The organism is Sphingomonas sp. SUN019 (genome assembly GCF_024758705.1).
Classification (GTDB): Bacteria; Pseudomonadota; Alphaproteobacteria; order Sphingomonadales; family Sphingomonadaceae; genus Sphingomonas.
Genome location: NZ_CP096971.1, coordinates 114,447 through 341,009, shown reverse-complemented (window position 1 = coordinate 341,009; position 226,563 = coordinate 114,447). Strand labels below are relative to the sequence as shown.

The window sequence follows — 226,563 nt, the reverse complement described above, 5'->3', positions numbered from 1 at the left end:
GAAATCCACGTGCGCTGAGGTCGTCGCGCAGCACGGGCATGCGGTCGGCGGTGATGATGACCACCGGCACGTCACGGCCCAGATGCTGGCGCAGGATCGCCGCTTCCGCATCGCCCAGCGCGCCGTCCGCCAGATGATAGTCGATCAGGATGATGTCGACGAACGCCAGGTCGGTTGCCGGAATTTCCCGTGCGGCGGGGCCGCCGAGCGCGGTCAGCACGCGGCATCCCCAGCCGCCAAGCAAAGCCTCCATCCCGTCGAGGATCGTCTGTTCGTTGTCGACGACCAGAATCGCGCGCGCGCCGATCCCGCGGCGTTCGGCGGCGCTGCGCGTCGCCGTCCCGCGGACCCCGAGCGCGGCGAGCGGGACCGTCACCGCAAATGTCGCCCCGTCGCCCAATGCGCTCGCCACGTCGACGCGGTGACCGAGCATCCGGGCCGCGCGCTGCACGATGGCCAAGCCAAGGCCGATACCGGGCGTCACCCCGGCGTCCAGGCGGTGGAACTCGTCGAAGATGACCGCGTGATGCGCCGCATCGATCCCCGGCCCGGTGTCGGTGACCGCGATACGCACCTGCCCGCCGACGCAGCGCGCGGTCATCGCGACCTGGCCCGCCTTCGTATAGCGCAGCGCGTTGGACAGGAAATTCTGGCAGATCCGCCGCAGCAGCCGCGGGTCGGATCGCACCCAGATGTCGGTTGCGTCGACCAGCAGGGTCAGCCCGCTCTGTTCGGCCAGCATCTGATATTCGGCCTGCAGCGCGTGGAAGACCTCGCCCAGCGGCACGTCCATGATCTCCGGCGTGATCGCGCCCGCGTCCAGCTTGGAGATTTCCAGCAGCGCCTCCAGCAGATTCTCGATCGAATCGAGCGCCGAGGCCGTCTGGCAGATCAGGTCGCGCGACGCCCCGGCGACGCGCCGTTCCTGCAGCGCCGAAACGAACAGTCGCGCAGCGTTCAGCGGCTGAAGCAGATCGTGGCTGGCGGCCGCGAGGAAGCGCGTCTTCGAAAGGTTCGCCTGCTCGGCCGCGGTCTTCGCCTCGCGCATCGCACCCTCGGCGGCGACGCGTTCCGATACCTGCTGCTGGAGTTCGGCCGTGCGTTCGTCGACGCGGCGTTCGAGCGTCTCGTTGGTCATGCGCAGCGCCTCGGCCGCGCGCAGCCGGTCCGATACGTCGTCGAACCCGATCACCATCCCGCCGCCGGGCACCGCCTGCCGCCGCACCTCCAGCGATCGGCCATCGGCCAGCTTGCGGATCGCGACGTCCTCGCCAGCCCCATCCGCCAGCCAGCCGATCGTGTCGACCGCATCGGTGCGCGGCATCACGCGCTTGCACCAGTCGATCAGCGCGGCGTGGGTGGCGATCTCTCGCCGGGCTTCCGCGGGCGTCAGTTTCAACAGCGCCAGCAGCGGATCGTTCCACGCCAGCAGCGCGCGGTTGCTGTCGAACAGGCACACCCCCTGCGGCATCGCGTCCAGCGTGCCCTGTAGCACCAGCGCGCGTTCGGCGAGTTCGCGCGCTCGGTTGCGCGCATCCTCCGCCTTGATGTCGGTGATGTCGGTATAGACCCCGACGACGCCGCCTTCGCTGGTGCGGCGTTCGTTGACCTGGATCCAGCGCCCATCGGCCAACGCGATGACGTGGCCGCCCTCCGCGATCTGATGCAGCGCGACACGTTCGGAGACCCAGCGATCGGGTGCGATCATCGCGCCCAGCGAGGCGCGGCTTTCCCCGATCTTGCCCGCGATATCGCTGAAGCGCGCGCCGGGAACGATCTGATCCGCGATGTTCGGCCACAGCGACAGATAGGTCTGGTTGCACAGCACCAGCCGGTCATCGGCGTCGAAGATCGCGAAGCCTTCGTTCAGCGTCTCGATCGCGTCGCTCAGCCGCTGGCGCGCGGCGTCGGCGCCGTCACGCGCGTGGCCGAGTGCTGCGTTGCTGGCGGCCAGTTCGTCGAGCGCGCGTTCCAGGTCGGCGGTGCGTTCCTGCACCTTGCCCTCCAGCGCAATCGCGGTTTCGAACACCGAAAACGCATTGCCCTGCAGGTCGGTCGAACGTTCGACCCGGCTCATCAACGACGCGTTGATCCGTGTGAGCTTCGCAACCTGCGCCTCGAGTTCGGCGGCGCGTTCGCGGTCGATCACTGCAGGCACGGGTGACCGATCGCCAGGCCGGTGAAGGTCTGGTTGACGTGCAGCGCGTGGAACTGCTCGCCATAGGTGTTGAACCCCACCACACCGCGCGCCGAGAACAGCGCCGAGACCGCCCCGCGCAATTGCCGCTGCTCGACCTCGACCGAATTCAGCACGCAATCGAAGCCGAGAATGCGCTCAACCCCGCCGATCGCTGCGTCGAGGCCGTCAAACAGTGTCTGCAGGCCGAGCATCACATCGTCCGCCTCCCCGAGTGTCAGCACGATCCCCTCGTCGATCGCGCAATAGAAGGTGAGGCTGCCGTCGGGGTTTGCGGACTGGATCGAGCGGACGAAATATTCGCCGCCGGCGCGTACCATCGGCGGATGCGAGGCGAATACCGCGGGGGCGAGATCTTCCGGCCGGGTTCCAACCAGCCGGGCGTATTCCTCGACCGCGGGTTCGGCGTTGATCTCATGGACGATGCGCGTTTCGGTGTCGGCGGCGGTGATGACCATCTTGGTCGCGCCGGGGCGGTAATGCTGCGCGCGGAACACCTTCATCGGGCGTGAGGTGGACAGGATCGCGACGATCGCGGCGTCGCGCCGGAAACGTCCGTCGTGCAAGACGAACGTTTCCTTGAAATCGAGCCCGTCACCCGACGATCCGCCGATCAGCGGCACCTCGCCCAGTGCGTCCTGCAAGGTCAGCGTCAGCATCTCTTCGCGGTGTGACAGGCCATCGACCAGGAAGATTGCGGCGTGATTGGCGGGACCGGCGAACCCCGTCGTCGCGGCGTTCGCCTCCGCCACCAGCGATCGGATCGCCTGCTGCGCATGACCCGCGTCGAAATGATCGAGATCCTCGAAACAATAGGCCGAGAGGCGAAAATCGTCGGCTGGGAAGCCGATCGCGGTGATCGTGCCCTCGTCCAGCCCGCCCGGCGTGATCTCGCCCGACGACGTGCAGCCGACGATCGTCAGCCCTTCGGACCGCAGCGCGATCGCGGCGGACAGCGCGTTGAGCGGATAGCGGCTGGAACAGAACAGCACGATGCCCGACAGCTCGGGCACGTCGAGCTGCCGGAACAGATCGCGCACCGCCAGTTCGGGATCGTCGATGCGGGTGGATGCGACGCGGATGGGCTGGGCGGACGAGAGCGCGGGCACGGACGCGATCATGGCGACGTCGGCACCGTGCGTCACGCGATCATTCGCCGCGCGCGGGCTCGCCGGCGGCGTCAAGCGCGTCGACCTCCGCATCGCTGAACACGCGGCTGCGCACGATGAAGCGCAGCCCCTCCGGCCCTTCGAGCGAGAACCCTGCGCCGCGGCCGGGCACGACGTCGATCGTCACCTGCGTATGCCGCCAATATTCGAACTGCGCCGCGCCGATCCATACGGGCACCTCGCCTGCAATATGACCGAGCAACACGTCCTGTCCGCCGACGCGAAACTCCCCGGCCGGATAGCACATCGGCGCGGAGCCATCGCAGCAGCCGCCGGACTGGTGGAACATCAACGGCCCGTGCGCCGCGGTCAGCTGCGCGATCAGCGTATCGGCGGCGGGGGTGGAGAGGATGCGGGGTGGGGGCGTCATGCGCGGCCAGCGTACACGAAAAATGGCGAGCCCGAAGGCTCGCCAGCATCGCGCGGTGGGGAAAGGGGGAGGGTCCGCGCGACGATCAGAAAAACCCCAACGCCTTGGGCGAATAGCTGACCAGCAGATTCTTGGTCTGCTGGTAATGATCGAGCATCATCTTGTGGTTTTCGCGCCCGATGCCCGACTGCTTGTAGCCGCCGAACGCCGCGTGGGCGGGGTAATGGTGGTAGCAGTTGGTCCACACGCGCCCGGCCTGGATGCCGCGGCCCATGCGGTAGGCGGTCGTGCCGTTGCGCGACCACACGCCCGCGCCCAGCCCGTAGAGCGTGTCGTTGGCGATCGCGAGCGCGTCGGCCTCGTCCTTGAAGGTCGTTACCGCGACCACGGGGCCGAAGATTTCCTCCTGGAACACGCGCATCTTGTTGTGGCCCTCTAGGATCGTCGGCTGGACGTAATAGCCCTCCGCGAATTCGCCGTCGTGGACCTTGCGCTCGCCGCCGGTCAGCACCTTCGCGCCCTCGGCCTTGCCGATGTCGATATACGACAGGATCTTTTCGAGCTGGTCGTTCGACGCCTGCGCGCCGATCATCGTGTTGGGATCCAGCGGCGAGCCCATCTTGATCGCCTCGACCCGCTTGATCGCGCGTTCGATGAATTTGTCGTAGATCGATTCCTGGATCAGCGCGCGGCTGGGACAGGTGCAGACCTCGCCCTGGTTCAGCGCGAACATCGCAAACCCTTCGAGCGCCTTGTCGAAGAAGTCGTCGTCGGCGTCCATGACGTCGGCGAAGAAGATGTTGGGCGATTTCCCGCCGAGTTCCAGCGTGACCGGGATCAGGTTTTCGGTCGCATATTGCATGATCAGGCGGCCGGTGGTCGTCTCTCCGGTGAACGCGATCTTCGCGATCCGCTTGTTCTGCGCCAGCGGCTTGCCCGCTTCCACGCCGAAGCCGTTGACGACGTTCAGCACGCCCGGCGGCAGCAGATCGCCAATCACGTCCATCAGGACCATGATCGACATCGGCGTTTGTTCGGCGGGTTTCAGCACGACGCAATTGCCCGCGCCGAGTGCGGGCGCGAGCTTCCACACCGCCATCAGGATCGGGAAGTTCCACGGGATGATCTGCCCGACGACGCCCAGCGGCTCATGGAAATGATACGCGATCGTGTCGTGGTCGATCTCGGAAATGCTGCCTTCCTGCGCGCGGACGCAGCCGGCGAAATAGCGGAAATGGTCGATCGCTAACGGCATGTCGGCGTGCGTCGTCTCGCGGATCGGCTTGCCGTTGTCGATCGTCTCGACCATCGCCAGCAGGTCTAGCTTTTCCTCCATCCGGTCGGCGATCTTGTTCAGGATGTTGGCGCGTTCAGCCGGGCTGGTCTTGCCCCAGGCGTCCTTCGCCTTGTGCGCAGCATCCAGCGCGAGTTCGATATCCTCGGCCGTGCCGCGCGCGATCTGGCACACGATCTTTCCCGTCACGGGCGACGGATTGTCGAAATACTGGCCCTTCACGGGCGCGACCCATTCGCCGCCGATATAATTGTCGTATTTCGACCGGATCGCGATCTGACCCTTCAGCTGGTCTAGCGCCTGTTGCAGCATGATAATCTCCTGTGTCGCGAGCGGGCGGTGGGTCGCCGGCGCATCATGATCTCGCCGGAAACTTTCCGCGCTTCCGCGGGCGCGCGCCATTGCACCAAAGGCTAATTGCGCGTCGGGCGCCGCCGCGGCCTTACGATGCGAGTATAATACAAGCGGAGAGTGGGATGAAGTGCATTGCGTATTCGCTGGTGGGCGTGGCGCTGTCGATCGCAGCGCCCGCGATGGCCAAGGACGTCGTGGTCCAGATGAAGAATCAGGGCGCGGGCGGGGCGATGGTGTTCGAGCCCGCATTCGTGAAGGCCGATGTCGGCGACACGATCCGCTTCGTCCCGACCGACAAGTCGCACAATGCGGAGACGATCCCGAATATGCTGCCAACTGGCGTCGCGCCCACCGTGGGTGGCATGAACAAGGAGTTCGTACTCTCCGTAACCAAGCCCGGCGTCTACGGCATCAAGTGCAAGCCGCATTATTCGATGGGCATGATCGCGCTGGTGCAGGTGGGAAAAGGTCCATCGGCCAATCTGGGCGCAGCACGCGCGGTCAAGCTGCCGCCGTTCGCGGCCAAGCGCATGACGCCGATGCTCGCCCAGGCGAAATAGGGGGCGAAATAGGGAGAGAGACGATGACCGCAGCCTTGATGGTGACCTATCCGGCGAGCGCCGGCGCGCGTTTTGACCATGATTACTACCGCGATACGCATCTGCCGCTGGTGCAGGATGCACTGTCGCCGCTCGGCCTGACCAGCGCGGTGGCGCTGCGGCCGGGGGCGGATGCACCGCATCTGGCGGTGGCGATCCTCAACTTCGCCGACGCCGCGACGCGCGACGCGGCGCTGGGTGCGCCCGAGGCGGGGCCGGTGTTCGCGGACATTGCGAACTTCACCGACGCCGCGCCGGTCGCGATTCCCTGCGACGTGATTTAACCCTCACCCGCCGTAGCGCACCCCGATCCACAGCGTGCGCGGGGTGGCGCGTTCGATGATGTTCGCGCCGCTGATCCCAGCCTCGACCCGCGCGTCGCCGATATTTTCGGCGCGCGCCTCGATCGCGAAGCCGCGCGCGATCGGCAGCGCAGCATAAGCGTCGAAGGTCGTCGCGGCGGCCAATATGCGGCTGTTCTGGTCGTCGTCGAACTGGCGCGCGACGTGGCGGACCGTCCCCGAGATCACCGCGGTTCCCTTCCGCCAACCCAGCGTGCCCGAAACCATATCGCGCGGGGTTTGCGCCGGGATCAGGCCATCGAGCGTCGCGGCCAAGCCTGACGCATCGACCCGCGCGGTGACGTGGCTCCACGATGCGCGGGCGAAGCCCTGACCGTGGCTGGCCTCGGCGTCGACCTCGATCCCCTTCGACCTGACCGCGTCGAGATTCTGGCGCACGCGATAGGCTCCGCCCGCCGCGACGAACCCCACGCCGGGAAACAACCCCGGTCCGCGCCCGATGGTGACGTTGCCGATAGCGTCGTCGAGGTGATTGTCGAACCAGGTCGCAGCCAGGCGGACGCCCGTCAGCGGGGTCAACGTGGCGCCGAATTCGTATCCGGTCAGCCGCTCGGGATCGAGCGCGGCATTGGCCGCGGTCGCGTCAGCACCAACCCGGAACGGGCGGTAAAGTTCGTTGAGCGTCGGAAGCCGCCAGCCGCGATAGGCCGCGGCGCGCAGCGTCAGCGGTTCGACCACACGCCACGCGACGCCCGCACGCCCGGTCGCCTCGTCGCCCGAACGATCGGCGAAGTGCAGGTCGTTGATCGTGGCGCCGGTGGCGATCTGATGTTCGTTCAGGAACCCGTTCGCAATCCGCCAGTGATCGAGCCGCCCGCCGAGCGCGAGCGTCACTGGTCCCAGTTCTATGCTGCCGTCCGCGAAAATCCCGTAGGTCTGGCTCTCGCCGCCCGCGGCACGCAGCCGGGTCGGCGCTGCCGCCACGAAGGTGAAGCGTTCCTGCGTCCGGCCGCTGACCGCGCGGACGTCAGCGCCCAGCCTGAGCGCGATACGATCGCCCAGCGGCGGCGCGATCTCGATCCGGGCGCCTATGCCGGTGGCAGGAGTATTATATTGGTCCAGCGTCTGCGTCGCGGTGGTGCGTGCGGCGTCAATGCTGGCGAAGCTGGAGGCGAAGGTGCGCGTCTGGAGATAGGCGAGCGCTGACCAGCCCCAGTCCCCGCGCCCGACGAGCCGCAGGCTGGCGTCCGCGCCTTGGCTCAGGTTCTCGGTAAATGGCGTCCCGCGCTCGCGCCGGTCGGTAAAGGCGGCGACATTGGCCTGGAGTTCGGTGTCGGGGGCGACGCGGACCGCGGCGCGGACAGCGCCCGACGCTTGTTCATAGGGTGCGGCGCGATCGATGCTTCCGCGGCTTTCCGAAACGGTCGGGATGAAGCCGTCACCGCGCGCATAAGCCGCGGATAGCGTAGCGAAGCCGCCGTCGCGAACCAGGGCGGCGGAACCCTGCGCCTCGACAGATTCGCGACTGCCATAGGAAATGCCCCCGCCGAACCCGTCGAGTTGGCTGGGCGTCGCGCTTTCCAGTTCGACCGTACCCGCCAGCGCGCCCGGACCATAATAACCGCTGCCGCCGCCACGCGTGACGCGGATCTGACCGAGCCGGTCGGTCGCATACGCGGGAAAGGCGAGCCAGCCGCCGAACGGATCGGCCTGCGGCACGCCGTCCAGGATCAGTAAGGCGCGACTGGATGCGTTGCCGCCGATGCCGCGCAACGTGATGCCCTGATTGGTCGGGTTGGCCGATCGCGAATCGGACCGGCGAAATTGCTGCAGTCCGGCGACCTCGGCCAGCACGCCCTCCAGCCGGTTACGCGCGTTGGTGGTGATGCGGTCGCGGTCGATCGTCACGACGTCGACCACGCGGTCGCTGGGGGACGCATCCAGCCCGCGGCCCGTCACCACGACCTCCTCCCCGACCTTCGGCGCGTCCTGCGCCTGCGCCATCGCCGGCACGCCCGCAATGGTGATGACGGTAAGGCCGGAGAGGATCTTCATGGATACACCTTTGATTTCGATCGAGCGGCATAGGGTATGACAGGGACCAGCGGACGGCCAATGTCGCGCCAGCCGTCCGCCCCGTCGGCGAACCACAGCACGCGCCGATAACCGGCGCGCGACAGCCGCCATGCGGCGTTCCAGCCCATCCAGCAATCGGACAGACAGAAGACGACGATCGCACCGCTCGGGTGATCGCGGCGAAGCCGCGCGACGCCATCGGCAAACCCGCGCGCGATCGCGGGATCGGGCTGACCGCGACCGGCCTCCGGAAACCATGTCGCCCCGGGAATGCTGACCGCGGACCGCGCCAATCGCCAATCACCGGTCGCTGGATCACGCACGCCGCCCTCTGCCGGCACGACGTCGATCAAGATCGCATCGCCGCGATCGACCAGATCGGCGACCGCGCGCGCATCGACACGAGGGACGCCCGGCGGCGCGGCGGGAACGACGCCGCGATACTGTGCGATGCGATAGCCGGTAGCGGGATCGAACACTTCGTCCACGCCCGGCGCTAACGTCGCCAGAGCCAACCCGATGATCGCGATACCGACAGCGCGCACAAAACCCCTCCGACCAAGGTGTCATGGTCGATCGCGACGATAAGGCGTAGCTGTACTTTGGAATGAAGCACCTCGCCCTCATCGCCGCCTTGCTGGCGTCATCGCCGGTCGCCGCCGCCCCGCTTCCGGCCGACCCGCTGCAATCGCCGATGTGGGCGTTCATCGCCGATCAGGTCTTCGGCGAGGGTGCGGTGGTCCGCTTCGATCCGCGAGTGAAGGTCAGCTTTCCCGAGATCGCGGAAAACCAGCGAGTGTTTCCGGTGCAGGTCGATGCGCGCGGGATCGCTGACGTCGTGCGCATTGTCATCATCGCCGACCTGAACCCGATCCAGTTGCCGATCGACTATCGCCCGATCGACGCGGAGGCGTTCGTCGCCACCCGAATCAAACTGGATCAGCGCACCCCGGTGCGCGGCGCGGTGCAGCTGAAGGACGGCAGCTGGCTCGTATCAGGCGGCTGGATCGACGCCGCGGGCGGGGGCTGTTCCGCGCCGCCAGTCAGCCGCGTGAAGGGCGACTGGGCGCAACATCTGGGCGAGGTGCGCGGGAGGCTGTGGACCGGCGCGGACGGCGCACGAATGCGCCTCTCGTTCCGGCATCCGATGGACACCGGGCTGGTCGACAAGATTTCGGCCTATTACATCGACGACCTGAAGCTGCGTACCGGCGACGGCCGCGCGCTGGGCGAGGTGAAGATGCAGGCGGCGGTGGCGGAGGATCCGGTGCTGACGCTGATGCCGCGCGTAAAGACCGGCGAGCGTGTGGTGTTCGAGGGCCGCGACACCAACGGCATCGAATATGCGGGCGCGGTGTCGCCGGCGACGGTGAGCGCCTCCAGGTGATTGCACGGCGCGGGGTATTGGGCGCGGCGCTGGGCGGGGGGCTGGCGGCCATGGCTGTCCCCGTTTTCGCCGCGCCGCTGACCTATCGTCTGACGCCGATCCCGATCGGCGAGGGGATATGGATGATCGCGGGGGCGGACGAACCGATCCTGCAATCGAACGGCGGCGCGATCGCCAACATCACGATCATCGCCACCTCCGCCGGGGCGGTGCTGGTCGATGCGGGGCCGTCGCTGCGCTATGGCGAGGCGCTGGCGGCGCTGGCGCGGCAATTGACCGGCAAAGCGGTGGCGCGCCTCTATCTGACGCATCTGCACCCCGACCACACCTATGGCGACGCCGCCTTCGATCCGGCGATCATCGCGGGGACTCCGGCGCTGATCGAGACATTGAAGCGCGAGGGGCCGGGGTTCGCGGACGGAATGTACCGGCTGCTCGGCGACTGGATGCGCGGGACCGAAATCCATATGCCTGGCCATCCGATCAACGCGCGGAGCGAGACGCTCGGCGACCGGACGTTCCGGATGCTGCCGCTCGCCGGGCACAGCGACGCCGATCTCGCGCTGCTCGACACGCGCACGGGCACGCTGATCGCGGGCGATCTGGTGTTCCATGATCGCGCACCCTCGACACCCCACGCCGATCTGCCGCGCTGGCGTACATCGCTGGATACGCTGAAAGAGCTGCGGCATCGCACGGTCGTTCCCGGACACGGGCCGTTCGACAAGACGCCGGGTGCCGCGATCGACCAGACGCGCGACTGGATCGACTGGCTGGACGCGGCGCTGACCAAGGCGGTTGACGACGGACTGGACATGGTCGAGGCGGGAACCATGCCGATCCCGCCGCGCTTCGCCGCGATGAAGGCGGCGCGATATGAAATCCAGCGATCGGTCTCGCACCTGTACGCGCGGCTGGAGGACGAACGCCTGCCGCGCGTCGATCGGCCTAGAAACTGAAGCGCGCCCCGAGGCGGATGCTGCGCGGCGCGCCGGGGGCGTAGAACGTCGACGATAATAGCGGCCGATCACCATCGATCACCGGGCCGTCGAACGGCCGCGCGACGAAATTGCCGGAGGCGTCAAAGCCGGTCGGCCCGAGTTGCGCTGCAGTCGCATAGTTCTTGTCGAGCAGGTTGTTGATCTGAACGTACAGCGCCAGGTCGCGCATCGGCCTAACCTCGACCCCGGCGTTCACCACCGCATAGCCGCGCGTCTTGCCGGGGCCGAGGTAATAGACGCCGTCTGCCCGATGCGCGTTGTTCTCGTTCCCGCGCGTGATCACGCCCGAGGTCGCGATCATGTCGAGGTTGATCGCCACCGCGCGCACCGGCGACCAGCCGAGGTTCGCCTTGAACACGTGCCGCGGGATCAGCGGGATGCGATCGCCCGGCGCGATGGCGATATTACCCTCGAACCCCGGCGTCTCCGCATCGTTGCTGTTGTTGCCTGCGCCGCCGACATTCTCGGTGCTGCGGTACGTCGCGTCCAGCAACGTGTAGTGCCCGCCGACCGTCACCGCGCCGACCGCACCGCTGACATCCACGTCGATCCCCTGTCGCCGGGTGCGGCCGAAGTTGCGGAAATAGCCGAAGCCGGTCGCGTCGGCGGCCACGAACAAGATGTCGTTTCGCGACACGGTGCGGAATGCACCGATTCGTGCGCGCAGGCCGCGATGGTTGAGCGACAGACCGCCCTCGATCGTGCGCGCGACGACTTGGTTCAGCGGTGGATCGCCCGCCAGCGCGTTGGGCAGGCGGCACGGGCTTTCGGGATCGGCGCAGCCCAGTTCGATCGCGGACGGCGCGCGGCTGGTCTGCGCGACCGCGGCGTCGAGCGACAGCGCACGATGTGGCGACCAGCGCACCGCGATACCGGGATTGATTCGCCCAAATTCGTGATCGCCGTCCAGCGACCCCGCCCCGCCGCCGGGAGTGATCGCATCGCGGTTCCTGACGACGGTGCGGTCGTAGCGCGCCGACACGTCGATGTGCAGCGTCCGCGTCAGATCGAGCGCGTCCAGCGCATAGCCGCTGAGCGTCGTCGTCCGCCCCGACAGGTCGACCCGCGCGTCGACGATGTCCTCCGAATCCTGCGTCCCGTCCGCGAACGCGACCACCCCGCGCTCGGGCGACAGATAGCCGAACTGCGCCGATTGCCTGAACCGCGCGCGCCCGTCGACATAGCCGCCGCCCAGCGTCAGCACATTGCCCGCGGCCAGGTCGCTGCGGATCGTCAGTTCGCCGCTGACCCCCCATTCACGCTGACGCGTCGACGACCGGTTGAGCAGCCCGTTACACTGTTCGTTCGTCTCGGCTTTCAGCAGCACGTTGGCGATGCAGCGAAAGCGCGGGAACGGGGTGTTGGCCTGCGTTTCGCCAGCGACCGGAAAGCCGGTCACGCCCGCCGCGATCAGCGCGGCCTGTTCCTCCGCGTTCGGCTGATAGATGTCCTCGCCCAGCACGTCGTCGTTGATATCGCCGTTCAGCGTGTGCGTGGTGATGCGGCGCCAGAAGGCGGTGCCCGAAAAGCTGACCGCGTCGGAAAAACGATGCCCGCCGCTCAGGTTCAGCAGCACCGCGCGGTTCCGGGTGTTGTCGGGCTGGGTATACACGCTCGCCCGATCGGCCTTCAGCAGACGTTGTTCCTGCAGCCCGTTGCCGTTCAGGTCGGTGTCGGCAACGCTGCCCGACAGCGCCAGGTCGCTCGCGCCATCGGCCCAGCGCACCTTGCCGAATCTCTGCACCGCCTCCGATGGCGAGAAATCGCGCCAGCCGTCCTCGGCAAAATAATCGCCCGACACGAACCACGACAGTCCGTCCGACAGCGCGCCGCCCGCCGACCCGCGCAGGATGCGGCGATCGAACGATCCGTAGCTGGCGTCGATCATATAACCGGGATCGGATGCCCCGTCCTTCGTGCGCACCGACAGCGCGCCGCCGAGCGAATTGCGCCCGAACAACGGATTCGATCCGGGTACGAGCGTAATCGACCGGATCGCCGAGGTCGGGATCAGATCCCAGCTGACGACATCGCCGAACGGCTGGTTCACGCGCACGCCGTCGAGATAGACCGACAGGCCCTGCGGCGTGCCGAGCAGCGGCGATGCGGTGAACCCGCGATAATTGATGTCGGGTTGCAGCGGGTTGCCCTGCACCTCATTCACGAAGACGCCGCCCGATATGCGTTTCAGATAATCAGTAAGATCGCTGGCGTGTCGTGTGATCAGCGCCTCGTCCGATACGGTCTGGGCAGGGAAGGCGAGGGTGTCCTCACCCACGTCGAACAGCGGCGTCGCGGTGACGACGACGTCGGTTCCGCCGTCGCGCGGATCATCGGTGACCTGCGCCGCGATGGGCGTCGTCAGCAGTCCGCACCATCCGACCGTCGCCAACCACCCCGCCTTCACCATTCACCGTCCCCTCGTCCGCAAACGCTAGCGGGGCCGGGGGCGGCAAACGTGAGAAAGCTCTCAGACTTGGCTTGTCCCTTGGTCCGGGTGGTGGAGGCGAAATCCTTCGCCGCGCGCGGTCGCAATGCGCGGTGCGGCAGGATGCTCGTACAGACGACGACGCAAATAGCCGACATAGACGTCGAGCGAATTGTCGCTGACCGGCGCGTCTCCCCAAACCGCATTCGACAGCGCAGCGCGCGTCACGGTCGCGCCGCCGCCCGCGACGAGGCGCGCGAGCAGATCATATTCGCGCCGGCTGAGCGGCAACGGCTGGCCGTCGACCGACGCTGTGCGCGCTTCCGGTCGCAAGGTCAGCGCGCCGAACGTCGGGGGTGTGACGACGGGTGCCTCCGCCCGACGGATGATCGCCGCCAGCCGCGCGACCAGTTCGTCGAATGCGAACGGCTTGGGCAGGTAATCGTCCGCCCCGGCATCGAACCCGTCGAGCCGGTCCTGCAACGCGCCGCGCGCAGTCAGCATCAGCACCGGCGTGCGCACCTGCGCGCCGCGCAGCGCCCGGCACAGCGCCAGCCCGTCGCCATCGGGCAGCCCGAGATCGAGCAACGCCGCAGCGAACCCGCCTCCCGCCAGCAACTCGACCGTCCGCGCCCCGCTGCGCTCCCACGCCACGCGATAGCCGCGCCCCGCCAGCCCGCGCGTGACGAACCGCCCGATGCCGGGATCGTCCTCGACCAGCAGCACGTTCATACCGTCACCGGCAGCGCCATCGTGACCACGCATCCTCCTCCTTCACGGTTCGCCGCGGCGATCGTGCCGTCGTGGCGTTCGATCACCCAGCGCGCCAGCGCGAGCCCCAGTCCGCTGCCGCCGCGCGCCGGATCGCCGCTCGCCTGATAGAAAGCGTCGAATATGCGCGGTACGGCGTGCGGCAGCAAACCGATCCCGGTGTCCGTTACCGCAATCCCGCTTCCCGACACGGCGATGCGCACCGCGCTTCCGGCCGTCGAGAATTTGATCGCATTGTCCAGCACTGCGATCAGCGCCTGCGTCAGCCACCGGCGATCGCCCCGGATCGTGGAGGCGGCGTCGCGATCGATGACGATCCCGACGTTGTTCGATCGTGCATAACCCGCGACCGCGTTACCGGCTGCGGTGGCGATCTCACCCAGATCGGCGCGTTCGAAGGTCAGCCGGATTTCTCCATCCTCCGCCTGCGCCAGCGCCAGCAACTCGGCGATGCGGTGATCCAGAAACTCGGCCTGCGCGATGACGTGGCGTAGCGCATCCGCCTCGCTGCCTGGCAGCGACAACGCCACCTCCGCCTCGCCGCGCATGACCGTAACGGGAGTGCGAAGCTCGTGACTCGCCTTGGCGAAGAACAGCCGCCGCGACGCGTCGATCGCTGCAATCTCCGCCGTGCGCCGCGCGACGTCGCGCGTCAGCCGCCGATTGGCGCGCAGCAACCCCGCTCCGCCCAGCAGTGCGGAGCCGATCGCAGCGAGCGTCAGCAATCCGGTCAGCCACCATGCGCGACGTCGCAGCATCGCCATCGCATCCGCCTCGACCAACGCTTCGCCGCGCTCACGGACGATGGTGGCCGCGACGATCCGATCGATCTCGGCCCGAGTCGCCGGATCCGTGGCGCGATCGGAGAGCGACATTAGGCGCGCGGCCATGCCGGTTTCCGTCGCATGATCGGCGCGGGGCACCAGTTCGGCTTCGTCCGCGATCTGTCTCCGGTACGTGGTCAGGAGGTTATCGACAGCCGCGCTATCGCCCGATCCGGCCAGGCTCCCGATCCGGAGCACCGACGCGAATTGCGCCTGCGCCAGCGCGGCGCGGCGAAAATGCAGCGCGGCCTGATCAATCGTGATGACCAGCGCGACCGCAAAGCCGAGGATCGATGCGATCAGCCCGGCGATGCCGATCGCGGCGGTATGGCGCGGCACCTTCACTTCACGTATCTGCTCCGTTTCCGGCGGTATAGCGCAACCTGATACCGGCGACCTTCATCCTTTGGTGCAATCGGACGTAGCGCTGCCAACGAATGATTCTGATCCTGACGGATGGGGTAATGGTGCCGGTTGCAGGAATCGAACCCGCGACCTTCGGTTTACAAAACCGCTGCTCTACCAGCTGAGCTAAACCGGCGTGGCGACGGGCATAGGCCCGATCGCGATCTGCCGCTAATGCTTCACTGAACACCGAAGGTCCAGCCTTCGGTTTGAGCGACATGATCGGTCATGCCGGCCGGCGACCACAGATCGGCGCGCGCGGCGTTGGCGCGTAGCCATGCCGCGGTCAGGATCGCGTCGGTCGCATGGTCGTCATAGCGGGGGAGAGGGGCGTGCGGGCGGCTACCGGTCGCCGCCAACGCATCGTCGAGCGCGGCGGAGGTGCGAACCTTGCTCGTCCCCTTGCGCAAACCTGCGGCGCGCGCGGCGATGGCGGTGTAGATTTCGACCACCAGCGCACCCGATGCCGGAACCGGATCGAACGGCCAGATCGCGATTCGCCCGTCCAGACGGTGGAGCAGCCGCATCCCGGCGAAACTCGCCTTCGCCACCTGTGCCGCGCCGATCGCGTCGTACACGGTGGAGGGCTTGGTCGTCCCGTCACCCGCCACCTCGCACGACCGCCAAAGAAGGAAATCGCGCTTCGTCCCATCCGCCGCGCCTAGATAGAAATGCCGCCCGCGCCGCGCCTCCAGAAACGACGCCGCGCCCAGATCGGCATCGTCGCTGTGCATATCGACATACGCCCACAAAGCACGCGCGTCGGCGGTCTCGGTCTCGCCCGGCAGGTGCGCGCCGCGCGCGACGAACGGCGCGGAGAAACTGAAATCGAAACCGGACAGCAGCGGCTCCTCGCGCTGCGTGAGCAGCCATTCGAGCACGCCGGTGCGCGACCAGACGCCGCCTTCGGGGATGACCAAGGTCGGCGCGGCGTCGCCCGCGCCGCATTCGGCGACCGCAATGCCGCGATGCCGATCGCCCTTCGCGCCCGACCAGTCGATCGCGACGAATCGCGTGAAACGATCAGCGGCGACCGGCCGCATCCCGCATCACGTCCGCCGCGAAACGCGCGATTTCGAACCGCGCTGCCCCGCCGTCCTCGCCGCGACGGACGATGACCAGGCGGTGCGACGGGATCACCATCACATATTGCCCACGATTGCCCTGCGCGGCGTAGCTGCCCGCGGGCAGGCCCTGCTGTGGTCCGAACAGCCACAACGTCCGGCCATATCCTTCGCGTCCCTCGGGCTGCGGTCCGACCGGGCGGATCGATTGCGCCATCCAGCCCGCGGGCAGGATGCGCTGGCCCTGCCATACGCCGTCCTGCGCCATGAACAGCCCGAATCGCGCCAGATCGCGCGCGGTCGACCAGACCTGAGACGACAGAATGTAGTTGCCGCGCCAGTCGGTCTCGGCAACGCTGTGCGTCATCCCCAGCCGCGCGAAGAAAGACGGCATCAGGGCGGCATAGGCGCGATCGTCGTTCATGCTGGCGCGCAGACCCCGCACCGCGAGGAGGATGTCGTTGTTGGCGTAGCGAAAGCGCGTGCCGGGCTGCGCCTCCAGCGGCCAGCCGGTTGTTTCTTCGGTGACGGCGGTGCCGCCGAAATAGACCGCATCGGTACGATTGCCCGCGGTCGCGCTATGCAGGCCCGACGACATCCGCAGCAATTGGTCGGTGGTGAGCGCAACGCGTGGATCGCGTGGCCACGCGCCCCATTCGGGAATTCGCACGCGCGCGGCGACGTCGATCCGGCGCTCGGCCTGCGCTGCGCCGATCGCCATCCCGGCGATACTCTTCGCCACCGACCAGGTGCGGTTCGATACGAAAGGCCCGAAACCCTCGCGATAGCGTTCGGCGACGATTCGCCCGTCGCGCAGGATCACGACGCCGACCGTCTCCGATCCACGGCCATAGGTGCTGCGGTCGAACGCTCTGGCGACCGCTTCGCCCAGCGCGGGGGCAGGGCGGGGCACGATCCCGCCGTCGCCCATCGGCCACGGCCGCGGATCAGCGGGCGCAGGGCTGGGCGGCGTCCTGAAGCTGTTGACGACTGGCGGCGGGAAAGCGCCGATCGGCATTGTCGTGCAGCCTTTGCCGCGCGACCATTCGGCGCGGCGCGGGGGCAAATTGCTGGACCACGCGACCGTCACGACCGCGCGCCGACGGTCGACCGTCGCCGCCAGCGTGGGGACGATCGCGGCATAATCGGGATAGATGCCGCGCAGTTCGTCGCGTTCGATCTGCGCCTCGTTGCGCCCGGCGTTGAACACGCTCGAACAAAGCATCGCCGCCTTGTATCCGGCAGCGATCGCGCGGGTGTAGGCGGTGTCGATCGTCGGACGCACCGCGATCGGCTGCTGTGCAGCGGCGGGGGTGGTGGCGGCCAGAAGGATAGCCGCCAGCGCAGTGTTACGTATCGCGTATCTCACGGCGGCGTTCCTCCCACCACGCCAGCCGCTCGGCAAGCCGCTTTTCGAAACCGCGTTCGGTCGGTTCGTAGAAGGTTTGCGGCGGCAGTTCGTCGGGCCAATAGTTCGCGCCCGAAAAACCGTCCTCGGCATCGTGATCGTAGGCGTAACCCTTGCCGTATCCGATATCGCGCATCAGCTTCGTCGGCGCGTTCAGGATATTGGCGGGCGGCATCAGCGATCCCGTCTCCTTCGCGGTCCGCCACGCCTTCTTCTGCGCGGCGTACGCTGCGTTCGATTTTGGCGCGGTGGCGAGGTACAGGCACGCCTGCGCGATCGCCAGTTCCCCTTCCGGCGAACCGAGGAAATCATACGTGTCCTTGGCGGCGATGCACTGCACCAGCGCCTGCGGATCGGCGAGCCCGACATCCTCCACCGCCGCGCGCGTCAGGCGGCGGAGCAGATAGAGTGGTTCCTCCCCCGCGGTCAGCATCCGCGCGAGATAGTAAAGCGCGGCCTGTGGATCGGACCCGCGGATCGATTTGTGCAGCGCGCTGATCAGGTTGTAATGCCCCTCGCGATCCTTGTCGTACACCGCGACGCGGCGTTGAAGAAACCCTGACAAACCAGCGGGATCAAGCGGTTCCGTCAGCCCGACCGACAGGATCGTCTCCGCCTGATTGAGCAGGAACCGTCCGTCGCCGTCGGCGCTGGCGACCAGCGCATCGCGCGCGGGCGGGGTGAGGGGCAGGAGGCCTGCGACTTCCTCCGCACGGTCGAGCAATTTCTCCAGCGCGGCGCGATCGAGCCGGTGGAGGATCAGCACCTGCGCCCGGCTGAGCAACGCGGCATTCAACTCGAACGAGGGATTCTCGGTCGTCGCCCCGACCAATGTCACCGTGCCGTCCTCGACATAGGGCAGGAACCCATCCTGCTGCGCGCGATTGAAGCGGTGGATTTCGTCCACGAACAACAACGTTCGCTTACCCACGCGCGCGTGGTCGCGCGCCTCCGCGAACGCCTTCTTCAGGTCCGCCACCCCCGAAAACACCGCCGAAATCGCGACGAATCGCAGGTCGACCGCAGCCGCCAGCAACCGCGCGATCGTCGTCTTTCCCGTCCCCGGTGGTCCCCACAGGATCATGGACGACAGCCGCCCCGCCGCCACCATGCGTCCGATCGCGCCTTCCAGTCCGGTCAGATGCTCCTGCCCGACCACCTCCTCCAGCGCGCGCGGCCGCAACCGGTCGGCGAGCGGCGCATCGGGCGCGGCAGGGGTGTCGGGAGCGGCGGGTTCGAACCCCGCAAACAGATCGGCCATGCATGCAACATAAGGGGCGCGAAAAAATTTCGCACCGCCTCTTGCCGAAAACAGTCTAAGATATATCTTTGCACTATCGGGAATAGACGGAGAGTATCGATGTTTCATATGTATGGACGGGGCTGCGGCCCCCGCAGCGGGGGGTGGTCGCGCGGTCCCTGGAGCTTCAAATGGGAAACCGACGGGTTCAGCGCCAGCACGAGCGGGCGTGGCCGCGGCGGCGGTCGCGGACGGCGGATGTTCGACGGCGGCGAACTGCGGCTGGTGCTGCTGAAGCTGATCGCGGACGAATCGCGGCACGGATACGAGCTTATCCGCGCGATCGAGGACATGACTGGCGGCAGCTATGCGCCGTCGCCCGGCGTCGTTTACCCCACGCTGACCCTGCTCGACGAAATGGGCCTGATCGCCAGTGAACCGTCGGACGACAATCGCAAGCGCTATGCGGTCACGCCGGAGGGTGCGATGCACCTCGAGGAAAATCGTGAACAGGTCGAAGCGCTGATGGCCCGGCTCGAAGGTGTAGGGGCGGAGGCGACTCGCGCGGACGGCGCGCCGATCCGCCGCGCGATGGGCAATCTGAAGGTCGCGCTCGGCAACCGCGTCACGCGCGGCGAATTTTCGGACGAAACGCTCCACGACATCGCGGCGCTGATCGACGAGGTGGCGCAAAAGATCGAGCGGTTGCGGTGAGTGAAGCGAACGTCAGCGCCATCGCCGCGGTCCCGACTGCCTCGGCCAGCCGTTACCTTCAGCAATTGTGCAAACACTGGACGCACAATCTGGCGGTCGAGTTCACCGCCGACCACGGCACCGTCGTCTTCCCGCGCAACGCCCGCGGGGCGGACTTTCCCGGCGACGGCCTCGTGACCTTCGACGCACGCGACGACGCACTCGATGTCCGCATCGACGCCAGCGTCCCCGCGCAACTCGAGGGGCTGAAGGGAGCGGTCGCGCGACACCTCGACCGTTTCGCCTTCCGCGAAGCGCCGCTGACGTTCGATTGGCGCGACGGTTAGCGCGCGATCTCCAGATACGCCTGCAGGACCGTTTCGTTGATCCGGTCCCAGCGATAGCCGGCCGCCTTCGCGTGGCCGGCGTCGCCCATCGTGCACCGTAACGCGGGATTGCCGACGATCCGCGCGATCGCGTCGGCGTAAGCGTCAACGTCGCGCGGCGGCGCAAGGAACCCGGTGTCGCCGTCGTCGACCAGGTCGACCGCACCGGTGGCGCGCGCCGCGACAACGGGAACGCCCGACGCCATCGCTTCCAGCGTCACGTTGCCGAACGTCTCGGTGACGCTGGGGTTGAAGAACACGTCCATGCCCGCAACCGCGCGGCCCAGATCGTCGCCCGACTGGAAGCCCGCGAACACCGCCTCCGGCACCTGCGCTGCGAACCAGTCGCGCGCCGGACCTTCGCCGATCACCAGCACCTTGTGCGGCACGCCGCGCCGGGTGAGTTCGGCCGCCACCTCGGCGAAGATGTCGAGGCCCTTTTCCTTCACCAGCCGCCCGAGAAACCCGATCGCCATGTCGCCGTCTGCGATTCCCAATGCGCGCCGCCACGCAAGGTCGCGCCGTGCGGGCGCGAAGCGATCATGGTCGATCCCGCGCGACCAGATGCCGATCGGCGTTGTCACGCCCCAACCGCGCAGCATGGCCGCCATGCTCTCCCCGGGCACCACGACGCGATCGGCGCGATTGTAGAACCGTGTCATGGCGCGTTCGATCAACGGCTCGAGAAAGCCAAGGTGATAGTAGCGCAGATACATCTCAAACCGCGTATGTAGCGAGGCGAGGGCAGGGGTGCCTCGCGCCCGCGCCCAGCTTAGCGCGCGATGCCCGAGGATGTCGGGGGCGGACACATGAACCAGGTTCGGCGCGAACGCCGCCAGATCGCGGCGCACTTTCGCCGTCAGCCCGCGCGCCACGCGATATTCCCCGCGACCGCCCGGCATCGGCACCGCGGGCACATCGACCAGATCGCCCGTCGCTGCAAAGGCGGGTTCGCGCACGGTCGGCGAATAAACCCGCACCTTGACGCCGCGCTGCAACAGATGACCGACAAGCAGGTTCAACGCCTGGTTGGCACCGTCGCGGACATAATTGTAATTGCCGCTGGAGAGCGCGACACGGAGGTCCGACGGCTGCATCGTGCCGCGGTTAGCTGGCGATCAGCGCAAAGGATAGAGCGCGCACCCGCGCCGTCGCGCCTTCGCGTGAACCGCGTTCAGCCGCCACAGCTCGATGTCGATCCGACCTAAAGGCTCCCGATCTCGCTTTTCCGCCGCACGCGCCGTATCCGCGGTTCGCGGTTCAGCTTCGCCTCGCGCCGGATCGCGTCGCGCAGTTCGTCGCGTTTTTCATGGATCGAGGCGATCACCGGCCCCATCGCCACGCCCAGATCGACCAACACCGCTTCCGATAATTGCAGCGAGCTTTCCAGCGTTTCGGGCACCGCATCGGTGACGCCCGCCTTATAGAGTTCGGCGGCGTGTTTCGGATCGCGCGCGCGGGCGATGATCACCAGGTCGGGCGCACTGCCGCGAACGCGCCGCGCCAGGCGCACCGACAGCACCGGATCGTCCATCGTCAGGATCAGTGCGCGCGCCTTGGCCAGATCGAGCCGGTCGATCAGCTCGCCGCGCGCTGCATCGCCGAACATCACCGGAAAGCCCGCCGCGCGCGCCGCGGCGACCGAATCGATGTCCGCTTCGATCGCGATATAGGGCTGGTCGTGGCGCGCCAGCATCTCCGCCACCATCCGCCCGACCCGCCCGAACCCGATGATGACGGTGCGCGAATCACCCTCGATCGCGGGATCGTCGGGCGTGTCGCCGCGAAGTTCGATCCGCCGCGCCACGACCCGGCCCAGCTTCGCCAGCAACGGCGTGATCGTCAGCCCGATCGCGGTGACCGTCTGCCAGAACGCCGCGGTGGATGGCATAATCAGCTGCGCGCTGGCGGCCGCGGTCAGCACGATCAGCGTCGTCTCCGACGGGCTGCCCATCAGCAAACCCGTCTCCGCCGCCACTGCGCGCCGCGCGTTGGCGATGCGCAGCAGCAGGAACGTAACGATCGTCTTCACCGCCACCACGCCGACCACCGCCGCCAGCAGCGACGGCCAGTTGGCGATGACCGAACGCAGGTCGACGCTCATGCCGACCGTGATCAGGAACACGCCCAGCGCCAGCCCCTTGAACGGCGCGGTGATGACTTCGACTTCGCTATGATATTCGGTTTCGGCGATCAGCAGCCCCGCCAGCAGCGCGCCGACGATCGGTGATAACCCTGCCGCGGTCGTCGCGACGCTGGCGACGATAACGACCAGCAGCGACGCGGCCAGGAACAGCTCCGGGCTCTTCGTCCGCGCCGCCTGCGCGAACAGTCGCGGCAGGACCAGACGCCCGGCGATATAGATCGCGACCACCGTTATGCCGCCGGTGATCGCGGTGTGGGCCAATCCCTCCCATCCTTTACCCGCAGCGGTGGGCGCGAGCGCACCCAGCGCGAAGATGATCGGCACCAGCGCCAGATCCTCGAACAGCAACATCGCGAACGCGGCCCGGCCCACGGGACTGGCGGTTCCGACTAACGGCAGCACCAGCGCCGTGGAGGACAGCGCCAACGCCAGCCCCAGCCCGATCGCGCCCGGCCAATCCTGCCCGATGTAGTGCAGCGCGATCCCGATGATGACGCCTGCGCCCAGCAATTCGGCCGCACCCGTCCCGAACACCAAACGCCGCATCGTCCAAAGCCGCCGAAACGACAGCTCCAGCCCGATCGAGAACAACAGCAGGATGATGCCGAACTCTGCGAAAGGCTCGATCGAATGCGGGTCTGAGATCGTGACGTAATACAGCCACGGCGCAGCATCGACGAGCTGCCCCAGGCCGAACGGCCCGACCAGCACCCCGACCAGGATGAACCCGATCACCGGACTGATCTTGAACCGCGCGAACGCCGGAATCACCAATCCGGCAGCGCCCAGCACCACCAGCGCGTCAGAAAAACCTGCATTGTCGAGACCGATCGCCATGCGGGCACCCTAACCACGCGGCGGCGGGTTTGTCAGGGTGTCAGCACCAGCGATGGCGGAATCGCGAAACCGCTCGACTTACCGGGTTGCTATCCCGCCACGATGTCGAGTTCCGTCAGAATGTCGTCCCAGCTGGCGGCGACGGTGCTGGGCCTCAGAAGAATACCGACATTTCGTGCGGCCGCGCCGAGACGCTCACGCAGCGGAAGATCGGACAACAGTCTTTCCAACGCTACGGCGAGCGCAGGAACATCGTTGGGCGGCACCAGAAGCCCGTTACGCTCGTCGTCGATCATATCGGCGGGGCCATAATCGCAGTCGAAAGATACGACCGGCAATCCTGCGGCCATCGCTTCGCCAAGCGCGTTGCCGAACCCCTCATAACGAGACGAAAAGACAAAGGCGTCCGATTGCCCCACCCAGTCGCCGGGTGAACGGCTGGTGCCGGGCAGCGAGATACGATCGGATAGTCCCAGCCGGTCGATCTGACGCTGGAGCGCCGCACGGTCCTCGCCATCGCCCCAGATGGCGAGCGACCAGCCGGGATGCCGATCCGCGATCTGCGCAAACGCGTCGATCAGCATATCAAAACCCTTCTGCCACGTCAGCCGGCCGGCGGCCGCAAGGCGGTACGTCGATCGTGGCGCTCCGATCGACGGAGTGATTTCGATCGGATTCGGAATAACCCGCGCCCGCGCCCGCGCCTTGTCATCCAGGCATTCGCAGCTCTTGCTGGTCTGCATGACGATCGCGTTGGCCCGCCAGTGCAGCCGCACCAGCGCCTTCGTCCATAGCGGATGGGCCTGTTGGAGGCGCGGATTGTTGCGTTCTGAAACCACCACACGCCTGTTCGTACCGAGGCAAGCCAGCAGAGACAGGACGTTGATCTTGGTCAGAAACGATATCGTGACGTCGGGACTTAACTCGTCCAGCGTCCGGCGCAGCACCCGCAGTCGCCGCGCCATCGCCGGTACTCCCGCAAGCCATCGTTCCGCCCCGATGCCGAGCCGGATGATCCGCACCGCGCGCTCGATAGGATGAAAGATCGGGGCGTCGGGCGGATCGAACGCGATGATCGTCACCGCATATCCCTTTTCGAGCCAGTGGCTGGCGAGAAGACTGATCACCCGCTCCGCGCCGCCCGCACCCAGCCCGGCGATGACGAATGCGATATGCGGCGCCGGCCGGGTGACCCGCGACCCCGACGCGAAGCCCCATCCTGACGGCATCTGCGCCGGGAACGGCGTTTTCAGCGCGTGACCAACGTCACCCGGTAGACAATCGTCTGGCTGGCCTCCCCCCATGTCCCGGGGTTAGCATCGCGGCGAACCCGAGGATTGGGAAATTCGGAGTTATTCGCTTCGTAACTGATACTTATTATGGATTGTTGAGAGATTTTCCGTGCCAGAATGGGACAGGTTCCGCGACGAGGAATCTTGTTATGCTGATGCGCGGGGCCGCCAAATGCGACCCCGCAACGTCGCCTTACGCCCAGTTCGCCATCTTCGTCTCGAGGTTGACCCGCACCGCCTCAAAGAACTGCTCGGTCGTCATCCAACGCTGATCGGGGCCGATCAGGATCGCCAGATCCTTCGTCATGTCGCCGTTCTCGACCGTCTCGATGCAGACGCGTTCCAGCGTTTCGGCGAACTTCGTGACATCAGGCGTGTCGTCGAACTTGCCTCGATACTTCAGGCCCCCAGTCCACGCAAAGATCGACGCGATCGGGTTCGTGCTGGTCGCCTTGCCCTGCTGATGCTGGCGATAGTGGCGCGTGACCGTTCCGTGCGCGGCCTCGGCCTCGATCGTCTTGCCGTCGGGCGTCATCAGCACCGACGTCATCAGCCCGAGCGAGCCGAAGCCCTGCGCGACCTGATCCGACTGCACGTCGCCATCGTAGTTCTTGCACGCCCACACGAACTCGCCGCTCCATTTCAGCGCACTCGCCACCATGTCGTCGATCAGGCGGTGTTCGTACACGATGTTCGCAGCCTTGAACTCGTCCTTGAATTCGGCCTCGAACACCTCGGCGAAGATGTCCTTGAAGCGCCCGTCATAGGCCTTCAGGATCGTATTCTTGGTGCTGAGGTACAGCGGCCATTTGCGGCCGAGCGAATAATTCATGCTGGCGCGCGCAAAATCGCGGATCGACTGGTCGAGGTTGTACATCCCCATCGCGACGCCTGCCTCGGGGAAATCGAACACTTCGTGCTCGATGACCTGGCCGTCCTCGCCCTGCCACTTCATCATCAGCTTGCCCTTGCCGGGCACGAGGAAATCGGTCGCCTTATATTGGTCGCCGAAGGCATGACGCCCGACGACGATCGGGTGGGTCCAGCCGGGGATCAGACGGGGGACGTTGCGCATCACGATCGGCTCGCGGAAGATCACGCCGCCCAGGATGTTGCGGATCGTGCCGTTGGGCGACTTCCACATCTTCTTCAGGCCGAATTCCTCGACGCGCTGTTCATCGGGGGTGATCGTCGCGCACTTCACCGCGACGCCGTATTTCTGCGTCGCGCGCGCGCTGTCGATCGTCACCTGATCGTCGGTCCGGTCGCGCTCCTCGACGCCCAGGTCGTAATAAGCAAGGTCGATGTCGAGATACGGCTTGATCAGGCGTTCACGGATCCATTCCCAGATGATCCGCGTCATTTCGTCGCCGTCGATCTCCACGACGGGCGTCTTCACCTTGATCTTCGCCATGCTCGGTATCCTTGAAAGCGGGGTTTGGGAAAGCGGGAGGTTTGGCCGGGTCGATAGGGGGAAGGGGCTGGGGGATCAACCGTGCGGGGCGCAAGGTGCGTTGTGCCTGGCGGTCGCCGCCGCTAGACGAAGCGCATGGCATCACTCGACAAGCCCCCGGTCGTCACCTCGACCGTGAAGTGGCGTTTCCCCGCCGTCCATTCCGAAGGCCAGAAGTTCGCGGCCATCGCACTGGGCATCACGCTCCTCATGACGATCGTCTCGAACGTCCTGTTCTGGCCGTTCCTGTTCATCACCGCGTGGGTCGCAACGTTCTTTCGCGATCCGGTGCGCACCACGCCGCAGGGCGACGACCTGATCGTCGCCCCCGCCGACGGCCTGGTCACGCTGATCGAGCGCGTCGCGATCCCGCGCGAACTGGTCGGCGAGTTGGGCGAGCAGCCGCTGGTGCGCGTGTCGATGTTCATGTCGGTGTTCGACGTCCACATCAACCGCACCCCCATCGCGGGCACGATCCGGCAGGTCGTCTACATCTCCGGCAAGTTCCTCAACGCCGATCTCGACAAGGCGTCGGAGGAAAACGAGCGCCAGCATTTCGTGGTCGAGGGGCATGACGGGCGGAAGATCGGCTTCACCCAGATCGCGGGACTCGTCGCGCGGCGGATCATCGGCTTCGTGAAGCCCGGCGATCTCGTCGCGGCCGGGCAGCGCGTCGGCCTGATCCGCTTCGGCAGCCGCGTCGACGTGTACCTGCCCGACGACTGCACGCCGCAGGTGGTGCTCGGGCAGCGCACGATCGCGGGCGAGACGATCATCGGCCGCGTCGGTGCGCCAGCGGCGACGGGCGTGGCGCAGTGACTTTGTGCTCGAGTACAGCACCCTCCATACGCACCAACCCGGCAAAGGCCGGGGCCCAGTTGCATGCGGCTCGTAACTGGGCCCCGGTCTTCGCCGGGGTGGTGCTCCTTGACTTGCCGTCACATCCGGACTGCCTCCAATGAACCGTCCGCCGCGCCGCCCCCGCGGTCTTCCTTTGCGCGCCGTCGCCCCCAACGCAGTCACCGCGCTCGCGCTCTGCTCGGGTCTGTCCGGCATCCGCTTCGCGATCTCGGGCTATTGGGAACTCGCGGTTGCGATGGTGCTGGTCGCCGGAGTCCTTGACGGACTCGACGGCCGCATCGCTCGGATGCTCCACGGCGAAAGCCGCTTCGGCGCCGAACTCGATTCGCTCGCCGATGCCATTTCGTTCGGAGTCTCGCCCGCGCTGATCCTGTATCTGTGGTCGCTGAACGAACTGCCGCGCTTCGGCTGGATCGCGGCGTTGATGCTCGCCGTCTTCTGCGCGCTCCGCCTCGCGCGATTCAACGCCAGCATCGATGCGGGTGAACAGCCGCACAAATCGGCCGGTTTCCTCACCGGCGTTCCCGCCCCTGCAGGTGCAGGGCTAGCGTTCCTTCCGATGTTCCTGTGGTTCTGGACGGGCGAGCCGTTGCTGCGTTCGCCCTATGTCGTCGCACCGTGGACGGCGTTGGTCGCGCTATTGTTGGTGTCCAGCCTCGCAACCTGGTCGTGGACCTCGCTACGCTTGCGTCCGAACATCCGGTTCGAGGCGTTGGCGCTGGTGGTGATCGTCGGCGCCGCGCTCGTCTCCGCGCCGTGGCACACCTTCGCTGTGCTATCGATCGCCTATATCGTTGCGATGCCGTTCAGCATCGCCAACTACGCCCGTGTCAGGCGGCTTCGCGCCACGTTGGGACCATCACCCGCGGCTGCTGCAGCGAGCCTGCCGACCAGCGGACGACCGCTCGACGGCGTTCCGCCAGAATCAAATCCGACGCCATAATCGCGAAGGGCTGCGGGCGGCCCGCGAGCGCATCGGCGATCCGATCCAGCCTCGGCAGCATCGTGCCAAGGATCGCGTAGGACGCGACGCCGAACCCTGCGCCGAAAATCGAAATCGCCAACAACATCATCATGTTCGCTTCCCCAAAGGACGGGCCTGACAAACGGGAACGCAGCACTCGTTTCGTCGCAAACCAGTGGATTGCTCCACGGGTTCCCGAAAACGTCACATTTCTCGCCATGCTGGCGATGACCGAGGCGTTTTCTACGACGAAACGCGGAAACGTCTCGTTATGAACGACGTATGTTCCATATTCGTTCCACATGTCAAGCGTTGCGTTTTATCGCGACGCCCGCTAAGGGGCGCGCCTCTAAACCCCACATGGGAAGCATCATAGCCCGGTGCGTCGGCCCTCACAGGCCAGCGTCATCCGCTTCCCAGAGGCTCAACCGGAAGGAGTTATCCCTATGGCGGCACCTGTCGTCTCCATGCAGCAGTTGATCGAAACTGGTGCGCACTTCGGTCACCAGACGCATCGCTGGAATCCGAAGATGAAGCCGTATCTGTTCGGCGACCGCAACGGCGTCCACATCATCGATCTGTCGCAGACCGTGCCGCTTTTCGCGCGCGCGCTCGAGTTCGTCAGTTCGACCGTCGCCGGTGGCGGCAAGGTTCTGTTCGTCGGCACCAAGCGCCAGGCGCAGGAGCCGATCGCGGACGCCGCGCGCCGTTCGAACCAGCATTTCGTCAACCACCGCTGGCTGGGCGGCATGCTCACCAACTGGAAGACGATCTCCAAGTCGATCAGCCAGCTCAAAACGCTTGAGGAGCAGCTGTCGGGCGACACGCACGGCCTGACCAAGAAGGAAGTGCTCAACCTGACGCGCAAGAAGGAAAAGCTCGAAATGTCGCTCGGCGGCATTCGCGACATGGGCGGCGTGCCCGACGTCATGTTTGTGATCGACGCGAACAAGGAAGAGCTGGCGATCAAGGAAGCCAACACGCTCGGCATCCCGGTCGTCGCGATCCTCGATTCGAACGTCTCGCCCGATGGCATCGCCTTCCCGGTTCCCGCGAACGACGACGCCGCCCGCGCCATCCGCCTGTATTGTGAGGCGATCGCGATTGCCGCGACGCGTGGCGGTCAGGAGCAGCAGGCGAAGTCCGGTCGCGACATCGGCGCGATGGTCGAACCGCCGCGCGAAGAGACGATCAGCGCCGAGCCGGAGGCTCCCGCCGCCGCACCGGCAGCTGCCGCCCCTGCTGCTGAAGAGGCGAGCACCGGCGACGCGAACGCCGACGCCGCAGTCGCCGCCGAACTGGCGGTCGAGGGTGAGCGCCAAATCGACGCCTGATTTCGTCGCTGAAATGTCATGCGGGCGGGGCAGGGCGATTTGGCTCCGCCCCGCCCGCACCCATATCTGAACGATACAATCAAAGGACTAATGACATGGCCGATATCACGGCAGCGATGGTCAAGGATCTGCGCGAGAAGAGCGGCGCGGGCATGATGGATTGCAAGAAGGCGCTGAACGAGACCGCGGGCGACATGGACGCCGCGATGGACTGGCTACGCACCAAGGGCCTGGCCGCCGCCGCCAAGAAGTCGAGCCGCACCGCGGCCGAAGGTCTGGTCGGCGTTGCGGTTTCCGGCACGAAGGGTGCCGCGGTCGAGGTCAACTCGGAAACCGATTTCGTCGCGAAGAACGACCAGTTCCAGCAGTTCGTCCGCGACGTGACTCAGGTGGCGCTGGACGGCGCGGGCGATGTCGACGCGATCAAGGCCGCGACACTGCCGAACGGCAAGACCGCCGAGGACACGCTGACCACCAACGTCGCGACGATCGGTGAGAATCAGTCGATCCGCCGTGTGAAGCGGCTCGAAGTGTCGCAGGGCGCGGTCGTCGCCTATGTGCACAATCAGCAGTCGGCTGGCCTAGGCAAGATCGGCGTGTTGGTCGCACTCGAATCAGCCGCGTCGAACGATGCGCTGCAGGCGCTCGGCAAGCAGCTCGCGATGCACATCGCCGCCGCGTTCCCGATGGCGCTGAACGAGGAAGATCTTGACGCCGACCTGATCGAGCGCGAGCGCGCGATCGCCGCCGAAAAGGCCGGCGAGAGCGGCAAGCCCGCCGACATCGTCGCCAAAATGGTCGACGGCGCGATCGCGAAGTACCGCAAGGAGCATGCGCTGGTCAGCCAGCTTTTCGTGATGGACGGCAAGACCAAGATCAGCGACGTCGTGGCGAAGGCCGGCAAGGACGCGGGCGCGGAGATCAAGCTGGTCGACTACGTCCGCTTCCAGCTCGGCGAAGGCATCGAGAAAGAGGCGTCGGACTTCGCGGCCGAAGTCGCCGCCGCCTCGGGCGTGCCGCAGCAGCCAGCACCGGTGAACTAACCAAAATCCTCCCCGGCACGGGGAGGGGGACCGTCGGCTCCTTAGCCGGTGGTGGAGGGGCAGCCCCAAGTGCAGCACTGCGGGGCTGCCCCTCCGTCAGCCTTCGGCTGCCACCTCCCCGTACCGGGGAGGATTTTAAGGGCTGGGCACCATATCCCGCGGAAAGGTTGCCCGCGCCCCGCACCCCGCCTAATGTCCGCGCCGCCCGTTCCCCGACGCACCGGAAACCATGTGACCACCCCCCAGTACAAACGCATCCTCCTGAAACTCTCGGGCGAAGTCCTGATGGGAGAGGGGGGGCTTGCGATCGACCCGGCGGTGACCGCCCGCGTCGCGGAGGAAATCGCCGACGTGAAGGCGCAAGGCTACGAGCTTTGCATCGTCGTCGGCGGCGGGAACATCTTCCGCGGTCTGGCCGCCGCGGCGAAGGGCTTTGAGCGCGCTACCGCCGATTACATGGGGATGCTCGCGACCGTCATGAACGCGCTCGCGGTGCAGAATGCGCTCGAACAGATCGGCGTCGATACGCGCGTGCAATCAGCCATTTCGATGGACAAGGTGTGCGAGCCGGTCATCCGCCGCCGCGCCGAACGCCATCTGGAAAAGGGCCGCGTCGTGATCTTCGCCGCGGGCGTCGGGGAACCTTATTTCACGACGGACAGCGGCGCCGCGCTGCGTGCGGCCGAAATGAAATGCCATGCCTTGTTCAAGGGCACCTCGGTCGACGGCGTGTATGATGCCGACCCAAAGAAAGTGCCGACCGCAAAGCGGTATGATACGGTCAGCTACGGCGAAGTTCTCGCGCAGGACCTGAAGGTCATGGACGCGAGCGCCGTCGCGCTTTGCCGCGACAACAATATCCCGATCGTCGTCTTCAACATCCGCGAACACGGCAATTTCGCCGACGTGCTACGCGGAGAGGGCGTCTCGACGGTCGTACAGCATCAACAGGAGAACGTCTGATGGCCGCCTATGACAAGGCCGATCTGGAACGCCGCATGAAGGGCGCGGTCGATTCGTTGACCCACGATCTGGGCGGCCTGCGCACCGGGCGCGCCTCGACGACCTTGCTGGAGCCGGTGACGGTCGAGGTGTACGGCGCGCACATGCCGCTCAATCAGGTCGCGACCGTTTCGGTCCCTGAACCGCGGATGCTGTCGGTGCAGGTGTGGGACAAGCAGAACGTCGGCGCGGTCGAAAAGGCGATCCGTTCGGCGGGGCTCGGCCTCAACCCGATCAACGACGGCACGACGCTGCGCCTGCCGATCCCCGATTTGACCGAGGAGCGCCGCAAGGAACTGGCGAAGCTCGCCGGCTCTTATTCCGAAAAGGCCAAGATCGCGGTCCGCAACGTCCGCCGCGACGGCATGGACAATCTGAAGACCGACGAGAAGAAGGGCGTGTTCAGCGAAGACGATCGCAAGCGTCACGAAACCGAGGTCCAGAAACTGACCGACGCGACCATCGCCGACATCGATTCGGTCGCGACCGCGAAGGAAAAGGAAATTCTCGGCAAGTGACGGTTTTGTCGCTTTCCCCGGATTTGGCGAACGCCTGATGAGTACCGCGCCCGTCTTATCTCCCGACGTCGCTGGCGCAGCGATCCCGCGTCACGTCGCAATCATCATGGACGGCAACGGGCGCTGGGCGAAGAAGCGCCTGCTGCCGCGCGTCGCCGGGCACAAGGCCGGCGTGGAGGCGGTGCGCAACGTCACCCGCGCGGCCCGCGCGCTGGGAATCGAGGCGCTGACGCTCTACGCCTTCTCGTCCGAGAACTGGCGGCGCCCCGAAGAGGAAATCGGCGACCTGATGGGCCTGCTGCGGCTGTTCATCCGCAGCGACCTGGCCGAACTGGTGCGCGAAAACGTCCGGCTGCGCGTGATCGGCGACTTCCGCCGCTTTCCCGCCGACGTGGTGAAGCTGGTCGAGGACGCGGTCGGCCGCACCGCCGCCAACACCGGCCCGATCCTGGCGATCGCGCTCAATTACGGTGCGCAGGCCGAGCTCGTCCGCGCCGCGCAGACGCTCGCCGAGCGCGTGAAGGAGGGGCAGATCGACCCCGGTCAGATCACCGCGCAGGCGATCGAAGCCGAACTCGAAACGCGCGATCTGCCCCCGCTCGACCTGCTGATCCGCACCTCGGGCGAACACCGGCTGTCGAACTTCCTGTTGTGGCAGGCGGCGTATGCCGAACTGCTGTTCGTCGATGCGCTGTGGCCCGATTTCGACGGCGCGGCGCTGGCCGATGCGGTCGCGGCGTTCGCGCAGCGCCAGCGCCGCTTCGGTGGCTTGTGAGGATCACTCCCGACGCAAAGCTGCGCACCGCGTCCAACCTGCGCCTGCGGATGCTGGCCAGCGTCGCGATGATCGCGGTCGCCACGCTCGCCTTGTTTCTCGGCGGCATCACACTCTGGGTGCTCGCGGTCGTCATCGCGTTGCTGATGATGTCGGAATGGGCCGATCTGGCAAAGGTCACGCCGCGCGAAAAACGCACCGCGCAATTCGCGTTGTCGGTCCCCTTGGCACTGATGGCTCCCGCGTCGCTGATCCTGAAGACGATGGATTTCTTCACGCTCGGCCTGCTCGCCGGGGCCGCCTTTTTCGTCGTGATCGTCACGCGCCACCGCCAACTCGCACTCGGCGTCCTTTACTGCGGCTTGCCCGTGTTCGCGCTGATGCTGATTCGGCGGCAGGAGGTCGTCGGCGCGCTGTTCACGTTCTGGGCGCTTGCGATCGTGTGGGCGTGCGACATCGGCGCGTTCTTCTCCGGACGCACGATCGGCGGGCCGAAGCTCGCGCCGCGGCTCAGCCCCAACAAGACCTGGGCCGGGCTGATCGGCGGCGTGCTGCTCGCCAGCGTCCTCGCCGCGATCCTCCACGTCGGGCACGGCCTGCCATGGCGCCTGACCCTCGCGACGCCCTTTCTTGCAGTCCTCGCCCAAGGCGGCGACCTCTATGAAAGCTGGCTCAAACGCCGCGCCGGGGTGAAGGACAGCGGGCATATCCTGCCCGGCCACGGCGGCGTGCTCGACCGGCTCGATGGGCTGGTGCCGGTCGCGCCGCTTGCTGCGCTGCTCGTCATCGCCCCATATTTCTACCGATGAAGACGGTCACCATCCTCGGTGCGACCGGATCGGTCGGCACATCGACGCTCGACCTGATCGAGCGCGAGCCGGAGCGCTTCCGCGTCCTCGCGCTGACCGCCAATTGCGACGTTCCGAAGCTGGCCGCCGCCGCAATCCGCACCCGCGCCGAACTGGCCGTCGTCGCCGACGAAACCTGCCTTCCCGCTCTGCGTGAGGCGTTGCACGGCACGAACATCCGCGCGGCGGCCGGAAAACAGGCGATCGACGATACCGCCGCGATGGGCGCGGACTGGACGATGGCGGCGATCGTCGGCTGCGCTGGCCTGCGCCCGGTGATGGCCGCGATCGAGCGCGGCGGGACGGTGGTGCTCGCCAACAAGGAGCCTTTGGTCGCCGCGGGCGACATCATCCTCGCCGCCGCCAAACGCAGCGGCGCGACGTTGCTCCCCGCCGATTCCGAACACAACGCCATCTTCCAGTGCCTCGACGCGACCCGCCCCGACCGCGTCCGCCGCATCATCCTGACCGGCAGCGGCGGCCCGTTCCGCGACTGGCCGATCGAGCGGATGCGCAGCGTCACGGTCGCGCAGGCGGTGGCGCACCCCAATTGGTCGATGGGCGCGAAAATCTCGGTCGATTCCGCCACGATGATGAACAAGGGACTCGAGTTGATCGAGGCGGCGCGGCTCTTCGCGGTCGAATCGAACCGGATCGAGATCGTGGTCCATCGCCAGTCCGTCATTCATTCGATGGTCGATTATATCGATGGCTCGATGCTCGCCCAACTCGGCCCGTCGGACATGCGCGTGCCGATCGCGCACACGCTCGCCTGGCCCGACCGCATGGCGACTCCGATGCAGCCGCTCGACCTGGTCGCGCTCGGCCGGCTCGATTTCGAGGCTCCCGATCCGGTCCGCTTCCCTGCGCTCCGCTTGGCGCGCGAAGCGCTCGACGCGGGCGGTGCCCGCCCCGCGATCCTCAACGCCGCCAACGAGGTCGCAGTCGCCGCTTTTCTGTCGGGCCGGATCGGCTTCCTCGAAATCGCCGCAATCGTCGGCGATACGCTCGCGTGCTATGATCCGCCTGCGCCGGATACGCTCGACGCGGTGCTGGCCATCGACGCCGAGGCGCGGGCGCTGGCGGCAGAGCGTGTAAGGGCCACCACAACGGCCAGTGTAGAGGATCGCGTAGTTTGATCGAAACCCCCGGCTTCCTGCTGACGATATTGGCCTTCATGCTGGTCATCGGCCCGCTCGTGTTCGTCCACGAAATGGGTCATTATCTCGCCGGCCGCATCTTCGGGGTGAAGTCCGACGCCTTCTCGATCGGCTTCGGGCGCGAAATCGCGGGCTGGACCGACACGCGCGGCACGCGCTGGAAGATCGGCTGGCTCCCGCTCGGCGGCTACGTGAAGTTCGCCGGCGACATGAGCGCGGTCAGCCAGCCGACCGCCGACTGGCTCGCACTCCCGCCCGAGGAACGCGCGCGCACCTTCCAGGCGAAGCCCGTCTGGCAGCGCGCGATCATCGTCGCTGCAGGACCGGTCGTGAATTTCGCGCTCGCGATCCTGATCCTCGCCGGCTTTGCGATGGCCTACGGCGACAGCCGCACGCCGCCCGTGGTCGGCGAAGTCGTCGCGGGCAGCGCGGCGGCGGGGGCGGGACTCCGGCCCGGCGACACCATCACGCGCCTGGGTGACAAGGACATCGCGGTGTTCGAGGACATGTTGTCCTTCACCCGCATCCACCCGGCCGAACGCGTCGCCATCGCCTTCACCCGCGACGGTCAGCCGCAAACCGCGACCGCCACGATCGGCACGCAGGTGCAGCGTGACCGCTTCGGCAACGAATATCGTATCGGCCTGCTCGGCATCGGCGGCACGAAGCCCGTCGCGACGCCCGTCAGCCTGATCGAAGCGCCCGGCGTCGCGATCCGTCGCACCGGCGAAATCGTGTCGATGATGGTCGAGACGATCGGTCAGATCATCACCGGCCGCCGCTCGGTCAAGGAGCTCGGCGGACCGCTCAGCATCGCCAAGGTTTCGGGTGAACAGATGACTTTGGGCGTCGAAGCGTTCGTATTCCTGATCGCGCTCGTTTCGATCAATCTCGGGTTCATCAACCTGCTGCCAGTGCCGATGCTGGATGGCGGTCATCTGATGTTCTACGGAATCGAGGCGGTGCGCCGGCGTCCGGTCGGACCGGAGGTGCAGGAATGGGCGTATCGCGGCGGGCTGGCCGCAATCCTGGCGTTGATGGTGCTGGTGACGTTCAATGATCTGGGCAATTTCGGCCTGTGGCGCAGCCTCGCCGGGTTGATCGGTTGACGAAACCGGGGCAGGGCGCGGCGCGCAGGAAAAAGTATGTTTCTCCGGGGCGGGATTGGTGACGGCTTTGAATAATTCTACGTACCGCAAGCATTCCGCTGCGACCTTGCTCTGTTGCACGATGCTGGCGGGTGTCCCGGCGGCGGCGCAAATGACGCCGCCCGCGACCGTCCCGACGACCAGCGCGACGCAGGCTCAGGCGCCCGCTGCTCCCGCAACGGCGCGCGTCATCCGCACGCTGCGGGTCGAGGGTACGCAGCGGATCGAGGCGGAAACCGCGCTCAGCTACACGAAGCTGCGGGTGGGGCAGGCGTACACCAACGAAACGCTCGATCAAGGGATCAAGGATCTCTACGCCAGCGATCTGTTCGCCGACGTCAGCGTCAGCGGCGCTGACAGCGGCGAAATCGTGCTGCGCGTGCGCGAAAACCCGATCATCAACCGCGTGATCCTGGAGGGCAACAAGCGCCTGAAGGAAGACAAGATCACGAAGGAGATCAAGCTGAAGCCGCGGCAGATCTTCACCCGCACTGCCGTGCGTCAGGATGTGGCGCGGATCATCGAACTCTACCGCCGTCAGGGTCGCTTCGCGGCCTCGGTCGACCCGAAGATGGTCGCGCTCGATCAGAACCGCGTCGACGTGGTGTTCGAGATCAGCGAAGGCCCGAAATCGAAGGTCCGTCAGATCAACATCATTGGCAACGAGGTGTTCGATGACGATACGCTGCGCGAACAGATGGCGACGAAGCAGGCGCGCTTCTTCCGCCTGCTGTCGGGCAACACGTCCTACGATCAGGACCGTCTGGCCTATGATCAGCAGAAGTTGCGGCAATATTATCTGACGCAAGGGTATGCCGATTTCCGCGTCACCAGCGCGGTCGCCGAACTGACGCCCGATAAAAAGGACTTCATCATCACGTACGTGGTGGAAGAAGGTCCGCGCTACAAATTCGGCGCCGTCAGCGTCGACAGCGACATCCGCGATTTCGACGACAAGAAACTCGCCTCCAGCCTCGCGATCAAGCAGGGCGACTGGTATGATGCGAAAAAGGTCGAGGACACGGTCGAAAGCCTGAGCCAGACGACCGGCCTGTTCGGCTACGCCTTCACCGAGGTCAGCCCCGAGTTTAATCGTGACCGCGAAGCGCTTACGATGACGATTAATTTCCACATCGGTCAGTCGCAGCGCACCTATGTCGAACGCGTCGACATCACCGGCAACACGCAGACGCAGGACAAGGTGATCCGCCGCGAAATCCGCTTGGCTGAGGGCGATGCGTTCAACAGTTTCCAGGTGAAGCGTTCGCAGGACCGCATCAACAGCCTGGGCTATTTCCAGGACAAGTTCGAGATCAAGCAGACGCCGGGCTCGTCGCCCGACCGCGTCGTTCTGGAGGCCAACGTCGAGGAAAAATCGACCGGCGAGTTGCAGCTGTCGGCGGGCTTCTCCAGCCTCGAACGCTTCATCATTCAGGCGAACATCACGCAGCGCAATTTCCGCGGCAAGGGCCAGGAACTGCGCGCAGGGGTGAATTACTCGACCTACTCCAAATCGATTGAGCTGGGCTTCACCGAACCGTATCTGTTCGACCGCAACATCGCGGTCGGCGTCGACGTGTTCCGCCGCGATTACAATGCGTTCAACTTCGTCGGCAACGATCGCCAGACGACGTTCAGCCAGGTCTCGACCGGATTTCAGGTTCGCGCGGGCGTGCCGTTGACCGAATATTGGCAGCTCGCCGGGCGCTACGGCCTTTCGTACGACGAGGTCGGGCTGGACGAGAGCACCTACTTCACCAACGGCCAGTGCGATCCGTTGCGCGCCGGACGTTATCTGTGCGAGGCGATCGGCAATCGGTGGACGTCCTCCGTCGGTTTCTCGCTGATCTACGACAGCCTCAACAGCCGCCTGCGGCCGACCGCGGGTCAGCGATTCTCGTTCAGCGGCGACTTCGCTGGTCTCGGCGGCGACGTGAAATATCTGCGTGGCCGTTTCGAGGGCGCGAAATTCTGGGGCCTCGGCAGCGGCTTCGTGCTGTCGGTGCTGGGCGAAGGCGGGTACATCCACGCGCTGCAGGATGCGCAATTCCCCGGCGCCGATCCGGTTCGCATCAACGACCGCTTCTATCTCGGCGAACCGCAGTTCCGCGGCTTCAACATTCGCGGCGTCGGACCGCGTGTACAGCGAGTTCCGTACACTACCGACGCGGACGGGAAGCAGATTCTGGTCACTGATCGCGATCAGATCGTCGACGATGCTTTGGGCGGCAAGGCCTATTACCTCGGCCGCGTCGAACTCGAGATTCCGCTTGGGTCGGGTGCGCGCGAACTCGGTATCCGCCCGTCGATCTATGCGCAGGCCGGCAGCCTGTTCAACATCACGCGGCCGGGTCTTACGGCCGTATTCCCCGACGGGGTCGATGCGAGCGGTAACCCGATCAAGCTGCCGTTGCCGCAGCGTGATGCTCAAGGTCGCGATTTGTTCGCATATCAGCTCGCCAACGGCGGCACTGCGACGACGACGTGCGCCGCCGGGCTTCCCGACGCCACTGGGGCGTGCAACGGCATCATCCCCAATTCACCGTTGATCGCCGCACAGCCGTTCCTCGAACGCTTCCTGGGCGATTCGCCGAAGCCGCGTCTGACGGTGGGCATCGGCGCCAACTGGAACTCGCCATTCGGCCCCTTGCGTATCGACGTTGCAAAGGCGCTGATCCGTCAACCGGGCGATGACGACAAACTCATTACATTCAACGTAGGGACTCAGTTCTGATGAAGACGATCAAGACCATGTTGCTCGCCGCCGCGCTCGTCGCGCCGGTCGCACTCACCGCCGCTCCCGCGCACGCGCAGGTATCCGGCATCGCCGTCGCCGACCCCGAAGCGGCGGTCGCGAATTCGAAGGCCTGGGCCGCTGCACGCCAGCAGATCCAGACCACGTACAAGACGCAGATCGACCAGGCGAATGCGCGGCGCACCGCGATCACCGCAGAGCTTCAGCCGCTCGTGACGGCCTATCAGACGGCATCGCGCGCACCCGGTGCGACCGAAGCCTCGCTTCGTCCGCAGGCGCAGGCGATCCAGACCAAGGAAACGGCCGCCAACGCCGAACTCCAGCGCCTGACCCAGCCCGCCAGCCGTGCGCAGGCCTATGCGCTCGAACAGATTTCGGCCAAGCTGCCCGACGCGGTGAGCGCCGCGGTGCGCGCGAAGAACGTCAGCGTCCTGCTGCGTCCGCAGGCCGCGTTGTTCAGCCAGCCGACCGCCGACATCACCTCGGCGATCACGGCCGAACTGGACAAGACCGTGCCGACCGTCGGCATCACGCCGCCGGCCAATTGGCAGCCCGGTCAGCAAGGCCAGCCGGGTCAGGCCCCCGCGGCGGCGGCTGCGCAGCCCGCGGCGACCAAGAAGCCGCAGGGTCGCTAAGGCGGCAAGAACGGCGACCGCTGCATGACCGATACGACAACGCCCGCGGCGGATGCGCCAACATCCGCCAATATCGGCCCGTTCGATATCGCGCGGGTGCTGGCGGCGTTGCCGCATCGCTATCCGATGCTGCTGGTCGACCGCGTCGAGGAATTGATTCCCGACCGGTCGATCGCCGCGATTAAGGCGGTGACCTTCAACGAAGGTTTCTTCCAGGGGCATTTTCCCGGCCGTCCGATCATGCCGGGCGTTCTGATCGTGGAGGCGCTGGCGCAGGCCGCCGGTGTCCTCGCGGTCGAAAGCCTCGGCTTGGCGGGGACCGGCAAACTGGTCTATTTCATGGCGATCGAGAACGCCAAGTTCAGGAAACCGGTCGAACCCGGCGTTCTGCTCCGGCTGGAGGTCGAGTTCGTTCAGAAACGCTCCAGCGTCTGCAAATTCTCAGGTGTTGCGAAGGTCGACGGCCAAGTGGTTGCAGAAGCTAGTTTTACCGCGATGATAGCCGATCCGCCCAAGGTCATTTAGGCCTAACCTTCGGCTAACTTTTGACTTTGTGGCCCCCGCACGCTAGGCGCGCGCCTTCCTTTTAGGCTGGTCGGAACCAGCCACACCCAGGAGCTATCTCATGAAAGCCGACATCCACCCCGACTATCACATGATCAAGGTCCAGATGACCGACGGCACCGTGTACGAAACCCGCTCCACCTGGGGCAAGGAAGGCGACACGATGACGCTGGAAATCGATCCCTTGGCGCATCCGGCGTGGACCGGCGGTCGCGGCACGATGCTCGACGCGGGCGGCCAGGTCGCACGCTTCAACAAGCGCTTCGGTGGCGGTCTCACGCTCCGCAAGTAAGGGTCTAGGTTAGCGGCGAATTAACCACTGCGCCCTAGCGTATTGGAATGTTCGCCGCCGAATTTGAACCCGCTGAAACGAATGGCCGGCGCCGCTCACCGCGCGCGCCGGTTTCGTTCGACGCCAGCGTCGGGCAGGGCGGGCTCGGCCGCACCTTGTGCAAGGTCGTCGACCTGTCGATCCACGGCGCGCGCATCCAATCCTATTCCGGCCTGAAACGCGGCACCACGATCTGGCTGACATTGCCCGATATCGGCCCCGTCGCCGCCGACGTGATGTGGGCCGACGACTATCTCGCCGGCTGCCAGTTTCAGCAGGCGCTGGACCGCGAAGCCTTCGAAGCGCTCGCCGGCCGCACCTGAATCGGTTGGCGGAGAGAGTGGGATTCGAACCCACGGTGAGCTTGCACCCACGGCGGTTATCATGTTTGATGAAGCTCGTTCTGAAGTGCCTCAAATCCCGCTGAGATCGTCGGAGTGGCAGAGCACGACGCGACCGTAAGCTACAGCGCGCCGAGCCGGTTAAACTGCTGGGGCAGCTCTCGCCTTACCGGCCCCCGGCTCCGCAATCTTCGCCTTTCGGAGTAGATGTTGCGCAAAGACGATGAGTTCCAGAGCTAATTCCGGTTCATCAACCCAGCCGAACTCATGTGTAGTCGGGTTTCTGATCCCTAGCATCGCTCCAGCGTAGAGGCGTTGGTATCCCTTTTGCTCGTCAACCTGGGAGGGGCTGGTCATGGGTGACCACTTGAGGTGCGGCGCGCTAGGTGCGAACACCTGCTCCATGAGAGTAGTCCCGCTCTGCATCAAGCCGGGTACGCGTTCAGCTACGAACTTGTCGACCGCTTTGTAAGCCTCCGCAACGGCGACATTGTAGTGGCCGGACACGAACAAGTCGGATGCGACGTCGTGTATCTCTGGTTCCGTAACCAAGCGGCCGAACACACTCGCAGGCTCCGATCCCTCAGCCGTAGGGGAGGGCAGAGCCAGCATTCTGGGAGCGGGGAGCGCCAGCACCGATCTGGCAACCCCGATCTCAAGCAGATGCTCTTGGAAGCGTCGAATGCCATCAAGCAGTCGGAGCGTCATAGAGATAGCGCCTCATAGCTTGAAAGATCGACTCGATCTGCTCCGTACCAGCGTCAGCACTGATGTGGATCTGCACGTTTACATTCAGGGGAAACGCCTCGGGCCTACCTTTAATAGTCGGATTGGCTCGTCCTTGACCATCATCTGCGGGGGTCGGCGGAGTGTTGGGGGGCGTAGGTCTGCTGACCAGCTTACGTGGGGCGCGCTTGCTGGACGAGGCATCACCGCCACCATTCTTGGGGGCGGCTCGAGGCGCTTCATTCGGCGTCGGGCTAGATAGAAGCAGGTACGTCGCGGCCTTGTTGCCCGCCGCACCCTGGCCAAGCCCCTCATGCTGGAACCAAGAAACCACTTTTTGCCGCTCCGCCTCACCAGGAGGTGCTAAATGAACGAGTTGCTCAGGATAGACGGCGCCGATGAGCTCATTCACCGCCTCAGGGTAGGTCTCATCCAGGCGCCATTTACGCCCGAGAGGAGTTGCCTTGCCGTCGTCGTCGAGAATTTTGACGAGCTTGAGTTCGGTGACGTATGTCCGAGCCGCCGCTTCTTGAACACCTAGCTGAACCGCGAGCAGCCGTTCATCGACGGTCGCGTTTGGCGTCCGTTGCAGCACCGAACGAACACCCCACCAGACGGTGCTCGGGATTTGCGGATAACGAGTCTTTTCAGCCATGTGCTCCCCCTGTTCTGGAAATGGCACACCTCTGGCGACTAAGAAAGCTAGGTTTCCCAGACCAAGAACCGATCGGAGCGTTTGCGCTTGGGACGGCATGGCGGAAGAGGTGGGATTCGAACCCACGGAACGGTTGCCCGCTCGCCGGTTTTCAAGTTTGCGGCGAACGAGCTTTACGTAGATTTGCGCAGCTTTGCGCACCTTTATTATCTTGCTAAATCAGTTGCTTGGCTCTCCTGATAAGCCCTACGCGGGTTGTGCAGCTTTACCGCTGCCGCTTACGACACGCTTATGAGGGGTCAGGAGAATGAGCCAACCGAACCGCGCCAAGCTCACCAAGGGCTATGTCGAGCGCATCAAGCCGGGTGAGAAGGATGCCTTCCACTGGGATACCGAGGTTAAGGGCTTCGGCCTGCGCGTCACGCCAACCGGCAAAATGACTTTCGTTGTGCAGGGCAGGGTAGAGGGCAGCGGCAAGGAGGCCCGGATCACCATTGGCGCATTCGGAGTGTTCACCACTGATCAGGCACGGGACGCCGCCCGCGAGCACCTGCGTACCATGCGCCTCGGTGGCGACCCCCGCGCTATCTCGAAGCAGACCAAGGCGGCTGGCGTGACGCTGCAACAGGTCGCCGACGCTTACGTCGATCGTCCCGGTAAGCTGAAGGAGAGCAGCAAGTCGGAGATAACGCGACATGTGGCGACCACCTTCGCAGCTTGGAAGGACAAGCCGATCACGGGCATCAGCGAGGAGGAAGTGCGGAAGCGCTACCGCGAGATGCTGACGAAGGGGTTGCGCGGGAAGGGTGCTGCGCCGGGGCAGGCGAATCAGGCGTTCTCCGTGCTCCGCGCGCTCATCAACTTCGCTGGTCGGCAGCACCGGCAAACGGACGGGACGCCGCTCATCGTGCACAACCCCGTGTCGGCGCTCAAGGATGACTGGATCGTCCTCAAGCCGCGCACCAGCCGCGTCCCTGACGCGCGCATCGGCACGGTGTGGTCCTCCCTCCAGCAGTGGCGTGCCACCGCGCACAACCGCGACACCGCATCCAGCATCGACCTTGTGATCTTCCTCCTGCTCACCGGATGCCGCATCGGTGAAGCCGCGCCGCTCACATGGGATCGGGTGAACTTGGAAGAAGGCTGGTTCCACCTGCCCGACCCGAAGAACAGCAACCCGGTTTGGCTCCCCCTGTCGTCGCAGGCGGTGGAGCTTTTGAAGACCCGCAAGCGCGTCGAGGGCAGCGGGTACGTCTTCCCGTCATGGAGTGATGCGGGTCACATCAAAGACCCGCGCGACATTATGAAGAAGGTCAGCACGGTCGCGGGCGAGAAGGTGACCCCGCATGACCTGCGTCGTACCTACATCACCATCGCCGTCGCGATGTGCGGCATCGACTATTACAAAGCCGAACTGCTCACGAACCATGTGCCGAAAGGCGTCACCGCCCGACACTATCTGGAAACCTCGCGTCTCCAATACCTCAAGCCCGAGGCCCAGCACATCGCTGATTGGATGGATGAGCAGGCCGCGCGGGCGAATGGAGCGAACGTTGTGCCTCTCCGTGCGTAAGGCGGCGCATCGCTGACGTGCTTGGGGTGCCACCCAAGCATCGGCCGCACCCCGATCGCGCCCCACGCCGCCCCGCAGGCGGCTGCGTCAGCAACGCTGGTTCAGCAGCCGAGCAACATTGTCGCTTGCACGACTTTAGCGCGGCAGCATAAAGCTACTAACGGCCCCAACTTAGCGGGGCAGCGCGCCGGGGCGTCCCCTTGAGGACCCGGAACCCAGAGCCGGCGGGATAAGGGTGAAAATCCCCGACGTCCCCGGACACTTTGCCAGAGGGGGATCCTCTGGTGCTGGTGACCACAGCTTGTCCGATCCCTGCTCTGTCAGGGCGAAGCTGGAGTCCCGTCCGTGACGGAAACAGTCAACCTCAACGACCTGCTCGACAATGAGCAGACTGCCGCGCTGCTCGGCATCAAGCCCAACACGCTCGAAATCTGGCGCCATAAGGGGAAGGGGCCGCGCTTCGTGAAGCTCGGTCGCGCGGCGCAGGCTCCCGTGCGCTACCAGCAATCTGTCGTAGCGGAATGGCTGGAACGGCAGTCGTTCGCCAGCACCAGCGCTTACAGCCCGGCTGCGCTCACCTCCGCCAAACCCCATAACTTGCGGTCTAGTCCAGCAAGTGTCTGACCGTGAGCGCTTTTCTGCGCCGCCAGCACGGTTAGCAAGCCGACCGTAAGATCATTCACGAAAAGCGGCGGGACGCTGCCAAGAATCCCGCCGCTTCAATCGAGGCATATTCACCGTGACAAGTTTAAACGAAGGGGCACTAGGTCCACAAGCCGAGCCATTTCTCCGCGCCGACGACTTTGATGGCGACGAAGACAATTGGTACATTGAACAGCGCGCAATTGAGATTGGCGCAGGCCCCCACGAGGCAGTCATAGAGTTACGCGCGGCGTTCAAGCGCCGCGCGCGGTTGCTCTCGCCCGTCAGTGACCAGCCCGAAACGGTCGCCCCTGCAATTCCTGACCACGGTAGCGCGCTACCTTGGCCGCCCGGTCGCGCTGGCACCATCGCCCGCTTTCTCTATCAGACCAGCTATTGTCCAATCCCAGAAGTCTCGATCACCGCGACAGTGGCGCTGCTGGCCGGGGTGTGCGGACGCGCGTACCGGACATACAGCGGTATCGACCTCGCGCTGTACATGATTCTCGTCGCCAAGAGCGGTGTCGGCAAAGATGGGATGCACGACGGCATCCCCATGATGTTGGAACTGGCCGACCGACCGATGGCGCGCGGCTTCGTACGTGCGCAGGACTTCGCCAGCGGCGAGGCGCTGCACAAGGAATTGCTGCGGGAACCCGGCTTCCTGTACCTACAAGGCGAATTTGGAAAGAAGCTCAAGCGCATGGCGAACCCGCTGGACGCTCCGATGCAGTCGTTCCGCACCATCATGACGAAAGCGTTCGGCAAGCGCTTCTTGGAGGGCAAATCGTACAGCAACCCGGAAGACAGTCTCAACGGTGTGGATTGGCCCGCCTTGTCATTCGTGGGCGAGACCACCCCCGGCACTTTCCTCGAATGCATCACGCCCGACATGATGGCGGACGGCTTCCTATCACGTTTCCTCGTGGTGAATTACGGTGGTGACCGGCCGCCGACCAACCGCAATCGCGCTGCGACCTTCCCAGCGATCGACCGCGAGCTTTGGTGCGCCTTGGTTGACCACGTTATCCGCTACCAGTTCCCGGTGAACACGCCCGAGGCGGTGACGGTGATAGCCGACCCCGAATCCGCCGCGATGTTCGAGCGGTTCGACGAGGAGTGCCGAGCGCGGCTGAACGGGACCGACGATGAGACGCAGCGGCAGGTCTGGAATCGCGCTCACCTCAAGGTTTTAAAGGTCGCCTCACTGCTGGCGGTGGCGGACCACTACCTCGCCCCTGTCGTCACGCCTGAGCACGTCCGATGGGCGATGAACCTCGTTGAGCAGGACGTGGAGACGTTCCAGACCCGGCAGCGCGATGGCGACATCGGCGTGGACGATGACGCTCGCCAGCGGAAGCTGCTCAGCTTCTTGCGCGACTACATCGTCAACCCGGTCCCGTCGTCCTACGGCATCAAGGCGAAAATGGTCGAGAACAGCATCGTCCCGCGCAAGTACCTCCAGATGCGGTCGGCATCTCTGTCAGCGTTCACTAACCACAAGCTAGGCAGCACCCGCGCGCTGGACGACGCAATCCGCAGCTTGATCGCCAATGGAAACCTGATGGAAGTGAAGCGCGACCGGCTGATGGAGGGCTACGGGTTTGGCGGCGTGTCGTACCGAATACTAGAACTATGATGTAGGTCTTGCCTTAGCTTAAAGGCACGGCCTTACAGCGCAACCGCGCGGCAAAGCTGGCGAGACGGTACAGAGTTAAGAAATTAAGGGTTTAATACACCCCCACCCTGTACAGTGCTGTTGCCTGCTTGCTGTGTGGGGGTAGGGGCGACTTTTACCCTTAAACCCTTAGCTGCTCTGGTTCGTGGCAATGCTGCGTGCCGCTGCCATGCACACCCCCGATACTTCACGCAGCCAAGCGGTGCCGCCGTTTTCATAGAGTGCGCGGATTGGGCTTAGTCGCACCGCCTTGGCCTTGTGGTAAGCAGCAACCTCGTAGGTCAGCCGCCCGACGAGCCAGATGAGCCGAATCCTGAAAACCGCTTCGTTGTCGTCGGCTGCGATCTCCATCCCTCTTTCGCGGAGGTCCGCGTCTATCGGATACAACGCTGCTAGGGCGGGGCTGTCGAGAACCTCGACGGCAGACTTCATGTCCCAGTCGTGCGAGATGCGGTTGCGGACAGTCCTCACGCGATCCAGCCCCAGCATTACGTCGCGCGAAAGCACATCAAAGGCGTAGGCGAGGCGGATGCGCTTCGACAGGTCGGACAGCGGCCCGTACCCGCTGAACATAGCGCGTCGTCCGCCAGGAATGCCTTCCGGCAGCATCGCCTTGAACGCGGCCTCCAACTGCTCGTCTGCGTAGCCGCAAGCGATCACGGGCGCGAAGCGCACGTCTTCGCTAGTTAGCAGAGCCGCCACCCGAGACAGCTGGCTTACATCTATCGGCTCTTCAGCGAGGCCTTCGCGGAAGCGCCGTAGCGCGTGATCTTCAAACGACCGAGTGTAGTTTCGGTAGATTTGAAGCCCTGCCTTTTCGCCATAACCAAGGTCCATCTTACGCACGTCAGCGTCGATCCAGTTTTCGTCGTGTTCTCTCGGTGGTTCAGGCTGCATATCGGATCGTCGTCCATACGCTTGCGCTTGGCAACTGCCCGGAGCCGCCCGCTGGGGCGCGGCAGCTACCCCGCCGCCATGTTGGTGCCGCACGCGCTCCGTCAGCACCCCTGCGCTCGCGTGGTCACACCCGGCTGGTCGTCGCGCTCCACGAACAGCAAACACAGTATTTGTCGTTCGCAATCGGCAGACGTGAAGCAAGCGATTGATATAGCAAAATAACAGCTTGCGGACCTTCGACGAAGAATTGCAGCGTAAGCCCATAGCAAGCCATATCAAATCTTGGAGCCTATTATGCCCGAGCAAGTCGACACGCGCGTAAGTCCCGCGCTGCACCCGGATGGCGTCAAGAACGTCGAGGGTTACAACGACGAAACCGCAATTTACGTCGCGGACGCAATGAGCGCGTTTGCTACGGCGTACTCGGCGATAGGCAAGATTCACGACGCGACCGAGTACGCCAAGAACAACCCGACTTGGACCGAGGAACAGCGCTTCCTGATCGTCGGGAAGGAAGCGGCGAAGGTCCAAGATCAGATTTGCCGCAAGTTCGATGCTGTACAGGCGAGCCTGACGAAAGCCATCAACCACGTCGATAGTGAACTGTCGCAACCGCTGAAGGAGCGGGCTGGTCTTGGCAACCTCAATCAGGAGGTGCGCGCCCATTCCAAACATCTGAATCGCGAGGAGCGGGGCAAGCTGCTGAACGAGGCATTCGCGCAGGGCGACACCGACACGTTGCAGGCAATACTCGGGGCGCAGCCGTTTTTGAGCGGTCTGTCGGCACCCGAACACGCGCATTACCTGCGCCGCTTCCACGAGAAGCAGAACCCGGCACTGGTTGCCCGCCTCACCGTCATGCGCAACGTCATGGCGAAGCTGGACCGCGACGCACCGCTGGTATTTGCACAGGTCACGAAAGCGGTCGGCGCTCCACCCGCCAAGGTGCGGGGCATCGACACGGCCAACGAACGCGCTCTTGCCGCGCTCAAGATCAACGTATCGTGATGCGCCTGTGATGCCATCAAACAACACACCGATGGGCGGTCATGAAACTCCACCGTGGCTAGAGGGATGGCAACCCGCCGACGCGAAGCCGAAACCAAAGATCGGGAACCCGACCTGGACCCCCGGCATGAGAAGTCCGAATCCTGCCGGTCGCCCCAGAGGCATTATCGACAAGCGCGTCCGGGTCGCCCAGCGCATGTTGGACGACGCTGACAGCATCGTCAGCGCGATTATCGAAAAGGCGCAGGAGGGCGACGTTGGCGCGGCGGCGCTAATCCTCGGTCGTGTTCTGCCAAACCTCCGCAGTCAGGCGGAAAAGGTCCAATTCGACTTCGATGCGACCGCATCCATTCCGCAGCAGATCGAGGCGGTGCTGACCGCCATCGCGGCGGGCGCAGTAGCCCCGGACGTGGGGCAGACCATCATTTCCGCGCTCGGCACGCTGTCGTCCGCGCGCGTCGCTGACGACCTAGAAGCGCGGCTCATCACCCTCGAAATGCGGAGCGTTTAACATGCCAGTGTTCAAGACGGGCACCAACCGCGTCGTCGCTGACGACCCCGAACCGGGCGACGCTTTCGTTCAGGTAACATGGTTCGGTCCTAGTCAGGACGGCAAGCACCGGAAGCAATTCCACACGCGCCCGCAGCCGATCGAAGAATATCAGGCGGCGATCGATTGGGCCGTGAGCATGGCCGACCAGATGGCCTTCCCGCTCTACGTCGTGCCGCTTCGCGCGGGTCAGTTGCTGACTCCCGAGAGGCTGGAGAGGGCGGTTGCCAGCATGACGGATCAGGAGCGCGGCGAATTGCGTCGGCTGGTGGTCACCACCTGCGCCGAGATCATGCGCGATTGCGAAGAAATTGAGGTCCGCGAGGGGGCATTCAGCGTCCTCGCGAAGATGGGAGTGGTGGACGATGACGGACGGTAACAAAAACCCTGATTACAGCGTGACGCCGGAGATGCTGGACCAATTGCAGGAACAGCGCGTCGCCGCTGTCGTTCGGCAGAAGCAGGAAGCGGAAACACGTGAAGAATGGCCGCTTCACGTGAACGCTACGCTCCGCGCGCTCGGCGAAAAGGTTCAGGAATACGAAAACCGGATCGCGACGTTGGAAGCCGGTCGAGGCTGACCACGGTGGCGGGCGTCCGTTCCATGCTGTCGCGCATTCAGCGACTCGAGCAGGGACGGGCGTCTGTATCGCCGTTCGCGCGCGCTTATGGGTCGTTCGATGCGTTCGCTTCCAAATGCGAAGCTGACATTGACGCGGGCAAGCTGGACCGGCTCGACTTTCCAATCGTGCTGCACTGCCTCCGTCGATGGGAGACTGACGGGACGTGGGGCATGTGGCAGCGTCGCGATAATATGTGGCAGCTAGGGCGGTGACGGTCGCCGCGCCTGTACCAGCGTGGCTCGCCGCGTGGCGGGAGCGCAAAAGTCAGCCGTCACAGGCACCAACGCCGCCAGGGCAGCGCGTGAGGCAGCGTGCCAGCACCAACGTGGTCACCCCCGCACCGATCGCGCGCCCAGCCCCGGTGCAACCGGCCCCAGTCAAGCGTCCCGCGAACCGGCAGGGGTTCGAACAGCCTGAGCCGTGGCAGTTCGACGGGTTCAGTCGGCGCGAGCCGGTGCTTGATATTGACCACACCCCGCCACGCATAATCAGGCGAGTAGGGTGGCAGCGGTGCATCCGCTGTCGCACCCCATTCTTTAGCGAAGACGTGGTGCGCCTGCGCCTCTGCAACGGTCCCGAGGGCTGTCGCGCTGATGAGGACCGCTATGCAAGCGGGGGCGCGCCAGCCGGATAAAATCAACGGAAAGCCGCGTCGCCGTCACCTTCAAGCGGCGCGGTGCGTGGGAATCGGGAGTCGCCCACGTCGAGGACCAGCGGACGGTCCCTCGTTAATCGAACATCCGCAGCAGCGGGGACGTGCTCCTTCGTCCTGACGCTGCCAGCGCCTCGCGCCTCGCGGTGCGGGGCGCTGTTACGACCGGCAAATGTCATAGCTTACGCAGTCGTGATCCAAACTCTTGCAATTCCAGCTTAACGGCACCGCCACTAAGCTAATGATAAGCAAAACGTAAGTCCGCGCGTAAGTCGGCGGTCTTCTTCTTGACTCTCACGAGGCTGATCCCATCTTTGACGCGGCGCTGGGGGCAGCGCTCAACGAAGGGGGATCGCCGTGACTGCAAAAGTGCGCATCAAAGCCGGGCCTGTCGAGTTCGAGTACGAGGGTGAGACCGAACTAGCTGTCGCCGATATTAAGGACCTTTTCTCCCACATCGAGACACTGTTTAAGGTCCCCGTGCTGGCGGAAGGTGGCGAGTCACATGCTGCCCCGCAAGCGCCAACCCCGCTATTGCCCGCGCCATCCGGTGACACGCCCACTGTTGTCGGCGGTCCCAAGCTCCACGTGAACAGCGTCGCTCAGAAGCTAAAGGCGAAGACCGGCTCTGAGGTCGCTGTTGCCGCCGCTGCCACCCTCCAAATTTATGATGGGAAGCAGACGTTTTCGCGGACGGAACTGCTGGACACCATGAAGAAGGCGACCATGCACTACAGTGCGAACATGTCGGGAAATCTTACGAAGATACTCGGTTCCCTTGTCGGTTCTAAGTTTAACCAGATCAGCGATGGTGTTTATTCATTGACGTCTGACGATTATCAAAAGCTGGTCGCGCAGCTTGCTTGACGTTTCCGCGCTGAAAGACTGGTTGCACCGCGGTCTGCCGTCGCGTGACAAGCTCCTGCTTACCCTAGCTAGCATTGATCAACCCGCGAAGCTGGCAGACCTTCGTTCTCGCTCTGAGGAGGCGGGGTTTAAGCTGCCGAAGAAGTGGAACCTGTCGGACGTGCTCGGGAAGAGCGGGGGGTTGGCCATCCGTGTACCGGCGGGCTGGGAGCTTACCGACGCCGGGAAGAACTACCTTCGGGCGCTTGGGGTCGAGTCCGCCAACGGAGCCGCCGTCCAAATCGCTGCGGACCTGCGGAAGCACCTCGCCAACGTGCAGAACGCGACGACGCGGGCATTCGTCGAAGAGGCGATCAAGTGCTACGAGTCCAAACTGTACCGCTCTGCTATCGTTATGTCGTGGATCGCAGCCGTCGACGTGCTTTACCGGGAGGTTGTTGCAAACCACCTCGACGCGTTCAACACCGAAGCGAAGCGAGTGAGCGACAAGTGGAAGAAGGCGGCCAACGCTGACGGCCTTAGCCGGATGGGAGAGGCTGACTTCCTAGATCGACTCGTAGCAATCAACGTTATTGGCAAGAACGTGAAGGACCAGCTTGCGATCGCGCTAAACCTCCGCAACGGCTGCGGCCATCCCAATAGCCTGGCCGTTGGCGGCAACATGGTGACCAGCCACCTAGAGACTTTGCTGCTCAACGTCTTCGAGCGGTTTAGCGCCTAGCAGCTGGCGGAAGAGGTGGGATTCGAACCCACGGAACGGTTGCCCGCTCGCTGGTTTTCAAGACCAGTTCCTTAAACCACTCGGACACTCTTCCATACCGGCCACCGGCTTGCAGCTTACGGTCGGCTTACGGGCAAACCCGCCCCCCGAATCGGACTGCCGCTAACCGGCTGTAACGCTTCTCCATTCCCGCGCCGACGGTCGCAAGGTCCAGCAGCTTTCAAGACCGGTTCCTTAAACCACTCGGACACTCTTCCGTATCGTACGGCGCGCTCCAGCTTACGGCTGGTTTACGGATTACACCATCGACCGACTCAGGCTCTTATTAACCCGCTGCAGCGCTTATCCATTCACGGATCAGCGTCGGACACCTCCAAACAGCTTTCTCTCCGCGCGCCGACGATGCGCCTCTGCCGCGCTGCGATGATGTGTGCAACCCCGGCGATGATCCGTGTTTCCCACGCCGCCTCGCTGTGCCACACAGGCGACGTGTGGGGGCGTAGCAAAATTCGACGGCGATTGCGTGGCAGCGTGACCGCCTTGGCGTGCCTGTTCGTGGCGGCATCCGCCAACGCGCAGGACGAAACCGGCTTTCAAAGCTATCTCACGACGTTGCGCGCGCAGGCGATCGCGCAGGGCGTGCGGCCCGCGACCGCCGATTCGGCGATGGCGACGCTGACGTTCAATCCGCGCGTCGTCGAACTCGACCGTCAACAACCGGGCGCAGCGCCGGGCGGCCCGATCTCGATGTTTGCGCCATACCGCGCGCGCCACGTCGACGCCGCACGGATCGGCCGCGGCCGCACGACCTATGCCGCCAATCGAGCGCGGCTGGCGCGGGTGGAGACCGAAACCGGCGTCCCCGAATCGATTATGGTCGCGATCTGGGGGCATGAGACCAATTACGGTTCCTACACGGGCGACTTCGACCTGCTGCGCAGCCTTGCCAGCTTGGCCTACGAAGGGCGTCGTCGGCAGCTTTTCTCGGGCGAGTTTATCGCCGCGCTCAAGATGCTCGACCGCGGCGTCCCGCGCGATCAGCTGAAGGGCAGCTGGGCGGGCGCGACCGGTAATCCGCAGTTCCTGCCCTCGATCTATCTCCGCCTGGCGCGCGACGGCGACGGCGACGGGCGTGCTGACATCTGGAGCAGCTCAGCTGACACGCTGGCGTCGATCGGCAATTATTTCGTCGCCGCGGGCTGGCGGCCGGGCCAGCCATGGGGCGTCGCGGTCAGCGTGCCCGCCGGGTACGATCGATCGGACCAGGCCAATCGCCTCGTCTCGCCGCGCTGCCCGCGGGTGTTCGAACGGCATAGCGGCTGGCGCACGATGGCCGAATGGCGCGCGCTGGGCCTGACGCCGCAGGGTGGCCGCTGGCCGGGCGACAATATCATGGCGACCTTGCTCGAACCCGACGGGCCGGGGAACACCGCTTATCTGCTGACGAGCAACTACCGTGTGATCCTCGATTACAATTGCTCGAATTTTTACGCATTGTCGGTGGGGCTGCTGGCCGATGCGATCGAGCGTTAGCTTGGCCCCCATCCTGTTGCTGGCCAGCTGCGGCGCGTCGAGCGAAGCGCCGCGCCAGCTGAGCACCAGCGCGCCGCCAATGCGCGGTGCGCCGACCGCGCCCGTGCCTCTCCCGCCCGAGGCGGGGCAGGTCGACGGCCCCAGCGGCACCGCCGGGGCGGGTGCGGAATCGCGCTATGACGAGGTCGGCCTCGCTACCTGGTATGGCGAGGAACTGTCCGGCAGTCTGACCGCCTCGGGCGCGCCCTTCAGGCCGACCGCGATCACCGCCGCGCACCGCACGCTCCCGCTCGGCTCGCACGCAGAGGTGACCGCGCTCGATACCGGCCGCACGATTCTGGTGCTGATCAACGATCGCGGTCCCGGACGCCGCGACCGGCTGATCGACCTGTCGCGCGGTGCGGCCGAACTGCTCGGCACGGGCACGAACCCGAAGGCCCCGGTCCGCATCCGCACCGTGACGGCCACGCCCGAGGACGCAGCGGCCATATCGGCGGGGCGCGCCGCAACCTCCCGTCTCGCCACGCCGCCTGCGCTGTTGACCGCGCTCCGCCGCAAGTTGAACGGGTCGGACATGCCCGCGCCGCCACCCCAGCAGCGCGCATCCGCTACGAAGACCAGTCCGCCACCGCCACCCCGCCCGGCACCGCGAATCGAACCCGCCAAGCCAGCCCGCGAAGGCCACTATCTCGTTCAGGTCGCCGCGTTCTCTACCGAAGCCCGCGCCCGCGCGCTCGCCAAACGCCTCGACGGACGGGTCGAGGGCGCAGGTGGCGTGTGGCGCGTTCGGCTCGGTCCGTTCACCGATGCCGCCGCGGCGCGGCGCGCGCGTGACGGCGCCGCGCGGCAAGGCTATGGCGACGCCGCAATCATCACCCAATAACGTCGAATTTTCGGGACGATCCATGACCAGACTGCTGACCTATCTTGCCGCTCCCGCCCTTGCGATGGCGATCGCCTATCCCGTCGCCGCCAATGCGCCGCAGTTCGACACGCCCGCGCCCGTCGCCTTCATGGAGGACGTGTCGACCGGCGCGGTGCTGTACGCGAAGGACGCCGACCGCCGGATGCCGCCCGCGTCGATGGCCAAGATGATGACAGTCTACACCGCGTTCGAGATGCTTCGCCGCGGCGACCTGAAACTCGATCAAGAGTTCGAGGTTCGGCCTGAAACATGGCGCAAATGGCATGGTCCTGCAGCAGGTTCGACGATGTTCCTGTCGCCGGGCGAAAAGGTTTCGGTCGCCAATCTGCTCTACGGTATCGTCGTTCTGTCAGGCAACGACGCGTGCGTCGTGCTGGCCGAGGGCATTTCGGGCACGGAGGAAGCGTTTGTCCAGCGGATGAATGAATCGGCAAAGAAGCTGGGCCTCACCAACAGCAATTTCGGCAATTCGAACGGCTGGCCCGACGAAGGCCGCACTTATGTCACCGCGCGCGATCTCGCAACGCTCGCCGCGGCGACGATCACCGACCACCCGAAGCTCTACAAGCAATTCTATTCGCGGCGCGATTTCACGTGGGGCAAGACGCTCGGCAGCGGCTCCGCGATCACCCAGGCGAACCGTGATCCTTTGCTCGGGCGCGTCGCCGGAGCCGACGGACTGAAGACCGGGCATACAGAGGAAGCCGGCTACGGCTTCACCGGATCGGCCGAACAGAACGGCCGCCGCCTGGTGCTGGTGCTCGCCGGGCTCACCAGTTCGAACCAGCGCATCGCCGAATCGGTGCGTTTCATGGACTGGGGCTTCCGCGCATGGCAGGCCAAGCCGCTCGTGAAAAAGGGGCGCAAGGTCGCCGAGGCCGATGTCCAATTGGGCGATGCCGCAACAGTCGGACTGGTCGCGCCGAACGACCTGAAGGTTGCTCTGCCCGCAGGTGCGGTGCCCGCGATGACCGCGAAGGTCGTTTATCAAGGTCCGGTGAAGGCCCCGTTCAAGGCGGGCCAGCATATCGCCGATCTGGTCGTCACCTCGCCCGGCTTGCCGACGCAGACGCTGCCGCTGGTGGCCGAAAAGGACGTCGCCGGAGCGGGCTTCTTCGGCCGCGCGTGGGCGGGGTTGATGGGCCTGTTCGAATGATCGGCAGGTTCCTCTCGCTCGAAGGCGGCGAGGGGGCGGGGAAGTCGACGCAGGCGCGCGCTATGGCCGATGCGCTGGCGGAGCGCGGCGTCCACGCGATCGTCACGCGCGAACCCGGCGGCAGTGAGGGCGCGGAGGCGATCCGTGCGCTTCTGATGCACGGCGACGTCCGTCGCTGGAGCCCGCACGTCGAGGCGTTGCTGTTCGCCGCCGCGCGCGCGGACCATGTCGAAAAGGTCATCCGCCCCGCGATCGGTGCGGGGACGTGGGTGATCTGCGATCGCTATCTCGATTCGACCCGCGCCTATCAGGGCGTCGCAAGCGGGGTCGACGATGCAGCGATCCTCGCGCTGCACGGTTTCGGGTCCAAGGGGCTGTTGCCCGATCGGACGTTCCTGCTCGATTTGCCGACCGGGGAGGGCGCGCGACGTGCCGGTGCGCGTGACGGCGCGGGCGCGGATCGCTTCGCGGCGCGCGGCGCGGACTTCCACGATGCGGTCGCGCGCGCGTTCGACGGCTTCGCGACGGCCGAACCCGATCGCTTTCGCCGGATCGACGCAAGCGCCGCGCCGGAGCAGGTGACCGCCGCGCTACTGGATGCGCTGTCCGACCTGCTGCCATGATGTCACTGCGCGGCCATGACGCCGCCCGCGCCGCCTTTATCGCGGCGCTGGGCAGCGGATCGCTCCACCACGCGTGGTTGCTCGCCGGGCCGGAGGGTGTCGGCAAGGCGACTTTCGCGCGCATGGTCGCACGACGGATGCTGGCCGAAGCGGCGACGCCGGACGCATTGCCGCCGGGGTTCGCCGTACCTGAAGATCATCAGGCGGCACGGCTGATCGCGGCGGGCACGCATCCCGATTACCGCGAGATGCGACGGCTGCCGAAAGACCCCGAAAAACCCGATCAGGACCTCGCGCGCTCGATCCCGATCGCTCAGGTTCGCGCGCTGATGCCGCTGTTCGCGACCAAGCCCGCGCTGTCGGCGCGGCGCGTCGTCGTGATCGATGCGGTCGACGACCTCGAACGGCCCGGCGCGTCGAACGCATTGCTCAAGAATCTCGAAGAACCTCCGCAGGGGACGATTTTCCTGCTGGTCAGCCACGCGCCGGGACGATTGCTTCCCACGATCCGCTCGCGCTGCCGACTGCTGCGGTTCGAACCGCTCGCGATGGACGATATGCGCGCGGTGCTGGGCGATGCGATGCCGGAGGCGGATCGCGATGAGATCGAGGCGCTGGTGCGCGCCGGTGCAGGATCACCGGGGCGTGCACTCGCGTACGCCGGGCTCGACCTGGCCGGGATCGACGCCGCGCTATCTACGATCGGCAAAAGCGGCGACCACGACAATGCGCAGCGCGGACGGTTGGCGAAGGCGCTGTCGGCGAAAGCCGCACAACCGCGCTACGAGGCGTTCCTGGAACGTGTGCCCGGCTTCATCGCTGAACAGGCTCCGTATCGCGCCGGGGAGGGGCTGCGCACCGCGCTCGACGCCTATGACGAAGCGCGCTCGATCGCGGGCACGGCGCGCGCGCTGACGCTGGATGCGGGCGCGACGGTGTTCGAACTCGCGGGGGTGGTAGCGCGGCTCGCTCGATAGTAGGGACGCGGCATGCGCGAACCCTTCTACATTTCCACTGCGATCAGCTATCCCAACGGCCGTCCGCATATCGGCCACGCCTATGAAGCGATCGCCGCAGACGCGATCGCGCGTTTCCAGCGACAGGCCGGCCGCGACGTTTTGTTCCAGACCGGCACCGACGAACACGGGCTGAAGATGGTTCAGACCGCACGCGACCGCGGCGTCGAAGTGCGCGATCTTGCTTCCGAGATGTCGTCCTATTTCAAGGCGATGTGCGACAATCTCAACGTCTCCTATGATCGCTTTATCCAGACCACCGACGCCGACCATCACCGCGCCAGCCAGGCAATCTGGCAGGCGATGGCGAACGCCGGCGACCTGTATCTCGACCGCTACGAGGGCTGGTATTCGGTCCGCGACGAAGCGTTCTACGACGAGAAGGAACTGATCGACGGGGAAGGGGGTAAGCTTTCTCCGCAGGGAACCCCGGTCGAATGGACCGCGGAGGAGACGTGGTTCTTCCGTCTGTCGAAATACCAGCAGCCGTTGCTGGAGCTGTACCGCGACAACCCCGATTTCATACGCCCGGAATCGCGTCGCAACGAGATCATGCGCTTCGTCGAGGGCGGGCTGACGGATCTGTCGGTATCGCGAACCAGCTTCGACTGGGGTGTGGCGGTGCCGGGCAGTCCGGGCCACGTCATGTACGTGTGGGTGGATGCGCTGACCAATTATCTGACCGGTGTGGGCTATCCCGACGGCGAGATGAAATACTGGCCCGCCGACCTGCATCTGATCGGCAAGGACATCGTCCGCTTTCACGCAGTCTATTGGCCCGCCTTCCTGATGTCGGCCGGGATCGCCTCGCCGAAAAGCGTCTTCGGGCACGGCTTCCTGCTTCACCGCGGGGAAAAGATGTCGAAGAGCCTCGGCAACGTCGTCGATCCTGGCGATCTGGCGACCGCGTTCGGCGTCGATGCTTTGCGCTATTTCCTGCTGCGCGAGGTGAGTTTCGGTCAGGACGGCAGTTATTCGGCCGAAGCCATTGTGATGCGGGTGAATGCCGAACTGGCGAACAGTTTCGGCAATCTGGCGCAGCGTACTTTGTCCTTCATCGCGAAGAACCTCGATGGCGAATTGCCGGTCGACGGGCGCCGGGATGTCGCTGACGGTCAGTTGATCGAGGAGGTTATCGTTGCAGCGGCTGGCTTCAAGTCGGCGTTCGAGGATCTCATGCTGAGCCAGGGGATCGAGGCGTGGCTGCGCGGCGTCTTCGCCTGCAATCAATATATCGACGCGCAGGCGCCGTGGGCGCTGCGCAAGACCGATCCCGACCGGATGAATGCGGTGCTCGGCACTCTCGTTCGAGCGATCCGCATCCTTGCGATCGTGATTCTGCCGGTCGTGCCGGAGGCCGCGGGCAAGGTGCTCGACCAACTCGGTGCGGCGGAGCGCGATCATGCCGCGGTCGACGACGACGACTGGTATGCACGCCACGCCGCAAGCGATTTCCGGCTCGCCGCGCCGTCACCGATGTTTCCCCGGCTGGAACTCCCGGCAGAGGCCGCCTGATGCTCGCCGACAGCCATTGTCATCTCAATTACAATGGCTTGGCCGAAGATCAGCAGGCGGTGCTCGAGCGCGCCCGCGCGCGTGGCGTCACCGCGATGCTGAACATCGCGACGCGCGAAAGCGAATGGGACGACGTGCTCGCCACCGCTGAACGCGAACCCGACGTTTGGGCGACGGTCGGCATTCACCCGCATGAGGCGGACCAACATCCGCATGTCGACACCGCGAAACTGGTGGCGCGCGCGGCGCATCCTCGGATCGTCGGCATCGGTGAAAGCGGACTCGATTATTTCTACGACCACAGCGACCGCGATCGTCAGCAGGCCAGCTTTCGCGCACATATCGCCGCCGCGCGCCAGGCGGGCGTGCCGATCGTGGTCCATACCCGCGATGCCGAGGACGACACCGCTTCGATCCTGCGCGAAGAAATGGGGAAGGGCGCGTTCGGTTGTGTGATCCACTGCTTCACGGGCACCGGCGCGTTCGCGGACATCGCGCTTGATCTCGGCTGCTACATTTCGATCTCCGGCATCGTGACGTTCAAGAATGCCCGCGACCTGCAGGAAACCGCGGCGCGACTACCGATCGAGCGTCTGCTGATCGAAACCGACGCGCCGTTCCTGGCCCCCGTACCGCACCGGGGCAAGACCGGCGAACCCGCCTTCGTCGCCGACACCGCGCGGTTCTTGGCCGACCTGCGCGGTGAGGAGGTTGAACATTTGCAGGATGTTACCGCACGAAACTTCCATGAATTGTTCGCCAAGACATTGATGTGAAGGCGGGAGCGTGAAGGTCCGTATCCTCGGCTCAGGCACGTCGTCGGGTGTGCCGCGGATCGGCAACGATTGGGGCGCGTGCGATCCCGCCGAGCCGAAGAACCGCCGCACCCGCGCATCGATCCTGGTCGAACATGACGGCACGCGCATTCTGGTCGACACCAGCCCCGATATGCGCGCGCAGTTGCTGGATGCCGACGTCGGCACGGTCGATGCCGTAATCTGGACGCACGAACACGCCGATCATGTGTTCGGAATCGACGATTTGCGCCAAATCTATCACGCGCTGCGCCATCCGGTCCGCGGCCTCGCGCGCCCTGCGACATCGGCGGCGATCATCGAGCGGTTCGGCTACGTCTTCCACGGACGCGATGGATATCCGCCGACGGTCGCGCTTTCTCACCTGCCGGATCAGGTCACGATCGGCGGTATCACGGTCACTTGCGTCGATCAGCCGCACGGTTCGATAACCTCGGCCGGCCTGCTGTTCGAAGCGGACGGCAAGCGGATCGGTTATGCGACTGATTTCCATGATCTTACCCAGGAGATGCGCTCGCTTTATCGCGATCTCGACGTCTGGATCGTCGATGCGCTCCGCCGCAGGCCGCACCCAACGCATCCCGATCTGGCGACCGCGCTCGAGTGGATCGCCGAGCTTGCGCCGCTTCGTGCCGCGTTGATACATATGGATCAGTCGATGGACTATGCGACGCTGGCCGCAGAGCTGCCCGTCGGGGTCGAGCCTGGCTATGACGGGCTGGAATTCGCCTGGTGAACCGCGGCGCCGAAATCGCGTTGTACGCGATGATGCTGATCCTGCCGCTATCCGCCTTGCTCGCCCGCCGCGTGCCGCTGGGGCAGACGCTGAAGATGGTGCTGGCCTGGATCGCGGTGTTCGCGATCGGCTTGGTCATCGTCGGCCAGCGCGATCGCCTGAAACCAATCTGGGACGACACGCGCGACGCACTGTTCGGCCGCGATCAGCGCGTCATTGGAGAGACGGTGCGCATCCGCATGGCGGCGGACGGTCATTTCTGGGCGACCGTCAATCTGAACGGAGTCGAACGGCGGATGTTGATCGACAGCGGCGCGACGACCACCGCGCTGTCGACCGCGACGGCGCGCGCCGCCGGATTACAGATCGACGAAAGTGGTTTCCCGACCATGCTGGGCACCGCCAATGGCGACGTCGTCGCGCTCAACGCCGAACTGCCCGAACTTCGCATCGGTGGAATCGTCGCGCGCGATCTGCCGGTGGTGGTCGCGGATGCGTTCGGTGATACCGACGTGCTTGGGATGAACTTCTTGTCACGGCTCGCCAGTTGGCGCGTCGACGGGACAACGCTAATTCTCGAACTCCCTCCCACACGGCAATAAGTTTTACATAATGTATATTATCGATATTATTTCATTCGCCGGGAAGGGCCCTCTTTCATGATCGACCGGCTGCTCGCGATCATGGCGCGTCTGCGCGATCCGGAGACCGGCTGCGAATGGGATCGCGCGCAGAGTTTCGCGTCAATCGCGCCGTATACGATCGAGGAAGCCTATGAGGTCGCCGATGCGATCGCGCGTGGCGATATGGCTGATCTGAAGGACGAACTCGGCGACCTGCTGCTCCAAGTCGTCTTCCACAGCCGGATCGCCGAAGAAGCCGGCGACTTCGCATTCCCCGATGTCGTGGCGGCGATCAGCGACAAGATGGAACGGCGGCACCCGCACATCTTCGGCGACGGTGGCGAAGGCCATGCCGACTGGGAGCGGGTCAAGGCCACCGAACGCGCCGCCAAGGGCAACTCTGGCGCGCTGGACGGTGTGGCGATCGGCCTGCCCGCATTGACCCGTGCCGAGAAACTCCAGAAACGTGGGGCGCGCGTCGGGTTCGACTGGCCCGATGCGAGCGGCGCACGCGCGAAGATCGACGAGGAACTAGCCGAAATCGAAGCGGCCGATGACGATACCCGCGCCGAGGAGGTCGGCGACCTGTTGTTCGCGGTGGTCAACTTCGCACGGCATCTGAAGATCGACCCCGAAGCGGCATTGCGCGCGGCGAGCGCCAAATTCGAGCGGCGCTTCGTCGCGATGGAGGCGATGGCCGGCGATGCGTTTCCTGCGCTCAGTCTGGACGCCAAGGAAGAATTATGGAGCAAAGCGAAACGCGGGTGATCGTTCCCACTCCCTCGACTAGCGTGTCATGAAGCGCTCGTATTCCCTCGCGGCCATACGGACTTCATACACCGCTTCGCCGTCATCGACCTGATGATCGATCACTTCGCCATGCGCGTGCAGCCACGCGGCGCCCGCGCCGTCGCCCGCGTCGAGCGCGATACGATAGCGGCGATGGCCTTCGGTCAGCAATTCGGCCACCGCGGCGACGAGCGCTGGCACGCCCTCCCCGGTCAGCGCCGAGAGCGCGACCACGTCGTCGCGCCGTTCGGCCTCCGCCAGCATCGCGGCGCGATCATCCCCTTCTAACAGGTCCAGCTTGTTCCACGCCTCGATCCGCGGCGTCGCCTCGGAAACGCCGATCTCCGCCAGCACCCCCTCGACGTCGCTACGCTGCGCTTCGCTATCGGGATGCGCCACGTCGCGGACATGGATCAGCAGGTCGGCGGAGATGACCTCCTCCAGCGTCGCCTTGAATGCCGCCACCAATTGCGTCGGCAGTTCGGAGACGAAACCGACCGTGTCCGACAGGATCGCCTTGTCGATGCCAGGTAGCGAAATCTGCCGCAGCGTCGGGTCCAGCGTCGCGAACAACAGATCCTCCGCCATGACGTCAGCGCCGGTTACACGATTGAACAGTGTCGACTTTCCGGCGTTGGTGTAGCCGACCAGAGCGATCACCGGCCACGGCGCGCGCTGCCGCCGGTCGCGATGCAGGCCGCGCGTCCGGGTCACCTGATCCAGTTCACGCCGCAGCCGCGCCATCCGGTCGCGGATCATGCGGCGATCGGCCTCAATCTGGGTTTCGCCCGGGCCGCCGAGAAACCCGAACCCGCCGCGTTGCCGCTCGAGGTGGGTCCAACTCCGCACCAGCCGCCCCGATTGATAATCGAGATGCGCCAGTTCGACCTGCAGCCGTCCTTCCGCGGTCGCCGCGCGCTCGCCAAAGATCTCCAGGATCAGCCCGGTGCGATCGATCACTTTCGTCTCAAGCGCGGTTTCCAGGTTGCGCTGCTGAATCGGCGACAGCCCGGCATCGAACACGACCAGGCTCGCCTCCTCCATCCGCACCGACGTCGCCAGCAGTTCCACCTGCCCGCTGCCAATCAACGTCGCCGCGCGCGGCGCGCGGACGCGAAACGTGTGGCGCTCCGCCACCTGCACCCCGATCGCCTCGGCCAGGCCCGCGGTTTCGTCGAGACGCGCTTCGGCGTCACGCGACGATCCGCCGAGGTCGGGGTACACGACGATCGCGCGCGCGCCGCGGGTGAACTCGCCGCGGTCGCGCTCGAAACCGCCGCCTTCGTTGTTCATGCTCAATCCTCGGCCGGACCGCTTGTTTCTTCGGCCAGGTTTAGCGGTCGTGCGGGCTGGATCGTCGACACCGCATGCTTGTACACCAGCTGCGACATGCCGTCGCGATAGAGCAGCATGCAGAACAGGTCGAACGCCGCGATCTGCCCCTGCAGCATCACGCCGTTGACCAGGAACATCGTCACAGAATCCTCTGATTTACGCACCGCATTCAGAAAGATGTCCTGCAGCAACGGCTGTTTCTTGGTCGTTTCGCCCATCTGGTCGACGATCGCGGCGACGTCGATCTGACCCGACGGCATGATCGTCGAAATGGCGTGCTTATAGATCAGCTGCGACTGGCCGTCGCGGCGCAGCAGCACGGAAAAATTATCGAACCAGGTTACGATACCCTGCAGCTTGACGCCCTTTACCAGGAACATCGTCACGGGGGTCTTGGATTTGCGCAGCGCGTTCAGGAAAAGATCCTGCAGCGATGTCTGTTTGTCGGCCATGATCGGTCCTTTGTTGTTGGCGGGGTTTGCCCCGCGATGCGCCGGTGCCCGGCGTCGGGTGCGGCCGTTTCGACCGCGTCGCTAATCTAGGAACGCCGACCTGCGCGGTCCAGACGTCAATCGTCTTTCGTTTCGGTGATGCCGAGCAGCTTCAGCTTCCGGTGCAGCGCCGATCGCTCCATTCCGATAAAGGTCGCGGTCCGCGATATATTGCCGGAGAAGCGCCTGATCTGAACGCGCAGATACTCCCGCTCGAACGATTCGCGCGCCTCGCGCAGCGGCGATCCCATGATCGCCGACGTACCCGTCATATTCTCCTGATCGCCGCGGACTTCGGGCGGTAGCAGGTCAAGGTCGATGCGACCAATCCGGTCGCCCGGCGCCAGGATGATCGTGCGTTCGACGACATTGCGAAGCTGCCGCACGTTGCCCGGCCAATCGTAGGATTGCAGCACGACCATCGCATCGGTCGCCACCTCCGGCGTCGGCACCCGGCGTTCGGCCGCATAATGCGCGACGAAATGCTCGACCAGCGGTGGAATGTCCTCGCGCCGGTCGGACAAGGGCGGGATCGGTACGGGCACGACGTTCAGCCGGTAATAGAGATCCTCGCGAAAGCGCCCCTCTGCGATCTCCTCGGTCAGGTCGCGTGAGGTGGCGGAGACGACGCGAACATCTACCTTGACGGTCCGCTCGCCATTGACCCTGCTGAAGCTCTGGTCGGTCAGCACCCGTAGAATGCGCGCCTGCGTCTGGACCGGCATGTCGGCGATCTCGTCGAGAAACAGCGTCCCGCCATGCGCCTGTTCGAGCAGGCCGGTGCGGATCAGGTCACCCCCCTCCTCCACCCCGAACAACTCCTCCTCGACGCGCTCGGGCGTCATGCGCGCGGCGCTGACGATCACGAACGGCGCGGTCGATCGCTGGCTCCAACTATGGAGCAGGCGCGCGGCGACTTCCTTGCCGACGCCTGCCGCCCCAACGATCAGCACGCGGCTCCCGGTCGCCGCGACACGTTTCAACGTCGCGCGGACGCCGTTGATCGCGCTCGAACTGCCGGTCAGATCGGTGTCGCGTCCTGCCGACGCCCGCAGCGACGCCACTTCGCGCTTCAGCCGCTCGGTTTCGGTCGCGCGTTCGACCATGATCAGCAGGCGTTCGGCCTGGAACGGCTTCTCGATGAAGTCGTAGGCGCCCTTGCGGATCGCCGCTACCGCCGTGTCGAGATTGCCATGTCCCGAAATCACCAGCACCGGGATCGACGGATCGCGCCGCTTGATCTCGTCGAGCAGGTCAAGCCCGTCGAGCTTCGACCCCTGCAGCCACACGTCGAGCAGCACCAGGCTCGGCCGCCGCGCCGCGATCGCTTCCAGCGCGGAATCGCTGTCGGCGGCGGTGCGTGTGCCGTATCCCTCGTCCTCCAGCACACCCGCGACAAGTTCACGAATGTCGCGTTCGTCGTCCACAACAAGAATATCGAGCGCCATAATCAAATTATCCGATTGCGGGTGAGTGCGGCGATCCCCCCGCCGTCGCCGTCATTACCAGTGTCACTGCCAGCGTCGTCGCCGGTATCGAGCCCGGCGAGCATTGTCGTGTCGAACCCTATCGTGACTATTGTCCCGCCGTTCGGGCGATCGGCAAAACCGATCGTGCCAAAATGCTCCTCGACGATCTTCTTGACGATGGCGAGCCCCAGCCCCGTACCCCGCGCGCGCGTCGTCATATAAGGCTCGACGATCCGGTCGCGTTCCAGCGGCAGGCCGACGCCGGTATCTTCCACCGTGATCGTCGTGCGGCCAGGCGCTTCGGCGATGGTCAGCGTTATCTCGGCCTCCCCCGTCTCCGCCGCCTCGATCGCCTCGACGGCGTTCTTGACGATGTTGGTCAGTGCCTGTCCGATCTGGCGACGGTCGCAAACCAGCAGTGGACCGGGTTCGTCGTGGTGAAGCTGAAAACGGATACCCGAATGCGCGACCTCGTGCAGGAACATCGTCTGGCGCGCGACGTCGACCAGGGATTCCTCCCGGAAGACAGGCTTCGGCATCCGCGCGAAGGAAGAAAATTCGTCGACCATCCGGCGCAGGTCGCCCACCTGCCGCACGATCGTCTCGGTCAAACGGCCAAACGTCGTGTCGCCCTCCTCCACCTTGCCGCCATAGCGTCGCTGCAGCCGTTCCGCGGCGAGTTGGATCGGGGTCAGCGGATTCTTGATCTCGTGCGCGATCCGCCGCGCGACGTCCGCCCACGCAGCACGGCGCTGATCGAGCAATTGCTGCGTAATGTCGTCGAAGGTCAGGATCGGCCCTGTGCCGTCGCGCGCGATCCGCACCGCCAGCGTCTTCGCCTCGCCCCGCGCCGCGACCTGTACAATCGCCTCGCGCGCATTGCCGTCGAGCAGCGCGTCGAGTTCGGGCGACACCTCCGCAAGCGGCCGGCCTATCGGCGAGATGTCGAGTCCGAGCAACGTCTCGGCCGAACTGTTGATCAGCCGAACGCAACGATCGTCGTCGATCGATATCACCCCCGCCGAAACGCCCGACATCACCGCTTCGATCAACTCGCGACGGCGATCGGCCTGCTCGTTGGCGGCGAGCAATTCGTGGTTCTGCGCCTGAAGACGTTCGGTCATCCGGTTAAACGCGTTGGCCAATGTGCCGACCTCGTCGCGCTCCCGGGTCTCAGCGACGCGCGCCGACAGATCACCACCTTCGACCCGCCGCGCCGCATCGACCAACTCGCCGACCGGTCGGACTAACCGGTCGGCGACGGCGAGTGCGATCCAGACCGCGACACCAACGATCAGCAGCGACAACAGCAACAGCGCCGCGTTGAACTGTAGCTGCAGCGTCCGCGCGCGGACAAGCAGCGCGCGATAATTCGCCAACGCCGCCTCCGCCCGTTCGGTTTGCGTCGTCATTTCCTTCGGATCGGTAACGCGCGCCGCGTAGAGATAGATTTGCTGCGATCCGGGCAGCCGCGCGACCGTCTGGATACGATCGCCGGTCACGGTCACCACGCTGCGTTGTCCAGCGCGTAGCTGCGCGACGGCATCCGCCGATACCTGTCGAGCGAGGTTCAGGTCGTAAGGATTTACGAACGCAAGGGTTTGCAGCTCTCCCCTGGCTGGAACGGCGAACAGCAAAGCCTCCGACAGACTGCGATAATAAGTCTGCTGGACCAGAAACGAGGCGAAGCGCGGATCGTCGATCGGACGGTCGTTCAATTCCGCCGCGATGTCCTGCGCCATCGTGACGGTCGCTTCCTCCCACCGCTGGAGGATCTGGTTGTACGACGCGCGCGTCAGTGTCGTCGCATTCTCGAACACGCCGCGCGCCCGGTCCGAATACCAGAACTGCACGCCGTACTGGAACAGCAGCGATGCCGCGATCGTCACCAGCAGCATCGGCACCGCTGCGATGACCGAGAAGAGCGCGACCAGCCGAACGTGAAGCCGCCCCGCCCCGCCGACCGGGGATAGCGCCGCCCGCCGTCGTGCGATGCGGCGGCCCAGCAGCATGAGCAATGCCACGCCCGGCAGCAGGTTGGCGATCAACAGGAATGCGACCAACGCCGGTTCGAGCAAGCCGCGCTCACCCCCGGCCCCCGCGATCGTGAAGTAACTCCCTACCGCGACCGCGACCGCACCCGCGAGCACCGCGAACTCGACCAGCGGCGTAACCGTGAAGCGGCGCGTCGAGACGGGGTCGTTAGCGGCGGGCGCCAAAGCGGCGGTCATCGTCACTTAGCTACAACAAGAGTGTTGCAGAGAAAACACATAATCGCACCGATTAGCGCGGCTCACGCGCGGATGGTCGCGCAACGGGATCGATTCCGAGCAGGTCGAGGCGCTTGCGCAGCGTGTTGCGATTGAGTCCGATCGCGCGGGCGGCACGCAGTTGATTGCCGCCATGGCGTGCCAGCATCGACTCGATCAGCGGCCTCTCCACTTCGGCGACGATCCGGTCGTATAACGTACCATTATCGAGCGATTGCGGATCGTTGCGCGCCAGACGATCGACATAGCCGCGCACCGCCGCATCGATCGCGATGTCAGGATCAGCCGCGCCTGCCCCCCCATCGCCGAGCATGACCGCGATTTCCGCCGCGTTGATCCGGTCGTCGCGCGACAGCGCCGCCAGGCGGCGCATCAGATTTTCCAGCTCGCGCACGTTGCCCGGCCAATCATGCGCCTCCAGCGTGTCGATCGCATCGTCGTCCAGCGTTTTGCGCGGCAGCCCCGCCGCGGCCGCGCGATCCAGGAAATGCCGGGCTAGCATCGCGATATCCTGTCGCCGCTCGCGCAATGCCGGAAGCGTTATGGGTACGACGTTCAGACGATAGTATAAATCCTCGCGAAACTGCCCGCTCGCTACCGCCGACTGAAGATCGCGGTTGGTCGCTGCGACGATGCGCACGTCGGCGCGGATCGTCCGCGCACCGCCGACGGTCGTAAACTCGCCTGATTGCAGTACGCGCAGCAATCGCGTCTGCGCCTCGATCGGCATGTCGCCGATTTCGTCGAGAAACAGCGTGCCGCCAGCCGCCTGTTCGAACCTGCCTGCTGTCCGTTGTGCGGCACCTGTAAACGCGCCGCGCTCATGTCCGAACAATTCAGCCTCGATCAATTCGCGCGGGATCGCCGCCATGTTGATCGCTACGAAGGGCGCGGTGGCGCGGTGGCCGAGGTCGTGGATCGCACGCGCGACCAGTTCCTTGCCCGTACCCGATTCGCCGGAGACCAGCACCGTCAGATCGTTCGACACGACCCGCGCGATGACGCGATAAACGTCCTGCATCGCGGGCGATCGGCCGATCAGCGGCAGCGCGTGGTCGTCGTCGCCGGGCACGTTCGGCGTCGCCGGCGCGCGACGAAGCAGCGCCGCGGCGACGGCACGCGTCAACGTGTCCAGATCGAACGGCTTGGGGAGGTAGTCATAGGCCCCCGCCTCGTTCGCGCGTACCGCGGTGGTCAGCGTGTTGCGCGCCGACAGGACGATGATCGGCAGGCCCGGTTGTTCGGACACGATGCGGGTCGCATTCTCGATCCCGTCGCCGTCAGGCAACACGACGTCGGTTACCAGAACGTCGGGCAAAGCCGCGCGCATCTCTCGATCGAGTTCGGCGAGGTTTGCCGCGGTCCGGACGCGGTGCCCGGCACGGCGCAGCGCCTGCGCGACGATCGCGCGAACCGCATCGTCATCGTCGACCACCAGAATGTTTCCGCCGCTCATGATTGCGCGCGCGGCAGGAGGATGCGGAACACCGTTTGATGCGGCGATCCCTCGCGCGAATATTGCACGATTCCACCCATGTCGCGGACGAGTTTGTCGACCAACGCGAGGCCCAACCCTTTTCCCTCGGGACGGCTGGACACGAACGGATCGAACAGATGTTCCGCAATATCGTCGGGCGCGCCGGGGCCGCTATCGATCACGCAGATCTCGATCGGCAGCGGCATCCTCGGACGTCCCGGCGCAGGCGCAACCGCCATGCCGTGGCGATAGGAAGTCGACAGCGTGATGCGCCGCTCTCCGCGTGTGCCAAGGGCGATCGCAGCGTTTTTCAACAGGTTGACCAGCACTTGCAACAGCGCGTCGCGGTTCGCCAGCGCGCGTGGAAGCGACGGATCGAAGCGTTCTTCGATCGCCACGCCGCGGGCGAAACCGGCCAGCGCGACCTCGCGCGCGTGCGCCAGCAGCGGATAGATGTTGAGCGGCTCGACCGGCACGGGCCGCGTGTCGGTGAAATCCTCCATCCGGTCGATCAGCGCGGCGACGCGGTCGACTTCGGCGATCATCAACGCGGTCAGGTCTTCCACGCCGGCCCCGTCGGCGATCAATTGCGCCGCGCCGCGGATGCTGGACAACGGGTTCTTGATCTCGTGCGCCAGCATCGCCGCCGCGCCGACCGCAGACCGTGCGGCGGCGGCGCGATCGGCGGACAGACCCAGCCGCCGTGAGCTGGCGGCATTGTGCAGCGTGATCAGCCGCCAGCCCGGATGATCGGCGAATTGCGTCTCCGCAAAATCGACGCGGATGCGCCCGCCACGCGGCGTGTCGATCTCGGTATCGAACGCGGCGAAGGCGTGCCCATCGCGGCGCTGTTCTTCCTCGGGCAGCGGCAGAACATCGACTACCGGATTCCCCAGCAGCGATCGTTCGGACTGGTTCAGCAGCCGTTCGCACTCCGCGTTGACCTGCACGATCAGACCGGCCGGATCGATCACCAGCAACGCGACAGGCAGTGCGGCGAGCAGTTCCACATGATCGGGCGCGCGGGCGGCGAGCATCACGCCGCAGCGCGGATTCGATAGGGGGCGTAGAATTCGGCGAGCATCGCCTTCACCCGCGCGGCATCAGGCTCCTGATTGACGGTGTTGCGAAACTCGGCCGAGCCGGTCAGTCCCTTGGTGTACCAACCGATATGCTTGCGCGCCATGTTGACCCCGGTGACGGCGCCGTAATGCTCGAGCATCGCATCGTAATGTTCTGCGATCACGCGATATTGTTCGTCCAGCGATGGATCTGGCACGCGACGCCCCGTCGCCAGCCACTCCATCACCTGCCCCAGCAACCACGGCCGCCCGTAAGCGCCACGCCCGATCATCACACCGTCTGCACCTGATTGTTCAAGTGCGGTATCGGCATCTTCGATCGAACAGATATCACCGTTCACGATCACGGGGATCGTCACCGCCTCCTTGACGCCACGCACAAAACCCCAATCCGCCTCCCCACGATACATCTGGTTCCGCGTGCGGCCGTGGACGGTGACCATCTTCGCACCGATATCCTGCGCGATTCGGGCGAGTTCGGGCGCGTTCAGGCTGTCGTGACACCAGCCCATGCGCATCTTGACCGTCACCGGCACACTGACCGCTTTCGCGACGCCTTCGATGATCGCGGTCGCCAGTTTCAGGTCGCGCATCAACGCGGAGCCGGCGTCGCCGTTGGTCACTTTCCGCACCGGGCAGCCCATGTTGATGTCGATGATCGCCGCGCCGCGATCCTCCGCCAGCCTCGCCGCCTCCCCCATCTCATAGGGGGTGCAACCGACCAGCTGCATCGAGATCGGCTCCTCGCTCAGGTGCCACGCGGCCTTCTGAAGCGACTGTCGCGTTTCGCGGATCGCGGCTTGACTTGCGACCATCTCGGTCACGTTGAGGCCGGAGCCATATCGACGTACAAGCGTACGGAATGGCTGGTCGGTCACGCCGGTCATCGGCGCGAGAACGACGGGATTTTCGATCCGCACGGGACCGATCTGGATCGGGTTTAGCCTACGCATCTTGCCGCTGTGCCTGAAAAATGGGCAGGTACGCGTTTCGCCCCTGACTGGCAAGGCTGACTGGCAAGGCGCGTGCGGCTGGGTTAGGCGCGGATGATGAGTCGTCCGAGAACCGTGGCGCTGATCGTTGCAGCCGGGCGCGGTGTGCGCAGCGGCAGCGATATGCCCAAGCAATTCGCCCCGCTCGCCGGGCGTCCGATGATCGCCTGGAGCCACGCGGCGCTCTCCGCGCACCCGGAGATCGATGACGTCATCGTCGTCATCGGGGCAGGCCAGGACGCGGCGCTGGCCGCGGCCGTGCCGGGAGCGTCGAGCATCGCCGGCGGGGCCGAGCGGCGCGATTCGGTGGCTGCGGGACTGGCCGGGATCGATGCCGATTGCGTGCTGGTGCATGACGCCGCGCGGCCGTTCATTCCGGCCGCAGTCGTGGACCGTCTGCTCGCGGCGCTGGACGACAATGAAGGCGCGGTGCCGGTGATTCCGGTCGCGGACACGATCGTCAACGACGCTGGCGATGTCGTGCCGCGCGCCACGCTCAACCGGGTGCAGACCCCGCAGGCGTTTCGCTTTGACGCCCTTGTCCGCGCGCACCGCGCATGGTCCGGCGACGCACCGACCGACGATGCCCAGATGGTGCGCGCGCTTGGCGGATCGATCGCGCTGGTGCAGGGCGATACGATGTTGGAAAAGGTCACCTATCCTGCCGACTTCGCTGCCGCAGAGGCGCGGATCGGCTGGGAAACGCGTTCCGCCAGCGGCTTCGATGTCCACCGGCTGGAGGATGGCGAGGAATTGTGGCTCGGCGGGGTGCTGATCCCGCATCATCAGGGGCTGTCGGGGCATAGCGACGCCGATGTCGCGCTCCATGCGATCACTGACGCGGTGCTGGGAACGATCGCCGCGGGCGACATCGGGACACATTTTCCGCCCAGCGATCCGCAGTGGAAGGGCGCCGAATCGGGGCAGTTCCTGCGCCACGCCGCCGGTCTGGTCGTGGCGCGCGGTGGTCAGGTGACGTTCGTCGATCTGACATTGATGTGCGAGGCCCCCAAGATCGGCCCGCACCGTGCGGCGATGCAGTCGCGGATCGCCGAGTTGCTGGGGCTTTCGATCGATCGCGTCAGCGTGAAGGCGACGACGACCGAACGGCTCGGCTTCACCGGGCGCGGCGAAGGGATCGCAGCGCAGGCGATCGCCACCGTCCGACTGCCGGGGACGCTGTCGTGAAGCGGTTGGCGCTTTTCCTTGCTATTGCCACCCCGTCGGTCGCCGCCGCGCAAACCCCGTGCCTGACCGCCGCCGAGGCCGAGTCGATCGCGCTCGTCGCGTTGCCCGACATCATCCGCGAAACCGGTCGAGTCTGCGCGGCCTTGCCCGCGAGCAGCCTCGTCCGCCGCACGTCGGGGCCGTTCATCGCGAAGTATCAGATCGCCGCCGATGCCGCCTGGCCGGCGGCGCGCGCCGCGATCGCCAAGCTCAGCGACCCGTCGGTGATGATGCTGCTGCAATCCGATTATGCGCGACCATTGATCACGTCGCTGTTCGCCCCGCAGGTCGTGGGGCGCGTCACCGCGTCCGATTGCCCGACGATCGATCGACTCGCGACCTTGCTAGAACCCCTGCCCGCGCGGAATACCGCCGGGATCGTCGTGGCCACGCTGCAATATCTGAAGGCTGAAAAGGCGCGCGGCACGACGGCGGTCGCCGATGTGCCCGATCTTCCGGTATGTAGCGTCAGGTGATGACCGACTCGATCCTACCCCCCGACCTGGTCGCCGCGGCGACGAAGGTGATCGACGCCAATCGCGCGGCGAAGCGTATCATCGCGGTGGCCGAAAGTTGTACCGGCGGTCTGGTATCGGCGGCGTTGACCGAGGTGCCCGGTTCCTCCGACGTGTTCGAGGCCGGGTTCGTAACCTATTCCAATGAAGCGAAACAACGATCACTGAAGGTCAGCAACGACGTGATCGAGACGTTCGGCGCGGTGTCGATCGCAGTCGCGTGGAGCATGGCGCAGGGCGCGCTGGAGGCAACGCGCGCCGATGTCGCGGTGGCAATCACCGGCGTGGCTGGACCCGGCGGCGGAACCGAGAAGAAACCGGTCGGGACGGTCGTCTTTGCCCGCGCCGAACGCGGCGGCGATCCGTCCGACGTGATCGCCGACAAGCATCAGTTCGGCGATCTGGGTCGCGGCGGGATCAGGCTTCAGGCGGCGCTATGCGCGCTCGATCTGCTGATGCCGCCCGAACCCGAGACGCCCGCGTCGGCGTAGAGCACCCGCGCCCGTTCCTCGAACGCGCCGATCATGCGGCGCAGCGCGGCGCCGAACACCTGCCCGGCCAGCATCTCGAACACGCGGTTCTTGAACGCGAAATCGACCGAGAAATCGACCACGCATCCGTCGCCGTCGGATCGAAAGCGCCAGTCGTTATGCAGGAATTTCAGCGGTCCTTCGACGTAATCGACGCGGATCGCATCAGGTCGCATCTTTTGAACTTTCGACGTAAACGTTTCCCGCAACCCTTTGAATCCGACGATCATATCGGCCAGCGTTTCGGTCGATGTATCCTTGCGCACGCGCATCGCGGTGACCCATGGCAGGAACTCGGCATAGCGCTTCACGTCGGCGACCAGATCGAACATCTGTTCGGGCGTGTAGGGCATCCGCCGCGTTTCGTGATGCTTGGGCATCAGGCCGCGAGCTTGGCGTCCCGCGCCGCCCGCATCTTCGCGAAATCGTCGCCGGCGTGATAGCTCGACCGGGTCAGCGGCGATGATGCTACGAGCAGGAACCCCTTCGCCCGCGCAATCGCGGCGAAGGCGTCGAACGCCTTGGGGGTCACGAAATCCATCACCTTGGCGTGGCGCGGCGTCGGCTGCAGATACTGGCCCATCGTCAGGAAATCGATGTCGGCGGACCGCATGTCGTCCATCACCTGATGCACTTCCAGCCGTTCCTCGCCCAGCCCGAGCATGACGCCCGATTTGGTGAAGATCGACGGGTCGTGCCGCTTCACGCTCTCCAGCAGCCGCAATGACGCATAATAACGCGCGCCGGGCCGAATCGTCGGGTAGAGCCGCGGCACGGTTTCCAGGTTATGATTGTACACGTCGGGCCGGGCCTCGACGATCGACTCCACAGCGGCCTGCGCCTTATTCCTGAAATCCGGCGTCAGGATTTCGATCGTCGTCGTGGGGTTCGCGCTACGGATCGCGTGGATCACCTTCACGAACTGGCTTGCCCCGCCATCGGGCAGGTCGTCACGATCGACCGAGGTCACGACGATATGCTGTAGGCCCATCTGCGCCGCCGCCTCGGCGACATTCTGCGGCTCCATCGCATCGACCGCGCGCGGCATCCCGGTCTTCACATTGCAGAACGCGCAGGCGCGGGTGCAGGTGTCGCCCAGGATCATCACCGTCGCGTGCTTCTTGCTCCAGCATTCGCCGATGTTGGGGCAGGCCGCTTCCTCACAGACGGTCGTCAGGCTCTTCGATCGCATCAGCGCGCGGGTGGCAGCGAATCCCGCGCTGGTCGGCGCCTTCACACGGATCCAGTCGGGCTTGCGCTGACGGCCTTCGGGGCGTTCCGGACGGGCGAGCGGAGTCATGTCGTTCATGCCTGCGCGAGATAGCCACGCCGCGCGCACGAAACAATGCCGGAACCGGGCGCGCCGCTGTATGTTCGCACCGCAGACCCTGATGACGGAGCGCGCGATGACCCAGTTTTCGGACTTGCTGAACGGCTATCATCGCTTCCGCACCGCCGATTGGCATCGCCAGCGCGACCGCTGGACCGCGCTGAAGGACGGTCAGGAGCCGAAGGTCATGATCATCGCTTGCTCCGACAGCCGGGTCGACCCCGCGCAGATCTTCGACACGTTGCCGGGGGAGATTTTCGTGGTCCGCAACGTGGCCGCGCTGGTGCCGCCGTTTGAAACCACCGCAGGCTATCATGGCGTATCCGCGGCGTTGGAGTTTGCGGTGACGCAGTTGAAGGTCGCCGAAGTCGTCGTGATGGGCCACGAAAAATGCGGTGGCGCGAAGGCGGCTCTTACCCGCGCCTATGCGCACGCCGCGCCGGGCGAGGGCGGCTTCATCGCCAATTGGGTTCATATGCTCGACGATGCGCGCGACCGGATCGACGCTGGCGGCCAGACCGGCAAAGCGGCGGAGCGGGCGATGGAGCATGAAGCCGTTCGTACGTCGTTGAAGAATCTGCGCACGTTCCCGTTTGTGCAGAAGGCGCTGGATGACCGGGCGCTGACTATCCACGGCGCATATTTCTCGATCGCGGATGGTGTGCTTCACGTGCTGGGCGACAATGACGCGTTCAGTCCGGTCCAGGTCATGGTCGCGCCGTTGCTGAACGATTATTGAGCCTCAGCCGAACGCTTCCTTCGCCAGCCGTGCGACCTCAGGATCGATCGGCGGCGGCTCCATCGGCACCTGCGCCGCCAGCGTGTCGGCGATATGCGTCAACGCTGCGATCCGTGCGGATTTCTTGTCGTTGCCGTCGATGACGGTCCAAGGCGCGACCGCGGTGTCCGTCCGCGCGAACATCTCGTGCATCGCCTCCAGATATTCCGCCCGCTTGGCGCGGTTGCGATAGTCGTCCGCTCCGGTTTTCCAGCGTTTCCAGGGATCTTTCAGCCGATCCTTCAGCCGCTTGTCTTGCTGACTCTGGCTGACGTGGACGAATAACTTGATCAGCGTCGTGCCACCCTCGATCAGTTTCGCCTCGAACGCGGTGATCTGGCCGTAGGCGCGCCGCCATTCGCCTGGCATGGCATAGCCTTCCACGCGCTCAACGAGCACGCGACCGTACCAGCTACGGTCGAAAATCGCGATATTGCCGGGTTCGGGCAGGCGCTCGCGGAACCGCCACAGGAACGGGTGCGCCTTTTCTTCGGCGCTCGGCGCACTGATCGGATAGACCTCGAACCGGCGCGGATCCCATTCAGAGACAAGGCGCTGGATGATGCCGCCCTTCCCCGCCGCGTCCCAGCCTTCCAGCATGATCACCGCTGGCCGTGCGTGAATGATGTGCGCGACCAGAATTTTCTCCAGCCGTCCCTGCACAGCCTCCAGATCGCGGCGATAGTGCCCCTTATATTCCTTGCCCTTTTCGAAATCGGCCAGATCGATCGTCATGCATGGACCTCCCATTTGCCGCGCCGGCGCACGACGAACCAGTAATAGCCTGCGGACAGGAGGATTTGCACGCCGGTCATCATCAACCCCGGCCGGCCTTCCTCCAGATCGAGCCAACTCGTCCAGACGACATAGCCGAGCGCGACGAGCGTGACGATCGGCGCGAGCGGATAAAGCGGCATCCGGTAATGCGCGCCGTCGGTCCGCCCGCTGCGCCGCCCGGCGATCACGGCGAGCGCGATACCGGCGTAGATCGCGACGAGGCCGGTGCCGCTCAGCACCAGCAGGAGCTGCAGCGGCAAAAAACAGCAGGCGATGCCGATGCCGCCGACCAGCAAGGTGCCGACGTGCGGGCTGCCGAAGCGCGGATGGACTGCGCTCAACCACGCATCGACCCGCCGTCCCCAGCTGCGGTCACGCCCGGTGGAATAAAAGAACCGCGCGCAGGCCAATACGCAGGCGATTACCGCGTTGACGATCGCGATCACCACGGCAACCGACACCCACGCCGCGGCCGTCCCCCCACCCCGCGTTGCAACCAGCAGGCCGAACGGGTCTTCGGCCGCGAGGAATGCGCGCAGGTCGATCGCCCCCGTCAGCGCAGCAAGGATCGGTAACCCTTCGAAAACCAGGGTTAACGCGAGCGCCCACAGAATCGCCTTGGCGATGCGCCTGGGCGCTTCGTGCATCTCCTCCCCGAAATAGACCGCAACGCCGTATCCGTTCAACGCGAAGATGGCGATCGAGGTGGCCAGGCCGATCGCAGCCGGGCTGGAGGGCACCAGTATCTCTCCATCGAGCATGACCGGGTTGAGCAGAAACTCGCTCACCGGCCGCATCGCCTCGCCGAATCCGAGCACGACGACCGCGACCAGGGCCAGCGTTTCGACCAGCAGGAAGACGCCGGTGACGGCGGCGTTCACGCGGATGTCGAGCAATGCCACGAGCGTCGCGCCAGCAACGACCGCCACTGCGATCGGCACAGCGGGCAGCCCGGGTATGACCGTCGACAGCACGGCCGCGATGCCCAACCCCGCGACCGGCGGAAAGAACAAATTGTTGAACACGCTGACGCCCAGCATCACGAAACCGGCCAGCGGCCCCATCGTGTGCGCGACCGCGACATATTCGCCGCCCGACACCGGCCAGACCGACGACAGTTCGGCGTAGATGAACGCGGTCATTACGCAGACGACGGCGGCGATCGCCAGCGCCCACACCGCTCCGGTCCCCGCGGTCTGCAGCATTCCCGGCGCGATGACGAACACCGACGATGCGGGGGTCGCGACCGACAATGTGAGGAACAGCACACCTGTCATGCCGAGCCGACGCGCGAGTTTCGGCGCCGACGCCGGCTGTATCTGTCCTTCCAGCATCGCACCCCCTTAAATCAGGCGGCGTGATGACATGGTTAAGACGCGTTCGGAAGTGCCTCGTCACCCCAGCGAAGGCTGGGGTGACGGACGTTGGTTATGGCTTCGGGACGTCCGCAGTCGAACGCAGATTCAGCTCGCGCAATTGCTTGGGCGTCGCGAAGTTCGGCGCGCCCATCATCAGATCCTCCGCCTTCTGCGTCATCGGGAAGACGATTACCTCGCGGATGTTGGGTTCGTCCGCCAGCAACATGACGATCCGATCGATTCCCGGCGCGGAGCCGCCGTGCGGCGGCGCGCCGAACTTGAAGGCGTTGATCATGCCGGCGAAATTCGTGTCGACGTCGGCCTGGGTATAGCCCGCGATCTCGAACGCCTTGTACATGATTTCCGGCCGATGATTCCGGATCGCTCCCGACGACAATTCGATACCGTTGCAGACAATGTCATATTGATAGGCAAGGATATCGAGCGGATTCTTGGTCTCCAGCGCCTCCATCTCGCCCTGCGGCATACTGAAGGGGTTGTGGCTGAAATCGACCTTCTTCGCGTCCTCATCATATTCGAACATCGGGAAATCGACGATCCAGCAGAATTCGAAGCGCGACTGATCGATCAGCCCAAGCGTCTCCGCCACGCGCGTCCGCGCCAGCCCGGCCAGCTTTGCCGCCTGCGCTTCCTTGCCCGCGGCGAAGAACAGGCCGTCGTCCGGACCAAGGCCGAGGCCGTCCGCCATCGCGGTCATCTTGTCCTCGCCGTGGTTCTTGGCGATCGGACCGCCCCACTCGCCAGCCTTGCGCGTGGCGTAACCAAGGCCCGCGAAACCCTCGCCTTGCGCCCACGAGTTCATGTCGTCGAAGAATTTGCGCGACCTGTCAGCGGTGCCCGGCGCCGGGATCGCGCGGACGACATCGCCGGCTTCGACGATCGAGGCGAAGCGGCCGAAGCCCGATCCTACGAAGTGATCGCTCACGTCCGAAATCAGGATCGGGTTGCGCAGATCGGGTTTGTCGTTGCCGTATTTCAGCATCGATTCGCGGTAAGGAATGCGTTTGAATGGCAGCGGGCTGACGGTGCGGCCCTTCCCCTGCCAGTCCGCGAACTGCTCGAATACGCCATGCAGCACCGGCTCGATCGCCGCGAAAACATCGTCCTGCGTGACATAGCTCATTTCGAAATCGAGCTGATAGAACTCGCCCGGCGACCGATCGGCGCGCGCATCCTCGTCGCGGAAACACGGCGCGATCTGGAAATATTTGTCGAACCCGGCGACCATCAGCAACTGCTTGAACATCTGAGGCGCCTGCGGCAGCGCGTAGAACTTGCCCGGATGGACGCGGCTGGGGACAAGATAGTCGCGCGCGCCCTCGGGCGAGGATGCGGTCAGGATCGGGGTCTGGAATTCGGTGAAGCCCTGATCGATCATGCGACCGCGGATCGAGGAAATGACCTTCGACCGCAGCATTATGTTCTGATGCAGCCGTTCGCGCCGCAGATCGAGGAAGCGATACCGCAAACGGATGTCCTCGGGGTATTCCGCGTCGCCCGCCACCGGCATCGGCAGCTCCTGGGCCGTCGACTGGACCTCAATCGTGTCCGCCACCACCTCGATTTCACCCGTGGCGAGGTTAGGATTGGTCGCATCGGCGCCGCGTGAAACTACTTCGCCGGTGATGGTCACGACCGACTCGACTCGCAACCTTTCGAGAAGCATCATCGTGTCGCTGCCTGCCTTGGCCACGATCTGGGTAAGCCCATAATGATCGCGCAGATCGACGAACAATACGCCGCCGTGATCGCGTTTGCGGTGGACCCAGCCCGACAAGCGGACGGTGTCTCCGACGTTGCTCGCGGACAGCGCGGCGCAGTTATGGGTGCGGTAGGCGTGCATGACGTAATCTCTGATTACGTCACCCCAGCGAAGGCTGGGCGCTGGGATGACGGTGGATTGAAGCCCGCGCCCCTCCCCCTCCTGACCCCTCTTTGTCAAGGCGCGCGCGGCGGTCTATGGGGCAGCGCTTATGCATATTCACCCGCTCATCACCGACAGCGCCACGCTCGCCAACCTCTGCGCCCGGCTGGCCGACGCACCGTTTGTCTGCGTCGACACCGAATTCATGCGAGAGAGCACGTTCTACCCAGAATTGTGCCTGATCCAGATCGCGGATACCGAGGAAGCAGCCGCGATCGATCCGATGGCGCCGGGTCTGGACATGAAGCCGTTGCTCGACCTGCTGACCGATAACGAAGACGTATTGAAGGTATTCCATGCCGGCGGGCAGGATCTCGAGATTGTCTACAATCTGACCGGCAAGACCCCGCACCCGCTGTTCGATACGCAGGTCGCGGCGATGGCGCTGGGGCAAGGCGAGCAGATCGGTTATTCGAACCTGGTCGACAGCTGGCTCGGCATCGCGGTCGACAAGGGCGCGCGCTTCACCGACTGGTCGCGCCGTCCGCTGGATGCGCGGCAGATCGAATATGCGATCGGCGACGTGACGCACCTCGCAGCAATCTTTCCCAAGATGCTGGAGCGATTGAAGAAGACCGGTCGCGGTGGCTGGCTCGATCAGGAGATGGAGCGGCTGGGTGACCCCGCCAACTACGCGAACGATCCCGATCTGGCGTGGAAGCGCGTGCGTATCTCGGGACGCAAGCCCGACGTGCTGGGTCGCCTGAAGGCGATCGCGCGGTGGCGCGAGCTGGAGGCGCAGGGCAAGGATTTACCGCGCGGCCGGATCATGAAGGACGAGACGGTCGCAGACCTCGCCGGTCATCCGCCGAAGAAACAGGTCGATCTGGCAAGAGTACGCGGCCTTTCCGCGACCTGGGCGCAGAACGACATCGGCAAACGCCTGATGACCGCAATCGATTCGGCCGAACCTCTGTCGGCCGAGGAAATGCCGCCGCGTGACGATCGCAAGCCGGGCCTTGGCAAGGACGGCGCTTTGGTTGCCGATCTGCTGAAACTGCTGTTGAAGATTCGCGCGCGCGACATCGACGTCGCGCCGCGCCTGCTGGCGCGCGGCGAGGAACTGGAGTTGCTCGCGGCTGGCCAGCGCACGAACCTCGCGATCCTCGACGGGTGGCGCTACGACCAGTTCGGGCATGATGCGCTCGATCTGGTCGAGGGGCGGCTGGCATTTGCGGTGCTTGACGGGAAGCTGACCATGACCCGCACGGAGAGGACGGCATGAAATATCTGCTGATCGCGACGCCGTTGGTGCTGACCGCTTGCATGGGCGATGGAGCAAGTCGTCCGGGACACCCGCTGCCGACAGGCGCGCAATGCGACGCCGGGCCGGCGCAGCGCTTCGTCGGCGAACCTTTCCGGCCGCAACTTGCACAGCAGGCCAGGCGTCTGTCGCAGGCGCGAACGGTGCGCGTGATCCGGCCGGGCCAGGCGGTGACGATGGATTTCCGCGGCGATCGGCTGAACGTAGAGATCGACGACCGCAATCGCGTCCACGTGCTACGCTGCGGTTAATCCACTAGCGCCGCGCGGCGCCCGAGCGCTGCCGCCAGCGCGGCGTGCCGCTTCGTGACGGGCTCGCCGTACAGCGCCTGGTCCTCGGCGCTCAGGCGCAACGTCAGCGTTGCTGGATCGAGCCCCAACCGGGATCGTTGCAACGGCCCGGCGAGCCCCGCCGACAACCGCTGGCCAAGTCGCATCGCCAGGCCCCAGCGGGTGGCGCGCGCCAGATCATCGGGATTGGCGAGCGCGGGCAATGGATCGGGCGCTGCGGTGCTGCCGCCGAGGCTGGTCCATAGAGATTGAGCAAGCATTGCGCGTCCACGCGCGTCGATCGCCACCCAATTGCCGTGCAATGCGATTTCCACGCCGCGTTCGGCGCGAAATTCGGGATTTGCGCGCCAGCCCACGTCGGCAAGCTGGCATGCTGCATGACGCAAGCGGGCGTCCGGGTCGCCTTCGAACAACGGTGCGATCCAGTCTTCGAGCAGATCGCCATGTTCGGGAAAGCGCCCCGATCGTCGGCCTTCGTCGCGCGCCGCGGTAACCAATGGGTCTTCCGCCCGGGTCGACGTATCGAGCGCGCCGTAAAGCAAACCTTCGCGAAGACCATAGGCCGAGACGATCGTTCCGCTGCTTTTCAGATACTTGATGAGCACACTCAGTAGCGCGGCGGCATTCCCAAGCGTTGGTATGCGCCCGCCCGACAGCCCGGGCACCGCCTTCAGCTTGCCTTTTGTAACGTGTGAGATGGTTCGTCCAAGCCGCGCGATCGTGGCGGGGGGCATCGCGTATTGGTGAATCACCGGCAGCGGATAGCGGGTCCAGTCCATGTCCAGCCGCGCGAGCGCGCGCCACGACCCGCCCACCAGATACAGCGACAGCCCCTTCCCCGCCCCGCTCCATCCCGCCTCGCGCAGCAATTTGGCGACACGGCGATCGAGCGCGTTCTTCTCGCGCAGCGCCGCGATCCGCAGGACGCCGAGCGGGAAGGAAATACGGTCGCGAATCTCGCCCTTCCGAACACGCACGAGTTCAAGGCTCCCGCCGCCCAGATCCCCGACAATCCCGTCGGCGTGGGGAATTGCCGACAACACGCCATGCCCCGCGCCGATCGCTTCCTGTTCGCCAGAGAGAAGTTCTACAGCCAACCCGAAGTTCGCCGCGATATCGATGAGTTGGTCACCATTGTTCGCATCCCGTACCGCCGCCGTCGCGACGGTCCGCACGCTATCGCATCCCATCTCGCGGGTAAGCGTTGCGAATCGACCGAGCGCGGCGGTGGCCGCCTTCATCGCACCCGAATCGATCTTGCCGGTGGCGACGAGCGAGCGGCCCAGTCCGGCCAGAACTTTTTCGTTGAACAGGATTGCCGGCAAGCGCGCCGGGCCTTGATAGACGACCAAGCGGATCGAGTTCGAACCGATGTCGATGATCGCAGTACGGGGATGGCGCACCCGTCAGTGCCGCCGACGCAGCGACAGCGTCGGCACCTCCGCACCCTCTTCGTCAAGGGCAGCGCCGCGCCCCGACAGCGAGGGATTAGTCATGAAATAACGGTGCAGGTTGAACGGCCGCTCGCCCGGAGTGACGCGGGTGTAGCCGCCGTCGGGCTCGAGTTCCCAACTCTGTTCGTTGTCGATCAGATTGGCGACCATCACCTGATCGAGGATCTGATCGTGCACCGTGCCGTTTTCGATCGGCAGCATGTATTCCACCCGTCGATCGAAATTGCGCGGCATCCAGTCGGCCGACGAAATGGTCAGCACCGCATCGTCATTGGGCAGCGCCGCGCCATTACCGAATACAGCAATCCGGCTATGTTCCAGAAAGCGCCCAATCACCGATTTCACACGGATATTGTCCGACATTCCGGGCACTTTAGGCCGCAGGCAGCAGATGCCACGGATGATCAGGTCGATCTCCACCCCCGCCCCACTCGCTTCATAGAGCTTTTCGATGATCGCCGGGTCGACCAGGCTGTTCATCTTCGCCCAGATCGATCCCTGCCGCCCGGCGCGGGCGTGCGTGATTTCCGCGTCGATCAGCGCGATCAGCTTGTCGCGAAGGCTTCTTGGGCTGAGGACGACCAGTTCCATATCCTCCGGTTCGACATAGCCGGTGATGTAGTTGAACATCCGCGCAGCATCGCGCCCGACACGGGGATCGGCGGTGAAGAAGCTGAGATCGGTATATATTTTTGCGGTGACCGGATGATAGTTGCCGGTGCCGAAATGGCAGTAGGTGCGGAACTGTCCCGCTTCGCGCCGCACGACCATCGACACCTTGGCGTGCGTTTTCCAGTCGATAAAGCCGTACACCACCTGCACACCGGCGCGTTCCAGCGCGGAGGCCCACAGCAGGTTCTGCTCTTCGTCGAAGCGCGCCTTCAGTTCGACCACCGCGGTCACCGACTTGCCCGCTTCGGCCGCCGCAATCAGCGCGTTGATCACCGCCGACTGTTTGCCCGCGCGGTAGAGCGTTTGCTTGATCGCCACGACATCGGGGTCGTTGGCCGCCTGTTTCAAAAAAGCGAGCACAACGTCGAACGTCTCATACGGATGGTGGACGACGATGTCCTTGGCCTTGATCGCCGCAAAGCAATCGCCGCCAAACTCTCGAATACGTTCGGGAAAGCGCGGCGTGAAAGGTGGGAATTTGAGGTCCGGGCGATCCTCGTCGACGAGCATCTCCAGGTCGCCGATGCCAAGGAACGTGCCGCTTTCGGTGATCAGCGCGTCCGATCCGCCGAGTTCGTCGCGCAGCGCGGAGGCGAGCCCCTCTGGCATTCCGGTTTCCAGCTCCAGCCGGATGACGCGCCCGCGCCGACGCCGCTTGACCGCATTGGCGAAGTAGCGAACCAGATCTTCGGCCTCTTCCTCGATCTCGATATCGCTGTCTCGCAGCACGCGGAATTCCGCCGCCCCCTCGACGCGGTAGCCGGGGAACAGGACGTTCGAAAACCGCTTCAGAATCGATTCGGCCGCGACGTAACGCGCCTTTTCACCTGGCAGTCGTACGAACCGCGGCATCCCGGCTGGCAGCATGACGAGTTCGCGGATCGGCTCCTTGTCCGATTGGCGCACCAGATCGAACATCACCGCCATCCCCTTGTTGGGCATGAACGGAAACGGATGGGCGGGGTCGAGCGCCTGCGGGGTCAGGATTGGAAATAGCTGTTCGCGGAAATGCGTCTCCAGCCAACCGATCTCGTCGACCGACAAAACCGCGTCGACCTTGCTCGACCCCAGCACTTGCAGCCCGGTATCGGCGAGCGCGTGCCGAATATCGCGCCACACAGCCTGCTGGCTGGCCAGCAGGGCGTCGGCTTCCTCGGTAAGCGCGCTCAACTGCTGGCTTGGCGTCAACCCGTCCTGCGATTGCTTTTCAACGTCCTGGAGCTGCTGACCTTTCAACCCCGCGACGCGCACCATGAAGAATTCGTCGAGGTTTGACCCCGAAATCGACAGGAAGCGCAACCGTTCGAGCAAGGGGTGCGCTGGATTGCACGCTTCCTCCAGCACGCGGCGATTGAACGCCAGCCACGATAGCTCGCGGTTAAAATAGCGCTCGCTTCCCCCACCCTCGAAGGGATCGTCATCGGCATCGAGGCGGGCGAGGTGCGCGGAGCGGGTCATGGATGTTCCGGGGGTTGTTGGATCAACGCCGCAGCGGCCAATGTGGTCCGTGCGAGGGGGATGGAAAGACGCTTGCGCCGTTCCAGCACCTCCTGATCGAGGATATCGACGGTGCGCATGACGGCGACATGACTACGCTCGATCCGCTGTACGAGCCAGTCGATCAGATCGCCGCGCGCATCGAGACCACGCCGCAGGAATTGGCGTTCGAGCAGCATGCGCATCAGCGCGTCGTCGGGTTCGGCGATCGTGGCGATTGGCGAAGCGGCGAGACGTGAACGAAGGTCGGGCAGCTTCACCGCCCATTCTGGCGGCGCGGCATCGGCAACCAGCAGCAGCGGCCGTCGATCGGCCTGCGCGCGGTTCCAGGCGTGAAACAGATCGGTTTCCGCGCGGGCATCGGCATCGTCGATGATTGCGCCGCCACTCTTTGCCGCAAAAATGCGCGCCAGCAGGCTGCGCCCCGATTTGCGCGGCCCCACCAGGATCGCGGTCATCACCGGCCACGCGCCCCAATGTTCGAGCGTATGCGCGGCGCGCGAATTCGACGGGGTGATCAGAAATTCGTCGTCGCGGGGATCCTCCGGCCAGGCCAGAGGCAGCGCGATTTGAGTCATGCGCGCGCGCTCATCCCGCGGTCGCGTCGTCGGCCGGCATTTCGGGCGGCAACAGCGCCGGTGCGCGACGAATACGCAGCGTCGCGCCCGATCCGAACACCTGCCATCCACGCGCCTCCAACGCCGCCTTGAACGCATCCGGCGGTCCGCCGAAATTGACCGTCATCACCGATAGCCCGCCAAGCGCAAGGCTGCTGGTGGCGGCGGAAGATACGCCCGGCACGCCGCGCACCGCCGCTTCGCCCGCGCTGACCGCAGCGACGCCGGGGGTGTCGAACTGAACTTGGATGACCGTCACACCGACCGACGGGATGGCGGCGGCGAGTGAATCGGCGGGAAGCTCTTCCTCCACCGGCGTAGTAGCCTCCGGCACGTAGGAAAGGCCGGGATCGGCGCGCAGATAGCCGTTGCGCAGCGCCGCCTGATACGATTCATCGATCCGCTTCACGCCGGCGTCGAGCAATGCGGGCAGTCCCGCCACGCTGCCGACACGCAGGGTGGCCTGCTGCAGCATCCGGTTATCCGGTCCCCAACGCGCTTCGAACACGCCGATCACCGGCCCGCCTGGCCATTGGCGATAGAGGCGCACGGTCGGGATCAGCACGTCCGACCCGCCATATTGATCGAGCACCGTCCGCCACCATCCGCGTCCCGGCCGCCCGGTCTGCCCGGCGTTCAGCAGCAGCGGGTCGGGACCGGTGCCGGTCGGGCGGATGTAGTCTATCGTGCTGTTGCCGGTGCGATAGCGCGCCCACGCCTCCTGCCACGCGCTGCGCTGCTCCAGCGCGGTGCCGACGCCGCCCGACCAGGTGACGGGGATCACCACCATTGGCGGCGAGCGCATGACATAGCTGGCGATGCCGAGCAGCGACCCGGCGCGCGCGCGGTCGAACAGCACGCCGAGCTTGGCGATATAGCGGTTCGGGCCGATCTGTTCGTTTTCGACCACGATGCCTGAGACGATCGAATCGAGCGTCGAATCGGGCACTAGGCCCCCGCCGCCGCCCAGCCTGCGCGACAATTGCTGCCAGCCTTTGCGCTGCGCAACGCGCCACCCGCCGAGCCGCGCTGCGTCGGCGGTCTTGGCCGAAACGTCGACGGTTACGCCGCTGACCTCATAATCGCCCGAACTGTCGATCGGCGCGACTCCGCGGTCGCCGCCCTCGATCTGCGCGACGCCGATACCGCCAGCGAGCGTCAGCGCGGCGACGGCGGGGATCAGGAAAAGCGGACGGATACGCATGGATGCGCGCCTTTTGGCGAAGCAGGCGTGGAAATCCAAGCGGGGAATGGCTAGCAAGCTGCGTCATGAGCGAGAACGGCTACACTTACGCCCAAGCCGGCGTGTCGATCGCAGCCGGAAACGCGCTGGTCCGCGCGATCGGGCCGCTGGCGAAATCGACCCGGCGCGCGGGGGCCGATGCGGAACTTGGCGGGTTCGGCGGGTTCTTCGATCTGAAGGCGGCGGGTTTCGTCGATCCGTTGCTGGTGGCGGCGAACGACGGGGTCGGCACGAAGCTGAAGCTAGCGATCGAATGGGATCGGCACGCAGGCGTCGGGATCGATCTGGTCGCGATGTGCGCGAACGATCTGATCGTGCAGGGTGCGGAGCCGCTGTTCTTTCTCGATTATTACGCGACCGGAAAGCTGGACAATGCGGTGGCCGAGCAGGTCGTCGCGTCGATTGCGGAGGGGTGCCGGATTGCGGGTTGCGCATTGATCGGAGGCGAGACCGCCGAGATGCCGGGGATGTACGCCGACGGCGACTACGACCTGGCCGGTTTCTGCGTCGGTGCGGTCGAGCGGGACCGGATGCTGACGGGCGGCGCGATCGCGCCGGGCGACATTCTGCTGGGATTGGCGTCGTCAGGGGTTCATTCGAACGGCTTTTCGCTGGTTCGGCGGCTGGCGAGCGACAAGGGGTGGAAACTCGATCGCCCGGCGGTGTTCGACCAGGACCGGCTGCTGATCGATCATCTGATGGCGCCGACGCGGATTTATGTGAAAAGCCTGCTGCCGCTGATCGCCGAACGGCGGATCAAGGGATTGGCCCACATTACCGGCGGTGGACTTCTTGAGAATATTCCACGGGTTCTGCCCGGTAATTGTCACGCGATCGTCGACGCCGATGCGTGGGAGCAGTCGCGGTTGATGGCGTTCCTGCAGGCGCAAGGGTCGATCGAGCCGGAAGAAATGGCGCGGACGTTCAACTGCGGGATCGGAATGGTGGCGGTCGTCGCTGCGGAAGACGTCGAACAGGTTACCGCTGCATTGAAAACGGCGGGCGAAACGGTGTTCCGGATCGGCGCGGTTGAGGCCGGTGCGCGTGGCTGCACCGTCCGTGGATCGGCGGAGACGTGGAGCGCCCGGGCCGACTGGACCGCCACGCATAGCGCATGAAGAAGGTCGCGATCCTGATTTCCGGACGGGGATCGAACATGATGTCGCTCGTGGAGGCGTCGGGCGACGCCTATCAGGTGGTCGTGGTCGCATCCGACAAGCCCGGCGCAGCGGGGCTCGACTGGGCGCGCGAACACGCGATCGCCACGTTCGCGCTGTCGCCGATGAAGATCGGCAAACCGACCTATGAGGCCGCGCTGGACGGCGCGTTGCGCGAATCCGGGGCGGAGGTGATCGCGCTGGCGGGGTACATGCGGCTGCTGTCGGATGATTTCGTCGCGAAATGGCGCGGGAGTATCCTCAATATCCATCCCTCGCTGCTGCCGAAGTACAAGGGACTCGACACGCACGCACGGGCGATTGCCGCGGGCGACCGGCAAGCGGGATGCTCGGTTCACGTCGTGACCGAGGAACTGGATGGCGGCGAGGTGCTGGGGCAGGCGGAGGTAGCGGTCGAGCCGGGCGACACCGCCGAAACGCTTGCCGCGCGCGTGCTGGCGGCCGAGCATCGCCTTTATCCGCAAGTGCTGGCAGGGTATTGCGCGCGATGAGTCCTGATCCAGACCTCAATCTAACCCGCCTGCGCGCCATCGCGCTGGCGCTGCCCCAAACCTACGAGAAATTGTCACACGGATCGCCGGGCTTCTTCATCGAGAAGGGCAAGGCGTTCGCGTACTTCTGGCACAACCACCACAGTGACGGCGAGACGGTCGCGATCGTGAAGACCAGCGGGCGCGACGAGCAGGCGATGCTGATCGAACAGGAACCCGACATCTATTATTCGCCGCCGTATATAGGGCCATCGGGGTGGATCGCGATCCGGCTCGATCGTGATGACGTCGATTGGGATCACATCGGTGACCGGGTTGCCATGAGCTGGGAAATGGTCGCGCCGCGGCGTTTGCTCGAAATGGGTGGACGATGAGCGAGACACCGGCCGAACGTGCCGAGGCTGCGGCGACGCGGCGGCGGTGGATTTCGTTGGCCGAGGCGGTGGCGGTCGCGGGCGTGCTGATCGGCGCGATCACCTTGTTCCTGAACTGGTCCGATCGGCGCGCCGAAACCGCAGAGAAGGTCACGGCGTCCAAGAGCGAGGCGCAGGCGAAGGCCAAGGTGGCGCTGACCGGTACGGCGTCGGATGGCGGACGCGTGCTGAAGCTGTCGGACGCCGCGCATGATCTGCAGGAGGCAACGGTGGCCTTTCCGCGACCGCTTGGCGTGCCGATCCAGCGCACCACCGCCGAACCGGGGATCGATTCGCGCGGCTTTGCGGATGCGCTTTTGAAGCTGACCGACGACGGTCCGGACGAGCGCGCCGGGCGCGTCCCCGCATTGGTGACGGTGCGGTATCTGGTCGACGGATCGCCGCGGTCACACAGCGCGATCTACGATGTGATCTGGCGCACCGAGGGACGGATGCTGCAGGGGCGGACCCTGCGGCTGGAGGCGCTGCGGTTACGTGAACCGGGCGGCAATCAGGCGCGGGTCGACGCTTTGTGGAAGCGCGACGGGTTCAGCTGAGCGCCGGACCAGAAGGCCCGGCGCTCGGGTCGATCAGCCGACGATCTCTTCGGGCTTGAAGAAATAAGCGATTTCGATCGCGGCATTTTCATCCGAATCCGAACCGTGGACGGTGTTCGCCTCGATCGATTCGGCCAGTTCCTTGCGGATCGTGCCGGGCTCGGCATTCGCAGGGTTGGTCGCGCCCATGATGTCGCGGTTGCGCTGCATGGCGTTGTCACCCTCCAGCACCTGCACGACGACCGGGCCGGAAATCATGAAGTCGACCAGTTCGCCGAAGAACGGGCGCTCTTTGTGCACCGCATAGAAGCCCTCGGCCTGATCGCGGGTCATGTGGATGCGCTTCGATGCGACGACGCGAAGGCCTGCATCCTCCAGCATCTTGGTGACCGCACCGGTCAGGTTGCGGCGCGTGGCGTCGGGCTTGATGATCGAAAAGGTACGGTTCGCGGCCATGACGGTCACGGGCTCCTGAATTTGAGAGGCGGAAAAGTGCGGGTCACCTAGTCGCGGGCGCGACCAAGCGCAACCACAGTCCCCTCAGGCCGCCTGTTCCCAGCGCCCGGCGTCGTTCTGTTTCCAATAACGACGCTCGACACCGTCGCGGTCGGCGAGCACTTTCCAGGCGAGCCGGGCAGGCTGGATCGCTTCGTCGTCGAAGAAATGGAATGCGCGGTCGAAGGTCAGCGCTTCGTCACGCCATTTGCCGTCCGTGAGCGCGATGTGGCGTGCCCCGTTGGTCGGGCTGACATCCGGCGCGATCAGGACGGGTTGCGCTGCGTCATCCCCCGCCCCGGCCTGCGCGTGCGGTAGGAAGCTGTCGGGGGCGTAGCTCCACAGCAGGCGGTCGAGAGCAGTGCGGCGCGTTTCATCGGCTGCGACCACCAGCAGCCGCCCGCCGCCCGCCAGCACCTTTTCCGCGATTTGCGGCAGGACGCGGTCGAGCGAGGTGTGCGTCAGATGGTAGAAATCGACCTGCATTAGCTCTCAAAATTGTCCGCTACGAAGCGATCGAGCAGGCGTACGCCGTACCCGGTCGCGCCCTTGCCCCAGGTGGGGCCGTCCTTGTCAGCCCAAACCATGCCCGCGATATCGAGATGCGCCCAAGTTACGCCTTCATCCACGAAGCGCTGGATGAACTGCGCCGCGGTGATCGATCCGCCGCCGCGCGGGCCGACGTTTTTCATGTCGGCGATCGGGCTGTCGATCAGCTTGTTGTACGCGTCGCCGAGCGGAAAGCGCCACAATTTGTCGCCCGTCGCGGTGCCCGCCGCGAGCAATTGATCCGCCAGTTTGTCGTCGTTCGCGAACACGCCGCCATATTCACTGCCCAGTGCGACGATCATCGCGCCGGTGAGCGTGGCGAGATCGACGATCGTCTTCACCTTGTGCGTCTGCTGAACCCAGGTGATCGCGTCGCACAGCACAAGGCGACCCTCGGCATCGGTGTTGATGACCTCGATCGTCTGCCCCGACATCGACGTCACGACGTCGCCCGGACGTTGCGCATTGCCGTCGGGCATGTTCTCGACCAGCCCCATGACGCCGATGACGTTGACCTTCGCCTTGCGTAGCGCCAGCGCCTTCATCGCACCCGCGACCGCGCCCGCGCCGCCCATGTCCCACTTCATGTCTTCCATGCCCGCGGCAGGCTTGATCGAGATGCCGCCGGTGTCGAAGGTGACGCCCTTGCCGACCAGCGCAAGCGGGGTGTCGCCTTCGCCGGCGCCATTCCATTTCAGCGCCAGCAGCCGCGCCTCGCGTCGTGAGCCCTGACTCACGCCGAGCAGCGACCCCATGCCGAGTTCGGCCATCGCGGCTTCGTCGAGCACCGTCACTTCGAGGCCGAGGCCGTCGACCTCTTTAAGGACGAGTTCGACGAACGATTCGGGGTAGCAGATGTTCGCCGGCAGAGTGACGAGCGTACGGGTCAGCGAAAGGCCGTGCGTCACCGCGCCGCGCGCCGCCCAGGCGGCGTCCGTGCCGTCGGGCGCGCCGACGATCGTCACCGATTCGAGCGTCGGCTTGGCGTTGTCGGCCAGCTTCGTGCGATATACGTCATAGCGCCATGCGCGCTGCGCCGCGCCCGCGGCAAGGCGTGCAGCGGCGATAGGACTCGCGTCTGCACCTGAGAGATCGACGGTCACGACGGTCGCGCCGGACGTCAGCAACCGCGCGGTGAGTGCGCCACCCGCGCGCTCATAGGCTGCGTCATCCCCCGTCCCCACGCCTAACAGCACGACACGCGTCGCGCCGCCGCCAAGCTGGACATAGGCATCGGCGGCAGTCCCAGCTTCTCCTTCGAACCGTTGCCCCTGCGCGGCCGCGATCACCAGCGCGTGCGCGGCATCGTCCAGCCCGTTGATCGCCACCGTGGCGACGCTATCCTTTTTCACGGGGACAGCGAGGACGCCGATGTCGGTCGGGCGGGTGGCGGCGAAGGCGATCTTCATCATGTGGTCCTATTCGATTCCCCTGTGCCTCTAGGCCAGCCGTATCGCGCTGGCAAAGTCGGCAATCCGGGCGTTGCAGGTCGCGGCGCACGGTGCGATAGGGCGCGTTCACCGTGGCCATTCCGGTCGTGCGTGGGGGTAGTTGCGAAAAAGCCTGGTGACGCGTCTCGACCTTCTGGCCAGTTGCGCGCTTGCCGTAGCAGTCGTTGCTGGGCCTGCGGCCGCGCAGGATCTGCAGAACCGCCCGGTCGCACCGCCCTCCCCCGCCGAAGCGCCCGCGCCGATTTCCGACGATCAAGTGCAGTTCAGCGCGGGGACGCTCGAATACGATTACAACGCCGACGTTGTCGTGGCGACCAGCGACGTGCGCATGGCGCGGCAGGGCGAGCGGCTGCGCGCCGACCGCGTTGTGTGGAACCGAAAGACCGGCAAGGTCGAGGCGGTCGGTAACATCGCGGTCACCAATCCGCAGGGCGACGTCGCTTACGGCGACCGCATCGACCTGACCGATTCGCTCAAGGACGGCGTGATCGACAACATGCTGGTCGTGCTGGAACGCGGCGGGCGGCTGGCGGCGGACAAGGGCACGCGCAGCGAAGACGGGACGATCCAACTGCAGCACGCGGCCTACACCGCCTGTTCGGTGACCACTTCGGAAAACTGTCCCAAGGAACCGACGTGGAAGGTCACCGCGGTGAAGGTGACATACCGGCCGCAACGCGAGCGCGTCTATTACGATGGTGCGCGCATCCACCTATTCGGGCTGGCGGTGCCGCTGCCGCGTTTTTCGCATCCGGTCGGCGGGGGAAGCGACAGCGGGCTGCTCAGTCCGCAGATCCGGCTCGACCGGGTCAACGGGCTGGAAGTCGCCCTTCCATACTACTTCAGTCTGGCGCCCAACCGCGGACTGACCGTGACGCCGCATGTGTACACCAGCGTGCTGCCGATGCTGCAGGCGAATTATCAGGCGCTGGAGACGAACGGCGCGTTCAGCGTTACCGGCTATGCGACCGCCAGCCGCCGCAGCGACGATCTGGCGTCAGGCAACACCGGCAGCACAGAACAGGCGTTTCGCGGGTATCTGGATGGCGTTGGGCGGTTTCAGCTCGATCCCAACTGGAGCGTGTCGGGATCGCTCCGGCTGGTGACGGACCGAACGTTCCTGCGCCGGTACGACATCTCGCGCGAGGACCGGCTGCGCACGACCTTTGCGGTCGAGCGGATCGATTCCAACAGTTATTTCTCCGTCGCCGGCTGGGCCGTGCAGACGCTGCGCGTGGGCGAACGGCAGGGGCAGCAACCCGTCGCGTTGCCCGAAATCGACTATCGCCGACGCATTCCCGACAGCCTGCTCGGCGGCACGGTGCAGTTCCAGCTCAACAGCCTGGCGCTGTCGCGCAAGGACGGCCAGGACACGCAGCGCGCCTTCGGCAGCGCGCGATGGGATCTGCGGCGCCTGACAAACTGGGGTCAGGAAGTGACGCTGACCGCCTACGGCCGTGCGGACGCCTACAACACCGACGGAAGTGCGGCGACCGCAATCGCCAGCTATCGCGGGATCGAGGGGTTCCAGACGCGCGGCATCGGGGCGCTGGCGGTCGACGTGAAATGGCCGTTCGTCGGCGAGTTTCTGGGCGGCGTCCATCGGCTGACCCCGCGCGTGCAGGTCGTCGCGTCGCCCAAGATCAAGAACCTGGCGATCCCGAACGAGGATGCGCGCGCGATCGACTTGGAGGATTCGAACCTCTTCGCGCTCAACCGGTTCCCCGGATATGATCGGTGGGAGGATTCGTCGCGCGTCACCTATGGCGGCGAATGGGCGCTGGACCTGCCCGGTTTCAGCCTGTCGACGGTTGTCGGGCAAAGCTATCGTCTGGATGACCGGCCGACGATCTTCCCTGACGGCACCGGGCTGTCGGATCGATTCTCCGACATCGTCGGGCGCACCGACCTGCGTTTCCGCGATCTGGTGTCGTTCACGCACCGCTATCGGCTTGACAAGGACAGCCTGGGCGTGCGCCGTAACGAGGTCGACGCTACGATCGGGTCGCGATCGACCTATCTGTTGCTCGGATATTTGCGGCTTAACCGCGACATCATGGTGCAAGAGGATCTGCAGGATCGAGAAGAGGCGCGGATCGCGGGCCGCGTCCAGTTTGCGCGCTTCTGGTCCGCGTTCGCCTCCGCCGTCGTCGATCTGACCGACCGCAGCGAGGACACCCTGTCTGCGTCCGACGGCTTCGACCCGATCCGTCATCGTATCGGGATCGCGTATGAAGACGATTGCCTGACGCTGGGTGGGACGTGGCGGCGCGATTATCGCACGACGGGCGATGCGAAGGCGGGGAACAGCTATTTGTTGACGCTGGCGTTCAAGAACCTCGGCCGCTAAGCGGCGGTTCAGCAAGAATTCTACAGACGGCTGCAGGGCGCGAGCGCGCGAAGCATGGGAATCCAGGTCGAGTGAAGAAAACACGCAAGGGGCTGACGAGTGTCGGCCGGGTGATTGGTACGATGCTCGCGCTGGCGGTAACGACCGTCGCAATCGCGCAGGAAGCCCAGCAGGGCGGCACGCAGGCGACGGTGCCGGACCAGACGTTGCCCGACAATACGGGGCTGAACATCCCGGCGAACCTGCAGATTTTCGGGCCGCCCAATCCGGACGTGCGCAAAGCGACCGCGATCGTCAACGACAGCGTCATCACCGGCACCGACGTCGACCAGCGCGCCGCGTTGATCCAGGCGGCGAACAACATCAAGCTTAGCGACGAGGACCGCAACCGGCTGCGGCTGCAGGTGCTGCGCCAGTTGATCGACGAACTGCTGCAGATCCAGCAGGCGAAGACCGCCGAGATAACGATCACGACCGCGGAACTGGATCAGAGCTTCGACCGGATCGCGAAAAACTTCAATCAGACCCCGGATCAGTTCCGCAAATTCCTGGTCGCGCAAGGATCGTCCGAGCGATCGATCCGGCGGCAGATCGAAGGCGAGTTGGCCTGGCGGCGGTATCTCCAGCGCAAAGTTGAGCCGTACGTCAATGTCGGTGAGGAAGAGGTGAAGGCGATCATCCAGCGATTGGAGGCAGCCAAGGGCACCGAGGAATATCACCTCAACGAAATCTACCTCGCCGCGACGCCCGATCGCACCGAACAGGTGTTCACCAACGCGCGTCAGTTGATCGCCGAAATCCAGAAGGGCCAGGCCCCGTTCGCCTATTATGCGCGTAATTTTTCCGAGGCGTCCACGCGCGGAGTCGGTGGCGATCTCAGCTGGATACGCCTGTCGCAATTGCCCGAACCGCTGGCGGCGGCCGCGCAGGGGATGCAGGTCGGGCAGGTCGCGGGACCAGTCGCCACGCCGGGCGGTTTCTCGATCCTGTATCTGGTCGACAAGCGCCAGGTGCTGACCGCCGATCCGCGCGACGCGCGCCTGAGCCTGAAGCAGATGACGATCAAGTTCGCGCCGGGCACCACGCAGGCGCAGGCCGGACAGCGCACCGCGGAATTCGCCAAGGTGACGCAAACGCTGCAGGGCTGCGGGTCGGTCGAGAAGATCGCAGCCTCGATCGGGGCCGAAGTGGTCAATAACGACGCGGTGCGCATCCGCGACCTCCCCGCCCCGCTACAGACGATCATGATCGGACTGCAGGTCGGCCAGTCGACGCCACCGTTCGGGTCGCCGACCGATGGCGTGCGTACGTTGGTGCTGTGTGGCCGCGACGACGTGGCGGCGGGGCAATTGCCGGGAGCGGACCAGATCCAGAACCAGCTCGAACAACAGCGCGTCAACCTGCGCGCGCAGCAGGCGCTGCGCGATCTGCGGCGCGACGCGGTCGTCGAGTATCGCTGAGGCGGCGGGGGTGACGCCGCTCGTCATCTCGATGGGCGATCCGGCGGGGATCGGGCCTGAGATCATCGCCAAAGCGTGGGATCGGCGCGACGCCTGCGGACTGCCCTCGTTCGTCGCGGTCGGCGATCCGCGCGCGATCGAGCACGTCTGGCGCGGACCGATCGCACGGATCGCCGACCCGCGGGAGGCCGCGGACGTGTTCGTCACTGCGCTGCCGGTCCTGACCGTCGGCGATTCGGGAGAGGTCGTCCCGGGCGTACCCGATGCCGATGGTGCGCGATGTGCGCTGCATTCGCTTGAGCTGGCCGCCGGGCTGGCGCGATCGGGTGCGGCGCGGGCGCTGGTGACGGGGCCGGTGTCGAAGGCGCAACTCTACGACATCGGCTTTACCTATCCCGGCCAGACGGAATTCGTCGCCGAACGCTGCGGGATCGCTGGCGAGAATGCGGTGATGATGCTGGCCGGGCCGGGGCTGCGCGTCGTGCCGATCACCACGCACGTTCCGCTGGGGAAGGTGTCGGGGCTGCTGACGATAGAGCTGATCGTCGCCAAGGCCCGCGCCACCGCCCGCGGCCTGACGAAGAATTTCGGCATTATCGCGCCGCGTCTCGCGCTCGCCGGATTCAATCCGCACGCGGGCGAAGGCGGCGCGATCGGGCGGGAGGAGATCGATATCCTCGAACCTGCGATCGCGCAGCTTCAGGCCGAAGGGATCGACACGACCGGACCGTTCGCCGCCGACACGATGTTCCATTCGCGCGCGCGCGCGCGGTATGACGCGGCCTTGTGCTGCTATCACGACCAGGCGCTGATCCCGATCAAGACGCTGCACTTCGACGAGGGGGTCAACATCACATTGGGCCTGCCGATCGTGCGCACCTCGCCCGATCACGGCACCGCCTTCGGCATCGCTGGAAAGGACCAGGCCGAACCCGGCGCAATGATTGCGGCGATCATCATGGCGGGCGAAGCCGCGGATCGGCGGGCGGCGGCGCGCCGCGCGGCGTGAGCGCGGTCGAACCTCTCACTCCCCTGCCCCCGTTGCGTGAGGTGATCGCGCGGCACGGCCTCGCCGCATCGAAAGCATTGGGGCAGAATTTCCTGTTCGACGCGCAGTTGCTGGCGCGGATCGCGCGCATTCCCGGCGATCTTTCGGACGCGCAGGTGCTGGAAGTCGGCCCCGGTCCAGGCGGGCTGACCCGCGCGCTGCTTACGGCGGGCGCTCGGGTCACTGCGATCGAACGCGACCGGCGTTGCCTGCCTGCACTGGCCGAATTGGAGGAAGCGTTTCCGGGGCGGCTGCGGGTGATCGAGGGCGATGCGCTGGCGATCGATGCGCCCGCGTTATTTGATGAAGCGCCGCATATCGTCTCCAATCTGCCCTATAATATCGGAACCGCGCTGTTCGTCGGGTGGCTGTCGGCGGAGTGGCTGCCGTGGTGGCGGTCGCTGACCCTGATGTTCCAGCGCGAGGTGGCGGACCGGATCGTCGCATCGGCGAACGACGACGCTTACGGGCGGCTGGCGGTGCTGGCGCAGTGGCGGGCGAGTGCGCGGATCGCGATGGCGGTGCACCGTTCGGCTTTTACCCCGCCGCCCAAGGTGATGTCCGCGGTGGTTCACATCTTGCCGCAAGCCGCGCCGGAAGGCGTTGATCTCGCCATGCTGGAGCGACTGACCGCGGCGGCATTCGGTCAGCGCCGGAAGATGTTGCGGCAGAGCCTGCGCAGCGTGCCGGGGGCGATCGAGGCTTTGGAGGCGGAGGGTATCGAAGCGACGCGGCGCGCCGAAACCGTCAGCGTCGCCGATTTCGTCGCGGTGGCGCGGCGGCTCAGTCCTTCGCGGTCGCCGGTTTCGGTGGAACTACCTGCGCGGTCGTGACCGGCGGACCCTTGGCGATTACCGCGGCCAGCGTGGTCGCCTGCTCGCAGCCCTTCTTGCAGATCGTCTTCAGCTTCGCGAGGTTTTCGCGAGCGCGCGCCGTCGCGCCCTTTTGCATCAGCGCCTCGCCCTGCCCCTGCAGCGCAACGACGTCGTTCGGTTCGAGCAGCAACGCCTCGCGATAGAGCCGGATCGCCTTGCCCGGCAGGTTGCGCGCATCGGCCACTTCGGCGAGCGCGATGAACGCCTGACGGTTGCGCGGATCGACCACCACCGCGGTTTCGAGGATATCGGTCGCGCCGTCGAGATTGCCCGCGGCTTTCGCCGCCTTGCCTTGTTCGAGCAGCGCCATTGATCGCGCGTCGATCTGGTCGTCGGGGCGCTGCCCGTGGAGCGACGTGGAAATCGACACCAGGGCGAGGCCGGCGGCAAGGGCGACGGACGAATAACGCATGATCGGCTCCAGTATAGGCACGATACTACCGGGCTAGCATGGCGCGTTGAGGCGCGCGACAAAAAATCCGTCGGTGCCGTCGGCCAGCGGGGTCAGCCGCAATCCCGCACCGTGCGGCTTGCCCGCGGGGAGCGACAGGCGATCGGCCTTCCAGCCGGGATGGTTCTTCAGGAACAGATCGACTTGCCCCGCCCCCTCCGCATCGAGCAGCGAACAGACGATGTAGATCAGCGCGCCGCCGGGCTTCACCAGCGTCGCGCCGATCGCGGTGATGCGGCGCTGCGTCTCCACCAGCCGCGCGATCCGCACCGGGGTGAGCCGCCAGCGCGCCTCCGGATTGCGCCGCCACGTGCCGGTGCCCGAGCATGGCGCATCGACCAGCACGACGTCGGCCTTCCCCAACCAGTCGTCGAGCGCCATCAATTCCTGCCCCGGATCGAGCAGCCGCGTGGTGGCGATCCCGACGCCTGCCCGCTCTGCGCGGGGTTCGAGACGCGACAGACGCGCCCGGTCGGTATCGGTGGCGAGGATTTCGCCCTCGTTGCGCATTGCCGCCGCGAGCGCGAGCGTTTTGCCGCCGCCGCCAGCGCACAGATCGACGACCTTCATCCCGGCCGAGGCACGCGCCGCCATCGCGACGATCTGGCTGCCCGCATCCTGCACTTCGGCGAGCCCGCCGAGCGCTTCGACGTTGGTGCCGGTCGGCAGGCGCAGCGCATCGGGCAGGCCGGGGATCGGCTCGCCTGCACCGAGCGAGGCGACCGCATCCTCGGGCGATCCCATCAGGGCGTTGACGCGGATGTCGAGCGGCGCGCGGTCGATCAACGAGCCGATCGTGTCGTGGTCGAGGCCTGAATCTTTCAACAGCTTGATCAGCCACGCGGGCGCGACGCCGTGCCGGGCGGCGGCTTCGGACGGATCGATCGCGGCCGGGCCGTGCGGCGAATCGTCGAATGTCGCCGCCACCACCGGATCGCGCGATGCGAGCGCCAGCATCGCAGCTCGCCCGCTCGGCGGCCGTTCGCCGCACGCGCGGATCGCGGCATAGACCTGTTCGCGCACCGCGCGACGGTCCTTCGACCCAGCATAGCGGCGCGCGGCGAAATAGCGCGAGACGATCGTATCGGCGGCGGCGCCGCCGTCCTTGGCGGCGGTGAGGATCGCATCGAGCAACTCGATCGCGGCCTGAGTGCGAGCGGCGGGGGTCATTGGAAGGTCACACTAAGGTCACACCAACGTGGCGGGTTTTGGCGGAGTGCGGCGACGCGAATGTTGCGAATGTTGAGACGCTGGCGTGTTTCGTCGCGGAGCCTCAACATTGGCGTCTGCGTGAACGAAGTTGGGGTGGTTGCGGGCATATCTCCCCATGCGCCGAAAGCGGGCGTGTAGGACAGCCCTAAGTGTCGGCGCGGCGGGTGGGGGGCAGCTTTCGCCCAAAAGCAGACATTGCAGATCGCCCACGCGAACCGCACAGTGTGCCCATGAGGCTAGCAGCAATCGTTCAGATTTTGATCGCTCTTACCGCTTGTTCGATCGACCGCACGCGCACCTTGGCGATGGAGCGCCTCCCCGACAATCCATGCTCAATCGCTGGGGTGAAGGCTGTCATCGCGGGTTTGTCGACGGCGGATACGCGCCCACTTGATATAGGCGGAGCCTTCCAAGGTTCCATGCGGACCTATGTTCATGCCAAGGTTCGTGACGGTGTGGAGGTTCTCCTGGTGACCGACATGTCACAGGACGACAAACAGATGCTGATGGTGTCGTTTATAGGCGCACGGGAACCGGATTTCCTGCCGGAAAGGTTGCGCTCTGTGCGCCAGATAGCGCGAGATTGCTCGCGGTAGGCACCTCCGCTCATGCCAGTACCGAACGCTGCTCCCGCCCAGCTAGATATATCATCGCCGCGTGCCACGATTGTCGGGGAGAACCTTCCAATCGCGTCGCTTTCCTCCCCCTCCGTCACGCTACGCGTGCCACCTCCCCCTGGCGGGGGAGGATTGCGGAATGGAAGCTAATTACCAACAGTAGCGCTATCTCATCCTCCCCCGCCAGGGGGAGGTGGCGCCAAAGGCGACGGAGGGGGAGGTGGGCGATGCGCTTCGATTGCGTCCCGTCGCGCGGCGGCGATTGTGATGATATGACGCAGCACGCCTTCCAGGTTGGTGAGTACCTGCTTCGCCGGGTAGCGAACGACTCTCACGTCCCTTGAGGTCAGCCATTGATCGCGCTTCACATCGCGTGCGAGGCGGTCGCCTCTTTCATGCGCCTCGCCGTCGACCTCGATCGCCAAGCGAGCGGGGGCGCAGTAGAAATCAAGGACGTACTCGCCTGCCGGATACTGCTTGCGGAATCGCAGGCCAGGTTCGTTGCTTCGGAGTGCGAGCCACAGGGCGATCTCCGGCGGCGTCATTTCTTGGCGTAGGCGCTTTGCGTTTCGTCGGCTGTTTGGCGTTGCTTCCAAGCGCATCGCTTACCTCCCCCTCCGTCACGCTTCGCGCGCCACCTCCCCATGGCGGGGGAGGATTTAGCCTCATCGCGTCGGGTAATTCGGGGCCTCTCGCGTGATCGTCACGTCGTGGACGTGGCTTTCCTTCAAGCCCGCCCCTGTAATGCGCACGAAATTGGCGCGGGCCTGCAGGTCCGGGATCGTGGCCGCGCCGGTGTAGCCCATCGCGGCCTTGATACCGCCGACCAGTTGATGGATCACGTCGCGGGCCGGGCCTTTGAACGGCACCTGTCCTTCGATCCCTTCGGGCACCAGCTTCAGCTGATCCTTGATGTCGCCCTGGAAATAGCGGTCGGCCGAGCCTCGGCCCATCGCGCCGACGCTTCCCATGCCACGATAGGATTTGTATGCACGTCCTTGATAAAGGAACGTTTCGCCCGGCGCTTCCTCGGTTCCGGCGAGCAAAGATCCAACCATGCAGGTTGATGCGCCCGCCGCCAGCGCCTTGGCGAGATCGCCGGAGGTGCGTAAGCCCCCGTCGGCGATGACGGGCACGCCCTCCTTCGCAGCCGCCTCGGCGCAATCCATCACCGCGGTCAGCTGCGGCACGCCGACGCCCGCGACGACGCGGGTGGTGCAGATCGATCCGGGGCCGATGCCGACCTTGATCCCGTCCGCGCCCGCGCCGATCAGCGCGCGGGTCGCCTCGCCGGTCGCGACGTTGCCCGCGACGACCTGCACCGAATTGCTGAGCCGTTTCACGCGTTCGACCGCCAGCGCGACGTCGCGGTTGTGGCCGTGCGCGGTATCGATGACGATCAGGTCGCATTCGGCGTCGACCAAAGCCTCGGTCCGTTCGAACCCCTTGTCGCCGACCGTGGTGGCGGCGGCGACGCGCAGCCGGCCCGCGGCGTCCTTCGTCGCATTGGGATAGGTGACGGCCTTTTCGATATCCTTGACCGTGATCAGCCCGACGCAACGATAGGCTTCGTCGACGACCAGCAGTTTTTCGATCCGGCGTTGATGGAGCAGGCGGCGCGCCTCCTCCTGCCCGACGCCGACCGAGACGGTTGCGAGGTTTTCGTGCGTCATCAGCTCGGCGACGGGCTGGCGCGGGTTTTCGGCGAAGCGCACGTCGCGGTTGGTCAGGATGCCGACCAGCTTGCCGTCGCGCTCGACCACCGGGATGCCGCTGATCCGGTTCGCCGCCATCAGCGCCTGCGCATCGGCCAGCGTCGCGTCCGGTGCGATCGTGATCGGGTTGACCACCATGCCGCTTTCGAAGCGCTTCACCTGCCGCACCGCGGCGACCTGTTCGGCGGGGGTCAGATTGCGGTGTAGCACGCCGATCCCGCCAAGTTGGGCCATGACGATCGCCATGTCGGCTTCGGTCACGGTGTCCATCGCCGACGAGACTATGGGTATGTTGAGCGAAATACCGCGCGTGATCGACGTGCGCGTGTCGGCCTGGCTGGGCAGCACCTGCGATTCGGCGGGGACGAGCAATACGTCGTCGAAGGTGAGGCCGAGGCGAATGTCCATGGGGTGCCGATTCCGGTGCGGGTGCGGGAGTGGCGGGCCATGTAACCGCAACCGCCGCGAACTGCTAGGCCCCCGCCCGATCGGCTGCTAGATACGCGGGCAGATACCGTGGGGAGCGCGCGCGATGGAACTGACGGCCGTAATTCTGGTGCTGGCGCTGGTGCTGTTCTACCTGTTCACCAGTATCAAGATCGTCCGCCAAGGCTATCAATATACGATCGAACATTTCGGCCGCTACACCACGACCGCGGCGCCGGGGTTCAATTTCTACCCCGCGTTTTTCTATCGTGTCGGCCGCAAGGTGAACATGATGGAGCAGGTGATCGACATTCCGGGACAGGAGATCATCACCAAGGATAATGCGATGATCTCGACCGACGGGGTCGTGTTCTTCCAGGTGCTGGACGCGGCGAAGGCGGCGTATGAAGTGTCGGACCTGTACGTCGCGCTGCTCCAGCTGACGACGACAAACCTGCGCACGGTGATGGGGTCGATGGACCTGGACGAGACGCTGTCGAAGCGCGACGAGATCAACGCGCGGCTGTTGTCGGTGGTCGATCACGCTACGACGCCTTGGGGGGTGAAGATCACCCGCGTTGAGATCAAGGACATCCGCCCGCCCGCCGACATCGTCAACGCGATGGGGCGGCAGATGAAGGCGGAGCGCGAAAAGCGCGCCAACATTCTGGACGCCGAAGGATCGCGCGCGTCGGAAATCCTGCGCGCCGAGGGACAGAAAGCGGCGCGCATTCTCGAAGCCGAGGGGCGCAAGGAATCGGCGTTCCGCGATTCGGAGGCGCGTGAGCGGGCGGCGCAGGCCGAGGCCTCGGCGACTCGGGCGGTGTCTCAGGCGATCGAGGAAGGCGGCGCGCAAGCGATCAATTACTTCATCGCGCAGAAATACGTCGAGGCGATCGGCAAGTTCGCGACCAGCCCGAATGCCAAGACGATCCTGTTCCCGGTCGAGGCGACGCAGCTGATCGGGACGCTGGGCGGGATCGGCGAACTGGCGAAGGATGCGCTGGCCTCGACGACCGCCAAGCCGCAGCCTCAGGCGAGCACACCCCGCGTGAAGGGGCCGATCGAACCGGGCGTGCAATGAGCGCAGGGACGTGGTGGCTGCTGGCGGCGGTGGTGCTGGGCATCGCCGAGTTGCTGATACCGGGCGTGTTCCTGGTGTTCCTCGCGCTCGCCGCGGCGATCACCGGTGTCGCCACGCTGGTGCTGAGCGACCTGCCGATCGCCGCGCAGCTCGGGTCGTTTGCGGTGTGGAGCGCGGTTACGGTGCTGATCGGGCGGCGCTGGTATCGCGATTATCCGGTCGAGACGAGCGACCCGCTGCTGAACGATCGTGCGGCGCGGTTGGTCGGGCAGATCGTCACCGTGACGACCGCGATCGAGGACGGCCACGGCCGCGTGCGGATCGGCGACGGCGAATGGCCCGCGACTGGGCCAGCGCTGCCGGTCGGGGCGCACGCGCGGGTCGTGTCGTTGTCGGGCGGGGTCGCGGCGGTCGAGCCGGTCACGGGCTGACCGGCCGCTCCAGCACGACGCTCCACGCATAGCCGCAGTGCTGGACCGCGAAGCGGCGGGTCAGGTGCCGGTCTTGCGCGATCGTGGAGGCGCTGTCGAACAGATCTACGCGCGGGGTAACGTGCCATCGCGCGAGCCAGCCGAGCAGGAACGCACGCCACCAACGCGGCCACCCCTCCTGCTGTCCGAAATCCACGATCGACAGCCGCCCGCCGGGCGCGAGGACCGACGCGGCATGATCGATCGCGCCGCGCCAGTCGGGGATCATCGACAGGGTGTAGCTCTGGAAGACGCGATCGAACGCCGCGACGCCGAACAGCGCGACTGGATCGAAATCCCTCGCGTCCCCCTGCTCCAGTCTGATGCGGTCGGCCAAACCGGCGCGCGCGACATGCGATCGTGCGGTTTCCAGCATCGTGGCGGCGATATCGACGCCGTAGAAACGCGCATTCGGCCAGCGCCGCGCCGCGACGATCAGGTTGCGCGCGGTGCCGCAGCCGATCTCGATCACCGCGCCGCCCGCGGGCGGATCGAGTTTTTCGATCAGCCGGTCGCGCCCGAGCAAATAGTATTTCCGCGTTGCGTCGTAGAGGTGGCGTTGCAGCGCGTACATCCGGTCCATGCTTTGCGCATGGTCGGTGGCGGTCAGTGCGTGTCTCCCAGCACGTACAGATGGACGCCGCCGTACACCGCCGATCGATCACGCTTGGTGTAGTCCGCCGATTCCGCCTGCCGATACGTCCAGCGGCCCAGCACGTCAGCGGGCACGCGGCCGGGCAGGATGTCGGATTCGCCAGCGGTGCGGAACAGGACGCGCGCGCCGGGTCGCGCGGTGCGGGTGATTTCGCGCCAGAGTTGCCCAAGCTGCGCGTCGGTCATCCAGTCCTGCGCGTCGAGCAGGACGTAGCGGTCGACCGACTCGGTAGTCTGCGCAGCAAGATAGTCGGTGAAGTTGACGTGCCGCACGCTGATCCGGTCGACGCGATCAACGACCGATTGGTGATTGTCGGCCTGAAGATAGGGCGGCAATGGGGCGGCCGCTTCGTCCGAATAGCCGCGGCCGAACGCCTGCCACGCGAAGTAATTGTCCTTCAAATCGAACCCGCAGGCGAGCCGTTCAAGCCGATGCCGCAGCACATCGGCCATATGCTGTTCACCCGCCAGTTCGGTGAACTGCGCAGGCGGTACGCCAAGCCCGAACAGCGACACCGGCTGATCGACCAGCCAGCGCACGAACGCGCGGTCGAACATCGGGGCATAGTCGCGCGCGAAAATCTCCTGCTGCTCCTCGATCGAACGGGCCTGCAGGATCGATCGCGGATCGATGCCGTTCAGCCGCGCCAGCAGGTGCGCCGCGCCGATGAACCGGCCGAGCAGCCCGCGGCGGTACATCCCGTGGGCGAACCCACCGATCCGCTGCCGGCCGGTCAGATCGCGGCCTTCCCAATAGCGCCGCGTCGGATCGTCGATATGCGGGCGGATATGCGCGCGATACGCCGCGATATTGTCGGCGGAGTTGGCACTGCCGAAGAAACGGCGGAACGTCGCGTGATCGGGCAAGTGACGCGCCGCGACGACCTTCAGCTTGTTCAGCGCGATATGCGCGGTGTTCAGGTCGATCGCGGTGATCGCGCGCGGGTTTGCGGTCAGATATGACAGCACGTTGCAACCGCCCGAGGCGATCGTCACGACATGGCTGTCGGGCGTGATCGCCAGCGCCTCCATATCGACCGCCGGGTCTTCCCAGATCTGCGCATACACCAGCCCGCGAAATGCGAAGGTGAAAGCGCGTTCGAGCAGGCCCTGTTTCGACAGATGCTCGTGCCGATGAACGGCAGCGCGCACCGCAATATTGCGGGCGACAGTCGATCGGGATGCGGTCATGGAACAATCTCCGGGGCGCGGCTGCCGGTCGGCTAGCCGCGCCCCGTGAAATTACCGCGTCGGGACGATGACCATCCCGAGACGATCGCGCTTAGGCCGGTTGCGCGACCTTGGGGGCGGCCTGCCGAACGCCTTCGTCGACCGCGCTTTCGAACTGCGCGAAATTCTCGACGAACAGGTCAACCAGTTTCGCCGCCGTCGCGTCGTAACCGGCCTTGTCCGCCCACGTCTCCCGCGGATCGAGGATCGCGCTGTCGACGCCGGGCACCGCGACCGGCACCTTGAAACCGAAATTGGGATCGGTGCGGAATTCGGCGTCGTTCAGGCTGCCGTCGAGCGCGGCGTTGAGCAACGCGCGGGTCGCCTTGATCGGCATCCGGTTGCCGACGCCGTATTTTCCGCCGGTCCAGCCGGTGTTGACCAGCCAGCAATCGACCCCGCCCTTCGCGATGCGGCTTTTCAGCAGATTGCCGTAAATCGACGGGTGGCGCGGCATGAACGGCGCGCCGAAGCAGGTGGAGAAGGTAGCGTCGGGTTCGGTCACGCCGATCTCGGTCCCGGCTACCCGCGCGGTGTAGCCCGAGAGGAAGTGGTACATCGCTTGATCGGGCGTCAGCTTCGCAATCGGCGGCAGCACGCCGTAGGCGTCGGCGGTCAGCATCACGACGTTTTTCGGAACGCCGCCCATATTCTCTTCCGACGAATTCGGGATGAAGTCGATCGGATACGCGCCGCGGCTGTTCTCGGCGAGGCTGTTATCCTCCAGATCGAGCTGGCGCGTGACGTTGTCCATCACGACGTTTTCCAGCACCGTGCCGAAACGTTTCGTCGTCGCGAAGATTTCCGGCTCGGCATCTTCCGACAGGCGGATCATCTTGGCGTAGCAGCCGCCTTCGAAATTAAAGACCGCCGTGTCGGACCAGCCGTGTTCGTCGTCGCCGATCAGCGTGCGGCTGGCGTCGGCGCTGAGCGTCGTCTTGCCGGTGCCGGACAGGCCGAAGAACACCGCTGTCGATCCGTCCGCCCCCATGTTGGCGGAGCAATGCATCGGCATCACACCGGTCGGCGGGAGCAGATAGTTCAGCAGGCCGAACACCGATTTCTTCATCTCGCCGGCGTATTTGGTGCCGCCGATCAGGATAAGTTTCTCGGTGAAGTTGACCGCGATCACCGTTTCGCTGCGGCAGCCGTGGCGGGCCGGATCGGCGCGGAAGCTGGGCAGGTCGATGATGGTATATTCGGCTGCGAAGCCCTTCAGCTCCGCCTCTTCGGGCCGCACCAGCATCGTGCGGATGAACAGATTGTGCCAGGCGAGTTCGTTGACGACGCGGACGCGAACGCGGTTCTCCGGTTGCGATCCGCCGAACAGATCCTGGACGAACAGGTTTTCCTTCTCACGCAGCGCGGCAAGGAAGTCGGCCTTCAGCGCGGCGAAATGCGCCGGCTCCATCGGTTTGTTCGATTTGCCCCACCAAACGCTGTCGGCTGTCTCGGCATCCTGCACGATGAACTTGTCATTCGCGCTGCGGCCGGTGTGCGCGCCAGTTTCCACCACCAAAGGCCCGTCGGCGGACAATTTTCCTTCGCCGCGTGCGACCGCGGCCTCCACCAGCCGCGCGGTCACCAGGTTCCAGTGCAGCGTGGCGCGGGTCTCGATTCCCTGGGCCTCCAGCCCGGCGTCAGGAATGCGGTCGCTCAATGGTCGTCCCCTAAGAATGCTGTTTCGTTGTGCCGCATACGTATGCGTGCTTGCACCGGCGCATATCGGTGAGGCCCGGAATCGTCAAACACCCGGATCAAGCGCCATCGCACGCGCGCCATTGAGCGTGTCCCGGCTTTGGACTAACCGGGGCAGACATGACGGCTACGATCGCACTCGTCGATGACGACCGCAACATCCTGACTTCGGTTTCGATCGCGCTCCAGGCGGAGGGATTCGTCACGCGCATCTATTCGGACGGCGAGACCGCACTGAAGGCGCTGATCGAAAATCCTCCCGACCTGGCGATCTTCGACATCAAAATGCCGCGGATGGACGGACTGGAGCTGCTGCGTCGACTGCGCGAGAAGCTGGCCACACCTGTGATCTTCCTGACCAGCAAGGACGACGAACTGGACGAGGCGCTGGGGCTGGCGATGGGGGCGGACGATTATATCGCCAAACCGTTCAGCCAGCGCCTGCTGATCGCCCGCATCCGAGCGATCCTGCGCCGCGCCGAACTGGCCCAGCCGGGCGCCGCAGACGTGCCCGAATCGCAGGGTCCGATCGAACGCGGGCGGCTGACGATGGACCCCGCGCGCCACCGCGTAACGTGGGGCGAGCAAAACGTGACGCTGACGGTCACCGAATTCCTGATCCTCGAAACGCTGGCGCAACGCCCCGGCATCGTGAAGACGCGCAACCAGTTGATGGATGCGGCGTATCAGGACGACATCTACGTCGACGACCGCACGATCGATTCGCACATCAAGCGCGTCCGGCGGAAATTCCGCGAGATCGACCCCGAATTCGATGCGATCGAGACGCTGTATGGCGCCGGATACCGTTTCAGCGAGGAGTGAGGGGAGCGACCTCGCGCTCCGCTGGTCGGGCCGTGTCTCGCTCACCCGCCGCATCCTGGCGATCAACATCCTTGCGCTGTTGCTGCTGGCGGGAGGATTCTTCTATCTCGATTCGTACCGCAGCCGCATCCTGGATAGCCGCGTCGATCAGGCGACGCAGGAGGCGCGACTGATTGCGGAGGCGCTGAACGCTGTTTCGCCGAACTTGCGCGACCCCCTGATCGTGCGGCTGGCGACCGATACCGGCACGCGAATCCGGCTTTACGCGCGGGATGGATCGCTGATCGTCGACAGCCGGGCGTTGGGGAAGCGCAATTTCCTGTTGCTGGACCCCGACAAGGACGATTGGGGTCAGAAGGCGGCGCGGTTTCTGGACGCCGGAATCGATACTGTGGTCGGGGCGACGCGGGCGCCGTTGTACCGCGAACGCGACAATGGGCAGGGCTGGCCCGATGTGCGTGCGGCGCAGGCGCGGCGCGTGGCGAGCGGGACAGTATGGCGCGCGCCCGACCGGACACCGGTAATCACCGCCGCCGCGCCGCTCGATGACGGGCCGATCGTGCTGACCGCGATCAATACGCGCGACATCATCCAGCGCGTCCGGGTCGAGCGGTTTCGGCTCAGCATGGTGTTGCTGATCGTCACGATCGTGTCGGTCCTGCTGTCGCTGTTCCTCGCTCGGACGATCGTCCGGCCGCTGAGGCGATTGGCGCGGGCGGCGGTCCGAGTACGGCTGGGGCGCGCGCGCGAAGTCGTCGTGCCGCGGCTGCCCGAGCGCAAGGATGAGATCGGGATGCTGGCCCGCGCGCTGTCCGACATGAGCCTGGCGCTGCGCGCACGGATCGATGCGACGGAGGCGTTTGCGGCGGACGTGACGCACGAGATGAAGAACCCCCTCGCCTCGTTGCGCAGCGCGGTGGACGGCCTTGCGCAGGTAAAGGATCCGGTACTCCAGGCGCGTCTACTGGCGATCGTCCAGGACGACGTCCAGCGCCTCGACCGGTTGATCAGCGACATTTCGGAGGCGTCGCGCCTGGACGCACAGCTCAGTCGCGCGAAATTCGAGCCGGTGGACATTAACGCCATGATCGCCGGGCTGCTGCATCAGCGCGAAGATCGCGGGGTGGAGCGTGGCGTGCGGCTGCGCTTCGACCAGCCGGGCGGCGACGCATTGATCGTGTCGGGCGAAGGGGCGCGACTGGAGCGGGTGTTCGAAAATTTGATCGACAATGCGATCTCCTTTTCACCCGATGACGGCCTGATCACGATCGGAGCCCGCCGCGACGACGGTGATCTGGAGGTGCGGTTCGAGGACGAAGGTCCGGGCGTGCCCGAGGATGCGCGCGAGGACGTGTTCCGCCGCTTCCAGTCGATCCGCCCTCAGAGCGAGGCGTTCGGGCAGCATTCGGGCCTGGGCCTCGCCATTGCGCGCACCATCGTCGAAGCGCATCAGGGCGCAATCGCGGTCGAATCGCGTGAAGACCGCCTGAGCGGGGCGCGGTTCGTCGTACGCCTTCCGCTGTCCGATCCGGGGATCATGTGACTGACCGAGAGACGATCCACGCCACCACGGTCGCGATCGATGGGCGTGCGGTACTGATTTCCGGGCCGTCGGGGTCGGGCAAATCCGACCTGGCGCTGCGCCTGATCGATCGCGGGGCTACGCTGGTATCGGATGATTACACCGAGGTGCGCCGCGACGGTGATGGCCTGATCGCTGCGCCGCCCGCGACAATCGCCGGGCGGATCGAGGTGCGCGGAATCGGTATCGTCCCCTTCCCGCATCTGGCCGACGCGAAGGTCGCGCTGGCGGTACGTTTGGGTGGACCGGTAGAACGGCTTCCCGAGCGCGGTCGTCGGGTAATTGCGGGTGTGTCGGTACGGGAGGTTGCGGTCGATGCCTTCGCGGCAACCGCACCGATCAAGTGCGAACTGGCGTTGCGCGAGGATCTGCCGTGAGCTCTGCCCCACCCGAGATTCTGTTGGTCACCGGCCTGTCGGGTGCGGGCAAATCGACCGTGCTGAAGACGCTGGAGGATCTGGGCTGGGAAGTGGTCGACAATCTGCCGCTACCGTTGCTCGATCGGTTGCTTAGCGCCCCTCCACCCGAGGGCGCCGAGGGCATTACGCGGCCGTTGGCGCTGGGGGTCGGCGCGCGGACACGGGATTTCGATCCGGCGACCATCGTGGCGCAGGTCGATCGGTTGCGTGCGCGGGGCCGGCACGAGATCGGGACGTTGTTCCTGGATTGCGGGACCGAGGAGCTCGCACGACGCTATGATGAGACGCGGCGGCGGCACCCGTTGGCGCAGGATCGGCCGGCGCGTGACGGAATCGAGCGCGAACGCGAACTGCTCGCGCCGTTGAAGGCATGGGCCAACCGGTTGATCGACACGACCGGTTTGAACGCGAATGGCTTGGCGCAACAGATTCGCGCCGCCTTTTCGCGCGTCGGGCTGAGCGAAGCGACATTGTCGGTGACGTCGTTCGGTTTCGCCCGCGGACTGCCGACGGACGCCGACTTGGTCTTCGACATGCGATTCCTGCGTAATCCGCATTGGGATCCCGCGCTGAAGCCCGGCACGGGACTTGACCCGGATGTTGCGGCCTATGTCGCGGCGGACCCGGCGTATGAGGAGTCGCTACGGCGGATCGAGGAACTGCTGCTGCTGCTGGTTCCGCGTTACGGGGTGGAGGGCAAGCCGTATGTATCGATCGCGTTCGGGTGTACCGGGGGGAGACACCGCTCGGTACACGTCGCCGATCGGGTCGCCACACGGTTGCGCGAAGCTGGTTTTTCCCCCACGGTGATCCATCGCGATCTGGCGGCCGCGCCGCAGGATGCGCTTGAAGGACGGCCCGCCGGGCAATGAGGAAGATGGTTTTCACGATGGTCGGCGTTCGATGATCGGGCTTGTGCTTGTCACCCACGGCCGGCTCGCGGACGAATTCGTCACGGCGATGGAGCATGTGGTCGGCCCGCAGCAGAATGTGCTGACGGTGGCGATCGGCCCAGAAGACGATATGGAAGCACGCCGCGCCGACATCGAGGCTGCGGTGAAACAGGTCGACACCGGGCGCGGCGTCATCATCCTGACCGACCTGTTCGGAGGCACGCCGTCCAATCTGGCGATTTCGCTGATGCAGCGCGGGCGCGTGGAGGTGATCGCAGGGATCAACCTGCCGATGCTGATCCGGCTCGAATCGGCGCGCAAAGCGATGACCGTGGTCGCGGCGGTGGCGGCGGCGCGCGAGGCGGGTCGTAAGTATATCTCGGTCGCGTCCGAGGTGCTGGGCATCGGCGAGGCGGCGGCTTGAGCGTGTCGCGCGAGGTGCTGGTCAGCAACCGGCGCGGGCTGCACGCACGCGCGAGTGCGAAGTTCGTGACCTTGGCGTCGGAACAGCCGATCGCGGTCGAGGTGGCGAAGGGCGGATCGAGCGTCACCGGCACGTCGATCATGGGGCTGATGATGCTGGGCGCAGCCAAGGGCGACACGATCACGATCAGCGCGGTCGGCGACGAGGCCGAGACGGTCGTCGCGACGATGTGCGCCTTGGTCGAGGCGAAGTTCGGCGAGGACTGAATTATACTTTCCCGGTTTCTCGACTTCGCTCGAAACGAACGGCTAAAGGCGGTCGATGCCCCGCGAAATTACCGCTTTCTCCAATCCGCTGATCAAATACGTCCGCGACCTGCGTGACAAACGGCATCGGCGCGAGGCGCACCAGTTCCTGGCCGAGGGGCTGCGCATCCTGACCGAGGCGCGTGACATGGATCGCCTGCCGCGGATGCTGTTCTACGCCGCCGCCAGCGCCGCGCATCCGCTGGTGCGGGAGCTGGTCATCGCGGTGGAGACGGATGGCGGCGAGGTGATCGAGACGACGCCTGCGATCCTCTCGAAACTGTCGGGCAAGGACAATCCGCAGGCGGTGGTCGGCGTGTTCGACGAATTCGAGGTCGGGCTGGAAGGATTAGATCGCGCGTCGTCGGCGATCTGGCTGGTGGCGGAGCGGCTGCGCGATCCGGGCAATCTGGGGACGATCCTGCGCACCGGCGACGCGGTCGGCGCGGGCGCGCTGATCCTGATCGGCGAGTGCGTCGACCCCTTCTCGGTCGAGGCGGTGCGTGCGAGCATGGGGGCGCTGTTCACGGTGCCGATCGTGCGGTGCGATTGGGCGGAATTCCTGACGTGGCTGCGTGACGGGCCGGGGCAACTGGTTGGACTCAGCCTGGATACGGAGACCGATTATCGGGCCGCGGGCTATTCGGCGCCGACCTTCCTGCTGACAGGAAACGAGGCGCAGGGCATGCCGCCAGAGATGGCCGCGGCGTGCGATATTCTGGTGAAGATCCCGATGCTCGGCAAGGCAGACAGCCTAAACGCGGCAGTGGCGACTGCGGTGATGGCGTATGAGGTATTGGGGCAGCAATAACCTATTCGTCGAGCATCGCTGCCACGACAGCATGTGGATCGCCGACGAATTCACGCATGATGCGGAAGTGATCAGTTTCTTCCAGCATCACTGGCTCGAGTCCGTATTTCCCCATTCGCAGAAGTCGCGCGCCGGGCATCGCCATGAGGATCGGCGAATGCGTCGCCATGATTACCTGAGCCTGCGCAGACCGATCGATCATTGTCAGGAGTTTCAAAAAATCGAACTGTCTGTTCGGTGACAAAGCCGACTCGGGCTCGTCGAAGATGAACAGTCCCGGCTGGGTGCACCGTTCGGCGAAGAAGCGAATGAACCCCTCTCCGTGTGAGTGCGAAAGGAAATCGGCACTCGGCGAACCCGCCGCATCAAGATATCTCGCGACCGAAAAGAAGCTTTCAGCCCTGAAGAACCAGCCACGACCGATCTTGGGTAGCCAACTCGCTTTCAGATGGTCTGCAAGGCAACCACCCCCGGTTTCAAGCGCACCTTCATTGTCGACGGCTCGATAGCCAGGGCCGCCCCCGCTTTCGTCGAAGCCGGCGAGCACTGCAATGCCTTCGATCAGCGTCGACTTTCCGACACCGTTTTCGCCGACGATGATCGTAATCGGGCGATCAAAAGCCAGCTCGAATTCCTGGCGTCGAAACATCGGCAAGCACAGGGGATAGGCTTCAAGGTCGCCCTTGTCCCCGACATCTAGCCATATTCGCTTGAGATAGGGCGGTGGAAGTTTGGTATGCCGATACTTCGCCAAGGCTTTATTCCCCCGGCTCGCCGATAGCCGAGCCGATTAACGCCGGCCCATCTCCATACCGCGCCAGCGCCTCCACTGGCGAAACGTCTTCAATCTCGCGCGCGCCGGTTTCGATGTTCAGGTCGCGGAATTTTCGTGCCGTCACCAGCGCGCGGCTTTCGAAGCTGCTGACGAAGCTGTTGTAGTTGTTGACCGCGCTGGTCAGGCCGCCGCCGACTTTGCGGAGGTCGCTCGCCGCCTTGGCCAAGCGATCGTAGAGTTCTTTCCCTAGAGCACCGATCTGTTGCGCTTCCTTAGCCAACCGTTCCTGCCGCCAGACCGCGGCTACGGTGCGGGCGATCGCGATCAGGTTCGTGGGGGTGGCGAGGAGGACGCGTTTTTCGAAGGCGAAGTCCCAGAGTGTCGGGTCGTGTTCGAGCGCGGCGGATAGGAAATGTTCGCCGGGGACGAACATGATGACGTAGTCGGGCGCGTCGGCGAACTGGCTCCAATAGGCCTTGTTGCCGAGACCGTTGACGTGGGTGCGCATCGATTGCGCGTGCGCGGCCAGACCGATCAGGCGTTCGGCATCGTCGACCGCGCCGAACGCGTCCTGATAGGCGTTGAGCGATACCTTGGCGTCGATCACCAAGGCCCGCCCACCGGGAACGCGGATGATCGCGTCGGGGCGCAGGCGGCCGCCTTCGTCGCCGCCGGAGACGCTGACCTCGGTCTGGAAATCGGTGTGTTCGGACAGGCCGCAGGTTTCCAGCACGTTCTTCAATTGCTGTTCGCCCCAGCGGCCGCGCGACTTGGGCGCGTTGCGGAGCGAATTGACCAGTTTGGCGGCTTCGGTGCTGACCTTCTCCTGCCCCAGTCGCATCTGTTCGATCTGGCCCTTCAGGTCGCCGAATGCGTCGCGGCGTTCGGCCTCGACCTTGGCGACGCCCTCTTCGTAGCGCTGGAGGCGGTCGCTGACCGGCTGGAGCATCGCCTTCAGGTTCTGCCCCGCGGTCTCTTCGGATTCCTTGAAGCGTTCGCCGGCGCGCTGGAGGAAGCGTTCCTGCGCTTCGGCGAGCAGTTTCTGGCCGACCTCGTTGAATTGCGCCGACAAGGCGTCCTTCGCCTCGCGCAGTTCGACCAGCCGCGCTTCGAACGCGCTGGCCTCGGCGCGGAGCGTCGCGATCTCGGTGCTGCGGCGGTCGCGGTCGTCGCGCACGGCCGTCAGTTCGGCGCGCAACGCCTCCGCCGCCTTCGCGCGTTCCTCGGCCCCGGCGAGGTCGACGATCGCGCGCTTGAATTCCTCGGTGCGCTGATCGCGTTCGGTGCGCAGCGCTGCGACGCCGCGGCTGGCGAACCACCAGCCGAGTGCAAGGCCGAGCAGGATCGCAATGAGGCCGACGGCGAGGGTTTCGGTCATGCCGCGTGCCGGAAGGTTAGGCTAAGGTTAGGCCAAGAACGCATCGGCGACGGGCGTTCGGTGGCGGCGGCGCGGATGTCGGATACACTGGTCACCGCCGGAACATAGAACGAACGACGGGTGTAGGACAGCCCCAAAATCGCTGTCCAAAATCATTGGCGCGTCAGGCGGCCTTGCGCATTTTCGCCAGCTTCTTCACCACCATGTCGCGTTTCAGACGCGAGATGTGATCGATGAACAGCACGCCGTTCAGATGGTCGATCTCGTGCTGCATGCACGTCGCCAGCAGGCCGTCGAGTTCGGCTTCATGGCTCTCGCCCTGTTCGTCGAGCCACTTCACGCGGCAGCGCGCCGGGCGCGTGACCTCGGCATATTGTTCGGGGATCGACAGGCAGCCTTCGCTGTAGGTCGACAGTTCGTCGCTAACCGACAGGATCTCGGGATTGATATAGGCCCGGGGGTCGCGGATCGCTTCGGGCTTTTCCTCGTCCTCGGTCACGCGTTCCTGCAGGTCGATGACGAGCACGCGTTTGGCGACGCCGATCTGGATCGCAGCGAGGCCGATGCCGTGCGCGGCGTACATCGTGTCGACCATGTCGGCGACGAGATCGCGGATCGAATCGTCGACCTTCTCCACTGGCTCCGAGACGAGACGGAGGCGGGGATCGGGGATTTCGACGATGGGAAGAACGGCCATGGGTGCGAGCTAATGCGCACCTTCCCATGAATCAAGCCATCGGACGCCTTGCGCGCAAGGCCTGGGCGAGCGTGCCTTCGTCGAGATAGTCGAGCTCGCCGCCCACCGGCAGGCCGTGCGCGAGTTGCGTGACGCGGACGGGGAAGCGTTCGATCCGTTCGGCGAGGTAGTGCGCGGTGGTCTGCCCCTCCAGCGTGGCGTTCATCGCGAGGACGACCTCGTCGATCCCGCCAGCCTCGATCCGGCGGACGAGCAGGTCGATGCTGAGGTCTTCGGGGCGAATTCCCTCCAGCGCCGACAACCTGCCGCCGAGGACATGGAAGCGGCCGGGGAACAGGCGCGAGCGATCGAGCGCCCAGAGATCGGCGACTTCCTCCACCACGCAGAGCGCGCGCGCGTCGCGGCGGGGATCGGCGCAGATCGCGCACGGGTCGATCGTGTCGACGTTGCCGCAGACGCTGCAATTGGCGAGGTTCGCCTCGACCGCGGTCAGCGCGGACAGCAGGGGGACCAGCGCCGCCTCGCGCTTCTTGACCAGATGCAGCACCGCACGCCGCGCCGACCGCGGCCCGAGCCCCGGCAGCCGCGCCAGCGCGCTCGTCAGCGCTTCGATCTCCCGGGAAGCCATCGGAGGAACAGATAGGGGGTTGCGCGTGACGACGCCAGCGTGTCGAGAAAGCGCCTTATGCGGATCATCTTCATGGGAACCCCGACGTTTGCGGTGCCGGTGCTGGAGGCCTTAATCGACGCCGGGCACGAAATAGCCGCGGTTTACACGCAGCCGCCTCGACCCGCGGGACGTCGCGGTCGGATGCTCGTCGAGTCCGCCGTCCAGAATTTCGCCGACGTGAAGCGAATAAAGGTTCGTTCCCCGGCATCACTTCGAAATGCCGAACAGCAGCAGGCGTTCGATGCATTGAAAGCAGATGTCGCGGTGGTGGCAGCTTACGGTTTGATCCTGCCCCAGCCCATTCTGGACGCCCCGCGGTTGGGCTGCCTAAACGTCCACGCGTCCTTGCTGCCGCGTTGGCGCGGCGCGGCGCCGATCCAACGCGCGATCTTGTCTGGCGATTCGGAAACAGGCGTTTGCATCATGCAAATGGAGGCGGGTCTGGACACTGGTCCCGTGCGGCTTTGCAAATCCACCTGGATCGGCATCGATGACGCTGAGAAGATCACGGACCGCCTAAGCACGATCGGTGCAGAGCTGATGTGTACGGTGCTGGCGCGGCTCGATGCTTACCCGCCGCTTGCGCAGGACGAGAACTACGCGACGTACGCACCAAAAATCGAAAAGGCGGAAGCGCGACTGAACTTTCAGGAATCGGCCGTTTCACTTGCACGAAAGGTGCAGGCGTTCACCCGCAAACCAGGAGCTTTTTTCGAAATCGATGGTGAACGTATCAAGGTGTTCCGCGCGCGCGCTTTGAACAGGTGGCCGAATGATGTCAGGCTGCCGGGTGAAATTGTCGATCTGATCGACGCGGGAACAAATTGGGGCAAGCCATCGAAGCGCGACAGCGCCTTTGCGATCGCCTGCGGTGACGGATATCTTCTTCCCGAGTTGCTCCAACGGGCCGGCAAAGCTTTCATGCCACCGAATGACTTTCTCCAGGGTTTTCGGTCAGTATTGGGCAAGGTCGCCGAATGACGCGCTTCGCGTTGACGCTGGAGTATGACGGACGGCCGTTCATGGGGTGGCAGCGGCAGGATCACGGGCCGAGCGTGCAGCAGGCGCTGGAGGAGGCGGCGTTCGCGATGCTGGGGGAACGCGTCGCGGTCCATGCCGCGGGGCGGACCGATGCGGGCGTTCATGCGACGGGGATGCGCGCGCATCTCGATGTGGGGAAGCCGATCGAGGCGTTCCGGCTGATGGAGGCGCTGAATGCGCTGGTGCGCCCTGCCCCGGTGGCGGTGTTGGACTGTGTGGTCGTTGCGGATGACTGGCACGCGCGATTTTCGTGCGTTAGACGGCATTATCGCTATGACGTGGCAACACGCCGTGCGCCGCTGACGTTAGCGAAAGGGCTGGCGTGGCGCGTGCCGACGCCGCTCGACGTGGCGGCGATGCAGAACGGCGCGGCGCGGTTGGTGGGGCGGCATGACTTCACCACGTTCCGGTCGGCGCATTGCCAGGCCAACAGTGCGGTGCGGACGTTGGATCGGCTCGACGTGGTGGAGACGGCGGACGGACTGTCGGTGTTCGCGTCGGCGCGATCGTTCCTGCATCATCAGGTGCGGTCGATGGTCGGATGCCTGGCGTTAGTCGGTCAAAAGAAGTGGTCGCCCGACGATATGAGCGCGGCGCTGGAAGCGAAGGACCGCGCGGCGCTGGGGCTGAATGCGCCGCCCGACGGGCTCTACTTCATCGCGGCGGATTATCTTTCCTGAAGCACGCGGCGAGTTCGACGTGGGTCGACCATCGGAATTGCCCGACCGGCTGAATCCAGTCGAGCCGATAGCCGCCATCGCACAACGTCTTCGCATCGCGCGCGAAGCTGCTGGGATTGCAGGACACGTAGGCGATGGCCGGCGCGGTCGATTGCGCCAACGCGACCGCTTGCTCGCGCGCGCCTGCGCGTGGCGGGTCCAACACGATCGCGCCGAAACGATCTAGTTCCTTCGGCGTCAGCGGGCGGCGAAAGAGGTCGCGGTGTTCGGTGAAGATGCGGCGTCCGGCTAGGGCGGCCGCTGCCTTCAGCGTCAGGATCGCGTCGCGTGCGCCTTCGGCGGCATAGACCTTGCCCGGCAACGAAAGCGCGAAGGTGCCGAGGCCGGCGAAAAGGTCGGCGGTGGTTTCCGGCGTGCCGATCGCTTCCCGTACCGCCTCGACCAGCGCCGCCTCGCCCTCGCGCGTCGCTTGCAGGAACGCGCCGGGGGGCAGCGGGACGGCCACGCCGCCCAGCGTGATCGTGACGCCGTCGGGTTCCCAGCGCGTTTCGGGACCGTCACCGCGGTCGAAGCAGATGCGGGCGACGTTGTTGGCTTGCGCGAAGGCGGTGATCGCTTCCGCTGCGGCCAGACCATCGGGCGCGACGCCGTTCACCAGCAGGTCGACGCCCTGATCAGCGAGGGTGAGATGGAGGTCGACGCGGCGTTTAACCTTCAGCCGCTGGAGCAGGCGGCGCAGCGGCGCGATGAGCGCGAAGAGTTCGGGGGCGAGGACGTGGCATTCGGCCAGGTCGACGATCTGGTGGCTTTTCTCCGCGGTGAAACCGATCCGGCCCGACGGCTCGGCGTGGAGCGTCGCGCGACGGCGGGTGCGCGGCGGGGACAAGATCGGCGCGCGGATCATCGTCGTCAGGTCGTGCGCGGCGAGCGCGGCGGCGATGCGGTCGGTGATGAAGCCGCTCCACGCCGCGTCGTCGAGGTGCTGGAGCTGGCAGCCGCCGCATTCGGGGAAGTGGCGGCATGGCGGCGTCGCGTGATGCGGGCCGGAGGTGAGCGCGCCGTCGTCGGCGAGCAGGTCGCCGGGCGCGGCGAAGGCGGCGTGGCGGCCGTCGGCGGTGACCCCCTCCCCGCGCGCGGCGACGCGGACGATTTCGGTCAGAGACATGCAGCGATCGCCTTCGGGAGGTGTTGAATGAGGTCGTCGGCGGTGAAGGCGGGACCGGCGCGGCGCGCGGCCTCGGCGTGTAGCCAGACGCCGGTAGTGGCGGCGTCGAGCGGGGACGCGCTGGTCGCAAGGCGTGCGGCGATCAACCCGGCGAGGACGTCTCCGGTGCCCGCGGTCGATAGCCACGGTGACGCTTTGTGGGCGCTGCGGACCGGGCCGGAGGGATCGGCGATCACGGTGTCCGCGCCCTTGAAAACCACGATCGCGCCGGATCGTGCGGCGGCGGCGCGGGTGCGGTCGATCTTGCTCTCCTGCCCGGCCCCGAACAGCGCGTCGAACTCGCCCGCGTGGGGCGTGAGGATCGTGGGGGCGGATCGTTTCGGGAGTGTGTCGGGGTCGAGCAGATGGAGCGCGTCGCCGTCGATCACCAGCGGTCGCGTCGAGGCGAGCGCCGCGTCGAGCCGTTCGCGTGCGGTGTCGCCGCGACCGAGGCCGGGACCGATCAGCAATGCGCCGATTCGTCCGTCTTCCAGCAGTGCGGCGTCATAGCGGCGACGGACGATCGCGTGCGGGACGCGGTCGGTCGCGCTGCCGAGCAGCAGGACATAGCCCGCGCCCGAATTTGCGGCGGCGGAGGCGGCGAGTGCGGCCGCGCCGGGCATCGTTCCCGCGACGATCGCGACCATGCCACGGATGTATTTGTGCGCGTCGGGGGCTGGCTGCGTAAGGTGAGGCTTCGCCAGGACCGTCGCGGCGCTTTCGGTCGGGACGCCGATGTCTAGAACGCGAACCTCGCCCATGCGCGCGGCGGCGGGGTGCAGCAGGTGCGCGGGTTTCGTTGCGCCGAGTGCTAGGGTCAGGTCGAACGTCGGCACGTCCGATAGCAACGCACCGTCGTCGGTCGCGACGCCGCTCGGCAGGTCGACCGCGATCGCAATGCGCGCGGCGCCGCGCAGCCGGTGAAGCTGATCGGCCAGCGCAGCGTCCAGACCGCGCGACAGGCCGGTGCCGAACAGCGCGTCGACCAGGATCGGTGCCGGCCTCGCGTCGGCGATCGTTTCGATCGGGCCACTCCAGCCGCCACGCGCGTTTCTTGCAGCGTCAGTGCGCGGCTCGCCGGTGGCGGCGACGCGGACCGCGTGGCCCGCCGCCTGCAATATGCTGGCCGCGACATAGCCGTCGCCTCCGTTGTTGCCGGGGCCGCAGAGGACCAGCACTTCCGATCCCGCAGCAAGACGGCGGGCCGCTTCAGCGACCGCCTGCCCGGCGCGCGCCATCAGCGATCGCACGCTCGCCCCCTCGGCAATCGCGGCGTCCTCCGCCGCGCGCATTTCGGCGGCGGTCAGGATATACTGGCCATCGAGCGGGATCATGGCGCGGGCGCAGCGCCTTCGCGGACCGTGGCGGGAAGGCGGTAATGATCGTCGCCGACCGCGACCTCGATTTCGCCGTTATCGACGATCGTCACCTTCGCAGGCTCTGCGCCGTCAGCGGCGATTACGCCGCGGCCGTCGGTGGTGACCAGCAGGCGCCGGAATCCGCCGTCGTGGTGGCGTGCGGTCAGCAACAGGCCGCGCGCGGTTTCCTCGCGGTCGAGCGTGCAGGTGCGCGAAAATTCCGTCGCGCCCGCGACTGCACAGTTCAACGCGCCGTCGTCGGTCGCCGCCGCGCTCTGGTTCGCCTCGGCCTGCGCCAGCACCTGCGTATCGGTTTCCGCCTTTCCGCAGGCGGCGAGCAGGATCAGCGCGGCGAGACTAGATATCCGCATAGACATGGGTTTCGGCGGCGGCTCCGGGATGGGTGACCGCACCCTTGTACGCCGGGCCGACGTTGCGCGCATAGCGCCATAGCGCGCCCGAACCGTAATCAGTCGCCCGCGGCCGCCAATCGGCTTTGCGCGTCTCCAGCACCGCACCGTCGACCAGCAAGTCGATCGTCCCCGTCTCGGCGTCGATGCGGATCGTATCGCCGTCGACGATCAGCGCGATCGGGCCGCCTTCCGCCGCTTCCGGCCCGACATGACCGATGCAGAAGCCGCGCGTCGCGCCGGAAAAGCGCCCGTCGGTGATCAGCGCGACCTTTTCGCCCATCCCGAGGCCGTAGAGCGCCGCGGTGGTCGAGAGCATCTCGCGCATGCCGGGACCGCCCTTCGGCCCTTCGTAGCGGATGACGATCACTTCGCCCTCGACGATCGAGCGCGCCTCGACCGCAGCAAAGGCGTCTTCCTCGCAATCGAAACAGCGCGCCGGGCCTTCGAACACCAGATCATTCAGGCCGGCGACCTTCACGATCGCGCCATCGGGGGCGAGGTTGCCACGCAGGCCGACGACGCCGCCGGTCGGGGTGATCGGCGTGCGCGCGTCGTAGATGACCTTCTGATCAGGGTTCCACGTCACCTGCTCGATGTTTTCGCCCAGCGTCCTGCCGGTCGCGGTCAGGCAATCGCCGTGGAGCAGCCCCTCCGCCAGCAACGTCTTCATCAACATATAGACGCCGCCCGCGTCGTACATGTCCTTCGCTACATAATGCCCGCCGGGCTGAAGGTCGGCGAGATACGGCGTCGTCTTGAATATGTCGGCGACGTCGAACAGGTCGAATTCGATTCCCGCCTCATGCGCCATTGCCGGCAGATGCAGCGCGCCGTTGGTCGATCCTCCGGTCGCGGCAACGATTCGCGCGGCGTTTACGAAGGCGTCGCGGGTGCAGATGTCGCGCGGGCGGATGTTACGGGCGAGCAATTCCATCACCTGCGCGCCTGCCGACACCGCAATTTGTTCGCGCGTCGTGTAAGGAGCGGGCACCATGTTGCTGTTTGGAAGAGATAAACCAATCGCCTCACCGACGCACGCCATCGTGTTGGCGGTATATTGCCCGCCACACGCGCCGTGGCCCGGACAGGCGACGCGTTCGAGTTCGTGGACTTCGGACAGCGGGCACGCGCCCGCGGCATAGCGGCCGACGACCTCGAACACGTCCTTCACGGTGACGTCGCGGCCTTGAAAGCGGCCGGGCAGGATCGACCCGCCGTATACGAAGATGCTGGGGATGTTCAGCCGCAGCATCGCCATCATCATGCCGGGCAGCGATTTGTCGCAACCCGCAAAGCCGACCAGCGCGTCATAGCAATGGCCGCGGACGCTGAGTTCGACCGAATCGGCGATCACCTCGCGGCTGACGAGGCTCGCCTTCATCCCCTGATGGCCCATCGCGATTCCGTCGGTGACGGTGATCGTGTTGAAGCGGCGCGGCATTCCGCCGCCCTGCTCCACCCCGGCGCGCGCGGCGTCGGCCTGCGCATCGAGTGTGGTGTTGCACGGCGCGCTGTCGTTGCCTGCGCTGACCAGACCGACGAACGGCCGGGCGATCTCCTCTTCGGTAAGCCCCATAGCGTAATAATAACTGCGGTGCGGCGCGCGTTCTGGCCCGACCGAGACGTGACGGCTGGGCAGGCGGGATTTGTCGAAGCTGTTGGTCATGACGCGCGCGCTATGTCGCCAAACCCGGCCGCGACGCAAGAAAAGAACGCGCCATCAACTCTCAGGCGGCGAGTTGCTCCAGTGCCTTTCCAACCCCATCCATCGTGAATGGCTTTCCAAGGCGCGGGCGTTCGCGGTGCTGGTCGGCGATGCCTTCATCACCGCCGCCGGTCGCGAAGACGAACGGTATGTCGCGGGCGGCCAGCGCGTCGGCGATCGGCCAGCTCTTTTCACCGCCGCGCAAGTTTACGTCGAGAATCGCGCAGTCGATCCCGCCTTCCTCGATCAACGGGAGGGCGGTCGCGACGCTGTCGGCGGTCCCGACATGGGCGTGATCGAGGACGTCGAGGAAATCCTCCAACATCATCGCGATGAGCGGTTCGTCTTCGACGAGCAGGACACGCGTAGCCATTGGTTCCGCCATACCGCACCCGGTGCCGGACGCAAGAGCGGTGGGACGGTCAGGGCGCGTGCCCAAGCGCGTCGCGCGCCGCCTCTGCCAATTGCTGGACCGAAAACGGCTTCGGCAGGAAGGACACGTTGTCGAGGTCGATCGAGCGTCGCAACTGCTCCTCCGCATAGCCCGACATGAACAGGATCGGCAGGTCGGGATATCGTTCACGCACGCGGCGCGCCATTGTCGGGCCGTCCATCGCGGGCATGACGACATCGGACACCAGAAGGTCGGGGCGCGGATGTTCGGCCAGCAGATCGAGCGCCACTTCGCCGTTCTCGGCCGCCAATACGGTATAGCCCTGCCGCGTCAGCGCGCGTTCGGCGACGGCGCGGACCATGTCCTCGTCCTCGACCAGCAGCACGACGCCGGTGCCCCACAGATCCGCGGGTTTGGCCTTTGAAATGGGCTTGCGCGGCGGGGTTACCGCGCCCGCGGTATGGACCGGCAGGTAGATGGTGAAGGTCGCGCCCTGCCCCGGCTTCGAATCGGCGAAGATATAGCCGCCCGATTGCTTGACGATGCCGTACACGGTGGAGAGGCCCAGGCCTGTACCCTTGCCGACTTCCTTCGTGGTGAAGAACGGTTCGAAGATCTTGGGGATGATCTCGGGCGGGATGCCGGAGCCGGTGTCGGTGATCTCCAGCGCGGTATAGGCGCCGACCGGCATCAGGTCAGGCCCGCGGCGGCGGACCTCGGCGATCGGCACGCTTCGAGTATGGATCGTAAGGCGGCCGCCGCCGTGCGGATGCTTCGCCAGCATCGCGTCGCGCGCGTTGACCGCGAGGTTGACGACGACCTGTTCTAGCTGCCCCGGATCGGCCCGGATTGGCCCCAGATCGCGGCCGTGCGTGACGTCGAGCACGACCGTCTCGCCGAGCAGGCGTTTCAGCAGGTTCGACACCTCCGACACGACGTCGGGCAATTGCAGTACCTGGGGACGAAGCGTCTGCTGGCGCGAAAAGGCGAGCAACTGGCGCGTCAGACCGGCGGCGCGGTTCGAATTCGTCCTGATCTGCTGGATGTCGTCATAATCGCTGTCGCCGGGCGAATGGCGCATCAGCATCAGGTCGCAGTGGCCGATGATCGCGGTCAGGATGTTGTTGAAATCGTGCGCGACGCCGCCCGCCAGTTGCCCGACGGCCTGCATCTTCGTTGCCTGCGCGACCTCGCGTTTCAGGCGCGATTCCTCGGTGTTGTCTTTCAGGCTGAGGAGCACCGCCGCTTCGCCCAGCCCGCGTGCGCCCGCGATCGAGAGTGCGACGGGCTCGTCGGGATGATCGCGCAGCCGCACCGCCAGGTCGGCCGAATGCGCCGCGCCGCCCGCGAAACGCCGCACCGCATCGGCGACCGCGCCCTTGTCCTCGCGCACCACCAGGTCGCCGGGGTAGAGCGGCGGCGCGGCGAGATCGACGCCCGCGGCGCGCGCGAAGGCCTCGTTCATCTGTACGAACCGGCCTTCGCGATCGACCAGCGCCATGCCGAACGGCAGCAAGGCGACGAGCGTGCGGACATGGCTGGCCGCGTTCGCGCCACCGGCGGGGTCGACCTCGCTCTCTTCCTCATCCAGCAGCGCGACCAGGATCGGCGCGTCGTCCGCATCGGCGAAGGGTATCTGCAGCAGCCTTAGCGCGTTGCCGTCGAGTCCCTCGCGCTCGAAACGGACCAGGCCGCGGCTGTCCGAGATCAGGAAACGCGCGAAATCCTGACCCTCCATCGCCGCTTCCCCGCGGCCCATCGCGCGGGTGCGCAGAACGCGGTTCGCGGCGATCATCCGGCCGTCGGGGGTGATGAGCGCGGCCATGATCCCGGCGGCGGCGAGCCGGTCGCCGAGGCCGGTCCCGAGCGCGTCGGCCAGCGCCGAACTGCGGTCGGCGTGAACCGGCCGTTCGAATTGCCAGACGAGCATATCCTGCCGTTCGCCGACACGCGCGACGTTGATCGCGACCGCCCCGTCGGCGGTGTCGGCGCGTTCGACGCGTGCATCGCCGTCCTGCCATGCGGCGCGGCCCGCGGCGGCGAGCGCGGTGATGCCCGCCTCCCCGATCGGCAGCGATGGCGGGGTCGGAAAGCCGCCGAACAAGGTCTCGTAAGCGTCGTTGGCGCACACCAGCCGCCCGCCACGATCGGTGACGGCCAGCGCATCGTCGCTGGCCTCCGCAATAGCGCGTGCGACGCCCCAGTCGACCTCCGCGGTCTGGTCGATCGCGCGATTTGGGGACAGGCCGCGCCAAGCGACGATCAGGCTGCTTGCGACGATCGCTGCGCCGATGAAACCCGCGGCGATCAGCGCATCGTCGATCAGCCATAGCACGACGAGTGCGGCGACCAGCCCGCCGAGCAGCGCGACGGCGAGCGCGGATCGAGCGGTCAGGACGGGAAATCTAGGCATCGGACGCGTGGCCATTGTCGTCCGAATCCTTCGGCCCACGCCGTCATGCCGTCAAGCATGACGACGTGGGAGGTGCGGTCACCAGATGCGGATGCGCTGTTCGGGCGAGAGATACGTCGTCTGCCCGGTTTTCGCGCCGAACGCCGCATACCATGGATCGAGGTTGCGCACGGTCAGCGCGCGGTAGTGTCCGGGCGAATGCGGATCGCTCAGCAACTGCTGGCGGAGCGCCGGTTCGCGGAACTTCGTGCGCCACACCTGCGCCCAGCCTAGGTAGAAGCGCTGGTCGCCGGTGGTGCCGTCGATCACGGGAGCTTTCTTGCCGCCAAGCGACTTGTGATAGGCGTCGATCGCCACCGTCAGCCCGGCGAGGTCGGCGATGTTCTCGCCCAAGGTCAGGCCGCCCTGGATGTGCTGGCCCGGCAGCGGTTCGTAGGCGTCGTACTGTGCGACGAGCTTGTCGGTGAACACCTTGAAGCGCGCGACGTCCTGCGGCGTCCACCAGTCGGCAAGCTTGCCCGACGGATCGTATTTGCGGCCCTGATCGTCGAAGTGATGGCTGATCTCATGCCCGATCACCGCGCCGATGCCGCCGTAATTGACCGCCGGATCGGCCTTCGGATCGAAGAACGGCGGCTGCAGGATCGCGGCCGGGAAGACGATCTCGTTCATCGGCGGGTTGGCGTAGGCGTTGATCGTCATCGGCGTCATGAACCATTCGGTCCGGTCGATCGGCTGGCCGAGCTTGTTCAGGTCGCGCTGAAAATCGAACGCATTGGCCCGCGCGACATTGCCGACCAGATCGCCGCGCTGGATCTGCAGCGCCGAATAATCGCGCCATTTGGTCGGGTAGCCGATCTTGGGCGTGAAGGCGGCGAGCTTGGCCAGCGCCTTGGTCTTCGTCTCGGGGGCCATCCATTCGAGCTTGCGCAGACGGTCGCCCATCGCGGCGATGACGTTCTTCACCAGATCGTCGGCTGCCGCCTTGGATTCGGGCGGGAAGTATTTCGCGACATAGGCCTGCCCGACGTCCTCGCCGAGCGATTCGCCGACAAGGTTCACGCCGCGCTTCCACCGCGCCTGCTGTTCGGGCGTGCCCGACAGGGTCGTGCCGTAGAAAGCGAAGGTCGCCTTGTCGAAATCGGAGGACAGATAGGGCGAATACGTCCGCAACGTGCGGAGCATCAAGTGATCCTTCAGCACCGGCAGCGGCGTCGCGGCGAACACCTTCGCCTCGCCCGCAAACGCGGTCGGCTGCGCGACGAGGAAGGCGGCTTGGCTGGCGACGCCGAGTTCGGTGGCGAACGGCTGCCACGGAAAGCCGGGGGCCTGCTGCGCCAGCTGTGCGAGCGTCAGCTTGTTGTAGGTCTTCTCCGCCTCGCGGCTTTCGATCCGGGTCCAGTGCGCGGTGGCGAGCTGGGTCTCCATCGCGACGACGGCAGCGGCGCGCGCGACGGCGTTCGGTTCGCCCGCCAGCGTCAGCATCTGCGCAAGATACGCCTGATAGGCGGTGCGGATCGCCGCGAGCTTCGCGTCGTCCTTCAGGTAATAATCGCGGTCGGGCAGGCCGATGCCGCCCTGATACATGCTGACGATGTAGTTTTCGGGGGCCTTGTCATCCTGACCCACGCCGACGCCGAAGAAGCCGCGTACGCCCTGGCGCTGCAGCTTCGCCATTTCGGTCGCGAGCGCGTCCTTGGTCGCGGCTCCTTTGATGGCGGTCAGCCACGGCTTGATCGGGGCCGCACCCTTCGCGTTCACCGCGGCTTCGTCGATGAAGCTGGCGTAGAAATCGCCCGATTTGCTGCCGGGCTGCTTCGTGCTTTCCTCGAGGATGCCGCGGGTGCGTTCGAGCGACAGATCCTGCAGGACGTGAAACATGCCGTAGCTGGCACGGTCGGCGGGAATCTGGGTGTTCTTTTCCCACGTACCGCTGGCGTAGTTGTAGAAATCGTCGCCGGGTGCGACCGCCGTGTCGCGGCCCGCCATGTCGAAGCCGAAATCGCCAATCTGCGGTCCGTCGGTCCTGGCGGGCTTGACCGGGCCGGTCGCGGCCTTCGCCACCGTTTTGGTCTGTTCCGCTTTTTCAGGCGCAGTCTGGGCGATGGCGATCGAGCCAGCAGCGGCGGACGCGAATAGAGCGGCGACGACGAACGAAGAACGCATAGGGCAACCCTCTTGTCTTATCAGGATGCGCTGCGTTTTACTCCGATAACACGCCCCGTCAATTGTGGTGACGAATGTGACGGCTTTTCCATTTGCGCGCGATCCACAGCCGCCAGCCGAGCGACGTGAGCGCATAGCCGCCGACGGTCAGCACCGCCGTCACGATCAGCAATCCGACCGCAATCGCAGGCGCGGCGTCGGACATCAGCCATTGCATCCAGTCGGACTGCGCCGCCTGCCTGAGCGGATCGCCCGGCAGCGCCTCATCCAGATGCAGTGTCCATTTCCCGACCCAATAAGCGAACGCCCAGATGAACGGCGTCGTGAAGGGATTAGTGATGAAGGTGGTGAGCGCCGCGGTCGGCACGTTGGCGCGGAACGGCAGCGCCAGCACTGCGGACAGCGGGATCTGTGCGACTGGAAACAGGATGCCCGTGACCATGCCCAGCGCCACGCCGCGCGGGACCGACCGGCGCGTGAAACGCCACAATTCGGGCGCGAGCACGCGATGCGCAACCGGCCGCAGCAAGCGATTCTTCTCCAGCGATTCGCGCGTCGGCAGGTTGCGGTGGCACCACGCCGCAAAGCGTTGCCACCACGGCATTGCCCTGCTCGCCATCAGCCGCGGTCGCGCATGATGCGGGCCGCGTCACGCTTCCACTCGCGTTCCTTGATATGCTCGCGCTTGTCGTGCGCCTTCCTGCCCTTCGCCAACGCAAGCTCCACCTTCGCGCGCCCGCGCGAATTGAAATATACCGACAGCGGGACCAGCGTCATGCCGTCACGCGCCACCGCGCCATGCAGCTTGTTTATCTCGCGCTCATGAAGCAGCAGTTTACGCGGGCGCTTGGGTTCATGGTTGAAACGGTTGCCGTGGCTGAATTCGGGCACGTTGGCGTTGACCAGCCAGACCTGCTCGCCCCGCACCTCGGCATAGCTCTCCGCGATCGATCCCTGGCCAAAGCGCAACGACTTAACCTCGGTGCCGGTCAGCGCAATCCCGGCCTCGAACACGCTCTCGATCGCATATTCGAACCGCGCCTTGCGGTTCTCGGCGACGATCTTGGTCTTTTCGAAGGTTGCGGGTTTGGGACGGGCCATGGGACGCGCGATGTGGCGCTTTGGCGGGCGCGCGGCAATAGCGGGCGGTGACTATTGCGGCGACCGGACCTTGCCGGTGGGTTCAGAGGTCGGCCGCAGTCAGCCCCGCATCGATCGCTTTGCGGCTTGCTTCGCCCGGCCATGTCATCGGCAGGCGCAAACCCTGCGGAAAGCCGGGGCGGACCTTGGTCATCGCGTATTTGACCGGGCCGGGCGAGGCGTCGGTGAAAAGTGACGCGTGGAGCGCGAAAAGGCGATCGTGGATCGCGCGCGCGGCCGCAAAGTCGTTCGCGGCGCACGCAGTCTGGAAATCGGCGCACAGGCGCGGGGCGACGTTGGCGGTGACCGAGATGCACCCGGTGCCGCCGACCGCGTTGAAGGCGAGCGCGAGGTCGTCGTTGCCGGATATCTGCGCAAAATCGTCACCCAGCGCGGCGCGGTGGTCGGATACGCGCGTCAGGACGCCGGACGCGTCCTTCACCCCGACGAAAACCTTCGGGAACGCCTGAACGATGCGGATCAGGGTGGCGGGCTGGATGTCGGTGACGGTGCGGCCCGGAACATTGTAGAGGACGATCGGCAGCGGGGCGTCGACGGCAAGCGCGGCGAAATGCTGGTAGATGCCGTCCTGCGACGGGCGGTTGTAATAAGGCGGGACCATCAGCGCGGCGTCGGCCCCCGCCTCATGCGCGGCGATCAGGTTTTCGGCTGCGACGCGCGTGTCGTTCGACCCTGCGCCAGCGATCACGGGCACGCGGCCCTTCGCCTGATCGACGCAGATGCGGACGACCGCGAAATGCTCTTCCTTGCTGAGCGTCGCGGCCTCGCCCGTCGTGCCGCACGCGACCAGCGCCGACGATCCTTCGGCGATCTGCCAGTCGATCAGGTCGCGATAGGCCGATTCGACGAACGCGCCGCCGTCGTCGAACGGCGTGACCAGCGCCGGGATTGATCCGGAAAACATGGGATTGCGCTCCTGCTTCGCGCCAAGAATGATCTTCGTTCAGGACAGATACGGGTAGCGGCGTTACTCTGTCCACATGGTGACCGCGTTGAAGGCAGGCAGTGTGATTGGATTGATGATCGGAATGGGCGCGGCGTTGCTCGTCGCGCAGGACCAGGACGGCTATCGTCCGCAACCGGCGGCGGCCCCTGCCCCCCCCTACCAACCCCAAACTCAGGCGAGTGCGGCGGGCATGGCGCAGGCGCTGGCGCAGTGGCGCGCGTTGCAGCAGACCGATTCGCTGCCGTTCGACAGCTATGCCGGGTTCCTGATGGCGCATCCGGGCTGGCCGAATCAGGCCGCCAATCGCCGCGCGGCGGAAAAGCAGGCGGGCAGCGGCTACGCCGCGCCGGGCAATGTCATCGCCTATTTCCGGCGTTTCGCTCCGCAGACGGGCGCAGGTGGCGTCGCTTATGCCAAGGCGCTGGCGGCGAGTGGGCAGACGTCCGCGGCTTACGGCGCGGCGCGCGATGCGTGGCGGCGCGGGGCGCTGGCGCCTGCGGATGAAGCGACGATCCTGTCGCAATTCGCGGGCGCGCTGCGGCCCGAGGATCACGACGCGCGGATGGACGCGCTGCTGTGGGCGGGATCGACCAGCCTCGCGCAGCGCCAGATCGCTTATGTCAGCCCGTCGCAGCGCGAGCTGTTCGCGGCGCGGCTGGCGTTTCGCAGCAATGCGCCGGACGCATCCGCATACATGGCGCGGATGGACGCGATCGGGAACCGCGACGCGGGCTATGTCGCGGACAAGGCGACGTGGCTGCGGAACAACAACGCCTCACCCAGCGCGCGGTCATGGCTCGCGCGGACGCGCCCAGCGGGGATGAACCGGCCGGGCAGTGTCGAGAAGTTCTACGAGGTGCTGCTGACGGGCGCGCGCGGCGCGGCGGCGGACAATCAGTGGCAGGTCGCCTACGACATCGCGCGGCAGGTCGACGACGCCTATCCGTATGGCACCGACGTGTCGAAGAAGCCGTATGGCGAGCGCGACGATTATACGAGCCTTGTCTGGTTGGCGGGACAGACCGCGATGATGCGGATCGGGCGACCCGCCGATGCGATGACGATGTTCGACCGTTACGGCCGCGGGAGCCAGGCGCCGCAGACGCGGGCGAAGGGCTTCTATTGGGCGGGGCGCGCGGCCGAAGCGGCAGGGCGGAGCGAGGAGGCGACCGCGTTCTTCACGCGCGCGGCGGGGTATCGCGAGCAATTCTATGGCCAGTTGTCGATCGAGCATATGCGGCGGCCGCTGGTCGCCCCTGCCCCGATCACGCCGCGCGCGGTCGATCCGGCGACGCGTTCGGCTTTCTACGCCCGCGAAACGGTACGCGCGGCGCAATTCCTCGGCACGATCGGCCAGTGGCAGGACCAGACCGCATTCGTACGGCAGATCGCGGCGGATGCGACCAGCGACGCCGATCACGTGCTTGCGAACGAATTTGCGCGCGCGATCGACCGCCCCGATCTGTCGGTGATGGTTGGACGCAGCGCGATGCAGAACGGCTTTACCGATTACAGCCTGGCGGGATTTCCGACCGTTGCGGTGCCGTCGGGGCATGACAGCAACTGGACGATGATCCATGCGATCACGCGGCAGGAAAGCCAGTTCGATCGCGCCGCGGTGTCGTCCGCCGGTGCGCGCGGTTTGATGCAGCTGATGCCGGGGACGGCGCGCGAGCAGGCGGGGAAGATCGGGCTGTCGTACAATCCCTCGTCGCTGACCACCGACACGAGCTACAACGTGCAGCTTGGCTCGAGCTATTTCCAGCGCATCTATGCCGGGTACGGCAATTATCCACTGGCGATCGCGGCGTATAACGCCGGGCCGGGCAACGTGAACAAATGGCTCCGCCTGAACGGCGATCCGCGCACCGGCGCGGTCGACATGGTCGACTGGATCGAGGCGATTCCGTATCAGGAAACGAAGAATTACGTCCAGCGCGTGATCGAGAATGCGGTGGTGTACGACCTGATGAACCCGCAGCGCGCGAAGAGCCGCGGGCCGTCGAATTTGAGCTGGTATCTGGGGCGGAACCGGGTGGGGTGATCGAGCGTCCGAACTACATCACCCCCGCCGGCTATGCGACGCTGCGGCGCGAGTATGAGCAATTGTTCGGTACCGAACGCCCCGCCCTCGTTGAGACGATCTCCTGGGCGGCGGGGAATGGTGATCGATCCGAGAACGGCGACTACATCTACGGCCGAAAGCGGCTGCGGGAGATCGACCGGCGGCTGGGGTGGCTGTCGCGACGGATGAAGGCGGCGAAGGTCGTCGACCCTGCGGCTGCGGCCGACCGGAGCCGCGTGTTCTTCGGCGCGACGGTCGAGATTGCGGACGAGGACGACGCACGGCGCACGCTTACACTGGTCGGTGATGACGAGGCCGATGCGGGCGCGGGGCGGGTCGGATGGAACTCCCCGATTGCGCGTGCGCTGCGCGGTAGTACGATCGGCGACGTGCGGCGGGTTGCGCTTCCGGCCGGGGAGCGCGAGTACGAAGTGATGAGCATCACCTATCCGGAGCCGCAATGACCGACGACCCGAACCGCAACGTCGCGCTGCTGATCGATGCCGACAATGCGTCATGGCATCTGATCGATCCGGTGCTGACCGTGCTGGCCGAGCTTGGCGCGGTCAACGTACGGCGCGTGTACGGCAATTGGTCCAAGGCCGCGCTCAAGGGCTGGGAGAAGATGAGCCTGAAACACGGGATCGAACCGCAGCAGCAGTTCGACCTGACCAAGGGCAAGAACGCGACGGACATGAAGATGACGATCGACGCGATGGACCTGCTGTACCGCGGGCGCGTGCAGGCGTTCGGGATCATGTCGTCGGACAGCGATTTCATGCCGCTGGCGATGCGCATCCGGCAGGATGGATATGAAGTGTACGGTTTTGGCAGTGCGAAGACGCCCGAGGCGTTCAAGCAGGCGTGTTCGCGCTTCATCGACGTCGACAAATTGAAGACCGAGCCTTTGCCGGTGCCGGTCGCGGTTGCATCGCCCGCCGCGGCGGCGGCCCCGGTCGCAGCGCCCGCGACCAACGGCGATGCGAAGAAGGCGGGGCTCGACCCCGAGCTCGTGAAGCTGCTGATCGACGCCTATGATGCGGTGAAGCGCGACGAGCGTGGTTACGTCAGTCTGTCGGCGATGGGGCAGCTGGCGGCCAATCGTTCCAGCTTCGACGTGCGCAACTACGGCTTCAACCGGTTGTCCGACCTGATCCAGGCGGTGCCGAATTTCGCGACCGAACGGCGTGAGGATGGCCGGCTGTTCGTGAAGCGGCTGCGTTAGTCCCAAATCCCGTTCGCCCTGAGCGAAGTCGAAGGGCATTACGCGGGGCCATGTGCTTCGACTTCGCTCAGCACGAACGGATGTTGAGGCGACAAAAAAGGATAGATGATGCGTTACGCCCTCGCCCTGCTCGCCACCGTCGCCGCAGTTCCTGCCCTCGCGCAGACCGATCCGCAGCGGTTGTCCGATGCGGTGAAGATCCTCGCCTCCGACGACTTCGGCGGCCGCGCACCGGGGACGCCGGGGGAGAAGAAGACGGTCGACTGGCTGATCGCGCAGTTCAAGGCGATGGGCGTCGAACCGGGCGGCGAGAACGGATCTTGGACGCAGGCCGTACCGCTGATCCGCACGCAGATCACCGGCGGCACGCTCGGCGTGACGGGGCCGAAGGGCCGCACGCCGCTGACGCAGGGCAAGGACGTTTCGATGACCACCGTTCGCGGCGACGCGCGCGTGTCCGTGAAGGACGCGCCGATGGTGTTCGTCGGCTACGGCGTGCATGCGCCCGAGGCGAAATGGGATGATTTCAAGGGTCAGGATCTGAAGGGCAAAGTCGCGGTTTTCCTGGTTAACGATCCCGATTTCGAGAGCGTAGCGGGCGACGATGCGAAGGGCCGGTTCGGCGACCGACGGATGACCTATTACGGGCGCTGGACGTACAAATATGAGGAGGCTGCGCGGCGCGGGGCGGCTGCGGCGCTGATCGTCCACGATACCGGCGGCGCGGGCTATCCGTGGTCGACCGCGAACGCTTCGAACGGCGAGAATTACGACATCGTGCGCGGGAAGGACGATCCGCGCGTGCCGCTGCTGGGTTGGCTGGAGCATGAGGCCGCGGACCGGATGTTCGCCTCCGCGGGGCTCGACCTGAACGCGCTGCGGGTGAAGGCGCGATCGGCGGCGTTCAAGCCGGTCGACATGAAATTGCGTTTCTCGGCCGACATGCCGGTGAAGGTCGAGCGGATCGAGAGCGCCAACGTGATCGCCAAGATTCCCGGTGTGAAACGCCCTGACGAGAGCGTGATGTTCGGGGCGCACTGGGATGCCTACGGCGAAGGTCCGGCGGATGCGAGCGGCAAGACGCTGCGGCCGGGCGCGAACGACGATGCGCTGGGCGTGGCGGGCGTGCTGGAACTGGCGCGGCAGTTCAAGGCGGGGCCTGCGCCCGACCGGACTTTGGTGTTCGCGCTGTGGACTGGCGAGGAGCGCGGTCTGCTCGGCTCGGAGCACTACGCCACCCACCCGCTCTATCCGCTGGCGAAGACCGCGGCGAATTTGACGCTCGACATCCTGCAGACCGCTGGGCCGGCGAACGACGTCGTGCTGGTCGGCGCGGGCAATTCATCGCTCGATGCCTTGCTGGGCGACGCCGCCAAGGCGCAGGGCCGCACGATCACGCCCGAGACGTTCAGCGAGCGCGGCCTGTTCTATCGCGCAGACCATTTCTCGGTCGTACGAAAGGGCGTGCCGTCGCTGCTGCTGATGGCGCTGGGCGGCGCGCCCGATCTGAAGGCGGGCGGCAAGGCGGCGGGGCAGAAGTGGCTCGACGGCTATATGGCCTGTTACCACAAGACCTGCGACACGTGGTCGCCCTCATGGGATTTCCGCGGTGCAGCGGCGGAAGTCGACCTGTTCCACGCGATGGGCCTGCGGCTCGCGAAAACCGGCGTATGGCCGACGTGGAGCGCCGGGTCGGAATTCACCACGATCCGTGACAGGAGCGCGGCGGAGCGGAAATAGTAGAGACATATAGCGGCTCGGTCTGCAATCTGGGTGCAAGTTGGCGCAAACCCGTCTTCATGATAGCATACTGCCATGACGATTCAGGACCGTCTTCCACCGGGCAGGTACAAGCTAAGGGTCGAAGACTATCTTCTTCTCGATGAGGCCGGAGCATTCGGCGATGCCCGAACCGAGCTGATCGACGGAGAAATCGTTATCATGAACGCTGAGTATCGCCCTCATGCTTGGATCAAGGGCGAACTCTCCTATCGCCTTCGGCGTATGCTTGAGCAGTTAGGAAGCGATCTCCATGCGATGGATGGCAGCGTCGATCTGTCCGATCATGATATGCCGCTGCCCGACATCGTCCTCACCGATGAGCCTCGTGGAAGCGGCGCGATCCCGCTGACTTCCGTAGCGCTCATTGTAGAAGTTTCATCAACCACGCTGCGCAACGACCTTGGCCGGAAGGGTGAGGCCTATGCGGGCGCGGGGATCGCGGAATACTGGGTGGCCGACGTCAATGCTCGCGTGATTCATCAGATGTGGGAGCCGATAGACGACGCCTATACGAAAAGTCGCGTTGTCGCGTTTGGCGAGGTGTTGCAGGCGACTACGATCGACGGGCTGGCGATCGACACGGGCGCGCTTTGATCGATCATTTGACATTCGGCGTTTCGAACATCGCGCGATCCTGCGACTTCTACGACGCTACGTTCGAACCGTTGGGAATCCGCCGTCTGATGCGGTTTCGCGAAGCGGCCGAAGTCGCGGGTTACGGTGACGATCGTCCCTGGTTCTGGATCGCGGAACAGGATGCGACGCGCGGCAAGCTCCATATCGCGATTCGCGCAGACAGCCGGGCGCAGGTCGACGCGTTCCACACCGCGGCGCTGGCGACTGGCGGGCGCGACCATGGCGCGCCCGGCCTGCGACCTGATTATCACCCGGATTATTACGGCGCGTTCGTGCTCGATCCTGACGGGCACAATATCGAGGCGGTTTGCCACCGCCCCGAATAGCGCGAAACTACCGCGTCAGCTTCTTGTACGCCAAACGCGTCGGACGGTCCGCGGCGTCGCCCATGCGGCGGCGCTTGTCCTCTTCATACGATTCGTAATTGCCCTCGAACCACTCCACGTGGCTGTCGCCCTCGAACGCCAGGATGTGGGTGCACAGGCGATCGAGGAAGAAGCGGTCGTGGCTGATGACCACGGCGCAGCCGGCGAACGTCTCCAGCGCCTCTTCGAGCGCGCGCAGCGTTTCCACGTCGAGGTCGTTGGTGGGTTCGTCGAGCAGCAAGACGTTGCCGCCCTCCTTCAGCATCTTCGCCATGTGGACGCGGTTGCGTTCGCCGCCCGATAGCTGGCCGACCTTCTTCTGCTGATCCTGCCCGCGGAAATTGAACGCGCCGACATAGGCGCGCGTGCCGATCTCCTGTTTGCCGAAGCGGAAGATCTCGACCTTGTCGGAGATTTCCTCCCACACGTTCTTGTTCGGATCGAGATCGTCGCGGCTCTGGTCGACGTAACCCAGCTTCACGGTCGAACCGACCTCGATCGAACCCGAGTCAGGTTGCTCCTGCCCGGTGATGAGCTTGAACAGGGTCGACTTGCCCGCGCCGTTCGGCCCGATCACGCCGACGATCCCGCCCGGCGGCAGGACGAAATCCAGCCCGTCGAACAGCAATTTGTCGCCGTACGCCTTGGTCAAGCCCTTCGCCTCGATCACCTTGCCGCCGAGCCGTTCGGGCAGCTGGATCAGGATCTGCGCTTTGCCCGCGACGCGGTTCTCCTGCTTTTCCATCAGTTCGTCGAACGCACGGATACGCGCCTTCGACTTGGTCTGGCGCGCCTTCGGGGTCTGTCGCATCCACGCGAGTTCGTCCGCGATCGCCTTCTGCTTGCCCTGCTCTTCGCGCTCTTCCTGTTCCAGTCTCTTAGATTTCTTCTCCAAGTAACCGGAATAGTTAGATTCGTAGGTGTAGTAGCGCCCGCGATCGAGCTCGAGCACCCAGTTCACGACATTGTCGAGGAAGTAGCGGTCGTGGGTGACCAGGATGACGTTGCCGGCATATTCGACCAGATAATTCTCCAGCCAAGCGACGCTTTCGGCATCGAGATGGTTGGTCGGTTCGTCGAGCAGCAGGATGTCGGGCTTTTCCAGCAGCAGCTTGCACAAGGCCACGCGGCGCTTTTCACCGCCCGACAGATTGTCGACCGGGGAATCGCCGGGTGGACAGCGCAATGCCTCCATCGCCTGTTCGAGCTGGCTGTCGAGGCTCCAGCCGTCGACCGCGTCGATCTTGGCCTGCAGGTCGCCCATTTCCTCCATCAGCGCATCGAAATCGGTGTCGTCCTTGGGATCGCCCATCTCGGCCGAGATCGCGTTGAAGCGATCGACCAGGTCGGCGACCGGACGCACGCCGTCCTTCACGTTGCCCATCACGTCCTTGGTCGGATCGAGCTGCGGCTCCTGCGCCAGATAGCCGACGTTGATGCCGTCCGCGGCCCAGGCCTCGCCAACGAAATCGGGGTCCATGCCCGCCATGATCTTCATCAGCGTTGACTTGCCCGACCCGTTCGGGCCGATGATCGCGATCTTCGCCGACGGGATGAATTGCAGGTGGATGTTGTTGAGGACGGGCTTGTTCGCGCCGGGGAAGGTCTTGGTCAGACCCTTCATGACGTAAGTATATTGGACGGCCATCGCGGTGCCGGGCTCCTGAACGAAGGGGAGTGGGATTTGCCGGCGCATGTAGAGGCCGCGCGCGGCGTTGGCAAACGGACGGCGGCGCTCTACGCGTGCTGCCCATGACGAAACGCACCTTGATCGCGGCGCTCGCCGTTTCCGCCGTTCTTTCCATCCCTGCCCTGGCGCAGCGCACCGCGCCCCCTGCCCCCGCGCCGGTCGATGCGAAGGTGGCGGCCTTGCGCGACGCCGCGCTGAAGGACGACGTCGCCTATGACATCGTTGAGGGCCTGACGACCGAGGTCGGCGCGCGGCTTGCCGGGACCGAAGGCGAAGCGCGGGCGCGAGTGTGGGCTGTGGCCAAGCTGAAGGCGCTGGGGTTCAAAAACGTGCGCGCCGAGCCGTATCGGATGCCGGTGTGGGTGCGCGGCGAGGAACGCGCGGAGATCGTTGCGCCGTTCCCTCAGAAACTGGCGCTGACGGCACTCGGCAACTCTGGTGCTACCCCGGCGGAGGGGCTGACCGCGGAGGTCGTGGTATTCCCGACCTATGGTGATCTGGTCGCCGCGCCCGCGGGCAGCCTGACGGGCAAGATCGCGTACGTCGGCAACACGATGGCCCCGACGCAGGACGGATCGAGCTATGGCGCGGCAGGTGCGGCACGCTTCGTTGGACCGGCGCTGGCGGCCAGCAAGGGCGCAGCCGCAATCGTGATCCGTTCGATCGGCACCGATACGAACCGCCTGCCCCACGCGGGCAATACCAATTTTCCGGCGGGGACGACTGCGATCCCGGCCGCGGCGCTTTCTGCCCCCGACGCAACACTGATCGAGGCGATGGCGAAGCGCGGCAAGCCGATCCGCATGAAATTGCTGCTGACCCCGCGGCATATCGGCGAGCAGGAGTCGGGCAATGTCATCGCCGAGGTGCCGGGCAGCGACCCGAAGGCGGGGATCGTGCTGATCGGCGGGCATCTCGACAGCTGGGATCTGGCGACCGGCGCGATCGATGACGCCAGCGGGGTCGCGATCACCGCCGCGGCGGCGAAGCGCATCCTCGACAGCGGTAAACGCCCGCGCCGCACGATCCGCGTCGTGTGGTGGGGATCGGAAGAGGTGGGCGGCTTCGGCGGGCGCGACTATGCGGCGAAGCACGGCAGCGAGCGCCATGTCGTAGCAGCGGAGAGCGATTTCGGCGCGGACCGCGTGTGGCGGTTCGAGACTACCCTGCCCGACAGCGCCAAGCCGGTCGCCGACCGGCTGGCGTCGGCGCTCGCCCCGCTCGGCATCGTGCGTGGGACGGCACAGGCGGGCGACGGCGCGGACATCGCGCCGATCGTCGCGCTGGGCGTGGCGGGGGTCGATCTGAACCAGTCGGGCCTGCGTTACTTCGACACGCACCACACCGCCGACGACACGCTGGACCGCGTCGATCCCGAACAATTGCGGCAGAATGTCGCCGCCTGGACCGCGATGCTGGCGATCGTGGCCAATGCGCCGGAGGAAATCGGGCCGGTTCAACGCGCCCAAAAACCCTGATCCTGCCTTCACTTGGCCGCAAAGGTGTATGCCAGATGAATTTTGCGGATTGACCCCCCGCCGAGGTAGGGTATTTGCGGTCACTCGCGACGGCGATCGGGTCGGCCGCGGATTTGTGATGCTTGGGAGCATTCAAATGAAGGGGATCGAACTGATCGACGTCCGGATCATCCAGGCGATCGAACCTATCGCAGATGCGATCCTCTAGATCGTGACCGGCGTGATAAGCGTCGCCACGGCAAGCATGAAGAGCGTGCGGACAATCAGACGGATGTGAACTGATCGCCGCCTATCCGTTTCAATAAATCCAGGAGTTTCACCATGAAGAAGATCATCCTTATCGCTGCTGCCGCCGGCCTGATGTCGGTTGCCGCCTGCACGAAGTCGCCTGAAGCGGCTGCGGTCGAGAACAACGCCGATGCGATGGCCGACAACATGGAAATGATGGCGGACAACATGGAAGCAGCATCGAACACCACGATGGATGCGACCGCACAGGACAATTTGGAAGCGACCGCCGAGAACCTCGACGACGCAGCCGAGAACGTTCGTGACGCCGGCGAAGACGCTGCCGACAACATGAACTGATCGAATCGTCTTCAGATCATCGGTTGATGACATGAAGAGGATCGTTTCGGTAGCGGTGGCTGTCAGCCTGATGTCGATTGCGGCGTGCTCGAAGTCACCGGAAGCGGTGGCGGTCGAGAACAATGCCGACATGATGGCCGACAACATGGAAATGATGGCGGACAATATCGACGCCATCGCGGGCAACACCGCCAATGCCGCGGAAGCCGCTGCGCTGAAAAATGCGTCGGATAACCTCGAAGACGCCGCGGACAACGTTCGCGACGTCGGCGAGGAGACGGCGGACAATCTGCAATAAGCAGGCTTGGCGTTCGCGCCGGAGCCATGCTTGATGCGAAGGGCGTCCCTTGCGGGGCGCCCTTTTTTCGTGCGCCGGGCAACGCCGCAGCGGAGCAGCGGCGCGCCGTAAGGCGCACGCGGTCGGCGGCGCGAACGGCGCCGTTCGACGGCGCGGCTTCGCCGCGACGCAAAAGATGCGGCGCGCACAGACAGGCACGAAAACACTTCTCGCAAGAACCCCGCGACAATCGTCCCCGGCCCCACACCACAACGCTTGCGTGAACACCCCGCGCCCGCTAGCGCACCCCAGCGTCGGGGAGTGGCGCAGTCCGGTAGCGCGCCTGCTTTGGGAGCAGGATGTCGCAGGTTCGAATCCTGTCTCCCCGACCACCGCGCCGTGTCGCGTCCACCGCGACTTCCAGCGCGGGCGCGGGGGGCCTGTAGCTCAATGGTTAGAGCTGGCCGCTCATAACGGCTAGGTTGCGGGTTCGAGTCCTGCCGGGCCCACCGCGCGCCGCGCGGCAGCGCAGAAATGCGTATGCCGCTGGCAGAAAACGGCTTTTACGGTCGTACTGTGACACTATGAAGTGACACATGGACGATGACATGGCGAAGTACCCCGGATTGAAGGCTGACAGCCGAAGTGGCATTTACAAGCTACGGAAGCGCATCCCGGCCGACTTACAGCATATCGATACTCGTGGTTCGGTCCGCATCAGTTTGGAAACGAAGGACAAGCGCGAAGCTGTCCGGGCATACCCTCGAAAGCTGGCAGAGATCGAGGAAGGCTTCGCGCGGCTGCGGAGAGAGGTCCGGTCGAAGGGCTTCCTTGAAACCGCACTCGCAACGGCACGCATCGACGACCTCGGCCATCCGCAGATCGAACGACTGATCACCGAGTGGTGGCAGGGCCGCAAGCGTGTTCGCGAGCCGTCGGGCGAGCAGGGTATGGATCGTCGGGAACTGCTCGCTTCGCTCCAAGGCGATGAACGCCTCTGGGCGCTCGCGCAGACCGAGGGTCGTGATCTAGCTGGCGAGGTGGCGGATCGCTTGCTTGTCGATGCCGGGGCGGCTGCGAAGCCTATGAGGGTAGGCAAGATCAAGACCCACGTTCAGCACTCGAAGATCGACCACTCGACGGCTTCCTTTCGCCTCCTGCGTGACCTCGTCCAGCGGGGCTTTGAGATAGAAGACATTCTCGCGCGGGACTTTGTCAGTGGAAAGAACACCGCTCCGCCACACCCGATCTTCAACCGCAGCGGGCAAGCCAACGCAGCCAACGTGCGGACCGTGGAAGACCTCGTTTCTGCCTTCCGCACTGAGCGAGAGCGAAAACACGGCGTTGAGAGCACCGCCCGGAAATATGGCCTCCTCTTCCGTATCGTCCGGGAGGTGTGGGGCGCTGATCGGGCGTTGGGCGAGGTTGACCGACCACGCTGCTATGACTTGATCGAGTTCATAGGGCAGTTGCCAGCAAACGGTGCCCAGAAATTCCCCGGGCTGACATTGACCCAATCTGTCGGCGTCGCCGAGACTGGGAACCACAAGCGGCTCGCGCCGAACACCGTATCGTCATACGTCCAGAACCTTTGCGCGATGCTGCGTTGGGGCAAACGACACGGCTACGGCGTCGCGGTCGATACCGATGGCCTCACGCCAAGCGGGCGCGCGCAGGTGCAACGCCGGGGACTGCAGAGGCCCGAGCTTGACCGTCTGTTCGTTGCCCTTAGCCAGTTCAAGAGCAAGGAACCGCACAAGTATTGGGTTCCTGCGCTGGCCCTCTACACCGGTGCGCGCGCAGAGGAGCTTTGTCAGCTTCGCACTGAGGATGTGACTGAGGTGGACGGGATTGCCTGTCTGAATCTGACTCGGTTCGACCCCACGGGCCGGGCAGTCGCCGAGAAGCGCTTCAAAAATGACTGGAGCGAACGTTGGGTACCGCTCCACGCCGAACTGCTTGCCGCCGGGTTTATCACCTTCGTCGAGGCCAGCGATCCAGCGGGAAGGCTGTTTCCCGCGCTGAAGGCCGGGACGAAGGGCAATTTCTCGCACAACTTTTCGAAATGGTTCGGACGGTTCATGTCGAGTGTCGGGTTGGATGATCCCGCTCTAGTCTTTCACAGCTTTCGCCACGGCTTTCGAGACGCTTGCCGCAATGCCGACATTCCCGACGAGACCGCGCACGCGCTCGGCGGTTGGGCGACGACCAATCAAGGTCAGCGCTACGGTAATCGCGGGGCAGTCCCGAACCTCGATCGAGCGATGAAACGCATAGGGTACACAGGGTTTAGTTTGGTTAGGCTGGAGAGCCAGATGCCGAACACCAACCCTAAGGGAGCATGATGTCCGGCGATTTTGCAACGGGTTGCAACATACGAACGGCCTTCGTGATCACCAGTTCGCACTTCAACGACGAATGGTTGTGCCGAGCACGCGAGCGTCCGGGGCAACCGGTCGGCGAGCCATTAGCCATCGCATGTGATAGGCAATCCAATTCAGTCTATCCGCTCTAACCGCAGAGAACGCCCAGAAGCGCGATGGGAGCGAGCGGGCTGGGATGTGCTGCGCAACATCGTCTGTGCCGATCCTGCGCCTTCTCAGCGGATTTAGAAAGCTTTCAGGAAGTAGGGCGCGCCAACGCCGCGCGGATCAAGCTCTCGATCCACATAAGTTCGGCTTCGGACAGCCCGTTCAGCATTCTGTCGATCCGAAGCGCGCGCCCCTCACGCGAAGACATAGGCTTGAAAAGGTCACCGACTGACGAGCCGAGAGCGGATGCCAACGCCTCGATCGCGTCGAACGACGGAGCGCCGACCCCGCGCTCGATACGGCGTACCCACTCCTCGCTCATCGATGCACCGTCGGCAAGCTGTGTCTGTGTCATGCCGCATGCCTTTCGACGCGCGCGCACCTCTCGTCCGAACCGTTCCGCAAGCATTGCCACCAACGCGCCTCCCCCGTCGTTCTGCGGGGCGGGCGGGTGAAGTCGAAGGGTCGTAAAATGCCGCTTTATCTGCGTTGTACCGGGCGTTAGAGTGCTGCTTTGTTGATCTGGGAGGGAAGATGCATACGTTCGTCCGTGCGCTTGTTGCTGCTGTCACCGTTTTACCCGTTGCTTCGCTGGCCCAGTCGGGGGGGCCTCAGACAACCACCCCGGGCGTACTTGAAAAGCGGGTGCGAGCGGCTCTACCGGAGGCGCGCGACGAACTGGATACGGTACTAGCAGATTATTCCTCGGCCCGGTTTCGCAACGTCCAAGCTCGCCTAGTCAGGTCAGTTTTCGCATCTGATGACGGGCAATCGAACAAGGTGCCTTGGCTGCATCGCGGAGGCGTCGTGCTCGTTTTTTGTGGCGAGGTGAACGCGAAGAACCGGATGGGCGGCTTTACCGGCTGGGAGAAGTTCGCACTTCAACCCAAACAGGTTGACGTTGTCACGCTGTATAGCTTCGAGAAGCCACGCCAGCCGAAACCGACCAACATCGCGGCGGAACCCAAGTTCATGTCCGCAAGCAATCTCTATGACGAGCATCTCGGGCTGATGTGTGGCAACGAGGCCGAGGTGATCGACCCGACAGATTTATCGGGGAGCCTGACCTACGTGGAATAACGGCATATCTCCGGGCAAGGCTGCAACCCGTTGCAACGCGTATGCGGTACGGTGCCGTGACAACCGCTCAGTTGGGAAGCCCCAACCGGTCTACACGCGCGTTCAGTTGCAATGGATTGCAAGTGGTATCGGTGGGGAGTTTGTGCGATCCGGCTTGTCGAAGCACGGCGTAGCGATGCAAGGCGGCCTGCGCGCGCGGTAGCAGCGCGAGGGTTTGGAAGGAAGTTCATGGGTCGCTACTCCGTCGTTTCCATCTTCTCCGGCGCGATGGGGTTGGATGCCGGGCTTGGCGAGACCGGCCGCTTCAAGCTCTTGGCTGCTGTCGAGAAGGAGCGGTCCTTCTGCGACACGATACGCGCAAATCGTGATGCTGGCCTTATTGATCCCGATGTCTTGGTCGTCGAGGACGACATTCGGTATGTCGATCCCCAAGCGCTGATGGCGTCACTCGGCATCAAGCCGGGCGAACTCGACGTGTTGGTTGGCGGACCACCTTGCCAGTCGTTCAGCACCGCTGGAAGGCGGGGGACCACCGACGACCCTCGGGGTGCACTTCTATGGGAGTTCCTGCGTTTCGTGGACGCGATGAAGCCACGCTTCTTTCTGATGGAGAACGTCCGTGGGTTGATCTCCGCTGCCCTACGACACCGACCGATCGCAGAGCGGCCTGAAAAGGGCGGACCTCCGCTGGGCGAGGATGAGGCGGCTGGGTCTGTGATCCGCCTGTTCGCCGACGATCTACGTCGCATCGACGGTGACTATCACATGGACTGCTTCGAGGTGAACGCTGTGAACTACGGCGCGCCTCAACTTCGCGAGCGCGCGCTCTTCATCGGCAACAGGTTCAATGCAGAGGTGGACTTTCCGAACCCCACTCATGCTAGCCCTGACGAGTGTAGGCCAGGTCGCAGTGATCTCTTCACCACCGCTCCCACGTTGAAGCCGTGGGCAACGTTAGGAGATGCCATCGGTCGCCTGAATGATCCCGGTGAAGTCATCATGGATTTCTCCGCTCGGAAAAAGTCCTTCCTAGAGAAAGTGCCTCCGGGCTCTAACTGGCGGAGCTTGCCGGTTGAGGATCAGAAGTTGTCCATGGGCAAGGCGTGGTTGGCCAAGGGTGGGCGAAGTGGCTGGTGGCGACGACTGTCTTATGACCTTCCATGCCCTACTCTGGTAACGATGCCGAACCACGCAAGCACGTCCCTCTGCCACCCCGACGAAGTGCGAGCGCTGACATTGCGAGAGTACGCCGCCATCCAAGAGTTTCCAGCGGGTTGGAGGTTCTGTGGCTCTCCTACGCAGCAGTACGCGCAGGTTGGGAATGCGGTGCCGGTGCGCTTGGGGAAGGTGGCCGGGCTGGTCATCGCGGACGCGCTTGACAGCCTCGCGGAGCGCAGCTTTCAAAGCTATCCCACCCCCCCTTCCCACTTTCGCACAGTCTACATCCAGTCTCATGTCCGCACGAGGCAGTGGTTCAAGGGCGGTGAGACCTTCGTCTGGAAGGACGGCGGTGAAAACGGACGTCAAAAGTATCGCCCACCAGTGACGGTGCGGCATCAAAAGAAGCTGGCGGCGAGGTAGTATGGCAAGGGGTCACATCGATCTGCCCGTGGGGGAACCACCCCTGCTATTGTCGAAGCGCGCCATCTTTGGGGCTCTAAGCGTCGTGGATGCTGATCCGGTCGCTCGACAACGGGTACTGGACATGGAGACTGCGTTTAGGCGCAAGATCGAAACTCACCTCCAGAGTTTGCCCGCCGCTGAAGCCAGCTTCCAGAAGTTCAGCACGAGCCCCTTCGTGCTCATGTTTTACTCGAAGAAGCGCAACTACTCTCACGTCTCTGAGATCGAGAGCGACATCGTTCCTGCGAAGGTTTTCTCCTCCATGGAGACTTCCGCCGGTCGGATGGTCGAAGAAGTCGTGTTACCCATCTATGGCTGGGAGGTTGTGCCGAGCGGGATGCACAGCGTCGAGTCGCTTTTGGACGGGCGCAAGGTGGGAGGGGATGACCTTTGTGCAGTCACCCTGAAAAGTGGTCCCCGGTGCCTGAACGACGAGATGGCTCAGAACATCGGGCGGGATGTAGCTACGAACGTCCGGGCATGGGCTGCCAGCCACGGGGCGCATACCGTCGATTTCACATATGGAGTGCTCTACGGCACGAAGAAGCAGTCCAATAAAAAGGATTGGCACGTCCTCCGCAGCATCGCGGAGGCTCTTCCCGCTGGGACGCCAGTCCATAACAGTCATAGGCGTGCATGGTGTATCGGGTACGAGCGGGATGGGCTTCACGTCACCGCAACTGTCCGCATCGGCATTGACTGGTGGCGCTATCTCGGCGGTGAAAACGCATGGCTTGAAGTGTGTGTTGCCCTGATCCGCGCGTGCGTGACGCCCGCCGCACCTAGAGATGTACAACCCCGATATACGATCGCGGACCTCGGAACCATTCTCGACCTCTCCAGCCTGCCCGCTGGATACAACGTTTCCCTTCTGCAGGAGAGTCAACTGGAGTGGCTGCTCTTCCTAGCCCGACATTTCTGCGACGGTTTCACCGCTGAGCTTGGTCGCGCGTTCGGTGGCTTGGGTCGGACCTAGCGGGCTCATAACTTGTGCCATTTGAACTAGGTGCAAAAGATACGCTTTACGGGAATTTATGGCCAGGTTATGAGCCAGTGACATCTATCCCCTCACTTATGAGCCTACTATGAGGATCGCTTACTACCGCGTCTCCACCTTGGACCAAAGCGTCGAAGCGCAACGCGTTGCAATGGGGGGCTCGTTCGACCGTGAGTTCACCGATGAGGGGGTCAGCGGAGGCGTCATGGCTGCAGAACGCCCGGGCTTCGCTAAGTTGCTCGAACAGGTCCGGTCTGGGGACGTGGTCCACGTCTATGCTGTGGACCGCCTTGGTCGCGATGCACTCGACATCCAGACGACTGTGCGGCGACTGATCGACATGGGTGTCACTGTTAACGTCAAGGATTTGGGACCGATCGTCGAGGGTGTCGGAGAACTTATCCTCGCCGTACTCGCTCAGGTCGCGCAGATGGAGCGTCGCAGGATCGCGGAGCGTACGGCAGCCGGACGAGCCGCCGCCCGCAAGTCACTTGCGGAGACCGGTCGCACCCATCGGGGCAAGGCCAGCCTTGGACGGCCCGTAGCCCGCGATGCAGGGGCCGTGGCGGCATGGCGGCAGCAAAATCATGCGAGCATCGCGGACACCGCTCGGCAGTTCAAGCTGTCCACCGCCACAGTCAAACGCTACTGCGCCTCATCGGGGTCGCCTGCCTGACCTCTATAAGGTCCGACTTGTAGCCCAGATGTGTACGGTATCGAATGAGCGCCACCGATGACTAGTGATATGGCGCTTCCCCCCGCAAGAGAACGCAACAGACTAGGAATTAGGGGGTTTCACAATAATCCGTCGAGCGCGCCGAGCGCGCGGGAAGCCTTACTAGATCGCGTTGAAATCCGCGTGCGGGCCGTCCTCGATGTGCCTTACGACGGGATGATCGAGGCGTTCGTCGATCGGATCGCGGGCGACGGAGAACCAGAGGCTCTGTTCGGTCGCGTCCAACGGCGTGGAGGGAGATGGACGGCGTCGGTGCTGTCCGGCACGACGATCTCCAGCGGCGGATTTACGCTGCATCATCGAGCGCCGGAGGCGTGGCTCGACCTTGTGCTTGTGATCAATCCTGTTCGCACGCTTTCTCACCTCCTCGACCGCTTCGATTTCGACGAGATCAGCGATCTCGACGCCGTCACTTTCTTCGCCGCAAATCTGGCACCTACGTCTGCGATGCGCTCTCTCGATGGCCGGGATAACATGGTCACAGACTACCGGGCGTTCGCCGGGACGGTTCACGCCACGTACTTGCAACGGGTTGCAAAATACCTCCGGACATTCGAGGCGGCGCTGGCAACTAGGATTGTCGAGGCGCTTTGCCCGTCGAGCCGTTACGAGATCGATGGGCGCGGGGGTCAGTTCACAGCGTGGAACGACAAGGTGCAGTTCAGGATGGATTGGTCCAACCTGAGTGTGTCCCAGTGCGAGGTGTGCTGGGAAAGGCATGACCGCGACGCGCTACAACGCGTTTACAATCTCGCGGAGGGCGTCTTGAAAGCCGCGAGGACAGGAACGATCCGCACCCACGATCTCGGTGAGGGATGTCGCGTGGAACGCGAAGTGGGTGCGCTGTCGGTGAAGGTGCCAATCGTTTCTGACCGCATCGCCTTCGGCATTTACGCTAAGGCCGTGGATCGCCTGCGGTTTGAGGTTCGTTATCGATCAGGGCTGCCAGACGAAGTTAGGGATCGCCTTCCGCGCGAAGGGCGCAGACTGATGCATTGGTTCGATGCAATACGGGATGCGGCAGCGGAGCGCGTCCCGTGGTCGGCATTGTCGGGCCTTATGATCTCGCCAGAGGGTGGCGAGCTTGACGCGCTGGCCGACCTGTTGGACGAGGTCGCGAGTGCCACTAACCTGAACCGGCGCGTGCGGCGTCTAATCCTACGGCAACTGCTTCGTCATGGTGCGATTTCGGCAACCGATGCTAAAGGTGACGCTCCTTCCGCAATCCTGAAGCGCCTCGTCAAACGAGGAGTGCTGGAGCACATCCGCCTCGTCACCCGTGATCCTCCTGTGGGGCGCAGATATCGGCTCGCTGGCCGCTATCGCGATCTAATGCCGAGTTGACGAGTAGCGTCCGATCAGAACGGCGGATCGTCTGTTAGCGGCTCCGCCGTTGCGTCGCTGTGTTGGTCGTGCTGGACGATAAAGCGGGCGCGCTGGAAAAGTTCGTCGAACGTGATGATTTCGGGGCGGCGCACATTGCGGCGGAACAACTCAAACGACCGGACCTTGTCTTCATTTGGCCCGTGCTCGGTCTCGAACTCCGATAAGCTTCCCACGACGAGGTAGGCTCGAGGGTCAAAGTTAAACACGTGCTCGCCGGTGGGGTTGCCCTGCTGATCAGTAACGTCGATCTTGCGACCGATACTCTCCAGGGCAGCTTGAACTGTCGCTTGGACCTGGACGACGCCACCGGCAACTTCCGCTGATGGTGCAAAGGCTCGCGGTCGATAGTCCCGCGTCGAAAGCAGGGGGGTGTCATGCCGCTTAATCTCAACGAAGCACAGCGAGTTGATCCTCGCTCGCGTCTTCATGAGCGCATCAGCCCGCTTCCCCGCCATGCCGATGCGGTGACCTTGGACTACCTGCTCTAAGGTCCGATCATCGAGGGCGGTCGAGAACTGAAAGGAGAGACCATAGCCGAAGACCCATGTGTTAGCTTCAAAGAATGTCTGCCAGACGTCCTCCGGCCGCTTGGACGGCCCGAGGATGGATTGTTCCCCGCGGAAGTATTCTGGATCGCTCAGCAGGCGCTCGAAACGATCTAGTTGTTTGCGCCGGTAGCCGAGCGCGATGAGGTCTCGTTTTAGGTCTGCGCCTTCGGCAACCTGTATGAACATATCCTCGTGATCGCGGAAGAGTTGCTGCGCATCTGCCTTGCTAAGCAGAAGGTTTCGTAGCTCGGACGCACTGACATGACGCTTTCCGCTGTCATCTAAGGGGAGTGACGGGATGCAGGCGAGGAACTCGATAAGCTTGGTGATCTCCTCCCCCGTGAAGGTGAAATGCTGGTCCGTCGGGAATATATCACTCGTGAACCGTTGAAGGGTCAGCGACTTTATGGCGCGGCTGTCCTCTAGGAATACCGCCTTGATCTGTTGCCGTCGGCTCGAAGTAGTCCGCACGACGACCTCGTCATTTACCATGTAGAAGACTGGACCACCCTCAACTTCCACGACTTGCGATGCGATCCGCGCGGGATCGCCCCCCCGCTGAAATCGACTGCCGACGATGGTCTTTCCCGGCACGCGGTTGAAGAAGTAGGAAGGGTCGTCCACCATAGGCTCCTCGCAGTCTCCGAAGCCGCTTACATACCCGCAAGGGCACGAAGCGGGAACAAGGACCATAGCCCGTCACCATAGAGCCGGGAAAAAGCCGGAGCCGCGGTCCGGGATGCCGTGCGCGGCAGTCTGATATCGTCCCGGAACGTGCCTTGCCTGTGACACCGAGGTGTGACACTTGGAGCATCGCAGGACGGCGTAAGTTATTGTTTCTGTTAGTGCGGTGGTATGCCGGGAGAGTTTCCTGCCGGGCCCACCGCGCGCCGCGCGGCGGTGAGCAGATCGTCCAGACTGGCTGGCCGCACACAGCGCGCATCGAGCAGGTCGAGCACCGTATCCCACCAATGATGGAAGCGCATCAGGTCGGCCGCATCGCGGACGTAGGGCGTGTAACCCGGCTGAAGCGACGGCGAGTGGAACGCGAAGTTCAGCACCCGCACGCCCTCCCCCAGCGCGATGCGGATCGCCTCCAACGCCTCGGTCACCGGCACGCCTTCAGGTGTCAGCGGCACGCGCGACAGCAGGCCGGTACGGGCGAACAATCCCCGCCCACGAGGGATATTGGCAAGCGCGGGATGCAGGCGCTGCCCGACGCTGCGCAAAACGCCGGTGTAAGTGGTCGTCAGCGGCAGTTCGAGCAGCCCGTCCTGCCGGAACGCCTGCGGGCCGATCCGGGTGAAGTCGGGGCCGCCGTCGCGCGTGTAATCGTGTCGCGATCGCATCGACGTATCGAGCGCATAGCCGCGCGACGCGAGCAGCGTCGCCATTCCCGATCCGATCCCGTAGCGCCCGGCGCGAAATGCCCTGGGGGGACGGCCGAACGACGTAGTGATCGTATCGGTCAGGCAATCGAGCTTCGCCGCGACCAAGTCGGGCGGGAGGTTGCACAGGTATGAGGCGGCGGGCGAAGCCGCTTCCTCATGCGGCGGGTTGACCCAAGGATGAAGCTGCGCGCCGATCGCCGACCGGCCGTCGGCCAGCGCGTCGCACAACACCTGCACGGCGCGTGCATCCGTCGCGACGGGATGATCGACCAGATAGGTCACGCCGATCCCGCGCCCGGCGAAGCGTGCGTGCATGTCGGGAATGGCGCCGATCGCCGTCACCGACCGCGCATTGCGATCGAACGGCGCGGACCAGTCGAATTCTTCCTCCGTATCAACAAAGATAGTGAAGCGCGTGCCGAAATCCTCGGGCCATCGCATCAGGTCGCCGGGCGGCGGCGCGCGCCATCGCACGGGCAGCGTCGACGGGGTATCCGTCACAGTCAGATCGTCGACGCCCATCCCATGCCGCCGATCAACGCCGCGGGCAGCGTCAGTGTCAAGCGCGTCGCGCCGATCATCAGGCTGCCGCCCAACTCGCTCGCCAGATTGCGCGCCAGCCGCAGCGCGAAACCGGTGCCGAGCAACGGCGCGCCGGGAAGATCGGCCTCACGCTCCGCATCCAGGCTCAGCAGCGCCGCATCGGGCACCGCCGCAAGCGTGGCCGGGCGGGTGAAGTCGATCCGGGCGAGCCCGGCATCACCGGCGTGTGCGCCGACTGCGATCCGCTCCCCCGGCCCACCCGCCGACACGAGTGCGGCGAGCAGCCGCGACAACAGGCGCTCGGCGACACGATCATCGCAGCCGAGCAGCAAGGTGTCGTCGACCGGCGCGATGTCGATCGTGCACCCGCGCAAGACGGCGAGCGGAGCGAGATCGCCCGCCAGACGCGCCAGCAACGGCGCGAGCGCGAGTTCGCCGCCGCGCAACTCCAGCGCATCGCCCTCGATCCGCGCGGCGATATCGAGATCCTCGATCGCGGCGATCAGATCGGCGGCATGGGTGCGGATCGTCGCGGCGCGTTCGCGGTAGATCGGGGAGACGGGGCCGAGCAACTGGCTTTCGATCAGTTCAGAAAAGCCCGCGATGGCGTTGGTCGGGGTGCGCAATTCGTGGACCAGGCGGCGCAACCCCTCCGACGCGCCGTTCGATGGACGCAGATTGCCCGCGGCATCCTCGTCCGCGCGCGGACGACGCGCCGCGCCGCGGAAGCCGGTGAAGCGTCCGGTCGCGTGGTCGAACGCGGGCACGCCCGAGATGCGCCAGTCGCCGGCCAGCGCCGATGCCCCGCCGACGCTCAAACGCGCATCGGTGAACATCGTACGACGCCGAAACGCCCCGCCAGCGACGCCGTCGACATGCGGTAAGCCATCGGCGGCGGGATGGGCGAAGGACAAACCGATCACGGCGCCGCGCGGGCTTGCGTCGATCCAGCGGATCATGCCTTCGGCATCGGTTTCAAAGCGGAACGCCGACACCGCTGCGGCGTCGTCATGACGTTCGACCGCAGGCAGTTCCGCGCCGGGCTCACGCGCGCGCTGGAAGGCGGCGATCCGGTCGACCAGTTCGGCAATCTCGAAGCGCGGCGCGGCTGCCGAGGGTTCATCGGCGCGACGACGCGCCTCCGCCACGATCGGCAACGTCTCGGCGATCTTTCCGAGCGACACGAACGGGCCGGTCCCGACCGGCGGCGCGGTCGGTTGATCTACCGCGACGGGTTTCGGGACGGGCGGCGCGTCGTAGGACAGCGAAAAGTCGGTCGCACCGAAGCTTTCGAGCGCGCGCGTTACCGGATCGCCCAGGTCGGTCCGCCCGCGCAGCACCGACCGCCCCGTCGGGCCAAGCCGCGGCAACAGGTCGATCCACTCGGCATCGCCCAGCCGCGCCGCCCGCAGCGCTGCACTCGCCACCGCGGGTTCGTCTTCGGCGAAGAAGGCGACCAGCGCGGCGGGCGGTGCGGCGATGGCCAGCGATCGCGCGACGGCGCTCCGCAAATCGGCCGACACCCCTGCACGCAACGACCGAAGCCGGTCCAGCATGTCGTCGGTCGGATCGATACGGCGGCGCGCCAGTAGGTCTGCGATCTGGCGGAATGCCGCGCGCGCACCGAAATCGGTCGACGCATCCGCCGCCAGAACCGTCTTCAGGCTGTCGTCGAACCGCACCCGTGCCGCCCCGTTCCGGCCTGAACCATTCACGCCTGTAAATTTTTCCTAACGGCGCTGAACGCTGCGGGGAACAGGCCATTTGGAGAGCGTCGCAATGTGGGACAATTGCGTTCACGCGCAATTATCCTATGCTGGGGATGTCATTCTCGCCACGAAAGTACGTGGCCGACCAATAAGAGGGACGTGTGGCGCTGGATAGTATCGACCGGCAGATTCTGGCCTTTCTGCAGGAAGACGGCCGCATGACCAACGTCGACCTGGCGGAGCGCGTCGGGTTGACCGCGCCGCCCTGCCTTCGGCGCGTGCGCGCGCTGGAACAGGCGGGGGTCATTCGCGGCTATCATGCGGATTGCGACGCGGGCCGGCTGGGTTTTCCGATCACGGTCTTCGCGATGGTCAGCCTGCGCAGCCAGGCCGAACGCGACCTCGCCGCATTCGAGGAGCATGTCGCGGCGATCCCCGAAATTCGCGAATGCCACATGCTGAACGGAGAGATCGATTTCATCCTGAAAATCGTCGCACCCGATCTTGAGACGTTTCAGCGTATCCTGACGACCCATCTGACGCCCGCGCCGAACGTCGCCAGCGTCAAATCATCGCTGACGATCCGCACCGCAAAGGCGATGCCAGGCGTACCGATCCCCGCCTGAACGCCGACGAAAAAAGGGGCGGCGTTTCCGCCACCCCTTCGTCGTCCGGGTTCTGCCGACGCATCACGCGGTCGGCGGATTGTCCAGATAGGTCGTCCAGAGCGCACCGATTTCCGCGCGCGGCGCGGTCTTCACCGCGGCGAAGGCAGCCTTTGCGCCTTCCTTGTCGCCCAACTTCGCCAGCGCGATGCCCAGCCTGGTGTTGACCGTATCGGCATCGACGCCCGGCTTGGTCAGGGCGGCGCGATAGAGATCGGCCGCCTTCGCATTGTCGCCGGCGCCGAGGTACACGTCCCCCGTGCTGGCGGCGAGCTTAGCATTACCCGCCTTGCCCTTTGCTTCGAGCGGCGCGAGCGAACCCTCGTTCTTCACGCCCAGATCGGCCGCCTTCATCAGGTCGTTCGCGGTCGCACTATCGGCGGGAATCTTGCCGGCGGCCTTGCCCTCGGCCAGCACCGCTTTGGCTTCGTGCGGCAAACCCAGGTCGATCGCGAACTGGGCGTAGATTTCATAATCATATTGATCCGCCAGCGACTTGGTCTGGCGCAGCAGGCGATACAGATCGACCTTCTGCCCCTTGTCCAGCGTCACGACGCCCTGCTGCTGCAAGCCGTACGTGAAGGCCACGTCGCGCCACGTCTTCGAATTCGGATAGGCGATCGCATAGCGTTTCAGCCACGCGGTCGTTTCCGCCCCCATCTTCTTCTGGTGCGTCTGCGCGATCGCATAACGATAAAGCGATTCTTCCGGCTTCGTGCCCGCCGCGGTTTGCGCCGCCATCGTCTTCTGCAACTCGGCCGAACCGCCCGCGATATCCCCGCTCTCGAATTTCAGCTTCGTCAGCTGAAGCGCGAGGTTCGGGTCGCTGTAGCCCAATTGCTGCGCGCGCTGGAAAAACGTCAGCGCCTCCTGCGGCTTCTTCGCATTATATGCGATTACGCCGCGCTGGAACACGAAACGGGGCAGATCGGTCGCTGGCGTCTTTGGATTGGCGATCAGCGCGTCGAGTGGGCCGACGAGCTGGCTTTCGTTGATCGCGCCGCCGGCCGCGGTCATCTTGCCCGCCGCCAGCATGTAGCGGAAGACCGAGCTGATATAGCGATCGTCGTCGGTCTTTGCGCCGGCCTCGACCTGCGCGACCAGCGGCTCGGCAGTCGCATAGTCCTTGGCGTTCAGCGCGGTCTGCGCCTCGCTGGCCTGCTTGACGATTTCCTTGCTGAGCTTCAGGCCGGGGGCCTTCGCCTCTTCCTTCTTTTCCTTGGCGATCGCGGGCGCGGTCAGCGCGAGTCCGCCGACGCTGGCGAAGAGCGCCGCGGCGATCGCGGTCCTGGACATGGTCTTCATCGAAAAATCTCTCCCTAGTCGCGGACGTCACCGCCTCGCACCGCGCTCTAATCGAGCGCCGAACAACGTTCAAGAAACCCGCATCAAGTGACTTCGGCCCGCTGAACGTACATTGAACATCCGTGGTTCGGGCGATAGCGCGGATCGGACATGATCGCCGTACTCTCCCCTGCCAAGACGCTCGACTATGCGAGTCCCCTGCCCGCTTTGGAAGCGACGCATCCGCGGTTCGCCGCAGCGGCGGAGACGCTCGCCGCAGCGGCGGCGCGGATGTCGAGGAAGAAGCTGGGCGAACTGATGCATATCTCGGACAAACTGGCGGCGTTGAACGCCGACCGGTTCCGCGGGTTTGCCGATCAGCCCGAACGCCCGGCGATCTTCGCGTTCGACGGCGACGTCTATGCCGGGCTGGAGGCGAAGACGCTGGATGCCGCGGCGGTGGATTTCGCGCAGGATCATGTGCGGATGCTGTCGGGACTTTACGGATTGCTGCGTCCACTCGATCTGATGCGGCCCTATCGGCTGGAGATGGGCACACGCTGGGCGCCGCGGCGGAAAAAGCTGACCGACTGGTGGGGCGATCGGATCGCCGACGCATTGGCGGAGGATGTCGCGGCCGAGGGTTCGGGTGTCGTGCTGAACTTGGCGAGCCAGGAATATTGGGCGGCGGTCGAGGGGCGGTTGCCTGCTGCGGTCCGCGTGATCGCGGTCGATTTTCGCGAGGCCGACGGGCGCTTCATCAGTTTCCACGCGAAGAAGGCGCGCGGGATGATGGCGCGCTGGCTGATCGAGCACCGGATCGACGATATCGCGGCGATGAAGGGGTTCGACAGCGATGGTTATCGCTTCGCCGACGCCGACGGCGACCGCTGGACCTTCCAGCGCGCATGAGCGGCGCCATCGTCATCGGCGCATCCGGCGGAATCGGGAAGGCGCTGGTTGAAGCTCTGATCGAGGAAGAACGCGCCGTCCGCGGCTTTGCGCGGTCTTTCGCGGGTGCGGACCATATCGACCTGGAGGACGAAGCGAGCATCGCCGCCGCCGCCGCACGCAGCGGATCGCCCGATCTGGTGATCGTTGCGACCGGATTGCTGCACGAAGGCGAAAATGGCCCGGAAAAAGCGCTCCGCGACCTCGACCCCGCCTGGCTCGCGCGCATCTTCGCGATCAACACGATCGGCCCCGCGTTGATCGCCAAGCATTTCTTGCCCGTAATGCCGAAGACCGGGCGCTGCGTGTTCGCCGTGCTGTCCGCCCGCGTCGGCAGCATCACCGACAACCGGCTGGGCGGCTGGCACGGCTATCGCGCGTCGAAGGCGGCGCTGAACCAGATCATCCGCACCATCGCGATCGAGGAAAAACGCCGCAACGATCGCTTAATCGTGGTCGGACTCCACCCCGGCACGGTCGACACCGCGCTCTCGAAGCCGTTTCAGCGCAGCGGGCGCGACCTGTTCGCGGCTGATCGCGCGGCGGTGCAATTGCTCGACGTGATCGACGACCTAAAGGCCGCAGACAGCGGAAAGGTTTTTGCGTGGGACGGGGCCGAAGTCCCCGCCTGATTCCTCTACGCGTGCGCGCCTGCGCGTGACTTTGGCGGTCGCCCGTCCTAGAACCGTCACATAAACGACTCCCCATTCGAAAGCCCCAAGATTTGACCGACGAGACCCTCCTCGCCGACCCTTCGGACATCGCCCCCATCTCGATCGTCGACGAGATGAAGACCAGCTATCTCGATTATGCGATGAGCGTCATCGTGGCGCGCGCGCTGCCCGACGTCCGCGACGGGTTGAAGCCGGTGCATCGCCGCATCCTGCATTCGGCGAACGAAAACGGCTTCCTCTACAACCGGCCGTATCGCAAATGCGCGCGCATCGTCGGCGACGTGATGGGTAAATACCATCCCCACGGCGACAGCTCGATCTACGAAGCATTGGTTCGGATGAGCCAGGACTGGTCGATGCGCGTGCCGTTGATCGACGGTCAGGGCAATTTCGGGTCGATGGATCCCGATAAAGCCGCCGCGATGCGCTATACCGAGGCGCGGCTGGCGAAGGTGGCCAATGCGCTGCTCGGCGATCTCGACAAGGACACGGTCGACTTCATCCCGAACTACGACGGGTCGGAGCGCGAGCCTGCGGTCCTGCCCGCGCGCTTCCCCAACCTGCTGGTCAATGGCGCGGGCGGCATCGCGGTCGGGATGGCGACGAACGTCCCGCCGCACAATCTGGGCGAGATCATCAACGCGTGCCTCGCGTTCATGGACCGGATGGAGAGCGGCGAGCCGCAGCTGACGACCGAGGAATTGCTCGAGATCGTCCCCGGCCCCGATTTTCCGACCGGCGCGATCATCCTGGGCCGTGCGGGCGCGCGCTCGGCCTATGAGACCGGACGCGGATCGATTCTGCTGCGGTCGCGCCACATCATCGAGGAAGGGCGCGGCGATCGGCGTTCGATCGTACTCACCGAAATCCCGTATCAGCAGGGCAAGAACGCGCTGGTCGAGCGGATCGCGGAAGCCGCCAAGGACAAGCGCATCGAAGGCGTCAGCGACATCCGCGACGAATCGAACCGCGAAGGCGTGCGGATCGTCATTGACCTGAAGCGCGACGCGACGCCGGAGGTGGTGCTGAACCAGCTGTGGCGGCACACGCCGGCGCAGGGATCGTTCGCGGCCAACATGCTGGCGATCCGCGGCGGCCGGCCAGAATTACTCAACCTGCGCGACATCATCGCGGCGTTCGTCGGCTTCCGCGAGGAAGTCATCACGCGGCGCTCCAAGTTCGAACTCGCCAAGGCGCGCGACCGCGCGCACATCTTGCTCGGGCTGGTCATCGCGGTGACGAACCTGGACGAGGTGGTGAAGATCATCCGCGGGTCATCCAGCCCCGCCGAAGCGCGCGCGAAACTATTGTCGCGCGACTGGCCGATCGCGGAGATCGCGCAATATATCAAGCTGGTCGAAGCGGTCGAGGTCGAGATCACCGGCGACACCTATCGGCTGTCCGAAACGCAGGTCCGCGCGATCCTCGACCTGCGCCTCCACCGCCTGACCGCACTCGGCCGCGACGAGATCGGCAACGAGCTGCAGGGGCTGGCGGATTCGATCACCGAATTGCTGGCGATCCTGTCCGACCGGATCAAATTGTTCGCGGTAATGCGCGAGGAGCTCATCGCGGTGCGCGACGAATCCGCCACCCCGCGCCGCTCGGAGATCGTCAACGCGGTCGACGGGATCGACGACGAGGATCTGATCGAGCGCGAGGAGATGGTCGTGACCGTGACGGTCGGCGGCTATATCAAGCGCACCAGCCTCGACACGTTCCGCGCGCAGAAGCGCGGCGGCAAGGGTCGCGCGGCGATGGCGACGAAGGAAGAGGATGTCGTCACCGAACTCTTCGTGACGAGCACGCACACGCCGGTGCTGTTCTTCTCGACGCTGGGCAAGGTCTATCGCCTGAAGGTGTGGCGTTTGCCCGAAGGCGGCGCCAACACGCGCGGACGTCCGATGGTGAACCTGCTGCCGCTGGCGGCGGGCGAGACGATCTCGACCGTGCTGCCGCTGCCCGAGGACGAGGACGAATGGGGCAAGCTGCACGTCATGTTCGCGACCGCCAAGGGATCGGTGCGCCGCAACAGCATGGACGCGTTCACCAACGTGCCGTCGAACGGCAAGATCGCGATGAAGTTCGAAGGCGTCGACGAGGACGACCGGCTGATCGGCGTCGCCCTGCTCGACGAAGGCGACGACGTGCTGCTAGCGACGCGTCAGGGCAAGGCGATCCGCTTCGCCGCGAACGAGGTGCGCGAATTCCAGAGCCGCAATTCGACCGGCGTGCGCGGCATCAACCTGAAGCGCGACGACGCGGTCATTTCGCTGTCGATCCTCCACCGCGTCGGCACCAGCCAGGAGGAGCGCGAGGAATATCTCCGCTTCGCCCCGTGGAAGGAACGCGAAGGCGAGATGACGATGCAGGCCGATCGCTATGAGGAATTGCAGTCGAGCGAGCAGTTCATTCTGACGGTGTGTGCTAACGGCTACGGCAAGATGTCGTCGGCCTATGAATACCGCCGCACCGGGCGTGGCGGTCAGGGCATCACCAACATCGACAACATCAAGCGCAACGGCCCGGTCGTCGCCAGCTTCCCGGCGAGCAAGGGCCAGCAACTGATGCTGGTCACCGATCAGGCGAAGATGATCCGGATGCCGCTTACCTCGATGCGCGTCATCGGGCGCGGATCGGCGGGCGTGCGGTTGTTCAATGTCGCCGACGACGAACACGTCGTTTCCGCCGCGCGGATCGACGAGGAGGAGGCGCCCGAGAACGCCGCGGAGGACATGGTCGCCGCGGAGATCGCCGAGACGCCGCGGAGCGATCCGCTGCAACTCGACGACGGGACCGGAACGACGGATGATGCGGAGGGTGGCGAGTGAGCCATCCCCTCACTGCGTATAAGGTGCTGACCGCGGAGCAGATGGCGGCCCTCGAACGCGACGGCGCGTTCGCGGGCGCGCCGGTCGACCTGGCCGACGGCTACATCCATATGTCGACCGCCGAGCAACTGACCGAAACCGTCGACAAGCATTTCGCTGGGCAGACCGACCTGCACGTCGCCGCGGTCGACTTGGCGGCGCAAGGCGATTGCCTGAAATGGGAGGAATCACGCGGCGGCCAGCTGTTTCCGCACATCTATGGTCCACTGCTGCTGGAGACGGTGGTCGCTTACGGTCCGTTGGCGCGCGATAAGGACGGGATGGTGAAGCTGCCGGTGGCTGGCTGATCCCGCGAACCACCCAGGCGAACGCCGGGGTGGTCTGTTGGTTCAAGCATACAAATCCACCACCTCCGCCCCCTCGCCCACCGCATCCAGCAACAAGGTCCGGTGGCAGTGGCAAGGATCGCGTTCGTAACACAGCAACGCGGACGGCATCTCCGCCGCCAACCCCATCATCACCGCTGCCTGCACCTGCGCCTCGGGCAGTTCGAGTTGCCCGGCGTAAACCGCCCGCAGCGCAGCGACGTCGCCTTTCTTTGCCGCATCGCGCCCGGCCTTTGGCGTGCCGAGCGCCTTCAGATGAGCGTAGTCGATCCCCGCTTCCCTAAGCGAAGCGGCCAGTGACGATTTCGAAAAACCCGGCCTCCGCGACAACGGCAGCGCGCGGACGTCGATCACACGCTGCACCCCCGCCCCGGTCAGCGCGGCGAGAAACTCCGCCATCGTCGTGGCTTCATAACCGATCGTGAAAATCCGCATGGGACGAAGGTGGCGCGGCGGGCCTGACAGCGCAACCGCGAGACGCTATCGGACTTGGCATGACTCATGACATCCACATCATCGGCGGCGGGCTCGCCGGTAGCGAAGCTGCGTGGCAGTTGGCGGAGGCGGGGGTTCGCGTTCGCCTGTCGGAAATGCGCGGTAGCGGTGACGGCACCGCTGCACACAAGACCGACGGGCTGGCCGAACTGGTATGCTCCAACAGCTTTCGATCGGACGATGCCACATCCAACGCGGTCGGGCTGCTGCATCAGGAACTGCGCACGCTCGGCTCGCTCATCATGCGACAAGCCGATCTTCACCGTGTGCCCGCCGGGTCAGCGCTGGCGGTCGATCGCGATCTTTTCTCCGAAAGCGTGACGACGGCGATCGCGTCGCATCCGAACATCACGCTCGTCCGCGAGCGCGTAGACGCGCTGCCCGACGGTCCGGCGATCATCGCCACCGGTCCGCTGACCGCGCCTTCGCTCGCCACCGGCATCGCCGAGGCGACAGGACGCGAGGCGCTGGCGTTCTTCGACGCGCTCGCCCCGATCGTCCACCGCGAGACGATCGACATGGAGGTCGCGTGGTTCGCCTCGCGCTGGGACAAGGGCGACACGAAAGACTATATCAACTGCCCGATGACGAAGGAAGAGTATCTCGCCTTCCACGCCGGGCTGATCGCGGGCGAAAAGTCCGAATTCCGCGAATGGGAAAAGGACACGCCCTATTTCGACGGCTGCATGCCGATCGAGGTGATGGCGGAGCGCGGGGTCGACACGCTACGCTACGGTCCGATGAAGCCCGTGGGCCTCGACGATCCGAGGACCGGGCGCTGGCCGCACGCGGTCGTGCAGCTGCGGCAGGACAATGCGCAGGGCACATTGTGGAACATCGTCGGCTTCCAGACCAAGCTGAAGCACGCCGAACAGGTGCGGCTGTTCCGCACCATTCCGGGGCTGCAGAATGCGGAATTTGCGCGGTTGGGCGGGCTTCACCGCAACACGTTCATCCGATCGCCCGAACTGCTCGACGGCACGCTGCGGCTGAAATCGCGCCCGAACGTCCGCTTCGCCGGGCAGATCACCGGGTGCGAGGGATACATCGAAAGCGCGTCGATCGGGCTGCTCGCCGGGCGCTTCGCCGCGGCTGAACTGCGCGGCGAAACCATGACGCCACCGCCGGTCGAAACCGCGCTGGGCGCGCTGCTGAATCATATCACAGGCGCGGCTGTCGCGGAGACGTATCAGCCGATGAACGTCAATTTCGGGCTGTTTCCGCCGATCGAGGGCCGCACGAAAAAGGCCGATCGCAAGCGGATGTACACGGATCGCGGTCGCGCCGCGCTGGCGGACTGGATCACTCCTCCGGCTGAACCGGCGGACACACGCAGCGCGGTTTCCCAGACCGTTTGACCGCGGTGGTGGCGAATTCGTCCGCCGCCATCGCGCCCGATTTATCCTTGTCCGCGGCGGCGAATTTGGTCGTCGTCTTCAGCGCCCATTCGTCGAACGTCAGCCGCCCGTCGCCGTTGGTATCCAGTTTCGCATAGGCCTTTCGCCGCGACACGAGATATTCGTCGCGCGTGACCTTGCCGTCGCGATCCTTGTCGTAGCGGTCGAAACGCTTCTGTTCGCGGGTCTTCGCGGTCGCCTCGGGGACGGTCGCGGGCAAGGCCGCGTTCTCAACTTCCGTCGATGCCTCTCCCGGCGGCGCGACGGGAAGGACGGGTTGGGTTCGCGCACGGCCACCCATGAAGGTCCACGCCGCAGCGAACAACAGCAGCGCCGCGACGCCGAGCACCAGATACCGCCACATCGCTTACCGCTCCCCCTTGCCCGTCCGCGATGCTAACGGGTTGGACGCGCGCGGCAATCCCCGTCCCGACTCCTTTTCAGCGGCCGGTCAGCCGATGCCATGCGAGCCGCCCGACGCGGGCCGGTGAGCCGGGGGCGCTGTGGCCGACCAGATCCATCCTTGCGCTATGCGCCAACGCGCCGAGCGGGCGGCCCGTCCCGCTCCATCGCCATTTGCACGCGGAGGCCAGCAGCGGCGTGGCCAACCGCGTCGCCGACGCGCGGGTTTCCGGCCGCGCGGTGATGCGCGCCAGATCGGCCAACGCCCAACCCTGGCCCGCTTTTTCCACTAGGTCGGACGCGCCGAGCAAGTCCCCGGCAACGCGAAACAGCCCCGCGCGCGCCACGGCGAAGGCCCTCAGCGCGGCTTCGTCGGGCTCGTCCAGCAACCGCTCCCACCCCTCGATCATCGCGGCCAGCGCCTCGCCGTCCACCTGCGCTGCCTGCAACACGCGCAGGATCGGTTGCGCAGGCGGCGCAGCGGCGGACAGCGCCGACAACGCCTCATACCACCACGTCAACCGCATCTGCGCGACCAGCGGCTCGCGCGTGCCGAGCGCCAGTTTCGCCAGCGTCGCGTCGAGCGCGAACAGCGCGGCCAGCGTTCGCCGTCGGTCCGCGGGCGCATAGGAAAGCGCCAGCATCCGTTCGGGATGTCCCGCGGCGGGATCGATCCCAAAGGTAACCGCGTCGTTAACCATATTGATTGAGGCGGGCTTAGCCCAGTTCGTCGCATGGCGACATCCGGGGACCATCTTTACGTTCGGCGGGAATTGCAATGCGGGGTGAGGGAGCGCGACGGAACGACAGGCAGGGCGGGCTCCTCGGACGCCTCCGCCGCGACACGCGCGGCAATACGCTGGCGATGATGGCGATCGCCATGGTTCCGATGTCGGCGCTCGCCGGGTCCGCGGTCGACATGGCGCGGCTTTACGTGGTGAAGGTGCGGCTGCAACAGGCGTGCGACGCAGGCGTGCTGGCGGGCCGGAAATTCATGACCGACAGCAACGACACGACGCTGGACACCACTGCAGCGGCGCAGGCGAAAACATTCTTCGACAACAATTTCAAATCCGGGTGGATGAACACGAAGACCGTGTCGTTCGTCCCCAACAAGACCACCGACCGGCAGGTCGCGGGCGTCGCGTCCGCGGTCGTCCCGATGACCGTCATGAAGATGTTCGCCGCCCCCGACACGACGCTGAACGTGACGTGCGAGGCGCGCTACGACATCGCCGACACCGACATCATGTTCGTGCTCGACACGACCGGCTCGATGGCGTGCCTGCCGTCTGACAGCGCAAGCACTTGTTCAAGCTACGCGGGCAGCGCGACGAAAGTGGAATACACCCGGCCGACCACCAGTGGCGGCGTGGCTGGCTATGCTGGAACGATAGCGGTCGGCACGACCGAGAGGGCGGGTTCGCGCATCGATGCCCTGCGAGAAGCCGTGTTGGGCTTCTACGACACGATGGTGGCCAATGCCGATCCGTCGACCCACATCCGCTATGGGTTTGTGACCTATTCCTCGGCCGTGAATGTCGGCCAGGCGATCCTGGACATGGACGCAAGTTACATGGTCGGCGGCGACGGCAGCGAGACGCAGACCTATCAGTCGCGCGTCGTCAACGCTGACGTGGTCACTAAAACGGTGACGGACAATAACAATAACGGAAAGTCGAGCACGGCGTGCACGGCATCCGCACGTACCCCCAGCACTGCCAAGACGTACGCTCCATCCACCGGAACGGCGTCCAGAACCTATGACTTCTGGAGCGGCAGCGTCTGCCAGACCAGGACCGACACGCTGATACCTCAGTGGCAGTATCGGCAGGCGGCGTTCGACGTGAGCCAAGTCGTGGCCGGCAATGTCATCACCGATCCGACCAAGGTACACGGTCAGACGACGAGATGGGCCGGTTGCATCGAATCGACCGTCGACAGCCCCGGTACATCGACTTTCTCGACCACCAGCCTACCGTCCGAACTCAATCCCGATATCGTGCCAACCGGCGCGCAGCGTTGGTGGCCATATCTGGCGGACCTGACATATTATCGCTACGATAACTCTTCGGACGGCGACGATGTTGCCTACAATCCAAATTACGGAGTCGACCCCTGGGCGCCCGATAAGAAAATCGGGAAGGCTAACTACACCAAATTCGATCGGCGCGACAGCGGTAGTACTGCGTGCGGAAAGCCCGCCAAGCGGCTGGGCGTAATGACGCGCACCGACGTCGACAACTTTGTCAACGCGACTGATTTCGTGCCGATGGGCGGCACGTATCACGACATCGGCATGATCTGGGGCACCCGGCTGATTTCTCCGACCGGCATCTGGGCGAGCGATACGGCCGCGTGGCCGGGCCGCGGCGCGCCAAATCGCGTGATCGTTTTTCTCACCGATGGCGACATGGCCCCGAACACCACCACGTACGGTATGTACGGTATCGAGACGTATGACAAACGGGTCGCGGGCTCGAGTGGAACCGACCTGACGACGTTGCACAACGCTCGCTTCCTCGCCGCATGCGAGGCGGCGAAAGCGCGCCAGATCGATGTCTGGACGGTGGCGATCGATACCAGTTCGTCGACCGAATTGCAGAGCTGTGCCTCCTCGACCGCGCAGGCGCTCTTTTCCACGACCGGGACCGGTCTGTCCGATGCCTTCAAGAAGATCGCGAAACAGGTCGCGATGCTGCGGGTGTCGAAATGAGACCAGCCCGTTTCGCGCTTCGGATTGCGGAAGACCGGCGCGGCAACACGGTCATCGAATTCGCCATCGTCGCGCCGGTGATGATGGCGCTGCTGATGGGATTGGGCGATCTGATGCATCAGGCCTACGCGCAGTCGATCCTCGACGGTGCGGTGCAAAAGGCCGCGCGCGATTCCGCGATCGAGGGCGGCGCGGACAATACATCGACGTTGGACGACAAGGTCAAGGCGATCGTCGGGAACATCGTCAAGAACGGCACCTGGACGTCGACGCGCAAGAGCTATTCCAGCTTCTCGCTCGTGAAGCCCGAATATTTCGACGACAAGAACAGCGACGGCATCCGGCAGGCGGGCGAATGCTATGACGACGTCAACGCGAACGACAGATATGATACGGATCCGGGCCGCACCGGTCAGGGCGGAGCCGAGGACGTCACGCTCTACACGATGACGGTCAGCTATCCGCACGTCTTCCCGGTCGCCAAGCTGGTCGGGTTGGCCGGTGACGCCTCGATTTCATCGAAAACGCTGTTGAAGAATCAGCCCTACAAGTCGCAGGTCGTCACCACGATCAAGAAGGTGTGCGTATGATCGCCGTGGCGTTTCGACGTGTGCGCGCGGGATTTTCCGGACTGCGCGCCGACGCCAGCGGTCTCGCGCTGCTGGAATTCGCGCTGTCGCTGCCGATAGTCCTCGGGCTCGGCCTGTACGGCGTGGAAACCGCCAACCTTGCGCTGACCAACATGCGGGTCAGCCAGATCGCGCTGAACCTGGCCGACAACGCCGCGCGCGTGGGTGAACGGCAATCGAACAATTCGGTCCAGCTGCGCGAAATCGACGTGAACGACGTGCTCGCCGCGACGCGCATCCAGGGCGAGCGCATCGATCTGGCGAACCGCGGCCGGGTCATCCTGTCGAGCCTGGAGGAGCAGGACGGCAACCAGGTGATCCACTGGCAACGGTGCCTGGGGAAGAAGAACGGTACGGGATTCGATTCCAGCTACGGCACCACGACCACGACCGACGGGACGGACAAGACCACCGCCAACGACGGCACGATAGCGACCGGCGGCATGGGCGATGCTGGATCGAAGGTGACCGCACCGGACGATTCAGGCGTGATGTTCGTCGAGATCAACTACCAATACAAGCCGATCGTCAACACGACCTGGCTGCCCGGCGGTTCGGCGCGCATCCATTATATCGCATCGTTCATCGTTCGCGACCGGCGGGTGTTCGACCAGATCTACAACCCGAACCCCGCCGCCACGCGCATGACGTGCAACCTCTACACCGCCTGACCGTCGCTCACCCGCGGTAACAGACCTTCGTCACCGCGCCGACGATCTTGTCGGCGGTGATCAGCGCCAGCTTCTCCAGGTTCGCCGCGTACGGCAGCGGCACGTCCTCGTTCGTCACGCGCAGCACCGGCGCGTCGAGGTCGTCGAAGCCTTCCTCCATGCAGATCGTGATGATCTCGGACGCGATCGAGCAGGTCGGCCAGCCTTCCTCGACCACGACCAGGCGATTGGTCTTGGCGAGCGACGTCAGCACCGCCTGCTTGTCGAGTGGGCGGAGTGTACGGAGATCGATGACTTCGGCCTCGATCCCCTCGCCCGCCAGCGTCTCCGCGGCCTCCAGCGCCAGGCCGACGCCGATCGAGTAGCTGACGATCGTCACGTCCTTGCCTTGGCGCATCGTCCGCGCCTTGCCGATCGGGAGCACCCAATCGTCGAGTTTCGGCACTTCGAACGACCGGCCGTAAAGCAGTTCGTTCTCAAGGAAGACGACCGGATCCTGCGTGCGGATCGCGGCCTTCAGCAAACCCTTGGCATCCGCCGCGTCGTACGGCGCGATGACGATCAGGCCGGGAACGCTGGCGTACCACGGCGCGTAGTTCTGCGAATGCTGCGCGCCGACGCGCGACGCCGCGCCGTTCGGGCCGCGGAACACGATCGGGCAGCGCATCTGGCCGCCCGACATATAGTTGGTCTTGGCGGCCGAATTCACGATGTGGTCGATCGCCTGCATCGCGAAGTTGAAGGTCATGAACTCGACGATCGGACGCAGGCCGCCCATCGCCGCGCCCGTGCCGACGCCCGCAAAGCCGTATTCGGTAATCGGCGTGTCGATGACGCGCTTGTCGCCGAATTCGTCGAGCAGCCCCTGCGTAACCTTATACGCGCCCTGATACTGGGCGACTTCCTCACCCATAACGAACACGCGGTCGTCGGCGCGCATTTCCTCCGCCATCGCATCGCGCAACGCCTCGCGGACGGTGGTCTTCACCATCTCGGTCCCCTCGGGGATCGCGGGATCGGAAACGACCGCGACCTTGTCGTTGACCAGTTGCGCGGTACCGCTTTCGGCCTTCTTCTCCCTCTCCCCGCTTGCGGGGAGAGGGGCAGTGTCGGAGGAGGCCGCTTCCGGTTGCCCCTCTCCCCCGCCCTCTCCCCGAAGGGGAGAGGGAGATTTGTCTTCACCCTCCGCGTCCAGCGTCGCGATGACCGTCCCGACCTTCACGTTATCCGTGCCCTCGGCGATCAGGATTTTCCCGATCGTGCCTTCGTCGACGGCTTCGAATTCCATCGTCGCCTTATCGGTTTCGATCTCGGCCATGATGTCGCCCGACTTCACCGTGTCGCCTTCCTTGACGAGCCACTTGGCGAGCGTGCCTTCTTCCATCGTGGGCGACAGCGCCGGCATCTTGATGTCGATCGCCATCTCAATAGGTCTCCACCAGCACGTCGGTATACAATTCGGCAGGCTCCGGCTCTGGGGTGCTTTCGCTGAAATCCGCCGCTTCGTTGACGACCTTGCGGATGTCCTGTTCGATCTTCTTCAGCTCGTCTTCCTTCACGCCCGCGGCGTCGAGCAGCTTCTTCACGTGCTCGATCGGGTCGGACTTGTCGCGCACCGCCTGCACTTCTTCGCGGCTGCGGTATTTCGCCGGGTCGCTCATCGAATGGCCGCGGTAGCGATAGGTCTTCATCTCCAGGATGACCGGCCCCTTGCCCGCGCGCACCCATTCCAGCGCGGTTTCAGCCGCGCCGCGCGACGCGAGCACATCCATCCCGTCGATCTGGAGGCCCGGAATGCGGAAACTCTCGCCGCGGCGGAACAACTGGTCCTCGGCCGACGAGCGGTTCACCGCAGTGCCCATCGCATATTGGTTGTTCTCGATCACGAAGATGATCGGCAGCTTCCACAGCTCGGCCATGTTGAACGCTTCGTACACCTGGCCCTGGTTCGCCGCGCCGTCGCCGAAGTATGCGAGGCACACGCCGCCGTCACCCTTGTACTTGTGGCTGAAGCCCAGCCCCGCGCCCAATGACACCTGCGCCCCGACGATGCCGTGCCCGCCGTAGAATTTATGCTCGACGCTGAACATGTGCATCGAGCCGCCCTTGCCCTTCGAGATGCCCGCCTGGCGCCCGGTCAGCTCGGCCATCACGTCTTTCGGCGGAATACCGCACAATAGCATATGGCCGTGGTCGCGATATCCGGTGATGACCGAATCCTTGTCGGTCAGCGCAGATTGCAGGCCGACCGCGACCGCCTCCTGCCCGATATACAGATGGCAGAAGCCACCGATCAGCCCCAGGCCGTACAGCTGCCCCGCCTTCTCCTCGAACCGGCGGATCAGCAGCATGTCCTTATAGAATTGCAGCAGCTCGTCCTTCGTCGCCTCATACGGTGCGGGTTCGGACGGGCGTTCGCGGTTCGGCGCGGGGGGCGCTGCGCTGGCGCGGGGGGCTTTTGCCACAGGTTCTGCCTCAAGCTTTACGGGGTGTTTCCGTAGGGGAGGCCGGGGCTATAGTCCGGGAGATACGAGACGCGCAACGTGTGTGGCGTGCGGTGGTTGCCGACACCGCCCGCCCCGCCTAAGCCGCGCAGCGCATGGCCACGCATCCCTTCCGTATCGCCAATTTCCGCTTCTACTGGCTCTCCCGGCTTACCGGCACTGTCGGTTCCAGCGCTTTGGCGATCCTGATCGGCTGGCAGGTGTATGGCTTGGCCCGGCAAACGATGGACATCCGCGAGGCGGCGTTTCTCCTCGGGATGATCGGCGTCGCGCAGTTCGTGCCGTTGATGCTGCTGACCCCGCTGGTCGGGCTTGTGGCGGACAGTGTCGACCGGCGCTGGATCGTTCGCGTGACCACGGCGCTGCTCATGCTGGCGACGGCGTTGCTGGGCTTCCTGACCTGGCAGGGCGCGCTCGGCCTGCCCGCCCTTTTCGGCGCGGCGGTGCTGATGGGTGTCGTACGCGCCTTCGCCGGCCCCGCCTATTCGGCGCTCGCGCCCAATCTGGTGCCGCGCGAAAGCCTGCCGACCGCGATCGCGATCAGTTCGATCGCATGGCAGGTCGGGACGATCGCGGGGCCAAGTCTTGGCGGACTGCTCTTCGCGATCCATCCTGATTTCGCCTACGCTACCATAACGGCGCTGTTCGCGGTTGCGCTGGCGATGATCTTCCTGATCGGTCCGGTTCCCCAGCCCGCGGTCGACCGGACGCACCGGCCGTTTGCGCGAATCGTCGACGGCTTCGTCTATGTTCGCCGGAACCGGCTGGTGCTAGCCGCGATCACGCTCGATCTTTTTGCGGTGTTGCTCGCCGGCGCAACGGCGCTGTTGCCGATCTATGCGCGCGACATTCTGCACGTCGGCGCGAGCGGACTGGGCCTGCTCGCAGCAGGCATGGGGATCGGCGCCGCCAGCGCGGCAATATGGTTCTCCTTCCATCCGATGAAGAACGACGTCGGTCGTAAGATGCTGTGGTCGGTCGTCATCTTCGGCCTCGCGATCCTGGTCTTCGGCGTCTCGACCCATTTCTGGATCAGCCTCGGGGCGCTGATCGTGGCGGGCGTCGCGGACATGGTCTCGGTCTATGTCCGGTCGTCGCTGATCCAGCTGCACACGCCGGACGAGATGCGCGGGCGGGTCAGCGCGGTGTCGCAGCTGACCATTTCGGCCTCTAACGAATTGGGCGAGGCGGAAAGCGGGCTGATGGCCGCGCTGCTGGGGCCGGTCGGCGCGGTGGTGGCCGGTGGCGTTGGCGCGATCGCGATCACTATTCTATGGTCGCGGCTGTTTCCCGAACTGAAACTTGCAAAGACGTTCGACCCGCCCGAAATTCTCGAACTGACCCCACAGCACGGAGCAGCGCAGCCATGAAGGCCAACACGATCCTCGACACGATCGGCAACACGCCACACATCCGCGTTGCGAAGCTGTTTCCGGACGCCGAGGTGTGGATCAAGTCCGAACGGTCGAACCCCGGCGGATCGATCAAGGACCGCATCGCGCTGTCGATGATCGAGGCAGCGGAAAAGTCGGGCGATCTGAAGCCGGGCGGAACGATTATCGAGCCGACGTCGGGCAACACCGGAATCGGCCTGGCGATGGTCGCCGCGGTCAAGGGTTACAGACTTGTGCTGGTGATGCCCGAGAGCATGAGCCTGGAACGCCGCCGCCTGATGCTGGCATATGGCGCCACGTTCGACCTGACGCCGCGCGAAAAGGGCATGAAGGGCGCGATCGAACGCGCGCTGGAGCTGGTCGAAAAGACCGACGGCGCGTGGATGCCGCAGCAGTTTGAGAATCCCGCGAACATCGACGTCCACGTTCGGACGACCGCGCAGGAAATCCTGGCCGATTTCGCCGACGCTCCCATCGACGCGCTGATCACCGGCGTCGGAACGGGCGGACACATCACCGGCGTTGCGGAAACGCTGAAGCAGAAATGGCCGAACCTGAAGGTGTATGCGGTCGAGCCGCAGGCGTCGCCGGTCATCTCCGGCGGCCAGCCCGGGCCGCACCCGATCCAGGGCATCGGCGCGGGCTTCATCCCCGCGAACCTGCACACGAAGTCGCTGGACGGCGTGATCGAGGTCGACGCTGCCGCCGCCAAGGACATGGCGCGTCGCGCCGCGACCGAGGAAGGGATGCTGGTCGGCATTTCGTCCGGCGCGACGCTGGCCGCGATCGCGCAGAAATTGCCCGACTTGCCCGCGGGTTCGCGCGTGCTGGGATTCAATTACGATACCGGCGAACGCTATCTGTCGGTGCCGGACTTCCTGCCCGAGGCCTGACCCTGCTTACCACCCCGGCGAAGGTCGGGGCCCAGTCGCACATGAATCGCAACTGGGCCCCGGCCTTCGCCGGGGTGGCGCCTTTTTGGTGATTGAAGACATTTGACCGAAGCCTCTCACCCTTCCCGACTGAATATCATACTCGCCGTGATCGCCCTCATCGCGATCGCGCTGCCGCTGCTCGTCGTCCATTATGCCCCCGCGCCCATCGCGCCACGCGGCATTCCGACACCGCAAACACGCGTCGTGGCGAAGACCGAACTTCCCCCCGTAGAACCGCTCAAGCTGATCGATCTGCCGCGCGAGGATGCACAGGCGATCAACGCGAAGGTGCCGCTATCGACCGCGCCCAACCCGCCCGCGCGCCCGTTCCGTTTCCTCGGCGGCGGCGAAGATTTCGCGCGCGCGACCGACTGCCTTGCGGCGGCGGTCTATTACGAGGCGGGGGACGACGCGACCGGCGAAAAGGCGGTCGCGCAGGTGATCCTCAACCGCCTGCGCCACCCTGCCTTTCCCAAAACGATCTGCGGCGTCGTGTTCCAGGGAGCGGAACGCAGCACCGGCTGCCAGTTCACCTTCACCTGCGACGGCGCGATGGCGCGCTATCGCCCGTCCGAGGCGGCGTGGACCCGTGCGCGCGACATCGCGACCTCGGCGTTGCAGGGCAAAGTATACAAGCCCGTTGGCTACGCCACGCATTATCACACCGACTGGGTCGTGCCGTACTGGAGCGCGAGCCTCGACAAGATCGCGATCGTCGACACGCACCTGTTTTTCCGCTGGACCGGCTGGTGGGGCACCCCGCCCGCGTTCAACCGCGGACAGGCCGGGGGGGAGCAGCCGGTCGCGCAGATGGCGGCGCTGTCGACCGCGCACGGCGGGGCGATCGGGCTGGCGAGCGCGGACGGAATGGTGAACGATGCGGTCCCATTCTTCGGCCGCACGCCCGCGCCGCTGCCGAACGATCCCGATACCTTCCTGACCGCGCTCAACCCGGCGCAGGCGGGCACGTTCCAGGCGATGGCGCTGTCGGCATGCGGCGATCGCCCGAAATGCCGCGTGATGGGCTGGACCGACCCCGGCCTGATGGGCTTCGTCACGCCGCTGACCGCCGAACAGATCGCGGGCATGTCGTTCAGCTATATCCGCGACCGCCCGGCGGAGTTCGAACGCACGTTGTGGAACTGCGGCGAGTTCCGCGGCCGGTCGCCGTGCATGAAGCAGCAGGTGCTCGATCGACCCGCCCCGCCGCGCGAAGGAGCGATCGCCCCGCCGACCGTCATCGTCACGCGCACCACGCCGGAACTGACTGGCGTGCGGCGGAAGGAGCCGGCGCCCGATCCGACCCCCACCGCCACGCAATAACTCAGGCCGCCCGAAACATCTCCGGCGGCAGCCCCATCACCGCGTCCGCCCCGCCCTCGATCTTGCGCTTCAGCGATCCGGTCTCGGGCAGTACGCGCTCGGCATAGAACCGCGCGGTCACCAGCTTCGCGTCGAGGAAGGCGGCGTCCCCCTCGCCCGCCGCCTTCAGCTTCGCCGCCGCGACCGCCATGCGCAGCCACATCAGCCCCACCGCGACGATCCCGGTCAGGTGCATATAAGGCACTGCGCCTGCGCCGATGTTGTTGGGGTTCGCCATGTTGCCCATGAACCACATCGTCGATGCCTGCAGGTCGCCCAGCGCCTTCTCCAGCCGCGCGGCGAAATCAGCGGTCGCCGCATCGCCCTTCGCCGCAGCGATCTCCTCGCCCACCACCTTGAAGAACAACTGGATCGCGCGGCCGCCGTTCATCGCCAGCTTGCGGCCCACCAAATCCATCGCCTGCACGCCGTTGGTGCCTTCGTAGATCATCGCGATCCGTGCATCGCGAACATATTGCTCCATCCCCCATTCGCGAATGTAGCCGTGCCCGCCGTACACCTGCTGCGCGGTCGTCGCGATCTCATAGCCCTTGTCGGTGCCGACGCCCTTGATGACCGGGGTCAGCAGCCCGATCAGGTCACCCGCGGTCTGGCGCTCCTCCTCAGTTCCGGCATTATGCTCCAGATCGACCTGCAACGCGCCCCACAGGCAGAGCGCGCGCAGCCCCTCGGTCCACGCCTTCCCTTCCATCAGCATCCGCCGCACATCGGGATGCACGAACAAGGTGTCCGCCTTCTCGCCCGGCTCAGCCGGCCCCGTCAGCGCACGGCCCTGACGCCTGTCACCGGCGTACTGCACCGCATTCTGATAGGCGGTTTCGCCAAGCGCCAGCCCTTGCAAGCCGACGCCCAACCGCGCGGCATTCATCATGATGAACATCGCGGCCAGCCCCTTCATTTCTTCTCCGACCAGCCAGCCGGTCGCGCCGTCGTAGTTCATCACGCAGGTCGAATTTGCGTGGATGCCCATCTTGTGCTCGATCGATCCGCAGGTGACCGCGTTGCGCGCGCCGAGCGATCCGTCCTCGTTCACCAGCACCTTCGGCACCACGAACAGGCTGATGCCCTTGGACGAATCCGGCGCGCCCGGCGTCTTTGCCAGCACCAGATGGATGATGTTGTCGACCAGGTCGTTCTCGCCCGCCGAGATGAATATCTTCGTGCCCGTGATCGCATAGGAACCATCGGCCTGCGGTTCGGCCTTGGTCCGGATCAACCCCAGATCGGTGCCGCATTGCGGCTCGGTCAGGTTCATCGTGCCGAGCCATTCGCCCGAAACCATCTTCGGCAGATACTGGGCCTGCTGCTCGGGCGATCCCTTCGCCAGCAACGCCGCGATCGCGCCGTGCGCCAGCCCGGGATACATCGCGAACGCCATGTTGGCGCTGATCATATATTCCTGAAACGCGGTCGAAACGACGTGCGGCAATCCCTGTCCGCCGAACGCCTCGGGCGCGGACAGCGTGGCCCAGCCCGATTCGACGAACTGCGCATAGGCTTCCTTGAAGCCCTTCGGGGTCGTCACGCTGCCGTCGTCATGCCGCGTACAGCCCTCCAGATCGCCCGACTGGTTGATCGGGAACAGCACCTCGGCGACGAACCGCCCGCCTTCCTCCAGCACGGCGTCGACCGTATCCGGCGTCGCCGCGGCAAAGCCTGTGACGTTGGCGTATCGGTCGAGCCCGACGACATGCTCCAGCACGAAACGCGTGTCGCGGACGGGGGGCGTATATTGCGGCATGATTTATCCCTTGTCTTGAGCGCGGCCGGCCTCGAGCACGGCGACGAATTCGTGAAGTTCGGCGATGGCGGCGTCGATGTCTCGCTTCTGCTCCTCGAGCAAAGCGATCCGCGCGGTCCCGCGGTCGATCGCGACCTGCCGCTGCAGCCGCCGCCCGTCGCCGACATCGTACAGGTCGATCATCTCGCGGATTTCGCCGAGGCTGAACCCCACGCGCTTCCCGCGCAATATCCACGCGAGCCGTGCACGATCGCGATGCGAATAGACCCGCGTCGTGCCCCGCCTAAGCGGCGCGATCAGGCCTTCGTCCTCGTAGAAGCGCAGCGCGCGCGGCGTCACCCCGAACTCGGCCGACAGATCGGTAATGGTGAAATTCTCGCGATCGCCCCGTTGAGGAATCGCGGCATAGGCGGCGACGGTCGACATGGCCGCCCGATTACCTCGCGTTTACGTGAACGTCAACCTGTGCAGAGCGACCTGTCGGTGGGATCGCGCAGCGCCGAAGCCTCCGACGGCGCGGTGCTGAGCCGTTCCGCATTCAGCGCAGCGAGCGACGCTCGCCCGGTGCACGCCCGCGTGCACGCCGCCGGAACGCTCGCCGGAAAGGTCAGCCGCGTCCCATCGAACCGCGCGGTCACACGACAATCGTCACCCAGATCGACCTTGAGCGTCTCCACGCCCGTCGCGGTCCCGCGCGCCACGCACCCCTGCCCCTCGCCATAATCGACGCTCGCCCCGATGGCGTACCCGCCGCCCGCCTTCGGCACGACGCACACGCGGTCGGTATCGGAGGCATAGGCCCCCGCCGGATCAAGCAGCTTCGGATCGGGCACGATCCCCGCCGCGATCGCCGCGGCCTCCAGCGACTGCCCCGCGCCCGCGGCCTGCGTCGCAGGCTCGACCGTCCGGTCGCACCCCGCCAGCAACAGCAGCAGCGTGACCCGCCTCAATCGACCCGCTCCAGCCCGTCCGCCCCGATCCGCCGGTAGAAGCAAGACCGCGCGCCGGTATGACAGGCCGGCCCCGCAGGCTCCGCAATCACCCAGATCGCATCCTGATCGCAATCCACGCGCAGCTCCACCACGCGCAAGACGTTCCCCGATTCCTCCCCCTTCCGCCACAACCGCCCCCGCGATCGCGACCAGAACGTCGCAAGGCCCGTGGCGCGCGTCGCCGCGAGCGCGTCGGCGTTCATATGCGCGAGCATCAGCACTTCGCCCGTCGCGACATCAGTTACGACCGCGGTGATGAGGCCAGCGGCGTCATATTTCGGATCGAGGTCGAGGCCGGTTTCGCGTGGGTCGGGCATGGCGCTTCGTACCCCGGATCGTCGGACGGGCACAACGCGTCATCCGGCAGAATGCCGATCGCTGTCGGTTGCAAGGTCGAGATGATATGCAAGGCGGATGGATCGGCGCGAAACCGACGGCGCGCGGGCGACCAAGACCATTGGGCGGATCCCGTGACAGTTGGGAGCAGGTCGGCCTGCGGCCTGGTGCTGGCCGCCTTCGCGATCGCCGCGTCCGCGCCGGGCGACGCGCCGAAGAAGGCGGCTGCACAGCCGAGACTCCCGCCGCTCCCCCCGGCCGTCATCGACAACACGCTCGCGATCGGGGGCGACGACATCGCCGCTCGAAAGGTCAGCACGCGAATGACGGTCGCCGCTCATGTCGATGGTCGGGGTCCGTTCCGCTTCGTCGTCGACAGCGGTGCGGATAGCTCGGCGGTCAGCCTGAGCACCGCACGGTCGCTGCGCCTGGCCGCAGGAACCCCCGTCATGTTGCACGGCATCACGGCCAGCAGCGTCGTCGACCGCGTGGTGGTCCCGACATTGGGCCTGGGTCAAAGCGTGATCCGGGATTTGCAACTGCCCGTGTTGCGGGACGACGATCTTGGCGCTGCAGGACTTCTCGGTATCGATGCGCTCGTCGAACAGCGCCTCATGATGGACTTTGAAAAGCGGGTCATCACGATCGAAGATGCGCGCCGACCCGCTCCGCGACTCGATGGCGAGATCGTCGTGACCGCCCGGCGGCAACGCGGTCAATTGATCCTCACGCAGGCCAGCGTCGCCGGTCGTCCGGTGGATGCGGTGATCGATACAGGCTCCGAAATAACAATCGGCAACCGCCTTCTCCGTGACCGGCTAGGCCGCGAAAGGAAGCTGGAGGAAATCGAGGTGACGGGCGTGACGGGCGTCACGATCAAGATGCCGATCTTGCGCCTCGCCGAGATCCGTGTCGGCTCGGTCGTCATCCGCAACGTCCCTATCGCATTCTTCGACGTTCCGCCCTTCGCTGTGTTCGGCCTGGACGACCGTCCCGCGATGTTGCTCGGCACCGACCTGATGGAAAAGTTTCGTCGCATCTCGCTGGATTTCCGGCACCGAAAGGTCCGGTTTCAGCTCAAACGATGCAAAGCGACCAGCATCATGGTCAGGACGACGGGTTTTGCATCGCGATTGTCCTCGATCGATCGAAGCAACGAGATTTGCCGAGACTAGCACCGCGGTAACAGGTGATCCGATCGTAGGGCTCAGGCACAATGCCGCTCGGCGGCGGTATGGCTGGCACCTTGCAGAATCCACTTTCCTACAACCCCATCCATCCAGCATATACTGCGCGATGACGCCCCCGCCCGCCCCTGCCGCCACCGACGATCCGCTCGTCTTCACCCCCGTCGCAACCACGACCGCGCGTCACGACGGCTGGACGCCCGATCGCCAGCGCGCCTTCGTCGCGATCCTCGCGTCGCACGGCGGGGTTTCGGCAGCGGCGCGTGCGGTAGGGATGACGCCGCAGACCGCACGTCGGCTCCGCGCGCGGCCCGATGCGGAAAGCTTCGCGCGCGCCTGGGATGCTGCGCTGTCGGAAGGACGGCTGCGCGCGCAGGATGAGGCTATGCGCCGCGGGCGAGAGGGTCATCTCGTCCCGGTCACCCGCGACGGCCGTGTCGTCGGTCACCGCCGCCGTCTCGACAACCGTCTGCTGTTCGCCGCCTGCTACGGTGAACCGATGTCGCGCTACGAACGCCTGTCCAAGGATGGGTGACCAAAGACCCGTGGAAATGTCGTTTTCCCGGAACCTTCGGAACCTTTGGCGACCGCGAATGGCCCTCACCGATGCCCGCGGATCGCCTTCACCAGCGCGGGCTTGTCCATCGTCGATCGTCCTTCGATGCCGATCTCGCGCGCTTCCTTCAGCAGATCGGCCTTCGTCCGGCCCTCCAGCTTGGTCGATCGGTGACTCAGCGTCCCCGCCGCCTTTGCGTTCGCGATCCGCGCCGCTTTCTCCTTCGATTCGCCTTGCCCGCGCAGTTTCTCGTACAGCTTGTCGTTCTTCACCGACGGTCCGTGATCCTTCGCCATCGCTGCCTCCCGGTGTGGAAACCGCAAAACGCATTGTTGCGACGGATCGCTCCCGCGGCTCCGTGACAATCCGGCGACAGTCGCTATATGCGGCCCGGCACGATGCGAGCCCCCACGCTTATGCTGACGACCAATCCGTTCGATGATGACAAACTGCGCGAGGAGTGCGGCATTTTCGGCGTGTCCGCGTCCGAGGGTGCAGCCGCGCTCGTCGCACTTGGCCTGCACGCGCTGCAGCACCGCGGGCAGGAGGCGGCCGGGATCACGACCTGGGACGGCGCGCACTTCCACACCCACCGCGCGATGGGCCATGTCGCCGGGAATTTCGACCGCGACGATATCATCCGCGCGCTGCCCGGCACGGTCGCCTGCGGTCACGTCCGCTATTCGACCACCGGCGAAACCGCGCTGCACAACGTCCAGCCGCTGTATGCCGAGCTGCAGACCGGCGGCTTTGCGGTGGCGCACAACGGCAACATCTCGAACGCGATGCGGCTGCGCAAGGAACTCGTCCGGCGCGGCTCGATCTTCCAGTCGACCAGCGATACCGAAACGATTATCCATCTGGTCGCGACCAGCAATTATCGCACCCTGCTCGATCGTTTCATCGACGCGCTGAAGCAGGTCGAGGGCGCCTATTCGCTGATCGTGATGACGCCGGAGGGGATGATCGCCTGTCGCGATCCGCTCGGCATCCGCCCGCTGGTGATGGGCAAGCTTGGCGATGCGGTGATCTTCGCGTCCGAAACCGTCGCGCTCGACGTCGTCGGCGCACAATTCGTCCGCTCGGTCGAGCCCGGCGAACTGGTGATCGTGCAGGGCAGCGAAATCCGCTCGATCCGCCCGTTCGCGCCGATGGCCGCGCGGCCCTGCATCTTCGAATGGGTGTATTTCTCGCGACCCGATTCGATCGTCGACGATCATTCGGTCTATTCGGTGCGCAAGGCGATCGGCGCGCAGCTGGCGATCGAAGCGCCAGTCGACGCCGATCTGGTCATCCCGGTGCCCGATTCGGGGGTGCCCGCCGCGATCGGTTATGCGCAGCAGAGCGGCATCCCGTTCGAACTCGGGATCATCCGCTCGCACTATGTCGGGCGCACCTTTATCCAGCCCAACAACGAAGTCCGCCACCTCGGCGTCAAGCTGAAGCACAACGCCAATCGTGCGCTGATCAAGGGCAAACGGGTCATCCTGATCGACGATTCGATCGTGCGCGGCACGACCAGTCTGAAGATCGTGCAGATGATGCACGATGCGGGCGCGGCGGAAGTGCATATGCGCATCGCATCGCCCCCGACCCGGCATTCGTGCTTCTACGGCGTCGACACGCCCGAACGTGCCAAGCTGCTCGCGGCGAAGCACGACGTTTCGGGGATGACCGATTTCATCCACGCCGACAGCCTGGCGTTTGTGTCGATCGACGGGCTTTACAAGGCGCTGGGCGAGCACGGCCGCGCCGACATCCGCCCGAAATATTGCGACGCCTGCTTCACCGGCGATTATCCGACGACGCTGACCGACCACGATGAAACCGCCGAGGTCGATCAGTTCGCGTTGCTCGCCGAACGCATGATCTGATCCAGGGTTCTTCCAATTTGACCAAGCCACTCGAGAATAAGCTCGCGCTCGTCACCGGCGCGAGCCGCGGCATCGGCGCCGCCACCGCCGTCGCGCTCGCCGCACAGGGCGCGCACGTCGTCCTGACCGCGCGCACCGCCAAGGCGCTAGAGGAGGTCGAGGAGACGATCTTCGACGCCGGCGGCTCCGCGACCATCGCCCCGCTCGATCTGGCCGAAAACGAAGCGATCGCCCGGCTGGCGACCGCGATCGGCGAGCGCTGGCAAGCGCTCGACGTGATGGTGATGAATGCCGGAATGCTGGGCACCCTGTCCGCCGTCCCTGCGATCGACGCGAAGGAATTCGCCTCGATCCTGACGCTCAACGTGTCGGCGCAACAGGCGCTGATCGCGGCGTTCGATCCGATGTTTCGGCGATCGGCGGGCGCACGCGTGATCGGGATAACCTCGTCGGTCGGCCGCACCCCGCGCGCGTACTGGGGTGCATATGGCGCATCGAAGGCCGCGTTCGAGACGCTGCTGTCGGCTTACGGCGACGAAATGGCCGAGATCAGCAAGATCCGCACCGCGATCCTCGACCCCGGCGCGACCCGCACGAAGATGCGCGCCCGCGCCTATCCCGGTGAAGACCCCGCGTCGGTAAAGCCCCCCGAAACCGTCGCCGCCCGCATCGTGGCGCTGGCGATCGACGGCTTCGAAGCTGGCCACACCGAGCGGGTCGACGCGTAGGCGGTTACTTCCCCTTCGCCGCCGCGAACAACCGGTCGACGAACGCCAGCCGCGCCCGGCCCAGATCGGGATCGGTCGCCTTCGGCCAAGCACTGACGATCGCCACGACGGTCTTCGTCGCCGGATCGACCGTGACGCTCTGCCCGAAAATGCCCTGCCCGCCGAACCGGCCCTGCGGATAGGTCCACCATTGGTAACCGTATCCGAACCCCGGCCGCCCCGTCTGCGCCTGCGCCTTGGTCGCATCGGCGAACCAGCCGACCGGCACGATCCCCGGCCCGCCCTCCAGCGCCAACTGCCCCATCCGCGCATAGTCGCGCAAGCTGACCGACAGGCAGCACCCGGCCACCTCGCGCCCCGCCGGATCGGTCATCCAGAACGCATCGCGCTCCATGCCGTAACGCTTCCACACGACCTCGCTGAGATAGGTCGCCAGCGGCTTCTTGACCGCATTGCCAACCAGCACCCCGATCAGATTCGTCTCGCCGGTCTTGTACACCCACTTCGCCCCCGGGGCGGCCTCTCGCGGCAACGTCTTCATATAGGCGACGGTCGGGTCCATGCCCGCCGGAACCGCGGCGGAGAACATCCGCGCCACGTCGGATTGCGGATCGGTGTAGTCCTCGTTCCACTTCACGCCCGACGTCATCGTCAGCAACTGCGCGATCGACACGCCATCATAGGCGCTGCCCGCAAGCTCCGGGATATATTGGGTGACCGGTTCGTCGACCGACTTGATGAAGCCGTCACGGATCGCCGCGCCGACCAATGTCGAGGTGAACGACTTCGCGACCGAAAAGCTGGTCCAGCGCCCCTCACGCGTCAGACCGCGGGCGTATCGTTCCAGCCGCACCGATCCGTTCTGCACCACGATCAGTCCCGCCAAGTTGTTCGCGGCGATATACGCATCGATCTCCGCCGCAGGCACGGGCAGCGGCAGGCCGATCGGCAGCGGCGTGACGCGCTTGCCCGCCTTCACGACATGCCCGGGGAAGACGGTTTCCATCGCGGGGAAATTGCGGTCGCGCTGTTCCTGCGTCCAGAACAGTACGTCTGCGCCGACCAGCTGCAGTTTCGCGCGATTCGCCTCCGTGACCGGCACGCCCGTCGTTTCGGTCGCCGGCGCAGTGGCGCATCCCGCCAGCAACGCCGCCGTCAACAGCGCAAATGTCCGAACCATCTCGACCCCCGTTATCTTGTCAGCGTGACCTGCAACACGTCGATCCCGCCCCCGCGGAACCCGCCTTCGCAGTACATCAGGTAATAGCGCCACAACGCGACGAAACGTAAGTCGAATCGGGCTGGTAGGCGGCGTTCTTTCACCGCCGCGTCAAAGCGCGCGCGCCATCGAAGCAGCGTTTCGGCATAGTCGAGCCCAAAAACGCGGGCGTCTGTCCACACGAACCCTTCCGCTTCTGCAATTGCGCGAAAGCGGCTTTCCGAGATCAGCATCCCGCCGGGAAAAACGTAGCGCTGGATGAAATCGACATTGCGCGCGTAGGCCGGAAACACGTCATCGGCGATCGTGATCAGCTGGATCGCAGCGCGGCCACCTGGCTTCAAAACGCGCGCGATACTTTGCAGATAAGCGCGCCAATAATCCTGCCCGACCGCCTCGACCATCTCGACGCTGGCGACCGCGTCGTAACGCCCAGTTATGTCGCGGTAGTCAGTGATTGCGACGGTCACGGGCAGTTGCGCGCATCGTGCCGTAACGAAGCGCTCCTGTTCGGCGGATAGCGTGATCGCGTGGACTTTCGCGCCCGCCTTCGCCGCCGCTTCGGCGAACGATCCCCAGCCGCACCCGATCTCGAGCAGCGTGTCGCCCGGCTTCACGCCGATCCGCTGGACGATCGCCGCCAGCTTGCGGCGCTGCGCCGTTTCGAGCGGTTCATCGTCATCGAACATCGCGCTGGAATAGGTCAGTGTCGGGTCGAGCCATTCGGCGTAGAAATCGTTGCCGAGATCGTAATGCGCCGCGACGTTGCGCTTCGCTCCGCCGCGATGATTGCGCCGCAGCCAATGCCAGCCTCGCACTCCGATCCGCGCCACCAATTTCGCACGCGCCACGTCCCCCAACGTGCGGCGGTTGCGCATGAACAGGTCGAAGATCGGCACGGGATCGGGGCTGGTCCAGTCGCCCGCCGCCCAGCCCTCATACCAGCCGACCGACCCGCCGCTCACCAGCCGCAGGATCGCGCGCCAGCGAACGATACGGATGATCGCCAGCGGCCCCTCTCCGCGACCGCCGAGCAATCGGCGCGTGCCGTCGGGCAGGATCGCGTCGATCGCGCCCGCCGTCAGCCCGGCGTCGATCCGGTCGAGGATGCGGTGAAACACGGGCGCGACGATACGCGCCGTACCGCTGCCGCTGCGTCGCAGCTCGATTCCCCCCATCTCGTTCATCGCGCGTGCTTCTGCACGGTGCGGCATGCGAGGGAAAGACCTGTCAGCGCGCCTTTTCGCCCGCCGCCAGCGCGCGTTCGCGTGCTTCGCGGTGGCCGATGATCTTGGGAGGATAGTCCTGCGGGCGGCACCCCGCCGCCTCGGGATCATGGATCGCGTCGCCGCGCACGTCTTTCAAATCGGGCACCCAGCGGCGGATATAGTCGCCCGCATCGAACTTCTCCGACTGAACCAGCGGCGCCATGATCCGCCCGAACATATTCGAATCGACGCCCGTCCCCGCGACCCACTGCCAATTCACCGCGTTGTTGCCATAGTCGGCGTCGACCAACGTATCCCAGAACCATCGCTCCCCCTCCCGCCAGTCGATCAACAGATGCTTGATGAGGAACGACGCGGCGATCATCCGCACGCGATTGTGCATCCAGCCGGTCGCCCATAGCTGACGCATCCCGGCGTCGACGATCGGATAGCCGGTGCGGCCCTGTTTCCATGCCTTCAGGTCCGCGAGCGAGCGACGCCACGGCAGATTGTCGAACTTCTTACGGCCGTTCTCGTCGGCGTATTTCGGCATCGTCAGGATGACGCCGCGGGTGAAATCGCGCCATGCGAGTTCCTTGCGGAAAGTGATGTGACTGGTGCTGCGGCCCGGCAGCGCGTGCCACACCTGCCGCGGTGAGATTTCACCGAAATGGAGGTGCGGCGACAGGCGTGACGAGCCTTCGATCGACGGCATGTTGCGGTCGTGGTCGTAGTTGCCAACGGAACCATCGAACGCCTTCAGCGCCGCGCTCGCGCCTTCTTCGCCAGGCGTCCAGTCTTCGAAGCCCTTCGACCAGTCCGGCTTTGTCGGCAGCAGAGCCCATGACGTCAGATTATCGCTTTTCGACCATTTGTCCGGCGCGGGAATGGACCGCGGCATCGCCAGCGGTTCCTCGGGCGGCATTGTCTGCGACAATGCCTTCCAGAACGACGAGTAGATCTTGAACTGCCCGCCGGAGCCGGTGGTGACGTCCTCGATCCGGGCAAGGTGATTGCCGTCGTGGAGACAGAGCGCATCGCCCAGCGCCTCTTCCGCCTCACGCCACCATGGTTCGTAGTGCCGGATCGCGTGGATACGAGTCGCGCCGGTTTCCTTCATCAGCGCCGTGAGTTCAGCCACGCTCTTGCCGCGACGCAGGATCAGGCGGCTGCCCTTGTCGTCCAGTGCCTTACCCAAGGCGGTCAGCGTATGGTGCAGCCACCAGCGTTGCGCCGCGCCGATGCGCCAGTCGCCCGGCGCGTCGTCGTCGAGAATATAGACCGGAACGACCGGGCCTTCGTGCGCCGCGGCGATGAGGGCGGGTTGGTCTTGGAGGCGCAGGTCCTGGCGGAGCCAGAGGAGGACGGTGTCGGACATAGCGTGCGTTACGCCTGCCGACCCCGCCGGTTCCTCAATCGACGCGCGGCCGCTTCTCGACCATCCAAGTCTGCCCCTTGCTGAGCAGCTTCTGCAGGTCCGGCTTCTTGCCTTCGCTCGCCTTGCGGTTCTGCTCGACGACCGCGCTTTCGAAGGTCGGGGCGGGATCGTCGAAGATCACGCCGAGCGCCATCGGGAACGCGCCGCCGGGCATTTCGACCAGCATATGCGCCAGGCCGCGATTGGTCTGGTCGTGGACGATCACGTCCGCCGCCTGCCAGTCGCCGTCGGTCACATCGACGACCTTCAGCACCAGGCGCGCGTGGTCCATCGTCAGGCCCTTGGTGCCGCCGTCGAACAGCAACGGCTTGCCGTGTTCAACCCACAATTGGTTCGCAGCCGCGTTGGGCTTGGCCGTGAAGGGCGCGAAGACGTCATCGTTGTAGACGATGCAATTCTGGAAGATTTCGACGAAGCCGGTGCCTTTGTGTGCGTGCGCCGCTTTCAGGACGCTGCCGAGATTCTTATGCACGTCGATCCCGCGGGCGACGAACCTGGCCTGCGCACCGAGCGCGAAGGCGCAGGGGTTGGCGGGGCGATCGACCGAGCCGAATGGGGTAGAGGGGCTTTGCGTGCCGACGCGCGATGTGGGGGAATATTGCCCCTTCGTAAGGCCGTAGATCTCGTTGTTGAACAGCAGCACCTGACAATCGAGATTCCGGCGGATCAGGTGCATCGTGTGATTGCCGCCGATCGACAGCGCGTCGCCGTCGCCGGTGATGATCCACACGTCGAGTTCGGGATTGGCGAGCTTCACGCCCGTAGCGACCGCCGGCGCGCGGCCGTGGATCGTATGGAAGCCGTAGGTTTCCATGTAATATGGAAAGCGCGAGGAGCAGCCGATGCCGCTGACGAACACGGTCTTCGCGGGGTCCGCGCCGATTTCGGGCATCGTGCGCTGCACCGCCTTCAGCACGGCGTAATCACCGCAGCCGGGGCACCAGCGGACTTCCTGATCGGTCTCCCAATCCTTGGGAGTCGATTTACGGATCGGGGTCATGTCGTTCATGGATTTACGGCCTCGGGGCTCGGCAATTGGGTGTCGCTGGCGGGGACGTCGCCGCCGATGTCGCCGTCGATGTTGTCGAAGTATGCGCCGATCGCCCCTTCGATCTCGGCGATCATGAAGGGTTGGCCGGTCACCTTGTTCAACGGCTTGGCGTCGACCAGGAACTGATCGCGGAGCAGGGTTTTCAGCTGGCCGGTATTCATCTCCGGTACGAGGATGTTGTCGTAACCCTTCAGCAACGCGCCCAGATTCGCGGGCATGGGCCAGATGTGACGAATGTGGATGTGGCTGACGTCGTGGCCGCGGCGGCGCATCCGGCGTACCGCCTGATGGATCGGGCCGAAGGTCGATCCCCAGCCGACGACCGCCAGCCTTCCGCCCGCTTCGCCGTGCTCGATCGCCTGATCGGGGACGCGGATGTTGGCGATCTTGTCCTGACGGATGGTCGTCATGGCCTGATGGTTGGCGGGTGAATAGTCGATGTTGCCGGTGCCGACCGCTTTCTCGATCCCGCCGATGCGGTGGAGCAGCCCCGGCGTGCCGGGCTTCACCCACGGCCGCGCGAGTTTTTCGTCACGCGCATAGGGCAGGAAGCCGCCCTCGGGCGCTTCCTCCAGGAATTTCACCGGGAACGGCTCGAACGTATCGGCGTCGGGGACTTTCCACGGTTCGGCGGCGTTCGCGATATAGCCGTCGGTCAGGATCATCACCGGCGTCATGTACTGAACCGCGATCCGCACCGCCTCGATCGCGACTTCGAACGCATCGGCGGGGGAGCGTGCGGAGATGACGGGCATCGGCGCGTCGCCGTTGCGGCCATAGACCGCCTGATACAGGTCGGATTGCTCGGTCTTGGTCGGCAGGCCGGTCGACGGCCCGCCGCGCTGCGAATTGACGATGACCAGCGGCAATTCGGTCATGATCGCCAGGCCCATCGCCTCACCCTTCAGCGCGATGCCAGGACCGGACGACGACGTGACGCCAAGCTGCCCGGCGTAGGACGCGCCGATCGCGCTGGCGATCGCGGCGATCTCGTCCTCCGCCTGGAAGGTCGTGATGCCATATTCCTTCAGGCGGCTCAGGTGATGCAGGATCGCCGACGCAGGCGTGATCGGGTATCCGCCGAAGAACATCGGCAGACCCGCCAATTGCGCGCCCGCGACCAGCCCCAGGCTGATCGATTCAGCGCCGGTCACAGTCCGCCATAGGCCCGGTTCGGCCGGTGCCGCGGCGACGTGATGCTGCTTCATCGGCCCGGCAAGCTCGGCGGTTTCGCCGTAGGCATGACCCGCATTCAGCGCGGCGATATTCGCCTCCGCCAACGTCGGCGCCTTCGCGAACTTCGCCTTCAGCCAGTCGACGATCGGCTGACGGTCACGGTCGAACATCCAGAGCGCAAGGCCCAGCGTCCACATGTTCTTGCAGCGCAAAGCCTCTTTGTTGCCCAGCCCGAACGGCTTCACGGCATCCAAGGTAAGCTGCGAGATATTAAGCGTGAGTAATTGCCAACGCGACAGACTGCCGTCCTGTAGCGGATTGGCGTCATACTTGGCCTTGGCGAGATTGCGCTCGCCGAACTCGCCCTCATCCGCGATGATCAGGCCGCCGGGACGAAGCGCCTCGACATTGGTCTTCAATGCCGCCGGATTCATCGCGACCAGCACGTCGGGTTCGTCGCCCGCGGTCTCGATCAGCGTCGACCCGAAGTTGATCTGGAACGCCGACACCCCGAACAACGTGCCCTGCGGCGCGCGGATTTCGGCCGGAAAATCGGGGAAGGTCGCCAGGTCGTTGCCGGTCAGCGCGGTCGACAGCGTGAACTGGCCCCCGGTCAACTGCATCCCGTCGCCGGAATCCCCCGCGAAACGCACGACGATCGACTCTGCGGGTGGGTTGGCGGACGCCTCTGCGGGCGTCACTTCATGGGCGGCGGTCGCCATTCAAACAACTTCCTGTCGGACTATTACACGCGCCCCTCTATGCCCGGGGGGCCTGCGAACCAACGTAGAATGATATCACCCCGCTGCAACCGTTGCTTTCGCGAAGGTGTCACCGAGCCGCAGGATCACGGCGACATGGCGGCGCGCGATGGCGAGCGTGTCGTCGCCGTATCCGCCGCCGACCGTACTGGCGAGCGGGATGCGCCGGTCGATCGCCAGCCGCGCCACCAGCAGGTCGCGCCGCGCCAGTCCGTCGTCGGTCAGCGCGAGGCGGCCAAGCCGGTCGCCGGCATAGGGATCGACCCCGCCCTGATAGAGGATGATGTCGGGCCGCACCTCATCTAGCAGCGGCGTCAGCGTGCGTTCAAGCGCGGCGCAATAGTCATCGTCGCCGACGCCATCGGGCAGGCCCACATCGAGCGTGGAGCGCGCCTTTCGGGTCGGGAAATTCTTTTCGGCATGGATCGAATAGGTCGCGATCCCCGCCCGCCCCGCGGTCAATGCCGCCGTGCCGTCGCCCTGATGAACATCGCAGTCGATGATCAGCACGCGCATGCCCTGCTCCTCGGCCAGTCGCACCGCGGCGAGCGCGAGGTCGTTGAACACGCAGTAACCGGCACCGGTATCGGCCAGCGCGTGATGGCTGCCGCCTGCGCTGTTCGCGGCAAAGCCGAAGGAGAGTGCGAGCCGCGCGGCGAGCCACGTCCCGCCCGGCACCATCGCCGCGCGTTCGGCGACAGCGCGGGTGACGGGAAAGCCTATGCGGCGCTCCTTGGCCGGCGGCACCGCCGCGGACAGCACTTCATCGACATAGGCCGGGTCATGGACCGCCTCCAGCCACAGTCGCGGAATAGCCTCGGGGACGTGCCAGACGATCCGTTCGCGTTCGTCGAGCAACAGGTCGCGGATCGCGCCGTTCTTGCCCCAGCGATATGTGCTGCGCGCGGGCGGCGGCGTGACGTAAAGCGGATGGTGGACGACCCGGATCATCGCGCTAAGGTAGGTAGCAAAGACGAACCGAGGAGAGCAGGCATGACCGACACGATGATCGAACGTCCCGCGACCGACAAGGCTGCCGACGGCCCCTTTATCCGCCCCGACGTGCGCGGCTTTCTGGATTATCTGGCGAGCGTGCCCGGCCCGAAGACGCATGAGATGGATGCGGGCAGCGCGCGGGCGATGTATCTGGCGATGAAGGACGTCGCCGATCCGCCGGTCGGAACGCTCGGCACGATCAAGGATCTGACGATCCCGAGCCCCGACGGCGATATCAAGGCGCGGCTGTTCGATCCGCGCGAGACGCGGGAGCCGGGGCCGGTCGTCGTATTCTTCCACGGCGGCGGGTTCGTGATCGGCGATATCGACACACACGCCAGCTTCACCGCGGAAATGGCGCGGCAGCTCGACCTGCCGGTGGTGTCGGTCGATTATCGCCTGGCGCCCGAACATCGCTGGCCCGCCGCGCCGCAGGATTGCGAGGTTGCTGCACGCTGGGTCGCGACCAGTCCGGCCGAGCTGGGACGGACCGCGACCGCACTGGTGCTGTCGGGCGACAGCGCGGGCGGCACGCTGACGATCACCACCGCCATGTCGCTGCGCGACGACGCCGCACGGGTGCCGGTGATCGTGCAGGCGCCGATGTATCCCGCGGCGGACATGGCGAAGGAATATCCGTCGTTCGCCGATTTCGCGGACGGTTATCTGCTGACGCGCGAAACGATGATCTGGTTCGCCGATCACTATCAGGCGGAGTTCGCCGATTTCCGCGGATCGCCGATGGTGGGCGATCTGGTCGGCCTGCCCCCCGCGGTGATCGTGACCGCCAGCCTGGACCCGATCCGCGACCAGGGCCGCGCCTATGCCGCGGCGCTGGTGCTGGCGGGCGTGCCGGTGACGTTCCGCGAGGCGGTGGGGAACATCCACGGCTTCATCACGCTGCGGCAGGCGATCCCGTCGAGCCAGGGCGATGTCGCGGCGTATCTGTCGGCGGTGAAGTCGGCGGTGGTCGAGGCCGAGGCACAGCGCGTGATGGCGCAGGCGGCGGGGTGACCGACCTTCCCTACCGCCCTTGCGCGGGCGTCATGCTGATCAACCGCGCGGGAAAGGTCTTCGTCGGGCAGCGGATCGATGCGACACTGGAGGCGTGGCAGATGCCGCAGGGCGGGATCGATCCGGGCGAGGACGCGCTGACCGCGGCGATCCGCGAACTGGGCGAGGAGGCGGGCGTGGCGCCCGAACACCTCGAACTGATCGCCGAAGCGCCCGAGGAACTGACCTACGATTTGCCGCCCGAGATGATCGGCAAGGTCTGGAAGGGGAAATACCGCGGGCAGCGGCAGCGCTGGTTCCTGTTCCGCTTCCTGGGCGAGGATGCGGACGTGAACATCGCGACCTCGCATCCCGAATTTCGCGCGTGGCGCTGGTCCGACCCCGCCGACCTGCCGCGCATGATCGTGCCGTTCAAGCGAACGCTGTACGAACAGGTGCTGGCAGGCTTTTCGGCTCATCTCGGCTAGGCCACGATTGACCGCTGGGGCCGGGTAAGCGGTTCCATCGCGGACTCCATTGGCGTTAAGCGCACCCGATGCGTCGCTTGCTGCTCCTGTTCGCCCCGATGCTGCTCGCGAATGGCGCGCTCACATCCGATCCGCCCGAAATCCCCGCTCCGATCCGCGCGATGCTCGACGCGGCGATCGCATCCGGCAACGAGGGAGATGTCGCGACGGTCGTGAAGCTCGCCCGGTCGGCTGATCCAGCGAGCGGCGATGCGGTCGCCGCCGTCGCCGCGACATGGCTGGCGACGCGCGCGAAGGAGCGCGATTCGACTATCCGGCAGGCCGGCGCGTTCGATCTGTGGCGCGGACGGGCGGAACTGGGCGGCTATATGTCGACCGGCAACACCGACACGTCGGGCGCGACTGCGGTGATCGACCTGACGCGCGAAGGGCTGAACTGGCGGCATAAATTGCGCGCGCAGGGCGATTATCAGCGCAACGCCGGGATCACGAACCGCGAATATCTGCTGGTCGCGTACGAACCCAATCTCAAGGTCGACGACCGGCGCTACGTCTATGGCGCGGCGCAGTTCGAAACCGACCGGTTCTTTGGCTATACGCAGCGTTATTCGGCGTCGGCCGGCGCGGGATATAGCGCGATCAAATCGCCCGCGGTGACGCTGAACCTGGAGCTTGGCCCGGCGTATCGCTACACCCACTTCACCGACGACAATGTCGAAAGCAGCCTGGCCGCGCGCGGCAGCGTCGATTTCGACTGGAAACTGTCGCCGGGACTGACGCTGCGGCAGGATGCGTCGGCCTATGTACAGCGGTTCAATTCGACGATCAGCAGCACGTCGGCGCTGGCGGCGCGCGTGATCGGGCCACTCTCCGCGCAATTTTCCTACACCGTCCAATATGAGAGCGAGCCGCCGATCGGGCGCGTATCGACCGATACCGTCAGCCGCGCGTCGCTGGTCTATACCTTCTAGGGGGTGTATCATCCGATACCAGATTCGCGCTAGGGACGCGCGATGCAGGGGATGACGAACAACGAGCGCGCCGCGATCGAGCGCGCTAGCGCTGCGCCGATGCTGGCGAATGTGCGGGACTGGGCGGCGATCAACAGCGGGACCGGGAATATCGCGGGCCTTGCCGCGGTCGCCGGTCGGCTGGCGGGTGCGTTTTCCGTGTTGCCGGGCGAGTTGCGGCTGATCGAACCCGCCGCGGTCGAGCGCGTTGGGTTGGATGGCGCGGTTTCCGAGATCGAGCATGGCAAGCATCTGCATCTGTCGGTGCGGCCGGATGCGGCGCGGCGAATGCTGTTCACCGGGCATATGGATACGGTCTATCCGGACGATCATCCGTTTCAGGCGCTGACCGATCGGCCTGACGGTACGATAAACGGGCCAGGCGTCGCGGACATGAAGGGAGGGCTGGCGGTGATGCTGGCTGCGCTGGAGGCGGTCGAAGCGGCGAGCACGGCGATCGGCTATGATGTGCTGATCAATTCGGACGAGGAGACGGGTTCGTTCTCGTCCGCCGCCCTGCTGGCCGAGGTCTCCCGCGGGAAGGTTGCCGCGCTGACCTACGAACCTGCGCTGCCCGACGGTACGCTGGCGGGCGCGCGCGGAGGCACGGGGAATTTCTCGATCGTGATCCGCGGGCGCGCCGCGCACGCCGGGCGCAACCCGGAGGATGGGCGCAACGCGATCCTCGCGGCGGCCGATCTGGCGCTGCGGCTGGAGAATGCGAAGGGGCCGCGCCTCGCGGTCAATCCGGCGCGGATCGACGGCGGCGGCCCGAACAATGTCGTGCCCGATCTGGCAGTGCTGCGGGTGAATTTTCGTCCCGCGACGCTCGACGAGATTACGCGGGCGAAGGCGCATATCGACGCCGCGGTCGCGATGGTCGCCGCGGCGCGCGACGTGAATATCGAGGTGCACGGCGGGTTCAACCGACCACCCAAGCCGATCGATGCGGGGGCCGAAAAACTGTTCGCGCTGGTCAAGGCGAGCGGCGCGGACCTTGGCCTCGACATCGCATGGCGCGCGACCGGGGGGGTGTGCGACGGCAACAACATCGCCGCGGCGGGCGTGCCGGTGGTCGACACGATGGGCGCGCGTGGCGGGGCGATCCATTCGGCGGACGAATTCCTGATCGTCGACAGTCTGCCCGAACGCGCCGGGCTCTCCGCGCTGACCATATTACGTATCGCCGAAGGGGCAATCTGAGTGACGTTCGTGATCCGCGCCGCGCATGACGGCGACCTGCCCCACCTCTATGAAATGGCGAAGCTGACCGGCGGCGGTTTCACCAACCTGCCGCCCGATCGCAAGGCGCTGTCGGCCAAGCTGGAGCGCAGCCATGCGGCGTTCGAACGGCAAGGCGGGCCGATCGAGGACGAACTGTTCGTCCTGATCCTGGAGAACAGCGCGACCGGCGAGGTGCGCGGCACGTGCCAGATTTTCACCGAAGTCGGACGGCGCAACCCGTTCTACAGCTACCGCATCAGCACGCTGGCGCAGCACAGTAAGGAACTCGACCGGACGTTCCGCGCCGAGATGCTGGCGCTGACCACCGACCTGGAGGGATGCAGCGAGGTCGGCGGGCTGTTCCTGCATCCGGGCGAGCGCGCCGGTGGTCTGGGGCTGTTGCTCGCGCGCAGCCGGTATCTGTTCATCCGTGCGCACCGGGCGCGGTTCGCCGACCGTATCCTGGCCGAGCTGCGGGGCGTGATCGACGAAGCGGGCGGGTCGCCGTTCTGGGACGGACTGGCGGGGCGGTTCTTCGGTATGAATTTCCAGGATGCGGATCAGTTCAACGCGATCCACGGGCACCAGTTCATCGCCGATCTGATGCCGAAACACCCGATCTACACCGCGATGCTGTCCGAAGGCGCGCGCGCCGCGATCGGCCTGCCGCATCCGTCGGGCCGCGCGGCCATGCGAATGCTGGAGAATGAGGGCTTCGCGTTCGATGGCTATGTCGACATTTTCGACGGCGGGCCGACGATGACCGCCAAGACCGACGCGGTGAAGACGATCCGCGACACGCGCGAGGCGAGCGTCGTGGCGATCGATCGCGACGGCGGGGATCAGGCATTGGTCGCGACGGGAATGCTGGCCGACTTCCGCTGCGCTTACGGCCTCGTCCGGCCGGTCGGCGATCAGGTGGTGATCGACCATGAATGCGCGGCGCTACTGGGCGTGCGCGAGGATGCCGCGGTCAGTTACGTGGTGCGCGTCTGATGCTGGTCGAGATCAACTTCGACGGGATCGTCGGGCCGAGCCATAATTATGCCGGCCTCAGCCCCGGCAACCTCGCCGCGACGAAGAACGCCGGGCAGACCGCGCACCCGCGCGCGGCGGCGTTGCAGGGCATCGCCAAGATGCGCGCGAATATCGCGCTGGGGCTGACGCAGGGCATCCTGCTCCCCCACCCCCGCCCCGATCATGCGTGGCTGGGCACGCTGCATACCGATTACGCGTCGGCCGCATCGCATCTACAGGCGCGCGCGCTGTCGGCGTCGGCGATGTGGGCGGCGAATGCTGCAACCGTCTCGCCCGCCCCTGACACCGTCGACGGGCGCTGCCACTTGACCGTCGCCAATCTGGTGACGATGCCGCACCGCAGCCACGAATGGCCCGCGACGCTGGCGCAGCTTCGCCTAGCCTTTTCCGACCCGGCGTTCGTGGTTCACGCGCCCGTCCCTGCCCCGTTCGGCGACGAGGGTGCGGCAAACCATATGCGGCTGGCGGCATCGCATGACGCGACCGGGATCGAGGTGTTCGTTTACGGCGTCTCGGGCGGCCCCTTCCCTGCACGCCAACATCTCGACGCCAGCGAGGCGATCGCGCGCGGGCACCGGCTGTCGCCCGACCGTACCTTGTTCGTACAGCAGTCCGACGCGGCGATCGCGGCAGGGGCGTTCCACAACGACGTCGTCGCGGTGGCGAACGAACGCACGTTGTTCGCGCACGAGCTGGCCTTCGCCGACCGCGACGGTTTCTATGCCCGGTTGCGCGCGGCGATGCCCGAGGTCGAGATCGTCGAAGTGCCCGCCGATCGCGTCAGCTTGGCGGACGCAATCCAGTCCTATCTGTTCAATGCGCAGCTTGTAACGGCCGCTGGCGGTGTCCAGACGTTGGTCGTCCCCGGGGAAACGCGCGACAATCCGCGCGTCTGGGCATGGTTGCAGGAACATCTGGCGGGCAACGGCCCGATCCGCGCGGTCGAGGTGGTCGATGTGCGCGAATCGATGGCCAATGGCGGCGGCCCGGCGTGCCTCAGACTGCGCGTGGTGGCCGATCCTGCGACGGTCGACCCGCGCTTCATCGTCGATGCCGCCGCGCTGGACGGGGTTGCGGGCATCATCGACACATATTGGCCGAAGGCGATCGCTTTCGATGCGATCGGCGATCCCGCTCTGGTCGCGCAGGTCGAGGTTGCGCGTCGCGCGCTGCTCGAACACCTGAAAATCGTCGAGTTAATTTACAGCTAACCACGTTCCTTGACGCGAAAGCCGCGGAAATCGCGGGCTGGCGCGGTATTTGCGTAAATTACGTCATGTGGACCCGCATCGCCCGCCTCTTCACGATCAAGACGAAGTTTGAGGCCTTTCTGGTCATTTACGGCCTGGGATTGGGCGCTACCGAGCGCGGCGTTCACTATCTTCGCGACTATCCCGGCGTTGGTGGCTGGCTCCTCTTCGCAGCCTGTCCGGTCGCGGTGGTCATGGCCGGCGCGCGCATTCTCGATTCGATCGAACGCGGGCGGGATTGATGGTTTGTTGCGCTGCGGCGAAACGACTGACGGCAGCGACGAACTGAGACTGATATAACATATCTGCATTGATACGATGTAACATCGTCTCTACGGCTCCTCGTAAGGTTCGAGGAGTGAAAAATGAAATCCCTGTATGTCGGTAGCGCGTTGATCGCGCTGGTTGGCGCGATGCCGGTCATGGCGCAGCCGATGGCCGACGCGCCTGTCACCATCGAAGGCGATCCGGTTCGGACCTCGGATCGCGCCACATCCGGACGCGAAGTGATCGTCACCGCGCCGGTACAGCGCAGTGAGAGCGACGTGTTGCAGGGCACATCAGTGCTGACCGGGCAGGAGCTGACCCGCCAGTTGCGCCCGACGATCGGCGAAACCCTCGCCCGTTTGCCCGGGGTATCGGCGACGTCGTTCGGCCCCAGCGCATCGCGCCCCGTTCTGCGCGGCTTCCAGGGCGACCGCATCCGCGTGCTGACCGACGGCATCGGCGCGATCGACGTGTCCAACACCTCGGTCGACCACGCGGTCGTCATCGATCCGTTGCTCGCCGAGCGCGTCGAGGTGCTGCGTGGTCCCGCCGCTTTGCTGTTCGGCACATCCGCAGTCGGCGGCGTCGTCAACGTGATCGACACGCGCATCCCGCGCACAGTGCCCGAGAACGGCTATCGCCTGAGCGGCATCGCCAATTACGGGTCGGCCGCCAACGAACGCTCGGGCGGCGCGGCGGCGGACGTCGCGCTGGGCGACAAGTTCGTCATCCACGCCGATGGATCGTATCTGAAGGCCGATGATCTGCGCACCGGCGGCTTCATCCTTTCACGACAAGCGCGCGCCGCGGCGCTGGCCGCCGCCGGCCAGCCGCAGGATCCCGACGCCGAGCCGATCGACTTCGCAGGCTCAGCGGCGCTGCGCGGCAAGCTGCCCAATTCGGCGGCGGAGACGTGGACCGCTGGTGTCGGCGCGGCGCTGATCACCGACGGCGGTTCGCTTGGCCTGTCGTACAGCCACTATGACAGCCTGTACGGCATCCCGATCCGCTACGCGACTGAAGTGGGTCAGGAACAGGAAGCGCCACGGCTCGACCTGGTGCAGAATCGCTTCGATCTGCGCGGCGAGGTGAAGACCGGCGGCGGGTTCCTCGACACGATCCGCTTGCGCGCAGGCTATGCGAACTATCGCCATTTCGAGCTGGAAGAAAATGGCGAGGTCGGCACCGCCTTCTACAACAAGGGGTTGGAGGGTCGCGTCGAGGCGGTGCAGGCCAAGCGCGGCGCATGGAGCGGCGCAAGCGGCGCGCAATATTTCAGCCGTCAGTTCGATGTCGAGGGCGAGGAGGCGTTCCTGCCGCGCAACGACACCGAACAGGTCGGCGTCTTCACGCTGCAGCAGCTAGAGCTGGGCGGGTTCAAGGCCGAGGGCGGCTTGCGCTACGAAAACACGCGGCTGTCGGCGCAGACGCCCAGCGGCGATCTGCGCTTTTTCCAGGGCGAGCGCGTATTCGATACGCTGTCGGGGTCGGTTGGCGCATCCTATGGTCTGGCGCCCGATGTCCGTATCGGCCTGAATGCGTCGCGCACGTCGCGTGCGCCATCGGCCGAGGAATTGTTCTCGAACGGCGCGCACGCGGGCACGCAATCCTACGAGCTCGGCAACCCCAATTTCCGAACCGAGAAGTCGTGGGGACTTGAAGCGACGCTGCACGCGCACGGCGACGGCTTCAGCTTCGACGGGTCGGCCTATTACAATTGGTTCAACGACTTCATCTACGAATCGCAGGTCGGTCAGGGCGTTTGCGAAGCCGCCGCCGCGCCGTCGGGGCGCGAGGTGGATCTGCCGTGCTTCCAGTTCAACCAGGCGAAAGCGCGATACTGGGGACTGGAAGCCGACGCATCGGTGCGGCTGGCGACGATCGGCAGCTATGCGATCAACGCCGACGTCATCGGCGACTATGTCCGCGCGACGATCGTCGACGGCGGCCCCGTCCCGCGCATTCCGCCGCTGCGATTGCTCGGCGGGCTGGAGGCGCAAAGCGAGCGCACCAGCGCGCGGGTCGAGGTGGAGCACGCCTTCGAGCAGGACCGCGTCGCCGATTTCGAAACGACGACGCCGGGCTGGACGATGGTCAATGCCTCCGCATCGTTCCAGCCGTTCGCGGACAATCCGAAGACCAGCATCCTGGTGTCGGCGAACAACATCTTCGACGTGGAGGCGCGCCGCGCCGCCAGCGTGCTGAAGGACTTCGCACCGCTCGCCGGCCGCGACATCCGCGTGACGTTACGCGTCGGCATCTGAAGGCTCGACGAGCGGGGGCTCGGGAGGCCGTCCATGCCGCAAGGCGTGGGCGGCCTTCGCCGTTTTCGGGTCACGCGCCAATCCGTGCCGCTGGGCGCGGAGAGGTAGCGATGACGATGTGGAAAAGTGGCGCACCCGGAGCGATTCGAACGCCCGACCCTCAGATTCGTAGTCTGATGCTCTATCCAGCTGAGCTACGGGTGCGCAATGGAGGTGGGCTGATAGAAGGCGGTTCCAGTTTGTGCAAGCGCGTTGCGCGTACTTTCTTCGGCCCCTACGGCTTTTTTCCGATGAAACGATTTATCGCCCCCTTCGCCCTGCCGATCCTGATCGCCGCGTGCGCGTCACCCGGCGAATATCCGTCGCTGTTGCCGCGCGGCGCCGAGCGTGCCGGGTTCGAGGAGCCTGCGCCCCCGCCGCCCGTCGCGGCCGCCCCCGACCCGGCGCTTGATGCACGGATCGCTACCGTGCGGCAGAAGTCGACTGATGCGGCCGGGCGTTTCGACGCCGCGGCGACCAAGGCCGGGCAGACGGTTCGAGCCGCGCGCGGGGCGGCGGCGGGCAGCGATGCGTGGCTGGATGCGCAGACCGCGCTGGCCGGTCTGGACGTGCTGCGCGCAGAAACGTTGGAGGAGCTGACGGATCTGGAGCAACTGGCGTCGGAGCGCGCGCTGGCGCTGACCGCGGAATACCCCGCGCTCAATGCGGCGATCGCGGCGGCGCGGACGGCGGCGGACGAGCAGGCGAAGCGGATCGCGGCGTTGCAGGCGATGCTGACGCCAGCCTAGAATTTCAACAATGGTAGGATGCTGGCGTGGTCGTCGGTCCACGGGCTGACGCCATCGTGCTTGCCGAGCTTGCGCCAATCGCCGCGCCCCTGGCCGAGCGTCGCGATGACGGCGGGATCGCGCGACAGGATGATCCACTGCGAACTCGACCCCGATTCGTCGAGATCGGAGGGCTGGTGCAGCAACGTCAGGCCATGCCAGCTGCCGGCCCGCGCCGCCGCCGCGACGACCGGCTCCAGATCGAGAAAGCGGTTCGAGATGTGCACCGCAAGCACGCCGCGCGGCGATAGCGTGCGCCCGTACACTGCGAACGCCTCGCGCGTCAGCAGGTGGATCGGCACCGAGTCCGACGAGAAGGCGTCGAGCGTGAGAATGTCGAGCGAGGTCAAGCGCGCCTTCTCCAGCGAAAGCCGCGCATCGCCGATCTCGATTCTAGCGTCGGGCAAGCAGCGCGACAGAAACCGGAAACGCTGCGGATCACGCGCGATCGCCACCACCTCGGGATCAATTTCGTAGAAGCGCCAGTCCTGACCCGGCTTGGCATAGCAAGCGAGCGTTCCCGTCCCCAGGCCGACGACGCCGATCCGCGCGGCCGGGCCATACAGCGCGGTTGCGGCCGTCATCACCTGACCGACACCCGATGCGGGCACGTAGTAAGTCGTCGGCATCCGCTCACGCGCGGGCGACCCAAGCAGTTCGATACCGTGGACCGTCGTCCCATGCGCCAGAACGCGACGGCGGACGTTTTCGGACAGGGTGTAGACCCCGAAATAGCTTCGCGTCCGCGTGTCGACGTCGAGCGAGATCACCGCCGAGCGCAGACCGCCAAACAAGGCGATCGCGGTGCCCAGCACGATCAGATACCCATGCCGCGCCCCGACCGTCGCCAGGCCGATCAGCGCGATCGCGACGAAGGTGATCGTGTTCTTCTCGTCGCCAAACAATTCCCGCGGCCCGGCGACGCGCAGGAACAGCAGCGCCAGCATCGCGATGACGACGATCGCAAGCGCCGGGATGCCGCGCCCCGCGTGCCACCACGCGCGGACGTGACGCGTCAGATAGACTTGCGGGACCATCGCGCCGCCCGCGAAGATCAGCAGCGGATATTCCCACGTCCAGTCGAACGCGATCGGCGCGATCAGCCCGGCGAACACGCCGCCCAACGCGCCGCCGACGGCCATCGCCAAGTAGAAGCCGGTCAATCGCGCCGGTTCGGGACGGATTCGGTAAAGCGCGGTGTGGAGCGCGACCGACGCCATGAACAGCAAAGCGAGCGCGAGGAACGCGCCGAGCAAGGGCGTCTCGGGGAAGCCAGCGATCATGATGCCGCCGAACAGCAGGATCGTGATCGGTGCGACGCGGGTCAGCAGTTCCGGCACCGACCGGTCGACCGCGAAGGCCACGCTGAAGCTGAGCAGGTACAGGCCGAGCGGAAGCACCCACAGCAGCGGCATCGCGACGATGTCGGTCGTGATGTAGGTCGACGTCGCGAGCATCAGGCCCGAGGGTACAAACGACAGCGCGATCCACGTAGCGACGCGGCGCAGGGTCGGCGCGGCTTCGGTCGGAGCCGCTTCGATCGTTGCGGCGCGCGGCAGGCGTCGCGCGAGATGCGCGATCAGCACGATCAGCGCGAGATAGCCCGCGGTCCACATCCAACGCTGGCCGTGGACCGCGATCCACGGCTCGACCAGCAAAGGGTAGGCGATCAGCCCGGCGAAGCTGCCGAGATTCGACGCGGCGTAAAGACGGTAGGGGTCTTCGCCGGGATAGCGGCTGGCGAACCAGCGCTGGATCAGCGGGGCCTGCGCGGCGACCGCGACGAATAGCGGGCCAATCGACAGCGCGAGCAGCCATGGCACCCACAAGGCGGGGGTGACGCCCGCGGGCAGCGTCCAGGCGAAGACGCCGATCGGCAACCACAACATCGCGACCGCCAGCAGGATCAGGTGAACCGCCGCCTGCCGCCGCGGCGTCATCCGCCCGATCGCATGGGCGTAGGCGTAGCCGCCGAGCAGCAACGCCTGATAGACCAGCATCGCCGAATTCCACACCGCGGGCGCGCCGCCCAGCCGCGGCAGCGCGATCCGCGCGATCATCGGCTGGACCAGGAACAGCAGGAACGACCCGAGCAGAATCGTCGCGACGAACGCGCCGCGCCCCGCCTCCTTCGACATGGCTTCGCTCACTCGGGCCGCGCGATCGAATAGATCATGTGCCGCCGCAACGGATCGCCTTCGGGCACCGCGGGATGATCGAAATCGCCGTCCGCGACGCGCGTCATGGCGAGCCGGATCATCAGGCCCCAACTGGCGGTGTTGGCGAGCACGGTGATCGCGACGACGTGCGGCCAATCGGTCGCAGCCCAGGCGCAGTCGAGGCAGGCTTGCGCAGCCTCACGCGCATAGCCCTGACCCCAGGCATGCCGCGCGAGCCGCCAGCCGATCTCAGGCTGATCGGCGATCGGGGTGTTCGCCGGGCCGGGCTTGATGCCGCAGAAGCCGAGGAACGCGCCATCAGCACGGCGCTCGACCGCCCAGAAGCACGATCCGTAGTCATCGGCTACCGCATTCTGCCGCGCGACCGTGGCCTGCGCATCGGACAGGCTCATCGGCGGGCCGAGGTACCGCATGACCTCCGCATCCTGCCCCATCGCATGGAACGGCGCGGCGTCGGCGTCGCGCCAGCGGCGCATGATCAGGCGCGGCGTTTCGATCATGGGCGGGCGATGCGGTAGGTGACGGTGTCGCGCCGCGGATCGTCGCCGGGGAATTGCGAGTGCGAGAAATCCAGCGCCGGTTCGTGCATCATGCCCAGCCGCTCCATCAAGCCGCGGCTCTTGGCGTTCTGCCGCGCGGTGATCGCGACGATCGCATCGTCGGTTCGGTTAGCCCAGGCCCAGGCGATGCTGGCCGCCGCCGCCTCCCGCGCATAGCCGACACCCCAGCAGTCCGCGGCGAGCATCCAGCCGATCTCCAGCATCCCGTCGATCGGCGTATCGGGCGCGCCCGGTTTCAGGCCGCAGAAACCGATCGCCGCGCCGTCGCTGCGGCGTTCGACGATCCAGAACCCCAGCGGCGCATACCCCGCATGCCGCGCGATCGCCGCGTCGCTGTCGGCGGCGGTCTTCACCGGGCCGAGGTCGGCCATGACGCGCGGGTCGGCCCACATCGCGTGCAGCGCATCGCGGTCGCGCGGCTCCGGCGCGCGCAGGATCAGCCGTTCGGTTTCGATCATGCGTTCAGCAACCGCGCCGCATGCGCCGCATGATAGGTCAGCACCCCCGAACAACCCGCACGTTTGAACGCCATCAGCGTTTCCAGCACCATCGGATCGCGCTCCGCCGCGCCAGCCGCCACCGCGGCCTCGATCATCGCATATTCGCCCGACACCTGGTACGCGAATACAGGTACTTCGAAGGCGTCTTTCACACGTCGTACGATATCGAGATATGGCAGGCCCGGCTTGACCATCACGCTATCGGCACCCTCGGACAGGTCCAGCCCGACCTCGCGGATCGCCTCCTCGGCATTCGCCGGATCCATCTGATAGGTCTTCTTGTCGCCCTTCAGCAGTTCGCGCGATCCAACCGCGTCGCGGAACGGGCCGTAGAAGGCCGAGGCGTATTTCGCGGCATAGGCCATGATCTGGACATTGTGATGCCCCGCCCCTTCCAGCGCGTCGCGAACCCGGCCGATGCGCCCGTCCATCATGTCCGACGGCGCGATGATGTCCGCCCCCGCCCCCGCCTGATTGAGCGCCTGCCCCACCAGCACCTCGACCGTTGCGTCGTTCATCACGTACCCGCGGTCGTCGACCAGACCGTCATGGCCGTGCGCAGTGTACGGGTCGAGCGCGACGTCGGTCAGCACGCCGATCTCCGGCGCCGCATCCTTGATCGCGCGAATGGCGCGGCACATCAGATTGTCGGGATTCAGCGCCTCGCGCCCGTCGTCGGTGCGCAGGTTCGGTTGCGTGTTCGGGAACAGCGCGACGCACGGGATGCCGAGGTCGCGCGCCTCCTTCGCACGCGCCACGATCCCGTCGACCGACCAGCGCGATACGCCCGGCAGGCTGGCGATCGGCTCCTCCACGCCCTGCCCGTCGCTGATGAAAAGCGGCCAGATCAGGTCGGCGGGCGTCAGCACCGTTTCGGCATATAGGCGGCGGCTCCACGCGGCGGCGCGGGTGCGGCGGAGGCGTAGCGCTGGATAAGGGGCGTGCATGGCACGACTTTTGGGCCACGCCTTCGTCACAGGCAAGCGTTACGGGTCCGAAACCGATGAAGGAGCGTTGTGCCGCCATGACCGACATCAAGTCCGCCGCGCTCGTCATCAACGCGAAGTCGCGAAAGGGGCAGAAGCTGTTCAAACGCGCGTGCAAGCGGATGGACGAACTGCCCTTTCCGGTCGACGCACACGCGGTGGAAAATCCCGCGCATCTTGATCGCACGGTCCGCGCGGCGCTCGCCAAAAAGCCCGATTTGCTGATCCTGGGCGGCGGCGACGGGACGATCAGCGGGCTGGTCGACCTGATGGTGGGCCATGACGTCATCCTGGGCGTCCTGCCGCTTGGCACCGCGAACAGCTTTGCGCGCACGCTCGGCATTCCGATCGATATCGACGGCGCGATCGCGGTGCTGCGCGATGGCAAGCCGATGCGGATCGACCTGGGCATGATCGACGGCGATTATTTCGCCAATTGCGCCGCGATGGGGATCAGCCCGCAGATCGCCGAGACAGTGCCGCATGGCCTGAAAAAAGTTCTGGGCCGTATCGGTTATCTCGGCTGGGCCGCGGTGCAGTTCGCGAAGTTCAAGCCGTTTACGCTGATCGTCGGCGAAGGCGACGGCGCGGAGCGGCTGCGCGTGGTGGAGGTGCGTATCTCCAACGGTCCCTATCACGGCGGCACGCAGATGGTGGATGAGGCCGCGGTCGACTCGGGCGAGATCGTGGTGCAGGCGGTGCGCGGGCATGTGAAGCGGAGGCTGGTGAAGAACTGGGCGGCCAGCTTCTTCGGGCACGACGCGCGGCATGAGGACACCGTCAGCTTCCGCGGCAAGAACCTGCGCGTCGACACGATCCCGCGGCTGCCGATCTCGATCGACGGCGAGGTGCTGGCGCATACCCCCGTTCAGGCGAAGATCGCCGCCGGCATCATCCGCGTGATGGCCCCGATTCCCGGACCGGTTCAACCGGCTCCTACCCAGCCGGCTTGAGCGACCCGGCGGGTTCGATGTCGGCGTGGCTGCGTTCCTCGCAATGCCCCTCCGGCACCAGCAACGCCCCCCGCCGCCAGCCGCCGTGAAGGTAATACGCCGCGGCCAGCGCCACGGTCGCGACCGATCCGATCGGGAAACTCCACCACAAGGCATCAGCGCCCAGCCACGGATGCAACGCATAGGCCGCGCCCAGCCGTACCGGGAACATCGCGATGGCCAGGATCGCGAGCGGCCCCCACACCGCGCCGTTCGCGCGCACCGTGCCGAACAGCACCATTGTACCACCGAACAGGATGAAACCCCACGTCGCGATATAGCTGATATGTTGCGCGATCGGCAGCGCGGGGCTGGCATCGCCCACGAACAACCCGAGAATCTCGCGATCGAACAACAGGACCAGCACGACCATCGCGCCGGTGATCGCACCATTGTAGATCAGCCCCGACCGCGTCACCTGCCCGACGCGGTCCCACCGCCCCGCGCCGATATTCTGCGCCGCCATCGCGCTGACCGCTGCGCCGATCGCCATCGCGGGCATCTGCACATAGGCCCATAATTGCTGCGTGATCCCGTAAGCCGCCACGGTCTGTATGCCGTTGCGGTTGACCAGCCCCACCATCGCCAGCGCCGATCCCGACAGCACGAGCATCTGCGCGCCGATCGGCAACCCCTTGGCGACGATCGTGCGCACCAGCGTGGCTTCGGGCAGGATGTAGCGGATTTCCGCGCCCTTCAGCCGCAGCGGCAGGTCGCGCCAGGCGATGTAGCCGATCAACCCGGCGACCGCGACCGCATTGGCGATCAGCGTCGCCACCGCCGACCCCGCAATGCCGAGCCGCGGCGCGGGGCCGAGTCCAAGGATGAAGACCGGGTTCAGCGCACTGTCGAGCACCACGCTCAGCCCCATGAACCAGAGTGGCGTCATCGAATCGCCGGTGCCGCGCAGCCCCATGAACATCAGGACGAGCAGCATCGATCCCGGCAGGCCGAGGAAGATGACGCGAAGGTAATCGAGCGCTAGCTGGAACGCCCCCGGCGGCGTCGCGAGCAGGCGCAGGATGTCGGGCGCGAAGACCCAGCCTAGCACCGCGACGACGACCGACGCCGTCAGCACCAGCCCGATCGCGGACCCGAACGCGCGCTTCGCCGCCTCGTGATCGCGCCTGCCCCATGCCTGCCCGACGATGATCGTCGCCGCCATCCCGAACCCGAACACCGCACCGAACATCAAGAACATGATGATGTTCGCGTTCGACGTCGCCGCGAGCGCGCCCTCGCCGAGAAACCGCCCGACCCAGATCGCGTTGATCGACCCGTTCAGCGATTGCAGGATGTTGGAACCCAGCGTCGGCAGCGCGAACGCGATCAGCGTCGCGCCGATCGGGCCGGTGGTCAGGTCACGCTGGCCGGGGCGGGCTTGGGGCGTTTCGGGTACGGAATCCATCGTTACCCAATCCTCGCGTTTCCGCACGTTCCGGCTCCCGTCACCCTGTCCATGCATTTCGGCAAAGGCAACCTCCCCGGCGAAGGCCGGGGTCCAGTTACGAGCCGCTTGCAACTGGACCCCGGCGTTCGCCGGGGAGGTGCTTGAGACTAGCCCAGCCGCGCCAATGCCGCCGTCAACCGCTCGGCCTCGGCCGATTTCTCGGCATGATCGGCCTTCGCTTTCTCCACCGCCTCGGGCTTCGCGCGTTCGACGAAGCTCGGATTGCCGAGCCGCCCGGCAAGCCCATCCCGCTCCTTCTCCGCCGCCGCAATCGCCTTGGTCAACCGCGCGCGTTCGGCGTCGAGGTCGATGACGCCTTCGAGGGGGAGGACGAAGGTCGCCTCGTCGACCACCACCTGCGCCGCGCCGCCGCTCGCATTGCCTTCGACACGATCGACGCGGGCGAGCCGAGCCAGCGCCGTCGCCTGTCTCGCCAACCGCGCATCGGTCGCCTCGTTCGCACCACGAACGTGCAGCGGGAGGCGTGCGCCCGGCGAGACGTTGAGTTCGGTCCGCGCGGTGCGCACCTCGCTCACCAGGCGGATCAGCCAGTCGATCTCCTGCCCCGCCGCCGGATCGATCGCCCGCGCGTCGGCCATCGGCCACTGCGCGACGATCAGGTCGTGTTCGCGGGAGCTGAGCGCGTGCCACAATTCCTCGGTGATGAACGGCATGAACGGATGCAGCACGACCAGAATCTGGTCGAGCACCCAGCCTGCGACCGCCTTCGTTTCCTCGTCGATCGAGCCCTTTATCAATTCCAGATACCAGTCGCAGAACTGGCTCCAGACGAACTGGTAGATCGCGTTTGCGGCGGCGTCGAAGCGGTAGTCGGCGAGCGCGAGGTCGACCGCCTGGATCGTCTTCACGCATTCGCCGACGATCCATTTGTTGACCGCCAATGTCGCCACAGGCGGCTCCAGCGTCGCCGATCCGCCGATGCCGTTGGCTTGGCAGAAGCGGCTGGCGTTCCACAGCTTCGTCGCGAAGTTGCGATACCCCTCGACGCGCTTCTCATCCATCTTGATGTCGCGGCCCTGGCTCTCCATCGCCGCCATGAAGAAGCGCAGCGCGTCGGCGCCATATTTGTCGATCAGGCCAAGTGGATCGACCGTATTGCCCTTCGATTTCGACATCTTCTGTCCGTCGGCGGCGCGGACGAGTCCGTGGAGATACAAGGTCTTGAACGGCACACTTTCGGTGAGCGGCCTCCGGCCTTGGTCGCCCATGAAGTGAATACCCTGCATCATCATCCGCGCGTTCCAGAAGAACAGGATGTCGAAGCCGGAAATCAGTACGTCGTTGGGGTAACGGCCGGCGAGTTTTTTAAGCCCCTCCCCCTCAGGGGAGGGGTTGGGGTGGGGTCTATCGGCGGGCACGTCGCTCTCGGTGAGACTGAGAGACCCCACCCCCGTCCCCTCCCCTGAAGGGGAGGGGCGTGCCTGTGGCTCAGGCCAGCCCAACGTCGCGAAGGGCCAGAGCGCGGAGGAAAACCAGGTGTCGAGGACGTCTGAGTCGCGATGCAGGACAACCGACTTCAACGCGTCCCGGCCGAAGGTCGACTCATGACTCATCGGCACCGCGGGATTCCAAGGAGCATCGTTCGAGGTCAGGATCGCCCAATGGTCGCCGTAGTACGCGCGAGCGATCGAAACTGCCTCTTCTTCAGTTTCGGCAACGAAAGCCCGTAAACCGGAAATCTCAGTCGGGTCTTCGACTAGCGTGTCATCGCTAACTTTAATTGGCCCAAACCACGCTGGTATCCGGTGCCCCCACCACAATTGCCGCGACACGCACCACGGCTGGATGTTCTCCATCCAGTTGAAGAACGTCTTTTCCCACGTCTTCGGCACGATCCTGATCGCGCCCGACCGTACCGCCTCGATCGCGGGCTTGGCGAGCGTTGCGGCGTCGACGTACCATTGGTCGGTCAGCCACGGTTCGATCACCTGCCCCGAACGGTCGCCGTAAGGCGTCTGGATCGTGCGATCCTCGACGCGTTCCAGATTGCCCGACGCCTCGAGCAATTCGACCACCCGCTTGCGCGCCTCGAACCGGTCCAGCCCGAGCAATTCATCGGGGATACCGCCGCACTGGACCACCGCCGCCTTCGCATCGAGCATGTTCAGCATATCGGACGCCTTGAAGCCCGCGCGCTTGCCAACCTCGAAGTCGTTGAAATCGTGCCCCGGCGTGATCTTCACTGCGCCCGATCCCAGCTCAGGGTCAGCGTGTTCGTCCGTGACGATCGGGATCAGCCGACCCGTGATCGGCAGGCGGACGTTCTTGCCCACCAGCGCCGCGTAACGTTCGTCCGACGGGTTTACCGCGACCGCCATGTCGGCCAGCATCGTCTCGGGCCGCGTCGTCGCGACCGAAATCGCACCGCTGCCGTCCTCCAACGGATAGGATAAATGCCAGAACTTGCCCTGCACCTCCCGCGTCTCGACCTCCAGGTCGCTGATCGCGGTGCCAAGGCCGGGATCCCAGTTCACCAGCCGCTTGTCGCGGTACAGCAGGCCTTCGTTATAGAGGTCGACGAACACTTTCAGGACGGCCTTTGAAAAACCCTCGTCCATCGTGAAGCGTTCGTTCGCCCAGTCCATCGAGCAACCAAGCCGACGCAACTGCCGCGTTATCTCGCCGCCGCTTTCCGCCTTCCAGTCCCACACCTTCGCGACGAATTCCTCGCGCGTGAAATCGGTGCGCTTCTGCTGGTGCAGCGCCATATTGCGCTCGACAACCATCTGCGTCGCGATTCCGGCGTGGTCGGTGCCGACGACCCACAAAGCATCCTTGCCCTTCAGGCGTGCGTGGCGCGTCAGGATATCCTGCAACGTATTGTCGAGCGCGTGGCCGATGTGGAGGCTGCCGGTGACGTTGGGCGGCGGATTGACGATCGTCCACGGCTCCGCACCCGGACGATCGGGGTGGAACAGGCCTTCCTCCTCCCAATGCGCGTACCAGCGCGCTTCGATGGTGGCGGGGTCGAAGGTCTTGGGGAGTTCGGTCATGCGCTGCGCTTTAGCCACGAAGCGCGCGGCTGCGCCACCCCGTTACTGCGGAGGAGTGCCAGTCCACTTCCCCATCCAGCCCAGCACCTCGCGATACCATTGGCGCGAATTCTTCGGCTTCAGCACCCAATGGTTCTCGGCCGGGTTCACGACGAGCCGCGAAGGAATGCCGCGGCGCTGGAGCGCGGTGAAGGTCGCCAGGCCCTGCGTGTACGGAATGCGGAAATCCTTTTCGCCGGTGATGACCAGCATCGGGGTCTTCCACTTGTCGACGTAATTGACCGGGTTCCATTTTTCATACGCCGCGGGGTCTTCGTAATAGGCCTTTCCGCCGTGTTCCCATTCGTCGAACCACAGTTCCTCGGTCTCATACGCCATCGCGCGCGCATCGAAGACCCCGTCATGCTGGACGATGCACTTGAACCGGTCGGGCCATTTGCCCGCGATCCAGTTCATCATGTAGCCGCCGTAGGACGCGCCGAGCGCACAGGCGTTGTCGGCGTCGAGCCAGGCGAATTTCGCGGTCGCCGCAGCCAAGCCCTTCTGCAGATCCTCGAGCGGCCAGCCGCCCCAGTTATTCCGGATCGCATCGGTGAAGCCCTGTCCGTAGCCGGTCGATCCATGGAAATCGACCGCGACCAAGCCGTAGCCCGCGCCAGCGAACACCGCGGGGTTCCAGCGATACGACCAGCTGTTGTTGCTCGATCCCTGCGGTCCGCCATGGACCATGTACGCGATCGGCACCTTGGCCGACGTGCCGACCGGCTTCACCGCATAGCCCCATACAGTGTCGTTGTTCGCGCCCTTGAAGCTGAAACGCGTCACCTGCGGCATGTCGATCCCGGCGAGCTTCGCCGCGTTGACGCTGGTCAGGCGCTGCGGTGCGCCGCCTGCGACGCGGTAGAAATCATCGGGCGCAGTCAGGCTGTTCAGCGCGACGATCACGCCGCGCGGCGTCACCGCGACCGCGCCGACATGCCCCTCCTGCGTCAGCCGCGTCACGCCGCCGTTCGCGGCGTCGACGCGGAACAATGGCGTTTCCTGCGTGTCGTCGGCGGTGACGTACAGGCTGCGCGAATCGGGCGCCCACGCGATCGAGCCGACCGACCGATCCCAGCGTTCGGTCAGCGACACCACTTGCCCGGTCGTCAGATCGCGCACGGTCAGCACCTGCCGGTCGGCCTCGTAACCCGGCCGCCGCATCGCGAAATAGGCGAGCTTGCGGCCGTCGGGCGAGACAGTCGGCAGATTGTCCGTCGCGTCGTTCGCGTCGGTCAGATTGGTCGGCGCGGCGGAGCCGTCGGCCGGAACCGAAAAGATGTCGAGATTGGTCGACAGCGGCTCGATCCGCCCCGCTTCGCGCAGTGCGAAATACAGCGTCTTGCCGTCCGGGCTCCAGCTGACCTCTTCACCGCCGCCGAACGGCTTGGACGGCGTATCGCCGACCAGCGATCCGACCACCGCCTTGCCGTTCCCCGGCGCGCCCGCGCTGGTCAGCGGAAGGACGAAGAGTTGCGACCGCGTACCGTCCGCCCACGTGTCCCAATGCCGCACGAACATCTGGTCATATGTCCGCGCCGCGCCCGCATCGGCAGCCTTCTTCACCATCGCGGGTTCAAGGCTCGGCGCGCCGGGCAGGCGGTCGGCCCAGACGACGACGCGGTCGCCGGTCGGCGCGACCTTGAACCCGCCGAAGCCGCCCGCGAAATTCGTCAATTTACGCGGGGCGCCGCCGGTGACCGGCACGGACCAGATCGCACCGTCCCCACCACCCTTGTCCGAAGAGAAATAGACGGTCGAACCTACGATCTGCGGATCGTTTTCGTTGACGTCCGCCTCGGCCAGCAGCTTCACCGGCGGCGCGCCCGGCTTCGTCAGGTCGAGCCGCCACAGATCGTACCGCCCCTTGTCCCCCGCCAGGTCGGTCTCGCGTTGCGCCCACACCAGCCAGCGACCGTCAGCCGACGCGGCCGGCGCGCCGATGCGGCTGAGCATCGTCACATCGTCGATCGTGATGGGGCGGGCGGAAACCGGCGTTGCGGCAGCGGTGGCGAGCAGACTCGCCGTCAGGAGCATTCTCATGGATGCGATAAAGCAGATCGTTACGTCTGCTACAATCTCGCCCGTGCGATCAGCGCGTCTCGTGGGTGATGCGCGTGATTTCCTTCGCGACCAGCGTTTCGACCATCGCGGGCAGGTTCGCGTCGAGCCAGTCGCGCAGCATCGGGCGGAGCATCTCGCGCACCAGCCCCTCCAGCGTATCGTCCGCGCCGGGTTCGGGCTTCACCACCAGCCGCGACAGCGCGTCCAGCGCACCGCGCGTCGCCTGCGCAGTGGTGTCGGAAAGGATCGTCGGCCTTGCCGCCACCGCAGGTCGCGTCGGCACCGGATCGGCAGTCGCCGGCTCGATCGGATCGCTCAGTTCCAGCACCTCATCCTGTTCGGCGCTGGGCGGGGTCGGCATCGCGCGGATCGGGCCGCGCCGCGTGCGCGGGGCGGCGCCCTCACCTTCCTCGGCGATGATGCGTTTGATCGACGAAAGGATATCCTCCATCGACGGTTCGGCGCTCGTGTCCGCCATAGGACGCTCGAATCCCATATTCAGCGAACGCGCCGACGGTCAGCGGTTCGGAGAATTCTCACCTGTGGTAAGCGGCGCATTCCTGTCAACCGCGCTGTTCAGCATCGGATCGAGCGGACGCGTGACAACCGAGGTCTGCGCCGGGACGCTCACCGTGCTGGGCGCGATCGGTTGTGGCGCGTCGCCGGTGCCGTAATCCATGATCCGGTTCTTCACCGCATCGTAGTTGACCGCCGGATCGTACAGCGGACCACCGTCCAGCCCCAGATCGCGCGCCTCCGCCTCGCCCATCGCCGCCAGCAGCGCGAAGCCCGCGACATAGGCGTCGCGGCGCGCGGTGACGAGCGTCACCTGACTGTTCAGCAGTTCCTGTTCGGCGTTCAGGATATCCAGGATCGTGCGGTTGCCGACGCTGTTCTCGGCGCGAACGCCTTCTAGCGACAGCCGGTTCGCGGACACTGCGGTTTCGGACGATTTGATCACCTCCAGCGACGACCGCCAGATCGCAAAGGCCGACCGCGTCGAGGACACGACCTGCCGTTCGGCCAGCGTCGTATTCTCGATCGCCTGCGCGCGCAGCGCCTGCGCCTGACGGATCTGCGCCGCGGGCCGCCCGCCCTGAAAGATCGGCAGCGTCAGGTTCAGGCCAACGCTGGTCGACGTGCCCGATTGCGGCACGCCCGAACCGCCGGTGCTTTGCCCCGCGCCCAGCGACCCGAAGAAATTCTGATAATTCTGTCCCACGCCCACGCCGACCGTCGGCAGCCGAGACGCGCGCGCTACGCGCACGTCGAAGGCAGTCGCATCGCGCGCGCGCTGCGCCGCCAGCAACTGCGGGTTGTTTCGGATCGCGACGTCGACCGCGGTATCGGGCGATGCGGGCAGGTTCGGCAGCACGGGCGGCGCTTCCAGCACGCCGGGTGCTGCGCCGACCAGCCGGATGTAATTCTCCCGGCTGGCGATCAAATTCGCCTGCGCGGTCTGCAACTGTGCGCGGGCGAGCGACAGCCGCGCCTCGGACTGCGCGACGTCGGTTCGCGTCAGGTCGCCGACCTGGAACCGGTCGCGGCTGGCGGTCAGGTTAGTGTCGAGCACCCGCACGTTCTGTGTGTTCAGCCCGACGATCGCCTCGTCGCGGATCACGTCGTTGTACGCGCCGACGACTTCGGTGAACAACGATGCCTCGGTGCCGCGCAGCCCGGCCTGACCGGCCTCGACCCGCGTTTCCGCCGCGCGGACCGCGTTCTTCACCGCGCCGCCCTGGAAGATCGGTACGTTGAGAGCCAGCTGCGCCTGCCCGTTTCGCTGCGGTGTGGTGAACGAATTGCCGCCGCGGATCAGGTTTTCGTTGAGCGATCCGTTCGCGTTGATCGACGGGCGGCCATTGGCCTTTGCGATCGGCACGTTCTCGTCGGTCGCCCGCTGCTGCGCGCGGCTGCCGGTGATCGTCGGATTGTCGTTATAGGCGCGCGCCAGCGCATCGCGCAGCGTATCGGCGGCGACTGGGGTCGCCGCCCCGGACATGACGAGCGCAAGCAGGGAAACCGAACGGATCACCGGATACCTCTAAAAGCTAAAAGTGCGCGGCGCGGCGAAGCCCGGCAGCACGACGCAATCGACGTCGGCGAAATCGATCAGCGCCGCGCCGAATTCGCTCCGCACGCCCGACGTCAGCCGCGTGACGCCGCGATCGACGATCCCGGTGACGATTCGACCGCGCGGCTTCAGCTGTTCGACCAAAGCATCGGGAAGCCGCTCCACCGCGCCGTCGACGACTAGCACGTCATACGGACCGGATGCTGCATGGCCCGCGGCGAGGTCACCCTCGACGACCGTGACGTTCACGCGATCGGCCAGCGATTCGCGTGCGATCGCGGCAAGTGCGGCGTCGCTCTCGACCGCCACGACATCGGCCGCCAGCATCGACACGACCGCCGCGGTGTATCCGGTCGCCGCACCGATCAGCAGCACGCGATCGGTCTTCGCCAGCCGCGCCTCGGTCAGCAACTTGCCCGTCGCCATTGGCGAATTCGCGGAACGTCCGCCACCCAGCGGCATCGCGGTATCGCGGTACGCAAGGCCGGCGTCCTGCGCGGCGAAGAATCGTTCGCGCGGCACGGTGGCCATCGCGGTGATGACGCGCGGATCGGCGACCGCCGTCGTGCGCAACTGGCTGGCGACCATCGCGCTGCGCATCGCGGCGAAATCGGTCGGATCGGAAGTGCTTGCCATCATGTCTTGCCCTGTCGCACAGCTGTTTTAGTTATGCAATACACGCCGTCGTGCTAGCGGCTTCTATCGCGCGGACCGGCACGCGCCAACCATCCAAACTTGGCGGGGATCGCTTGACACCGCGCCGACCCCGACGCATCTGCCCGCCCTCACCGCATCGGGGCCCGATGGCGGAGTGGTGACGTAGAGGACTGCAAATCCTCGCACCCGGGTTCGATTCCCGGTCGGGCCTCCATCATATGACCCGCTCGATTGCGCCGATCAGCGGCGCATCGGCGGGCGGCATGGGCAATGTGCGCAGCACGGCCGGCGCGGCCCAGCGCAATGCGGTCGCCTCGATTGCGCGCGGTTCGCCCCGCCACGCCCGGATCATGTACAACAGCAGCAGCAGATTCCGCCCGTCGGCCGGATGCGTGGCGAAAGCGATTGGTCGCAAGGCCGCAGGGTCCACAGCGATATCCAGCTCTTCGGCCAGTTCGCGCACCAGCGCCGCTTCGGGCGTTTCGCCCGGTTCCACCTTACCGCCGGGAAATTCCCATAGGCCGGCCAACGCCTTGCCCACTGGCCGCTGTTGCATCAGCACCGCCCCGTCACGATCGATCAACGCCGCCGCGGTCACCACAAGAATCGACGATCCGGCAGTCATCTCGACCTTTCGTTAAGCGTATGCCGGTATCCGTAGCGGATGGATCGCCCGACACGAGCCCCGAAATCGCCGCGTCGCCTGCTGTCGCGTCTGTCGGGCGATGTCCGCGGCGCCACCGCGATCGAATATGGCCTGATCGTCGCCGTCATCGTCATCGCGATGATCGCCAGCTTCACCGAAGTCGCCAAGACGACGATCGACGTGTGGAACAACATTAACACCAAGGTTACCAAAGCCCGCTGAAATTATCGCGGTCGTTTAATCTTTCCTCAACCGCACGCACGCTAATCACATCATCGCTGGCCATCGAAACAATCGATTTCCAGCCGGGTGACTGAAGCTTTAGACAACCACTGGAGATCGAACATGCAGAAGATCCGCGCTTTCCTGAAGAATTCCAAGGGCGCCACCGCAATCGAGTACGGCCTGATCGCCGCGCTGATCGCCGTCGCCGCAATTGCCGCGATGCAGGGCCTGGGCAACCAGCTGAAGACCACGTTCGGCAACGTGACGACCAACATGAAGGCTTCGTAAGCTTTCACGTTTCGGACGACTGAAACGGCGGCGGAACTTCGGTTCCGCCGCCGTTTTCTTGTGCAGATTAAATAGTGCGGCCCATCGCAAGAAACTTCTCGCGCCGGCCCCGCCGCAATTGCTCCGCCGATTGATCGGCCAGCCCCGCCAGCGACGATTCGAGCGCATCGCCCAGCGCAGCGATCGCCGCCGCCGGATCGCGGTGCGCGCCGCCCAGCGGTTCCGGCACGATCTGGTCGATCACGCCCAGCGCCTTCAGATCCTGGGCGGTGACCTTCATCGCTTCCGCCGCTTCCGCCGCCTTGTCCGCGGTGCGCCACAGGATCGATGCGCAGCCCTCGGGCGAGATCACCGAATAGACCGCGTGTTCGAACATCAGCACGCGGTTGCCCGCCGCCAGCGCCACCGCGCCGCCCGAACCGCCCTCTCCCACGACCGCCGACACCATCGGCACGCCGAGCGCCAGGCACGCCTCGGTCGAGCGCGCGATCGCCTCGGCCTGGCCACGCTCTTCGGCCTGGATGCCGGGGAATGCGCCCGACGTGTCGACCAGCGTCAACACCGGAAGCCCGAATCGATCGGCCAGCGCAGTCAGGCGGATCGCCTTGCGATACCCCTCGGGCTTGCCCATCCCGAAATTGTGCCGGAGCCGCGTGGCGGTGTCGTCGCCCTTCTCATGCCCCATCACCAGCACACGCCGCCCGCGAAACATCGCAAACCCGCCGAGGATCGCCTGATCGTCGGCGAACGCGCGATCACCCGCCAGCGGCACGAATTCGTCGAACAGCCCGGCGACATAATCCTTGAAATGCGGCCGTTCGGGATGCCGTGCGACCTGCGTCTTTTGCCACGGCGTCAGCTTCGCGAACGTGTCGCGCAGCAATTTGTCGGACTTCGCCTGCAGCCGCGCGACGTCGGCGGCGATGTCGACCCCGCCTTCGGCGCCTGTCTCACGCAGTTCGTCGATTCGCCCCTGCAGTTCGGCGATCGGTTTCTCGAAATCTAGAAAAGTCGGCATCGCGCGCAGCTAGGCGCGCCGCAAAGGAGCGTCAACGAGTGGATGACGTTCGTTCACCAGCGCGACCAGCCGACTGCTGTCGACGTGGGTGTAGATTTCGGTCGTCGCGATGTCGGCGTGGCCCAGCATCGATTGCAGCGCGCGCAAATCAGCCCCGCCCTCCAGCAGGTGCGTGGCGAAGGCGTGGCGCAGGACATGGGGGCTGACGCGGTCGGGCGGCACGCCGGCGTCGGCAGCCAGCGCCTTCACCAGTTGATACAGCCGAACCCGCGACAGATGCGTGCGGCCGGAGGGGAACAGGAACAGGCGATCGGCGGCGACGTGACCGCGCCACTCGGCCACCGCCGCGCGTGCACGGTCGGAGATCGGCACCAGCCGTTCGCGGTCGCCCTTCCCACGCAGGATCAGGAACGGCCGGTCGGGCTGCACCGCCGCGCGCGGGAGGGACACGAGTTCGGTCGCGCGCAGTCCCGATCCGTAGAGCAGTTCGAACAGCGCGGACAGGCGCAGGTCCGACGACAGCGAGTGCTTTGCGGACAGCCGTTCAGCGATCGTCGTGAACAGGCGGTCGACGTCGGCGTGCGACAGTGTCTTCGGCAACGCGCGTTGCGCACCGGGCCGCGGGAGCGCCGCACCGGGATCGTCGGCGCGCAGCCCCTCATCGGCGAGAAACGCATAGAACCGCCGCAGCGCCGCCGCCTTTCGCGCCACGGTTGATCGCGACAGCGCGCGCCACCCGTCTCCCAGCCGCGCCAACCTTGCCGCATCGGCGTCCACCAAGCCGCCGTCCAGCGCCTGCGACGCCAGTGACAGGTCGCTACGATAGGCGGACAGCGTGTTGCGCGCCGCCCCGGCCTGCGCAGCCATCATCTCCAGGAAGCGATCGATCAGGGCCGCGTCCTGGCCCATGTCAGGCGCGCGCGATCGCCTCGACCGCGATCATCCGCGCCTCTCCGCTCAGACCCACCGCACGCAGCGCCGCGATGATCCGATAGAGCGCGGCGGGCGGAACGCCGCCCCAGCTACGCGTCTGCATCCCGATCGCGGACAGCAGGATCACCGTCGCGGGCTGACGATCGCGCACCGCCCGGTCCAGCGCGCGGGTCCAGGCGTTTTCCGCGCCGATCCGCACGTCGAGCGATTCGGCGGCCGACTGAATGTCGTCGGGCGCCAGCCGCCCCAGTCCTGCGACACCCGCGAAGAACAACTGCCGCTTCCGCGTAGCATCGCCGCTTCCGGAAAAGCCGCTGACCGCGCCGGACGCCAGCCTATCCTGTGCATCGGGGTCGGCCAGCGTCAGCATCGCCCAGGCGTCCCCACCCTCGGGCACGAACTCGCGCCAGCGTTGCGCCGTGCGATCCAGCCCCGCGGACAATATCGACGCGACCAGCCCGTCGGCCTGCTTCACATCGCTGGCGGGACGCAGCCGCGCGGCGGCGCGCGCGGTCAGCACCATCCGGGCATAACGCGCGCCCGGTGTCGTCGCCGCATTCCACAATTGCTCGATCGCCGAGATGCGCGCGGCCGTATCGCCGCCGACATAAGCGACGCGCAGATCGGCGGCGGTCGCACCGAGCGCCGCAGGGGTATCGTCCGCCGCATCCAGCGCGCCGTACAGGTCGACCAACGCGAGGTTGGACAGGATGCCCATCGCCGCCGCGCGCTCAGCCGGGGCGGCGCGATCAGCGAGCGGGATCGCGGGGGCCAGCGCGCGCCAGCCGGTCACCTGCGCACCGACCGTCTCGTACAGCGAATCGGGGATCTTCACCCCGGTCGCGGTGGCGAGGCCGAAGCGCCAGGCGGTGAGTTGCACCACCGGATCCCATTCGATCGTGATCGCCTGACGGCTGTTCGCGCCTGCACCCGCGACCTTTTCGGCGAGTTGCAGGTCGATTCCGCTGGCGACGCGCTTGCGCCGGATCTGCTGGATATACGGCCGCGCGCCGCCGGGCTCGGCCGACAGCGCCGCACACATCGCCTGCGCGACGACCCAGCCCGGCTCCGGCGCACCGGTGAGCGCGGCTGACGTCAGCGGACACAGCCCCGCCGGATCGGCGGTGGCGAGCGCCGCCTGCATCGTCACCTGCCGCAGCTTCGGCGTCACATTGGTGGTGTCGACCGCCTGCACCACGCTGCGCGCGGCGACCGACTCGCCCATCCGCAACAACAACCACGCGCGCTCGGCGGCGAAATCCGCGCCGTTCACGTTCGCCGGCGTATCGACCCGCGACATCAAGGCGCGGCGCAGCGCGATCGACAGCCAGCGCGACGGCAGCGGCGCGGACAGCCGCCGCATCAGCGTTTCGAGATACTGGCCGTCCGCTGTGCCGAACGCATTCGCGGGCAATCCGCCCTCGGTCGTCCCCGCCGCGCCGACGACATCGAGTGAGCGCCGCGCGAACGCGGGCATCTCATATTCGGCGAGCTTGGCGGGATCGATCGGCGTCGGCGATGCGGTCGGCGACGGCGTTGGGCTAGGGGAGACATCAGGCAGCGGCAACGGCTGCACCATCGTTCCCGGCGGCACCGCGGGTCCAGACGGCGCAGGCGCGGGTGCGACGGGCTCGTCGAAGCCCGGCGGCAAAAGCGATTCGGGGGTCTGCTGGTTCTGCTGACTCTGCTGCGCGACCGCGGCGGCGGTAAGCAGTAGCGTAGCGGCCGACGCCGCGAGCAGCCTAGCTCGCGAGATTGCCAAGCTCGACCGCCTTTTCGACCTGCGTCGTCGGTTGTTCGGTCGCCCGTCCGGCAAGGAAGAACAGCCCCCCCACGACGACGACCAGCAACACTACCAGCGAAACGAGCAACCGGGACATATCTTGAACCCTAGACGCGAAAAGAAACCGGGCGTCAGGCGGCTTGTGCCCCCGACCCGCAAGCGCTGTATAGCCGCGACGATCATGATGCAAAGCCCCGCGCCTCCGACTTCCGCCGAAACCGGCCGCTGGGACGGTCGGGCGATCGTGCTCGTCGGGCTGATGGGGGTGGGGAAATCGACCGTCGGGCGGCGGCTGGCGAATCGCCTGGCGCTGCCGTTCGTCGACGCCGATCACGAGATCGAAGCCGCGGCGGGCATGACGATCAGCGAGATATTCGCTGAGTATGGCGAGGCATATTTCCGCGACGGCGAACGTCGCGTCATCGCGCGGCTGATCGACGGCACGCCCAAGATCATCGCCACCGGCGGCGGCGCGTTCGTCAACGACGACACGCGCGCGTTGATCCTGGAGCAGGCGCTGGCGGTCTGGCTCGATGCCGACCCGGATGTGCTGGTCGAGCGCGTGAAGCGCCGCAACACGCGGCCGTTGCTGCGGAACCGCGATCCGGGGACGGTGCTGCGCGAACTGGCGGCGGCGCGTAATCCGCTCTACGCGCTCGCGCCGATACGGGTGGCGAGCAACAACGCCCCGCACGACGCCACCGTGCGGGCGATCCTGGAGGCGATCGGCCGGTGAATATCGTCGAAGTGAAACTGGGATCGCGCAGTTACGACGTGGTGATCGACGCCGGACTGCTGGCGTGTGCTGGCGATCGGCTCGCACCGCTCTCACGCGGACGGCGGATGACGATCGTCGCGGACGAGAATGTCGCGCCGCATCTGGCGACGCTCCGCGCATCGATGGACGCCGTGGGGGTGGCGAGCGACGCAATCGTGCTGCCCGCGGGGGAAAAATCGAAAAGCTGGGCGACGCTGGAGGCGCTGTGCGACCGGCTGCTCGATCTCGGCATAGAGCGCGGCGATCACGTCATCGCGCTGGGCGGCGGGGTGATCGGCGATCTGGTCGGCTTCGCATGCAGCATCCTGAAGCGCGGCTGCGGCTTCGTGCAGATCCCGACAACCCTTTTGGCGCAGGTCGACTCGTCGGTCGGCGGCAAGACCGGGATCAACGCGCGCGCGGGCAAGAACCTCATCGGCGCTTTCCATCAGCCTGCGCTCGTGCTGATCGACCCCGACGTGCTAGACACCCTCCCGCCGCGTCAGGTGCGGGCGGGCTATGCCGAGGTCGTGAAATACGGCCTGATCGACGACCCCGATTTCTTCGCCTGGTGCGAGGCGAACGGCGCGAAACTGCTCGCGGGCGATCCCGCCGCGCGCGAATACGCCATCACGCATTCGGTCGCCGCCAAAGCGCGCATCGTCGGCGAGGACGAATATGAAACAAAGGGCCGCCGCGCGTTGCTCAACCTCGGCCACACCTTCGGCCACGCGCTGGAGGCCGAAGCGGGCTTCTCCGACCGCCTGCTCCACGGCGAGGCGGTCGCCGCAGGCTGCGCACTGGCGTTCGGCTTCTCCGCTGCGCACGGCCTGTGCAGCGCCGAGGACGCCGTCCGCGTCGGCGCGCACTGGCAGGAAAGCGGCCTTCCCGATGGCCTGTCGAGCGCCGGCATCACCGCCGACGGCGCGGCGCTGGTCGAGCACATGCGCCACGACAAGAAAGCCAGCGGCGGCCGCATCCCCTTCCTGCTCACGCACGGGATCGGTCAGACCTACCTCGACAAGAACGTCGACCTGTCCGACGTGGAGGCGTTCCTCGATGCCCAACGGCGTCCGTAAGGAAAACCTCCCCACCAAGACCTGCCCCACCTGCGATCGCCCATTCACTTGGCGCAAGAAATGGGCGCGGGATTGGGAGAGCGTGGTCTATTGCTCGGATGCGTGCCGGAAGAAGCGTTGAGGTGGGCGGGTAGAACTATCTGCTACTGGCGGTAGCGGGTCTTCCGCTAACCGCGGGTGTCTCTTTATAGCGGACTGTCAAACTCGGTAGGGGGCAACATGAAATTAGCGTATGCAGCCGCCCTTGGCTTCACACTAACCATCGCCTCCGTTCCCGCACTCGCCAGCGATTTGGAGGGACCAGCGCGCTTCTGCGGCTACTCTCCCATCATCGATTTACTAGCAGGGGAAAGGGTCACGACGTTGGAGGGAGGAATTCATGGCGGCAGCTTCCGCTGGGAAGGTGACTTCGGTATTCTGGACGTTCATGGCGTTGGCTGGGCCAGCCGTCCCAAAGGCCGGATTGTTAAAGCTTTTTCGGCTTCAAGGCCCGCCCGTTTTGCCGAGAGAAAAATTGACGAGCGCTATCAGGTGGCAATCTGGAATGGCGTACACGCGGCGGCGTATTTTACGTCGCCAGCGCCTCTCACACCGCAACAGCTGACTGCGATAGATCGAGTGAGCTTGTTCGAGGAAGGCCAATCCCCGTCCAACTGCAAGCTGCGAACGACCGTCACATGGGAATGACGCTTCAACTTGTGCGAACTTCGACTAAATCCGCCTTCGTATCCAGCCGCATCGGGGCGAAAAGAAGCGGCCTCTACGTCACCCCCGCATTCCAACCCAAGCCAGCCACAACCACCCCCCGATCAGCAACACCCCGCCGATCGGCGTAACCGCACCGAGCCACCGCGGCAGCCCCAGCGCCATCAGGTACAGCGACCCCGCAAACACCAGCCCGCCGGCGACAAACAACCACCCCGGCCCTCGCGCCTCCATCTTCAGCGCGGCCAGCGCCACGACCGCGTGAATCAGCTGATACTGCCCACCCGTTTTCAACCACTCCACCGCCGGCCCGCTCGCGCCATGCGCCCCGAACGCCCCCGCCGCGACGGCGAGCGCGCCCGACAATGCGGCCAGGATCATCAGCAGATTCATCGATCGTTCCCCCACGGCATCTCGCGCGCCACCTGTTCGCGCACCGCGCGGATGTCGCCCGATTCGATCTGGATGCGCAGCCGTTCCTTGTCCTTCGCGCGGTACATGTCCTCCGCGCGATCGATGTCGGCGCGGTCGATGCCCAGCCCCTCCATCGCGAGGCGCGCCATCTTCACCGCCGATTCGAGCACTTCGCGGACGACGAACTCGACCGGTCCCTGCTTCAGCTTCACCAGCGACCGCCGGTCATAGGCGCGGACGTAGATCGCGGCGTTCGGAAAAGCCTCGTGCACACCCTCCAGTATCTCGGGCGTGATCTGGTCGCCGTCGATGCAGAACAGGATCAGTTCCGCCTCCGCCGCACCCGCCTGCCGCAGCAGGTCCAGCCGGGTGCCGTCGCCGTAATAGACCTTCGCGCCGAATTCGCCCGCGATGTCGATCATCTCGATATCGGTGTCGATCAGCGTGACGGGAATATCCTGCGCCAGCAGCATCTGCCCGACGGTCTGGCCGAACCGCCCATAACCGACGATCAGCGCATTCGCGCCGTCCGCGGTCGGGCCATCGCGCTCCTGATTCTTGGCCAGCGGCTCCTCGCGGAATTTCCGCGTCGCCATCATCAGGAACGGCGTCGTCGCCATGGAGAGCGTGATGATCGCGCCGAACAGCGACGCCGCATCGGGCGCGATCAGATAGGCATTCTGCGCCTGCGCGAACAGGACGAAGCCGAATTCGCCGCCCTGGCTGAGCAGCAATCCCAGCGCCAGCGCGCCGCGCCACGTCATCTTGAACGCCAGGCCAATCAGGAAGATCACCAGCGTCTTGGTCGCGATCAGCGCCGCCGCCATCGCCATCACGAACAGCGGCCGTTCGGCGATCGCGGTCAGGTTCAACATCATGCCGACCGCGAGGAAGAACAGCCCGAGCAGGATCGATCGGAACGGCTCGACATCGGCCTCCAACTCGTGCCGGTACGGGCTGTCAGCCAGCATCACGCCTGCGATGAATGCGCCCAGCGCAGTGGACAGGCCCAGCGCCTCCATCACGGCCGCGCTCGCCAGCACCGTGAACAGCGCCGCGAACACGAACATCTCGCGTTCGCCCATGTTGCCGATCAGCCGGAACAGCGGTCGCAGGATGAAACGCCCCGCGGCGATCAGTCCGGCGATGGCGAGGAAGGTATAGACGACCAACAGCCACCCCGGCGGCCCCGCGGCATCGGCCGGATTGCGGCTCATCGCGGCGATGATCGTGATCAGCGGGATGATCGACAGATCTTGGAACAGCAGGATCGAAAACGCGCGTTCGCCGAACGGCGTCCGCAGCCGCCCCGCCGATTGCAGCATCGGCAGCACCTGCGCGGTCGACGACAGCGCGAGCGGCAGCCCGAGCGCGAAGGCGGCGGGGATCGAGAAGCCCGCGAACAGCGCGACGATCGCCGTGATCGCGATACCGCAGAACACGACCTGCAACCCGCCGAGCGCGAAAATGTCCTCCTTCAGCCGCCACAATCGCGACGGATTCAGCTCCAGCCCGACGATGAACAGCAGCAGCGTGATGCCGAGTTCGGCGATGCCGAGCTTCGATTCGGCGTCCCCGACGAGTCCCAGCACTTGCGGTCCGACGACCGCGCCCGCGACAAGGAATCCCAGCGTGGCGCCGAGGCCGAGACGGCGGAACAGCAAGACGAAACCCAGCCCCGCGCCGAGCAGGATGAACCCGTCGCGGAGAAGCGAAGTCCCGGCGTGCTCCATCTACTTCGTTCCCCGTGCGATCTCGGCCGCCTCCGCCGCCGCCTCGAACGCGAGGCGGATCGACGGGTGACGCGCGGTATAGTCGAGCGCGGGGGTGAAGATGTCGAGTCCGGGCCAATCGGGCGCGTCCCCCTCGCGCGCCAGCCACGCGGTCAGCGCATCGCGCGCCGCCGCCAACTCCTCAGGCGTGCGGCCGATCAGGTTCGCGGCGAGCAGCGACGACGACGCCTGCCCCAGCGCGCACGCACGCACCAGCATCCCGGCCTCACTCACGCGTCCCTCGCCGTCCACGTTGACGTCCACCGTCACGCGGCTGCCGCAGATCGGCGAGCGTTTCTCGACCGACGCCATCGGCGACGCGAGCCGTTCGTCGATCGGGTTTTCCGTCGCCAACCGCAAAATCTCCGCATTGTAGAGCGGCGCGTTCACTTCGCAGCCCCTGCCGGACGCGGCGCGAACACCGGCTGCCCGCGGCGGCGGCGATCGACGAAATCGGCGATTCCTGCGCTGGTCGCGTTCAGCAACGGATAGGTCCGCGCCTCCTTCAGCCACAACGGCCGCCGCGTCGGCCCGCCGCCGATCGTGTCGAGCACCAGTACGATCAGCAGGAATGCGAGGCTGGCGAGGATCAAGCCCTTCAACGCCCCGAACCCGAACCCGAGCGCGCGATCGACGGGCCCCAGCACCGAGCTTCGCACTCGCCCGCCGATCGCATTGGCGACCAGCCGCCCGAGGAAATAGGTGCCCCCGGCCAGCAACGCGAACGCCAGCACCGCCGCGCCGGATGACGTGCCGACCGTCACGGTCAGCATCTTCGCCAGCGGCAGATGCGCGATCTTCACCGCGAACACGATCGCCACCCAGGCGAACAGCGCCAGCACTTCGGTCACGAAGCCGCGCTTCAGCCCCAGCAAAGCGCTGCCGCCGACCGCGATCAGGACGGCGATGTCGGTGCCGTTGAGATTCATCGAAAAATACCGGCCCAATATTGTCCCAGACCGCTCATCCTGAGGAGGGGCTGAGCGTGGCGAAGACCCGTCTCGAAGGACGGGTTCGAATGTGTCCTTCGAGACGCCATTTCGACAAGCTCAATGGCTCCTCAGGATGAGCGGATGTGGGGTTATGTTGTCGGACGCGCTACCCCCGCCCCAGCATATGGTCAACGAACCGGCCGAGCGTCTTGAACCCAGACAGCGTCAGCGGACTCTTGTCCCCGCTCATCGCGCCGGGCACCAATGCGCGTTCGAACCCCAGCTTGCCCGCCTCCTTCAATCGCAATGCGCCATGCGCGACCGGGCGTAGCTCACCCGACAGCGCGACTTCCCCGAACGCCACCGCATCCGCCGCAACCGGCCGTTCGGACAGCGCCGACACCAAAGCCGCCGCCACCGCCAGATCGGCCGCGGGATCCTGCACCCGGTATCCGCCCGCGATGTTCAGATACACCTCGCAGGTCGAGAAATTCAGGCCGCACCGCGCCTCCAGCACCGCGAGAATCATCGCCAGCCGCCCGCTGTCCCAGCCGACCACCGCCCGCCGCGGCGTCGCACCGCTGGCGAGCCGCACAACCAGCGCCTGTATCTCGACCAGCACCGGCCGCGTCCCCTCCAGCGCCGGAAACACAACCGTCCCCGTCACGCCTTCGTCGCGCTGCGTCAGGAACAGCGCCGATGGGTTCGACACCTCGGCCAGCCCCTCCGCGACCATCGCGAACACGCCGATCTCATCGGTGCCGCCGAAGCGGTTCTTGATCGCGCGCAGGATGCGGTACTGGTGGCTGCGCTCGCCTTCGAAGCTGAGCACGGTGTCGACCATATGCTCCAGCACGCGCGGCCCCGCGATCGTCCCGTCCTTCGTGACGTGCCCGACCAGCACCACCGCGGTGCCGCGTTCCTTAGCGAAGCGGATCAATTCCTGCGCCGACGCGCGCACCTGACTGACCGTCCCCGGCGCGCCCTCGATCAGGTCGGAGTGCATCGTCTGGATCGAATCGATCACCAGCAACGCGGGTGGCCGCCCAGTGGACAAGGTGGTCAGGATATCGCGCACCGACGTCGCCGCCGCGAGCTGCACCGGCGCATTGCCCAGCCCCAGCCGCCGCGCGCGCAGCCGCACCTGATCCGCGGCTTCCTCGCCCGAGACATAGGCGACGGGCAGCCCGGCCAGCGCCATCTTCGCCGCCGCCTGCAACAGCAAAGTCGATTTCCCGATCCCCGGATCGCCGCCGATCAGCGTCGCCGATCCCTCGACGAACCCCCCGCCCAGCGCGCGGTCGAATTCGGCGATTCCCGACGCCATTCGCTCGGGCAGCGCGACCTCCGCATCCAGCCCGACCAGCTGAAACGCGCGCCCGCCCGATTGGAGGTTATGCTTGGCCTGAAACGGCGTGACGTTCCCGCCGATCTCCTCGACCAGCGTATTCCATTCCGAACAATCGCCGCATTGCCCCTGCCACCGGTGCGACACCGATCCGCAGGCCTGACACACGTAGCGCTTCTGGGGTTTCGCCATGCGCACCGATGTAGCAGGACTGGAACGAGAGGGGAACAGAGAGATTCGATCGGGTCAATTCATGCGGGGCAGCCTGAGTTCGACCTCGCGCGCCAGCATCCCGAGATCTTCGCTGCGAAGCTCGCCGATCCAGGCCGTGACATAGGCCAGCGTGACCGTCCCGGCGCGCAACGCCGCCAGCATTTCGTTCGCGACATCGGCACCGACGACCGACCCATGAATAAGCGCATCATTGGAAGCGAAGCCGTGCATCCGAATCCTCCCTCACGACTGGCGCTACCGTACTTTTGTACAGGGGTGGACCCGAAATGGACGCGCGGCATGAGTTACCCACAGGAATCTTCGTTCGCGCTCGCGAACCGACGCTAACCCTTCGCCGGAATCTCCAGGCCGCGCTGCACCGCCGGGCGCGCAAGCCCCCGTTCCAGCCATGCCGCAACGTTCGCGTAGCGATCGAACCCGACCAGCTCGCGCGCTTCATAGAAGCCGATAAGGTTACGCACCCACCCCAGCATCGAGATGTCTGCGATCGTGTATTCTTCACCCAGAAACCACGTCTTCCCCGCCAACGCCGTGTCCATGACGCCCAGCAGCCGCTTCGCCTCCGCAACATATCGCTCCAGCGGGCGCTTGTCCGGCCACGCCCTGCCCGCGAACTTGTTGAAGAAACCAAGCTGCCCGAACATCGGTCCGACACCGCCCATCTGGAACATCACCCATTGGATCGCGTGCCACCGCCCAGCGGGGTCGCTCGGGATGAACTGGCCGGTCTTGTCGGCGAGATAGAGCAGGATCGCGCCGCTCTCGAACAGCGCCAGCGGCGTGCCGCCCGGCCCATCGGGATCGATCAGCGCGGGGATCTTGCCGTTCAGGTTGAGCGACAGGAACTCGGGCGATTTCTGGTCGTCCTTCCCGAAATCGACCAGATGCGCCTCATACGGCAGCCCGATCTCCTCCAGTATGATCGACGCCTTCACCCCGTTCGGCGTGTTCAGCGAATATAGCTGGATGCGGTCGGGATACCGGGCGGGCCAACGGCGGGTGATCGGAAAATCGCTGAGATCGGTCATGCCCGAAACATAGGAAGGCGCGAACGCGAATGGAACATCGCGCCATTCGTCCCTTCAATCGCGCGATCCGCCGCGGGGCGGCTTGCAGGGAACTCCATCGCATTGTCGTCGTTGATTTAACGAAACAAGATTTTCACCACGGCAACACATGAGGGAAATACCATGTACCGTTTCGCGTTCATCGCCCTGACCACCGCGCTCACGCCGATCTCCGTCAGCGCGCAGACTGCACCCGCTCCCGCCGCTGCGCCTGCCGCCGGGGCCACGGCCTCAGCGGCGGTCGGCGCGACCGTTTATGACGCGCAGGGCGGCGTGGTCGGCACGATCGCCAGCACCGATGGCGCGAACGCCGTGATCGACACCGGCACGGTAAAGGCGGCGGTCCCGGTCGCCTCGCTCGGCACCGGCGCGAAGGGTCCGACGCTCGGCATGACCAAGGCGCAGCTCGACGCCGCCGCCGGTCAGCAGACCGCGCAGGCGACCCAGCAGTTCCGGTCGCAGCTCGTCGCTGGCGCCACCGTCTATGGCACGGGCGGCGCGACGCTCGGCACGATCAAGGCGACCGACGCGCAATACGTCACGCTGAAGACCGCCAAGGGCGAAGCGAAGCTGCCGATCGCGGGCTTCGGTCCAGGCGAGAAGGGCGTGACGCTCGGCATGACCGCGGCGCAACTCGACGCGGCGATGAGCGGCGCGGCGGCGCCGGCAGGGGCAGCAGCCCCCGCTCCAGCCGCCACCCCGCCCGCGAAGTAACCGGTCAGGCGGCCGCGCGGCTCTCCTCGAGCGCCGCGCGGACCGCCGCCACCGCGTCCGCGGCCTTCGACCCATCCGGTCCGCCGCCCTGCGCCATGTCAGGCCGTCCACCGCCGCCCTGTCCGCCGACAGCGGCGACCGCCTGGCGCAGCAAGTCCACCGCATTGAACGTCGCGACCAGATCGTCGGTCACCCCGACCGCCACCGTCGCGCGCCCGTCGTTCACCGCCACCAGCACCGCGACGCCCGATCCGATCCGCTGCTTCGTCTCGTCGACCGCACCGCGCAGGCCCTTCGCCTCGAACCCGTCGAGCACCTGACCCACAAACGCGACGCCGCCAGCCTCCTCGCTTTCGGCCGGGCCCGCAGCCCCCCCACCCATCGCGAGCGCCTTCTTGGCCTCGGCCAGTTCGCGTTCCAGCCGCCGCCGATCCTCGATCAGCGCCGCGACGCGCGCGGGCACTTCGTCGGGCGAAGACTTCAGCGCCGCCGCCGCCTCGCGCAATTTCTCGTCACGCGCGGTCAGATAGGTTCGCGCCGCCTCGCCGGTCAGCGCCTCGACCCGCCGCACGCCCGACGATACCGCGCCCTCGCCGACGACCTTGAACAGGCCGATGTCGCCCAGCGCCCCGACGTGCGTGCCGCCGCACAGTTCGATCGAATAGGTCTTGCCATCATCCTCCGTGCCCATCGATACGACGCGAACCTCATCGCCGTATTTCTCACCGAACAACGCCATCGCACCCTCAGCGATCGCCTCGTCCGGGGTCATCAACCGGGTCGAAACCGCGCCGTTGCCGCGGATCTGCGCATTCACCGCGACTTCCGCATCGGCGAGTTCGGCCGGAGTCATCGCGACCGGATGCGACACGTCGAAACGCAGCCGATCGGGCGCGACCAGCGACCCCTTCTGCGCGACATGCGTCCCCAGCCGCTGGCGCAACGCCTCGTGCAGCAGATGCGTCGCAGAGTGATTGGCGCGGATCGCGGCGCGGCGCTTCACGTCGATCGCCAGCTTCACCGCATCGCCGACCTTGATTTCGCCCGCCTGAATCTTCGCATGATGGACGAATACCCGGCCTAGCTGTTTCGACGTATCCTGAACGATCGCGCGCAAACCATTGTCGCTGCTGATCGAACCCGCATCACCGACCTGGCCGCCGCTCTCGCCATAGAAGGGCGTCTGGTTCACGATCACATCGACGCTGTCGCCAGCGTCGGCCCGCTCGACGCTCACGCCATCCTTCACCAGCGCAACGACTGCGCCTTCGCCGGTATCGCTCGAATAACCGGTGAATTCGGTCGATCCGCTTTCCTCGGCGATATCGAACCACAGATCGTCCGACGCCTTCGCGCCCGACCCCTTCCACGCCGCCCGCGCCGCGCGCTTCTGCTCGGCCATCGCGGTATCGAAGCCCGCACGATCGACCGTAAAGCCCTGCGTGCGCAGAGCATCCTCGGTCAGATCGTACGGGAAACCGAACGTGTCGTAGAGTTTGAACGCGGTTTCGCCGCTCAGCGTATCGCCCGCCGCCATGCCCGCGGTCGCCTCGTCGAGCAGCTTCAGTCCCTTGTCGAGCGTCTGGCGGAAACGCGTTTCCTCCTGCCGCAGCGTCGCCTCGATCATCGGCTGCGCGCGAACCAGTTCGGGAAACGCCGCGCCCATCTCCGCGACCAGCGCCGGGACCAGCCGGTGCATCAGCGGCTCCTTCGCGCCCAGCAGATGCGCGTGCCGCATCGCGCGCCGCATGATCCGGCGCAACACGTAACCGCGGCCTTCGTTCGCGGGCAGCACGCCGTCCGCGACCAGGAAGCCCGACGTGCGCAGGTGATCCGCGATCACACGGTGGCTCGCCTGATTGCCGCCGGTCGTCGCGGTGTGCGTCAGTTCTCCCGACGCCGCGATCAGCGCCTTGAACGTGTCGGTGTCGTAATTGTCAGTGACGCCCTGCATCACCGCGGCGACCCGCTCCAGCCCCATGCCGGTGTCGATCGACGGCCGCGGCAGATCGCCGACGATCGCATCGGCCTCCTGCAGATGCTGCATGAACACCAGGTTCCAGATCTCGACGAAGCGGTCGCCGTCCTCATCCGGACTGCCGGGAGGGCCACCGGGAATATGATCGCCGTGATCGTAGAAAATCTCCGAACACGGCCCGCACGGCCCGTCCGATCCCATCGCCCAGAAATTGTCCTTGGTCGCGATGCGGATGATGCGGTGCTCGGGCAGACCTGCGATCTTCTTCCACAGATCGAACGCCTGATCGTCGGTGTGATAGACCGTCGCGGTCAGCTTGTCGGCCGGAAGGCCCCATTCTTTCGTCAGCAACGTCCAGGCGTGGGCGATCGCCTGTTCCTTGAAATAATCGCCGAAGCTGAAATTCCCCAGCATTTCGAAAAACGTATGATGCCGCGCGGTATAGCCGACATTGTCGAGGTCATTGTGCTTGCCCCCCGCCCGCACGCATTTCTGCGACGACACCGCGGTCTTGTACGGGCGGCTTTCAAGACCGGTGAAGACGTTCTTGAACGGCACCATCCCGGCGTTGACGAACATCAACGTCGGGTCGTTTTGCGGCACCAGCGGCGCGCTGGGCACGATCGTATGGCCTGCGTTCGCAAAATAATCGAGGAAGCCGCGGCGAATGTCGTTGGTCGAGGTCATGGGTGGGGACTTAATCGCGCAAAGCCGCGCTGCCTAGCGGTCAGGGCGTGGACTGGAATCAAATGCGCTGATAATAGTTGATAACTCAAATATGGAGCGGTGCCATGATCAGTGCGGAACTGGGTAAGACGCTGGAGGCGTTCGTCGCCACGATGGTCGACAGCGGACGGTACAATTCGAAAAGCGAGGTGCTGCGCGAGGGCGTCCGTCTTGTTCAGGATCGCGAGGCGCGGCTTGCCGCCCTCGATGCGGCCCTCGCGCGCGGTCTGGCGGATAGCGAGGCAGGCCGGACCCGCCCGGCGGACGAGGTGTTCGATCGCCTGGAAGCGAAATATCTGGCGATGATTCCGCACGCGGAATGATTGTTCGCTTCAACGCCGAGGCGGAAGACGATCTCGAAGCCATCGCCGACTACATCGCTCGCGACGACCCAGTGCGGGCCGTGATGTTTGTCCGCGAGATACGCGCGCGATGTGCGCACTTGCCGTTCTTTCCGGAGCGATTTCCCACGTGCGGCGATATGAGCATCAAGGCATCAGGCGCTGTTTGCACGGCAAGTACCTGATCTTTTACCGGATCGAGGATGACGCGGTTGCGATCCTTCACGTGCTTCACGGGTCACGAGACTACACCGCAATCCTGCTTCTGGACTGAAATCCCCTATTAAATCGGCGCATCGATCGACTTCGGCGGCTCGCTGAACCATTTCGGTCCTGCGTCGGTCATGTGCAAGCAATCCTCCAGCCGGACGCCGAACTTGCCGGGCAGGTAAAGCCCCGGCTCGTCGGAGAAGCACATGCCCGCGGCCAGTTTCGTCGTCTCGCCGTGCACCAGGTTAATCGGTTCGTGGCCGTCCATGCCGATGCCGTGGCCGGTGCGGTGCGACAGACCGGGGAGACGGTAGCGCGGGCCGTAACCTAGCGATTCGTAGTACCCGCGGACCGCGTCGTCGATTGTCCCGGCTGGCGCGCCGATCTTCGCAGCGGCGAACGCGATCTGTTGGCCTTTGGCGACCTGATCCCACACTTTGCGGACCTCCGGGCGGACATTGCGGTAGGAAAACGTCCGCGACACGTCCGATTCGTAATCCCGCACCGAACAGCCGCAATCCATCAGCAGCACCTCGCCCGGCGCGATCCTGTGGACCTTGCGGCTGCCATGCGGATAGGCCGCCGCCTCGCCGACCAGCGCCATCGAAAACAGCGGCTCACCGCCCAGTTTCTGCGTCGCGGCGTTCATCAGTGCGGACACGTCCTTGCCCGTCATCCCGGCCTCGACGCG

At 65.6% G+C, this 226,563-nt stretch carries 221 protein-coding genes, 6 tRNA genes and 1 pseudogene (2 of these 228 running past the window's edge); 120 read left to right on the top strand and 108 right to left on the bottom strand.

The features are described 5' to 3' along the window. The 4 genes from M0208_RS01685 to adh all read right to left on the bottom strand — a co-directional run. Positions 1–2,158 carry the 5' portion of a NahK/ErcS family hybrid sensor histidine kinase/response regulator gene (locus tag M0208_RS01685; protein WP_258890011.1) on the bottom strand. 68 nt of this gene lie to the left of the window's left edge, so 2,158 of the gene's 2,226 nt are visible here — the first part of the coding sequence; its start codon is at positions 2,156–2,158; its stop codon lies off the left edge, out of view. Beyond that, positions 2,146–3,318, bottom strand: a complete 1,173-nt coding sequence (locus tag M0208_RS01680) for an FIST N-terminal domain-containing protein (protein ID WP_258893144.1) — start codon at positions 3,316–3,318, stop codon at positions 2,146–2,148. The genes M0208_RS01685 and M0208_RS01680 overlap by 13 nt, the downstream gene beginning before the upstream one ends. A gap of 28 nt (positions 3,319–3,346) precedes the next feature. After that, complete coding sequence (locus M0208_RS01675) at positions 3,347–3,736, bottom strand: DUF779 domain-containing protein (protein ID WP_258890010.1); 390 nt, start codon at positions 3,734–3,736, stop codon at positions 3,347–3,349. Between the two features lie 85 nt (positions 3,737–3,821). Continuing rightward, positions 3,822–5,342 (bottom strand): aldehyde dehydrogenase, encoded by a 1,521-nt coding sequence (gene adh, locus M0208_RS01670; RefSeq protein WP_258890009.1) that lies wholly within the window; start codon positions 5,340–5,342, stop codon positions 3,822–3,824. 164 nt (positions 5,343–5,506) lie between these two features. Here adh and M0208_RS01665 point away from each other — a divergent pair, with 164 nt between their 5' ends. Together M0208_RS01665 and M0208_RS01660 are read left to right on the top strand one after the other, a co-directional pair. Further along, the gene (locus M0208_RS01665; protein WP_258890008.1) at positions 5,507–5,944 is read left to right on the top strand and encodes a pseudoazurin; all 438 of its coding nucleotides are present in this window, start codon (positions 5,507–5,509) and stop codon (positions 5,942–5,944) included. A 23-nt stretch (positions 5,945–5,967) separates the two neighbouring features. Beyond that, complete coding sequence (locus M0208_RS01660; RefSeq protein WP_258890007.1) at positions 5,968–6,267, top strand: EthD family reductase; 300 nt, start codon at positions 5,968–5,970, stop codon at positions 6,265–6,267. 3 nt (positions 6,268–6,270) lie between these two features. Here M0208_RS01660 and M0208_RS01655 read toward each other — a convergent pair whose 3' ends face one another. Beyond that, positions 6,271–8,340, bottom strand: a complete 2,070-nt coding sequence (locus M0208_RS01655; RefSeq protein WP_258890006.1) for a TonB-dependent receptor — start codon at positions 8,338–8,340, stop codon at positions 6,271–6,273. Next, positions 8,337–8,906 carry a rhodanese-like domain-containing protein gene (locus M0208_RS01650; protein ID WP_258890005.1) on the bottom strand — a complete coding sequence of 190 codons (570 nt, stop codon included), beginning with the start codon at positions 8,904–8,906 and terminating at the stop codon, positions 8,337–8,339. Before M0208_RS01650 ends, M0208_RS01655 begins: the two co-directional genes overlap by 4 nt. 62 nt (positions 8,907–8,968) lie before the next feature. Here M0208_RS01650 and M0208_RS01645 point away from each other — a divergent pair, with 62 nt between their 5' ends. Both M0208_RS01645 and M0208_RS01640 read left to right on the top strand, forming a co-directional pair. Beyond that, complete coding sequence (locus tag M0208_RS01645) at positions 8,969–9,748, top strand: quinoprotein dehydrogenase-associated SoxYZ-like carrier (RefSeq protein ID WP_258890004.1); 780 nt, start codon at positions 8,969–8,971, stop codon at positions 9,746–9,748. Positions 9,749–9,798: 50 nt separating this feature from the next. Further along, entirely contained in the window at positions 9,799–10,707 is a 909-nt protein-coding gene (locus M0208_RS01640) for a quinoprotein relay system zinc metallohydrolase 1 (protein ID WP_258890003.1), read from the top strand. Here M0208_RS01640 and M0208_RS01635 read toward each other — a convergent pair. The 7 genes from M0208_RS01635 to M0208_RS01605 form a co-directional block, all read right to left on the bottom strand. Continuing rightward, positions 10,697–13,159, bottom strand: coding sequence for a TonB-dependent receptor (locus M0208_RS01635; protein WP_258890002.1), 2,463 nt, complete (start codon positions 13,157–13,159; stop codon positions 10,697–10,699). The two genes, M0208_RS01640 and M0208_RS01635, sit on opposite strands and share 11 nt — an antisense overlap. Positions 13,160–13,219: 60 nt before the next feature. Continuing rightward, positions 13,220–13,942 (bottom strand): response regulator transcription factor, encoded by a 723-nt coding sequence (locus tag M0208_RS01630; protein ID WP_258890001.1) that lies wholly within the window; start codon positions 13,940–13,942, stop codon positions 13,220–13,222. Next, the gene (locus M0208_RS01625; protein WP_258890000.1) at positions 13,906–15,117 is read right to left on the bottom strand and encodes a cell wall metabolism sensor histidine kinase WalK; all 1,212 of its coding nucleotides are present in this window, start codon (positions 15,115–15,117) and stop codon (positions 13,906–13,908) included. The genes M0208_RS01630 and M0208_RS01625 overlap by 37 nt, the downstream gene beginning before the upstream one ends. Before the next feature lie 120 nt (positions 15,118–15,237). Continuing rightward, positions 15,238–15,313, bottom strand: a tRNA-Thr gene (locus tag M0208_RS01620). Positions 15,314–15,356: 43 nt separating this feature from the next. Further along, complete coding sequence (locus M0208_RS01615) at positions 15,357–16,220, bottom strand: hypothetical protein (protein ID WP_258889999.1); 864 nt, start codon at positions 16,218–16,220, stop codon at positions 15,357–15,359. Then, positions 16,201–17,610 (bottom strand): serine hydrolase, encoded by a 1,410-nt coding sequence (locus M0208_RS01610; protein WP_258889998.1) that lies wholly within the window; start codon positions 17,608–17,610, stop codon positions 16,201–16,203. Before M0208_RS01610 ends, M0208_RS01615 begins: the two co-directional genes overlap by 20 nt. Next, positions 17,591–18,910, bottom strand: a complete 1,320-nt coding sequence (locus M0208_RS01605) for a replication-associated recombination protein A (RefSeq protein ID WP_258889997.1) — start codon at positions 18,908–18,910, stop codon at positions 17,591–17,593. Before M0208_RS01605 ends, M0208_RS01610 begins: the two co-directional genes overlap by 20 nt. Positions 18,911–19,009: 99 nt before the next feature. Between M0208_RS01605 and M0208_RS01600 the strand changes: the two genes are divergently transcribed. Beyond that, a complete protein-coding gene (locus M0208_RS01600) occupies positions 19,010–19,603 on the top strand; it encodes a PadR family transcriptional regulator (protein WP_408988070.1) in 594 nt (197 codons plus the stop codon). Next, positions 19,600–19,929, top strand: coding sequence for a DUF2218 domain-containing protein (locus tag M0208_RS01595; RefSeq protein ID WP_258889996.1), 330 nt, complete (start codon positions 19,600–19,602; stop codon positions 19,927–19,929). The genes M0208_RS01600 and M0208_RS01595 overlap by 4 nt, the downstream gene beginning before the upstream one ends. Here M0208_RS01595 and M0208_RS01590 read toward each other — a convergent pair. The 4 genes from M0208_RS01590 to M0208_RS01575 form a co-directional block, all read right to left on the bottom strand. Continuing rightward, on the bottom strand, positions 19,926–21,065 hold the full coding sequence (locus M0208_RS01590; RefSeq protein WP_258889995.1) for a glycosyltransferase family 1 protein: 1,140 nt from the start codon (positions 21,063–21,065) through the stop codon (positions 19,926–19,928). The two genes, M0208_RS01595 and M0208_RS01590, sit on opposite strands and share 4 nt — an antisense overlap. Before the next feature lie 107 nt (positions 21,066–21,172). Further along, positions 21,173–22,951 carry a cation:proton antiporter gene (locus M0208_RS01585; RefSeq protein WP_258889994.1) on the bottom strand — a complete coding sequence of 593 codons (1,779 nt, stop codon included), beginning with the start codon at positions 22,949–22,951 and terminating at the stop codon, positions 21,173–21,175. A gap of 89 nt (positions 22,952–23,040) precedes the next feature. Beyond that, complete coding sequence (locus M0208_RS01580) at positions 23,041–24,180, bottom strand: glycosyltransferase family 4 protein (protein ID WP_258889993.1); 1,140 nt, start codon at positions 24,178–24,180, stop codon at positions 23,041–23,043. A gap of 256 nt (positions 24,181–24,436) precedes the next feature. Beyond that, a complete protein-coding gene (locus M0208_RS01575) occupies positions 24,437–25,657 on the bottom strand; it encodes an NADP-dependent isocitrate dehydrogenase (protein ID WP_258889992.1) in 1,221 nt (406 codons plus the stop codon). 135 nt (positions 25,658–25,792) lie between these two features. Between M0208_RS01575 and M0208_RS01570 the strand changes: the two genes are divergently transcribed. From M0208_RS01570 to M0208_RS01500, 15 genes are all read left to right on the top strand, one after another. Then, a complete protein-coding gene (locus M0208_RS01570) occupies positions 25,793–26,515 on the top strand; it encodes a phosphatidylserine decarboxylase (protein WP_258889991.1) in 723 nt (240 codons plus the stop codon). Between the two features lie 139 nt (positions 26,516–26,654). Beyond that, positions 26,655–27,500 carry a phosphatidylcholine/phosphatidylserine synthase gene (locus M0208_RS01565; RefSeq protein WP_258889990.1) on the top strand — a complete coding sequence of 282 codons (846 nt, stop codon included), beginning with the start codon at positions 26,655–26,657 and terminating at the stop codon, positions 27,498–27,500. 467 nt (positions 27,501–27,967) lie between these two features. Continuing rightward, entirely contained in the window at positions 27,968–28,855 is an 888-nt protein-coding gene (gene rpsB / locus M0208_RS01560) for a 30S ribosomal protein S2 (RefSeq protein WP_258889989.1), read from the top strand. A 95-nt stretch (positions 28,856–28,950) separates the two neighbouring features. After that, the gene (gene tsf, locus M0208_RS01555; protein ID WP_258889988.1) at positions 28,951–29,898 is read left to right on the top strand and encodes a translation elongation factor Ts; all 948 of its coding nucleotides are present in this window, start codon (positions 28,951–28,953) and stop codon (positions 29,896–29,898) included. 285 nt (positions 29,899–30,183) lie between these two features. After that, positions 30,184–30,861 (top strand): UMP kinase, encoded by a 678-nt coding sequence (pyrH, locus tag M0208_RS01550; protein ID WP_408988128.1) that lies wholly within the window; start codon positions 30,184–30,186, stop codon positions 30,859–30,861. Further along, positions 30,861–31,418 (top strand): ribosome recycling factor, encoded by a 558-nt coding sequence (frr, locus tag M0208_RS01545; RefSeq protein ID WP_258889986.1) that lies wholly within the window; start codon positions 30,861–30,863, stop codon positions 31,416–31,418. The genes pyrH and frr overlap by 1 nt, the downstream gene beginning before the upstream one ends. Before the next feature lie 37 nt (positions 31,419–31,455). Beyond that, positions 31,456–32,193: an isoprenyl transferase gene (locus M0208_RS01540; protein WP_258889985.1), complete on the top strand. Its 738-nt coding sequence runs from the start codon at positions 31,456–31,458 to the stop codon at positions 32,191–32,193. 2 nt (positions 32,194–32,195) lie between these two features. Further along, positions 32,196–33,002 carry a phosphatidate cytidylyltransferase gene (locus M0208_RS01535; protein ID WP_408988127.1) on the top strand — a complete coding sequence of 269 codons (807 nt, stop codon included), beginning with the start codon at positions 32,196–32,198 and terminating at the stop codon, positions 33,000–33,002. Continuing rightward, the gene (locus tag M0208_RS01530) at positions 32,999–34,180 is read left to right on the top strand and encodes a 1-deoxy-D-xylulose-5-phosphate reductoisomerase (RefSeq protein WP_258889984.1); all 1,182 of its coding nucleotides are present in this window, start codon (positions 32,999–33,001) and stop codon (positions 34,178–34,180) included. The genes M0208_RS01535 and M0208_RS01530 overlap by 4 nt, the downstream gene beginning before the upstream one ends. Beyond that, the gene (gene rseP, locus M0208_RS01525; protein WP_258889983.1) at positions 34,177–35,310 is read left to right on the top strand and encodes an RIP metalloprotease RseP; all 1,134 of its coding nucleotides are present in this window, start codon (positions 34,177–34,179) and stop codon (positions 35,308–35,310) included. Before M0208_RS01530 ends, rseP begins: the two co-directional genes overlap by 4 nt. A 121-nt stretch (positions 35,311–35,431) precedes the next feature. Next, on the top strand, positions 35,432–38,083 hold the full coding sequence (gene bamA, locus M0208_RS01520; protein ID WP_258889982.1) for an outer membrane protein assembly factor BamA: 2,652 nt from the start codon (positions 35,432–35,434) through the stop codon (positions 38,081–38,083). Beyond that, complete coding sequence (locus M0208_RS01515; protein ID WP_258889981.1) at positions 38,083–38,739, top strand: OmpH family outer membrane protein; 657 nt, start codon at positions 38,083–38,085, stop codon at positions 38,737–38,739. The genes bamA and M0208_RS01515 overlap by 1 nt, the downstream gene beginning before the upstream one ends. Before the next feature lie 24 nt (positions 38,740–38,763). Next, positions 38,764–39,264, top strand: coding sequence for a 3-hydroxyacyl-ACP dehydratase FabZ (gene fabZ / locus M0208_RS01510; RefSeq protein WP_258889980.1), 501 nt, complete (start codon positions 38,764–38,766; stop codon positions 39,262–39,264). Positions 39,265–39,364: 100 nt separating this feature from the next. After that, on the top strand, positions 39,365–39,595 hold the full coding sequence (rpmE, locus tag M0208_RS01505) for a 50S ribosomal protein L31 (protein ID WP_258889979.1): 231 nt from the start codon (positions 39,365–39,367) through the stop codon (positions 39,593–39,595). A gap of 47 nt (positions 39,596–39,642) precedes the next feature. Next, positions 39,643–39,957, top strand: coding sequence for a PilZ domain-containing protein (locus tag M0208_RS01500; protein WP_258889978.1), 315 nt, complete (start codon positions 39,643–39,645; stop codon positions 39,955–39,957). A gap of 159 nt (positions 39,958–40,116) precedes the next feature. Here M0208_RS01500 and M0208_RS01495 read toward each other — a convergent pair whose 3' ends face one another. Then, positions 40,117–40,683, bottom strand: coding sequence for a TIGR02391 family protein (locus tag M0208_RS01495; RefSeq protein ID WP_258889977.1), 567 nt, complete (start codon positions 40,681–40,683; stop codon positions 40,117–40,119). Continuing rightward, positions 40,664–41,356 carry a DUF5343 domain-containing protein gene (locus tag M0208_RS01490; RefSeq protein ID WP_258889976.1) on the bottom strand — a complete coding sequence of 231 codons (693 nt, stop codon included), beginning with the start codon at positions 41,354–41,356 and terminating at the stop codon, positions 40,664–40,666. Before M0208_RS01490 ends, M0208_RS01495 begins: the two co-directional genes overlap by 20 nt. A 307-nt stretch (positions 41,357–41,663) precedes the next feature. Here M0208_RS01490 and M0208_RS01485 point away from each other — a divergent pair, with 307 nt between their 5' ends. From M0208_RS01485 to M0208_RS01475, 3 genes are all read left to right on the top strand, one after another. Then, a complete protein-coding gene (locus tag M0208_RS01485) occupies positions 41,664–42,929 on the top strand; it encodes a site-specific integrase (protein ID WP_258889975.1) in 1,266 nt (421 codons plus the stop codon). Positions 42,930–43,274: 345 nt separating this feature from the next. After that, positions 43,275–43,553 (top strand): AlpA family transcriptional regulator, encoded by a 279-nt coding sequence (locus tag M0208_RS01480; RefSeq protein WP_258889974.1) that lies wholly within the window; start codon positions 43,275–43,277, stop codon positions 43,551–43,553. Between the two features lie 115 nt (positions 43,554–43,668). Next, positions 43,669–45,210 (top strand): YfjI family protein, encoded by a 1,542-nt coding sequence (locus tag M0208_RS01475; protein ID WP_258889973.1) that lies wholly within the window; start codon positions 43,669–43,671, stop codon positions 45,208–45,210. Between the two features lie 168 nt (positions 45,211–45,378). On the opposite strand, the gene M0208_RS01470 is transcribed toward M0208_RS01475, so the two are convergent. Then, entirely contained in the window at positions 45,379–46,095 is a 717-nt protein-coding gene (locus M0208_RS01470; protein WP_258889972.1) for a hypothetical protein, read from the bottom strand. A 345-nt stretch (positions 46,096–46,440) separates the two neighbouring features. Here M0208_RS01470 and M0208_RS01465 point away from each other — a divergent pair, with 345 nt between their 5' ends. The 6 genes from M0208_RS01465 to M0208_RS01440 all read left to right on the top strand — a co-directional run bounded on the left by M0208_RS01465 (position 46,441) and on the right by M0208_RS01440 (position 50,567). Next, positions 46,441–47,154, top strand: coding sequence for a hypothetical protein (locus M0208_RS01465; protein WP_258889971.1), 714 nt, complete (start codon positions 46,441–46,443; stop codon positions 47,152–47,154). A gap of 31 nt (positions 47,155–47,185) precedes the next feature. Beyond that, entirely contained in the window at positions 47,186–47,665 is a 480-nt protein-coding gene (locus tag M0208_RS01460; RefSeq protein WP_258889970.1) for a hypothetical protein, read from the top strand. Between the two features lies 1 nt (position 47,666). Beyond that, positions 47,667–48,083: a hypothetical protein gene (locus M0208_RS01455; protein WP_258889969.1), complete on the top strand. Its 417-nt coding sequence runs from the start codon at positions 47,667–47,669 to the stop codon at positions 48,081–48,083. Continuing rightward, positions 48,070–48,285, top strand: coding sequence for a hypothetical protein (locus M0208_RS01450; protein ID WP_258889968.1), 216 nt, complete (start codon positions 48,070–48,072; stop codon positions 48,283–48,285). The genes M0208_RS01455 and M0208_RS01450 overlap by 14 nt, the downstream gene beginning before the upstream one ends. 1,051 nt (positions 48,286–49,336) lie before the next feature. Then, on the top strand, positions 49,337–49,846 hold the full coding sequence (locus M0208_RS01445; protein WP_258889967.1) for a hypothetical protein: 510 nt from the start codon (positions 49,337–49,339) through the stop codon (positions 49,844–49,846). Then, positions 49,839–50,567 (top strand): hypothetical protein, encoded by a 729-nt coding sequence (locus tag M0208_RS01440; protein WP_258889966.1) that lies wholly within the window; start codon positions 49,839–49,841, stop codon positions 50,565–50,567. Before M0208_RS01445 ends, M0208_RS01440 begins: the two co-directional genes overlap by 8 nt. Before the next feature lie 4 nt (positions 50,568–50,571). Here the strand turns inward: M0208_RS01440 and M0208_RS01435 are convergent. Beyond that, a tRNA-Ser gene (locus M0208_RS01435) sits at positions 50,572–50,661 on the bottom strand. A 350-nt stretch (positions 50,662–51,011) separates the two neighbouring features. Between M0208_RS01435 and M0208_RS01430 the strand changes: the two genes are divergently transcribed. From M0208_RS01430 to mazG, 10 genes are read left to right on the top strand one after another with little or no spacing between them, the layout of a single operon-like run. Then, complete coding sequence (locus M0208_RS01430; protein ID WP_408988069.1) at positions 51,012–52,100, top strand: lytic transglycosylase domain-containing protein; 1,089 nt, start codon at positions 51,012–51,014, stop codon at positions 52,098–52,100. Position 52,101: 1 nt separating this feature from the next. Next, positions 52,102–52,983 (top strand): septal ring lytic transglycosylase RlpA family protein, encoded by an 882-nt coding sequence (locus tag M0208_RS01425; protein ID WP_258889964.1) that lies wholly within the window; start codon positions 52,102–52,104, stop codon positions 52,981–52,983. Between the two features lie 22 nt (positions 52,984–53,005). Continuing rightward, a complete protein-coding gene (locus tag M0208_RS01420) occupies positions 53,006–54,181 on the top strand; it encodes a D-alanyl-D-alanine carboxypeptidase family protein (protein WP_408988068.1) in 1,176 nt (391 codons plus the stop codon). After that, on the top strand, positions 54,178–54,804 hold the full coding sequence (gene tmk / locus M0208_RS01415) for a dTMP kinase (protein ID WP_258889963.1): 627 nt from the start codon (positions 54,178–54,180) through the stop codon (positions 54,802–54,804). The genes M0208_RS01420 and tmk overlap by 4 nt, the downstream gene beginning before the upstream one ends. Further along, complete coding sequence (locus M0208_RS01410; protein WP_408988067.1) at positions 54,801–55,781, top strand: DNA polymerase III subunit delta'; 981 nt, start codon at positions 54,801–54,803, stop codon at positions 55,779–55,781. Before tmk ends, M0208_RS01410 begins: the two co-directional genes overlap by 4 nt. 12 nt (positions 55,782–55,793) lie before the next feature. Next, a complete protein-coding gene (gene metG, locus M0208_RS01405) occupies positions 55,794–57,335 on the top strand; it encodes a methionine--tRNA ligase (RefSeq protein WP_258889962.1) in 1,542 nt (513 codons plus the stop codon). Next, positions 57,335–58,111, top strand: a complete 777-nt coding sequence (locus M0208_RS01400; RefSeq protein WP_258889961.1) for a TatD family hydrolase — start codon at positions 57,335–57,337, stop codon at positions 58,109–58,111. Before metG ends, M0208_RS01400 begins: the two co-directional genes overlap by 1 nt. Before the next feature lie 10 nt (positions 58,112–58,121). Next, a complete protein-coding gene (locus M0208_RS01395) occupies positions 58,122–58,886 on the top strand; it encodes an MBL fold metallo-hydrolase (protein WP_258889960.1) in 765 nt (254 codons plus the stop codon). Continuing rightward, entirely contained in the window at positions 58,883–59,488 is a 606-nt protein-coding gene (locus tag M0208_RS01390; protein ID WP_258889959.1) for a TIGR02281 family clan AA aspartic protease, read from the top strand. Before M0208_RS01395 ends, M0208_RS01390 begins: the two co-directional genes overlap by 4 nt. 57 nt (positions 59,489–59,545) lie before the next feature. Beyond that, complete coding sequence (gene mazG / locus M0208_RS01385) at positions 59,546–60,277, top strand: nucleoside triphosphate pyrophosphohydrolase (RefSeq protein ID WP_258889958.1); 732 nt, start codon at positions 59,546–59,548, stop codon at positions 60,275–60,277. Between the two features lie 18 nt (positions 60,278–60,295). On the opposite strand, the gene hflX is transcribed toward mazG, so the two are convergent. The 7 genes and pseudogenes from hflX to dusB all read right to left on the bottom strand — a co-directional run bounded on the left by hflX (position 60,296) and on the right by dusB (position 69,375). Beyond that, on the bottom strand, positions 60,296–61,591 hold the full coding sequence (gene hflX / locus M0208_RS01380; RefSeq protein ID WP_258889957.1) for a GTPase HflX: 1,296 nt from the start codon (positions 61,589–61,591) through the stop codon (positions 60,296–60,298). Between the two features lie 2 nt (positions 61,592–61,593). Then, positions 61,594–62,145: pseudogene (hfq, locus tag M0208_RS01375) on the bottom strand (RNA chaperone Hfq); the annotation flags it as partial. Positions 62,146–62,201: 56 nt separating this feature from the next. Beyond that, a complete protein-coding gene (locus M0208_RS01370) occupies positions 62,202–63,572 on the bottom strand; it encodes a sigma-54 dependent transcriptional regulator (protein WP_258889956.1) in 1,371 nt (456 codons plus the stop codon). 2 nt (positions 63,573–63,574) lie between these two features. Next, positions 63,575–65,824 (bottom strand): ATP-binding protein, encoded by a 2,250-nt coding sequence (locus M0208_RS01365; protein WP_258889955.1) that lies wholly within the window; start codon positions 65,822–65,824, stop codon positions 63,575–63,577. Positions 65,825–65,876: 52 nt separating this feature from the next. Further along, complete coding sequence (gene ntrC / locus M0208_RS01360) at positions 65,877–67,319, bottom strand: nitrogen regulation protein NR(I) (RefSeq protein ID WP_258889954.1); 1,443 nt, start codon at positions 67,317–67,319, stop codon at positions 65,877–65,879. Beyond that, positions 67,316–68,377, bottom strand: a complete 1,062-nt coding sequence (locus tag M0208_RS01355; RefSeq protein WP_258893138.1) for a nitrogen regulation protein NR(II) — start codon at positions 68,375–68,377, stop codon at positions 67,316–67,318. Before M0208_RS01355 ends, ntrC begins: the two co-directional genes overlap by 4 nt. Further along, complete coding sequence (dusB, locus tag M0208_RS01350; protein WP_258889953.1) at positions 68,377–69,375, bottom strand: tRNA dihydrouridine synthase DusB; 999 nt, start codon at positions 69,373–69,375, stop codon at positions 68,377–68,379. Before dusB ends, M0208_RS01355 begins: the two co-directional genes overlap by 1 nt. 93 nt (positions 69,376–69,468) lie before the next feature. Here dusB and M0208_RS01345 point away from each other — a divergent pair, with 93 nt between their 5' ends. From M0208_RS01345 to M0208_RS01335, 3 genes are read left to right on the top strand one after another with little or no spacing between them, the layout of a single operon-like run. After that, positions 69,469–70,602 carry a bifunctional 2-C-methyl-D-erythritol 4-phosphate cytidylyltransferase/2-C-methyl-D-erythritol 2,4-cyclodiphosphate synthase gene (locus tag M0208_RS01345; protein ID WP_258889952.1) on the top strand — a complete coding sequence of 378 codons (1,134 nt, stop codon included), beginning with the start codon at positions 69,469–69,471 and terminating at the stop codon, positions 70,600–70,602. Beyond that, the gene (locus M0208_RS01340) at positions 70,599–71,117 is read left to right on the top strand and encodes a hypothetical protein (protein WP_258889951.1); all 519 of its coding nucleotides are present in this window, start codon (positions 70,599–70,601) and stop codon (positions 71,115–71,117) included. The genes M0208_RS01345 and M0208_RS01340 overlap by 4 nt, the downstream gene beginning before the upstream one ends. Further along, the gene (locus M0208_RS01335) at positions 71,117–71,647 is read left to right on the top strand and encodes a CinA family protein (protein ID WP_258889950.1); all 531 of its coding nucleotides are present in this window, start codon (positions 71,117–71,119) and stop codon (positions 71,645–71,647) included. The genes M0208_RS01340 and M0208_RS01335 overlap by 1 nt, the downstream gene beginning before the upstream one ends. Here the strand turns inward: M0208_RS01335 and M0208_RS01330 are convergent. After that, a complete protein-coding gene (locus M0208_RS01330) occupies positions 71,581–72,066 on the bottom strand; it encodes a type II toxin-antitoxin system RatA family toxin (RefSeq protein ID WP_258889949.1) in 486 nt (161 codons plus the stop codon). The genes M0208_RS01335 and M0208_RS01330 overlap by 67 nt on opposite strands. Then, entirely contained in the window at positions 72,066–72,995 is a 930-nt protein-coding gene (gene lipA, locus M0208_RS01325; RefSeq protein WP_258889948.1) for a lipoyl synthase, read from the bottom strand. Before lipA ends, M0208_RS01330 begins: the two co-directional genes overlap by 1 nt. Positions 72,996–73,092: 97 nt before the next feature. Here lipA and M0208_RS01320 point away from each other — a divergent pair, with 97 nt between their 5' ends. Continuing rightward, on the top strand, positions 73,093–73,755 hold the full coding sequence (locus tag M0208_RS01320) for a carbonic anhydrase (protein ID WP_258889947.1): 663 nt from the start codon (positions 73,093–73,095) through the stop codon (positions 73,753–73,755). A gap of 3 nt (positions 73,756–73,758) precedes the next feature. Here M0208_RS01320 and M0208_RS01315 read toward each other — a convergent pair whose 3' ends face one another. From M0208_RS01315 to aspS, 3 genes are all read right to left on the bottom strand, one after another. Further along, complete coding sequence (locus M0208_RS01315) at positions 73,759–74,529, bottom strand: polyphosphate kinase 2 family protein (RefSeq protein ID WP_258889946.1); 771 nt, start codon at positions 74,527–74,529, stop codon at positions 73,759–73,761. Then, positions 74,526–75,905: an APC family permease gene (locus M0208_RS01310; protein ID WP_258889945.1), complete on the bottom strand. Its 1,380-nt coding sequence runs from the start codon at positions 75,903–75,905 to the stop codon at positions 74,526–74,528. Before M0208_RS01310 ends, M0208_RS01315 begins: the two co-directional genes overlap by 4 nt. Positions 75,906–75,999: 94 nt before the next feature. Next, entirely contained in the window at positions 76,000–77,793 is a 1,794-nt protein-coding gene (gene aspS, locus M0208_RS01305) for an aspartate--tRNA ligase (protein WP_258889944.1), read from the bottom strand. 130 nt (positions 77,794–77,923) lie between these two features. Here aspS and rnd point away from each other — a divergent pair, with 130 nt between their 5' ends. Then, positions 77,924–79,099 carry a ribonuclease D gene (gene rnd, locus M0208_RS01300; RefSeq protein ID WP_258889943.1) on the top strand — a complete coding sequence of 392 codons (1,176 nt, stop codon included), beginning with the start codon at positions 77,924–77,926 and terminating at the stop codon, positions 79,097–79,099. Further along, positions 79,096–79,389, top strand: coding sequence for an I78 family peptidase inhibitor (locus tag M0208_RS01295; RefSeq protein ID WP_258889942.1), 294 nt, complete (start codon positions 79,096–79,098; stop codon positions 79,387–79,389). Before rnd ends, M0208_RS01295 begins: the two co-directional genes overlap by 4 nt. On the opposite strand, the gene M0208_RS01290 is transcribed toward M0208_RS01295, so the two are convergent. From M0208_RS01290 to M0208_RS01275, 4 genes are read right to left on the bottom strand one after another with little or no spacing between them, the layout of a single operon-like run. After that, positions 79,386–80,831, bottom strand: a complete 1,446-nt coding sequence (locus M0208_RS01290) for a Ppx/GppA family phosphatase (RefSeq protein ID WP_258889941.1) — start codon at positions 80,829–80,831, stop codon at positions 79,386–79,388. The two genes, M0208_RS01295 and M0208_RS01290, sit on opposite strands and share 4 nt — an antisense overlap. 3 nt (positions 80,832–80,834) lie before the next feature. Next, entirely contained in the window at positions 80,835–83,012 is a 2,178-nt protein-coding gene (locus tag M0208_RS01285; RefSeq protein ID WP_258889940.1) for an RNA degradosome polyphosphate kinase, read from the bottom strand. Next, positions 83,009–83,629, bottom strand: a complete 621-nt coding sequence (locus M0208_RS01280) for an HdaA/DnaA family protein (RefSeq protein WP_258889939.1) — start codon at positions 83,627–83,629, stop codon at positions 83,009–83,011. Before M0208_RS01280 ends, M0208_RS01285 begins: the two co-directional genes overlap by 4 nt. Before the next feature lie 10 nt (positions 83,630–83,639). Beyond that, a complete protein-coding gene (locus M0208_RS01275; RefSeq protein WP_258889938.1) occupies positions 83,640–84,872 on the bottom strand; it encodes a heavy-metal-associated domain-containing protein in 1,233 nt (410 codons plus the stop codon). A 65-nt stretch (positions 84,873–84,937) separates the two neighbouring features. Between M0208_RS01275 and purM the strand changes: the two genes are divergently transcribed. The 4 genes from purM to M0208_RS01255 are packed head-to-tail and all read left to right on the top strand — an operon-like array spanning position 84,938 to position 87,550. Next, positions 84,938–86,029, top strand: coding sequence for a phosphoribosylformylglycinamidine cyclo-ligase (gene purM, locus M0208_RS01270; RefSeq protein ID WP_258889937.1), 1,092 nt, complete (start codon positions 84,938–84,940; stop codon positions 86,027–86,029). Continuing rightward, the gene (gene purN / locus M0208_RS01265) at positions 86,026–86,580 is read left to right on the top strand and encodes a phosphoribosylglycinamide formyltransferase (protein ID WP_258889936.1); all 555 of its coding nucleotides are present in this window, start codon (positions 86,026–86,028) and stop codon (positions 86,578–86,580) included. Before purM ends, purN begins: the two co-directional genes overlap by 4 nt. Beyond that, positions 86,577–86,954, top strand: a complete 378-nt coding sequence (locus M0208_RS01260; RefSeq protein ID WP_258889935.1) for an MmcQ/YjbR family DNA-binding protein — start codon at positions 86,577–86,579, stop codon at positions 86,952–86,954. The genes purN and M0208_RS01260 overlap by 4 nt, the downstream gene beginning before the upstream one ends. Then, positions 86,951–87,550, top strand: coding sequence for a hypothetical protein (locus M0208_RS01255; RefSeq protein WP_258889934.1), 600 nt, complete (start codon positions 86,951–86,953; stop codon positions 87,548–87,550). The genes M0208_RS01260 and M0208_RS01255 overlap by 4 nt, the downstream gene beginning before the upstream one ends. 33 nt (positions 87,551–87,583) lie before the next feature. Here M0208_RS01255 and ndk read toward each other — a convergent pair whose 3' ends face one another. From ndk to M0208_RS01240, 3 genes are all read right to left on the bottom strand, one after another. Continuing rightward, positions 87,584–88,006, bottom strand: a complete 423-nt coding sequence (ndk, locus tag M0208_RS01250; protein ID WP_258889933.1) for a nucleoside-diphosphate kinase — start codon at positions 88,004–88,006, stop codon at positions 87,584–87,586. An 84-nt stretch (positions 88,007–88,090) separates the two neighbouring features. Next, a complete protein-coding gene (locus M0208_RS01245; protein WP_258889932.1) occupies positions 88,091–88,531 on the bottom strand; it encodes a DNA polymerase III subunit chi in 441 nt (146 codons plus the stop codon). Further along, positions 88,531–90,003, bottom strand: coding sequence for a leucyl aminopeptidase (locus M0208_RS01240; RefSeq protein WP_258889931.1), 1,473 nt, complete (start codon positions 90,001–90,003; stop codon positions 88,531–88,533). The genes M0208_RS01245 and M0208_RS01240 overlap by 1 nt, the downstream gene beginning before the upstream one ends. A 157-nt stretch (positions 90,004–90,160) precedes the next feature. Here M0208_RS01240 and M0208_RS01235 point away from each other — a divergent pair, with 157 nt between their 5' ends. From M0208_RS01235 to rsmA, 4 genes are all read left to right on the top strand, one after another. Continuing rightward, positions 90,161–92,395, top strand: coding sequence for an LPS-assembly protein LptD (locus tag M0208_RS01235; protein WP_258889930.1), 2,235 nt, complete (start codon positions 90,161–90,163; stop codon positions 92,393–92,395). Between the two features lie 122 nt (positions 92,396–92,517). Then, complete coding sequence (locus M0208_RS01230) at positions 92,518–93,855, top strand: peptidylprolyl isomerase (RefSeq protein ID WP_408988126.1); 1,338 nt, start codon at positions 92,518–92,520, stop codon at positions 93,853–93,855. Positions 93,856–93,865: 10 nt separating this feature from the next. Beyond that, entirely contained in the window at positions 93,866–94,864 is a 999-nt protein-coding gene (gene pdxA, locus M0208_RS01225) for a 4-hydroxythreonine-4-phosphate dehydrogenase PdxA (protein ID WP_258889928.1), read from the top strand. Then, positions 94,861–95,736 (top strand): 16S rRNA (adenine(1518)-N(6)/adenine(1519)-N(6))-dimethyltransferase RsmA, encoded by an 876-nt coding sequence (rsmA, locus tag M0208_RS01220; protein ID WP_258889927.1) that lies wholly within the window; start codon positions 94,861–94,863, stop codon positions 95,734–95,736. The genes pdxA and rsmA overlap by 4 nt, the downstream gene beginning before the upstream one ends. Here the strand turns inward: rsmA and M0208_RS01215 are convergent. Together M0208_RS01215 and M0208_RS01210 are read right to left on the bottom strand one after the other, a co-directional pair. Continuing rightward, positions 95,687–96,190: a M48 family metallopeptidase gene (locus M0208_RS01215; RefSeq protein WP_258889926.1), complete on the bottom strand. Its 504-nt coding sequence runs from the start codon at positions 96,188–96,190 to the stop codon at positions 95,687–95,689. The two genes, rsmA and M0208_RS01215, sit on opposite strands and share 50 nt — an antisense overlap. A 33-nt stretch (positions 96,191–96,223) precedes the next feature. Beyond that, positions 96,224–97,399, bottom strand: coding sequence for an RsmB/NOP family class I SAM-dependent RNA methyltransferase (locus tag M0208_RS01210; protein ID WP_258889925.1), 1,176 nt, complete (start codon positions 97,397–97,399; stop codon positions 96,224–96,226). A gap of 272 nt (positions 97,400–97,671) precedes the next feature. On the opposite strand from M0208_RS01210, the gene M0208_RS01205 reads away from it, so the two are divergent. Continuing rightward, positions 97,672–98,037 (top strand): hypothetical protein, encoded by a 366-nt coding sequence (locus M0208_RS01205; protein ID WP_258889924.1) that lies wholly within the window; start codon positions 97,672–97,674, stop codon positions 98,035–98,037. 191 nt (positions 98,038–98,228) lie between these two features. Here the strand turns inward: M0208_RS01205 and M0208_RS01200 are convergent, their stop codons facing one another. Together M0208_RS01200 and guaB are read right to left on the bottom strand one after the other, a co-directional pair. Continuing rightward, positions 98,229–98,660 (bottom strand): endonuclease domain-containing protein, encoded by a 432-nt coding sequence (locus M0208_RS01200; RefSeq protein ID WP_258889923.1) that lies wholly within the window; start codon positions 98,658–98,660, stop codon positions 98,229–98,231. A gap of 63 nt (positions 98,661–98,723) precedes the next feature. Beyond that, complete coding sequence (gene guaB, locus M0208_RS01195) at positions 98,724–100,181, bottom strand: IMP dehydrogenase (protein WP_258889922.1); 1,458 nt, start codon at positions 100,179–100,181, stop codon at positions 98,724–98,726. Between the two features lie 124 nt (positions 100,182–100,305). Here guaB and M0208_RS01190 point away from each other — a divergent pair, with 124 nt between their 5' ends. Further along, positions 100,306–101,283: an SPFH domain-containing protein gene (locus M0208_RS01190; RefSeq protein ID WP_258889921.1), complete on the top strand. Its 978-nt coding sequence runs from the start codon at positions 100,306–100,308 to the stop codon at positions 101,281–101,283. After that, positions 101,280–101,714: an NfeD family protein gene (locus tag M0208_RS01185; protein ID WP_258889920.1), complete on the top strand. Its 435-nt coding sequence runs from the start codon at positions 101,280–101,282 to the stop codon at positions 101,712–101,714. The genes M0208_RS01190 and M0208_RS01185 overlap by 4 nt, the downstream gene beginning before the upstream one ends. On the opposite strand, the gene M0208_RS01180 is transcribed toward M0208_RS01185, so the two are convergent. The 3 genes from M0208_RS01180 to M0208_RS01170 form a co-directional block, all read right to left on the bottom strand. After that, positions 101,704–102,336 carry a class I SAM-dependent methyltransferase gene (locus M0208_RS01180; RefSeq protein WP_258889919.1) on the bottom strand — a complete coding sequence of 211 codons (633 nt, stop codon included), beginning with the start codon at positions 102,334–102,336 and terminating at the stop codon, positions 101,704–101,706. The genes M0208_RS01185 and M0208_RS01180 overlap by 11 nt on opposite strands. Before the next feature lie 23 nt (positions 102,337–102,359). Continuing rightward, positions 102,360–103,598 carry a DUF3419 family protein gene (locus tag M0208_RS01175; protein ID WP_258889918.1) on the bottom strand — a complete coding sequence of 413 codons (1,239 nt, stop codon included), beginning with the start codon at positions 103,596–103,598 and terminating at the stop codon, positions 102,360–102,362. A 91-nt stretch (positions 103,599–103,689) separates the two neighbouring features. Next, on the bottom strand, positions 103,690–105,297 hold the full coding sequence (locus M0208_RS01170) for a phosphoenolpyruvate carboxykinase (protein ID WP_258889917.1): 1,608 nt from the start codon (positions 105,295–105,297) through the stop codon (positions 103,690–103,692). Positions 105,298–105,455: 158 nt separating this feature from the next. On the opposite strand from M0208_RS01170, the gene M0208_RS01165 reads away from it, so the two are divergent. The 7 genes from M0208_RS01165 to M0208_RS01135 are packed head-to-tail and all read left to right on the top strand — an operon-like array spanning position 105,456 to position 110,594. After that, entirely contained in the window at positions 105,456–106,160 is a 705-nt protein-coding gene (locus M0208_RS01165; protein ID WP_258889916.1) for a response regulator transcription factor, read from the top strand. Beyond that, entirely contained in the window at positions 106,129–107,703 is a 1,575-nt protein-coding gene (locus tag M0208_RS01160; RefSeq protein WP_258889915.1) for a stimulus-sensing domain-containing protein, read from the top strand. The genes M0208_RS01165 and M0208_RS01160 overlap by 32 nt, the downstream gene beginning before the upstream one ends. Then, on the top strand, positions 107,700–108,119 hold the full coding sequence (locus M0208_RS01155) for an HPr kinase/phosphorylase (RefSeq protein ID WP_258889914.1): 420 nt from the start codon (positions 107,700–107,702) through the stop codon (positions 108,117–108,119). The genes M0208_RS01160 and M0208_RS01155 overlap by 4 nt, the downstream gene beginning before the upstream one ends. Beyond that, positions 108,116–109,033, top strand: coding sequence for an RNase adapter RapZ (gene rapZ, locus M0208_RS01150; protein WP_258889913.1), 918 nt, complete (start codon positions 108,116–108,118; stop codon positions 109,031–109,033). Before M0208_RS01155 ends, rapZ begins: the two co-directional genes overlap by 4 nt. 31 nt (positions 109,034–109,064) lie before the next feature. Beyond that, complete coding sequence (locus M0208_RS01145; protein WP_258889912.1) at positions 109,065–109,478, top strand: PTS sugar transporter subunit IIA; 414 nt, start codon at positions 109,065–109,067, stop codon at positions 109,476–109,478. Further along, positions 109,475–109,744 (top strand): HPr family phosphocarrier protein, encoded by a 270-nt coding sequence (locus M0208_RS01140; RefSeq protein WP_258889911.1) that lies wholly within the window; start codon positions 109,475–109,477, stop codon positions 109,742–109,744. The genes M0208_RS01145 and M0208_RS01140 overlap by 4 nt, the downstream gene beginning before the upstream one ends. A 55-nt stretch (positions 109,745–109,799) precedes the next feature. Beyond that, positions 109,800–110,594, top strand: coding sequence for an RNA methyltransferase (locus M0208_RS01135; protein WP_258889910.1), 795 nt, complete (start codon positions 109,800–109,802; stop codon positions 110,592–110,594). Between the two features lies 1 nt (position 110,595). Here the strand turns inward: M0208_RS01135 and M0208_RS01130 are convergent, their stop codons facing one another. The 4 genes from M0208_RS01130 to recR form a co-directional block, all read right to left on the bottom strand. Further along, entirely contained in the window at positions 110,596–111,348 is a 753-nt protein-coding gene (locus tag M0208_RS01130; protein WP_258889909.1) for an AAA family ATPase, read from the bottom strand. 4 nt (positions 111,349–111,352) lie between these two features. Then, positions 111,353–112,747 carry a DNA recombination protein RmuC gene (gene rmuC / locus M0208_RS01125; RefSeq protein WP_258889908.1) on the bottom strand — a complete coding sequence of 465 codons (1,395 nt, stop codon included), beginning with the start codon at positions 112,745–112,747 and terminating at the stop codon, positions 111,353–111,355. A gap of 163 nt (positions 112,748–112,910) precedes the next feature. Continuing rightward, entirely contained in the window at positions 112,911–113,444 is a 534-nt protein-coding gene (def, locus tag M0208_RS01120; RefSeq protein WP_258889907.1) for a peptide deformylase, read from the bottom strand. Positions 113,445–113,475: 31 nt separating this feature from the next. After that, complete coding sequence (recR, locus tag M0208_RS01115) at positions 113,476–114,072, bottom strand: recombination mediator RecR (protein WP_258889906.1); 597 nt, start codon at positions 114,070–114,072, stop codon at positions 113,476–113,478. Positions 114,073–114,129: 57 nt separating this feature from the next. Between recR and fmt the strand changes: the two genes are divergently transcribed. Together fmt and truA are read left to right on the top strand one after the other, a co-directional pair. Next, on the top strand, positions 114,130–115,095 hold the full coding sequence (gene fmt / locus M0208_RS01110) for a methionyl-tRNA formyltransferase (protein WP_258889905.1): 966 nt from the start codon (positions 114,130–114,132) through the stop codon (positions 115,093–115,095). Further along, the gene (truA, locus tag M0208_RS01105; RefSeq protein WP_258889904.1) at positions 115,092–115,835 is read left to right on the top strand and encodes a tRNA pseudouridine(38-40) synthase TruA; all 744 of its coding nucleotides are present in this window, start codon (positions 115,092–115,094) and stop codon (positions 115,833–115,835) included. The genes fmt and truA overlap by 4 nt, the downstream gene beginning before the upstream one ends. On the opposite strand, the gene M0208_RS01100 is transcribed toward truA, so the two are convergent. The 10 genes from M0208_RS01100 to dapA form a co-directional block, all read right to left on the bottom strand. Next, entirely contained in the window at positions 115,810–117,000 is a 1,191-nt protein-coding gene (locus tag M0208_RS01100) for a class I SAM-dependent RNA methyltransferase (protein WP_258889903.1), read from the bottom strand. The two genes, truA and M0208_RS01100, sit on opposite strands and share 26 nt — an antisense overlap. Then, positions 116,991–118,373 (bottom strand): NAD(P)H-hydrate dehydratase, encoded by a 1,383-nt coding sequence (locus M0208_RS01095; RefSeq protein WP_258889902.1) that lies wholly within the window; start codon positions 118,371–118,373, stop codon positions 116,991–116,993. The genes M0208_RS01100 and M0208_RS01095 overlap by 10 nt, the downstream gene beginning before the upstream one ends. Beyond that, a complete protein-coding gene (locus M0208_RS01090; RefSeq protein ID WP_258889901.1) occupies positions 118,370–118,768 on the bottom strand; it encodes a hypothetical protein in 399 nt (132 codons plus the stop codon). Before M0208_RS01090 ends, M0208_RS01095 begins: the two co-directional genes overlap by 4 nt. After that, positions 118,755–120,476 (bottom strand): dihydroxy-acid dehydratase, encoded by a 1,722-nt coding sequence (gene ilvD / locus M0208_RS01085; RefSeq protein WP_258889900.1) that lies wholly within the window; start codon positions 120,474–120,476, stop codon positions 118,755–118,757. Before ilvD ends, M0208_RS01090 begins: the two co-directional genes overlap by 14 nt. A gap of 61 nt (positions 120,477–120,537) precedes the next feature. Next, on the bottom strand, positions 120,538–120,888 hold the full coding sequence (locus M0208_RS01080; protein ID WP_258889899.1) for a response regulator: 351 nt from the start codon (positions 120,886–120,888) through the stop codon (positions 120,538–120,540). 49 nt (positions 120,889–120,937) lie between these two features. Further along, positions 120,938–123,337: a response regulator gene (locus M0208_RS01075; protein ID WP_258889898.1), complete on the bottom strand. Its 2,400-nt coding sequence runs from the start codon at positions 123,335–123,337 to the stop codon at positions 120,938–120,940. 63 nt (positions 123,338–123,400) lie between these two features. Further along, on the bottom strand, positions 123,401–125,488 hold the full coding sequence (locus M0208_RS01070; protein WP_258889897.1) for a M13 family metallopeptidase: 2,088 nt from the start codon (positions 125,486–125,488) through the stop codon (positions 123,401–123,403). A 58-nt stretch (positions 125,489–125,546) separates the two neighbouring features. After that, positions 125,547–126,107 (bottom strand): DUF2062 domain-containing protein, encoded by a 561-nt coding sequence (locus M0208_RS01065; RefSeq protein ID WP_258889896.1) that lies wholly within the window; start codon positions 126,105–126,107, stop codon positions 125,547–125,549. After that, positions 126,107–126,589 (bottom strand): SsrA-binding protein SmpB, encoded by a 483-nt coding sequence (gene smpB / locus M0208_RS01060; protein WP_258889895.1) that lies wholly within the window; start codon positions 126,587–126,589, stop codon positions 126,107–126,109. The genes M0208_RS01065 and smpB overlap by 1 nt, the downstream gene beginning before the upstream one ends. An 82-nt stretch (positions 126,590–126,671) precedes the next feature. Continuing rightward, on the bottom strand, positions 126,672–127,553 hold the full coding sequence (gene dapA, locus M0208_RS01055) for a 4-hydroxy-tetrahydrodipicolinate synthase (RefSeq protein WP_258889894.1): 882 nt from the start codon (positions 127,551–127,553) through the stop codon (positions 126,672–126,674). A gap of 76 nt (positions 127,554–127,629) precedes the next feature. Here dapA and M0208_RS01050 point away from each other — a divergent pair, with 76 nt between their 5' ends. The 6 genes from M0208_RS01050 (at position 127,630) to M0208_RS01025 (ending at position 133,629) form a co-directional block, all read left to right on the top strand. After that, positions 127,630–129,639, top strand: coding sequence for a lytic transglycosylase domain-containing protein (locus M0208_RS01050; RefSeq protein ID WP_258889893.1), 2,010 nt, complete (start codon positions 127,630–127,632; stop codon positions 129,637–129,639). Beyond that, positions 129,639–130,124, top strand: a complete 486-nt coding sequence (gene greB, locus M0208_RS01045; RefSeq protein WP_408988125.1) for a transcription elongation factor GreB — start codon at positions 129,639–129,641, stop codon at positions 130,122–130,124. The genes M0208_RS01050 and greB overlap by 1 nt, the downstream gene beginning before the upstream one ends. Beyond that, positions 130,121–130,885: an NYN domain-containing protein gene (locus tag M0208_RS01040; protein WP_258889891.1), complete on the top strand. Its 765-nt coding sequence runs from the start codon at positions 130,121–130,123 to the stop codon at positions 130,883–130,885. The genes greB and M0208_RS01040 overlap by 4 nt, the downstream gene beginning before the upstream one ends. A gap of 108 nt (positions 130,886–130,993) precedes the next feature. Continuing rightward, entirely contained in the window at positions 130,994–132,625 is a 1,632-nt protein-coding gene (locus M0208_RS01035; RefSeq protein WP_408988066.1) for a M20/M25/M40 family metallo-hydrolase, read from the top strand. Between the two features lie 75 nt (positions 132,626–132,700). Continuing rightward, on the top strand, positions 132,701–133,261 hold the full coding sequence (locus tag M0208_RS01030) for a Uma2 family endonuclease (RefSeq protein WP_258889889.1): 561 nt from the start codon (positions 132,701–132,703) through the stop codon (positions 133,259–133,261). Beyond that, positions 133,153–133,629, top strand: coding sequence for a VOC family protein (locus M0208_RS01025; RefSeq protein ID WP_258889888.1), 477 nt, complete (start codon positions 133,153–133,155; stop codon positions 133,627–133,629). Before M0208_RS01030 ends, M0208_RS01025 begins: the two co-directional genes overlap by 109 nt. A 7-nt stretch (positions 133,630–133,636) precedes the next feature. Here the strand turns inward: M0208_RS01025 and ettA are convergent, their stop codons facing one another. Continuing rightward, the gene (gene ettA, locus M0208_RS01020; RefSeq protein ID WP_258889887.1) at positions 133,637–135,316 is read right to left on the bottom strand and encodes an energy-dependent translational throttle protein EttA; all 1,680 of its coding nucleotides are present in this window, start codon (positions 135,314–135,316) and stop codon (positions 133,637–133,639) included. 104 nt (positions 135,317–135,420) lie between these two features. Between ettA and M0208_RS01015 the strand changes: the two genes are divergently transcribed. The 6 genes from M0208_RS01015 (at position 135,421) to M0208_RS00990 (ending at position 140,046) form a co-directional block, all read left to right on the top strand. Further along, on the top strand, positions 135,421–136,836 hold the full coding sequence (locus M0208_RS01015; protein ID WP_258889886.1) for a M20/M25/M40 family metallo-hydrolase: 1,416 nt from the start codon (positions 135,421–135,423) through the stop codon (positions 136,834–136,836). Positions 136,837–137,157: 321 nt separating this feature from the next. After that, entirely contained in the window at positions 137,158–137,424 is a 267-nt protein-coding gene (locus M0208_RS01010; RefSeq protein ID WP_258889885.1) for a hypothetical protein, read from the top strand. A 31-nt stretch (positions 137,425–137,455) separates the two neighbouring features. Then, the gene (locus M0208_RS01005) at positions 137,456–137,722 is read left to right on the top strand and encodes a hypothetical protein (protein WP_258889884.1); all 267 of its coding nucleotides are present in this window, start codon (positions 137,456–137,458) and stop codon (positions 137,720–137,722) included. Positions 137,723–138,016: 294 nt separating this feature from the next. Next, positions 138,017–138,093: transfer RNA gene (locus tag M0208_RS01000), tRNA-Pro, on the top strand. Between the two features lie 44 nt (positions 138,094–138,137). After that, positions 138,138–138,210 (top strand) — tRNA-Ile (locus M0208_RS00995). Positions 138,211–138,297: 87 nt separating this feature from the next. After that, complete coding sequence (locus tag M0208_RS00990) at positions 138,298–140,046, top strand: site-specific integrase (RefSeq protein WP_258889883.1); 1,749 nt, start codon at positions 138,298–138,300, stop codon at positions 140,044–140,046. Between the two features lie 274 nt (positions 140,047–140,320). Here M0208_RS00990 and M0208_RS00985 read toward each other — a convergent pair whose 3' ends face one another. Beyond that, on the bottom strand, positions 140,321–140,641 hold the full coding sequence (locus M0208_RS00985) for a helix-turn-helix domain-containing protein (protein ID WP_258893137.1): 321 nt from the start codon (positions 140,639–140,641) through the stop codon (positions 140,321–140,323). Between the two features lie 125 nt (positions 140,642–140,766). Here M0208_RS00985 and M0208_RS00980 point away from each other — a divergent pair, with 125 nt between their 5' ends. The 5 genes from M0208_RS00980 to M0208_RS00960 all read left to right on the top strand — a co-directional run bounded on the left by M0208_RS00980 (position 140,767) and on the right by M0208_RS00960 (position 146,012). Beyond that, positions 140,767–141,312 carry a hypothetical protein gene (locus M0208_RS00980; RefSeq protein WP_258889882.1) on the top strand — a complete coding sequence of 182 codons (546 nt, stop codon included), beginning with the start codon at positions 140,767–140,769 and terminating at the stop codon, positions 141,310–141,312. Positions 141,313–141,540: 228 nt separating this feature from the next. Continuing rightward, positions 141,541–142,893, top strand: coding sequence for a DNA cytosine methyltransferase (locus tag M0208_RS00975; RefSeq protein ID WP_258889881.1), 1,353 nt, complete (start codon positions 141,541–141,543; stop codon positions 142,891–142,893). A gap of 124 nt (positions 142,894–143,017) precedes the next feature. After that, positions 143,018–143,911 carry a PmeII family type II restriction endonuclease gene (locus M0208_RS00970; protein ID WP_258889880.1) on the top strand — a complete coding sequence of 298 codons (894 nt, stop codon included), beginning with the start codon at positions 143,018–143,020 and terminating at the stop codon, positions 143,909–143,911. Positions 143,912–144,020: 109 nt separating this feature from the next. Next, positions 144,021–144,608, top strand: coding sequence for a recombinase family protein (locus M0208_RS00965; RefSeq protein WP_258889879.1), 588 nt, complete (start codon positions 144,021–144,023; stop codon positions 144,606–144,608). Between the two features lie 69 nt (positions 144,609–144,677). Beyond that, entirely contained in the window at positions 144,678–146,012 is a 1,335-nt protein-coding gene (locus M0208_RS00960; RefSeq protein ID WP_258889878.1) for a hypothetical protein, read from the top strand. Between the two features lie 14 nt (positions 146,013–146,026). Here the strand turns inward: M0208_RS00960 and M0208_RS00955 are convergent, their stop codons facing one another. The 3 genes from M0208_RS00955 to M0208_RS00945 all read right to left on the bottom strand — a co-directional run bounded on the left by M0208_RS00955 (position 146,027) and on the right by M0208_RS00945 (position 150,218). Next, on the bottom strand, positions 146,027–147,226 hold the full coding sequence (locus tag M0208_RS00955; RefSeq protein ID WP_258889877.1) for a Shedu immune nuclease family protein: 1,200 nt from the start codon (positions 147,224–147,226) through the stop codon (positions 146,027–146,029). Positions 147,227–147,444: 218 nt separating this feature from the next. Then, positions 147,445–148,494, bottom strand: a complete 1,050-nt coding sequence (locus M0208_RS00950; protein ID WP_309546972.1) for a polysaccharide deacetylase family protein — start codon at positions 148,492–148,494, stop codon at positions 147,445–147,447. A gap of 2 nt (positions 148,495–148,496) precedes the next feature. Further along, on the bottom strand, positions 148,497–150,218 hold the full coding sequence (locus M0208_RS00945) for a histidine kinase dimerization/phospho-acceptor domain-containing protein (RefSeq protein ID WP_258889876.1): 1,722 nt from the start codon (positions 150,216–150,218) through the stop codon (positions 148,497–148,499). A 188-nt stretch (positions 150,219–150,406) separates the two neighbouring features. On the opposite strand from M0208_RS00945, the gene M0208_RS00940 reads away from it, so the two are divergent. Then, positions 150,407–150,871: an Lrp/AsnC family transcriptional regulator gene (locus M0208_RS00940; RefSeq protein WP_258889875.1), complete on the top strand. Its 465-nt coding sequence runs from the start codon at positions 150,407–150,409 to the stop codon at positions 150,869–150,871. 63 nt (positions 150,872–150,934) lie between these two features. Here the strand turns inward: M0208_RS00940 and M0208_RS00935 are convergent, their stop codons facing one another. Further along, a complete protein-coding gene (locus tag M0208_RS00935; RefSeq protein WP_258889874.1) occupies positions 150,935–152,215 on the bottom strand; it encodes a tetratricopeptide repeat protein in 1,281 nt (426 codons plus the stop codon). 150 nt (positions 152,216–152,365) lie between these two features. Between M0208_RS00935 and yaaA the strand changes: the two genes are divergently transcribed. The 4 genes from yaaA to M0208_RS00915 all read left to right on the top strand — a co-directional run bounded on the left by yaaA (position 152,366) and on the right by M0208_RS00915 (position 156,997). Then, positions 152,366–153,106: a peroxide stress protein YaaA gene (gene yaaA / locus M0208_RS00930; protein ID WP_258889873.1), complete on the top strand. Its 741-nt coding sequence runs from the start codon at positions 152,366–152,368 to the stop codon at positions 153,104–153,106. Next, positions 153,103–153,777, top strand: a complete 675-nt coding sequence (locus tag M0208_RS00925; RefSeq protein WP_258889872.1) for an SDR family NAD(P)-dependent oxidoreductase — start codon at positions 153,103–153,105, stop codon at positions 153,775–153,777. Before yaaA ends, M0208_RS00925 begins: the two co-directional genes overlap by 4 nt. A gap of 92 nt (positions 153,778–153,869) precedes the next feature. Continuing rightward, positions 153,870–156,650 carry a DNA gyrase subunit A gene (gene gyrA, locus M0208_RS00920; protein ID WP_258889871.1) on the top strand — a complete coding sequence of 927 codons (2,781 nt, stop codon included), beginning with the start codon at positions 153,870–153,872 and terminating at the stop codon, positions 156,648–156,650. Then, a complete protein-coding gene (locus M0208_RS00915) occupies positions 156,647–156,997 on the top strand; it encodes a DUF952 domain-containing protein (RefSeq protein WP_408988065.1) in 351 nt (116 codons plus the stop codon). The genes gyrA and M0208_RS00915 overlap by 4 nt, the downstream gene beginning before the upstream one ends. A 42-nt stretch (positions 156,998–157,039) precedes the next feature. Here M0208_RS00915 and M0208_RS00910 read toward each other — a convergent pair whose 3' ends face one another. After that, a complete protein-coding gene (locus M0208_RS00910) occupies positions 157,040–157,471 on the bottom strand; it encodes a DUF488 family protein (protein ID WP_258889870.1) in 432 nt (143 codons plus the stop codon). Positions 157,472–157,530: 59 nt separating this feature from the next. Here M0208_RS00910 and trmFO point away from each other — a divergent pair, with 59 nt between their 5' ends. Continuing rightward, positions 157,531–158,889, top strand: a complete 1,359-nt coding sequence (gene trmFO, locus M0208_RS00905) for a methylenetetrahydrofolate--tRNA-(uracil(54)-C(5))-methyltransferase (FADH(2)-oxidizing) TrmFO (protein WP_258889869.1) — start codon at positions 157,531–157,533, stop codon at positions 158,887–158,889. Here the strand turns inward: trmFO and M0208_RS00900 are convergent. Beyond that, positions 158,834–159,292 (bottom strand): EF-hand domain-containing protein, encoded by a 459-nt coding sequence (locus M0208_RS00900; RefSeq protein WP_258889868.1) that lies wholly within the window; start codon positions 159,290–159,292, stop codon positions 158,834–158,836. The genes trmFO and M0208_RS00900 overlap by 56 nt on opposite strands. A gap of 76 nt (positions 159,293–159,368) precedes the next feature. Next, positions 159,369–160,031 carry a squalene/phytoene synthase family protein gene (locus tag M0208_RS00895; protein WP_258889867.1) on the bottom strand — a complete coding sequence of 221 codons (663 nt, stop codon included), beginning with the start codon at positions 160,029–160,031 and terminating at the stop codon, positions 159,369–159,371. A gap of 77 nt (positions 160,032–160,108) precedes the next feature. On the opposite strand from M0208_RS00895, the gene M0208_RS00890 reads away from it, so the two are divergent. From M0208_RS00890 to M0208_RS00880, 3 genes are read left to right on the top strand one after another with little or no spacing between them, the layout of a single operon-like run. Then, positions 160,109–162,046, top strand: coding sequence for a TadE/TadG family type IV pilus assembly protein (locus M0208_RS00890; protein WP_258889866.1), 1,938 nt, complete (start codon positions 160,109–160,111; stop codon positions 162,044–162,046). After that, positions 162,043–162,636 (top strand): TadE/TadG family type IV pilus assembly protein, encoded by a 594-nt coding sequence (locus tag M0208_RS00885; RefSeq protein ID WP_258889865.1) that lies wholly within the window; start codon positions 162,043–162,045, stop codon positions 162,634–162,636. Before M0208_RS00890 ends, M0208_RS00885 begins: the two co-directional genes overlap by 4 nt. After that, positions 162,633–163,346, top strand: coding sequence for a TadE/TadG family type IV pilus assembly protein (locus M0208_RS00880; protein WP_258893134.1), 714 nt, complete (start codon positions 162,633–162,635; stop codon positions 163,344–163,346). The genes M0208_RS00885 and M0208_RS00880 overlap by 4 nt, the downstream gene beginning before the upstream one ends. A 7-nt stretch (positions 163,347–163,353) precedes the next feature. Here M0208_RS00880 and M0208_RS00875 read toward each other — a convergent pair whose 3' ends face one another. Further along, on the bottom strand, positions 163,354–164,769 hold the full coding sequence (locus M0208_RS00875; protein ID WP_258889864.1) for a pyruvate dehydrogenase complex E1 component subunit beta: 1,416 nt from the start codon (positions 164,767–164,769) through the stop codon (positions 163,354–163,356). A 1-nt stretch (position 164,770) separates the two neighbouring features. Continuing rightward, on the bottom strand, positions 164,771–165,811 hold the full coding sequence (gene pdhA / locus M0208_RS00870; protein WP_258889863.1) for a pyruvate dehydrogenase (acetyl-transferring) E1 component subunit alpha: 1,041 nt from the start codon (positions 165,809–165,811) through the stop codon (positions 164,771–164,773). A gap of 134 nt (positions 165,812–165,945) precedes the next feature. Here pdhA and M0208_RS00865 point away from each other — a divergent pair, with 134 nt between their 5' ends. The 3 genes from M0208_RS00865 to M0208_RS00855 all read left to right on the top strand — a co-directional run bounded on the left by M0208_RS00865 (position 165,946) and on the right by M0208_RS00855 (position 169,502). Next, entirely contained in the window at positions 165,946–167,220 is a 1,275-nt protein-coding gene (locus M0208_RS00865) for an MFS transporter (protein ID WP_258889862.1), read from the top strand. Further along, complete coding sequence (gene cysK / locus M0208_RS00860; RefSeq protein WP_258889861.1) at positions 167,217–168,137, top strand: cysteine synthase A; 921 nt, start codon at positions 167,217–167,219, stop codon at positions 168,135–168,137. The genes M0208_RS00865 and cysK overlap by 4 nt, the downstream gene beginning before the upstream one ends. Positions 168,138–168,284: 147 nt before the next feature. Next, complete coding sequence (locus tag M0208_RS00855) at positions 168,285–169,502, top strand: cell wall hydrolase (protein ID WP_258889860.1); 1,218 nt, start codon at positions 168,285–168,287, stop codon at positions 169,500–169,502. 1 nt (position 169,503) lies between these two features. Here the strand turns inward: M0208_RS00855 and M0208_RS00850 are convergent, their stop codons facing one another. The 4 genes from M0208_RS00850 to hisI are packed head-to-tail and all read right to left on the bottom strand — an operon-like array spanning position 169,504 to position 172,612. Continuing rightward, positions 169,504–171,303, bottom strand: coding sequence for an acyl-CoA dehydrogenase C-terminal domain-containing protein (locus M0208_RS00850; RefSeq protein WP_258889859.1), 1,800 nt, complete (start codon positions 171,301–171,303; stop codon positions 169,504–169,506). Between the two features lie 3 nt (positions 171,304–171,306). Continuing rightward, positions 171,307–171,729, bottom strand: coding sequence for a MerR family DNA-binding transcriptional regulator (locus M0208_RS00845; protein WP_258889858.1), 423 nt, complete (start codon positions 171,727–171,729; stop codon positions 171,307–171,309). A 32-nt stretch (positions 171,730–171,761) separates the two neighbouring features. Then, the gene (locus M0208_RS00840; protein WP_258889857.1) at positions 171,762–172,253 is read right to left on the bottom strand and encodes a hypothetical protein; all 492 of its coding nucleotides are present in this window, start codon (positions 172,251–172,253) and stop codon (positions 171,762–171,764) included. Continuing rightward, a complete protein-coding gene (hisI, locus tag M0208_RS00835; RefSeq protein ID WP_258889856.1) occupies positions 172,250–172,612 on the bottom strand; it encodes a phosphoribosyl-AMP cyclohydrolase in 363 nt (120 codons plus the stop codon). The genes M0208_RS00840 and hisI overlap by 4 nt, the downstream gene beginning before the upstream one ends. A 342-nt stretch (positions 172,613–172,954) precedes the next feature. On the opposite strand from hisI, the gene M0208_RS00830 reads away from it, so the two are divergent. Both M0208_RS00830 and M0208_RS00825 read left to right on the top strand, forming a co-directional pair. After that, on the top strand, positions 172,955–173,806 hold the full coding sequence (locus tag M0208_RS00830) for a retroviral-like aspartic protease family protein (protein ID WP_258889855.1): 852 nt from the start codon (positions 172,955–172,957) through the stop codon (positions 173,804–173,806). A 121-nt stretch (positions 173,807–173,927) separates the two neighbouring features. Next, a complete protein-coding gene (locus M0208_RS00825; RefSeq protein WP_258889854.1) occupies positions 173,928–174,353 on the top strand; it encodes a hypothetical protein in 426 nt (141 codons plus the stop codon). A gap of 65 nt (positions 174,354–174,418) precedes the next feature. Here the strand turns inward: M0208_RS00825 and M0208_RS00820 are convergent, their stop codons facing one another. After that, positions 174,419–174,670: a Rho termination factor gene (locus M0208_RS00820; RefSeq protein WP_258889853.1), complete on the bottom strand. Its 252-nt coding sequence runs from the start codon at positions 174,668–174,670 to the stop codon at positions 174,419–174,421. 120 nt (positions 174,671–174,790) lie between these two features. Between M0208_RS00820 and purF the strand changes: the two genes are divergently transcribed. Together purF and M0208_RS00810 are read left to right on the top strand one after the other, a co-directional pair. Next, positions 174,791–176,248, top strand: a complete 1,458-nt coding sequence (purF, locus tag M0208_RS00815) for an amidophosphoribosyltransferase (RefSeq protein ID WP_258893133.1) — start codon at positions 174,791–174,793, stop codon at positions 176,246–176,248. Between the two features lie 17 nt (positions 176,249–176,265). After that, positions 176,266–176,976: an SDR family NAD(P)-dependent oxidoreductase gene (locus tag M0208_RS00810; RefSeq protein ID WP_258889852.1), complete on the top strand. Its 711-nt coding sequence runs from the start codon at positions 176,266–176,268 to the stop codon at positions 176,974–176,976. Positions 176,977–176,980: 4 nt separating this feature from the next. Here the strand turns inward: M0208_RS00810 and M0208_RS00805 are convergent, their stop codons facing one another. The 6 genes from M0208_RS00805 to M0208_RS00780 all read right to left on the bottom strand — a co-directional run bounded on the left by M0208_RS00805 (position 176,981) and on the right by M0208_RS00780 (position 184,780). Continuing rightward, positions 176,981–178,156 carry a serine hydrolase gene (locus M0208_RS00805; protein ID WP_258889851.1) on the bottom strand — a complete coding sequence of 392 codons (1,176 nt, stop codon included), beginning with the start codon at positions 178,154–178,156 and terminating at the stop codon, positions 176,981–176,983. An 11-nt stretch (positions 178,157–178,167) separates the two neighbouring features. Then, a complete protein-coding gene (locus tag M0208_RS00800; RefSeq protein ID WP_258893132.1) occupies positions 178,168–179,373 on the bottom strand; it encodes a cyclopropane-fatty-acyl-phospholipid synthase family protein in 1,206 nt (401 codons plus the stop codon). Positions 179,374–179,425: 52 nt separating this feature from the next. After that, complete coding sequence (locus M0208_RS00795; RefSeq protein ID WP_258889850.1) at positions 179,426–180,781, bottom strand: deoxyribodipyrimidine photo-lyase; 1,356 nt, start codon at positions 180,779–180,781, stop codon at positions 179,426–179,428. Positions 180,782–180,815: 34 nt separating this feature from the next. After that, on the bottom strand, positions 180,816–181,850 hold the full coding sequence (locus M0208_RS00790) for a 2-oxoacid:ferredoxin oxidoreductase subunit beta (RefSeq protein ID WP_258889849.1): 1,035 nt from the start codon (positions 181,848–181,850) through the stop codon (positions 180,816–180,818). Continuing rightward, on the bottom strand, positions 181,847–183,790 hold the full coding sequence (locus tag M0208_RS00785) for a 2-oxoacid:acceptor oxidoreductase subunit alpha (RefSeq protein ID WP_258889848.1): 1,944 nt from the start codon (positions 183,788–183,790) through the stop codon (positions 181,847–181,849). The genes M0208_RS00790 and M0208_RS00785 overlap by 4 nt, the downstream gene beginning before the upstream one ends. Positions 183,791–183,865: 75 nt before the next feature. Then, positions 183,866–184,780: a histone deacetylase gene (locus tag M0208_RS00780; protein WP_258889847.1), complete on the bottom strand. Its 915-nt coding sequence runs from the start codon at positions 184,778–184,780 to the stop codon at positions 183,866–183,868. 42 nt (positions 184,781–184,822) lie between these two features. On the opposite strand from M0208_RS00780, the gene M0208_RS00775 reads away from it, so the two are divergent. From M0208_RS00775 to M0208_RS00740, 8 genes are all read left to right on the top strand, one after another. Continuing rightward, entirely contained in the window at positions 184,823–185,839 is a 1,017-nt protein-coding gene (locus M0208_RS00775) for an alpha/beta hydrolase (protein WP_258889846.1), read from the top strand. Continuing rightward, a complete protein-coding gene (locus tag M0208_RS00770; RefSeq protein WP_258889845.1) occupies positions 185,836–186,306 on the top strand; it encodes an RNA pyrophosphohydrolase in 471 nt (156 codons plus the stop codon). Before M0208_RS00775 ends, M0208_RS00770 begins: the two co-directional genes overlap by 4 nt. A gap of 68 nt (positions 186,307–186,374) precedes the next feature. After that, a complete protein-coding gene (locus tag M0208_RS00765; RefSeq protein WP_258889844.1) occupies positions 186,375–187,277 on the top strand; it encodes a YdiY family protein in 903 nt (300 codons plus the stop codon). A gap of 42 nt (positions 187,278–187,319) precedes the next feature. Then, complete coding sequence (locus M0208_RS00760) at positions 187,320–188,519, top strand: hydrolase (protein ID WP_258889843.1); 1,200 nt, start codon at positions 187,320–187,322, stop codon at positions 188,517–188,519. Further along, complete coding sequence (locus M0208_RS00755) at positions 188,520–189,536, top strand: arginine N-succinyltransferase (protein ID WP_258889842.1); 1,017 nt, start codon at positions 188,520–188,522, stop codon at positions 189,534–189,536. Further along, positions 189,536–190,789: an N-succinylarginine dihydrolase gene (locus M0208_RS00750; protein ID WP_258889841.1), complete on the top strand. Its 1,254-nt coding sequence runs from the start codon at positions 189,536–189,538 to the stop codon at positions 190,787–190,789. Before M0208_RS00755 ends, M0208_RS00750 begins: the two co-directional genes overlap by 1 nt. 65 nt (positions 190,790–190,854) lie before the next feature. Continuing rightward, positions 190,855–191,070, top strand: a complete 216-nt coding sequence (locus tag M0208_RS00745) for a hypothetical protein (RefSeq protein WP_258889840.1) — start codon at positions 190,855–190,857, stop codon at positions 191,068–191,070. A gap of 123 nt (positions 191,071–191,193) precedes the next feature. After that, positions 191,194–193,359: a TonB-dependent receptor gene (locus tag M0208_RS00740; RefSeq protein ID WP_258889839.1), complete on the top strand. Its 2,166-nt coding sequence runs from the start codon at positions 191,194–191,196 to the stop codon at positions 193,357–193,359. Between the two features lie 127 nt (positions 193,360–193,486). Here M0208_RS00740 and M0208_RS00735 read toward each other — a convergent pair. After that, positions 193,487–193,563, bottom strand: a tRNA-Arg gene (locus M0208_RS00735). A gap of 86 nt (positions 193,564–193,649) precedes the next feature. Between M0208_RS00735 and M0208_RS00730 the strand changes: the two genes are divergently transcribed. Then, the gene (locus M0208_RS00730) at positions 193,650–194,147 is read left to right on the top strand and encodes a hypothetical protein (RefSeq protein ID WP_258889838.1); all 498 of its coding nucleotides are present in this window, start codon (positions 193,650–193,652) and stop codon (positions 194,145–194,147) included. Here the strand turns inward: M0208_RS00730 and M0208_RS00725 are convergent. From M0208_RS00725 to hemB, 4 genes are read right to left on the bottom strand one after another with little or no spacing between them, the layout of a single operon-like run. Further along, the gene (locus M0208_RS00725; protein ID WP_258893131.1) at positions 194,144–196,324 is read right to left on the bottom strand and encodes a fused MFS/spermidine synthase; all 2,181 of its coding nucleotides are present in this window, start codon (positions 196,322–196,324) and stop codon (positions 194,144–194,146) included. The genes M0208_RS00730 and M0208_RS00725 overlap by 4 nt on opposite strands. Positions 196,325–196,332: 8 nt before the next feature. After that, entirely contained in the window at positions 196,333–196,866 is a 534-nt protein-coding gene (locus tag M0208_RS00720; protein WP_258889837.1) for a GNAT family N-acetyltransferase, read from the bottom strand. Then, positions 196,863–197,384, bottom strand: a complete 522-nt coding sequence (locus M0208_RS00715) for a GNAT family N-acetyltransferase (protein ID WP_258889836.1) — start codon at positions 197,382–197,384, stop codon at positions 196,863–196,865. Before M0208_RS00715 ends, M0208_RS00720 begins: the two co-directional genes overlap by 4 nt. Next, complete coding sequence (gene hemB, locus M0208_RS00710; protein WP_258889835.1) at positions 197,381–198,373, bottom strand: porphobilinogen synthase; 993 nt, start codon at positions 198,371–198,373, stop codon at positions 197,381–197,383. Before hemB ends, M0208_RS00715 begins: the two co-directional genes overlap by 4 nt. 77 nt (positions 198,374–198,450) lie before the next feature. Between hemB and M0208_RS00705 the strand changes: the two genes are divergently transcribed. Then, a complete protein-coding gene (locus tag M0208_RS00705) occupies positions 198,451–199,365 on the top strand; it encodes a diacylglycerol kinase family protein (RefSeq protein ID WP_258889834.1) in 915 nt (304 codons plus the stop codon). On the opposite strand, the gene M0208_RS00700 is transcribed toward M0208_RS00705, so the two are convergent. From M0208_RS00700 to M0208_RS00675, 6 genes are all read right to left on the bottom strand, one after another. Then, positions 199,349–200,812, bottom strand: a complete 1,464-nt coding sequence (locus M0208_RS00700; RefSeq protein ID WP_258889833.1) for an MATE family efflux transporter — start codon at positions 200,810–200,812, stop codon at positions 199,349–199,351. The two genes, M0208_RS00705 and M0208_RS00700, sit on opposite strands and share 17 nt — an antisense overlap. Before the next feature lie 149 nt (positions 200,813–200,961). Further along, the gene (locus M0208_RS00695; protein ID WP_258889832.1) at positions 200,962–203,868 is read right to left on the bottom strand and encodes a valine--tRNA ligase; all 2,907 of its coding nucleotides are present in this window, start codon (positions 203,866–203,868) and stop codon (positions 200,962–200,964) included. A 42-nt stretch (positions 203,869–203,910) separates the two neighbouring features. Beyond that, complete coding sequence (locus M0208_RS00690; RefSeq protein ID WP_258889831.1) at positions 203,911–205,950, bottom strand: S9 family peptidase; 2,040 nt, start codon at positions 205,948–205,950, stop codon at positions 203,911–203,913. A gap of 49 nt (positions 205,951–205,999) precedes the next feature. Next, positions 206,000–206,449: a DUF2497 domain-containing protein gene (locus M0208_RS00685; protein WP_258889830.1), complete on the bottom strand. Its 450-nt coding sequence runs from the start codon at positions 206,447–206,449 to the stop codon at positions 206,000–206,002. 39 nt (positions 206,450–206,488) lie between these two features. Further along, the gene (locus tag M0208_RS00680) at positions 206,489–207,973 is read right to left on the bottom strand and encodes a TolC family outer membrane protein (protein ID WP_258893130.1); all 1,485 of its coding nucleotides are present in this window, start codon (positions 207,971–207,973) and stop codon (positions 206,489–206,491) included. A gap of 42 nt (positions 207,974–208,015) precedes the next feature. Then, positions 208,016–208,684 carry a protein-L-isoaspartate O-methyltransferase gene (locus M0208_RS00675; RefSeq protein WP_258889829.1) on the bottom strand — a complete coding sequence of 223 codons (669 nt, stop codon included), beginning with the start codon at positions 208,682–208,684 and terminating at the stop codon, positions 208,016–208,018. A 158-nt stretch (positions 208,685–208,842) separates the two neighbouring features. On the opposite strand from M0208_RS00675, the gene M0208_RS00670 reads away from it, so the two are divergent. Then, a tRNA-Cys gene (locus M0208_RS00670) sits at positions 208,843–208,916 on the top strand. Here the strand turns inward: M0208_RS00670 and M0208_RS00665 are convergent. Next, entirely contained in the window at positions 208,917–209,327 is a 411-nt protein-coding gene (locus tag M0208_RS00665) for a (deoxy)nucleoside triphosphate pyrophosphohydrolase (RefSeq protein WP_258889828.1), read from the bottom strand. It lies immediately after the preceding tRNA gene. A 39-nt stretch (positions 209,328–209,366) separates the two neighbouring features. On the opposite strand from M0208_RS00665, the gene M0208_RS00660 reads away from it, so the two are divergent. Together M0208_RS00660 and M0208_RS00655 are read left to right on the top strand one after the other, a co-directional pair. Then, entirely contained in the window at positions 209,367–209,570 is a 204-nt protein-coding gene (locus tag M0208_RS00660) for a Flp family type IVb pilin (RefSeq protein ID WP_258889827.1), read from the top strand. Positions 209,571–209,693: 123 nt separating this feature from the next. Next, positions 209,694–209,861 (top strand): Flp family type IVb pilin, encoded by a 168-nt coding sequence (locus tag M0208_RS00655; protein WP_258889826.1) that lies wholly within the window; start codon positions 209,694–209,696, stop codon positions 209,859–209,861. Between the two features lie 67 nt (positions 209,862–209,928). Here M0208_RS00655 and M0208_RS00650 read toward each other — a convergent pair whose 3' ends face one another. The 4 genes from M0208_RS00650 to M0208_RS00635 are packed head-to-tail and all read right to left on the bottom strand — an operon-like array spanning position 209,929 to position 213,692. Then, on the bottom strand, positions 209,929–210,879 hold the full coding sequence (locus M0208_RS00650) for an acetyl-CoA carboxylase carboxyltransferase subunit alpha (protein WP_258889825.1): 951 nt from the start codon (positions 210,877–210,879) through the stop codon (positions 209,929–209,931). Between the two features lie 9 nt (positions 210,880–210,888). After that, the gene (locus M0208_RS00645) at positions 210,889–211,788 is read right to left on the bottom strand and encodes a tyrosine-type recombinase/integrase (protein ID WP_258889824.1); all 900 of its coding nucleotides are present in this window, start codon (positions 211,786–211,788) and stop codon (positions 210,889–210,891) included. A 1-nt stretch (position 211,789) separates the two neighbouring features. Then, entirely contained in the window at positions 211,790–213,574 is a 1,785-nt protein-coding gene (locus M0208_RS00640; protein ID WP_258889823.1) for a hypothetical protein, read from the bottom strand. Further along, complete coding sequence (locus tag M0208_RS00635) at positions 213,555–213,692, bottom strand: hypothetical protein (protein WP_258889822.1); 138 nt, start codon at positions 213,690–213,692, stop codon at positions 213,555–213,557. Before M0208_RS00635 ends, M0208_RS00640 begins: the two co-directional genes overlap by 20 nt. Before the next feature lie 84 nt (positions 213,693–213,776). Between M0208_RS00635 and M0208_RS00630 the strand changes: the two genes are divergently transcribed. From M0208_RS00630 to M0208_RS00615, 4 genes are all read left to right on the top strand, one after another. After that, positions 213,777–214,331, top strand: a complete 555-nt coding sequence (locus M0208_RS00630) for a shikimate kinase (protein ID WP_258889821.1) — start codon at positions 213,777–213,779, stop codon at positions 214,329–214,331. Next, complete coding sequence (aroB, locus tag M0208_RS00625) at positions 214,328–215,431, top strand: 3-dehydroquinate synthase (protein WP_258889820.1); 1,104 nt, start codon at positions 214,328–214,330, stop codon at positions 215,429–215,431. The genes M0208_RS00630 and aroB overlap by 4 nt, the downstream gene beginning before the upstream one ends. After that, entirely contained in the window at positions 215,412–215,552 is a 141-nt protein-coding gene (locus M0208_RS00620) for a DUF2256 domain-containing protein (protein ID WP_258889819.1), read from the top strand. Before aroB ends, M0208_RS00620 begins: the two co-directional genes overlap by 20 nt. 98 nt (positions 215,553–215,650) lie before the next feature. Further along, positions 215,651–216,118 carry a hypothetical protein gene (locus tag M0208_RS00615; protein ID WP_258889818.1) on the top strand — a complete coding sequence of 156 codons (468 nt, stop codon included), beginning with the start codon at positions 215,651–215,653 and terminating at the stop codon, positions 216,116–216,118. 78 nt (positions 216,119–216,196) lie between these two features. Here M0208_RS00615 and M0208_RS00610 read toward each other — a convergent pair whose 3' ends face one another. The 7 genes from M0208_RS00610 to M0208_RS00580 form a co-directional block, all read right to left on the bottom strand. After that, positions 216,197–216,529, bottom strand: coding sequence for a DUF423 domain-containing protein (locus M0208_RS00610; protein WP_258889817.1), 333 nt, complete (start codon positions 216,527–216,529; stop codon positions 216,197–216,199). After that, positions 216,526–218,283, bottom strand: a complete 1,758-nt coding sequence (locus M0208_RS00605; protein WP_258889816.1) for a cation:proton antiporter — start codon at positions 218,281–218,283, stop codon at positions 216,526–216,528. The genes M0208_RS00610 and M0208_RS00605 overlap by 4 nt, the downstream gene beginning before the upstream one ends. Beyond that, complete coding sequence (locus tag M0208_RS00600; RefSeq protein ID WP_258889815.1) at positions 218,284–218,712, bottom strand: iron-sulfur cluster assembly scaffold protein; 429 nt, start codon at positions 218,710–218,712, stop codon at positions 218,284–218,286. Continuing rightward, on the bottom strand, positions 218,709–219,251 hold the full coding sequence (locus tag M0208_RS00595; RefSeq protein WP_258889814.1) for a CvpA family protein: 543 nt from the start codon (positions 219,249–219,251) through the stop codon (positions 218,709–218,711). The genes M0208_RS00600 and M0208_RS00595 overlap by 4 nt, the downstream gene beginning before the upstream one ends. 169 nt (positions 219,252–219,420) lie before the next feature. Beyond that, positions 219,421–220,794 carry a DNA repair protein RadA gene (gene radA / locus M0208_RS00590; protein ID WP_258889813.1) on the bottom strand — a complete coding sequence of 458 codons (1,374 nt, stop codon included), beginning with the start codon at positions 220,792–220,794 and terminating at the stop codon, positions 219,421–219,423. Between the two features lie 54 nt (positions 220,795–220,848). Next, a complete protein-coding gene (locus tag M0208_RS00585) occupies positions 220,849–221,046 on the bottom strand; it encodes a hypothetical protein (protein ID WP_258889812.1) in 198 nt (65 codons plus the stop codon). 113 nt (positions 221,047–221,159) lie between these two features. Then, positions 221,160–221,864, bottom strand: a complete 705-nt coding sequence (locus M0208_RS00580) for a glutathione S-transferase family protein (protein ID WP_258889811.1) — start codon at positions 221,862–221,864, stop codon at positions 221,160–221,162. A gap of 162 nt (positions 221,865–222,026) precedes the next feature. On the opposite strand from M0208_RS00580, the gene M0208_RS00575 reads away from it, so the two are divergent. Continuing rightward, a complete protein-coding gene (locus tag M0208_RS00575) occupies positions 222,027–222,617 on the top strand; it encodes a hypothetical protein (protein WP_258889810.1) in 591 nt (196 codons plus the stop codon). 4 nt (positions 222,618–222,621) lie between these two features. Here the strand turns inward: M0208_RS00575 and alaS are convergent, their stop codons facing one another. Continuing rightward, positions 222,622–225,282: an alanine--tRNA ligase gene (alaS, locus tag M0208_RS00570; RefSeq protein WP_258889809.1), complete on the bottom strand. Its 2,661-nt coding sequence runs from the start codon at positions 225,280–225,282 to the stop codon at positions 222,622–222,624. Between the two features lie 104 nt (positions 225,283–225,386). Between alaS and M0208_RS00565 the strand changes: the two genes are divergently transcribed. From M0208_RS00565 to M0208_RS00555, 3 genes are read left to right on the top strand one after another with little or no spacing between them, the layout of a single operon-like run. Next, positions 225,387–225,644, top strand: a complete 258-nt coding sequence (locus M0208_RS00565) for a type II toxin-antitoxin system ParD family antitoxin (RefSeq protein ID WP_258889808.1) — start codon at positions 225,387–225,389, stop codon at positions 225,642–225,644. Then, the gene (locus M0208_RS00560) at positions 225,641–225,847 is read left to right on the top strand and encodes a type II toxin-antitoxin system RelE/ParE family toxin (protein ID WP_258889807.1); all 207 of its coding nucleotides are present in this window, start codon (positions 225,641–225,643) and stop codon (positions 225,845–225,847) included. The genes M0208_RS00565 and M0208_RS00560 overlap by 4 nt, the downstream gene beginning before the upstream one ends. After that, positions 225,793–225,936 carry a type II toxin-antitoxin system RelE/ParE family toxin gene (locus M0208_RS00555; RefSeq protein ID WP_258889806.1) on the top strand — a complete coding sequence of 48 codons (144 nt, stop codon included), beginning with the start codon at positions 225,793–225,795 and terminating at the stop codon, positions 225,934–225,936. Before M0208_RS00560 ends, M0208_RS00555 begins: the two co-directional genes overlap by 55 nt. A 9-nt stretch (positions 225,937–225,945) precedes the next feature. Here the strand turns inward: M0208_RS00555 and M0208_RS00550 are convergent, their stop codons facing one another. Next, positions 225,946–226,563 carry the 3' end of a Xaa-Pro peptidase family protein gene (locus M0208_RS00550; protein ID WP_258889805.1) on the bottom strand. Its footprint extends 639 nt past the window's final position, so only the last 618 of its 1,257 coding nucleotides appear in the window; its start codon lies off the right edge, out of view; the stop codon is at positions 225,946–225,948.

Bases quoted from the DNA above. Each gene is read 5' to 3' on its own strand.
- M0208_RS01680 (WP_258893144.1), bottom strand. From the start codon at position 3,318: ATGATCGCGTCCGTGCCCGCGCTCTCGTCCGCCCAGCCCATCCGCGTC.
- M0208_RS01675 (WP_258890010.1), bottom strand. From the start codon at position 3,736: ATGACGCCCCCACCCCGCATCCTCTCCACCCCCGCCGCCGATACGCTG.
- adh (WP_258890009.1), bottom strand. From the start codon at position 5,342: ATGCTGCAACAGGCGCTAGACCAGCTGAAGGGTCAGATCGCGATCCGG.
- M0208_RS01665 (WP_258890008.1), top strand. From the start codon at position 5,507: ATGAAGTGCATTGCGTATTCGCTGGTGGGCGTGGCGCTGTCGATCGCA.
- M0208_RS01660 (WP_258890007.1), top strand. From the start codon at position 5,968: ATGACCGCAGCCTTGATGGTGACCTATCCGGCGAGCGCCGGCGCGCGT.
- M0208_RS01655 (WP_258890006.1), bottom strand. From the start codon at position 8,340: ATGAAGATCCTCTCCGGCCTTACCGTCATCACCATTGCGGGCGTGCCG.
- M0208_RS01645 (WP_258890004.1), top strand. From the start codon at position 8,969: ATGAAGCACCTCGCCCTCATCGCCGCCTTGCTGGCGTCATCGCCGGTC.
- M0208_RS01640 (WP_258890003.1), top strand. From the start codon at position 9,799: ATGGCTGTCCCCGTTTTCGCCGCGCCGCTGACCTATCGTCTGACGCCG.
- M0208_RS01635 (WP_258890002.1), bottom strand. From the start codon at position 13,159: ATGGTGAAGGCGGGGTGGTTGGCGACGGTCGGATGGTGCGGACTGCTG.
- M0208_RS01630 (WP_258890001.1), bottom strand. From the start codon at position 13,942: ATGCGTGGTCACGATGGCGCTGCCGGTGACGGTATGAACGTGCTGCTG.
- M0208_RS01615 (WP_258889999.1), bottom strand. From the start codon at position 16,220: ATGCGGCCGGTCGCCGCTGATCGTTTCACGCGATTCGTCGCGATCGAC.
- M0208_RS01605 (WP_258889997.1), bottom strand. From the start codon at position 18,910: ATGGCCGATCTGTTTGCGGGGTTCGAACCCGCCGCTCCCGACACCCCT.
- M0208_RS01600 (WP_408988070.1), top strand. From the start codon at position 19,010: ATGTTTCATATGTATGGACGGGGCTGCGGCCCCCGCAGCGGGGGGTGG.
- M0208_RS01590 (WP_258889995.1), bottom strand. From the start codon at position 21,065: ATGCAGCCGTCGGACCTCCGTGTCGCGCTCTCCAGCGGCAATTACAAT.
- M0208_RS01585 (WP_258889994.1), bottom strand. From the start codon at position 22,951: ATGGCGATCGGTCTCGACAATGCAGGTTTTTCTGACGCGCTGGTGGTG.
- M0208_RS01580 (WP_258889993.1), bottom strand. From the start codon at position 24,180: ATGCCGTCAGGATGGGGCTTCGCGTCGGGGTCGCGGGTCACCCGGCCG.
- M0208_RS01575 (WP_258889992.1), bottom strand. From the start codon at position 25,657: ATGGCGAAGATCAAGGTGAAGACGCCCGTCGTGGAGATCGACGGCGAC.
- M0208_RS01570 (WP_258889991.1), top strand. From the start codon at position 25,793: ATGGCATCACTCGACAAGCCCCCGGTCGTCACCTCGACCGTGAAGTGG.
- M0208_RS01565 (WP_258889990.1), top strand. From the start codon at position 26,655: ATGAACCGTCCGCCGCGCCGCCCCCGCGGTCTTCCTTTGCGCGCCGTC.
- rpsB (WP_258889989.1), top strand. From the start codon at position 27,968: ATGGCGGCACCTGTCGTCTCCATGCAGCAGTTGATCGAAACTGGTGCG.
- tsf (WP_258889988.1), top strand. From the start codon at position 28,951: ATGGCCGATATCACGGCAGCGATGGTCAAGGATCTGCGCGAGAAGAGC.
- pyrH (WP_408988128.1), top strand. From the start codon at position 30,184: ATGGGAGAGGGGGGGCTTGCGATCGACCCGGCGGTGACCGCCCGCGTC.
- frr (WP_258889986.1), top strand. From the start codon at position 30,861: ATGGCCGCCTATGACAAGGCCGATCTGGAACGCCGCATGAAGGGCGCG.
- M0208_RS01540 (WP_258889985.1), top strand. From the start codon at position 31,456: ATGAGTACCGCGCCCGTCTTATCTCCCGACGTCGCTGGCGCAGCGATC.
- M0208_RS01530 (WP_258889984.1), top strand. From the start codon at position 32,999: ATGAAGACGGTCACCATCCTCGGTGCGACCGGATCGGTCGGCACATCG.
- bamA (WP_258889982.1), top strand. From the start codon at position 35,432: ATGCTGGCGGGTGTCCCGGCGGCGGCGCAAATGACGCCGCCCGCGACC.
- M0208_RS01515 (WP_258889981.1), top strand. From the start codon at position 38,083: ATGAAGACGATCAAGACCATGTTGCTCGCCGCCGCGCTCGTCGCGCCG.
- fabZ (WP_258889980.1), top strand. From the start codon at position 38,764: ATGACCGATACGACAACGCCCGCGGCGGATGCGCCAACATCCGCCAAT.
- rpmE (WP_258889979.1), top strand. From the start codon at position 39,365: ATGAAAGCCGACATCCACCCCGACTATCACATGATCAAGGTCCAGATG.
- M0208_RS01500 (WP_258889978.1), top strand. From the start codon at position 39,643: ATGTTCGCCGCCGAATTTGAACCCGCTGAAACGAATGGCCGGCGCCGC.
- M0208_RS01495 (WP_258889977.1), bottom strand. From the start codon at position 40,683: ATGACGCTCCGACTGCTTGATGGCATTCGACGCTTCCAAGAGCATCTG.
- M0208_RS01490 (WP_258889976.1), bottom strand. From the start codon at position 41,356: ATGGCTGAAAAGACTCGTTATCCGCAAATCCCGAGCACCGTCTGGTGG.
- M0208_RS01485 (WP_258889975.1), top strand. From the start codon at position 41,664: ATGAGCCAACCGAACCGCGCCAAGCTCACCAAGGGCTATGTCGAGCGC.
- M0208_RS01465 (WP_258889971.1), top strand. From the start codon at position 46,441: ATGCCCGAGCAAGTCGACACGCGCGTAAGTCCCGCGCTGCACCCGGAT.
- M0208_RS01460 (WP_258889970.1), top strand. From the start codon at position 47,186: ATGGGCGGTCATGAAACTCCACCGTGGCTAGAGGGATGGCAACCCGCC.
- M0208_RS01455 (WP_258889969.1), top strand. From the start codon at position 47,667: ATGCCAGTGTTCAAGACGGGCACCAACCGCGTCGTCGCTGACGACCCC.
- M0208_RS01450 (WP_258889968.1), top strand. From the start codon at position 48,070: ATGACGGACGGTAACAAAAACCCTGATTACAGCGTGACGCCGGAGATG.
- M0208_RS01430 (WP_408988069.1), top strand. From the start codon at position 51,012: ATGATCCGTGTTTCCCACGCCGCCTCGCTGTGCCACACAGGCGACGTG.
- M0208_RS01420 (WP_408988068.1), top strand. From the start codon at position 53,006: ATGACCAGACTGCTGACCTATCTTGCCGCTCCCGCCCTTGCGATGGCG.
- tmk (WP_258889963.1), top strand. From the start codon at position 54,178: ATGATCGGCAGGTTCCTCTCGCTCGAAGGCGGCGAGGGGGCGGGGAAG.
- M0208_RS01410 (WP_408988067.1), top strand. From the start codon at position 54,801: ATGATGTCACTGCGCGGCCATGACGCCGCCCGCGCCGCCTTTATCGCG.
- metG (WP_258889962.1), top strand. From the start codon at position 55,794: ATGCGCGAACCCTTCTACATTTCCACTGCGATCAGCTATCCCAACGGC.
- M0208_RS01400 (WP_258889961.1), top strand. From the start codon at position 57,335: ATGCTCGCCGACAGCCATTGTCATCTCAATTACAATGGCTTGGCCGAA.
- mazG (WP_258889958.1), top strand. From the start codon at position 59,546: ATGATCGACCGGCTGCTCGCGATCATGGCGCGTCTGCGCGATCCGGAG.
- hflX (WP_258889957.1), bottom strand. From the start codon at position 61,591: ATGAACAACGAAGGCGGCGGTTTCGAGCGCGACCGCGGCGAGTTCACC.
- M0208_RS01370 (WP_258889956.1), bottom strand. From the start codon at position 63,572: ATGGCGCTCGATATTCTTGTTGTGGACGACGAACGCGACATTCGTGAA.
- M0208_RS01365 (WP_258889955.1), bottom strand. From the start codon at position 65,824: ATGACCGCCGCTTTGGCGCCCGCCGCTAACGACCCCGTCTCGACGCGC.
- ntrC (WP_258889954.1), bottom strand. From the start codon at position 67,319: ATGAGCGGCGGAAACATTCTGGTGGTCGACGATGACGATGCGGTTCGC.
- M0208_RS01355 (WP_258893138.1), bottom strand. From the start codon at position 68,377: ATGCTCGCCGCCCGCGCGCCCGATCATGTGGAACTGCTCGCCGCACTG.
- dusB (WP_258889953.1), bottom strand. From the start codon at position 69,375: ATGCGTAGGCTAAACCCGATCCAGATCGGTCCCGTGCGGATCGAAAAT.
- M0208_RS01345 (WP_258889952.1), top strand. From the start codon at position 69,469: ATGATGAGTCGTCCGAGAACCGTGGCGCTGATCGTTGCAGCCGGGCGC.
- M0208_RS01335 (WP_258889950.1), top strand. From the start codon at position 71,117: ATGACCGACTCGATCCTACCCCCCGACCTGGTCGCCGCGGCGACGAAG.
- M0208_RS01330 (WP_258889949.1), bottom strand. From the start codon at position 72,066: ATGCCCAAGCATCACGAAACGCGGCGGATGCCCTACACGCCCGAACAG.
- lipA (WP_258889948.1), bottom strand. From the start codon at position 72,995: ATGAACGACATGACTCCGCTCGCCCGTCCGGAACGCCCCGAAGGCCGT.
- M0208_RS01320 (WP_258889947.1), top strand. From the start codon at position 73,093: ATGACCCAGTTTTCGGACTTGCTGAACGGCTATCATCGCTTCCGCACC.
- M0208_RS01315 (WP_258889946.1), bottom strand. From the start codon at position 74,529: ATGACGATCGATCTGGCCGATTTCGAAAAGGGCAAGGAATATAAGGGG.
- M0208_RS01310 (WP_258889945.1), bottom strand. From the start codon at position 75,905: ATGCTGGAAGGACAGATACAGCCGGCGTCGGCGCCGAAACTCGCGCGT.
- aspS (WP_258889944.1), bottom strand. From the start codon at position 77,793: ATGCACGCCTACCGCACCCATAACTGCGCCGCGCTGTCCGCGAGCAAC.
- rnd (WP_258889943.1), top strand. From the start codon at position 77,924: ATGCATATTCACCCGCTCATCACCGACAGCGCCACGCTCGCCAACCTC.
- M0208_RS01295 (WP_258889942.1), top strand. From the start codon at position 79,096: ATGAAATATCTGCTGATCGCGACGCCGTTGGTGCTGACCGCTTGCATG.
- M0208_RS01285 (WP_258889940.1), bottom strand. From the start codon at position 83,012: ATGACCCGCTCCGCGCACCTCGCCCGCCTCGATGCCGATGACGATCCC.
- M0208_RS01280 (WP_258889939.1), bottom strand. From the start codon at position 83,629: ATGACTCAAATCGCGCTGCCTCTGGCCTGGCCGGAGGATCCCCGCGAC.
- M0208_RS01275 (WP_258889938.1), bottom strand. From the start codon at position 84,872: ATGCGTATCCGTCCGCTTTTCCTGATCCCCGCCGTCGCCGCGCTGACG.
- purM (WP_258889937.1), top strand. From the start codon at position 84,938: ATGAGCGAGAACGGCTACACTTACGCCCAAGCCGGCGTGTCGATCGCA.
- purN (WP_258889936.1), top strand. From the start codon at position 86,026: ATGAAGAAGGTCGCGATCCTGATTTCCGGACGGGGATCGAACATGATG.
- M0208_RS01260 (WP_258889935.1), top strand. From the start codon at position 86,577: ATGAGTCCTGATCCAGACCTCAATCTAACCCGCCTGCGCGCCATCGCG.
- M0208_RS01255 (WP_258889934.1), top strand. From the start codon at position 86,951: ATGAGCGAGACACCGGCCGAACGTGCCGAGGCTGCGGCGACGCGGCGG.
- ndk (WP_258889933.1), bottom strand. From the start codon at position 88,006: ATGGCCGCGAACCGTACCTTTTCGATCATCAAGCCCGACGCCACGCGC.
- M0208_RS01245 (WP_258889932.1), bottom strand. From the start codon at position 88,531: ATGCAGGTCGATTTCTACCATCTGACGCACACCTCGCTCGACCGCGTC.
- M0208_RS01240 (WP_258889931.1), bottom strand. From the start codon at position 90,003: ATGAAGATCGCCTTCGCCGCCACCCGCCCGACCGACATCGGCGTCCTC.
- M0208_RS01230 (WP_408988126.1), top strand. From the start codon at position 92,518: ATGCTCGCGCTGGCGGTAACGACCGTCGCAATCGCGCAGGAAGCCCAG.
- M0208_RS01215 (WP_258889926.1), bottom strand. From the start codon at position 96,190: ATGCGTTATTCGTCCGTCGCCCTTGCCGCCGGCCTCGCCCTGGTGTCG.
- M0208_RS01210 (WP_258889925.1), bottom strand. From the start codon at position 97,399: ATGACCCCCGCCGCTCGCACTCAGGCCGCGATCGAGTTGCTCGATGCG.
- M0208_RS01205 (WP_258889924.1), top strand. From the start codon at position 97,672: ATGAGGCTAGCAGCAATCGTTCAGATTTTGATCGCTCTTACCGCTTGT.
- M0208_RS01200 (WP_258889923.1), bottom strand. From the start codon at position 98,660: ATGCGCTTGGAAGCAACGCCAAACAGCCGACGAAACGCAAAGCGCCTA.
- guaB (WP_258889922.1), bottom strand. From the start codon at position 100,181: ATGGACATTCGCCTCGGCCTCACCTTCGACGACGTATTGCTCGTCCCC.
- M0208_RS01190 (WP_258889921.1), top strand. From the start codon at position 100,306: ATGGAACTGACGGCCGTAATTCTGGTGCTGGCGCTGGTGCTGTTCTAC.
- M0208_RS01185 (WP_258889920.1), top strand. From the start codon at position 101,280: ATGAGCGCAGGGACGTGGTGGCTGCTGGCGGCGGTGGTGCTGGGCATC.
- M0208_RS01180 (WP_258889919.1), bottom strand. From the start codon at position 102,336: ATGGACCGGATGTACGCGCTGCAACGCCACCTCTACGACGCAACGCGG.
- M0208_RS01175 (WP_258889918.1), bottom strand. From the start codon at position 103,598: ATGACCGCATCCCGATCGACTGTCGCCCGCAATATTGCGGTGCGCGCT.
- M0208_RS01165 (WP_258889916.1), top strand. From the start codon at position 105,456: ATGACGGCTACGATCGCACTCGTCGATGACGACCGCAACATCCTGACT.
- M0208_RS01160 (WP_258889915.1), top strand. From the start codon at position 106,129: ATGGCGCCGGATACCGTTTCAGCGAGGAGTGAGGGGAGCGACCTCGCG.
- M0208_RS01145 (WP_258889912.1), top strand. From the start codon at position 109,065: ATGATCGGGCTTGTGCTTGTCACCCACGGCCGGCTCGCGGACGAATTC.
- M0208_RS01135 (WP_258889910.1), top strand. From the start codon at position 109,800: ATGCCCCGCGAAATTACCGCTTTCTCCAATCCGCTGATCAAATACGTC.
- rmuC (WP_258889908.1), bottom strand. From the start codon at position 112,747: ATGACCGAAACCCTCGCCGTCGGCCTCATTGCGATCCTGCTCGGCCTT.
- def (WP_258889907.1), bottom strand. From the start codon at position 113,444: ATGGCCGTTCTTCCCATCGTCGAAATCCCCGATCCCCGCCTCCGTCTC.
- recR (WP_258889906.1), bottom strand. From the start codon at position 114,072: ATGGCTTCCCGGGAGATCGAAGCGCTGACGAGCGCGCTGGCGCGGCTG.
- fmt (WP_258889905.1), top strand. From the start codon at position 114,130: ATGCGGATCATCTTCATGGGAACCCCGACGTTTGCGGTGCCGGTGCTG.
- truA (WP_258889904.1), top strand. From the start codon at position 115,092: ATGACGCGCTTCGCGTTGACGCTGGAGTATGACGGACGGCCGTTCATG.
- M0208_RS01100 (WP_258889903.1), bottom strand. From the start codon at position 117,000: ATGTCTCTGACCGAAATCGTCCGCGTCGCCGCGCGCGGGGAGGGGGTC.
- M0208_RS01095 (WP_258889902.1), bottom strand. From the start codon at position 118,373: ATGATCCCGCTCGATGGCCAGTATATCCTGACCGCCGCCGAAATGCGC.
- M0208_RS01090 (WP_258889901.1), bottom strand. From the start codon at position 118,768: ATGCGGATATCTAGTCTCGCCGCGCTGATCCTGCTCGCCGCCTGCGGA.
- ilvD (WP_258889900.1), bottom strand. From the start codon at position 120,476: ATGACCAACAGCTTCGACAAATCCCGCCTGCCCAGCCGTCACGTCTCG.
- M0208_RS01080 (WP_258889899.1), bottom strand. From the start codon at position 120,888: ATGGCTACGCGTGTCCTGCTCGTCGAAGACGAACCGCTCATCGCGATG.
- M0208_RS01075 (WP_258889898.1), bottom strand. From the start codon at position 123,337: ATGGCCACGCGTCCGATGCCTAGATTTCCCGTCCTGACCGCTCGATCC.
- M0208_RS01070 (WP_258889897.1), bottom strand. From the start codon at position 125,488: ATGCGTTCTTCGTTCGTCGTCGCCGCTCTATTCGCGTCCGCCGCTGCT.
- M0208_RS01065 (WP_258889896.1), bottom strand. From the start codon at position 126,107: ATGGCGAGCAGGGCAATGCCGTGGTGGCAACGCTTTGCGGCGTGGTGC.
- smpB (WP_258889895.1), bottom strand. From the start codon at position 126,589: ATGGCCCGTCCCAAACCCGCAACCTTCGAAAAGACCAAGATCGTCGCC.
- dapA (WP_258889894.1), bottom strand. From the start codon at position 127,553: ATGTTTTCCGGATCAATCCCGGCGCTGGTCACGCCGTTCGACGACGGC.
- M0208_RS01050 (WP_258889893.1), top strand. From the start codon at position 127,630: ATGGTGACCGCGTTGAAGGCAGGCAGTGTGATTGGATTGATGATCGGA.
- M0208_RS01040 (WP_258889891.1), top strand. From the start codon at position 130,121: ATGACCGACGACCCGAACCGCAACGTCGCGCTGCTGATCGATGCCGAC.
- M0208_RS01035 (WP_408988066.1), top strand. From the start codon at position 130,994: ATGCGTTACGCCCTCGCCCTGCTCGCCACCGTCGCCGCAGTTCCTGCC.
- M0208_RS01030 (WP_258889889.1), top strand. From the start codon at position 132,701: ATGACGATTCAGGACCGTCTTCCACCGGGCAGGTACAAGCTAAGGGTC.
- ettA (WP_258889887.1), bottom strand. From the start codon at position 135,316: ATGGCCGTCCAATATACTTACGTCATGAAGGGTCTGACCAAGACCTTC.
- M0208_RS01015 (WP_258889886.1), top strand. From the start codon at position 135,421: ATGACGAAACGCACCTTGATCGCGGCGCTCGCCGTTTCCGCCGTTCTT.
- M0208_RS01010 (WP_258889885.1), top strand. From the start codon at position 137,158: ATGAAGAAGATCATCCTTATCGCTGCTGCCGCCGGCCTGATGTCGGTT.
- M0208_RS01005 (WP_258889884.1), top strand. From the start codon at position 137,456: ATGAAGAGGATCGTTTCGGTAGCGGTGGCTGTCAGCCTGATGTCGATT.
- M0208_RS00990 (WP_258889883.1), top strand. From the start codon at position 138,298: ATGGACGATGACATGGCGAAGTACCCCGGATTGAAGGCTGACAGCCGA.
- M0208_RS00985 (WP_258893137.1), bottom strand. From the start codon at position 140,641: ATGCTTGCGGAACGGTTCGGACGAGAGGTGCGCGCGCGTCGAAAGGCA.
- M0208_RS00980 (WP_258889882.1), top strand. From the start codon at position 140,767: ATGCATACGTTCGTCCGTGCGCTTGTTGCTGCTGTCACCGTTTTACCC.
- M0208_RS00975 (WP_258889881.1), top strand. From the start codon at position 141,541: ATGGGTCGCTACTCCGTCGTTTCCATCTTCTCCGGCGCGATGGGGTTG.
- M0208_RS00970 (WP_258889880.1), top strand. From the start codon at position 143,018: ATGGAGACTGCGTTTAGGCGCAAGATCGAAACTCACCTCCAGAGTTTG.
- M0208_RS00965 (WP_258889879.1), top strand. From the start codon at position 144,021: ATGAGGATCGCTTACTACCGCGTCTCCACCTTGGACCAAAGCGTCGAA.
- M0208_RS00960 (WP_258889878.1), top strand. From the start codon at position 144,678: ATGGCGCTTCCCCCCGCAAGAGAACGCAACAGACTAGGAATTAGGGGG.
- M0208_RS00935 (WP_258889874.1), bottom strand. From the start codon at position 152,215: ATGAAGACCATGTCCAGGACCGCGATCGCCGCGGCGCTCTTCGCCAGC.
- yaaA (WP_258889873.1), top strand. From the start codon at position 152,366: ATGATCGCCGTACTCTCCCCTGCCAAGACGCTCGACTATGCGAGTCCC.
- M0208_RS00925 (WP_258889872.1), top strand. From the start codon at position 153,103: ATGAGCGGCGCCATCGTCATCGGCGCATCCGGCGGAATCGGGAAGGCG.
- M0208_RS00910 (WP_258889870.1), bottom strand. From the start codon at position 157,471: ATGCGGATTTTCACGATCGGTTATGAAGCCACGACGATGGCGGAGTTT.
- trmFO (WP_258889869.1), top strand. From the start codon at position 157,531: ATGACTCATGACATCCACATCATCGGCGGCGGGCTCGCCGGTAGCGAA.
- M0208_RS00900 (WP_258889868.1), bottom strand. From the start codon at position 159,292: ATGTGGCGGTATCTGGTGCTCGGCGTCGCGGCGCTGCTGTTGTTCGCT.
- M0208_RS00895 (WP_258889867.1), bottom strand. From the start codon at position 160,031: ATGGTTAACGACGCGGTTACCTTTGGGATCGATCCCGCCGCGGGACAT.
- M0208_RS00890 (WP_258889866.1), top strand. From the start codon at position 160,109: ATGCGGGGTGAGGGAGCGCGACGGAACGACAGGCAGGGCGGGCTCCTC.
- M0208_RS00885 (WP_258889865.1), top strand. From the start codon at position 162,043: ATGAGACCAGCCCGTTTCGCGCTTCGGATTGCGGAAGACCGGCGCGGC.
- M0208_RS00880 (WP_258893134.1), top strand. From the start codon at position 162,633: ATGATCGCCGTGGCGTTTCGACGTGTGCGCGCGGGATTTTCCGGACTG.
- M0208_RS00875 (WP_258889864.1), bottom strand. From the start codon at position 164,769: ATGGCGATCGACATCAAGATGCCGGCGCTGTCGCCCACGATGGAAGAA.
- M0208_RS00865 (WP_258889862.1), top strand. From the start codon at position 165,946: ATGGCCACGCATCCCTTCCGTATCGCCAATTTCCGCTTCTACTGGCTC.
- cysK (WP_258889861.1), top strand. From the start codon at position 167,217: ATGAAGGCCAACACGATCCTCGACACGATCGGCAACACGCCACACATC.
- M0208_RS00850 (WP_258889859.1), bottom strand. From the start codon at position 171,303: ATGCCGCAATATACGCCCCCCGTCCGCGACACGCGTTTCGTGCTGGAG.
- M0208_RS00845 (WP_258889858.1), bottom strand. From the start codon at position 171,729: ATGTCGACCGTCGCCGCCTATGCCGCGATTCCTCAACGGGGCGATCGC.
- hisI (WP_258889856.1), bottom strand. From the start codon at position 172,612: ATGCCCGACCCACGCGAAACCGGCCTCGACCTCGATCCGAAATATGAC.
- M0208_RS00830 (WP_258889855.1), top strand. From the start codon at position 172,955: ATGACGGTCGCCGCTCATGTCGATGGTCGGGGTCCGTTCCGCTTCGTC.
- M0208_RS00825 (WP_258889854.1), top strand. From the start codon at position 173,928: ATGACGCCCCCGCCCGCCCCTGCCGCCACCGACGATCCGCTCGTCTTC.
- M0208_RS00820 (WP_258889853.1), bottom strand. From the start codon at position 174,670: ATGGCGAAGGATCACGGACCGTCGGTGAAGAACGACAAGCTGTACGAG.
- purF (WP_258893133.1), top strand. From the start codon at position 174,791: ATGCTGACGACCAATCCGTTCGATGATGACAAACTGCGCGAGGAGTGC.
- M0208_RS00805 (WP_258889851.1), bottom strand. From the start codon at position 178,156: ATGGTTCGGACATTTGCGCTGTTGACGGCGGCGTTGCTGGCGGGATGC.
- M0208_RS00800 (WP_258893132.1), bottom strand. From the start codon at position 179,373: ATGGGGGGAATCGAGCTGCGACGCAGCGGCAGCGGTACGGCGCGTATC.
- M0208_RS00795 (WP_258889850.1), bottom strand. From the start codon at position 180,781: ATGTCCGACACCGTCCTCCTCTGGCTCCGCCAGGACCTGCGCCTCCAA.
- M0208_RS00790 (WP_258889849.1), bottom strand. From the start codon at position 181,850: ATGAACGACATGACCCCGATCCGTAAATCGACTCCCAAGGATTGGGAG.
- M0208_RS00785 (WP_258889848.1), bottom strand. From the start codon at position 183,790: ATGGCGACCGCCGCCCATGAAGTGACGCCCGCAGAGGCGTCCGCCAAC.
- M0208_RS00780 (WP_258889847.1), bottom strand. From the start codon at position 184,780: ATGATCCGGGTCGTCCACCATCCGCTTTACGTCACGCCGCCGCCCGCG.
- M0208_RS00775 (WP_258889846.1), top strand. From the start codon at position 184,823: ATGACCGACACGATGATCGAACGTCCCGCGACCGACAAGGCTGCCGAC.
- M0208_RS00765 (WP_258889844.1), top strand. From the start codon at position 186,375: ATGCGTCGCTTGCTGCTCCTGTTCGCCCCGATGCTGCTCGCGAATGGC.
- M0208_RS00760 (WP_258889843.1), top strand. From the start codon at position 187,320: ATGCAGGGGATGACGAACAACGAGCGCGCCGCGATCGAGCGCGCTAGC.
- M0208_RS00750 (WP_258889841.1), top strand. From the start codon at position 189,536: ATGCTGGTCGAGATCAACTTCGACGGGATCGTCGGGCCGAGCCATAAT.
- M0208_RS00745 (WP_258889840.1), top strand. From the start codon at position 190,855: ATGTGGACCCGCATCGCCCGCCTCTTCACGATCAAGACGAAGTTTGAG.
- M0208_RS00740 (WP_258889839.1), top strand. From the start codon at position 191,194: ATGAAATCCCTGTATGTCGGTAGCGCGTTGATCGCGCTGGTTGGCGCG.
- M0208_RS00730 (WP_258889838.1), top strand. From the start codon at position 193,650: ATGAAACGATTTATCGCCCCCTTCGCCCTGCCGATCCTGATCGCCGCG.
- M0208_RS00725 (WP_258893131.1), bottom strand. From the start codon at position 196,324: ATGTCGAAGGAGGCGGGGCGCGGCGCGTTCGTCGCGACGATTCTGCTC.
- M0208_RS00720 (WP_258889837.1), bottom strand. From the start codon at position 196,866: ATGATCGAAACGCCGCGCCTGATCATGCGCCGCTGGCGCGACGCCGAC.
- M0208_RS00715 (WP_258889836.1), bottom strand. From the start codon at position 197,384: ATGATCGAAACCGAACGGCTGATCCTGCGCGCGCCGGAGCCGCGCGAC.
- hemB (WP_258889835.1), bottom strand. From the start codon at position 198,373: ATGCACGCCCCTTATCCAGCGCTACGCCTCCGCCGCACCCGCGCCGCC.
- M0208_RS00705 (WP_258889834.1), top strand. From the start codon at position 198,451: ATGACCGACATCAAGTCCGCCGCGCTCGTCATCAACGCGAAGTCGCGA.
- M0208_RS00700 (WP_258889833.1), bottom strand. From the start codon at position 200,812: ATGGATTCCGTACCCGAAACGCCCCAAGCCCGCCCCGGCCAGCGTGAC.
- M0208_RS00695 (WP_258889832.1), bottom strand. From the start codon at position 203,868: ATGACCGAACTCCCCAAGACCTTCGACCCCGCCACCATCGAAGCGCGC.
- M0208_RS00690 (WP_258889831.1), bottom strand. From the start codon at position 205,950: ATGAGAATGCTCCTGACGGCGAGTCTGCTCGCCACCGCTGCCGCAACG.
- M0208_RS00685 (WP_258889830.1), bottom strand. From the start codon at position 206,449: ATGGCGGACACGAGCGCCGAACCGTCGATGGAGGATATCCTTTCGTCG.
- M0208_RS00680 (WP_258893130.1), bottom strand. From the start codon at position 207,973: ATGTCCGGGGCGGCGACCCCAGTCGCCGCCGATACGCTGCGCGATGCG.
- M0208_RS00675 (WP_258889829.1), bottom strand. From the start codon at position 208,684: ATGATGGCAAGCACTTCCGATCCGACCGATTTCGCCGCGATGCGCAGC.
- M0208_RS00665 (WP_258889828.1), bottom strand. From the start codon at position 209,327: ATGACTGCCGGATCGTCGATTCTTGTGGTGACCGCGGCGGCGTTGATC.
- M0208_RS00660 (WP_258889827.1), top strand. From the start codon at position 209,367: ATGGATCGCCCGACACGAGCCCCGAAATCGCCGCGTCGCCTGCTGTCG.
- M0208_RS00655 (WP_258889826.1), top strand. From the start codon at position 209,694: ATGCAGAAGATCCGCGCTTTCCTGAAGAATTCCAAGGGCGCCACCGCA.
- M0208_RS00650 (WP_258889825.1), bottom strand. From the start codon at position 210,879: ATGCCGACTTTTCTAGATTTCGAGAAACCGATCGCCGAACTGCAGGGG.
- M0208_RS00645 (WP_258889824.1), bottom strand. From the start codon at position 211,788: ATGGGCCAGGACGCGGCCCTGATCGATCGCTTCCTGGAGATGATGGCT.
- M0208_RS00635 (WP_258889822.1), bottom strand. From the start codon at position 213,692: ATGTCCCGGTTGCTCGTTTCGCTGGTAGTGTTGCTGGTCGTCGTCGTG.
- M0208_RS00630 (WP_258889821.1), top strand. From the start codon at position 213,777: ATGATGCAAAGCCCCGCGCCTCCGACTTCCGCCGAAACCGGCCGCTGG.
- M0208_RS00620 (WP_258889819.1), top strand. From the start codon at position 215,412: ATGCCCAACGGCGTCCGTAAGGAAAACCTCCCCACCAAGACCTGCCCC.
- M0208_RS00615 (WP_258889818.1), top strand. From the start codon at position 215,651: ATGAAATTAGCGTATGCAGCCGCCCTTGGCTTCACACTAACCATCGCC.
- M0208_RS00610 (WP_258889817.1), bottom strand. From the start codon at position 216,529: ATGAATCTGCTGATGATCCTGGCCGCATTGTCGGGCGCGCTCGCCGTC.
- M0208_RS00605 (WP_258889816.1), bottom strand. From the start codon at position 218,283: ATGGAGCACGCCGGGACTTCGCTTCTCCGCGACGGGTTCATCCTGCTC.
- M0208_RS00595 (WP_258889814.1), bottom strand. From the start codon at position 219,251: ATGAATCTCAACGGCACCGACATCGCCGTCCTGATCGCGGTCGGCGGC.
- radA (WP_258889813.1), bottom strand. From the start codon at position 220,794: ATGGCGAAACCCCAGAAGCGCTACGTGTGTCAGGCCTGCGGATCGGTG.
- M0208_RS00585 (WP_258889812.1), bottom strand. From the start codon at position 221,046: ATGCACGGCTTCGCTTCCAATGATGCGCTTATTCATGGGTCGGTCGTC.
- M0208_RS00580 (WP_258889811.1), bottom strand. From the start codon at position 221,864: ATGACCGATCTCAGCGATTTTCCGATCACCCGCCGTTGGCCCGCCCGG.
- M0208_RS00575 (WP_258889810.1), top strand. From the start codon at position 222,027: ATGTACCGTTTCGCGTTCATCGCCCTGACCACCGCGCTCACGCCGATC.
- alaS (WP_258889809.1), bottom strand. From the start codon at position 225,282: ATGACCTCGACCAACGACATTCGCCGCGGCTTCCTCGATTATTTTGCG.
- M0208_RS00565 (WP_258889808.1), top strand. From the start codon at position 225,387: ATGATCAGTGCGGAACTGGGTAAGACGCTGGAGGCGTTCGTCGCCACG.
- M0208_RS00560 (WP_258889807.1), top strand. From the start codon at position 225,641: ATGATTGTTCGCTTCAACGCCGAGGCGGAAGACGATCTCGAAGCCATC.